This is a genomic window from Aquimarina rhabdastrellae (assembly GCA_947387485.1).
GTDB lineage: Bacteria > Bacteroidota > Bacteroidia > Flavobacteriales > Flavobacteriaceae > Aquimarina.
Genome location: CANDNT010000006.1, coordinates 1 through 226,984 on the forward strand (window position 1 = coordinate 1; position 226,984 = coordinate 226,984).

The window sequence follows — 226,984 nt, forward strand, 5'->3', positions numbered from 1 at the left end:
TCAATACATCAATAAGTTTCTATTTCAAAGAAATATCAACAATCTTAAAATTAATATTGCCTAAATGCACCACGGGTAGAATGCTAATTTTGAACATAAAAAAAACCGAGAATGAATCATTCTCGGTTTTTTTATATGTAAGTTTTAGATAAACTAGTTTTTAATAATTCGTTGAGTTAAAATTCCTTTGTTCGAAAAGAATCTAGCAAAATATACACCTTTAGATAAATTAGTAATATCAATTGTTTTAGATGTATTAGTATTCATATTTTTAGAAAAAACTGATCTACCTTGAATATTGAATAATTTTACCGTGTGAATTTCTATATCGCTACCATACGAAAAGGAGATAATTCCTTGCGATGGATTAGGATAGATATAAAAAGAATCATTATTAATGGTAAAATCATTAGTACTTAAAGTACTGTCATATGTTATAGTAAACTCTGTGGCTGCATCATTAGGATTACCACTAGTATCACTAGCAACATTTGCTGCTATATTAATAGTGATTAAACCGTTAGTACCTGGTGTAATTTCAATATCATAAATTAAACCAGCTGTAGTTTCATTAAAGTTAGTTACACTTCCGTTAGTCACAGTAATATCACCCATTACAAATCCTGATATGTTTTCAGAAAAAGTAATAGTAACCGGGATAGGGTTTTCTCCTGTAGGCGAAGACTCTGTCGAAGTAATAGTTACAGTAGGAACTATAGTTTCAAGTGCATAGTTATTAGAATCAGTAGTACCCGTTCCAGTATTACCAGCAACATCAGTTACTCCAGAATTGGTTAAAGTAATTAAATTACTAGCATCGTCAACGTTAGTACTAGGCGTAAAAGTAGCGGTAAAGGTTATGTTTCCGTCACTAGAGGCAACATTAGAAAGCGTTCCATTATCAATAGAAAGATCACTATTATCAAAACCAGAAACAGCTTCAGAGAAAGTAATAGTTACAGTAGGTGTTTCTCCAGAAATGATAGTGGTGTCATCAATAACAATAGTAGCTGTTGGTATAATGTTATCTATTGCATAATTATTAGAATCAGTAGTGCCCGTTCCAGGATTACCAGCAACATCAGTTACTCCAGAATTGGTCAAAGTAATTAGATTACTAGCATCATCAACATTAGCATTAGGCGTAAAAGTAGCGGTAAAAGTTATATTTCCATCACTAGAAGCAACATTAGAAAGTGTTCCATTATCAATAGAAAGATCACTATTATCAAAACCAGAAACAGCTTCAGAGAAAGTAATAGTTACGGTAGGTGTTTCTCCAGAAATGATAGAAGTATCATCAATAACAATAGTAGCTGTTGGTATAGTAGTATCTATTGCATAGTTATTAGAATCAGTAGTACCCGTTCCAGTATTACCAGCAGTATCAGTTACTCCAGAGTTGGTTAAAGTAATTAAGTTACTAGCATCGTCAACATTAGTAGTAGGTGTAAAAGTAGCAGTAAAAGTTATATTTCCATCACTAGAAATGACATTAGAAAGCGTTCCATTATCGATAGAAAGATCACTATTGTCAAAACCAAAAACAGCTTCAGAGAAGGTAATAGTTACCGTAGGCGTTTCCCCAGAAATAATAGAAGTATCATCAATAACGATAGTAGCTGTTGGGATAGTAGTATCTATAGCATAATTATTAGAGTCAGTAGTACCCGTTCCAGCATTACCTGCAACATCAGTTACTCCAGAGTTAGTTAAAGTAATTAAGTTACTTGAATCATCAACATTAGTAGTCGGCGTAAAAGTGGCAGTAAAAGTTACATTCCCATCACTAGAAGCAACATTAGAAAGCGTTCCATTATCAATAGAAAGATCACTATTATCAAAACCAGAAACAGCTTCAGAGAAGGTAATAGTTACCGTAGGCGTTTCTCCAGAGATAATAGCTGTATCATCAATAACGATAGTAGCTGTTGGGATAGTAGTATCTATAGCATAATTATTAGAGTCAGTAGTACCCGTTCCAGCATTACCTGCAACATCAGTTACTCCAGAGTTAGTTAAAGTAATTAAGTTACTTGAATCATCAACATTAGTAGTCGGCGTAAAAGTGGCAGTAAAAGTTACATTCCCATCACTAGAAGCAACATTAGAAAGCGTTCCATTATCAATAGAAAGATCACTATTATCAAAACCAGAAACAGCTTCAGAGAAGGTAATAGTTACCGTAGGCGTTTCTCCAGAGATAATAGCTGTATCATCAATAACGATAGTAGCTGTTGGGATAGTAGTATCTATAGCATAATTATTAGAGTCAGTAGTACCCGTTCCAGCATTACCTGCAGCATCAGTTACTCCCGAGTTAGTCAAAGTGATTAGATTGCTAGCATCGTCAACGTTAGTAGTAGGCGTAAAAGTAGCGGTAAAAGTTATATTTCCATCACTAGAAGAAACATTAGAAAGCGTTCCATTGTCAATAGAAAGGTCACTATTATCAAAACCAGAAACAGCTTCAGAGAAGGTAATGGTTACCGTAGGTGTTTCCCCAGAAATGATAGCGGTGTCATCGATAACGATGGTAGCTGTTGGAACTTCAAGGTCTAGATTATGTACTTCACCTGTGGTAAACGCTGTAACATGACCATTTGTACCATTTCCATTTCCAGTACTATCAGTTATATCAGTATTAGCTAATAGATCTAGTCTTAAAGAACCATCGCCAGTGATAGTATTTATAGTAACATTAACTGATGTACCTGAACTAGCAGAAACCGAGGCGATTGAAGCAGAAGCAGTACCAGTTGTTGTTAATTCAAAATCATCTGTAGTAATATTATTTGCAATCTCATCAAAAGTAACAGTATAAGTTACTGTAGTAGCATTTTCAGCGGGAGTCCCTTGTAAAGCTATGGATTGTACTATAGGAGGAGTTTCATCAACACAAAATTCAAAATTATCAACTGCTACATATGTAAAATCAGCAAAAATTTCAAATTCGATTTCATCAATTGAAGTATTACTGTGGTCTGAACCATTAATGGATGAGAAATCCAAATCTAAAAAACCGTTATTTCCTTGAGCGACCGCAGTAGGAAAAGTAGTGTTTGTATTGTTTAAATCTATAGTATAAACAGTAGTACCATTAACCTTACCTCTAATCGTTACTGTTCCATCATCTGTAGGATTACTTCCGGCTGCAATCGAAGAAACGTATAATGATAGCGTATTTACTGTAAATGTTGAATTATCTGAAGTTTCTATAGCATAAGCACCAGTCCCATTTCCTTCGTTATCCAAAAAGATATCAGAACCATTTGCACCCGCACCATTAATATTGAAAACATCTAATCCATTAGTTAGATTAAACATAAATCCGTTACTACTAAAAGAAGTATCTCCAGGGGTAAAAGATTCAAAAGTTTCTACAGCACAAGGCGAAACGGTATGATCCTCACCTGTTGTGAATACTGGAGGACCACTATTACCCAATGCATCTTCGATATCTGTAGAAGCATTGAGGTCAATGCTAATGGTTCCTTGACCAGTGATATTATCTACAGTAACTGTATAAATATTATTGTTTCCAGTAATTCCCGAAATGTTTCCAGTTGTACCGCTAGTATCCAAAGAAAAATCGTCAGTAGTAACATTACTTACATTTTCGTTAAACGTCACTGTAAAATCAACTGAAGTTGCTGTTGATGTTGGCGAACCAGCTACTGTAATACTCTGTACTTCTGGAGGAAAAGTATCTGCTGTACCTTCTTCGCAAAATTCAAAATGATCAATAGCCAAATAGGTAAACGCAGCACCAATCACAAGTTCAACTTCGTCTACATTTGTAGTAGTATAATCTGAAGATCCATCTGTAGCAAAATTAATATTAAAGAAACCATTATCACCATTATTAAGAGTTGTAGGGAAACCTGAATTTTTGATAATAGTATAAACTGTTGAACCAGCTACTTTTCCGTTAATGGTTAATGTACCATCGTTAGTAGGAGTAGTACCACCAGTTATAGAAGAGAGATAAAGATCTAGAGTGCTCATAGTAAATAATTCACCTCCAGTTGACTGAATAGCATAAGTACCAGCACCACCATTATTATTGTCCAAATAGCGATCAGAATCACTAGCCCCAGCATCAATTAGTTCAACGATACGTAATCCGTTTGTAGCGGTAAAAGGAAGTCCATTACTACCAAAAGTAGTTGCATTAACAGCAGTACCTTCAAAAGATTCTAAGAAACAAGCAGAAACTGTATGATGATCACCAGAAGTGAATGCGGGCGGGCCATTATTCCCTAATGCATCTTGGATATCTGTAGAAGCATTGAGGTCAATACTAATTGTCCCTTCGCCAGAAAGATTATTGACATTAATAGTATAACTTGTACCAGATCCTGATATTGTATTAATAGTACCTGTAGCAGATCCTGTAGCATCTATAGAGAAATCATCTGTAGTTACATTAGAAGCAACTTCATTAAAAGTAACTATAAAATCCACTTGTTCATCAGTAGTATTTGGTGAACCATTAACAGTAATACTTTGTACATTAGGTGGATTAGTATCTCCTGCTATAGTATTCCATCTAAAAGCATCTAATGCCATATAATCCAGGTTATTGGTAGAAGTGAAAACCAATTCATCGATAGGGTCATCTGTAAAATCTGAAGCACCTTCTGTAGCAAAGTCAATAAAAGTAAATCCGTTATTAACTCCTAAGTTAGTTGGATTATTGAAACCAGAAGTTTTGGTAAAAGAAAATACCTGTGAACCATCTTTTCGCCCAGTGATAGTAAGATTACCAGTGTGGCTAGAAAGACTAGCTGTCGCACAGAATAAATACAAATCTAAGACTAGAAAATCAGTACCACCATTGGCAGCAATTGTGAAGCTACTACCATCTCCTGGTGGAATTGGACTAGCTGTATTTTCAATAAATTTGTCATCTGCAGTAGTTCCATTCCATCCCGCACCTGCAACTTCAAAAACATCATAGGTTTCTCCTGTGCTACTTGTAATGGTAAAAGTTTGACTATTATCTGTAAATGTTGTTGAATTAAGACTTTCGTCTTCAAAAGTTTCTGTTGTTTGCGCTAAAATACCACTTGTGCTTCCTAAGAGAAAGACAAGACCATATAAAAGCTTTAAGTATAATTGTTTCATGGTTATGATAGATTTTGTTTTGATTTATAAGAGATAATGTTCCAAGAAGGAACGTTTGTTGTTTGGTATTTGATTTTAAAAGGTTGATTCTGTATTGTATATAAAGAAGTAATGCAAAATGGATTAGTGATTAAAGAATCTTCATATGCTAGATGATAAGACGGAGATACTTTTATAAAAGTATAAATACATACATCTGGAGCTTCTTGAAAATCTTTTGTAATTGTTATCCAGTTGCTTTCAAAAGAAAAAGGTTGAGTACTATTAATATCTCGATCTATAGAGAATAATGGTTGTAGTGGCACCCGATTCTTGTTGGCTTCATTTTTTACTATATAAGTGTTGTTATATTGATTTAAATAAGGTTCTTTCCCAAATAAGGAATATCCTAAAGACAAAGTGATTCTTTCAGGAATAAAAAAACCATCAGGAATAAGAAATTGACTAAGGTTTTGAGTGATTGCTACTTGAGGTTCTTCAGTTAATGCATGAAACATAGTTTCTGTCAAAATGATATGAAACTGATAATCATTTTTTGGTTGATAAGTAATAGCATCTGTAACTAAGATATCTTCAATATAATCTTGACAATCTAATTGATCGATAATACCAGTTAGCGTTTTAATAGAACTTTGATTGATGTCTATAAGTGTAATAGCTAGTTGGCTAGATTCAAAAAAAGCTAATAGTGGTAATATTAAAGGGGCGTAGGGCCCACAACCTGCATATAAAATACGTATAGGTGTATTGGGGAACTTTTGTATACTTTGGGTTATAACCTCAAAAACGCCATTAATAAAATGAATAGTTCTTTTTGCATCTTTTATACAATCTCCAGCATGTTCTTGAGATAAGGCGATACCATGCAATAAATGTATGTCTTTTTGCTTATCTGGAAAGGTATCAAACTCTTGATAAAACTGATATAATAAATTTGAAGCATTTAAGATCGTAGGTTGATTTGAAGCATCAAAAATATTTTGAGTTAACGATTTAAGATATGACAATGACTGTTCCATATATAGATAATTAATACTTCATGAACTATCTACAAATAGTCCATGAAGTATTTAAATTAATTTCTTGAAGGGAAAATTCCTTGTAAGCAAATGATATAATATAAAGATAACCATGGTTGTCTGTTTTCATGTGCTTGAGATCCTCCAGTGTTTCCAATAACTATAGAGTTATTATTTAGCGTTGTATCAGGACTAGAAGCATTAAATCCTAATCCAGGAGAGAAAGATCTACCAGAACCTACACCTGGTGTAGCAATTGTAGAACCTGGTACAGGAGTACTGATAGTAGCGTTACCAGAATTAACATTAAAGGTATGAGCATGCGTATGTGAAGGAATTTGAAGACTGTTTAAAGTAACAGTTTCTACACCTCCTCTTTGTCCTTCTCTATAGGTCGATAAACCAGGGCCAGTACCAGGTCCTATAGGTACGCGTCCTCTTAAATCAGGTAGCGCAAATGATGTTCTTCCGTCTCCACCATAAATAGTTCCTAAAATAGAAAATAGCGCAGTATTTGAAGAGATAGCTAATAGTTGCCCTTCACAAAAAGCCCATGTTCTAGGTGCAAAATTACCCGCAAATAAGCGTACTTCTCCGATCATTCCTTCCATAATTGTTTGATTTTAAGTTGTTATGTAATATTTGATGTTGTTTCTTGTTTTATGACAGAAGTAAATCGTTGTCCTTGTTGTAGGCCAAGATTTACATATTTAGCTCCAGAAAGTATTCCTGCATCAGATTTCAATACGTTGATACGAATTAATTGTCCGTATTTACAGCATACATAGAGCCCTTCATGCGGATGAGCATGGATAATTTCTCCAGGAGTTTTACCAAATAATGGTGTTTGACTATCTACAGGAGAAACTTCTAAAATTCTGAATTCACTCCCTTGATAATAAGTAGTTGCACCATCATATTTTGGATTAGCAGCGTTGACCAAATATTCTATTTGTTCACTAGTTTGTGTTTCCCAGTTTATGGTGAGATCTATTGTTTTTGGAGTGCTATTATAGGTATTATGAGTAATATTTTGTTCAATATAATTAGCGTTATTATGTAGTTTAGAAAAAGCTTCTGTCCATACTTCGGCAGATAAATGAATAAGTTTAGAGTTGAGTATTCCATAGGTTTCTCCAATGATAATCGGTACAGTTTTTTGTACCAAAAGAGGTCCCTTATCCCATTCTGTATTCATTTTATGTATAGTGATAGCGGTTTGTTGTTCTCCATTTTTTAAACTCCAAAAAACAGGATCAGGACCTGCATTTTGTGGTAGTAATCCAAAATGAACATTAAGAAAACCGTGCTTTGGAATAGCTAAAACAGCTTCAGGGACTTTTATAGATAAACCACAAACAATAACTAGATCAACTTCTTGACAAACTAGCCAATCTTTAAATGAGGTTGAAATATTTTCTTTAGATATAGCAAAAGTGTCATATCCTTGCTGTTTAATGTGAGTGATAAAAAAATCTTGAGCTTTATTGTTTTCAAAACAAACAGCATGCAAGTTTCCACTTCTTTCTATAGCGTTATAAATGGCTTGACATAACGGAAAATTACCAATGAGTATGATTTTCATAATTAAGAGATAGTTGTTTTAGTACCTTTAGATGTATTATGAATAGTTATATGATCACCGTTTTTATTTCGAAAAGCAAAGAGTGTGTGTTTCCCTTTTTTGTATGAAGTTACCTTGTATGGGGCTATAACTTCTAATAGGTCAATGAAGTTTATATTGTGAGATCTTAATGAAATATAAAAGCTTTCAATAAATTGATCAAAAGCTATAGTTGATTGGTGATCTAGTATATAGGTATTGTATGAATTTTGATTCTTGATTAAAAATGCTAATTCTTTTGTAGATACATTTAATAAAGATTTCTTTACAATAGGTAATGCATAACACTTTTGATTAAACTTTATCAAGGAAGAGGTATTGAAACCATAACCTTGAGTTTTTAAAATTGTCGATAACTCATGGAAAGATTCTTTAAAAATATCAGATACTGAATCGATTGAAATTGTCGATGTAAATGATTGAATTGATTGAAAACCTTTTCCAAAATGATGCAAAGATGTGTTAGAAGCCTCTCCTGCAATAATGGATGAAGGAATAATAGTTAACGCTCCAAAAGCTAGGGCAGATGAGCTTAGGAAATTTCTACGATTCATAGGATACGAAATGTTTAGTTACTCTTTCTTTAAAAATAAAGAAAAAAATATTTGTAAAGTGTTGTTTTTTTATTTATTACGCTTTTTTTGTTGAGGTGTTACGGTATTTAATCAAAAATAACAAGTGAGAATAATCAATCCTATAGGTAAAAACCCGTGATTTTGGAAAACTATAGAAATAAGTTCATAAAAAAGCCGCAATGGAAATGAATTTCCGTTGTGGCTTTTTTTATAGATTAATACCTAATGTGTTAACTTATATCATTTTAGATATAGACATTTTCGTTCGTAATCGATAACAGCTTTTCCTTTTTTTAGAATATCAGCGCCGATAATTCCATCAACAGGTTCGGCATTATGATTAAGCAAAGCCTGGTTAACGTGTTGCATGTCAAAAAGAACTAGAGAAACCTTTTTCTTTTTCCATTTCCCTATTTTTAAAGTATTTTTTTTAGAAACTTGAGTAGTCATATTTGTAGCACCTGCACCTGCAGCTTTTACGTCACTATCTTGGGCAAATAAATCAAACTTTTCTACAGCCTCAAAACCGACACAAGAATTTGATGCTCCAGTATCCAAAATAAAATTACCTTTTATACCATTTAAAGTTGCTTTGACTTCAAAATGATTAGTCTTGGTCAATGCCAATTTTATACGAGTATATTTTTTTGCTAAAAGGAATTTACGTAGGGTGCTCATATACTTAATTAGGGGTTAGTTTAAAGTGTAAAAATAATACAAAAAACAATAGAAAAACATGCTAAAATTATAGAAGGAGAGAAGTTGTGTTTCTGAAGTGTATTTTCATACTTTTGCAGCATGATTTTAACTGATACCCATACACATATTTATAGTGAAGCTTTTGAAGAAGATCAAAAAGAAATGATGACAAGAGCTATAGCAGCAGGAGTAAAGCGTTTTTTTGTTCCGGCAATTGATTCTACCTATACTCATGCGATGTATGCAATAGAAAAAGAATATCCAGAAGAAGTATTCTTAATGATGGGATTACATCCAACGCATGTTAAGGAAAATTATGAAGAAGAATTAGCGCATGTAGAAGAAGAATTAGCAAAGCGTATGCAAAAAGAATCAGATAAAAAATTCTTTGCAGTAGGAGAAATAGGGATGGACCTTTATTGGGATAAAACTTTTATAGAAGAACAAAAGATAGCTTTTAGGAAACAAATTCAATTAGCAAAGCAATATAAGCTACCTATAGTTATCCATTGTAGAGAAGCTTTTGACGAAGTTTTTGAGGTATTAGAACTAGAAAAAGGAGAAGAATTATTCGGTATTTTTCACTGCTTTACGGGTACCCTTGAACAAGCGCAAAAAGCGATTAGTTATGGAATGAAATTAGGGATAGGAGGAGTAGTAACTTTCAAAAACGGAAAAATAGATAAGTTTTTAGACCAGATAGATATTAAACATATTGTCTTAGAAACAGATGCACCATATTTATCTCCTACACCATATAGAGGAAAACGAAATGAAAGTGCTTATTTAATTAATGTGTTAGAGAAAATGGTAGATATCTACGGAAAGAGTGAAGCAGAGTTGGCCGAGATAACCACACAGAATTCAAAAGAAGTATTTGGAATATAAGTTGATCAATAATTTGAGTATTTAAATAGAAAGAAAAGTGTCTGTATTTGATTCGATAAGACCATATCACGATAGTGAGGTAAAGGAAGCTTTAGAGATTAGTATGCAACATCCAATGATAAAAGCATTGGTAAGGTTTGCTTTTCCAGAACTATCACTTGAAGAAATTAAAAATAAAGTATTGGCTTGTAAAAGTATATATGATTTTCAAGCGAATATTTTATATCATGCTGTAGCGCAAATTATTCAGCGTAGTTCAGATGGAATTACAACATCGGGATTTGATGCTTTAGAGAAAGATGAATCTTATTTGTTTATATCGAATCATAGAGATATTATTTTAGATACCTCATTGCTCAATTGTATTTTGATTGATAAAAAAATGATTACGACTACTTCTGCTATTGGAGATAACTTGGTACAAAAACCTTTTATGATGCGCTTATCCAGGTTAAATCGTAATTTTTTAGTCAAAAGGAGTGCTAGTCCAAGACAATTACTTCAGGATAGCCAGATATTATCTAGTTTTATACAAGAATCTATACTCAAAGACAATAGATCTGTTTGGATAGCACAAAGAGAGGGGAGAACAAAAGATGGAGACGATAGGACACAGCAAGGGATCTTAAAAATGCTTGCTATGGCCAAGCCTAAAGAGCAAGATTTATTAGCGTATTTATACAATCTTAAAATAGTGCCAATATCCATTTCGTATGAATTTGACCCTACAGATAGATTAAAGATGCCAGAATTATTAGCCAAAGCTTATGAAGAAGAATACATTAAGACAGCTAATGAGGATTTTAATACTATTTTACACGGAGCTACAGGTAATAAGGGGCGAATTCATATGGCAGCCGGAGAAGTATTGCGATTAGACATAAATAATGTAGGATTAGACAGTTCTATCAATGAGCAATTAGATATTATAGCCAAACAAATAGATCATTTTATACATCAAGAATTTAAGTTATGGCCTTCAAATTACATTGCATACGATTTGATTTTTGAAACAAATAAATATGCTGCTTTTTATGACGAAAAACAAAAAAGACAATTTGAGCGAAGAATAACTAGAAGAGTTGATAAAACAAATGATATTGCCTTAGAGAACTTTTTGCTAATGTATGCAAACCCTGTTATTAACAAAGAAAACAAACAGTGATGAAACCTGAAATTTTACTCATATATACTGGCGGAACTATAGGAATGGTTAAAGACCATGAAACTGGAGCGTTAATACCATTTGATTTTAAGGAACTTTTACAACGTATACCAGAGTTAAAGCAATTAGCATGTAATATAGATACGATTAGCTTTGAGAAACCTATAGATTCATCAGATATGGATGTGAATAAATGGAAGGAGATAGGTGATATCATATACGAAAAGTATGATAAGTATGATGGGTTTGTCGTATTACATGGTAGCGATACCATGTCTTATACCGCATCAGCTCTAAGTTTTATGTTCGAAAACTTAACTAAGCCCATTATTTTTACAGGATCTCAATTACCAATAGGAGATTTAAGAACGGATGCAAAAGAAAACTTAATCACAGCAGTACAAATCGCTGCCTTACAAGAAAAAGGAAAACCAGTTATAACAGAAGTGGGGCTGTATTTTGAATATAAATTATTAAGAGCAAATCGTACAACAAAAATTAATGCAGAACACTTTGAAGCCTTTCAATCACTTAATTATCCTCCTCTAATAACTTCTGGGGTACATTTAAAAATAAATAGGCAAGCATTAAGACCTGTTAATAGGCGAAAAAAAATGGTGTATCACACCTATTTTGACAATAACATCGTTATTATAAAGATGTTTCCGGGGATAAACCAATCTATTTTAAAAGCAATGGTGTCCTCATCAATGTTAAAAGGAGTTATTTTAGAAACCTATGGAGCAGGAAATACAACTACACAAGAATGGTTTATTTTAATTTTAAAAGAATTAAAAGAGCGAAATATTCCAGTAATAAATGTCACGCAATGTGCTGGAGGAAGTGTTGAAATGGGGAAATACGATACAAGTACAAAGTTGAAAAAAATAGGGGTGATTTCAGGAAAAGACATAACAACAGAGGCAGCATTGGCAAAACTGATGTATTTGCTAGGAGAAAAAATATCTGCTAAAGTGTTAAAAACCATCTATGAAACATCTTTGCGTGGCGAAATGTCCGAAAATTAACGCATTAAATTTTATCAGATAATTTTTTTTTTGTTATTTGCTCGACAGTTTTGACCAAATAAACGAATTAGAGAGGTGGCCGAGTGGTCGAAGGCGCACGCCTGGAAAGTGTGTATACGTCAAAAGCGTATCGAGGGTTCGAATCCCTTCCTCTCTGCATTATTGTCAAAATTTTAATAGATTTTATAATATTTTTATATCTTTAACCCTTTAACTAATTAAAATTAAGAATCAGCGCAATGAAAAGATTATTTTCAATTCTGGCAATCGCAGTAGTAATAGCTTTCGGTAATATGCAGACTGCCACAGCACAAACACAGTCATTAACGACAAATGTGCAATTATTAGTAGCTCCATTAACGACAACAATGTTGCAAGATGCAGATCAGCCAGCAGAAACGTTAACTTTCCACCAAGAATTAAAGAAGCGTTTTATTGAAGGAGGTCCTGGATTCATGGGGATTGTACTTTTATGTTTAATCTTAGGTCTAGCGATCGCAATCGAAAGAATTATCTTTTTAAACCTTTCTACTACAAACACAAAGAAATTACAACAAAATGTAGAAGATGCGCTAAGTAGCGGAGGAATCGAGGCAGCTAAAGAAGTTTGTAGAAATACAAAGGGACCTGTTGCATCTATTTACTATCAAGGTTTAGATAGAGCAGACGAGAGTGTAGACGCTGCAGAAAAAGCAGTAGTAGCTTATGGAGGTGTTCAAATGGGACAATTAGAAAAGAACGTTTCTTGGGTATCTTTATTTATCGCATTAGCTCCGATGCTTGGGTTCATGGGAACTGTAATCGGGATGATTCAAGCCTTTGATAAGATTGAAGCAGCAGGAGACATGCAACCTTCATTAGTAGCAGGAGGTATTAAAGTAGCACTTCTTACTACAGTATTTGGACTTATCGTAGCGATTATCTTACAGATTTTCTATAACTATATCGTAGCAAAAATCGATAGTATCGTAAATGATATGGAAGATGCTTCTATCTCATTAATCGATATGCTTGTAGCATACAAAAACAAGAAATAATAATTTACTTGTTTAAACAAGGTCTATAGCATTATTACACGATGCTGATCTTATAGACTATAAGTAATAGTGTTATTGTAAATCCATGATTGCTACAAGAAATTGTAGAAGTCTAAACGTTAAATTCAAATAAAACAGATGAAAATTTCAAAAATATTATCATATGTTGTACTAGCAGTAGGAGCCTTAGGAATCATCTTATGGTTTGTAATGAATAGTGCAATGGATAAGCTTATGGAAGCTAATGGAGCATCTGATCCAAGAGAACTTCCATTTGGAGATGCTGCTGACGCTGTAAGTCCACTTTATAGCCTTACAGTAGGAGTATTTGTTGTTGCTCTAATTGCTACAGTTATCACAGTATTCTCTGCTTTAGCTAAAAATCCTGCAGGACTTAAAAAGACTGCTATAGGGATTGTATCTTTCCTTGTTATAGTAGGAGTTGGATACGGTTTAGCTACTGGAGTAGAAACTCCTCTTAAAGATGGTGAAGTATTATCAGCTGGTGATTCTAGATGGGTAGGTGCAGGTTTATATGTATTCTATTTCCTATCTGCTATCGCAGTTGGATTAATGGTTTTATCAGGAGTTAAAAAATTAATAGGTAAATAATATGGCAAAGAGAGCAGCACCAGAAGTAAATGCGGGATCTATGGCCGATATCGCATTCCTATTACTTATATTTTTCTTAGTAACAACTACTATAGAAACAGACAGCGGTATTAGTCGTAAACTTCCTCCAATTCCAGAAGAAAATGTTGAGCCTCCAATCTTAAAGCAAAAAAATATTTTTGTTGTAGAGGTAAACAAAAACAACGATTTATTGGTTGAAGAAACTCCGATGGAAATTAAAGATTTACGTGAAGCTGCTATCAAGTTTTTAGATAATGGTGGAGGACAAGGAGACGAAGCTTGTTCTTATTGTCAAGGAGCTAAAGATCCGACTTCATCAGATAATCCAGACAAAGCGGTAATATCTTTACGTAATAACCGTGAAACAAATTATGCTACGTATATCGCAGTTCAAAATGAATTAGTAGCTGCATATACTGAGTTACGTAATAGAGAAGCTCTACGTTTATACAACAAGACTTTTGTTCAAATGGAAAAAGATCTTAAAGATGTAAATTACGTAGGTGATAAAGATAAATTGAAGGAGCAAATAAAGAGAATCCAATCTTTATTCCCGGAAAAATTATCTGAAGCAGAACCAAAGAAATAATTGTATAACATAAAAAGATAAGGATATGTCAAAGTTTAAAAAGAAAAAAGGTGGTGAATTACCAGCAATTTCTACAGCTTCGTTACCAGATATCGTATTTATGTTATTATTCTTCTTCATGGTAGCAACGGTAATGCGTCAAAATACATTGATGATTGAAAACAAATTACCATTTGCAGATCAGATAGAAAAATTAGACAAAAAAGATTTGGTAATGTATATCTATGCAGGTAAACCTAGTTCTAGATACCAATCAAGTGCAGGAACACAAGCTAGAATTCAGTTAAACGATAAGTTTGCTGAAGTTGCAGATGTTAAAGCATTCATTTTAGCAGAAAGAGAATCTAAGAGAGAAGAATTAATTCCTTTCTTAACTACTGCTTTAAAAGTTGATGGTGATACAAACATGGGACTTGTAGGAGATATTAAAAAAGAATTAAGAGAAGTAAACGCGTTGAAGATTAATTACACAACCAGAACAGGTGACGCTAATCAAAATGTTCAATAACTAGTTACTACTTTTAGATATAAAAAAATCCCGCTTTTTAGCGGGATTTTTTTATGCTTTAAATTAATTTGTCCATATTACAGTTTACCCGTAAATTTGTAGAGTTAAAAAAAATAATCAAAAATTCAAAAAACGAACGAGTATGAAACACTACAGCAAGCTGTGGTGCACACTATTAGTGTGTATCATAGGGAGGAGTTATGTCCAATCGCAAGATAGTGGCGCAGTAGATATAGCGATAGACTATCAAAGCGAAGTAAATCAACTAGCCAGCGGAGCAGTATCCCCAGAAGCTTCCCAATTTATCAAATATGGCAACACTCCAGTGAGTTTATACACGGGGACACCAGAGATAAGTGTACCCTTATATACCCATCAAGGGAAAGAGTTAAGCTTACCGATGATATTGAATTATGATGCCCAAGGAATAAAAGTAGATCAACAAGCTACTTGGGTAGGATTGAGTTGGAATCTCAGTGTAGGTGGTAGCGTTTCCCGCATAGTCAATGGATTATCAGATGAAAACCTACAAGGAGGCTACCGTACGATGTTTAATAGCACAGTCCGCGAACAAGTATTAAGCTATGGCGAAGAAAATCGAATATTTGAAAGTCAAGAAGCAGCCTTAGCCTATTTTCAGTTTTTAGAAGAGGTAAATAAGAATGATATAGACATAGCACAAGATTTTTACAGTGTAAGTGCACCAGGGTTAAATGAGTTATTAATTATAGACCTAGAAAGTTTAGCCGCCAAGAGTTTAAAAAATCCAAGAACCAAGGTAAGCTATGAACGTTCAGGACATATTAGCAAATGGATCATTACAAGCGAAAACGGGACACAATACCATTTTGAAGCCCCAGAATACACCTATGTAGAAGGGAGTGATTCAGCCAGTAATGGAGCAGTATTTCAAGAATATGTATCCTCATGGTTATTGACCAAGATGATATCCCCAACAGGAAAAGACCTATATGAATTTACTTATAGTTCAACAGGATATTGGACACAACCTGTACTAAGTGCACCAGTAAGTCATGCGACCAATACATTACCCAGTAGTCCAGGAAATGGTGTATTTGAGAGTAACACCAGAAATAGTGCGAGTTCTCTAACACGAATCAATCAACAATTTTTAAGCAGCGTACGTTATAACGGAAGTACCTTGATTCAAAATCAACTAGCAACACGATTAGACCTACCACTTAGTACCCCTAGTCGATTAGCCAGCAGTACGATTTATCAAGAAGTAGCCGACACGAATCAAGAACCAAGCCCATTAAAAACCATCCATTTTAACTATAGTTATTTTGGAATACCCGAAGCAGCAGAACCCATAGACTATACCCATGAAGAACTTCGTTTAAAATTGGACGAAGTACGAATTGCAGCAGGGAATTCACAAGGAGCAATAACAAGTAATGAACAAGATCAGGTATATAGTTTTAGCTATGAATCACCATCAGAAGTACCTCCAAAAAACTCCTTATCCAGAGATTATATGGGCTATTATAACGGAAAAGGAAATACAGTGCTATACCCGTCGTATCTATATCAAGGACATCGATATACAGGAGCAGATAGAACTGTAGATGTAACCTATGCAAAAAAGGGAATGCTGACTAAGCTAAGTTATCCAACCAAAGGCTATACGATATTTAACTATGAGAATCACAAAATACGAGCAACAGGAAGCACAGAACGCAAAGAAGTGACTTATTATGCAAATAGTATCACAGGAGGAACCGATAGTGCCAATACAGGAGTTTGTGGAGCCTATTGTCAAGATAAATTTCAAAAGCCACCCGTAATAAGTCAACGATTATTCGAGATCAAAGAGACAGGAGTATATACCTTTAATTATAAAAAAGAAGGACAAGGCGCAGGAGCTAGTGAAGCCTTTATGTTTAAACATGTGGGAAGTATTGACAATCCTATATCCGTACAGACCATTGCTTATGATGAAATTATAGATCCGTTAACAGGAACAGAAAACTTTAATTTTTTATGGAGAAATAATGGATCACAAGGCGTGACGACTATGGAATTAGCCCCAGGGTTTTATCAAGTAAACCTAGTGAGTTCACAACCTAGTACACAATTAAACCTACGTATTTTTAGAGAAGAAGACGTACCTGTAGCAGGAGCAGTAGAAGATAAAGCAGGATTACGAATACAAGAAATAACCGATTATACCACTACAGGAGCCATAGCGATGAAAAAAGAATACGGTTATGGAAAAGCGCAATTACTATTTAATCCAGAGCTGATTTATACCACAGAAGTACAAAAAACAGCAAGTACTACCCAAGATATAAGTATAGAGACCACCTTACATCGATTATCAGGAGCATCCAGTAATCAACCCCATATAGTATATGGCGAAGTACAAGTGTTAGCCCATCCAGCAACAGGAAATACAGTAGCATCAAATGGTTATAGTATACATCATTTTAATACCGTAGCAGATGGTATAGTATCACAAGATAGACGACCATTTTTTAATAGTTTTACCCCAGATGCAAAAGCGGGGAAAGAGCGATTTAATAGTGTACACAGTGCAACAGGAGCACAATTAGCCACAACAACGACCCAATATGAGAACTATATCTACTATGCCAAGCAAGGATATGCCGTAACCTTAGAAGAAAATCAACAAGCCAAATACGTACTGATTAACAAAACCCCAACAGGACAATACAGTTATGAATATGTAAACCCAGTATGGCTCAATACAGGATTAGGAGGAAGTTCTCCAGTAACAGCACCAGGTTCAGATTTATTCCCAACCCCGCCATCGGTATGTGATGCACCAGATGCTACATGTTTGGATATAGCCAAAGCCCCATTAAGCTTAGTACGTACCTCCTTATTAGGAAGCATCGGAAATCCCATAGCGATCAAAAATACAGAGACCTTAGCAGAAGTAACCTACGAGCGTACTACCCAGATGCAATATGCCCCAGAGGTAGACTATCTATTACGAAGTACTACCACAATAGGGATAGATGGACAATCACAAACCACCCAGCAGTATTATGCAAAAGATAAAGCAGCAACAGAAGCAAGCGCAGCAAGCTTAGTAGCCCAAAATCGATTAACAACAGTCCTAGTACAAGAAGGCTATCGCAACGGACAAAAGATAGCAACAAGAGCAACACGATATAATGCATTTGAAAACCAAGAACTATATCCATCAAAAGTACAGACTGCAAAAGGAACCTATCCGCTAGAAGACCGTATACATTATTTAGACTATGATACCTATGGAAACCCTATAGAAGTTAAGCAAGCAGACGGGAGTCATTCCATCATCGTATGGGGATATGGAGGGCGATATCCACTATTGCGCATCAGTAATGCCAGTTATCAAGGCATGCCTGCAGCAGTAGTAGACTTGCTTAGTACAATGCAAGAAACATCAACAAGCCCATCAAATATAGCACAAGAGACACAGCTAAGAGCCCAAGCCCAAGCCCTAAGATCGAATCCCTATTTTGCAGACTCACAAATCAGTTCATATACCTATGCAATGTCTGTGGGGATTACTAGCGAGACCGATCCAAGAGGCTATACGACGTATTATGAATATGATGCCTACCAACGATTAATCATGGTAAAAGATGCCCAAGGAAATATTCTATCAGAAAATCAATACCATTATAAAACCCAAGAATAAATCAATCAAAAAACACTATAGATGAAAAAAAATATAATCATATACCTTTTGCTATTACTGCCTTTATGGAGTATGGCACAAGGCCCTATAGGCTTAAATCCCTGTAGGGAAAACCCAGGAGCAACAGCATGGTATAGAGATGCCGATGGAGATGGTATAGGAAACTCTGCCAATGTTCAATGTGCAGTAAGTCGTCCCAGTGGATATGTAGCTACAGGAGGGGATTGTAATGATAGTAACCCTAATATCACAGGAGTTAAAACCTGGTATAGAGATGCCGATGGAGATGGCTATGGAAATGCTAATGATAGCCGTACTTTTTGTACCCAACCCTCAGGGTATGTCTCCAATAGTTTAGATTGTAACGATAGCAATGCGAGTATAACGATAAGCCGAAAATATTATCGAGATGCAGATGGAGATGGCTATGGTAAGAATAGCGATACCCTTACTAGATGTAGCCGACCATCAGGATATAGCCCTCAAGGAGGCGATTGTAACGATAGTAATGCTAATATTCACCCAGGAGCAGCAGAACCTTGTGATGGAGTGGATAATGATTGTGATAATCAAGTAGACGAAAATACCCCTACCATACCCTCAGCAGTAACAGTAGTAGAGAATTGTGGAAATGCGGTATTAACTAGAAGCAGTTCCCCTGTAGGTACTAAGTATTACTGGCAAAGCTCAGCCACAGGTACAAGTACAGCTAATAGTGCAACAAGTATAACAAGAACCAGTGGAAATGTCTATTATTTAAGAGCGAGACATAACAACACAGGCTGTTGGAGTACCGCTAGAGCGGTGGTATATGGAATAAAGACAATTCCGTCCACACCACCAGTCCCTACAGTAACAAAAAACTGTGGCAATACAGTGCTTACCAGAGCATCATTTCCTAGTGGGATTACCTATTACTGGCAGACTAGCGCTAGTGGAACAAGCAGATCTAGTAGTGCAACAAGTGTTACTAGAACCAGTGGGACAAGATACTACCTAAGAGCAAGAAATAACAGTTCAGGATGCTGGAGTACGGCACGAACTATCAATTATAGTATACATACCGTACCCAGTACCCCACCAACAGTAAGTGTAAATAACCAATGTGGACAAAGTGTACTCACACGTAGTAATCCGCCAAGTGGAATAACGTATTACTGGCAATCCTCAGCAACAGGAACAAGCAGTGCTAATAGCACCAATAGTATAACTAGGACAAGTGGGACTACTTATTACCTAAGAGCTAGAAATAACAGTTCAGGATGCTGGAGTACGACACGAACTATCAATTATAGTATACATACCGTACCCAGTACCCCACCAACAGCAAGTGTAAACAATCAATGTGGACAAAGTGTACTAACAAGAAGTAATCCACCAAGTGGAGTAACTTATTATTGGCAAAATAGCGCCAGTGGGACAAGCACAGCTAGTACGAATACTACAATTACCCGAACTAGTGGAAGTACGTATTACCTAAGAGCGAGAAACAACAGTTCAGGCTGTTGGAGTGCAGCGAGAATAGTAAGTTATAATGTAAAATCTATACCAGCAATACCCTCTGGAATTATAGTCGATGTACAATGCGATCAAACACTACTCACTAGAACCGCACCACCAAGTGGAGTGACATATTATTGGCAAAGCACTGCAAATGGAATCAGTACAGCTAGTACTAATACTACAATTACCCGAACTAGTGGAAGTGCGTATTACTTAAGAGCTAGAAATAACAGTTCAGGATGCTGGAGTGCAGCAAAAGCTATTAATTATACCCTAAACCATTCCACTACATGGTATGCCGATATAGATGCAGATGGATTTGGAGATGCTAACACTAGTATACAAGCCTGTGAGCAACCTACAGGATATGTAGCCAATGCTACAGATCAGTGCCCTAATGTAGCAGGAAGTCTACAAGGATGTATTCCAGATCAATATGTATTTCCTAGTTTGAGTAATGAAAACTATATCTATAATAGAACCTATCAAAGCGCAAGACAAGAGCCGATTAACGAGACCGTAAATAATGCTACCAATAGTGAACTTATAGAAACAGTAGCTTACTTTGATGGATTAGGAAGAGCCAAACAACAAACAGCAATCAAGGCAAGTCCTGAGAAAAAAGACGTAGTGACTCATATTGCATATGATGCCTTTGGAAGACAAGCCAAGCAATACCTGCCTTTTGAGTCGCAAACACCTAATGGTAGTTATGCTACGGTAAGTATTGAGCAGGATATCCAGCACTATTACCAAAACAAATACCCAGCAGATTTTACAGGGATGGCAGTGAGTGAGGTGAATGCTTATAGCGAAAGTATCTTTGAACCTTCACCCTTAAACCGAGTACTTAAACAAGCCGCACCAGGAAAAACATGGAAAGCAAGTGAAGATCCTATAAATACAGATCGTACCATTAAATCAGCATGGGAAACCAATAACGCAGCAGATGCCATTGTAAACTTTAGTGTAGTATACAATGCTGATCAACAACCAAGATTAGTACAACAAGAGGTATACGAAGCAGGAACACTACGTAAAACAATTACCAAAGATGAAAACTGGGAAGCTCTAAGAGGAAAAGACCATACCACCGAAGAATATACCAATAGTATAGGACAGGTAGTTTTAAAACGAACCTATAACAATCAAATAGCCCATGATACCTATTACGTCTATGATGATTATGGATTATTAAGCTATGTAGTACCACCTAAGGTAACAACAGCAGATGATGTAAATCAGAGTGAGCTTAGCGAACTCTGCTATCAATACAAATACGATTATAGAAACCGATTGATCGAAAAGAAAATACCAGGAAAAGGATGGGAAACTATTGTCTATAACAAACTAGACCAACCCGTATTAACCCAAGATGCGAATCTAAAAGCACAAGGCGTTTGGTTATTTACCAAATACGATGCTTTAGGACGTGTAGTGTATACAGGAAAGATCAATGATAGTCGTGATAGAGCAGCCTTACAAACAGTAGTGAACCAAAGCACTACCCTATGGGAAGCACGTACAACTGTACAACAAGTAGATGGATTTAGTTTTTACTATACCCAGAATGCATTCCCAACCACAGGAATGACACTACTGACGATTAACTATTACGATGATTATGCATTAGGAAGCATTCCACCATTAGATCCAGAAACAACCGACCTTACTTGGGAAGGAATGACAGCGACAACAGCCGTAAAAGGATTACTAACAGTAGGACAAGTACGTGTACTCGATACCGATAAATGGATTACGACTACCAATTATTATGACGAAAAAGGACGCTTATGGGATAACCTCGTAAAAAATGAATACCTAGGCACAGATACATGGACACTAACACAGTTAGACTTTGTAGGAAAACCATTAAAGACCTTTACCAAGCATATCAAGGACGGAAAAATCCTATGTACAACAGATGTGTTTACCTATGACCATATGGGACGCTTATTGACACAAGAACAACAGATCAATGAGCTACCTACAGAACGTATCCTAAACAATCACTATGATGAATTAGGGCAGCTGATTAGAAAAGATGTAGGAGGAAAAACAACCGCAACAGCAGCCTTACAAAGTGTAGACTATAGCTATAACGTACGCGGATGGTTAAAACAGATCAATGACACTCAGAATTTAGGAACAGACCTGTTTGGGTTTAGGCTTAACTATGATACCCCAGAGCAAGGCGCAACAGCCTTATTTAACGGAAATATCAGTGAGACGCATTGGAAAACAGCTAATGATAACACCTTAAGACATTATACCTACAGCTATGATGCTTTAAATAGAATTACACGAGCACTTAGTAGTTCAAGAAATTATTGTTTAAGTACAGTAGCATATGATAAAAATGGAAATATAACAAAGCTAGTTAGAAGGGGAGCGATTAATGAATCAGCGACTAGTTTTAATTCTATGGATAATCTTACCTATCATTATGACTATGGTAATAAGCTATTAAAAGTAGATGAGATAAATACAAAATACTTTGGATTTACATCAATATATAATGGTAATAGTAATCATTATGCATATGATCAAAATGGAAACATGACCATAGATCGAAATAAGGGAATTACCAACATCAGTTATAACCACTTAAATCTACCTACGGGAGTAAGCATAGCTAATACCAAGCATAACGGAAACATTACTTATGTATACGATGCCACAGGAATCAAGCAAAAGAAAATTGCAACCGAAGGCAGTAACAGTACCATAACCGAGTATTCAGGCAATTATATTTATAAAAATGGAACATTAGAGTTCTTTAATCATCCAGAAGGGTATATAGAACCTAAAGGAGATGAAACTTTTGATTATATTTACCAATATAAAGACCATCTAGGAAATATTAGATTATCGTATCAAGACCTTGATAATAATGGTACTATAGATCAACATACAGAAATCAAAGAAGAGAAACATTATTATCCTTTTGGAATGGTTCAAAAAGGATATAATAATACTATTGTAGGCAGGGATCACCAATATGGTTTCCAAGAACAGGAAGAACAAAATGAACTTGGTCTAAACTGGATACAATTTAAGTGGAGAAATCACGATCCAGCAATAGGTAGATTTATGACTATTGACCCCTTAACAGAAGAATATATGGATTGGGGGGCCTACGTGTTTAGTGGTAATAGAGTTATTGATGCGAGAGAACTTGAAGGATTAGAGCCACATTCTGTACATAAAACGTTAGATGGTGCTGCAAAGAACTTTGGAGAGCAGTATAACGGAATTTCTATTAGAGCAAGTAGAGAAGTAGGAACTCGCTTTTATTCTACTACGACTAATGGTGTGACAACATATTCTTATACAACTCCAACAATGGGAACAGAAGGTTTTGTAGATCCTAATGATTCCGAAGCTGTACCAGATGGCTCAGTACAGGTTGGAGACGGACATACTCACGGTTCTGATGGAAATAATGAACCTTTTGGAATGGATGAAAATGAAGCTATTCAATATGGGGATAATTTTCCTTCTGATAATGATATAGATGAATCAGATAGTAGTGCAAGTACAAACTCATCTTTTGAAGCCGATTATACTGTTACTCCAAATGGTACGTTATTAAAATACACCCCTACAGGAAAAACAGGCGATAATAGAAGGAGCGACGTTAAGAAAGTTAATGGAGCATCAAAAACAATCCCTAGTGATACAAATTCTAATACTAGAAAAAATAATATAAGTCCTAATGTGACGCCAGAAGTTTTGCCAAATAATGTAGACAAAGATGATTTCCCTAAGCAATAGATTTTAGGGAATGATTTTTGTTTTAGTGATAAAAAAAAATGAGAAAAATAATATTTATAGTATTAGTAATTTCATTTGGGCATTGTTTTGCCCATAAAAATGTAACTGTTTCTGAAAACTACGGCAATGTAAGGGTTTTGTTTACAACAAGTTTTTATTATGAAGAAATAAACAAAGCTTTGATCATTGGTCAATATGCGGAACGATTATCTAAAAAATTAGATTACAAAGACTCGATAACAATTTGGTTTAAACATGACTATGCGAAAAATAATAAAGATTCTTTTACAATTACTCACGATCTAAAAAATGATCCAAGTAAATCTAACAATATATTTCTAACGCTAACAGATACAGAATATTCAGTCAAAGATATACTCAGACTTCTTGAGTATTCTATTCAAAATGTTAATAAAATAGATAATTGGGATGGAAAGTCTATAATTAAAGAAACTAATACTAAAACTTCTGAATTACTTAATACAATAGTTCAAGAAAAAATCTATAGACCTGAAACCATTCATAAGTTAGAAACCCCTAATAAAGCTGTTTCATATTACTATAAAGATGAAAGTTTTCATATTTATAGGGTTGAAAATGATATAGAAAAAGTACTATTAAAAGTTGAAAATGTTTTTCAATTTAGTTCAGATAATGACTTTGCTACGATTATTTTTGATACCAATGAATCTTTTTATCGTATAGATAACAACAGATTAAGTAAACCTTCGAATCGCATAAAAATAGATAATGCAGAAGGCAATCATATACCATATACTGTGAAAAGTATATCTTATAACAAAACCTCCATATCTTTTTTTAAGTCAAAAAACTCAAATCAACAAAGAGTTATGATTTATTTACAAGATCAAGAAAGATTAGTTCAGAATCTTGATAAGATAATAAGAGAAAACGGATAGTAATTTAAAACAGTAAAAAATCAAGCCACTCAGCCCCTGCTACCGCTAGTTTGTAACTAGTGGCGTTATTGAGTAAGAAAGATATAGAGTTAAAGAGGAAACTATATATATTGAAGAATAAGAAAAAAGCAGTTACAGATGTAAAGTTTGTAGCTGTTTTTTTTGTTATTATAGAATAGATTGAATTTTACGTTTAGCGATAAAGGCATCAATAACAGAGAAGATATGATCTTTATCTTCTTGATCAAACTTAGAGACTTCTAAGATACGATTACGAATATCTTTATCCATTTGCACATCAACTTTCCCTGTAAGATAATCAAGGCTTACATCAAGAATGTCTGCTATTTTACGAGCAATCTCAATAGAGGGAAAGACTTCATTACGTTCGTATCTACCTAATACATTTTTATGAATACCAAGTTGAGCAGCTAACTCAGTTTGAGATATGCTTTGAGTTTTTCTAAGTTCTACGACTGTACTTCCAAAATTCATAAAAAGAAACTTTATAGGTTTTTTACCCCCCGCTACCGCTAGTTTGTAACTAGTGGCGTTATTGAGTAAGAAAGATATAGAATTAAAGAGGGGTCTATAAAAAACTTTGCTCATCTAAGAATACGGAATAAGAAAAGAAGCAGTTACAGGAGTAGAGTTTGTAGCTGTTTTTTATTTAAGTATAGATTCTGATTTTTAAATAAAAATAGAAAGGATGATATATTTACATTAAAAATATTTAACGCTACTATAGAAAGCATAAGCTCATTAGAGGATGAAATATCATTTATAACAATGTTTATTCGAGATAGGTAAAACTCTAAATAGATTTGAAAAAGAAGCTTGTGCAAAATGTTTTGAAAATTATATTAGTAAGAAAAGTATATAGAGAATAGAAAAGCTTTTGACATAGTTTAAGAGGTCTCCAAATAAAATTATGATAACTAAGATTTTAACAATATTAATACTATTAACAATAACATATTTTTTTGCAGATAGAATTATTATTCATTTTCAATTGAAAATAAAAAGAAAGCAAATAATGTTTTTAGTATTGTTAGCATATCTGCTTTTAGATTTTATTTTGGAGTGGATATAATTAATAAGCAATAATTATAAAGAAAAGAAGATGTGTTTAAAAGTAAAATGCGCTATTCGAAGAGAAATGCTTTGATGGTTTATAGCTTTGACGAAGTATGAATATGTAATAAAGGAAGGGAGTTATTTAGAACTAGGGAACTGTTTTTAAATAGACTTATAACAGTTCAAAGAACAATTAAAAAAAGTTTTATAAATGAATGATAAAAAATACAATTAGATATAGTTCAATTCTTTCTTTTTTTCTATCAATAATAGTAATAAGTATATATCTGCTTCCGATGGTATTGGAAAGTAATTTATATAGAAAGGTATTAAGTAATTTAAACTTTTTTGTATTTCATCCTTTATTGATAATATCATTTGGACTATCAATTTATGGTATAAGTTATCTATATAGAAAAAAAGTCTTTAGAAATAAATATTTTGCTTTTAATGTATTGGGAATTCTATTATTTGTTGGTTATATGTATAAAATAATATACGTGATGTTAAATTAGTTAATCAAAGAAAAGTTTGATTTAAGTTATCATATGCTTCTAGTATTAAATTGAATCTTCTGTTAAATGAAGATGATTTACCGTGATATAATATCAAATTAAAAAGTATTAAATCATACTATGAAAAGAATAGATTTATATATAATTATTTTTTTATTGGTTTCATGTAATTCTAATGAATACACCTCTCTTAATGATATAAATTTACCTGAGTTGAATGCTAAAGAAACTAAAGATTATAGAATAGAAGGTAAATATATTAATGGGTATAAAAACGATAAGTGGAATTATTTTAACGATAATAATCACTCTATTATCCATTGGGGGTTATATGAAAAACAAGAGTTGAAAATTAATATTCCTAAATCATGGTTAATAAAAGAAGATTCGAAATACTACTTTTATGCTTTACCTGAGAAAAAAGATGATGATTTCTTTTTAATTAATAGAATTAAAGAAGATAATATAAATTTAAAAAATTTCTTTGATCAAGCCATTCATAAGCTGTTAGATGGTAATACTATAAAAATCACAAATAAACTTTTCTTTAAAATAGAATATGAGAATAATGAAAAATATTATTTGAGATTTGATACAAATGAAGATTCCTACTACATGGTTTATTTAGAGTATAATGGTTACATATATGATATAACCTATAGAACAAAAAATAAAGAAAGAGATATTAATAAACATATATTCAGTGGAATATTATTTAGTTTAACAATAAGTGATTCGAAATTAATAGGAAACCAAAAGAAATTAAAAATTACTCGTTTGAGTTTATAGAAAAAAGTTATCTAATGATTAATTCTAAAATATGATACAAGTTTCGAAAATAATGTTTTCAAATATTATCCTTTTTTGCTTATTAGGGTGTGCCAATAAGAAAGAAGAAATTAAAAATGAGGAAAAGCAGAAACAGATAGTATTTAAGCAACCCAATCAAAAAGATTGTAATCAAGACTTTGAAATGTTTTTTGAGAAATTTTCTAGAGATAGTCTTTTTCAAAAAGACAGAGTTAACTATCCTATAGACTATTCTTTTTATGAAGATGTAACGAGTGAAGAGACTACTATTGAAATTATAAGAAAACCTTCAGAGTTTGATTATATAAATTTCAAAGATGACCTAGAAGCAAAAAATAAGGAATATGATAGGTTTTCTGTAGTTAAAGAAAAAAAATCTGACTTGTTTTTATATAAAAGAATAGGAATTGATAATGGAATAAGAGAAACATATTCTTTTATGAAAATAAGAGGTTGTTGGTTTTTAGTATCAATTTTAGATGAATCAACATAATTTGTGATTTAATAAATTGTGGCATTTGATTAAAAAAGTGTAACACGATTTTATTCTAATATAGAAAAGGAATGATCAATAGTATTCAGATTAAAGAGATCAATTGCTAGATGAATATAGATTCATCTTTTTTTATAATACAATTGCTATCATCAAGAGTACTATTATATAATTGATGATTCAACTTATAAATCCTAAAAATATACCCGTAATTCCGGAATATAGACTATAACTGATTCAAAAATAGCAGCTATGGTATGTGCTTTGTATTAGCGAAAGGAAAGTATAAACTACTTTTTTAATACATGTTTAATAAAAACTTTATGTTATGCGAACAAACAAAGCACCCGAAATTAATGCAGGATCAATGGCTGATATTGCATTTTTATTACTCATCTTTTTTTTGGTAACAACAACCCTCGAAGCTGATAGTGGTATTAGTAGAAAGCTACCTCCACTTCTTGACGAAACTCCTAATATCACTATTAAAGACAAAAACATTTTTGTAGTAGATATAAATAAAAATGATGAGTTACTAGTAGAAGAACAACCTATGCTGTTTGAAGATCTTAAGGCAGCTGCAGTAGCTTTTCTTGATAACGGAGGAGGGCAAGGTGAAGAAACCTGTGCCTATTGCCAAGGTGAAGGTTTGATACAATCTTCAGACAATCCTCAAAAGGCCATTATTTCCCTGCGTAATGATAGAGAAACTTCTTATGAGATGTATATCGCTGTGCAAAATGAATTAATGGCTGCGTATACTACATTACGCAATCGAGAAGCGATGAGATTATATAAGCTGACTTTTGAAGAAATGGAAAGAAAGCTAAAAGATGTTAATGATATGGATGATAAGATCAAACTTAAAGAACATATTAAAAAGATTAAAGCATTGTTTCCAGAGAAATTATCTGAAGCCGAGACACGTAAATAATTCAATAATCAAAACAACATAGTTATGTCAAAATTTAAAAATAGAAAAACCAAAGAGTTACCTGCAATTTCTACAGCCTCACTACCCGATATCGTATTTATGTTATTATTCTTTTTTATGGTTGCTACAGTAATGCGCAAAAATACCTTGATGATTGCTAATGAACTGCCTATTGCAAATCAAGTCGAAAAACTAGATAAAAAAATAGAGTAATGTATATCTATGCTGGAAAACCAAGTACGAGATATAAGCAATATGGTAATGAAGCAAGAATACAGCTCAATGATAAATTTGCCAATGTAGACGAAGTTAAAGCTTTTGTTTTGGAAGAAAGAGCAAACAAACCAGAAGAATTACATCCATTTTTGATTACAGCATTAAAAGTTGATGGAAAGACCAATATGGGATTAGTAGGTGATATCAAAAAAGAATTAAGAGAAGTCAATGCTTTAAAAATTAATTACACGACTCGTACTGGAGAAGTAGAACAAAACTTTCAATAAACGCTTTATGATAATAATCTTATACAAAGGAGAGTTCTCTATAAAGAATCCTGTTTAACGCAGGATTTTTTGTAGTTTTAACCTATAATTATTGATAAAGCTTATAAGGTGCGAATACTCATTGCTATTTACTTTTTAATATTACCGCTAATTTCTTGGAGTCAAGAAAAGGAAGTTAAACCTCATCAGACTTTAGATTCATTATATCGCGAAGATCAATTTTATGCAGGGTTTACATTTAATCTCTTATTTAATATGCCTACAGATGTATCTCAATCTGGTTTTTCTGGAGGAATGCATCTAGGATATACTAGAGACATGCCTATCAATAAAAAGAGAAATATGGCAATAGGTTTAGGTGTAGGATATTCTGGAAATACCTATGGGCAAAACCTTTTTATAGGAGAAGAAGAAGGGAATGAGCAAAGTATTTTTTCGAGTTTAAAAGATGTAGAATTTAGTACCAATAGATTTACTACACATCTTGTAGAAGCTCCACTAGAATTTAGATGGAGAACATCAAGATCATCAAGTCATAAGTTTTATAGAATATATACCGGATTTAGATTTGGATATTTATTTGCGTTTAAATCCAATTTTGAACAACCTAATAATACCGTTAGACAAACTAAGATAGACGAGTTAAATCGCTTTAGATTTGGTACTACCTTTACTTTTGGATGGAATACCTTTAACTTTCATTTTTACTATAGTTTAAATCCGCTCTTTAATAATGACGCCATGATAGATGGTGAAACAGTAGGTTTAAACACTTGTAAAATAGGATTAATGTTTTATATCCTATAACCAGAAATTAAGTAAGGTGAGTTGTGGTATGATACCTAATAATAACCCTAAGATTAATTCTAAATTTGTATGGGCTTTGTCGTGTAATCTAGACGTAGCTACCATTCCGTTTGCTACCATCTGAAAAGCAATTAATAGTGTAAGGTTAATATTGAAATGAATACTCAAAGCAATAGTAAACATTGTAATAGCACCTGTACCTAGCATATGCAAACTAGGCTTGATATTAAATAGCGTGATAAACACAGCGCTTAAAGATGAAATTAAAGCTCCTAAGAAGAAATAATACAATTCTGGATAATCATATAGATTGACTACTAGTTTTGTTACAAAAAGTAATAATAAGCTTTGTAATAACAAAGGAATCTTACGTTCATTAGGTGTTTTAAGATGAATAGAAGATACAAATCCCAAATTTTTAAGTAAAAAATAAAGAATAATAGGAATGATCACAGTAATGATAAACAGTCCTAATATTTTTGTTTGTATAATGGTTTCTGGTGTAAACCTAGGCGAAATCATAAAATACATAATAACCCCAACTATAGGCATTAAGATGGGGTGAAAAATATAGGAAAAGCTCTTTAATACAATGTTCATTATATTTTCTTTCTCAAACGAGCTACTGGTATATCCAATTGTTCTCTGTATTTTGCTACAGTTCTACGAGCGATAGGATACCCTTTTTCTTTTAATATAGCAGCTAACTTTTCGTCGGTTAATGGTTTTCTTTTATCTTCTTCACTTATGGTAATCTCTAGGATCTTTTTAATTTCTCTAGTAGAAACTTCTTCACCTTGATCATTAGTCATAGACTCAGAAAAGAAATTCTTTATCAGTTTAGTACCATAAGGTGTATCTACGTATTTACTATTAGCAACACGAGATACCGTACTTACATCCATACCTATTTCATCTGCGATATCTTTAAGAATCATAGGCTTTAAATTACGTTCATCACCACTTAAAAAATATTCTTTTTGGTAGTGCATGATAGCACTCATCGTGAGAAATAAGGTTTGTTGTCGTTGTTTAACAGCCTCTATAAACCATTTTGCAGCATCAAGTTTTTGCTTGATAAATAAAACGGCATCTTTTTGAGATTTTGATTTTTCTTTACTCTCTTTATATCCTTGCAACATATTGTTGTACTCTCTAGAGACGTGTAGTTCTGGAGCATTACGGCCATTAAGTGTAAGTTCTAATTCGCTATCAATAATTTTGATAGAAAAATCAGGAACTACGTGTTCTATAATGCGATTACTACCAGCATACGCTCCACCAGGTTTAGGATTGAGGTGTTCAATTTCTGAAATAGCTTCTTTTAGTTCCTCTTCGGTAATGTCAAACTTACTTAATAACTTATCATAATGTTTTTTAGTAAAATGATCAAAAGCGTTTTCTAAAATTCCAATAGCTAACTTTATAGGAATGGTTAATTCTTTTCGCTTAAGCTGTATTAATAAGCACTCTTGTAAATTGCGAGCTCCCACACCTGCAGGATCTAATTGCTGAACAATTTTAAGTATCTCTTCAATTTTATTTTCCTCAGTATAGATGTTTTGAGTAAATGCCAAATCGTCCATAATGTCAGGAAGAGATCTGCGTATATAACCACTTTCGTCTACACTACCTACAAGAAAAGTAGCAATTTCAAATTCAGTATCATCAAGACGATAGGTGTTAAGCTGAGATTTTAAATATTGATTAAATGAAGTTCCTGAAGCATAAGGTACACTTTTCTCTTCATCATCTACACTATAATTATTTGAGTTTAATCTATAACTTGGGATTTCGTCATCACTTAAATATTCATCAACATTGATTTCGGTTTCGATAACCTCTGTACCATAATCATCTTCTGCACCATCATTGCTAAAAGTGTCTTCTAAGTCATTAACACTTTCTTTACCACTATCCAAAGCTGGATTTTCTTCCATTTCTTGCTTGAGTCGTTGTTCAAATGCTTGCGTAGGCAATTGAATCAATTTCATCAATTGAATCTGTTGGGGAGATAGCTTTTGTGATAACTTTAAGTTTAATTGTTGCTTTAACATAGAATATATAAGTCCTTACATTCACAAAAATAAGTAAAAACCGTTCATCTATGAATGTTTTGGTTGGTTTTGATTAGTATAATACGCTTGCTTAAATAGTATAAGAGCAGTACTAGTATAACAATAAATGCACCAAAATTATTTTAACCTGACAATAAAATTAAAAAATAAAAATAGACTTTTTTGTATAATGTTGTTTTGTAGTTGTTTATGTTTTTTTGTCAAGGAATAAAAATTTTATTTTTTATGGCATAAACAACTAAACCTGTCCGATTCCTTATATTAAGCTTTTCAAAAAGGACATCTCTATAGCCTTCAATAGTTTTTGGGCTTAGGCACATTTCGCTAGCAATTTCTTTATATGTTTTTTCTGTACAAGCATGTTTTATAAATTCAATTTCACGCTCTTTGAGATGAACAGATGATTTGTGAGAAGCATTTAAAGAACCCAATAATAAATTGGTAACATCTTTTGTATGATAAAATCCAGTTTCTTGTACTTCGATAAGTGCATTTTCGAGTATACTTTTTTCTGTATCTTTTAATAAATAACCTTTTGCTCCTGCTTTTAACATCTTGAGTATGGTTTTGTCGTCTTCTTCTACAGAGAGTGCCAATACATTAACTTGAGGGTAATGTTCTTTAAGATAAAGTGTAGTTTCAATACCGTTCATGATAGGCATATTGATATCCATAAGAACAATATCTGGAATGTTTTTTGGATTTTTGAATTTGGTTAATAATTCTTGTCCGTTTTTACATAGATAAAGCACTTTAAATTTGGCAAAACCAGCTACAAGCCCACCTATAGCTTGAGATAATAAAACATGATCTTCGACAATAACAACAGAATATTTCACAGTTTTGAGTTTTTAAGAGGAGTTTTGATATAATCTTTATTAAGATAAAGCATTTTGAACTTATGAGGGAAGAGGTTCTTTTTCTTTTATATAAAAATAGGTTAAAGTAATTGTAGTACCATAATCTTCTTTAGAAAATAAATCAACTTCGGCATTAATTAATTTGGCTCTGCTTTTCATGTTAGTAAGACCTATACCAGAATGTAAATGATGCTCACCAATGGTAAAACCTATTCCGTTATCACGAGCATGTATGACTAATTTATCCTCTTGATAATCTAGAGAAACATGGAGTTGAGAAGCTTTAGAATGTTTTATAGTATTGCTGAAAAATTCTTGCAAGATTCTAAAAATGATAATCTCTACTTTTTTATCTATATCATAGAGATCATCTGTTGTAGATAGACTAGCTTCTATAAATTGTAAGCGGTTAAAACGTTCAACTTCTAATTGAATAGCTTCTATTAGACTTAAGTTTTTTATAGCATCTGGATTGATAAGTTTTGACAAAGCTCTTAATTCTGTAAGGCTTTTGCTTAAGGTATCTATAGCATCGGGCAACTTACTAGGATCATCTTGTGCTATATTGGCTTGAATTTTTGCTAAAGTTAATAGTTGGCCAATGTTGTCATGGAGTTCCCAACTAATATTACGTAGCGTTTCTTCTCTAATTTCTATTTGAGTTTCGGCAATTTCTTGTTCATATTTTTTTTTGGCTTCACGTTGTTTATATAACAACTCATTTTTTCTTTTTTGAAAGATCACAAAAAGAGAAATGACCATAATAATGATGATCACAAGTACAATACTTGCTATTAATAAAGCTATCTCTTGTCGCTGCATATAAAACCAATAATAAAACAAGTATACATTGTAATACCCAGTATTAAATTTACTAAAATTAATATAGTTGCATCAGTTAAATACTCGTAATAATTACGAAGAATTCTAAAAGGAATATTTCCTACATAATAAATAAGCAAACCTACACTGATCCAAAAGAGTAGGTTTTTTTTAACATGCAGTACTTTTTCAGAGTTTAAAACCTCTTGAAAATAGAGTAGAATAGTAGTGACAACTCCTACTGCGGCTATGATATAGGGGATTCTTTGAAAAGCCAGTAAATAATTTTCAAAAAAACCATTGATGATCAAAGAACCCCAATAGAGTAAACAACATGCAAGAGCTATTTTTTTATTAGTATTATTTTTTAGATGATTTTTATATAAAAAATAGATGTAAGTAAAATTGATAAGATTGTAGATATTGTTGAGTATAGCCGTATTCATATCAGAAGTTAACCTAAGATAAAGACCAATAAATTCATTAGCTACAATATACCACAGGATATAGACATAATACTTTAACACAGGTACATCTTTATATTTATGATAATAAAAAGTACCTGCGATGGCTGTCAATACTTCAAAACCAACACCTATTTTTATACAGAAAGTTAAAAAATCATTACTTAAATTCATAATACTTAGTGATTCCCTTTTGGCGGAGACCCAGTGAACTCATTTGCGATTAAACTATTTTGATCTGAATTGTCTGAATCATTTTGACGTTGATTTTTTGCAAAAAAGACACGTTCTTTACTATTGGTTTGCTCAAGTACGTCTCTTAAAAGATTGATATTTAGATTTTCATCTAAAGTATATCCTAAATGTACTCCTTTTTCTTCTACTGTAGGTGTAATAAATATAGTTTGTCTCTTTGAATATTCTTTTGAATCATTACGGACATAACCTTCACTATATTCTGCAAAGTAGATACGAATACCACTAGGTTCAACCTTGGCTTTTTTTGAAAGTTGTTTGATATATCCTAAATAATTATATAGATCATCTAGATCATAAAAAAGAGAGCGAGTAGGCTGAGATTCTTTGTCGTTATCACCTATTCCGTCATAATATTTATGTATAAGTTCGGCTCTATTAGTATAATTATGATACATCTCAACTGCTTGATCAACCTTAATGATGTTTTTAGGTTTTTTATAATAATCGGGTTTTGGTTTACAAAATTTATGTAATAATTTACAAATAATACTCATCGTTTTGGATTTTAAAAGTCTACTCAAAAATACAATGAAGCATTAGGATTGAAAAGTGAGTTTTTTAAGTTTTTAATGTAAGTGCTTGCTTTTTAATGGTTTTGTTTTTCTTTTTAAGGTGTTTGTTGTTATAAGTTAGGGTTTTTGTCCCCCAATAAAAAAAGGGGGATTAACTGTTGTATAGTTAAGTAGAAAGGATTAAGATGATTGGAAATGTTAATGTTTTCTTAAAATATGATTTTTAACAGTTTAAGTTGAAATGTGTCTAGAGTTTGATAAAAGTGCTAAATGAAATATAAAAACAGAACAAACTGTAAGCTACTAGTACGTTTTGAGATGTTTATGGGAATAACGTAAAATGAAATAAGTTATATAAAAATAAAAACAAGAAAGAAAAAACCTACATAAAATATGTTAAAGTGTTGTTTTTGAATAATAAAATATAGTATGTTTGGGAAGTATATTATGATGTGTTTATTATGAATGATTAAAAATGAGAAATTCGTAATTATAACAAAAATATATTTCTACAAGTGATTATGGTAAGGGGAAACACCTAAATTACTATTTAAGAAATTAACTTCCTAGGTATAAAAATTCTCGATAATAATCGAGCAGGGTGGGGTATATAGTTACGAAAAGATCATTTTAGGCTATTAACTAACTTTTAATTATTAACGAATCAAAAATGAAAGTACTTAGGCTAATGCTGATTATACTGATGAGTGGGGGAACGTTTAGCGGTATAAAAGCTCAAAGTAAAGTTGATCACATGTCGTGGGATCAAGTATTAATTCTCAATGTCTCCAAAGATGGAAAAGTAAACTACAAAGGCGTCATACAAGACAGTCCATTGTTGTATAAATACTTTTCGATGATGTCAGAAAATCCTCCAGAAGAAAACTGGAGTGATGAGGAAAAACTGGCATATTGGGTAAATTTATACAATGCAATTGCTATAAAGATGGTAATTGATAATTACCCTATTGATACGATTAAAGACCTACAAGATCCGTGGAATCACCGTTTCTTTAAAATAGGAGATAAAAAGTATAGTCTTGACGATATAGAGCATAAGATCTTGAGAGAAATGAATGACCCTAGAATACATTTCATTATCAATTGTGCTGCAAAATCATGTCCAGATTTATGGAATAGAGCTTATACTGCCGAAAATATTAATAAAGCACTAGATGAACGCACAAGAGCATTTATCAATGATCCTAGATTTAATGTGATTTCTGGAACAGAATTAAAAGTATCTAGAATTTTTGATTGGTATAAAAAAGACTTTGAAGGAAAAGGAAGTATAGAAGATTTTATCAATCGTTATTCTGAAGTTCAAGTAAGTAAAATTGCTAAAGATAATTTTAAAGAATACGACTGGACTTTAAACAATTAAAAAGCATAGATGAACAAAATAGTAACCGGATTGTATCAACAATCCGGTTTTTTTTATGATAGTTTTAAAAGCGTCTTTAGTTCAATTATAAAAGAATGATGGTCACTAAAGTACTTTTGAGCAATATCTAAAGCCTTTTTATAATACGTATTAGCTGTTTTGATATCTTTTAAGTTATATTTTAATAAATCTCCTCTCAACTTATATAATTGAGCATAATACATGTTAGTATGAGAAGGGAAATATTTTTCTAGTATAGATTCGTAACGATCAATATAAGATTCAAACGTTGTATATTTTTTCTGTTGAAATGATGATAGTGCTAAATTGTAGATAGGAACAGCTTTAGATATATGTTTTTCTTCTTCTATAATAGACAAAGACTTTGTAAACAAACTATCTGCTATAGTATACTTTTTATCATAAAAATTAACGACACCTAATCCATTATATGCTATACTTAGAGAATGTGTAGTCGTTACATTAGCTTTTTTATGAACCTCTAGTGTTTGTTTAAATAAGGAATCTGCAAATCTTCTATGTTGAGGATACTGTACATTGATAGATGCCCAATCATTATATATGTATGTATCTGTTAATAAGGAGTTATAGTTGTTGAAACCCTCTACAAGATTCTTGTTTAGTAAATTAAGGTCAAAAGCGGTTTCAGTTTCAGTATTAATTAAAGCTAGTTGAAGTTTGAGATAGGTATTGTTGAAGAAATCAGATTTAAGATCAAAAATGAGTTGTATATTTTGCTTAGCTTTGGTATAATCTTGAATAGTAAAATAATAATCAAAACGAAGTTTATAGAATCTTGATATTAAATTAATATTATTTTTAAGATCTAAGATAGAGATTGAATGATTTATGTGGTCTATCGTTTTTTTTACTTCTTTAAGTTTTGAAAAGCTTAAATATGCATCGGCTAATAATATTTGTGAATAGGCATAGTTAGAGCTTTCTTGAGGTAATTTTCCATAGCAATCACATGCTTTTTTTGCATAAGATATAGCTTCATGAGAAGAGGTCTTTAAAAGATATTGTGTTTTTTGAAGAAAAAATATACAATGTTCTGGAGTAGCAATTTTCTCAAATTTTGATAAAATATCTTCAGTTTGTGGTAGACTGTCAAATTGATAGTAATTGCTTAACAAATTAGCATAAGTATTGGCGTATCTTAAACGATGATTGATAGTATCTTTTGAGTTGATAGTATCTCTTTCTAAAAAGATAAGGTTAGCTTTACCTAATTCGATAGCATCAGCATAGTATTGTTGTCTAAAATAAAAACTAGCACCTGTTTGTAATAAACTATATAAGTCAGTATGAGTGGTATCAATTGGTTTGAGATGATGTAAAAAGAGAGAATCTAAATGTACTTGAAATTTAGAAATACTATCCAGTTTATCATAAGTATCTAACAAATTCCAGTGAATTCTGTATAGATGGTTTTTTTTTCCTCTAATCGGTTTATAATCTTTAAGAGATACAGTACTATCAGCTTTTTTAAAATAAATTAAAGCTTCTTTATATTCTTGATTATTGTATTTTAAATAGCCTTTATATTGATAAGCATCATATAAATTTGTATAAGCCTTTGATATGGATTTAAGTGGATTAATGCTGTGATATATCCATTTTTTTCCTTTTTGAATGGTTATTTTGGCTTCTTCTATGGCCAAATCATAATCTTTATTTTCAAAGTGAATATCGTATTTTGCTGCAGAATCCCACATCTCGATATTGGCTAGAATAGAAAGGTTATCTTCATTAAATTGTTTTATAATCCATCTATTAAAACTAGAATGATGGGATAGGTTAAAAAAAAGAATATTTAAAATAAAAACAGAGAATACCCTAATGGTGATTTGTTTGTACCCTATAGGAAAGTTTTTTCTTTTGATTAAAAAATATATGCCGAAGAAGAAGAGTATACAGCTATTGAGTAAAATAAAAATAAGGTAAGCATCTGTATTTGAGAAACTAGTATAGAAGAAAATGGAAAAAAGTGAGATTCCTAAAAAAAAACCAACACCCATTAAAAGGTAAATATGCTCTTTTTTTGAATAGAACAATTTATGACTTTTAAATATATATAAACCTATAACACACAGTAGCATGATATAGAAGAGAAATTTTAAAAAAGGAATAGGAGTTAATACTAATAAAAAACTACTCACCAAGGCGAGTAGTAGGTATTTTTCGATTGATTTCATATAAAATTATTTTCCTAAACCTTCTTTTAATACATCTTGAATTCCAGATAAATGTTCGCTAAACTGCATGAGTTGTGCCAGAACTTGAGCCATTTCATTTTTATCTCCAAAACCTTTAAGCTTGTTGTTCTTCACAAAAGTTTCTTTGATCATTTTCCAGCGTTCTTGTTCTTCTGGATTAATGATTTGAGTCATTTCTTTGTATTTTAACAAGTTGGCTTCGGCAGCACTAGTCAACGTTTGAGATTCACTTTCGTAATGCGATAATAATAAACTTTGCAATTCTTTTTCATTCATAATAGGAACTACTTTTGCTACTAATTTATTCATATCTCTATACGAACCTTGTAATTTAAAAGATGGTTCTATACGGTTGATATCTTCCATTGCAGCAGATTTGATATAAGTGGTATTAACCTGCATTACCGTATCTCTAATTGTCACTACTTTTTGTAAAACAGAAAGGTAATCTTGTATCTCTTGTTTGGTATGATTTCCTTGAAGTTCTATACCTTCTGGATTATCAGATTCTGCCATTTCTATAAAACGATATACATCGTCAAAATGTTTACTACTTAATTGATGTAAAATAGGATTAGAAGTCATCGCATTTTCAATTAAACTCAATTTAAACAAATCGGCAGTGTCACCTATAATATCCCCAAGATTATAAATGTCGGCACGATTGGCAAGCATATCAGGAATCTGGAATTTATCTCCACTTTCTGTATATGGATTTCCAGCCATAATAACGCAGAATTTTTTACTGCGTAAATCATAAGTTTTTGGTTGTCCTTTATAAACTCCTTCTATTTTACGAGTACCATCTGCAAGCGAAATGAATTTTTGTAGAAATTCAGGATTACAATGTTGTATATCATCTAAATATAACATTACATTATTTCCCATTTCAAAAGCGAGATTCAACTTTTTCAATTCTTCTCGTGCAGCAGCATTGTTTGCCGACATAGGATCTACCGAGGTAACCTCGTGACCAATAGCAGGACCGTTAATTTTCATAAATACCAAACCTAATCGATTTGCCATATATTCCATTAAAGTCGTTTTACCGTACCCAGGAGGAGAAATCAAAAGTAACATTCCCATACGGTCTGTGCGTTTATTATCACCTACACTACCTAATTGTTTTGCTAGATTATCTCCAAATAAGGGTAGATATAATTGATCGATCAATTTATTTCTAACAAATGATGATAAAACCCTAGGTTTAAATTCATTTAATTTTAAATCCTCTTTTAATTGTTCTGTAACCAGATGTTTTGCTTCTCGATAAGCTTCAAAAGCAGGGACTTCTATAGACAAGAATTGTTCTAATTGTGCTATGAATTGATGATAATTAAAATCATAAACACCTTCTTTGATCGTATTGTGACTACCATTAAGTCCCGAAATAGGTTGATGAGGTGTCATAAAAATAACTTCGGTGTTAGATTCATGATGAAATATCACTAAGCAAACTAATTCGTGTATATAGTCAATACGATTGGGTTGTGCTAGATGTATATAAGAACTTACCCATTGATTTGCTAACTGAATTTTCTCTGCTACGTTATCTAAGAGGTCTAACTGAGTTCTAAGCTTACTATAGCTTTCTTTTTGTTTTAAGGTTTGAATAAAACTTTCATATAACTCATAAGCAGTTTGACTTATACCAATCGTTGAGGTTTGTAATTCTTCAAATAAATAATGAGCTATGATGTTGTAATCTTCACAAGTATACCAATTTGTCGTTTGAGCAAAATCAGTTATTTGTTTAGATAACTCATGTACAATATCTAGGTAGGTTGTACTTTCTGGAAATATATGTAATACTTCACCAGCAGCTTTAACTTTTCTGCTCCATTGTTCCTGAACTTCAGTCGAAATACTATTCCAAAAATAAAGCGCATGAGCACGAATGGTAGGTGCATAGGTTAATAAGCCTAAATCATGATGTTTTGTCAATAAGACTTTTAAAATTTTTGAAGCATCTACATCATGAACGCCTTTTACATATCCTTCGGTATAACTTTTACTACTTTCGGTTTTTATAATATCTAATAACGCTTCTTCGGTTAAAGTGGGAGACAAGGATTGATTCTTGAATATCTTATAAGCCAAAAATGCACTTCGATAAACTTCGTTGTTTTCTGAAATTAATTCTTGATCCCAATACTTTTTTGATTGTAATAAAATCTCATTATCAATTTCTTGATAAAAATCTGTACCTGTTAGATGATAAGATAAAGTCTGATCTTTATAAACAATGGTAAGATCAAGTGGTTGACGGTTTACACCAAATTTATGTTTCCCTAATTTAATGATGTTTTCTCCATCCTCATAAAGATCTTTTTTGTCTTTTAATTTACGGATAGCATCTTCTTTGGCAACCTTTAAAGCAGTCTCTACCATTTCGGCTTTTCCGGCATCATCTAATTCTAATAATTGCTGAATGATGTCTCTAAGCTTATTGATCATTAAATCCGAAGCAAAATAACCATTGATATCAGTTACTTCGGTAAAACTTAAGGCTTTTTTGGTAACTCCTTTAAGAATTCTATTTGCAGCATTTTCTAGTGCTACAGCTTTCTTGTTTCGAGCTTCTATCAAACTACTCTTGCGAGCTTCAAAAGCATTATAAACCTCTTCTCGTTTTTCAATGATCTGAGTGATAAAATCCTCAAAATCTGCAAAACGTCCTTCGAGATCTTCTAATTGTACGGATACTTTATTTAGAAGTTCATCGGTTTTTTCTGGTGTAGCAGCAATATCGAGATAATTGATAATACTTTGATCTACAAGTTTTAACTGCGCAGCAAATTCGGCACTAGCCTCTTTACTACCCAAAGATTTTATTTTGTTTTTAATTCCTGCTTTTAATTGATTTATAGTGGCAAAAATTAAAGAGATGTTATCTATAATTTTGGTAGAGTGCGAAGTGTCTTCGATCTGCAAATTGGATACAATATCAATAAGCATTTCGAGATCAGTTGCAATTTGAGCAACTTCTTCTTCTAGCTTTTTAGCAGTAATAACCTTAGTAACCTTATCAAGTTGTCCTTGTTTCTCTTCTACACGTGAGTGATAAGGTAGTAGGGCTTTATCATCTAATAAAAACTGTACACAACGGTATGATATTTTTTCGTTGTATTCGGCAATCTCTTCTTCTAATGTTTTTATAAAAGAACTATCTACATAACGTATATCATGAAGCCCAATAACTTCACCTCTTAAAGTGCGAAGTTGAGCCAAAATTTGGACAAAATCATCAATAGATTTAAACGAACTACTTTTTATTTTACCAAAAACGTGAGTCGCCTTTTCTTGAGTTTCTTTTGTGGTTTTGGCAGCAGTTTTACGTAATTGGACTACTTTTTCAAATTCGTCAATAGCAGCATTGGCTGCATTACTTATTTCGCTTAATGGTAGATCTAATCTGAATGTTTCTTCATCTCTAATCCAGTAATAACTATCAATAATATCTGTAGATGCCGTTGTGATATCAAGATATAGCCCATCATAACTGTCTTCTTTGTTTAATAATGTAATTAATGCATGACACTCGGCCATTGCTTTTACAATATCCTTATTACCGATTTTATACAAGAGTGCATCAGTATGTTCTGATGGTAGCGTATTACCTTTTACAAAAGGAGTCTGCCATATTTGAATAACATGATGCCTAGTTTGTTCATTTTCTGTTTTGAAATAACAAAGCTCTCCGTTTTCTAAGGTGGTATACCCATTACAAACAATAGGCGTTTTAACCTCTTGTTCGATCACGTTATAACCCATTAAGATATAGAGTCCTTTTTGACTTTCGTAGAAAACATAGAAATAATCTTCACCATTAGGCGAACTGATTTTCTTTTTGAATTTTACGTGTTCTATACCATTCCCAAAAAGCTTGAATTCACCAGATTGTAAGTAATATCCATTAGGATAAATAATCCCTTGATCATCTGGTAATAAAACACAAGAGTATTGTATACTAGGTATTTTTTTTACCTCTTGAATTTTGTGATTGTAAACAAAATATTGAGCAGGTTCTTGAAAAGGTTTTATTTCTAGCGCGATGAGGTTTCCTAAATCTGCATAGCGATACTGTCCGTCATCGAGTGTTTGATCAACATGCTCTACAGCTTCATTGTAGATACCTTTACCATCGTCTGTATTATCTTCAATTTTAATAGTTAAATCACCACCTATAGTTTCTACAAAAACTTTATCTAGTATAGAAATATGAGGATGTTCTCCATAACGATGCATGTCTCGAGTTACCTCTGTCCAATTGAATTCATGCTGTGTAGGAAATGTAAATTCATGTTCGCTACGATTGTCTATATAGGTAAGTTGATTTTCATTAATCAACCATTTAAAAGTCTTGATATCAGTAACACTTTCACTAAGCTGAAATACCATATGAAGGTAATTACCCATTATGGCAAACTTAGAAAAGATCGTGTTTCTATAATATTTATAAAGATTTGAAAAATCATTAAGAAAAGTAGCATCATTAATCATGTCTAGAGGCTGCAAAACAAAATGATCCTCTTCATAAGTATAAATACTAAAAACATCACTTAATGCTATTTCTGTACGCAATCCAAAATGCACATTATAACCAAAAAGACAATAATTACCTATGGTAACAATATCACGAGCAATACAATTGTTTTCGGTATTGATGCGATTATTAGCAATGAGTTTGGTTTCTACATTTCCAAAAACTTCTTTACGAGAATTATTTAATTGTGTAAGGCGATGTTGAAGTTCACCTTTGTGTTTTTGTAAACGCTTCTGGATGATTTCATAAGTTCCGCCGTCTAATTGTGTATTTGGATTGGTAGTGTTTTCTTTCATAATGTACCCTAGATTAAGGTAAGTGTTAGCGTTTTTGTATCGTTTTTTGAATGTATTTTATTCTGGTAACTAAAATAGTTATTTAGTGTAATAAAAAATATAGTTTAATGAGGTTCCCAACCTATTTGGCCTAAATTAGAAAAATAGACTCCTATTACTTTAAAAAGTAAGAACAAGACTATGATACTTACAATAACAACGAGTATATTAATGTATCGTTCGTTTTGTTGTTGTCGCTTTAATTTATATCGAATTTTTTCTAAAGTTTCTTTGGTTACAGGCTTTACCTCAATGCCTTTACTTTTTTTATCGTTAGCTGTCCATCCGTCATAGGCCTTTCTCTTAACGCTACGATTATTATTTTTTATAGCTGTAATCATGGCTTGCGCCGATCCAAATCCTCCCATAATAAGTCGTTTTTTAATTGATGAATGTTAAAATACAGTTCGTTTTGTGATTAAATTAATAGCCATATAATTAAACTTATAAGTATTAAAAAAATAATACAATTTAAGACTATAATGATAGTGTTGTGGAATTTTATTGTTCTCTTAATTTCTTTTAGGATCTGATGAGAAGAACAATGTGAATTGCTGTTAGTTTTTTGATGTTTAATAATAAAATAATACTATAGATTCTCGAATGATGGTTTTAAGAAATCAAACAAATAGTAATGTTTGATTAGAAGCTATATTATCTTATTAAAAGATTTTAATAAGTAAAAGAACTTTGAATTATACCATTTTATAATTTAAAGTAAAAATGGTATGGGTTAAATAGAGCCTCTCGATAGGAGAGAGGCTCAAAACTATTGGTTAATTAAATTTGATCAATTTTTTTATCAGAAAGCCCTAATCCTTTTGCAAGATTAAATAGATTACTGAATAAGTTATTTTCTGAAGCATCTGTAGACTTTTGTTTTAAATCCATTAAAAGATTAGCAATAGTCAGATTTTTGATGTCCTCTGAAGAGATACCATATTTTGTAGCAAACTCTTTAACTTTGTTTAATAGATTACCTTTAACATCATCGCTACCTAAGATAGCATCTTTTACATCTTGTATATTATCAGAATGTTGGACCAATCTATCAAATCCTTTAGCTTTTGTTACTTGACCAATGATTTGATCAAAGAACATAGTTTCACCACCTACGATATCAATATTAGCAGCTCTTAAGGCTTCACCTATTACTTGAGCTTGAGCATCGGCGATTTCTTTTTGGATATTGATTTGAGCCAATTCAACTTTTAATTCTTTATCTAGGCGTAATTTGAATTCTTCATGCTCTTTACCTACACCGTCAAGTTTCTTCATCGCTTCAGCTTTTTCTTCAATACCTGCAGCTTCTGCCAATGCTATTTCTTTATCTCCGGCAGCTTGAGCTAGTGCTTTTTCTTTGATTACTTCGGCTTCTGCAATACCTTCTTCTTTAACAGCTTCGGCTTTAGCTAGAATTCCAGCAGCCTCTGCTTTAGCTTTTTTCTCAATGATATTAGCTTCTACAAGACCTTGACGCTCATTTGCATCTGCTTTGGCATGCATTACTTGAGCCTCAGACATACCGATAGTAGCTTCTTCTTTGGCAGTTGCTTCAGCCAATGTTTTACGAGCTTCAGCTTCTTTCTCGCTAGCTTCTTTTTGCGCTTGAGCTTCGATATTAATTTCTTCAGCTTTTTGTTTAGCAGCTTCTTTTTGTGCTTCTGCCTCTTTGATCGTTTTGATTAAAGATTCTTGAGCATCAGCTTCGGCTATAGTAATTTTCACTTGCTTTTCACGATCTGCAGTTTTAAAAGCTTCAATATCTTTCATATTCTCTTGCTCTTCAACCACACCTTTTTCTAGCATTACACGATCGCGAATAACATCTTGAATGTTTTTCTTTTCTACTTCAACAACCTTTTCTTTCTCTATTTGGGCAAGTGTAACGATGCGTTCGCGTTCTGTAGCTTCAAGCATACGATCTTTTTCTACACGTTCTGTCTCAACAGCATTAGTACGTTGTTTGTTCTTTTCTGCAACAATGATTTGGCGTTGCATGTTTTCTTCGGCTACCTTAACTTTTTCTTCTGTTGCTATACGAGCTGATTCAGATTTAAGGCGCTCTTCTTCAGCAACTTTTAGCATTTCTGCTTCTTCACGAGCTTTAATATTAGCAATTTCACGACGTTGTTGCTCTTCTTTTTCTGCTAATTGCTTATCTAGTTCAAGAATAGCTTCGCGAGCTTCAACATCTTGTTTGCGAATTACTTTTTCTTCGTCACGTTTGATAAGGTTAGCCTTAATATTTTGCTCAGCAGTTAATTCTGTGATTTTTTTGATACCTTCTGCATCTAGAATATTATCCTGTTTTAATAAATTGACAGGGGTTTGTTCAAGATAATCAATAGCACAATCTTCAAGAGTATATCCGTTAAGATCAGTACCAATAATACTAACTATAGCTTTTCTAAATTCAGTTCTAGCTTCATAAAGTTCGGTAAATTCAAATTTTTTACCTGCAGATTTTAACGCTTCAGAGAATTTGGCTTCAAAAAGTTCTTCAAGAGTAGATGGATCAGAAGCTCTTTCACAACCTATACTTTGTGCTACTTTTTTAATGTGTTCGATCTCAGGGTTAACTCTTACAAAGAAAGCAACTTTAATATCTGCTCTCATATTATCCTTACATACTAGACCATCTTTGCCAATTCGTTCAATTTGAATTTTTTTAACGGCGATGTCCATGATTTCTAATTTGTGAAAGACAGGTATTACATATATACCTTTGTCTGTTCCAACTTGAGTTCCTTTTCTTCCTGTACGAACTAAAGCTTGTCCCTGAGGTACTTTTTTATAGAACATTGCTACTATAGCAAAGTATACTATAATTAAGAATAGCACAACTCCTAGTCCGATTCCGATTAATGATAAGATGTTATCCAAATTTTAGTGTATTAATTAGTTATTAGAATATGATTTTACGTAGTAATAATTTTTATCTGCTGATTGTTTAATGATTAAAATATCATTTTTATGATCAATTAGGCTTCCATCTAATGATTTAACATAAATAGACATAACTTTTGAATCTATAGTTACTTCTGCAAGTTCTAGTTGATCTTGTTCTATTGATGATTTTAAAGATGCTATTCTCCCAATTAGTTCAATAGGCTTATCTCCATCTGGATTTAAACTTTTAAAGAAGTTTTTAAAAGGTGTTGTAAATACCTTATTTATAAATAAAGAAGGAATAATACCACCAAAAAAGAAGATAAAGCCTAATGTATTATCATAAGAATGAGTTAAGGTTGTAGATATTATTGTTAATATCCACCAAATAAATATCCAACAGGTGAATGTAAACATGAATGGTAGTCCAACAAAGTTGAAATATATTAAAGCTACTTGCCACCATTTTAATGACTTTCTTTTTTTGCCAAGTACATCCTCTTTATCAATATCTGTATTAGCTACATCATGTAGATCAATATTACCTCCCTCTATACCTGTATCAGCATCCATATCGATTTCTATTTCTGCATCGACATCAATGTCTATATCTACATCTATATCAGTGTCAAAATCAATTCCTGTGATCATATTAAAGATCCAGTATACAATTAACACAATAAGAAGTACCGATAAAGTTATGTTTACAGGAGAAAATAAAATGTTAGTTAGTTCACCCATTCAGTAATTATATTAAGATTCTTTTGTTTCGTTGTCAGTATCAGACATTCCTAATTGTTCTTTTAATTTTGCTAAGTCGTCGTCTGCTGTTACATCAGTAACATCGATAGCTTTATTGATTTGATCATCGATAGATTTTCCTGAGTCAGCAATGTCGCCATAAGCTTCGGCTAATGCTTCTTCTTGACTTACCTTATCTTTCATACGTTCAAGCATAGAAACAGTACTTGATCCATCAATTTCTGCTAATTGTTTGTTTAAGTTTTTGGTAGCTTTAGAAACTTTAACTCTAGCCTTAAGGGTTTTTAATTCATTTTCCCATTTGCTAATATTTTGCTTAATTTCTTGAACATTCTTTTCAAGTTTAGCTACAGATTCATCAAATTTTGTAGCTTCTTCTTGAGAACGATTTACATGTTGCTGTGCTTGCTCCTTTTTTACCAATGCTTCTTTAGCTAAACGATCTGCTTCATTTGTATCTAATCCACCAGTTTGTGCTTTTTTAAGGATTAACATTGCTTTTTGCTGATAATCCTTAGCTTTTGCAGAATACTCTTCGGTATCATTTTTTGCTCTAATAGCCATAGCTTTAACTTGAGCAAGAGCTTCTAAGCTTTTGTCTAAATCACTTTTCATGTCTCTGATCCCTTGTTCTGTCATTTTTATGGGATCTTCCATGTTATCTATTGCTGAGTGTACTTCAGCTTGTCCTATTTTGAATATGCGTTTAAAAAAGTTCATCGTTGTTTAATATTTTGAAAAATTTATAATTTGTTCAGAGTATTCACTTAGTAATAACCCTAGTGAATTAAGTGAGCCTTCTAGCTCGTTGAGATCTAAATTCTCTATTTGTAAAGTATCCCTAAAGATTACTTTGTTCCCGGTTTCATCAAGTACAAATGCTCCATGCACGATATCTCTATTTTTTTGTAATAAACTACGATATACGGCTTCGTTTTTTGTCTTGATGTTAAAAATGTGTTGCTCCATAATCAAGATTGGTGGCGCAATACCTAGAATTAAATTTTTAATTCCTTCATTTTCTTTGCTGATCATTAAAATACCATCTTTGGCGTTCTCATGTTCAATAGTGTAATTAAGTTGTAAAACAAAATCTTTTACAAGCTGAAAGTGTGCATCCATAGAAAAGGAGGTTGATTGATTATTATTTTTTGTTTCCGTTTATTGAGTGTATCAATATTACAAAAAGTCACATAACTTTTCTACTATACTTACAGCTAAATTGACTAGATAACATGCAATTAGTATCATTTTATTAGGTTTTAAGGTTTAATTAGTTTTAGTACTGCTAATAATGTTAGTAACTCTTTAATATTGACACATTCTTTAATTTTTTATAAAAAGAATTCTACTAAAATTAGCAAAAATCAAATGTATTAGCTAATATTGTTAGTGTAAAAGTACAATTAATTTTTATAATTGCAAATAAAATTAGCAAAAAATGTCTTTTTTTGGAAAAAATATTAAAAAGATTAGAAGTGTTAAAGGATTAAGTCAGCAAGCATTTGCTGAGCTATTTGACTTGAAAAGAGGGACTTTAGGGGCTTATGAAGAGGGTAGGAGTGAACCTAAAATCGAAACGATTATCAAGATAGCTAATTATTTTAGCATAAAGATTGACACTTTGTTGACAGATGAATTAACAGTTAATGAGTTGTTAAAGTTTAAAGAGGATCTAACTACTTATGCAGAGGATGTAAAAAGAGAACAATTTGCGGTTGTACCTTGTATTACAGATAGTACTAGTGCAGATTATATTTCTTTATATAATAAGGACACCTTTATAAGTGAATTACCAATATTACAATTGCCTATTAATCCGTCTAAAAAATTTAGAGGATTTACCGTTTTTAATCTTGAAATGACTACTCATGATAAAGGTTTTTTTCCCAAAGATGTAGTTGTTGGCGAAAAAGTACCACAAGATGTTATTAAAAAATTGAATAATGGAACATTGGTGTTTGCTTTGGTAGATGATCAAATTCTGTTTAGGCGATTGTATACAGCATCAAACGGTTTGGTTTTTAGAGCCGATCATAAAAATATTGATGATTTGATCTTTGATGTCAAAGATATTAAGGAATTATGGAGAGTGCGCTATGTTTTTTGTAGAAGAATACCAGAATTTGCAGATATGGTAGAAGATCGTCTTTTGATTATAGAACAGCAATTGTTAAAACTTAATGAACGATTATAATATATATAGTTGATTTTTATTTATTTAAACTTGTTAAATAGTTTTTGTTTATGGTTTGATTGTGATTAATAATGTACTTGCTTGATTTTTAGTGTTGTAGTGTTGTATCTTTATATAGAAAGAAAGTATCACTAAATAGAACTATAATGACACGCAAAAAATTAACCACATCAGGAGGAGCTCCTATAGCTAATAATCAACGCTCTATCACTGCAGGAAATAGAGGACCGGTTTTATTACAAGATTACCAATTAATAGAGAAATTAGCACATCAAAATAGAGAGCGAATTCCAGAACGAGTTGTTCATGCAAAAGGATGGGGAGCTCAAGGAACATTTACAGTAACTAATGATATTAGTAAATATACTCGTGCAAAAATATTTTCTGAGGTAGGAAAACAAACTCCCATGCTTGCTAGATTTTCTACTGTGGCAGGAGAAATGGGAGCTGCTGATACCGAAAGAGATGTACGAGGATTTGCTTTAAAATTTTACACAGAAGAAGGAAATTGGGATCTAGTAGGAAACAATACTCCGGTGTTTTTTATTAGAGATGGATATAAGTTTCCAGATTTTATTCGCACACAAAAAAGACATCCTAAAACCAATTTGAGATCCCCAGAAGCAATGTGGGATTTTTGGTCACAAACTCCAGAGAGTTTACATCAAATAACCATATTAATGTCTGATAGAGGAATCCCTACAGCACCTATGTTTATGAATGGTTATGGATCTCATACGTTTTCTTTTTGGAATGTTGATGGAGAACGTTTTTGGGTGAAGTTTCATTTTAAAACAATGCAAGGACATAAACATTATACTAATGAGGAAACGGCTCAAGTAATAGGACAAACTAGAGAGAAATACCAAGAAGAATTATATGGAGCAATTGAAAAAGGAGCTTATCCAAAATGGAAGTTGATGGTACAAATCATGCCTGAAGCGGATGCAGAGAAAACACCGTATAATCCTTTTGATTTGACCAAAGTATGGCCACATGCAGATTATCCATTGATTGAAGTGGGAGTGATGGAATTGAATAAAAACCCTGAGAATTATTTTCAATACATAGAAAATGCAGCGTATTCACCCTCTAATGTGGTACCCGGAATTGGTTTTTCTCCAGATAAAGTATTACAAGCTAGAATATTTTCTTATGCTGATGCACATCGTTATCGATTAGGGACACATTATGAAGCGCTCCCAGCTAATGCTCCAGTTGCAGAGGTAAATCACTATCATAAAGATGGTGCAATGAGGTTCTTTGAAAATAATGGTAATCCAGACGCTTACTATGAACCTAATATCAAAGGTGGACCTGTAGAAGATGCTTCTGTAGAAGAACCACCAATGAAAATTGATGGGGATATAAGACGATATGAAGAAAATGATCAATATGGAGAATATAAACAACCTGGGGATTTGTTTAGAATGTTTAATAAAGAACAAAAAGAACGATTATTCTCTAATATAGCAGCTGCTATGGATGGTGTTTCTATGGAAATTATAGAGAAACAATTAGCACATTTTGATAAAGCTGATCCTGATTATGGAAAGGGAGTGAGGAAAGCTCTTAATATTACTGCTCAAACAGAATATTAATTAGATAGAATAGTAGAATAATAAACACTTACTTAGAAAGCTGGTCTAAGTAAGTGTTTTATAAAAGAAAGAAGAATGACAATTTTTGATGCTATAAGACAAGAAGATACAGAGGCTGTACAAATGATTTTGAAAGAGGATAATACTGTTCTGAAAGAAAAAGATGCTAGAGGATCAACTCCATTACTGTTAGCTTCATATTATGGATTAGAAGATATAGTGAAGATTTTATTGCAATATGATCAAGATATTGATGCTCAAGATGGATCAGGTAATACGGCATTAATGGGGGTGTGTTTTAAAGGATATAAAACTATAGCTCAATTGTTGCTTAATGCTGGATCAGAAGTGAATAAAAGAAATTATCAAGGAGCTACAGCGTTGATTTATGCAGCAACTTTTGGACAAAAAGAAATAATTAAATTATTAATAGCCAATAATGCGGATATTAATATTGAAGATAGTAGGGGATATACTGCTGCAAAACATGCAGAACTTCAAGGATTGCGAATGGATATGTTAACTACAAAATCTTGATATTTTGAATACAACAAAAAAAGAAATACGATCGGTTAATATACGATCAATAGCTTTAAAAAGAAGACTATTGATGAATGCGGTTACAGTAGATTTATTTTGGTCTTTTCTTAAAAAACAGATTAATAATGATGTTGTTATTATTAATACAAATTTGGGAATGGAGATATATTATTACGCTTCTTCAAACTATAATACATTAATTAAAGAAAGTAGTTTATTATATCTTATTAAAGAGATAGATAGTAGTAAAATTAGATATAGATTTCATGAAAATAGAGAAGAGGTTTTCCAAAGTTTTTGCGAATCATTATTTACGTTTCTAAAATATCCTAGAATCTTTCTGGCATATACCAAAAAGTTTTTGTCTCTAGTAAAAGAACATGAAAGGCAAAATCAAATTATCACCATATTAAAAAGCTTTTTTGAAGAAGCATTAACTATTCTAGAAGAAACCGAACGAATACCTTTTCATGATAAGATCAAGCAATTAAATAAAAAATCTCAGCAACCAGAAATAGATAATAAAATTATCCAAGAACTGATTTCTGAGATTTTAACTAATGAGCATAAAAATTAATACTCAAATATTATTTTAAAACTCGGCATTTTGTGGTGTTCGAGGATAAGGAATTACATCACGGATATTACTCATACCAGTAACAAATAAAACCAAACGTTCAAAACCAAGTCCGAATCCACTATGTGTACAAGTCCCAAAACGACGAGTGTCTAAATACCACCATAACTCTTCTTCATCTATGTCTAAGGCAGCCATTTTTTCTTTTAATACATCAAGACGTTCTTCTCTTTGTGCTCCACCTACAATCTCTCCAATACCTGGGAACAGGATATCCATTGCTCTTACCGTTTTACCATCTTCGTTAAGACGCATATAGAATGCTTTTATGTCTGCTGGATAATCAAATAAGATTACCGGGCATTTAAAATGCTTTTCTACTAAGTAACGTTCATGCTCACTTTGTAAATCTGCTCCCCATTCTTCGATTGGGTATTTGAATTTCTTCTTCTTATTAGGTTTAGAATTTTTAAGAATTTCGATAGCTTCAGTATAACTTACGCGTTTAAAATTGTTTTCTAAAACAAATTTTAATTTGTCACGTAATAACATTTCGCTACGTTCTGCTTGAGGTTTTTGTTTATCCTCTTGCACTAATCTATTTTCTAAAAATTCTAGATCATCTTGACAGTTATCTAGTGCATACTTGATTACATACTTGATAAAATCTTCTGCAACGTCCATATTACCATCAAGATCACAAAAAGCAATCTCTGGCTCAATCATCCAGAACTCTGCTAGGTGACGTGACGTATTTGAATTTTCTGCTCTAAAGGTTGGTCCAAAAGTATATACTTGACCTAATCCCATTGCATAAGTTTCACCTTCTAATTGACCAGATACAGTAAGATTAGTTTCTTTTCCAAAGAAGTCTTCTTTAAAATTAACAGTACCATCTTCGTTTTTTGGTACATTATTTAAATCAAAGTTAGAAATCTTAAATGTTTCACCTGCACCTTCTGCATCACTACCTGTAATAATAGGTGTATTTACATAATAGAAATCATTCTTTTGAAAATATTCATGTACAGCAAAAGAAAGTTTTGAACGTAAACGCATAATAGCACCAAAAGTATTGGTACGAATTCTTAAGTGCGCTTGCTCTCTTAATGTTTCAAGACTATGACGTTTAGGAGAAAGAATCGTTTTCTTTACTTCTTCTGGATTAGCTTCTCCTTCAATATCAATTTTTTCAACTAGAATTTCTACACGTTGTCCTTTTCCTTGACTTTCTACAAGTGTACCTATAACAGCAATAGCTGCTCCAGTATTAATTTTTGATCGAATATCTTCAGCAATGGTATTGTCTTCTAATACACATTGTATATTATTAATAGTAGAACCATCGTTAAGTGCAATAAAACGATCGTTTCTAAAAGAACGAACCCATCCTTTTACCGTCACTGGTTGTAAGAACTTTTCACTTTGTAATACTTCTATTATTTTAGAGTGTTTCACAAGTTTGGATTTTGGTTAATTAAATTATATTACATCTATATCCATGAATTTAGAATTGATTCTTTTTAATTCACGGATAAATCAAGTTTACTACACCTTCAAAATGTAGTTTTTATTAAAAAATCTATAATAAAGATTGTTATAACGTGGCAAAGATAATTTTTTTGTCTAATTGCTACGGTATTCCTGTCTTCAAAATATTAGTAGAAGGCATAAAAAGAATATTGAGAATTAATATTTTTTTTGACCAAAGTGTAAAATATGACCTTTTTTGAAAAGTCGATTCTACAGAAAAACCGTAATTGATGGGGGAATTTTATGAAAAAACAGTGGTTTTAGCTTTTTTTTTTACTTTTTTTTAGGAAATGTATTTTTTACTAACTATTTGAAAAACAGTTATTTGAAAAATATTTTGTAGTCCAAAAACTACGGTTTAAGCACAAACTTTTTACTTTTTTGGAAAAAGGGGGTATTTCCCCCGTTCTAACTATTTCAAAATCCAAAAAGCCTTCCTATATTGCATATGCAATTATGACGATTGTGTTTACGTTAAGTTTAGTTCGATAGGTTTTGGGGTAATCTATCTTACAAAGGTCCCGCTAGAATTAGCGGGGCTTTTTCTTTTTAAAAACCTATTATATTGGGAATTATAGCACAGAAAAAGAGTTTTAGTTATAGAGTTCGTTCGCTTAGTGATTTTTTTACAGGTGAAATGTAATTAGTGACGAGAGATGAATTTGAAGTGTAAAATTAAAAAGTCATAATGTAAAATGAAAGAAGAATTAGTTAATGAGTTTTTGAGTAAAAAAATCTAAATTCATAAATATATTTCATACAACTTTTAGGATTCATTTCTTGAAATAAAAAAAGAGACTTATAAATCATAAGCCTCTTGAGTTATTTTTAAGTGATTTAAGAAAGGTTAATCACTTTTTGGTAATTCTTCTTCACTTGGTATTATTCTAAGCTTAGGTTCTTTTAACGTTCGTTTATTTGCTATACTTCTTTCTAGTGATAATAATAAAGCTGGTAATAATAAAAGATTAGCCAACATTGCAAATAATAAAGTTGCAGAAACTAAACCTCCTAAAGCCTTTGTACCTCCAAAACTTGAGATCATAAATACAGAGAATCCAAAGAATAGTACAGTAGAAGTATAGAACATACTAATTCCTGTTTCTCTCAATGCAGCATAAACAGATTTTCGTATTTTCCAGTTATTAGCTTTTAACTCTTGTCGATATTTAGCAAGGAAATGGATGGTATCATCAACAGAAATACCAAATGCAATACTAAATACTAATATAGTCGAAGGTTTTATAGGTACTCCTAAGAATCCCATTAAACCAGCTGTCATCAATAATGGGAGTAGGTTAGGTATTAAAGAAATAACAATCATTTTTGTAGATCGGAACATCCACGCCATAAAAACAGCAATAAGAATTATGGCTAACGATAAGGATAAGACCAAGTTATTCACTAGATAATTAGTTCCTTTTTGAAAAATTAAAGCTTTTCCTGTAAATGAAACTTCATAACGATCTTTAGGGAATAACTTTTCTAGTTTTGGCGCAAGCATGGTTTCAATACGTTCCATTTCTTCTGTACCAATATCTTTCATAAAAGTTGTGATTCTTGCATAACGTCCTGTAGAATCTATATAACTTTTCATGGCACCCGCTTCAGAACCAAAACTTTTTGCATACGGTAAAATAAAATTGCGTTCTTGGCTAGTCGGAATTTGATAATATTTTGGGTTTCCATTATAATAAGCTTGTTTAGAATACTTAACAAGATTTACAATTGAAATAGGCTTTGATAATTCAGGAATCTCTTCAAGTAACTCTTCTAATTGATTCATGCGTTTTAAAGTAGAAAGTTTTAAAACACCTTGTTTTCTTTTGGTATCAATAAGAATTTCTAAAGGCATAATACCGTCGAATTCTTCTTCAAAAAAGACAATATCTTTAAAGAAGTTTGCTTCTTTAGGCATATCTTCTAATAAACTACCAGAAACTTTTATGGTATATATACCTATAATACTTACAACAAGAATGATTACTGAGGCAATATAAATTGTGATTCTACGAGTTTTTACCATACGAACCATCCAATTTACCAAGTTATCTATCCAACGCTTACCTAAGTGTTTTAAATGGCGTTCTTTGGGTTGAGGCAAATAACTGTAGATAATCGTGATAACCAATAAACATAGAATAAATAAAGCTATAATGTTTATAGAAGCAACGATACCAAATTCTTTTAAAAGCTTACTTTCTGTTAAGGCAAAAGTTGCAAAACCAGAAGCAGTTGTTACATTGGTCATCAAAGTTGCATTACCGACCTTAGTAATTACACGCTGTAAAGACTTAGCTTTATTACCATGTTTTTTAATTTCTTGTTGATATTTATTGATAAGGAAAATACAGTTTGGTATCCCAATAACAATAACCAATGGAGGTATGATAGCAGTAAGTACTGTGATTTCATACTTTAATAATCCTAAAAGACCAAAAGCCCACATTACTCCTATAATCACTGCTGTCATAGAAATAAAAGTAGCTCTAAAAGATCTAAAGAAAAGGAAGAAAATTAAAGAGGTAACAAATAAGGCAGCAAGAATGAAAATTTCTATTTCATCCATGATGTTTTGTGAGTTCAAAGTTCTGATATATGGCATACCCGATACTTTGATATCTACATTATGTTCTTTCTCAAAAGCTTCTACCGCTGGGATTAAATCTTTTTCGATAAAATCTTTACGAATAATGGTATTAACAATATCCTTTTTTAAATATAAAGCACTTTGAATAGTCTTTGATTTTTTACTAAAAACTAAACCTTCATAAAACGGAAGTTTGTTAAAAAGTTCATTTTCATACTGCATTGCTTTTTCTACAGTATAAACACTATCTTGTATAAACGGAACCAACTCAAAACGAGGAGGGTCATTTTCTTTTTTTAATTTTTTAAGATCGTTAAGCGAAATAACAAGATCTATCTCATCATATTTTTTAAATGATTTATTAAAATCATTCCAAGCTTTAAGTTTTTTTGGAGTAAAGAGTGCACTGTCTTGAATCGCCATCACGATCAAATTACCTTCTTCACCAAATTTTTCTAGAAACTTTTGATACTTTACATTGATCTCATGATCATCTGGTAATAAATTGGCTTCAGAAAACGAAAAACGCATATGTTGCCACTGAAAGCCTAAAAAAACAGTTATACCAATTATTAATATAAAAATTGCTGCGCGGTTACGTAAGATAAGACCAGCTACAGCATTCCAAAATCCAAAGCTAAATAATTTTGCCATTCCCAAGTTTTGTGCTGACTGCAAAAATAGTAATTTCAGCTATTCTGAACGGAGAAAATTAATTAAACTCTTTATCGATATTAAAGTTTAAGATAGAAAGTAAATTTAAAAGCCAAGTTATCACTGAAGTTAGGTAGGTGATACGCTCCATAACGATAAGCAAAACTTAACCCAAAACCTGCAAAAATTTTGTTGATTTCAAAACCAGATTCTTGATATAGGTGATTAAGTGAATTAAAATTAACACCATTGTGATTTTGAACATTAAGAACATCTCCTAATGCATATCGATTGATTAAAACCAGCTCGGGTTTAAACCAACTAGCAATTTTAAAAGGACGTAAATTATGACGTATTTGTAAAGTTGCTAATCGATCACTAAAAAATTCACTAAAATACATAGTTTCGAATCCACGGCGTCCAGCTACAGAAAAGCGTTGTAGAACTGTTTCTTTGGTAGGACTATTAGGATAGGCATGATATAAATGTGTTAACGGGATATCTCCAGTAGACCAATCTGCTTCAAACAAGAAGTTGGTATGTGATTCATCTAATCGTTTTACCGTATGTTCTATTTTAACACCAATTTTTGAATACCTAAAGTTACTATCGAATACTCCAGACAATCCCTGTGTAAATTGTGCACTGATTTTGGGATAACCATCATGAATTTCTTTTAAGCTATTAGGTGTTTTTAAGTATTTACTAAAAGGACTCCATCGTAGAGAAAATGTGGCTTCACTTAATTTGTATGATGAGTATTCAACATCACCTAGGGTATAGGTATAATTTCCTGTTTGATTGATGTTACTTACTGCAAACTGTGTCTCGGTTAATAACTCGGGAGTTAAACGATGTTGTAAGCTAGCTTTCCAAGTACGGTGTTTATAATAAAAATCGATGTTAACTAATCTAGGTTCAAACAGAGAATAAACACGTTTATCGGTAAGGTAATTAAAACTTCCCACCTCATTAAGATCTTTGGTGTAGTTTATATTAAACCAAGTACCTGTATTTTTGTTTAGTAAAACACCAGCTCCAGCACTATATTTAAATTTAGCATCTTTAAATCCATAAACAGTATACCCTTCTAATCTAAATCGTTTTGATAGCTTTTCGTTAGTTAGCCCACCTAGACCTAATCTCAAACCTTCATAGTTATTGTATTTGATAGGATATCTTAAATCAAAATCAAAAAAGCTTACAGGATAATAACCTACATTAAAATGTTGAATAACATTAATACGTCTTTCTATATTTTGAGCATCAACAATACTATCTATAACAGGAAATGTTTTTAAATCCTTTTCGGTGATGGCAGTTGTTCTATACTTTTTCCAAAAATTTGGAGATTTATTATTGGCATCAGGATGAATTTGAATGGCAACATTACTTTTTCTTAAAGAAACAGGAGCGTTTAATTCTATATCAAAATAATCTGTTTTTGAAATAAGGAACTCATCATTTTTTGAAGGTTGCTTTTTATTTTTACTAAGTCTCCCTACAGAAATACTACCTCCAAACAAGGCAACTTTCTGTTTCCCTAAACCAGGTCGTATAATAATTTCATGATTTTTAGGAAACCAAGTATTTTCTTTTGGGTAATATGTGAAATTATGATGAGCAGTTATATTTAATTCTCCTTTAAGCTCGATTTTTGCTTTTTGTACGGCCAAAGTTTCTGTGTCAAGATAGAGTACACCCTCTAACCGAGCGAAAGCTTTTGATTTTCTAGGTTGAAATAAAACAACATAAGCGGGTCTTTGCGTAGTTGTAGTATCAAGGACTTTGTAATAATAATTTTGCAAAGCTTTTTTTGACAAAGGCCCAATATATTGATTATCAAAAATTACATAATCTTTTTGATACACAGTATTAGATTGAATAGTAATCCCTAGAACATCATATATAGGATGATCAAACCCTGTCATTTGAGAGGCTAGTACAGTTTCTTGCTCTCCTTTTTTAGCTTGAAATTTATGTTCGCTAATTTTTTCGGATAAAAAAGAATGAGCTTCATTAAAAATAGATTCGATATCGGCATCTGCAGTATCTTGAGTTTCTAAAGCAACAGTGTTCTCTTCAGTAATTTTAAATTTATTATAACTTTTATAACTATAACTTTTTAAAGAACTATGCGGGTCATTTGCTGTTTTTTTTGCAATTGCTTTTTGAATAAGCGTTTTAGCACTGTTTTCTGCTGCTTGTATATTTACAGCATCAAGGTTCTCTTGTTTAGGAGAAAGAAAGACCTGTATATTTTTCTGTGATTTAAGAGCGGTAGTAATGGTAGTACTAGAATATCCTAAATAACTAAAAGTTATAGAAGTAGATTGTTGATTTGGAATAGTGAGTACAAAATCACCATTCATATCTGATAAAGCATATTCTTTATTATACTTGATCGTTGTAAACGGTAAAGAAGTATTTGAGCTTTTATCGATAACCTTACCTGTAATGGTAATTTGAGAATATGCTATAGAAAATGAAAATAAGCATAAAAAAAGAATAAGGTTTCGCATTATTAAAAGTAGTTTATAGGCGAATATACAAAAAAGCACCTATGATTAACAAGAGGTGCTTTTTTGATAGTTAAACTATAAAAGTTTTTTATGCGTATTATACGGTCATAATCTCTTTTTCTTTAACAGCAAAGGCTTCATCAACTTTCTTGATATATCCATCTGTTAATTGCTGAATATCGATCTCTGTATTTTTTGCTAAATCTTCAGAAAGACCTTCTTTTTCAAGCTTTTTGATTTCGTTATTAGCATTTTTACGATCATTACGAATACCTATTTTTGCATTTTCGGCTTCGGTTTTAGCTTGCTTAACTAAATCTTTACGACGTTCTTCAGTTAAAGGAGGAACGTTGATAATTACACTCTCACCATTATTCATAGGGTTGAATCCTAAATTAGCAAGCATGATTCCTTTTTCAATTTCAGGAATTAAAGATTTTTCAAAAGGCTGAATAGCAATCGTTCTAGCATCAGGAGTATTTACATTTCCTACTTGGTTAAGAGGAGTAGGAGAACCATAATACTCCACCATAACACCACCTAACATGGCTGGTGAAGCTTTTCCTGCTCTAATGTTAGCGAATTTTTTGTCAAGATGAGCTAATGCATCTTGCATGGATTCTTTTGTAGAATCTAGTATAAAATTTACTTCTTCAGTCATCGTAAAGATATTTTTTTGAATATCCTGAAGATATCCAATAGTATTAATGTTTATAGATTTACTTTGGTTCCGATATTTTCTCCAGAAACAACTTTTAATAAATTTCCGCTTTTATTCATATCAAAAACGATAATAGGTAATTCGTTTTCTTGGCTTAAAGTAAAAGCTGTAGTATCCATTACTTTTAACCCTTTGCTTAGTACATCATCAAAAGTTATATAATCAAACTTTGTTGCGTCTGCATTTTTCTCTGGATCATCTGTATAAATACCATCAACTCTAGTCCCTTTTAAAATCACTTCGGCATCGATCTCTATTGCTCTTAATACAGCTGCAGAATCTGTAGTGAAATATGGATTACCAGTTCCTCCTCCAAAAATAACTACACGACCCTTTTCAAGGTGTCTCATAGCTCTTCGTCTAATAAAAGGCTCTGCAACTTCATTAATCTTTACTGCAGATTGAAGACGAGTAGGAATATCGTGATCTTCAAGAGCACTTTGTAACGCTAAACCGTTAATTACTGTAGCGAGCATTCCCATATGATCACCTTGTACTCTATCCATTCCTTTACTTGCACCAGCAACACCTCTAAAAATGTTACCTCCTCCTATAACAATGGCAACTTGAACGCCTTTGTCAGTGATTTTTTTTATTTCTTGAGCATACTCTGCTAAACGATCAGGGTCAATACCGTATTGACGTGATCCCATCAATGCTTCTCCTGATAGCTTAAGTAATATTCTTTTGTATTTCATAGTATGGTTTTCCTGAATAGTGCAAATATAATCATATTCTTAATTTAAGGAATGTTTTAGCGCGTAAAGCCTAGTATAATTTTGAAGATGAACAAGGTGTATCTTAAGAAAAAAATAAGGAATTGATTTAAAGAGTTTTTTTAAATAATTTTTTTTTTGATATAAAATGATGAAAATTGATATGGTTTTGGGATAAAAAACTAGGACAAAAAAGCAAAATAATCAATTATTCTATATACTAACTAGGATATTTAGAGAACTACTTATTATCTAGTGAAATAAGTAAGGATTTATATGAATAATATGTTGTGTATATTTAAAATATGTTATACGTTTGCCAGCCGGAAAACAAAACGATCAATTGTAATTAAGATTTTTTAAAGAAGTAATATTTTTTACGAAAAAATGTGATTTTTTCAGGTTAGTTGGGGAACTAATTAAAAAGGGGAGTGCTTAAGCACAAGTTAGATAGTTATTGCTTTTGAATATTTAAAAAACTTATAAGATTGATATAAATTAAACCATCTTGATATTAAATCGAGATGGTTTTTTTATGTTATGGCATAAAAAAAGGAGATCTTTTAAAAGATCTCCTTTTGATACTATATTAAAAGAATGATTATCCTAAAGCAACTCTTTCAAAAGCTACAACAGTAACATCATTTCCTAATGTTTTTACGTAATCAGCAACGCTTTGCTTGCTATCTTTGATAAATGCTTGGTTTACTAAAGTGTTATCTTTAAAGAAACGCTTAATCTTACCTTTTGCGATATTATCTAACATTGCTTCTGGCTTACCTTCTTGACGTAATTGATCTTTTGCGATTTCGATTTCTTTATCGATTACAGATTGATCAACACCATCTTCGTTAAGCGCTACAGGGTTCATAGCAGCAGCTTGCATAGCAACATCTTTTGCTACTGCAGCAGCGTTATCACCACTTGCAGAAAGACCAGTTAAAACACCAATTTTATTACCAGCGTGGATATAAGAACCTACGAAAGGAGCTTCTAAAACTCTAAAATCACCGATTTCGATTTTTTCACCGATAACACCAGTTTGCTCAATTAATTTATCTTGAACAGTGATACCATTAAAATCTGAAGCAAGTAATTCTTCTTTAGTACTGATAGTTAAAGCTAAACTAGCTAAATCTTGAGCTAACGCAACGAAAGAATCATTTTTAGCAACAAAATCAGTTTCACAGTTTAAAGAAACTACAACACCTTTATTAGCTTCAGCATTTACTTTTGCTATAACAGCTCCTTCAGATGAATCTCTATCTGCTCTTTTAGCTGCGATTTTTTGACCTTTTTTTCTAAGGATTTCGATTGCTTTGTCAAAATCTCCTTCAGCTTCTACTAGTGCTTTTTTACAATCCATCATACCAGCACCGGTAGCTTTTCTTAATTTATTTACTTCTGCGGCTGTAATCTTTGCCATGTCTTTAAATAGTTTAATGGTTTTTTAAAAAAAATGAATCGTTTAGTGCTCACTGCAAAGTAAAGAACTAAACGACTCGTAAATTTTACCTTATGGTTAAATTTTTTATTCTTCTTCTTGAGTTGCTGGAGCTGCTTTCTCTGCTGCTTTAGGAGCTGCCTCTTTTTTAGGAGCTTCTTTAGCCGCTTTTCTCTCATTTAATCCTTCGATCACAGCATCTGTTACATAAGTCATCACTTTGTCGATTGACTTAGAAGCATCATCATTTGCAGGGATAACATAATCAACTTGACGTGGGTCAGAGTTAGTATCTACCATTGCAAAGATAGGAATGTTTAATTTTTGAGCTTCTTTAATCGCGATGTGCTCACGAGTGATATCAACTACAAATAATGCTCCAGGAAGACGAGTCATATCAGAGATAGAACCTAAGTTCTTCTCTAATTTAGCTCTTAAACGATCTACTTGTAGACGTTCTTTTTTAGATAATGTATTGAAAGTACCATCTTTCTTCATTCTATCAATAGCAGCCATTTTCTTAACAGCTTTACGGATAGTAACAAAGTTGGTAAGCATACCACCTGGCCATCTTTCAGTAATATATGGTTGATTTGCTTTACTAGCTTTTTCAGCAACGATTTCTTTTGCTTGCTTTTTAGTAGCTACGAAAAGGATTTTTCTTCCTGATGCAGCGATTTTCTTTAAAGCTTCGCTAGCTTCGCTAATTTTTGCAGCAGTTTTATATAAGTTGATGATGTGGATTCCGTTACGCTCCATATAAATATACGGTGCCATGTTAGGATCCCATCTTCTTGTCAAGTGTCCAAAGTGTACACCTGCATCAAGTAATTCTTTTACTTCGATATTGTTTGCCATTTCTGTAATAGTTTACGTTCTGTTGACTTTACTTAGCAATGTTTAAGTGGCTACAAATCTGTATGGCCTTAAACATTTAGATGCTAAACTAATTTCTGCTTGAAGCAGATAACAACAAATACTTTTTTTAAAATTAAGTTTCCGAAAAAATCGGATACCATTAACGTTTTGAGAATTGGAATTTCTTACGAGCTTTCTTCTGACCGAATTTCTTACGCTCTACCATTCTTGCATCTCTAGTTAATAAACCTTCTGGTTTTAAGATAGCTCTGTTTTCTTGATCTAGTTCGCAAACTGCTCTAGAAATTGCTAAACGAATAGCTTCTGCTTGACCAGTGATTCCACCTCCGTAAACATTTACTTTGATATCGTATTTGTCTTCGTTGCTAGTTAAAGCAAGAGGTTGGTTTACTTTGTACTGTAAAGTAGCAGTAGAAAAGTAATCATTAAGACCTTTTTTGTTGATCGTAATGTTACCTGAACCTTCTTTTAAATAAATTCGAGCTACAGCCGTTTTTCTACGACCAATTTTGTGAATAACTTCCATTATTTAAATTCGTTTAAGTTAATAGTTTTAGGTTGTTGAGCTTCGTGTCCGTGCTCTGCACCTGTATAAACCTTTAAATTACGGAATAATGCAGCTCCTAATTTGTTCTTAGGTAACATACCTTTTACCGCTTTCTCGATTAAACGCTCTGGACCTTTATCAAATAATTCCTGAGCAGTAAGACTTCTTTGTCCACCTGGGTAGCCTGTGTGACGAATGTATTGTTTTTCGTTCCACTTTTTACCAGATAAGTTGATTTTTTCTGCGTTTGTAATGATTACATTATCACCGCAATCAACGTGTGGTGTGTAGTTAGGTTTGCGTTTACCTCTTAGTAGCGTAGCTACTACAGATGATAGACGACCTAAAGTCTGTCCTTCAGCATCGATATGTATCCATTCTTTGGTTACAGTCGCTTTATTTGCAGATGCTGTTTTGTAGCTTAATGTGTCCACACTAATTAATTTTACTTATTAAACATTCCTTTTCCTGCATAAAACAGGGGTGCAAATGTACGATTATATATTTATATGACAAACTATAGAGATTATTATTTTATTATTCGCGAATAACTGATTCTCAGATAGATTACTTTTTTAACTACAGAATTAGCATTCTTACTAGTGTTTCTTGATTTGGTGAGTGTTAATTATTTACTAAAAAAAAGTTTTAGTGTGCCATGTCAAAAAATGCATTGTCTTTACAACAGTAATTATAGTTATGAAATAATAATATGAGGTGTCAATTTTTAATGTTAAAAATACTGATATGTATTTTATATGTCAATGTTTATGGGCAAAAAACGGATAGTATTCCTAGACGGAGTTATACTATGAATAGGATTACTACAGCTACAATACCAATAATTGATGGAGAGATAGATGAAAAGGTTTGGGATGTGGTTGATTGGACTGGTGATTTTATAGAAAACCAACCAGATGAAAATACGGCTCCAAGCGAACAAACAAGATTTAAAATTATTTATGATGATAAATACCTATATATAGCGGTCGAGTGTTTTGATAAAGAGCCTGAAAAGATTGTTAAGCGATTATCTCGTAGGGATGGGTTTGAGGGGGATTGGATAGAATTTAATTTTGATAGTTATAATGATAAGCGTACCGCTTTTTCTTTTAATATAACGGCAGCAGGTGTAAAAGGAGATGAGTTTATATCTGATAATGGTAATAATTGGGATGGAAGTTGGAATCCTATTTGGTATGCCAAAACACAAATAGTAGATAATGGATGGATAGCTGAGATGAAAATTCCCTTTAGTCAATTGCGATTTGGAAAAGAAAAAGAACAAGTATGGGGATTACAAGTTACACGTCGGTTTTTTAGAAAGGCAGAGCGTTCTGTTTGGCAACGTGTCTCAAGAGAAGCTGCAGGATGGGTGAGTAATTTTGGAGAATTAAGAGGAATTAATGGATTGATTTCGCAAAAGCAATTAGAAATTCAGCCATATATGGTGACCCAGTTAGATAGTTATCCTGAAGAAGAAGGGAATCCATTTAGAGATGGGAGTGATGTAAAGCTTACGGGAGGATTAGACGCTAAGATTGGGATTACCAATGATCTTACACTTGATCTTACTGTTAATCCTGATTTTGGACAAGTTGAAGCTGATCCTGCTGCTTTGGCTTTAGATGGTTTTCAGATATTCTTTAGAGAGCAAAGACCCTTTTTTGTAGAAAATAAAAACATATTTGATTATCGTTTTGCTGGAGGGCAGGATAATGTTTTTTATTCTAGAAGAATTGGACGTAATCCACAAGGTAGTGTAAGTCTTGGTGCAGGCGAATTTGTTGATCAGCCAGATAATACTACGATATTGGGAGCTGCAAAATTTAGTGGTAAAACAAAAAATGGATGGTCTATTGGTGTTTTAGAATCTATAACAGCCAATGAGTATGCCGAAGTTGATAATAATGGAGAGCGAAGAGAAGAATTAGTGGAACCATTGACTAACTATTTTGTAGGGAGAGTTCAAAAGGATTTTAATGATCGAAATACTTTTATAGGAGGGATTTTTACAGCAACCAATAGAAATCTTGGAGACGAACTTAATTTCTTGAGAAAATCAGCATATACAGGGGGAGTAGATTTTAGACATAATTGGAAAAACCGAGAATATTATATCTATGGAAATCTTGTATTAAGTAATGTTGAGGGGAGTGCAACTGCGATTAAAAATACACAAGAATCTATTACACATTTATTTCAAAGAGTAGATGCTTCTCATGTGGATGTAGATGACAATAAAACTTCTTTAATGGGTACTGGAGGAAAATTTGGATTTGGTAAGGCTGCAGGTAAATTTACGTATGATATAGGAGGATATTGGTATTCTCCAGAATTAGAGTTAAACGATATAGGTTTTTTAAGACAAGCAGATGACATTAGGCAATATGTGAATTTAAGATATCGTATAACCAAACCTTTTGGTAATTTTCGTTTTGGACAGATTAGAGTCAATCAGTTTTCAAATTTTGATTTCGAAGGAAACTTTAATAGGATTCAGTATGAGTTGAGAGGTGATATAGAAACTAAAAGTAATTGGGGAATAGGGACAGGGTTTTTATATAAGCCTAGAATTTTTTCTAACACAACATTAAGAGGAGGTCCACGTTTCAGATTTTCTGATGAAATAATCAACTATACATATGTTAATAGTGATCAACGTAAAAAAATGAGTTTTGGAGGAGAAGTCGTATTTGCGCAAGGGAAACAAAATCATTTTTCGTTTTTTGAAATTTCAGGAGGAATATCGTACCAACCCATTAATGCTTTGCAAATAAGATTGAGTCCTAGATATTCTAGAAACCCTAGTAAAACGCAATATGTGACCACTCAAAGTTTTGGTGACAACACACGATATATTACAGCAAATATAGCTAGGCAAACATTGAGTACTGCTTTACGTATTAATTATACTATTAATCCTAATTTATCGATACAGTATTATGGAGAACCTTTTGTTTCTAGAGGGAAATACAATCGATTTAATTATATAACAAATCCTATAGCAGATGATTTGAATGATCGATTTGCATTATATGATGGAGAACAAATAAGCTTTGATGAGTCACAAAATGCCTATCAAATAGATGATGATCGTGATGGCACAATTGATTATAATATAGAGAATCCAGATTTTTCTTTTGTACAATTTAGATCAAATTTGGTCGTGCGATGGGAATATATACCAGGATCAGAATTGTTTTTTGTTTGGTCACAAGGGACCACAGGATTAGGAGATGTTAATAATAATTTGTTTAGAAATCTTGATAATCAAATTTTAAAACAACAACCAGAAAATATCTTTTTGATAAAGGCAACGTATCGATTTGTTTTATAATTGAACGTTGGAGATTGCTAAAAAAGAAGAGCGCTCATACGAGCGCTCTTTATATATTAATGTGCTTCTAGCCAGTTTTGACCTAGACCTAATTCTACATCAAGAGGAACGTCAAGCTTAAAAGCATTTTCCATTTCATGTTTGATTAACGTTTTTATGTCTTCGAGTTCTGGTAAATAAACATCAAAGACCAATTCATCATGAACCTGTAATAACATTTTGGTTTTATAATTACCTTCTTCAAGTTTGTCATAGATATTAATCATTGCGATTTTAATAATATCGGCAGCGCTTCCTTGAATAGGGGCATTTACAGCATTTCGTTCTGCAGCACCTCTTACAATAGCATTTTTAGAATTAATATCTTTTAAATAGCGACGACGACCTAATACTGTTTGTACATAACCATTATCTCTAGCAAAATTAACTTGGTCGTTAATATAACTACTAAGTTTAGGATATGTTTTATAATAAGTATCAATAAGTGCTTTGGCTTCTTTTCTAGGAATATTTTGTTGTTGAGCAAGAGTAAAAGCTCCTTGGCCATAGATGATACCAAAGTTTACAGCCTTTGCATTACTACGTTGCTCACGTGTTACCTCTTCAATAGAAACATTAAAAACCTTTGAAGCTGTAGCAGTATGAATATCTATCCCTTCTTTAAAATCATTGATCATTTGATCTTCTTGACTTAAAGCAGCAATAATTCTTAATTCTATCTGAGAATAATCGGCAGCTAATAACGTATGATTTTCATCTCTAGGAACAAAAGCTTTACGTATTTCTCTACCTCTAGTAGTTCTTATCGGTATGTTTTGTAAATTAGGATTGTTAGAACTTAAACGACCTGTAGCTGCAACAGTTTGCATATAATCGGTATGTACTCTTTTTGTATTTGCATTGATTTGAGTAGGTAAAGCATCTACATAAGTACTTTTAAGCTTAACTAGACCACGATATTCTAATACATTTCTAATAATTTGATGATCATTAGCTAGATTAGATAAAATATCTTCAGAGGTTGAATATTGCCCAGTCTTGGTTTTTTTTGGTTTATCAACAAGTTGAAGTTTTTCAAAAAGGATGACTCCTAATTGTTTAGGAGAAGCGATATTAAACTCTTCGTCTGCAGCTTCATAAATTTTGGATTCTAGTGCTTTAATATCTTTATCCAAAGTTTCAGATAAACCATTTAAGAATTGTGTATCAAGGTTAATTCCTTCGATTTCCATTGCTGCCAAAACACGCAATAAAGGAATCTCAATATCATCAAATAACGATAAAGTATCTGCTTCTTTTAACTCAGGTGCAAAGTGCTCTTTAAGTTGTAAAGTAATATCAGTATCTTCTACAGCATATTCTGTTTGTTTTTCCAATGCAACTTGGCGCATAGATAACTGATTCTTTCCTTTTTTACCAATCAATTCGGTGATCGAGATTGGAGTATAGTTAAGATACGTTTCGGCAAGGATATCCATATTATGACGCATATCTGGATTGATAAGATAATGCGCAAGCATGGTATCAAAAAGTTTTCCTTTTATTTGAATGTCATATTTGGCTAAAACCTTAATGTCATATTTTAAGTTTTGACCAATTTTTTCAATATGATCAGCTTCAAAGAAAGGACGTAAGCGTTCGATTAGTTTTTGAGCTTCAGCTCTATCTTCTGAGAAAGGAAGGTAAAAACCTTTTCCTTTTTCCCAAGAAAATGCTATACCTACTAATTCTGCAGTTAAAGCATCCAGGCCTGTTGTTTCTGTATCAAAGCAAACACTAGATTGTTTTAGTAAGTTATTTATAAACAAGTCTAACGCAAGACCAGATGAAACTACATTTTGATAGAAATGAGAAACTTTTTCTATAGAATTTCTACTACTTATTACAGTAGTTGTATCATCGGTATTTCCTCCCGTATCAAAAAGAGAAAATTGTCCAGCGCCAGCAGTAGTTGTTTTCTTTTTAGGAGCTGATTTTTCTGTAGTAACAGCTTCTGGAGAAAAGAGCTTAATAAATTGATCTTTCATACGTCTAAACTCTAATTCTTCAAAGATGTGTTGTACCTTTTCTAGATCAGGTTTAGAAAGTTCATAGTTATTGGCATCAAAAGTAACATCACAATCAGTCATTATTGTCGCTAATTGTTTAGATAGTAATCCTAATTCTTGATTAGCTGTTACTTTTTCTTTCATTTTTCCTTTAAGTTGGTCTATATTTTCAAATAGTCCTTCCATAGATCCGTAGCTAGCGATAAACTTTTTGGCAGTTTTATCACCTACACCGGGTAAACCAGGAATATTATCTACAGCATCTCCCATCATTCCCAAATAATCGATAACCTGTTCTGGACGTTCAACTTCAAATTTCTTTTGAACCTCTGGAATACCCCATATCTCAATACCATTTCCCATACGGGCAGGTTTGTACATGAAAATATTATCAGAAACCAATTGAGCATAATCCTTATCAGGAGTTACCATATAAGTTTGAAAGCCTTCTTTTTCTGCTTGCTTTGCAATAGTACCGATCAAATCATCAGCTTCAACCCCTAATTGTTCGATAATAGGGATATGCATAGCTTCCAGAATTTGATGAATATATGGAACTGCAATTTTTATAGCTTCTGGAGTTTCTTCTCTATTAGCTTTGTATTCTGGAAAAACCTCTGTACGAGCAGCACTTCCTCCTTTATCAAATGCTACGGCAAGGTAATCAGGTTTTTCTCGACGAATAACATCTAGTAAAGAATTGGTGAATCCCATAATAGCCGAAACATCCATTCCTTTACTGGTAATACGAGGGTTTTTGATCAATGCATAATATCCTCTAAAGATTAAAGCAAAAGCATCTAATAAGAATAGGCGTTTTTGTGACATGTGATATGATGTAGTTTATGTAACTAAGAATTACAATATAGGTTACTTTATTAATGTATTGTTTTCGTGAATTTCCAAAATTACAAATAAATAAAATAGAAATAGTATCTCTGCAATTTGCTTTTGTTGTAACAATTTATAATGTAAATCGTCTTATGTGATACTATTTTGAAAAAAGAAAAACCATGCGCTGGATAATTTTTATACTGATTTATACCATAATTGAATTGTATGCCTTTCAGGCAATTAGAGTGGTGTCCAAAAATAAGTGGGTAATGACAGCTTATATTATTTGGTCTATTAGTGTATTGAGCTATTTAATTTATGTGATGTATACCTATGATCGTAGTGTTGGACCTACGCAATATTCTTTAAATGCAGGTGCATTGTTTGTGATTTCAATTGTTCCTAAATTAATATTGATTGTTTTCTTATTTGGAGAAGATATCGTTAGAGGACTAATAGGAGGATATAATTATATCTCTCAAACATTCTTTAATGGAGAAAAAGATGGGTATATACCGAGTAGAAGGAAATTTTTAAGTCAATTAGCATTAGGAGCAGCAGCAATACCTTTTGCTGGTTTTTTACATGGTATTTTTAAAGGGAAATATAATTTCAAAGTACTTAGGCATGTATTGTATTTTGAGGATTTACCCAAAGCCTTTGATGGATTTAGAATTGCTCAAATCTCCGATATACATTCAGGTAGTTTTGATGATCCAGAGAAAATTAAATATGCAGTAGATCTTATTAACGAACAAGAAAAAGATGTTTTGCTGTTTACTGGTGATATTGTAAATACCAAAGCAGAAGAGATGGATCCATGGATTGATATCTTTAAAAGAATTAAGTCACCAGAACATGGAAAGTTTTCTGTATTAGGAAATCATGATTATGGAGAATATGTTTCTTGGGAATCTGAAGAAGCAAAGGAAGCAAATTTCAGTGCGATAAAAGGCATTCATGATAAAATTGATTTTAAACTGTTGCTTAATGAGCATACCTATTTACAAAAAGGAGAGGAACGTATCGCTTTACTTGGAGTAGAGAATTGGGGACATAATTTTAAGAAGGCAGGAGATTTACAATTGGCTTCTCAACAAGTTAATAAAGAAGATTTTAAAGTATTAATGACTCATGATCCTTCTCATTGGGAACACGAAGTGAAAAATGATGTAAATAATTATCATCTTACTTTAAGTGGGCATACACATGGATTTCAATTTGGTATAGAAATCCCGGGTTTTCTTAAATGGAGCCCTGTACAATATGTCTATAAGCAATGGGCGGGAATGTACAGTGAGAATGATAGGTATATTAATGTAAATAGAGGCTTTGGTTTTCACGCTTACCCAGGTCGAGTGGGAATTTGGCCAGAAATTACAATTATCGAACTAAGACACGGTTCAAAACCCGTATAATTGCTAGAAAATCTTATCTTTACATAGTACAATCAACACAAATATTTTTTTGATTGTGTTGGAATCTCTTAGATATGTCAAAATTTGGAGAATTAATTAGTGTTTCTGCACCTGTTTTACTAGATTTTTATACTGAGTGGAATGATGCTTCTGTAGCGATGCACCCAGTGTTGAGAGATGTTGCTGCAGCTTTGGGTGATAAAGCTAAAGTAATAAAAATTGATGTAGATAAAAACGAGGAATTAGCCACAGCACTTAGAGTAAAAGGATTACCTACTTTAATGATTTATAAAGAAGGTGAAATGGTATGGAGGCAAAGTGGAGAGCAAGATGCTAATACCTTAATAGGTTTAATGAAAGAATATATTTAAAGCTTAATAGCTTCAAAAGAATAACCTAGACTTTGATAGTGCATTAATATTTTAGGTAATACATATTGCATATTCTTTGCAGCTTTGTGACTATCATGTAAAACGATGATGCTTCCGTTAACTGTATTGTTTAATACGTTTTTTAGACATTGTTGTGGCGATATTTTCTTTTCCCAATCTTTTGCTAACACATCCCACATAATAATAGTATACCCTTGCTTTTGTAGTATTCGAGAAACTTTTTTGGTAATCTTGCCATAAGGAGGTCTAAAGAGTTTTTGTTTTGTATAAGCAGATTTCTGTATTAGTTCTTGTCCTTTATCTATATTAACTAAATAATCCTTTAAAGGAGTTTTCCAGCAATTTAGATGATTAAAGGTATGATTTCCTATAGCATGCCCTTCAATTATAATTCTATTAAAAATAGAAGGATGTTTTCTAATATTATCTCCTATACAAAAGAAAGTAGCTTTGGCTTGATGAGTTTTTAAAGTATCAAGAACAAACTCTGTAATTTCAGGAATTGGACCATCATCAAAAGTGAGGTAAAGTTTTTTTTGATCTTTTTTATAAAAATCCCAAGTGAGTTTTGAAAAAAAGAATTTAATCCATGCAGGTGTTTTTGAAGGAAAAAGCGTCATACTATAAAGTTAAAAAGGCTGTTTTTAAAAACAGCCTTTTTAATACTTTTTATTTTGAAATGGAGTCAATCGTATCTAATTTGACTTCGGCCTCAGGTTTTTCACTCAACTCTTTGAGTAAGTCTTCTTCGGTTTTTCTTGTCAGATCTTCGTCTTCATAAATCTCATCATCTCTATAGAAATGAGAGAAGAGTTTTAAATAACGATTAAATTCATCTACTTTTTCTTCAATTATGTCTTGATCTCTATTTAATAATAATAAATCAACCACACCTCTATAGTGTTCAACACTTGTAATTATTTCTTGAGCAAGTTCATATTGATGTGTTAGTGTCAGGCTACTGTAGTAAGTAAGTTGCTCTTGATATTTCTTTGCAATTTTATTCCATAATTCACGAGCCTTTTCTTTTTCTCCTATTTCATAATAACCAGAAACATAAGGTTCAAGTAAAGTATAATATTCGTAGTACTCGATAGGCATTTTATCCATAGCAAGATCCATAACTTCTTTGGCCTTATCTTTTTTATCTTCATTGATGAGTGTTTCTACAAGGCGAGCTAAGTTTCCTCTGTAAGTAATAGAATTTCTTCGTGTTTCTGGATCGTGATAGATATTAGGATCATTACTATTACCCCAATCCCAACTCATTACATTTTTGTACATTAAATCAGAATCGATACGTCCCATATCATAAGGATTACGTGGATTGATTTTTGTACGAATAGGGACAAGTTTATAGGTAACACCATCTAATTGTAGATAATCTTTCATCCATAAATAATCATCATCTCCAAAACTACCTCCTGTAAAATAGATAGGACGTTCCCAGTTATTGTTAGCAATAATATCAAGCATTAGTAAACGATTCTTAAATAGAATATCTCCTTTTAGGTGAATATCAATATAAGGAACGATTAAATGAGCATCTTCAGGCTTTACAATTCCGTTTTTCAATACAGCTTCTTTATCAACAGGGATGCGAATATGTTTGGTAGGGAATGTATTCACTTTACTACCATTTTGTAATTCTCCTTTGGTTCTAGGATCATTACTTTCTATCCAATTCATCCAATCTTTAATAGGAATAGTGTCTTGAGTTACTCCTTGATAATATATAGCATCATTATTACCCCATTTATAAAAATCATGAGTTAATTGAGATGGAATAGGCTTACTATCATAAGCAGCTTTTTTCATTTGATCTATATACCAATCTGTAGCAAAGAGACTAGTGTTTATAGTTCTTACATCAGTACGATATTCTTCTATATCTTGTGCATACCATAAGGCAAAGGTATCATTATCACCTATGGTAAATAGTATAGCGTTCTTTTGGCAAGATTGTAAATACATTTTTGCCATTGCTTGTGCTGTGTAACGATTTGAACGATCATGATCATCCCAGTTTTGAGCAGCCAAAACTACAGGAACGGCAAGCATACATATAGCTGTGATAGCTGGAGCAACAATCTTGGGTTGCAGCTTACTTTTTAAAAGATCAAATAAGGCATATACACCAAATCCTATCCAAATGGAGAAAGCATAGAATGATCCAACTAAAGCATAATCTCTTTCCCTAGGTTCAAATGGACGTTCATTTAAATATAATTTTAACGCTAATCCAGTAAAAACAAAGAAAACTAAAAGTATCCAAAAGTTTTTCTTATCTCGTTGTAATTGAAATACAAAACCTAATAATCCTAAAATAAGAGGTAAGAAGTAATAAGTATTACGAGCCCTATTATTTAATGCGTCAGAAGTTAAGTTTTGTTGTGATCCTAATCGCATTTCATCAACTAGATCAATACCACTTAACCAATTTCCTTCAAGATCAGTCATTTTACCTTGGTTGTCATCTTGTCTTCCAACGAAATTCCACATAAAATAACGCCAGTACATATAGCCAATTTGATACACAAAGAAATACTTCATATTATCAATAAAGGAAGGCCTTTCTACATTAACATAATCTTTTATCGAACGTAAAAACTTATCATAATCTGCATTATCTAAGTTCCCTTTTGCATATTCTCTTCTAAATTCGGTTATCGTTTGTAGTAATTCTTTCTCACCTTGATATTCCGGTTTTACTGTGAACTTAACGGGCCCAGTAAAATTCATATAATTCTCTATATGTTCTAGACTCCACATTCTAGGTAAAAAACCTTTATGATCTGGAGATGTATTTTGTTTAGCGTTTTTCCATTCGTTTACAATAACATATTTACCAGTTTTAAGATCTTTTTCATATTTAGGTTTATCATCTATATATGGATTGTTAATATCTAAACCGCCATAAATTTCTGTGAATTGAGGTCCATAAAATAAATGCGTTTCTGGATATTGTTCTAGGTTATAATATGCAAGTAATTCTCGTGCACTTTTTGGACTGTTTTCGTTAACAACAGTTCCTGCATTTGCACGTATAGGTAACATTACCCAACTAGAGAAACCTATAAAAATAAATAAAACGCAAAGTAATAATGTATTTATTAATGGAAAGTTCTTTTTGCGAGTATATTTGATTCCATAGAAAAAACCTACAGCAATAGCCAAGGCTAAGAAAATAGTACCCGAATTAAAAGGTAAGCTTAGTACATTAACAAAGAATACTTCTGTAGCACCAAAAAGTTTTAGTGTATTAGGAAGTAAAAATTTGAAAATGAATAACAGTATAAAAACTACTACAACATTGGCTACAATGAAATTCTTAATGGTAATCTTTTGATAATTTTTGAAATAGTACAATAACCCTATTGCTGGAATAGTAAGTAATCCCATAAAGTGAACACCAAAAGAGAGTCCTACAATAAAAGCGATTAAAATTACCCAGCGATTTCCTCTAGGGGAGTGCATATCTTGTTCCCATCGTAATCCTAAATAGAATAAGACTGACATAATGCAAATTGCCATAGCATAAACTTCGGCCTCTACAGCATTAAACCAGAAACTATCTGTAAAAGTAAAGGCTAAAGAACCAACGAGTCCACTACCTAATACAGCAATGGCTTTACTTTTAGTTAGTTCTTCATCTATAGCGATAAGTTTACGAACCAAAATTGTAATTGACCAGAACATAAACATAATAGCCAATGCACTTGCAAATGCAGATGTTAAATTAACCATTAAAGCTATTTGAGTTGGATCTGATGCAAAAATAGATGCAAATGCACCTATCATTTGAAACAAGGGTGCTCCAGGAGGGTGACCAACTTGAAGTTTTGAAGAAGTTGAAATATATTCACCTGCATCCCAAAAACTAGCGGTTGGTTCGACAGTAAGACCGTATACAGTAAGAGCTATACCAAAGACAACCCAACCTAAAATTTTATTCCACTTAGAGAAATTAAAATTATTCATAAGTACTATGCTATAAAATAAAGTATCTGGCGAATTTAATAATTAAAGTAGTTGACACCATATAAATTCAACATTAAAACTGTCTTTTTATCATTTTGTTGCAATCATGACAGATAAAGCAGTGCTATGATAAATTAAGGTAAAAGGATTAAAAGATATTGATAGTGATTAAATTAAGATTGTTTGTCAAAGGAAACTTAAAAAAAATATAAAAAAGTTTTGTCGAATTGAAGTTATGCTGTATATTTGCACCCGCAAACTGTAATGGTCTATGGTGTAACTGGCAACACGTCTGGTTTTGGTCCAGAAGAGTCTAGGTTCGAGCCCTAGTAGACCAACAAAAATCAATGTTTAGTTGGTTCTTATAAAATACAATTTGCAATGGTCTATGGTGTAACTGGCAACACGTCTGGTTTTGGTCCAGAAGAGTCTAGGTTCGAGCCCTAGTAGACCAACAAAAATCAATGTTTAGTTGGTTCTTATAAAATACAATTTGCAATGGTCTATGGTGTAACTGGCAACACGTCTGGTTTTGGTCCAGAAGAGTCTAGGTTCGAGCCCTAGTAGACCAACAAAAATCAATGTTTAGTTGGTTCTTATAAAATACAATTTGTAATGGTCTATGGTGTAACTGGCAACACGTCTGGTTTTGGTCCAGAAGAGTCTAGGTTCGAGCCCTAGTAGACCAACAAAAATCAATGTTTAGTTGGTTCTTATAAAATACAATTTGCAATGGTCTATGGTGTAACTGGCAACACGTCTGGTTTTGGTCCAGAAGAGTCTAGGTTCGAGCCCTAGTAGACCAACAAAAAAGCTGATTCAATTTGAATCAGCTTTTTTTATATCTAATTGTTATATAATGTTAGATTTTAAAAGTTATCACAGGTCGTTTAGCATGATTAACAAGATCTTCGCTTAAGCTACCATTAATAAAGTGAGAAATACCTTTTCTACCATGAGTACTTATTCCGATTAAACCAGCATTAATATTTTTTGAGAAATTTAAGATCCCTTTTTCAACGGTAAGATCATTATAGATATTCAAAGAATAATTTTCAATGCCAACATCTGCCATAAAAAGATTCATTTTTTCTTCAGTAGTAGCGGTGGTTTTAAAATTATTAGGAGTATTGATCCACAGTAAATGTAATTTTGCATCTATCTCTTGAGCAAAAGCGTGTGCGGCTTTAATATTGGTTTTATCTTCATCATCAAAATTTGTAGCATATACAAAATCAGAAATACTAAAAATATCACGATCTTCTTTAATTACTAATACAGGTTTATCTGAGGTTCTCACAATTTTTTCTGCATTAGAACCAATAAAGATTTCTTCAAGTCCTTCAGATCCATGAGATCCCATGATAATAATATCTATATCATGTTTTTTGATATTTTCTGTAATACCACTTCTAATATCGCTAAAACTTACAATTTCTTCTAAATCTATATTTTGAAGAAAATCTTGTTGCATTAACTTTTCAAACTTATTATGTGTATGCTTCATTAAAAAAATAGCTTCTGGAGCAGGAGCAGTAGTACCACTTGACATCAAGTCGGTTAAATGCACAGGTAATTCTAATATGTGTAGTAGAAAAATCTTGCTATTGTGCTTTTTAGCCATTTGAACAGCCACTTTTAATGCGCTATCTGCTTGCTTTGAGAAATCTGTAGGAACTAATATATGTTTCATGAAATATGGTTTATGTCATTTGGGTTAGTATCTATCAAACTTTTAATAATAGGGCATGCAGCTATTGCTCTTTCATTAACCTTTATCTATGGGGGAAGATGGAATTGAATTAAGGTTAATTTAGGTCTTATAAATGTGTTAAATATATAGACTTAATAAAAATACAAATAATTTTTGATCTATTCAGGGTTTTTTATATAAGATATTATTGCTATCTTTGCACCAGAAAATGAAAAAATTGTTGAGGGGACGATAAAGTCCCCTCTTTTTTATCTGTTTGATTTATGTCGTTAAAAGATAAGGCCTTAAATTTGCTAGAGACAGCATTAGAGGAAAATGAATCATTATTTCTTATTGATTTTAAAATATTGAATGGAAATAAAATTCAAGTAATAATTGATGGAGATAATGGTGTTACAGTTGATAATTGTATCGCTATAAGTCGTGCAATAGAACATAATCTTGATAGAGAAGAAGAAGATTTTTCTTTAGATGTGATGTCGGCGGGGATTACAGAAGGATTGGTTCATTTAAGACAATATAAAAAGAATGTAGGTAGAACACTTGAAGTACAAACTCAAGAAGAGAAAATCAAAGGTGAACTTATAGAAACAACCGATGAACAAATTACTCTTGAGTGGAAAGCTAGAGAGCCAAAACCTATAGGAAAAGGAAAGGTAACAGTAACCAAAAGAGCATCTATAGCTTATGCAGATATAGTAAAAGCTAAAGTGGTGATAACATTTTAATAAAATCGGATATGGAAAATATCGCATTAATAGACTCTTTTTCAGAGTTTAAAGATGATAAATTAATAGATCGTGTGACGCTGATGGCGATCTTGGAAGATGTATTTAGAAGTGCACTAAAGAAAAAATTTGGTGATGATGATAATTTCGATATTATTATAAACCCTGACAAAGGAGATTTAGAGATTTGGAGAAACCGTGTGGTGGTTGCTGATGGAGAAGTAGAAGATAGTAATCAAGAGATTTCTTTAGCAGAAGCGAGAAAGATAGAGCCGGATTTTGAAGTAGGTGAGGATGTTTCTGAAGAAGTAAAACTTATAGATTTAGGAAGAAGATCAATTTTAGCATTACGTCAGAACTTGATAGCTAAAATTCATGAGCATGATAATACAAATATCTATAAGCAATTTAAAGAACTTGAAGGAGATATTTATACTGCAGAAGTACATCATATAAGACATAGAGCTGTAATTTTATTAGATGACGAAGGTAATGAGGTAGTATTGCCAAAGGATAAACAAATTCCAGCAGACTTTTTCCGTAAAGGAGAAAATGTAAGAGGAGTGATAGAAGCAGTAGAATTAAAAGGTAATAAACCTTCTATTATTATGTCTCGTACGTCACCTCTATTCTTAGAAAAATTATTTGAATCAGAAATACCAGAAGTATTTGATGGTTTAATAACAATAAAGAAAGTAGTAAGAATCCCAGGTGAGAAAGCTAAGGTAGCTGTAGATTCTTATGATGATAGAATTGATCCAGTAGGAGCATGTGTAGGGATGAAAGGTTCTCGTATTCACGGAATAGTTAGAGAATTAGGAAATGAGAATATTGATGTAATCAATTATACAAACAATGTTCAGTTATACATAACAAGAGCATTGAGTCCAGCAAAAGTAACTTCGGTTAAATTAGATGAAGAGAATAAAAGAGCTCAGGTAATCTTAAGACCAGAAGAAGTATCCAAAGCTATTGGTAGAGGAGGATATAACATTAGATTAGCAGGACAATTAACAGGTTATGAGATCGATGTTTACAGAGAAGGAGTAGAAGAAGATGTAGAGTTAACAGAGTTCTCAGACGAGATAGATTCTTGGATAATAGAAGAATTTGCTAAGATCGGATTAGATACTGCAAAGAGTATTTTAGAGCATGATCCAAAAGATTTGGTGAAGCGTACCGACTTAGAAGAAGAAACAATAAATGAAGTAGTGCGTATATTAAAATCAGAATTTGAGGATTAGTAAGCACAATTAATTTATATTTGCAGCAAAATTTAAAAGGCATTTATGGCTGATACAAAAACAATGAGATTAAATAAGGTATTACGCGAATTCAATATCTCGCTAGATCGGGCTGTGGACTTCTTAAGTTCAAAAGGTCACGAGATAGATGCGCGTCCTACTACAAAAATTTCTTCTGAAGTGTATAAACTTTTGTTTGATGAGTTTCAAGCAGACAAGAGTAAGAAGGTGGCTTCTAAAGAAGTAAGTGAAGAAAAGAAAAAGGAAAAAGAAGCTATACGCGTTCAATTAGAAAGTGAGCAAGAAGAAAAACGTAAGCGTGCAGAAGAAGCGCGTGATGTTGTAAAAGCTAAGGCGCAAATAAAAGGGCCTAAGCAAGTAGGTAAAATTGATCTCGATAAAGCTAAAAATGCAACTTCTCCTCAACAGCCCGAAGAGAAAAAAGAAAAAACTACTCCAAAGCCTGAAACACCAGCTCAAGCTCCAGCTGCCGAAGAAAAGAAAGAAGTAGTTAAAAAGCCTGAAACACCTAAAGTAGAGGAAAAAAAGAAGCCAGAAGTAGTTTCTAATCGCCCTCAAAAGCGTGAAATAAAAATTATGAAGCCAGCTCCAATAGAACTAGAGCAAAAGAAGGCAGAACGCGCAGAACGTGCTCAAGCTACTCAAAAGAAAAAAGAAGAGCCTAAAGAAAATATTATACCGGCTGAGTCTGAAAAAGTGAAGACACAGTATAAGAAACTTGATGGGCCTAACTTTACTGGACAAAAAATTGATTTAACTCAATTTAAAAAACCAGCGAAGAAAAAAGATGATAAATCATCTGATAATAAGGCTAAAAATGATGCGCAAAAGAAAAAGCGCAGAAGAATTAATAAGCAAGGTCAAGGTAATAATAACAACTCTCAAGGAGGAAATAATAACCAAAACCGTCAAGGTGGAGGAAATAGAGGCCGCAATAATAACAACAATAACAGAAGAGGTAATCAAAATAACAGAGGTCGTAAACCTATTGTTAAAGAAGAACCATCTGAAGCAGAAGTACAAAAGCAAATCCGTGAAACTTTAGAAAAGCTGCAAGGTAAATCTAAAGGTAAAGGAGCTAAGTACCGTAGAGATAAGCGTGATACGCACCGTCAAAAAACTGAAGAAGAATTAGCACAACAAGCAGCAGAAAGCAAAACATTAAAAGTAACAGAATTTGTTACTGCTAGTGAGGTTGCTACGATGATGGATGTGCCAGTAACCAAAGTCATTTCTGCTTGTATGTCATTAGGAATGATGGTTACTATGAATCAACGTCTTGATGCCGAAACCTTATCAATAGTTGCTGAAGAATTTGGATACGAAGTAGATTTTGTAACTGCAGATATCGAAGAAGCTATTGAAGAAGTAGCAGATAAGCCAGAAGATTTAGTAACTCGTGCACCTATAGTAACAGTAATGGGACACGTTGATCACGGTAAAACTTCCTTATTAGATTACATCCGTAAAGAAAATGTAATTGCAGGAGAAAGTGGAGGTATCACACAGCATATTGGTGCTTATGGAGTTGAATTAGAAAGCGGACAAAAAATTGCATTCTTAGATACACCAGGTCACGAGGCCTTTACAGCAATGCGTGCTCGTGGAGCTCAAGTAACAGATATTGCTATTATTGTGATTGCTGCCGATGATGATATCATGCCTCAAACAAAAGAAGCAATATCTCACGCACAAGCAGCAGGTGTACCAATTGTGTTTGCAATAAACAAAGTTGATAAGCCTACAGCTAACCCAGATAATATAAAAACTAAGTTAGCAGCAATGAACTTGTTAGTAGAAGAATGGGGAGGGAAAATCCAATCTCATGATATCTCTGCAAAAACAGGTTTAGGAGTTAACGAACTTTTAGAAAAAGTATTATTAGAAGCTGAAATTTTAGAATTAACAGCGAACCCTAATAAAGTAGCATCTGGAACAGTAGTAGAAGCATTCTTAGATAAAGGACGTGGATATGTATCTACAGTTTTAGTACAAGCAGGTACACTTAAAATTGGAGATTATGTTTTAGCTGGTAAAAATAGTGGTAAGGTTAAAGCTATGCATGACGAGCGTGGTAAATCTATCAAAGAGGTGGGACCATCTACACCAGTTTCTATCTTAGGATTAGATGGAGCACCACAAGCAGGTGATAAATTTAATGTGATGATAGATGAGCGTGAAGCAAAAGATATTGCATCAAAACGTGCTCAATTACATAGAGAACAATCTGTGCGTACTCAGCGTCATATTACATTAGATGAAATTGGACGTCGTATCGCTCTTGGAGACTTTAAAGAATTGAATATTATTCTTAAGGGAGATGTTGATGGATCGGTAGAAGCATTAACAGATTCATTCCAGAAGTTATCTACAGAAGAAATTCATGTAAATATTATCCATAAAGCAGTAGGAGCTATTACAGAAAGTGATGTGTTATTAGCTTCGGCATCAGATGCGATTATTATCGGATTTAACGTTAGACCAGCAGGAAATGCTCGTATGGTTGCCGATAAAGAAGAAATCGATATCAGAACATACTCGATCATCTATGATGCAATAAATGATCTTAAAGATGCAATGGAAGGAATGTTGTCACCAGTAATGAAAGAAGAAATTACAGGTACAGCAGAGATCAGAGAGACATTCAAGATTTCTAAGATCGGAACTATTGCTGGATGTATGGTTCAAACTGGTAAGATTTACAGAAACTCTGGAGTTCGTATTATTAGAGAAGGTGTTGTAGTTTACACTGGAGAATTAGCTTCGTTAAAACGTTTCAAAGACGATGTTAAAGAAGTTAGTAAAGGATACGATTGTGGACTTCAAATTAAGAACTACAACGACATTAGAATTAATGATGTAGTAGAAGCTTATCAAGAAGTAGCTGTTAAGAAGAAATTGAAATAAACTTATATTCAATATATCAAAAAGCCTCATCATATGATGAGGCTTTCTTTTTTAATTCAGATAGCTATTATTTTATGAGTTATTTAAAATGATATTTATCCTATAATTTAAGACATTTTAAGATAGGGTATTTTGGATTAAAACCAAATTGAATATAATCGTATATAAAAAAGGCCTACAACGATTGTAAGCCTTTTTTATAGTATTTTTTTAAACCATTTATTTGGTATCAGAAGCTTTAGGTTTTAAAGCAAAAGCATCTGGGAATTTCTCTTTGATCTTGAGTAAGGCGCGATCAGCTTCTAATTGATTTCTAAAATTGCCTACCCATATTTTATAATTAGGAGTTTGATATACAATACTACCTTCCCATTCTTCAAAAGATTCTTTATAAGCTTTTAATATTTCGTTTGCCTCTTTTAGATTTCCATAAGCTAATTGAATTTTATAGCGATCATTAAATTCTCCTTTTAAGCTCATTTTATTCTTTAAATTCAGGATTTGCTTAATTTTTGGATCTTCTTTTACAGTGACTGTAGGAGTAATGGGAGCTGTATTTTGTTGATAAAAAGGCGGAGTTGTACTTACGTTTTCCGGATTAGAAACTATAGTATCTTGAGCGTAAGAAAATAAGCCACAAGAAATTAGAAATAACGATGTAATTAAAGTGTCTTTTTTTGATAAGATTCTCATTTCAAATGAATTTGATGCAAATGTATAGTATAATAACACAATAACCTTAAAAAATATTATTTAGAACAATTATAAATTAATAGCTAACGGTTCGTTAACATTTCTAAAATCGACTTAATATGCTACTTTTGTGCACGAATTAAACGGCATTGGATTTTTATGCAAACGTTGTAATGAAAAGATCATGCCAAAAAAACAGACGATAATTCTACTTAATAATATGGAACAGGTTAAAAACCGTAATTCAGTCTCCAGAATCCTGATCTTAGGGATAGCCTTTTTGTTAACGTTTTCTATGCCAGCAGTGGCACAAGATGCCCCAGCAGGAGATGCGGCAAAAGGTAAGGAGTTGTTTAATTCATTGTGTGCAGCGTGTCATAAACGCTATAAAAAGTCAACAGGGCCAGCGCTATTCGGAGTGACAGATCGTCGTGATACCGAGTGGATTTACTCTTGGGTAAAGAATAGTAAAGCTATGATTGATGCAGGTGATGCAGACGCTATAGCTATTTTTGAGGAGTACAAGAAAACTCCAATGAATGCTTTTCCTCAATTAAGCAACACAGATATTGATAATATCATTGCTTATGTAATGGAGCCTAAAGCGACACCTTCTACAGGAGTAACACCAGGAGGAGATCAAGCACAACAAGTTGAAGGAACTGTAATTTCAAACGAATTAATACTAGGTGCTTTAGCTTTTATTCTTTTACTATTAATCTCGATTTTAGTATTGGTTAATAAGACATTAAAGAATATAGCAAAAGCAAACGGAGTTGAGTTACCAGAAGATAAAGAAGGACACAAACCTTTATGGAAAGCTTTTGTAGATAACCAATTCTTAGTAATTGTATCTTCGATATTATTATTACTTGTAAGTGCTTACTTTGCGTATGGATATTTAATGCAAGTAGGTGTTGATCAAGGATACCAACCAATACAACCAATTCATTACTCACACAGAATTCACGCAGGTGATAATAAGATTGACTGTAAGTACTGTCACTCTTCTGCTAGAGTAAGTAAAACTTCAGGAATCCCATCGTTAAATGTATGTATGAACTGTCACAAGTCTATTAGTGAAGTTGCAGAAACTACAGCAACAGCAGATCATTCAAAAGAGTTTTATGATGGAGAGATCCAAAAACTATATAATGCAGTAGGATGGGATCCATCGTCTCAATCTTACACTGGAGAAACAAAACCAGTTAAGTGGGTACGAATCCATAATTTACCAGACTTTGCATATTTTAACCACTCTCAACACGTAAGTGTGGCAGGTGTAAAGTGTCAGCAGTGTCACGGACCTATCGAAGAGATGGAAGTAGTATATCAACACGCTCCATTAACAATGGGATGGTGTATCAACTGTCACAGAGAGACAAATGTGAAAGTTGAAGGAAACGAATACTACGAGAAAATTCACAAAGAATTGTCTAAGAAGTATGGCGTTGATAAGTTAACAGCAGCACAAATGGGTGGACTGGAATGCGGTAAATGTCACTATTAATCACTTTAAGAAGCTAATATTTATATCATATGTCATCTAACAAGAAATACTGGAAAAGTGTTGAAGAGCTAAACGAAAATAGCTCAATTGTTGAGACGCTACAACAAAACGAATTTGTAGGAGAAATACCTACAGATGAGTTTTTAGGTAATAAATCATCATTAGAGAATTCATCGACTACTCGTCGTGATTTCTTAAAATACGTAGGATTTAGTACTGCAGCTGCATCATTAGCAGCTTGTGAAGGACCGGTTGTAAAATCTATTCCTTACGTAGTACAACCAGAACAAATCGTTCCTGGAGTTGCAAACTTTTATGCAACAACTATAGCAGATGGTTTTGATTTTGCGAGTATATTAATTAAAACTCGTGAAGGTCGTCCAATCAAAGTTGAAAGAAATAATTTATCAACATCAGGTCATGATGCTAATGCAAGAGCTCATGCATCAGTATTATCATTATACGATAATACACGTTTAAAAGGGCCTAAAGGTGCTGGTGATGATGTTAGCTGGGAAACTTTAGATAAAGAAGTTACTGCAAAATTAAATGCAATAAGAGGAAAAGAGATTGTATTATTAACACAAACTTTTGCAAGTCCTTCAACTTCTAAACTTATCGAAGAGTTTAAAGCAAAATATGGAAATGTAAGACATGTTGTATATGATGCAGTATCTAATAGTGAAGCTTTAGATGCATACCAACAAATGTACGGTGAGAGAGCATTAGCAGATTATGATTTTGCTCATGCAGATGTAGTTGTTGGTGTTGGAGCTGATTTCTTAGGTGACTGGCAAGGTGGTGGATATGACGGAGGATATGCAAAAGGACGTATTCCTAAAAATGGAAAAATGTCTAAGCATATTCAATTTGAAGCGAATATGACTATTACAGGTGCAAACGCAGATAAGCGTGTACCTGCTACTCCATCTCAACAAAAACAAATATTAGCAGCTATTTATGCAGGAGTTACTGGTCATGGATCAAAGGGTAGCTTAGATGCTAACTTAGAAGCTGAAGTGATTAAAGCAGTTAAGCATTTAAATAAGGCAGGAAAGAATGCTGTAGTTGTTTCTGGAATTCCAGATGTTGATGCACAATTAGTTGTTTTAGCAATAAACAAAGCTTTAGAAAGTAAAGCTTTTAATGAGAGTACACCTCGTAAAATCCGTCAAGGTAATACAAAGGCAGTAGCTCAATTAGTAAAAGATATGAATGCAGGTAAAGTAGGTGCACTTCTTATAGCAGGAGTGAATCCTATATATAGCTTACCTAATGCTTCAGAATTTGAAAGTGGATTAAAGAAAGTTGGATTATCTGTTGCATTTTCTATGCATGAAGATGAAACATCACAATTGTGTAACTATATAGCTACGACACCTCATTATTTAGAAGCATGGGGAGATGTAGAGCTTAAGAAAGGTAGTTACAGTTTAATTCAACCTACGATTAGACCATTATTTGATACACGTCAATTCCAAGAAACATTATTAATGTGGACAGGAAATACTTCAAGTTATAATGATTATATCAAAGAAGCTTGGACAGGTATCTTAGGTGATTCTTCATGGAATCAAGCATTACATGATGGAGTTTTAGTAAAACCAGCTTTAGCTTCAGCTGCTTTAGAAGAGGCTTTAGAAACTCCAGAAGGTGATGAATTAGAAGAAGAAATTGTAAGTACATCTACAGTAGATGCAAGTGCTTCAGCTAGAAAATTAGCAGGTGCTTCAGCAAGTGGAATGGAACTTACTTTATATACAAAAACAGGATTAGGAGATGGTCAACAAGCCAATAACCCTTGGTTACAAGAGTTACCAGATCCAATCACAAGAGTTTCTTGGGATAACTATTTAACTGTATCTAGAGCAGATGCAGAAGCTTTAGGATTAGAGAACTATAATGTTGCTAATGGAGCTTTAAATGGTAGTTATGCAAAAGTAACTGTAAATGGAGTATCTGTTGTTGTTCCAGCATTAATCCAGCCAGGTCAAGCCAAAGGGTCTGTTGGTTTAGCACTTGGATATGGTAAGACAGCTTCATTAAAAGAAGAAATGCAAGTAGGAGTTAATGCGTATCCTCTATATGCAAATCAAGATGCTGTTCAATCAGTAACAATTGAGAAAGCAGAAGGAACTCATGAATTTGCTTGTGTACAGTTACACAACACGTTAATGGGACGTGGAGACATTATCAAAGAAACATCTCTTGAGATTTTTAATACAAAAGATGTTCACGTTTGGAATGCTGTTCCAGAAGTAAGTAAAGATCATGTTGAGTTTGAAGTAACTTCTCCAGAAGTTGATCTTTGGGATGAATTTGATAGAAGTGTGGGACACCACTTTAATCTTTCAATTGATCTTAATGCATGTACTGGATGTGGTGCTTGTGTGATTGCTTGTCATGCAGAAAATAACGTACCAGTTGTAGGTAAGTCAGAAGTACGTAGATCAAGAGATATGCACTGGTTACGTATTGACCGTTATTATTCTTCAGAAGATAGTTTTGAAGGTGATAACAATAAGAAAGATAACATGTCAGGATTAGGTGATTCATTATCTCAATTTGGAGAAATGGAGCAACCAGCAGATAGTCCACAAGTTGCTTTCCAACCAGTAATGTGCCAACACTGTAATCACGCACCATGTGAAACTGTATGTCCAGTGGCAGCAACTTCTCATGGTAGACAAGGACAAAACCACATGGCATATAACCGTTGTGTAGGTACTAGATATTGTGCAAACAACTGTCCTTATAAAGTGCGTAGATTTAACTGGTTCTTATATAGTGGTAATGATGAGTTTGATTATCACATGAACAACGATTTAGGTCGTATGGTATTAAACCCAGATGTAACAGTTCGTTCTAGAGGGGTTATGGAAAAATGCTCTATGTGTATTCAAATGACACAAAAGACTATTCTTGATGCTAAGCGTGAAGGAAGAGAGATCAGAGATGGAGAGTTTGAAACAGCTTGTTCTGCAGCTTGTTCTTCTGGTGCGATGCGTTTTGGAGATATAAATGATAAAGATAGTGAGATTGCAGCATTGAAAGATGACAAGAGAGCTTATCATTTATTAGAGCATGTTGGGGTTAAACCTAATGTAGTGTATCAAACTAAGGTAAGAAACACATCAGAAGCTTAATTTTAAATTAATATAGAATCAATTCAATATAAAGAATTATGTCTCATTACGAAGCACCTATTAGAAAACCTTTAGTAACTGGGGATAAAACATATCACGATGTTACAAGAGATGTAGCAGCACCAGTTGAAGGTAAAGCAAATAAATCATGGTGGATTGTTTTCTCAATTTCCCTTGTTGCTTTCCTTTGGGGTTTGGGTTGTATGATTTATACAATATCAACAGGTATTGGAACCTGGGGATTAAATAAGACCGTAGGATGGTCTTGGGATATCACCAACTTCGTTTGGTGGGTAGGTATTGGTCACGCAGGAACACTGATTTCGGCCGTACTTTTATTATTCCGTCAAAAATGGAGAATGGCGATTAACCGTTCTGCAGAGGCAATGACAATTTTTGCCGTAGTTCAAGCAGGACTTTTCCCGATTATTCACATGGGACGTCCATGGTTAGGATATTGGGTATTACCTATACCAAACCAGTTTGGATCACTATGGGTAAACTTTAACTCACCTTTATTATGGGATGTATTTGCGATCTCAACTTATTTATCTGTATCATTAGTATTCTGGTGGACAGGTTTATTACCAGATTTCGCTATGTTACGTGATAGAGCTATTACACCTTTCAATAAAAAAATCTATAGTATTTTATCTTTTGGATGGAGTGGTAGAGCAAAAGATTGGCAACGTTTTGAAGAAGTATCATTGGTACTTGCAGGTTTAGCAACTCCACTTGTACTTTCTGTACACACGATTGTATCATTTGACTTCGCAACTTCTGTAATTCCAGGATGGCATACAACAATTTTCCCTCCTTACTTCGTTGCAGGAGCAATTTTCTCTGGATTCGCAATGGTAAACACGCTATTGATTATCATGAGAAAAGTTTCTAACCTAGAAAATTATATTACAATTCTTCACATCGAATTAATGAACATCGTAATCATGATTACAGGTTCTATAGTTGGTGTGGCATATATTACCGAGTTATTTATCGCATGGTATTCTGGAGTTGAGTACGAACAATATGCATTCTTAAATAGAGCAACAGGACCTTACTGGTGGGCATATTGGGCGATGATGACATGTAACGTATTCTCTCCGCAGTTTATGTGGTTCCCTAAATTGAGAAGAAGTATCATGTTCTCTTTCTTTATCTCTATAGTAGTAAATATAGGAATGTGGTTTGAGCGTTTTGTGATTATTGTGACTTCGCTTCACAGAGATTATTTACCATCTTCATGGACAATGTTCTCACCTACATTTGTAGATATAGGTATCTTTGTAGGTACAATAGGATTCTTCTTTGTATTGTTTTTATTATATGCACGTACATTCCCAGTGATTGCACAGGCAGAGGTAAAATCAATCTTGAAATCTTCAGGTTCTAAGTACAAGAAATTAAGAGAAGCTGGAATTGATCACAGAGACGAACTTCCGAAGAAAGAAGTTGTTATCATAAGAGAAACACATACAAACGAGGGTACTAACGAAACTATAAAAAACAACTAGTATGGCATCAAAAGTTATACACGCACTATATACAGATGATGATGTTTTAATGGACGCCGTTAAAGCAACTCGTAAAAAGCATTATCATATAGAAGAGGTTTATACACCTTTTCCAGTACACGGATTAGATAAGGTAATGGGATTGCCACATACACGTTTAGCGATTACATCTTTTATTTATGGATGTATTGGATTAACTGTAGCGATCACTATGATGAACCATATTATGATCGAAGATTGGCCACAGAATATTGGAGGTAAACCTAGTTTTAGCTTTATCGAAAACATGCCATCGTTTGTACCAATTATGTTTGAGCTTACTGTATTTTTTGCAGCTCACTTAATGGTAATTACTTTCTACATGAGAAGTAGATTATGGCCATTTAAAGAAGCTGAAAATCCAGATGTAAGAACTACAGATGATCATTTCTTAATGGAAATTGATGCTTCTCATAATAATGAAGATGAATTAGTAGAGTTCTTGACTAATACAGGAGCTGTTGAAATTAAAATAATAGATAAGCATTAGTAACATGAAGAGTACTATAAAATTATTAGCATTAGTGATTATAGTAATCAGTGCTATATCTTGTAAAAATGACCGCAAACCTAACTATCAGTTCTTCCCTAATATGTATGAATCACATGGGTATGAACCTTATAGTGAGCACAAAGTTTTTAAAGGTGGTCAAGAAGCAATGTTACCAGTAGAAGGAACAATTTCTAGAGGATGGATGCCTTATGAGTTTGAAAATAACACAGAAGGATATAATCTTGCAAAAGATACTTTAAAGAATCCTTTGGCTTATAACGAAGAGAACTTAGAAAAAGGAAAAGAACTTTACACTATCTACTGTGGTATTTGTCACGGAGCAAAAGGTAAAGGTAAAGGTGATCTTGTTAAAAGAGAGAAAATACTAGGAGTACCAAGCTATGATTCAAGAGAGATTACAGAAGGTAGTATTTACCATGTAATGTACTACGGGATTAACTCGATGGGATCTTATGCAGCTCAAACTAGTGAACATGAGCGTTGGCAAATTGTTCAGTATGTAGAAAAACTTAAAGCTGACTTAGAAGGACGTACACCACGTCTTGATAGTAATGCTCCTGTAGTAGCTGTTGAAGAGGCAGTACATGATGAAGCTCATGCTACAGAAGGACATGCAGAAGAAAACCACAAAGAAGAAGCACATCACTAGTGAGTGTATTAATTAAAGTAAAGAATAACGATATTATATAGATATGTATACGCTATCAAACAAACTAAGATTACTTTCTATCGTTCTTATGGTAGTTGGAGCTGTAGGTCTAGTAGCTGGATTTTTAAAAGCACCGAGTACTATAGATGATGTAAAAGAAATTATGGCAGCGCATGATGCACACGGTGGTGGGCATGGTGAAGCTACAACAGATGCTCATGCAGCACCTAGTCATGGTGAGACAGAAGCTCATGGAGATGATGCTCACGGTGGTGATGCACATTATGAGCATGTATTACACCAATTACAAAATAAACCTTGGGCAGCATTATATGTTGCAGCATTCTTTTTCTTTATGATATCGTTAGGAGTGCTAGCCTTTTATGCAATTCAATATGCTGCACAATCAGGTTGGTCTCCAGTATTATTTAGAGTAATGGAAGCTATTACGGCATATATGGTACCAGGTGGTATTATTATGTTCGTTATCCTAGCTTTATCTGGGTTCCATATCAACCATTTATTTGTTTGGGCAGATCCAGAGGTTGTTGCTCATGATAAATTGATTCAAGGTAAATCAGGATGGTTAAATGGTACAGGTCTTGTTATTAGAGCAGCAATCTATTTAGCTGGTTGGTTAGCTTACCGTCATTTTGCAGTTAAGTTTTCTAGAAAGCAAGACGAAGCAACAGATGATACTTGGTACAAAAAGAGTTTTAAATTCTCAGCAGCATTCTTAGTATTCTTTATTTATACAGAATCTATGATGTCTTGGGATTGGATTATGAGTTTTGATCCACACTGGTTTAGTACATTATTTGGATGGTATGTGTTTGCAGGATTATTTGTAAGTGGTATCACAACAATTGCTTTAATCACTATATACTTGAAATCTAAAGGATACTTAGAATTTGTTAATGATAGTCATATTCATGATTTAGCAAAATTCATGTTTGGTATTAGTGTATTCTGGACTTACTTATGGTTCTCTCAATTTATGTTAATATGGTATTCTAATATTCCAGAAGAGGTAACTTATTTCATTACAAGAATTGATGATTATAATATTACATTCTTTGGTATGTTAGTTATGAACTTTATATTCCCATTATTACTATTAATAAACAGTGATTTCAAGAGAATCAATTGGCTTGTAATTGCAGCTGGTATAGTAATTTTATGTGGACACTACGTTGATGTATTCAATATGATCATGCCTGCAACGGTAGGGAAATCTTGGTTCATTGGATTACCAGAAATTAGTGCAGTGTTATTATTCTTAGGATTGTTTATTTTTGTGGTCTTTACAGCTTTAACTAAAGCACCATTATTAGCTAAGCGTAATCCTTATATCGAAGAAAGTAAACACTTTCACTACTAATAATTGAATTATATAAAAGAAAGATAGATAAAAATGACTGTATTTCTAACCATAATAGTAATAGCACTTTTTGGGATAACAATTTGGCAAATGTCAAAAATTGTAAACTTATCTCAAGGAGTTGGAATACCTGATTCTCAAATAGCAAATGATGAGGATAACAACATGCAAGGTAAAATAATGCTAGCCTTTGTTGCCTTCTTATATGTATTAATGGGATATTGCTTTATACAATATAGATCATATTTCTTACCAGAAACTGCATCAGAGCATGGTATCGAATACGATAGATTGATGATGATTTCTGTAGTATTAATTATGATTGTTCAATTAATTACTCAAGTTTTATTACACTTTTTTGCTTACAAATACAGAGGTAATAAAGACAGAAAAGCATTATTCTATGCAGATAATGATAAATTAGAATTTATTTGGACTATTATTCCAGTTATTGTTTTAGCAGGATTAATTATTTATGGATTATTCACTTGGACTGATATTATGAATATCGATGAGAATGAAGGTGATCCAGTTATAGTTGAATTATATGCTAAGCAATTTGCTTGGGAAGCTCGTTATGCAGGTAAAGATAGCGAGTTAGGAAAAGCTAACGTTCGTTTTATTCAAGGAGTAAATACTATTGGTGTTGATGCTTCAGATCCATATGCAATGGATGATGTTATCGCAAATGAATTACATTTACCTGTAGGTAGAAAAGTAATTTTCAAAATGAGATCTCAAGATGTATTACACTCAGCATACATGCCTCACTTTAGAGCACAAATGAATGTTGTTCCAGGTATGATTACTGAGTTTGCATATACTCCAATATTGACTACTGAAGAAATGCGTCAATCTGATTACATGGTTGAAAAAGTTCAAACAATTAATGAAATCAGAAAAGAGAAGAGTAAAGAATTAGTTGCTAAAGGTGATGAGCCATTAGAACCATATACTTTTGATTACTATTTATTGTGTAACAAAATTTGTGGAGCTTCTCACTATAACATGCAAATGAAAATAGTTGTAGAATCTGAAGAAGATTACAACGCATGGTTAAAAAAGCAAAAAACTTTTAAAGAAGTAATTTCTGCTCAAGCAGCAAACTAATCGCTTCAAATTAAGAAATAATAGTAAAATATTAAATAAACAATACCAAATGTCAGCAACAGCAGTACACGCAGATGATCACGCTCACGAACATGAGCATCACCATAAAGAGACATTTATAACTAAGTATATCTTTAGTATTGATCATAAGATGATCGCTAAGCAATACTTAATTACAGGTCTTATTATGGGTACAATTGGTATCCTAATGTCAATTCTTTTTAGAATTCAATTAGCTTGGCCAGATGAATCTTTCACAATTTTTGAAATATTCTTAGGAAAATGGGCTCCAGACGGAGTGATGGATCCTAATGCTTATTTGGCTTTAGTAACTATACATGGTACGATAATGGTATTTTTCGTACTTACAGCGGGATTAAGTGGTACATTTAGTAACCTTTTAATTCCATTACAAATTGGAGCACGAGATATGGCTTCAGGATTTATGAACATGGTTTCTTACTGGTTGTTCTTCTTAAGTAGTGTTATTATGGTAATGTCTCTTTTTGTTGAGGCTGGACCAGCTGCTGCAGGATGGACAATTTACCCTCCATTAAGTGCTTTACCACAAGCAATGGGAGGATCAGGAGCAGGTATGACTTTATGGTTAGTATCTATGGCTATTTTCATCGCATCTTCTTTATTAGGTTCTCTTAACTATGTTGTTACAGTATTGAACTTAAGAACAAAAGGAATGTCAATGACTCGTATGCCATTAACTATTTGGGCATTCTTTGTAACTGCTATCATTGGTATCGTATCATTCCCTGTTTTATTATCTGCTGCATTATTATTAATCATGGATAGAAGTTTTGGAACATCATTCTTCTTAAGTGATATCTATATTTCAGGAGAAGTATTACACAATCAAGGTGGATCTCCAGTATTATTTGAGCATTTATTTTGGTTCTTAGGTCACCCAGAGGTATATATTGTATTATTACCTGCATTAGGAATAACATCTGAGATTATAGCAACAAATGCTCGTAAACCTATTTTTGGTTATCGTGCGATGATTGCTTCGATTTTAGCAATCGCATTCTTATCGACGATTGTATGGGGTCACCATATGTTCGTATCAGGAATGAATCCATTCTTAGGATCTGTATTTACATTTACAACATTATTAATTGCGATTCCATCTGCAGTAAAAGCATTTAACTATATTACTACACTATGGAAAGGTAACTTACAGTTTAACCCAGCAATGCTATTCTCTATTGGATTAGTGTCTACTTTCATTACTGGTGGTTTAACTGGAATTATCTTAGGAGATAGTACATTAGATATTAACGTACATGATACTTATTTTGTAGTAGCTCACTTCCACTTAGTAATGGGTATATCTGCATTATATGGATTATTTGCAGGAGTTTATCATTGGTTCCCTAAGATGTATGGTAAAATGATGAACAAGAAGTTAGGTTATATTCACTTCTGGTTTACTGCTATCGGTGCTTATGGAGTATTCTTCCCAATGCACTTTGTAGGTATGGCAGGATTACCACGTCGTTATTATAACAATACTAACTTCCCATATTTCGATGATTTACAAGATACAAACGTATTGATTACTATGTTTGCAATCATGACAGCATTAGTACAGTTAGTATTTATCTATAACTTTATCCATTCAATTTTCTACGGAAAGAAAGCTGAGCAAAACCCATGGAAATCTAATACTCTAGAATGGACAACTCCAGTTGAGCATATTCACGGAAACTGGCCAGGAGAAATTCCAGAAGTTCACAGATGGGCTTATGATTATAGTAAAACTAGAGAAGATGGTGAGTATGTGATTCCAGGGCAAGATTATGCTCCACAAACAATACCATTACAAGAAAATGAAGAAGAATTACATCACTAAGATGTATCTTATATAAATTAAAAGAAAGCCTTTTCAAATCATTTGAAAAGGCTTTCTTTTTTCTGCTATCTTTGCTTTAAGGTGAATTGTAAATAATATTATAAAAGCCATGAAGCCTTTTAAAACTAGTTATAACTAGGAAAGTGATATTACTTATGAATGAAAATTTAGATCCTACAAATGACAATTTTTCTAGAGAAGAACTCGATATAGAAAGAGCTTTAAGACCTCTTGCTTTTGAGGATTTCTCTGGACAAGACCAAGTGTTAGAAAACCTAAAAGTGTTTGTACAAGCTGCAAATCTTAGAGAAGAGGCTTTGGATCATACCTTATTTCATGGACCTCCAGGTTTAGGTAAAACTACATTGGCTAATATTTTGGCAAATGAATTGGGAGTAGGGATTAAAATCACTTCTGGGCCAGTTTTGGATAAACCTGGTGACTTAGCGGGATTATTGACAAACTTAGATGATAGAGATATCTTATTTATTGATGAGATTCACCGTTTAAGCCCTATAGTAGAAGAATATCTGTATTCTGCTATGGAAGATTACAAGATTGATATCATGATAGAAAGCGGTCCTAATGCCCGTACGGTTCAAATCAATCTTAATCCGTTTACATTAGTAGGAGCAACCACAAGATCAGGGTTACTAACAGCACCTATGAGAGCTCGTTTTGGAATACAGTGTCGATTACAATATTATACTACAGAATTACTTGCTACAATTGTACAACGTAGTGCACATATCTTGAGAGTTCCTATTTCTATGGAAGCAGCTATTGAGATTGCTGGGAGAAGTAGAGGAACACCTCGTATAGCTAATGCATTATTGCGTAGAGTACGTGATTTTGCACAAATTAAAGGTAATGGTAAGATAGATATAGAAATCGCAAAATTCGCGCTAAAAGCACTTAATGTGGATGCACATGGTCTTGATGAAATGGATAATAAGATATTACTTACCATTATTGATAAATTTAAAGGCGGTCCTGTAGGATTAACCACAATAGCGACTGCTGTAAGTGAAAGTGCCGAAACTATCGAAGAAGTTTATGAACCTTTTTTAATTCAACAAGGATTTATTTTAAGAACTCCAAGAGGAAGAGAAGTAACAGAATTAGCTTATAAACACCTTGGTAGAACCAAAGGAGGAATTCAAGGAGGTTTGTTTTAAAAAACAGCTATGATTGAATCTAAACTTGAAAAAATTGAGATACCTGATTCTGAATTTAATAATATTTTAGAAAGTAGTAATAAAGTATTTTTTTCTGGAGTTTTTGGTAGTGGTAAAACCACTTTTTTAAATGATTTCTTTTTTAATAATGATGCTTATAAAAAGATTCATCTTTTTCCTGTTAATTATTCTATAGTTAATAATAAAGATATTCTGGAGTTAATCAAGTATGATATTTTAATTCATCTATTAGTTGAAGTAAGTGATGAGGATTTTGAAAAATTAGAAATTCCTTATGAAATAACGCTTTGGTATTATATTTTAAGTGATAAAAATATTGACGATAAACTATCATTTTTTACTCCTTTTTTGAATGTAGTTCATGGTTTTGGAAATATAATAGAAAAGTGTTCAGATAAACTTATAAAGCTTAAAAATGGGTTTTTAGAGTATCACAAACAATTTCAGGTTGATGAAAAATTTGAAGTAGAAAGTTTTTTAGATGTTAGTAAACAAAGAGGTCATATTTATGAAGAGGACTTTTATACAGAACTTATTAGAGCATTAATTAATACTTTAAAAACTAAAAAGAAAGAAATAGTTTTAGTAGTTGATGATTTAGATCGATTAGACCCAGAACATATTTTTAGGATTTTGAATGTTTTTTCGTCAAATTTTGATTTCTTAGGAAAAGAAAATGATAATAAATTTGATTTCGATAAGATAATTTTAGTTGGTGATTACAATAATCTAAGAAATATTTTTTGGCATAAATATGGTTTTGGTACTGATTTTAAAGGATATATTAATAAGTTTTATGACAATATTTATTGGCATGATGTAAGTAAATTGATTAACGAATCAATACATAGATACTTTGATAGTATTAACGTTAATACTTTTAGTGATTTTTCATTGAATAATATAACAGGAGGATATATACGTTATGTTATAGAAAAGTTGATAGAAAATAATTTTATTGTATTTAGAGATCTTATAAAGTTTAATAAGGAATTGAATTTTAATCGTTTGTCTAATTTAAAACATAATGCAAAGATAAAAAGATATAAAAAGACAATACTTGGTTCTTATAATTGTAATGCAGAATATCTCATCTTTTTTCTTATATCATTTTTTGAAAATGAATATGAATTAATGAATGTTTTAGAAAAAATGAGTGATTTAAACAATATAGTTGAAGGAGATTATAATGATCAAAATAACTTAGATAAAATATGTGATTTATTGTTTCTTAGCAAGCATGATAATTTTAATAATAAATTAGACAGTTCGATTGAATTAGAATATAAAGATTATGTTTTTGAATGTGATTTAACTACCTCTAATTATTTAAAAAGTGCAACTTTTTCTTCAATAAAAAGAAAAGATAACGATGAAAGTATTAATGAAAATGATGTTAGAATTAATTTTTTTGAAGTTTTAAAAGAAACAACTAAAATATATCTGGATTTTATAAACTAGTATTGTAAAACAGTATATGAAAACAAACAAACTTCCTGCTGTATCCTTTTTTAAAGTTTTAAAAAACGCCAAACAAATCCTTAAAAACCCTTTACCATTCCACGAAGGAAACTTTAAACGTTTTGGAGATACCTTTAGAATTCAATTAGGATTTGGTAAAGAAGTATTAATTACAAGAGATGCTGAATTTGCTAAGCATGTTCTTCAGAAACAACATAAAAAATATTTCAAATCAGAATTACAAACCAAAGACTTAGGAAAATACCTAGGAAAAGGATTGTTAACCATCAATGGTAATAGTTGGTTAAAACAAAGAAGACTTATACAACCAGCATTTCATAAAAAGAAGTTAGAAATACTAACCGATACGATAAAGGGAACAGTTTTAGAACAATTAGAACGAATTCAACCTAACAAAGAACAAGATTTATATGAAATTATGAATGATCTTGCTTTTCAGGTTGTAGCCAAAGCGTTGTTTAGCACTACAGATCTTCAGAACGAAATGCGACGATTACAAGAAATAACTGCTGTTGTTCAAAAAATGTTGATCAAAGAAATTCGTCAGCCTTATAAAAAATGGTTGTTTTCGATAAGAGGAGATGTTAAAAAACATTTAGACTTGATGATAGATGCAAAGAAAATCATTCAAGACGTAATAGATCGTAGGATATCTGAAGCAGAAGAAAAACACGATTTATTAGATATGCTGCTTAATGCAAGATATGAAGATGGTAGTAAAATGAGTCAGGAGCAACTGATAGATGAAATATTAGTTTTCTTTATAGCTGGGCACGAAACAACCTCTAATGCGCTATCTTTTATGTTAATGCTTTTAGGATTACATCCAGAAGTACAACAAAAATGCTATGAAGAAGCACTGGCTGTAAAAGATACATCTTCTGCTTTTGAACAACTTAAAGGATACAATTACATTAAAAAAAGTATAGAAGAAACATTACGTTTATATCCACCAGCGTATTTTACAGATCGTCTTTGTATAGAAGATGATGAATATAAAGGGATACAAGTTCCTAAAGGGACTAATCTATTGATTTCTTTTTATGAAATCCATCGACATGAAGAATACTGGGAACAAGCAAATCAATTTGACCCAGAAAGATTCAATGTATCAGACAAGAAGCAGAATAGTGAATATTATTTTCCTTTTGGGGCAGGGCCACGCATGTGTATAGGTAATAACTTTGCTATGTACGAAATGATGATAACCATTGCCGAATTGGTAAAGCAATATGAAATTGTATCTTTGCCTAGTCAAATAGAGGTAGAACCTTTGATTACTTTAGGCCCTAAATCCGTTAGGTTGCTATGCAAAGTAAGGAAGTGAAGAGATAGATGAATACTAAAGAAACATATACACAAATGATCAAAACCGAAGCAAAACGCCTCGGTTTTTTGTCATGTGGTATCAGTCAAGCGGATTTTTTGGAAGAAGAAGCACCACGATTAGAAAAGTGGCTCAATGAAAATCGACATGGCAAAATGCAGTATATGGAGAATCACTTTGAAAAGCGTTTAGATCCTCGATTATTAGTAGATGGAGCAAAAAGTGTAGTCTCACTTTTATATAATTACTATCCCACGGCAAAACAAGAAGACCCAGAAGCACCTAAGATATCAAAATATGCATATGGGCAGGATTACCATCACGTTATCAAAGCAAAGCTCAAGACCTTATTAGAGTTTATCAATGAAGAAATAGGAGAGGTAGGTGGTAGAGCATTTGTTGACTCAGCACCAGTACTAGACAAAGCATGGGCTAAACGTAGTGGATTAGGATGGATAGGAAAGAATAGTAATTTATTAACTCAAAAAGTAGGTTCGTTTTATTTTATAGCAGAGTTGATTATCGATTTAGATTTGAGTTATGATACACCAGTTACAGATCATTGTGGTACATGTACGGCTTGTATTGATGCATGTCCCACTGAAGCTATAGTAGCACCATATGTAGTAGACGGAAGTAAATGTATTTCTTATTTTACTATAGAACTCAAAGATGAGATTCCGTTGAGTAATAAAGGAAGTTTTGATAATTGGATGTTTGGATGTGATGTATGTCAAGATGTATGCCCTTGGAATCGATTTTCAAAAGCGCATAGTGAACCATTATTTGACCCTCATCCAGAACTATTAACAATGACTAAAAAAGATTGGGAAGAGATTACTCAAGAAGTTTTTAGTAAGGTATTTAAAAAGTCAGCTGTTAAGCGAACAAAGTTTAGCGGACTGACTAGAAATATTTCGTTTTTATCTGATTAACAAATTTTTAAAATAAAAGTCGAAAAAGAAATAGGCGTAAAATTTTCCTATTTCCCTTAACCTCTTAAATTTGTAAGCTCATATGACTCAAATAGAATATGTTCTATTTGAATGTAATCGTATCGATATGAATAAAGAGAGTAAAAGAAGAGAGGCACTAGTATACCATGCAAAACCTACCCCAGGAAAAATAAAGGTAGTGCCTACAAAAAAATATGCAACACAGAGAGACCTTTCTCTAGCGTATTCACCTGGAGTTGCAGAACCTTGTCTAGAGATAGAAAAGAAAACATCAAATGTTTATAAATATACTGCAAAAGGAAATCTAGTAGCTGTAATCTCAAACGGAACAGCTGTTTTAGGTTTAGGAGATATCGGTCCAGAAGCTTCAAAACCAGTGATGGAAGGAAAAGGGTTGCTATTTAAAATCTTTGCAGATATTGATGTTTTTGATATAGAAGTAGATACCAAAGATGTTGATGCTTTTATAGAAACAGTTAAAAATATTGCACCAACTTTTGGAGGGATCAATCTTGAAGATATCAAAGCTCCTGAAGCTTTTGAAATAGAAAGACGATTAAAAGAAGAGTTGGATATTCCGGTAATGCACGATGATCAACATGGTACAGCAATTATTTCTGCCGCTGCTTTGTTGAATGCATGTGAATTAGCAGATAAGAAGCTTGAAGAGGTAAAGATTGTAGTAAGTGGAGCAGGAGCAGCTGCAGTTTCATGTACACGACTATATAAAGCTTTTGGCGCTAAAGCAGAGAATATAGTAATGACAGATAGTAAAGGTGTTATTCGTACAGATAGAGAACACTTAACATCTCAAAAAGCTGAATTTGCTACAGATAGAGATTTGCATACTTTGGCCGATGCCATGAAAGATGCAGATGTATTTGTGGGATTATCTATGGCCAATCTAGTGTCTCCAGAGATGCTATTAACTATGGCAGATAATCCTATCGTATTTGCGATGGCAAATCCAGATCCAGAAATAGCATATGATATAGCAATTAAGACAAGAGAAGATATCATTATGGCTACAGGACGTAGTGATCATCCTAATCAGGTTAATAATGTTTTAGGGTTTCCATTTATTTTTAGAGGAGCTTTAGATGTAAGAGCTACTGCAATCAACGAAGAAATGAAAATGGCAGCAGTAGAGGCATTGGCAGCTTTAACAAAAGCACCTGTACCAGAGCAAGTAAATATAGCTTATGGAGAAACACGATTAAACTTTGGACGTGATTATATCATACCTAAGCCTTTTGATCCTAGATTAATTCATACCATACCTGTAGCTGTTGCAAAAGCTGCAATGGAATCTGGAGTAGCTACAGAACCTATAAAAGATTGGGATAAGTATACAGAGCAGTTAATGAGTCGTATGGGGAACGATAACAAATTAGTTCGTTTGTTGTTTGATCGCGCTAAAACAAACCCTAAACGTGTTATTTTTGCTGAAGCAGATCACCTAAATGTCCTAAAAGCAGCTCAAGTAGTTCATGAAGAAAAAATAGGATATCCAATATTATTAGGTCGTAGAGATGTGATTTTGGAGCTGATGCAAGAAATTGATTTTGATGCAGAAGGAGTTACTATTATCGATCCTAAATCTGATGAGGAAAAAGAACATAGAACGAGATATGCAGAATTGTATTGGGAAAAGAATAAGCGTAAAGGAATTACCTTATACGATGCCCAAAAATTAATGCGTGAGCGTAATTATTTTGCAGCTATGATGGTTAATGGAGGAGATGCAGATGCGTTGTTATCTGGGTATTCTCGTAGTTATCCTACAGTGGTTAAACCTATGTTAGATTTAATTGGTCTAGCCAAAGGAGCAACTCGTATAGCAACAATGAATGTTATGATGACTGAGCGTGGACCATTATTTTTAAGTGATACGTCGATTAATATAGATCCTTCTTCAAAAGAATTGGCTAAGATTGCGCAAATGACGGCACGCACGGTAGAAATGTTTGGTGTTAAACCAGTAATAGCAATGACTTCTTATGCTAATTTTGGATCATCAAAACATCCAAATGCACAAAAAGTAAGAGACGCAGTATCGTATTTACATAGATATTATCCAGATCTTATTGTAGATGGAGAATTGCAAACAGATTTCGCTTTAAATAACGAGATGCGTACAGATAAATTCCCATTCTCTAAACTTACAGGAGAAAAAGTGAATACATTGGTATTTCCAAATCTAGATTCGGCTAATAGTACTTATAAATTACTGAAAGAATTAAATCATTCTGAATCTGTAGGACCAATTATGATGGGAATGAGTAAACCAGTACATATTATTCAATTAGGAGCTAGTGTAGAAGAAATGATTAATATGGCTGCTGTCGCAGTAATAGATGCTCAACAAAAAGAAATAAAAAATAGAATGTAAATTATTCTATTTATAATAGATATTTAACCGCTAATGCATTTGTATTAGCGGTTTTTTTTAGATTAAATAATAGGGTGACATATAGAACTATTCTATTTTTGTAAAACCAAAAAAAGAAAACGTGCATTTTTTATATAATATATTTATTTCCATTTTTCAAGGGACATTACCTCTTATAGGTCTATTAAGTTCTAAGTTGAAACTTTTTGTTGAAGGTAGAAAAGTAGTATTTGAAACATTAGAAGCAAAAATTACCAAAGATGATAAAGTCATATGGTTTCATTGTGCTTCTCTAGGAGAGTACGAACAGGGAGTGCCTGTCATGGAAAAGATAAAAACAGAATATCCTGAATATAAAATATTGGTAACATTTTTTTCACCATCAGGATACGAGGTAAAGAAAAATAGCAAATTAGCAGATATTATAGTCTATCTTCCTATAGATACAGTAAATAATGCTAATCGATTTATAGCTTTAGTAAAGCCTCAAATGGCCGTTTTTGTAAAATATGAATTTTGGCCTAACTATTTAAAAACGTTGTCAAAAGAAGGAATCCCTTCAATAATAGTATCAGCTGCATTTAGAAAAGATCAAGCTTTTTTTAAAGGGTATGGAGGTTTTATGCGAAATACATTACGTTCTGTAAAACATTTCTTTGTACAAGATCAAATCTCAAAAGAATTATTGGAAACAATTAATTTTTCTAATGTGACATTAAGTGGTGACACACGTTTTGATCGTGTATCTCATCAAATCGAAATGGATAACGAAGTTGATTTTATCACTCAATTTGTTGATAAGCGTTTATGTATAGTGATAGGAAGTTCCTGGCCAGAAGACGAAAATGTTTTTATAAACTATATTAATACAGCTCCCGATAATATATGTTTTATAATAGCACCTCATGAAATAAAGAGCCAAGGAGTTCAATCTTTAGTAAAGAAACTAGAAAAGAAGACTATCTTATATTCAGAAAAAGAAGGACACGAATTAAATACGTATCAAGTATTTATAGCGAATACTATAGGTTATTTATCACGAATTTATAGTTATGCAGATATAGCATATGTAGGAGGTGGAATGGGAACATCTGGATTACATAATATATTAGAACCAGCAACTTTTGGGGTTCCAGTAATTATAGGAAAGAATTTTGATAATTTTAGAGAAGCAAAGCAATTACAAAAACTAGCAGGATTATTTGCTGTAACTACAGCAGAAGAATTTAGTCAAATAATGAGCAAGTTAGTTCAGAATAAAACATTTAGAGCACAAACAGGAATGATTTCTGGACACTTTATTAATAGTAATACAGGAGCAACAAACTGTATTATGGAATATATAGAAGAAACATTAAAAAAGCCTGTAATGTAATATTACAGGCTTTTGATATTATAATAGTGTAATTAATTATTATTTTTTCAAAGCATCAACTTGAGATTGTAAATCCTTAAACTGAATAAAAAGTTTTTTTAATTCAGCATTTTCTTTTTCAAGCTGTTCTATACGTGTATTTTGAGTTTCTAATGCTTTGATCTTTTTTTCTTGAGCAATGGTATAAAGGGTCAATTCTTCAATCTTTTGAAGTAATTTGGAATCCATTTCGCCTAAGAAAATACCATTTTGTTCAACTTCAGCTGCACTAGGAATATCTTTAAGGTGACCTTTTTCAGTAATATGATTTTCAACCTCTGCTAGTGTAGGAAGGTTATATTCTTTCTCGAAGACAAAATCAGGCCAGTTACTTTGTAACATTATGTTAACTTCTTCAGCAACTGCTTTTCCTGCAACAGCTAATAAGTATCCCCTTGTATCATGAGTACCTATTCCTATATTACCATTAGTAACAAATAAATCAGAACCACTAGTAGTATCGCTTCCTATAAATACGTCGTGACCTGTACCGTAATTAATATATAAGTTCTCTGCATCAAAGCTATTTGATTTTTTACCATTAATATGTCTAGCAAATAGAGATGCATTTCCTGTTGCACCTACAGATACATCACCTGCAATAGCGAGTTTGTGTACTCCAGGATTATCAGTACCTATCGCTAAAGATCCATCTCTTGTTAAACGCATATATTCATTAAGTGTATGTTGCGCTTCTGAATCTCTATTATTAGTTTTTCTAAACATCCATCTAAAACCATAATTAGAACCTTCAAAGGCAGCTTTGTCAGTAAACGGATTGGTTCCATAATAGGTATCTTTTACATCATCATTATTTCTGTAGGCGTTAAAACCAAGATAACCAGACCATTTATTAGAACTACCATTCCAGTTTGCTTCGTTGGTCCAATCAATATGCATAACTCCACTGTACCCAAAACTACCCTTTCCTTCAACATGTAATTTTGATTTTGGATCAGAAGTTCCTACTCCTATATTACCGTTAGAATTAACTTGAAAGCGAGTAGTATTATAATTATCTAATACAGATAAAACAGGGGTGTTATTAGCAGCGGCGCTTTGTATTTTTAAACCTTTACCAGAACCATGTCCATTTTTGATAATAGCAGCCCAATCTTCAGATCCCTGATAAATATCAAGCTTTGCCGTAGGGTTAGTTCTACCAATACCAATATAACCATTAGGTAAAAAAGCCATAAAAGTATCGTCATGGTCACGACCAATCCAACTGTAATGTAATGAAGAAATACCATTATCTACCTGACCTCTGGCACCTAATGTAATAAAGCGCTCTGAAGCATCTTGATTTACAATAGAAAAACCTCTAGCCCAACCTGAAGTACCTCCAGGCCAATTTGTACGTATCTGTACACCATACGCAGGATCATTTAAACCTAAAAGAACATTAGGATCAGTTGATTGTGCGTTTATATTTGATTGAATTCCAAAGGCAACTAAAGCTGCAAAAAATATTTTTTTTGTATTCATATATAGTATTGATAAAATGAATTAATGCTTTTTTATTTTATTGATTTGTGACTTTATGTTTTCGATTTCCTTGAATAATAATTTAAGTTGATTGTTTTCTTCTTTTAATTGTTGAATTTCTTTTTGTTGAGCAATGGTATAAAGTGTCAATTCTTCAATCTTTTGAAGTAATTTGGAATCCATTTCACCTAAGAAAATACCATTTTGTTTAACTTCAGTAGCACTAGGAATATCTTTAAGATGTCCTTTTTCAGCAATATGATTTTCAACTTCTTCTAGTGTAGGGAGCTTGTATTCTTTCTCGAAAACAAAATCTGACCAAGTTCCTATTTCAACTTTAATTTTGCGAGCACCAATAGAACCTTCAACAGCAAGTTTATGATTGCCAGTAGTTGTTGTTCCTATAGCTAAAGCCCCATCTCTTGTTAAACGCATATATTCATTTAGCGTATGTTGTGCTTCAGAGTCATTGTTAATACGTTTACGGAACATCCATCTAAAACCAGCATTAGAACCTTCAAAAGCAGCTTTGGCTGTATATGGATTGGTTCCAAAGTATTTATCTTTTTCGTCATCATTATTTCTGTAGGCGTTGAAACCAATATAACCAGCCCAGTTATTAGAATGTCCGTTCCAGTTAGCTTCATTGGTCCAATCTGCATGTAAAACCCCCCATTTACCTATGCTAGCTCGACCTTCAACGTGTAATTTTGATTTAGGATCAGAAGTTCCTATCCCTACATTACCTTTTTGAATAGCAAAATTGAAATCATTATCTAAGATTAAACTAAAAACATTTGTTGTCCAACCAAGATATGCTTGTCTTGTTCCGGCTTTATTTCGCCATTCTATGTATGGTACTTGATTCCAATTTGAATCGGTATTAGCTAGAGATAAAACGTGATTATTCCACTCCATAGAAGCTAAATCAGAATATGCTTTAAAAGTAGTTTCAGAATATTCAGGTTGATAAATATCTAACTTTGATTTTGGATCTGATGTACCTATTCCTACATATCCATTAGAGTTTACTTGAAAACGAGTAGTATTATAATTATCCAATACAGATAAAACAGGCGTATTATTTGCAGCGGCACTTTGTATCTTTAAACCTTTACCAGAACCATGCCCATTTTTAATAATAGCAGCCCAATCTTCAACCCCTTGATAGATATCTAGCTTTGCAGTAGGGTTAGTTCTACCAATACCTACATTACCACTAGGTAAAAAAGACATAAAAGTGTCATCATGATCACGACCTATATAACCATATTCTATAGATGATATACCATTAACAGCTTGCCCTTTTGCTCCAAATAAGATGAATTTTTCTGAACCATCTTGATTGGATAAATTAAAACCTCTAGTCCAACCACCAGAGTAATTAGGCCAATTAGTTTTGATATTAACTCCATTTGCAGAACCCGATAAACCTATTAATATATTGGGATCGGTTGATTGTGCATTTATAGTTGATTGAATCCCAAAAGCAACTAAAGCTGCAAAAAATATTTTTTTTGTATTCATAATATTGATGATAAGAAAAATTGAGAAGCACTAGGGCTAAACTAATTGATTGATAATTGATAAACGTAGTTGTTTATACTTAAAGGATGAATGTTGTAAAATAATTTATACCGGAAATTATACCATGAGAAGTAGTCATAATGTTTTTGATTGATGATGAAATAATATTTTTGTAAGCCACAAAAATACAAAAACTTCTAAGAAATAATAGTTTAAATGAAAAGAAAAGATGGTTATACCGTAACAGCTTGGTTAAGATAACGCCTAAAAGGAAGCATTTCTTTATAAATATTAATTACATAATCTGTAAAGTTTTTTGATAGAATTACTTCTTCTTGTAAAGGATGCATTACAGCAAAAGTACGATTGCGTAATAAATCAATATGTTCATGTTCTTTTGAAAAACCTTTTGGAGCAGATTTTAATTGTGAACCATCATCATAAAGACCACTGAAAGCTGTTTTAAAACTTTTTTTATTTAAGATTTTTACTAATTCATCTCCGTTATAATCAATAGCTTCTCGAATACTTTTTAGCGTTTTATTCTCGGGTTTCCAATAACCTCCAGCCAGTATACACTCTGATAATCCTATATGAATATAAAAATCACCTTGTTTTGAACGCTGATCCAGACCTGCTCCAAAATGATCTTTATAAACAGGTTTATTAGGATGGAATAGTAGATTATTATTAATTCTATTGATACCTTTTTTACCAGGAGTTGAGAAATAATCTGGATCGATATCTGCTAATATAGTATTTAAATGATCTAGCCAATTGATGAACTCATTACGAACGTATTGATAGCGCTTTCTATTAGCATCCATCCATTCTTTATTATTATTTTGTTGTAAATCATATAAAAAAGAAAAAAGTTCGTTGAAGTCCATAAGTGATAAATTATAAAATAAAAAAAGAACGGATTGTTAAAACAATCCGTTTAATTGAGCATCTATTTTGTTGATGATTTCTCCTAAGTCTTCAGGATTATCTACAAAGTTTATATTATCAACATCAATAATTAATAAATTTCCTTTGTCGTATCCTTTAATCCAAGCTTCGTAACGATCATTTAATTTACCTAAATAATCGATACTTATCGAGTTTTCATAATCACGACCACGTTTATGAATGTGAGAAACTAGGTTAGGTATACTACTACGTAAGTAAATTAATAGATCAGGAGCCTCTACAACATCTTCCATTAATTCAAATAGCGATCGATAATTCTCAAAATCACGATTGGTCATCAATCCCATTGCATGAAGATTGGGTGCAAAAATATGTGCATCTTCATATATAGTACGGTCTTGAATAATATCTTTTCCTGTTTTGCGTATATCCAATACTTGACGAAAACGACTATTTAAGAAATAGATTTGAAGATTAAAAGACCAACGTTCCATTTGATTATAAAAATCCTCTAGATATGGGTTCTCTAATACATCTTCAAATTCAGGTTCCCATTTGTAATGTTTAGCAAGTAAATTAGTCAGTGTGGTCTTTCCCGCACCAATGTTTCCAGCAATAGCTACGTGCATAATTGATTATTTTTTTATGGACTCAAGTCCAAAGCGATATATCTTACTTTTGTGGTAAATATACAGGATTTCGTTAGTAACATAAAACTGTTTTATTGGAATTTCTGGGAGTTTTAATTTTTGAAAATCCAATGAGTCTGTAGCTTTATAATACAATTCATTTGCTTTGAGGAGTATAAGCCCATTTTGTGTGTTTTGTAGCTTTAGAAAACCATCGTTTACTATTTTTTGTAATAAACTTCCATAACTATTAAATTGATAGAGGTACTCAGGTAAGATAACCCAAGAGAAATTAAATCCTCCTAGTAAAAAAGAAGGAGTGTCGTTTAGAGGTTGAGTAGTATATGAGGTTATATTTGTTCTAGTATTAAAAGTTTCTAATTGTTGTGTATTTTGATTAAAAAGCCATAAGTTCTGATCAAAGGAGATGTCAAGTAATTCAACGGCTTTAAAATCATCTAATACATTAAAATCTATAGTTTTTATCTCTGTTAAGAAACGATCTAAAATAACCACAGTATTAGTTTCTTTATAGAAAAGTATAATTTTTAATGGATTAAAAATTGATACATGAGTGAGTTCACCCAAAAGCAAGTTAGAATATTGCCATTGTTGTTGAGGAGTTTTTTTATAAAAAACATTATTTGTGATATAATAATAATTCTCAAAAGTATCGACTCCTACAAAATCTTCTATAGTTTTATCTACAGTAATTGACTCTTTTTCAAAGAGTTTTGTTTGTGCATAACTTTGAGACAAAAGAAGAGTTAATAAAAGAACTAAGATCCTTTTTGACGAAAGGATAAATTTTGAAATAAAATCCATAGGATGAAATTACAAAAAAATATAGAGTCTATTTAATAAGTTAGTTTATAACCATAACCTCTTACATTTATAATTTGTATCGATTCATCTTTTTTTAGTTTTTTTCTGAGTTTTGTAATAAAAACATCCATGCTTCTTGCATTAAAAAAATCATCATCACCCCATAGTTTTTTGAGAATTAATGAACGATCTAAAATTTGATTTTTGTTTTTAGTTAGATGAAATAATAAATGAGCTTCTCTATGGGTAAGAGGTTGTGATTCGTTGTCAAATACCAATAATTGTTTTGGGAAATCAAAAGTATATTGACCAATTTGTATGAGTTCACTTTCTTTTTGCAAGCCAGTACGATGTAATAAATTATGCATACGTACAATGAGTTCTTCCATACTAAAAGGTTTTTTTAAGTAATCGTTACCTCCTATAGAAAACCCTTCAACAACATCTTGAGTTTGGGATTTAGCAGTTAAAAATATAATAGGGATAGCATCATCTGACGAACGAATTTCTTTGGCAACTGTAAATCCATCTTTCTTAGGCATCATAACATCCAAAACAAGAAGTTTAGGGTCATGTTTTTGATAGAGCTGGATAGCCTGCTCGCCATCTTTTGCGAGATATACAATGAAATCACGAGTTTCTAAGTTTTCCTTGATAATCTGCCCCAATGCAGGTTCATCTTCGGCAAGTATTACAGTTATTTTTTTAGACATTAGGCAAAGTTATTTTAAAATGAGTATTAGATTTAGATAATAGCAATTCTATTGTTCCTTGATGTTTTTCGATGATCTTTTTGGTATAATAAAGACCTATACCAAATCCTTTTACATCATGAGTATTTCCTTTAGGTATACGATAAAACTTTTCAAAAATCTTTTCTTTATGAGCAGATGTTAATGTTGTACCATTATCGATGATAGAAATGATTATTGTAGCATCAACTTGCTCAACAGAAATATCAATCTGATCTCCACCATATTTTACAGCATTATCGATAATGTTGTTTAGGGCATTTTCAAAATGAAAAAGATCAATTTTTTTCCAGATATTATCTTGAGTATTAGAAAACGAAAGATGTTTATGTCCAGCTGTATTTTTATGTTTTTTTAATAACAGTTCTAAGAGATCTACTATATTATGCTCTTCAAGATTGAGTTCAAGATTTTCACTATCTAGTGTAGCTGTTTCAAGAAGTTTTTCAACCATAGTATTGAGTTTATCCAATTGCTCTGATGACATTTGAACATATTTTTTTGTTTTTTGCAGATCATTATTTTGATTAAAATTTACAATACCTTCTAGAGCTACACCTATAGTTGCAATAGGCGTTTTAAACTCATGAGTGATATTACTGATTAAATCATTTTTGACTTCGGATAATTGTTTTTGGTAATTAATGATTTTAAGTAAATAGAAAAGACAAGCTATTATAGAAGAAACTAATAAGGTAGATAAAAAGATACCAACAAGGTTTCTTTTTAAAATAGCTAGGGTAGTATTGGTAAAAAATAGTTTTAACGAACTGTCTTTTGGTAGATAAGCCGATTTTGATAAAGTAGATAGTGTTGACGAGGTTAAATATTGAGGGCGAAGCTTTTTTTCTTTATGATGAAGAGGCTTAAATAAAAGACCATAAGATACATCTATATTTTTTCGTTGAAGTTCTTGAGTAATTAACGTATCTACTTTTTGAATATGAACAGAATCAGTTATAACAGCAATAAACGTTTTATTGACAAGTTCTTTGATATCTGTACTAAGTGAATCCTCATCTTTGATAATTTCTATAGTAGTTTGACTATTAGAAGAATTGAGTGACTTTTTAAAAAAATGAGGCATGTTTTTAGAAAAAGGTATTGCTATACAATCTTTGGAAGATGTAATTCGGTTAAGATAAGATAATTGACGAGCGATATGCTTTGATAATGTATCTCTGTGATTAGAGAATATAGGTCTAATACTGTCCATGTTTATATTTAAATTAGGACTATTATTATCCATAATAAAAGTTAGGGATTGTTCCTTAGCAATATCTGTATAATAATGATCAACAGCATTGTCTAAAGCTATTTGAACTTCATTGACCAATTGTTGTTTGCTAGCTTGATAGTTTTTAATATTCCAATATACCTGAATCAGCAATGTGATAAAGATGACAAGAATGATTAGGTATAACGATTGTTTCTGATTTTGTTTCTTCATAAATGGCACGCTTCACAATATATGTTTCAAAAATACAGTGCTTTATCGAGATAGACTTGATCGGTTAACAGACGTTAACACTCATTAACCATTTTAAAGAGAGCGTGTCTTCATCTTTGTAATCAAATTAATGAATTACTAATTAAAAATAAATCAAATGATACGTATACTAATCTTTTTAATAATAATAGGAGCACAAAGTCTATTGGCTCAAAATTTTCAAGGAACAGCAATTTATAGCACAAGCAGAAAATTAGATTTTAAATTAGATAGTACTTCTGTAGCTAAGGGAATGGAAGAACAAATGAGAGCAATGTTGAGAAAGCAATTTCAAAAAGATTTTAAACTTAGTTTTTCTAGTAAAGAGTCAATCTATAAAGAAGAAGAGAAATTAGATAAGCCATCAGGGAACTCTAATTTTCAAATTATGGTTGTTGATGGAAGTTCTTCGAGTATTTTATATAAAAATATTGACGAAAAACGATATGCTAGCAAAAAAGAAATTTATGGAAAAACTTTCTTAGTAAAAGATAAACTTGAAAAAGAAGATTGGGAATTAGTAAATGAGACAAAGAATATCGGAAATTATACATGTTACAAAGCAATAAGAAAAGAAAGTAGAACAGAGTTAACGATAACTAATGATGGAGAACCCAAAGAAGTTGAAGAAGAAATTACTATTACAGCATGGTATACTCCAGAAATTCCAGTAAGTAATGGACCAGAAAATTATTGGGGATTACCGGGATTAATATTAGAAGTAAATGATGGATCTCAATTTATTTTGTGTAAGAAAATTGTATTAAACCCAAAAGAGAAAGTAACTATTACAGAACCTAAAAAAGGGAAATTAGTCAACGGAAAGAAGTTTGAGGAAATCATGAGAAAAAAGACACAAGAAATGAGTGAACGATATAATAACCGTAGAAATAATGGAGAGAATATCGAAATTAAAATAGGAGGATAGTTAAAAAAAACTTAAGGGATTAAACCATGTATACTAAATGATGTCTAAGGGAAGTAAATAACCATTAGACATCATGAAAAAAATTATACTTTTTAGTGCACTTATTTGTTTCTCGATAGCCATAAAAGCTCAGGATTTTCAAGGTAAAGCTTATTACTTTAGTAAAACAAAAGCTCCAGCAAATTTTGGTAGAAGAGGAATGTCTGAAACCCAAAAAAAAGCAATAATGGAACGAATGAAATCAAACTTAGAAAAAACCTTTATTCTACAATTTGATAAACAAAGTTCTATATACAATGAAGAAGAAGGTTTAAGCGAAACAACCAACGGAGGAAGAGGTCGATGGTTTGCTATGATGAATGGCCTTAGTTCTGGTAATTATTATAAGAATACCAAAGAAGGTATTTATATAGATCAGCGAGAATTTTATGGGAAAAACTTTTTGATAAAAGATACATTGCCAAAACTAGAATGGAAATTGGTAAACGAAACTAAAAAAATAGGACAATACACCTGTTTTAAAGCCATAGCTACCAAAAAAGAACACCAATTGGATTTTGGTAAGATTCGACAACAGCTCAGAAAATCAAGAGGACAGAATACAGAGCAAGATATAGAAAGTTTTCGAGAGCTAGAAGAAGTTGAGGTTATTGCATGGTATAGTCCAGAAATTCCAATAAGTCAAGGTCCCGGAGCATATTGGGGATTACCCGGGCTAATCCTAGAAGTACAAGAAAAGAATACAACCATTTTATGTAATAAGATTGTCTTAAATACACAATTAGAAGAGACGATAAAAGCACCTAAAAAAGGAAAGAAAGTCAGTCAAGAAGAATTTGATATGATAGCTGTAGAAAAAATAAAAGAAATGGCTGAACAATTTAATAATAGAAGTAGAGCAGGAAGAGGAAGAAGATTCTAGAAAAACTTCACGTATTAAGAGGGGTAAGTTAATACGTACGCACAGATTTAAACATAAAAATACACATGAAACATATATTATTTTTCCTAATAGTATTATTAGGCAGTACCTCCTTTGCCCAAAAAATAAGGATTTCGGGTACAGTAAAAGATTCTGTAGGGAATCCTTTGGCATTAGCAAATGTTATTGCATATAAAAAAGCAGACAATGCTATGGCTTCTTACGGAATAACCAACGATGCGGGGCAATTTAAGCTTGATGTTAATGCAAATGAGACATATCTTCTCAAAGTAAGTTATATAGGGTTATTTGCAGAAGATATAGAAGTGACAACAACAGAAAGTGATGTAGAAAATATTGCTTTTAAAATGACTGCAGATACCAATAGTTTAGACGAAGTAGAATTGGTTTATGAGATACCCGTTGTAGTAAAGGGTGATACCTTAGTTTACAATACAGATTCATTTACTAATGGAACCGAAAAAAAATTAAAAGATGTTCTAGAAAAACTACCAGGGGTAGAAGTAAATGAAGATGGAGAAATTGAAGTAGAAGGGAAAACTGTATCCAAAGTGATGGTAGAAGGAAAAGAATTCTTTGATGGAGACTCAAAATTAGCTACAGAAAATATTCCAGCAGATGCTTTAGAAAAAGTTGAGGTACTTAAAAATTTCGACGATGTAAGTCAACTAAAAGGATTGCGAAATACACAGGACGAAATAGCGATTAATATAAAACTAAAAGAAGGAAAGAAAAATTTCTGGTTTGGAGATATAACCGCAGGAGTAGGATTAGATGAGCGATACTTAGTAAAACCAAAACTATTTTATTATAGCCCTAATTACAGTATAAATATTCTTACAGATTTAAATAATATAGGAGAAGTACCATTTACACTTCGCGATTATTTCAAATTTACAGGTGGATTTAGAAACTTAGGAAGAAGTGGTACTTCGTTTGATATAGGAGGGAATGATCTAGCTTTTGCAACACTTCAAAATAACAGAGCAAGTGATATCAACACTAAGTTTGGAGCAGCAAATTTTAGTGTTACGGCCAATAAAAAATTAGATATAAGTGGATTCGGGATATTTAATAGTTCAAGAACAGAATTAGTGACCAATACCACTCGTACATATATCGACAACACCGTAGATGAAACAGATAATACTATAGAGCAAACAGCGAATCAAACTACACAAAAAACAGATTTAGGGATGTTAAAACTAAGTGCTAGCTATAGACCTAATACTGATTTTAGATTAGACTATGATGTTTTTGGTAAATTATCAAATCAAGAAGAGTTCTCTTTATTTACATCAACTAGAGATATCAGCGAAAATATAGAAGAAGAACAAAGTCAAAAGCCATTCTCTATAGAACAATCTTTAAATGCATATTATACACAAAGTGAGAAAAATATATTTGCATTAAGTTCAAATCATGTTTATCAAGACGAGGATCCATTTTATAATGCAATAAGAGAAGAAGTACCTTTTAGAGGGATTTTTACCACAGTAGACCCGTTAGATCCAACTAATCCACAAGCAGATATATATGATCCCTTATTGCAGGCAGATCGATACAATATCAATCAAGAAAAAAATGTCAAGACAAGTAAATTAGATGCTAAACTTGATTATTATCATGTGATTAATAAAAAGAATCATTTAAACCTAACAGTAGGAGGGATTACAAGTAGACAACAATTTGACTCTAATATTTTCCAGATTTTAGATGACGGAACACAAAATAATTTTGAAGACTTACAATACAACAACGATGTAACCTATGGATTTAATGATGTGTATCTAGGAACACATTACAAATTTAAAACAGGAATTTTCACATTCAATCCTGGAGTTAATTTGCATCGTTATACCTTAAGAGATGAACAATTAAACACTATAGTAAAACAAGAAGATTGGCGATTATTACCAGATGTTTATATCAGTGCCGATTTAAAGAAAACTGAGAGTTTGAGATTAAATTATTCCATGACGGCAGAGTATACAGATATTAATCGATTGGCAGCAGGATATATTTTTAATAACTATAGTTCGTTATCAAGAGGAAATCGTGACCTAGAAGGAGCATTATATGATAATTATACATTGAGTTATTCAAATTTCAATATGTTTAATTACACCAATATTTTTGCTCAAATAGGATATAATAATAAACGAAATCCTATAAAAAACAATACAGAGATAGAAGGGATAAATCGTGTAAATACATCTATCAATTCTAATCTAGAAGATCAAGTTTTTTATGCAACAGGACGATACGATAGATCATTTAGAAAATTTAAAATCAGATTGAATGCCAATGTAAATTGGTCGAGCTTTAACAATATAGTAAATAATAATGCTAGCGAGAGTAAAAGCTTGACGCAAACCTATAAAGGGGAGTTTTCTACAAACTTTAAAAAAGGGCCTAATTTTGATTTGGGATACAGTATCTCGATTAATGATTATGATAATAATTCTATAAAGAATACCTTTTATACGAGTAGACCTTTTGCTAAGTTAGATTGGGCTTTCGCCAAAGGATTTTTACTTAAATCATCATATAGCTATTATAATTATAGTGATACTAATAGCACGTTAAATTCGTATAGCTTTTTTGACGCAGAATTGTATTACCAGAAAAAAGATAGTAAATGGGAGTATAAGTTAGGAGTAACAAATATTCTGAATACAGAAAGCTTGAACAGTGATAACTTTAACGAATTATATAATAGTACATCCAGCTATGTAATCCAGCCTAGATATTGGTTGTTAAGCGTGAAGTATAATTTGTAAAAGCAGTTAAAATGTGAAGATTTTGATAAAGTTTTAATAGTTGAGTAGGTATAAATTGAGGTTTACGACTAACAGGAGTATCTTAAAATAGACACTTATGAAAATTGTAAAGTGGATACAACTTATGCTACTATGTGTAGTAATTATAAGTTGTGCTTCGAGAGAAACAAACCAAAATAATATAGCTATGTCATCAGAAAAAGGAATAATTATTAAAGAAAGTACTTTGAGTTTTGAAACTACATATCAAAAATTAAAGACAGTACTAGAAAATAATCCCAATCTTAAAATTATAGCAGAGTTAGATCATCAAGCAAATGCAGCTAGAGTAGATAAAAAATTAAATCCTACGCGAATCATTATGTTTGGTAATCCTAATTTGGGAACACCATTAATGCAAAATAAACAGGTGATAGGATTAGATTTACCTCAGAAGATTTTAGTCTTTGAAGATGAAAACGGAAAAGTGAAATTAGCTTATAACGATCCTTTTTATTTAAAAGATAGGCATGAAATAAAAGAAAGAGAAGAAATTTTGAATAAAATTAAAGGAGCATTAGATAAGATAACTTCGGCAGCAATAGCAGATTAAAACTTTGAAAAACAATACTTTAAAAAGCACAGCGTTTTGACGCTGTGCTTTTTTATTTTGTTAAAAATCAGTATCTTATAGGTTGCGAATAGCAAAAAATAAGAATATGGTTTCTATAAAAGCATTAAATAAATGGGCTAATGCGCATACGTATTACCCTTTAGATTTAATAAGAATAGGATTGGGAGTATTTCTATTCTTAAAAGGCATAAATTTTATAAGTAATAGTCAAATTTTAATTGATTTAATTAAACCTGTACAAAATTGGGCAGGATCAATGTTAGTGATTCATTATGTAGCTCCAGCGCATTTAATAGGTGGGTTATTAATTGTTTTTGGATTATTGACTAGATGGGCAATAGCAGCACAATTACCATTATTATTAGGCGCAATTTTAATCAATTTTGTGGGAGAAATGAATACGACAAACCTGATTACTGCAATAGTAATCTTTTTAATTTGTGTATTTTTTTGGTTTTATGGATCAGGAAAACACTCTGTTGATTATTACTTAAAAATGCAGCAATAAAAAGAAGAAACTAGAATTATCTAGCTTCCTCTAAAAAATATATAGCTGTTATTAAATTTAAATATCAAGGTAGATGGTATCTACTACTTTGGTAATAAAGATTCTATTGTCTTTATAAAAAGATGTTTTGTTATTTTTTAAATCCTTTTTAATTTGAATCCATTCTTGAATCTGATTAATATGCGATCCCATAATTTCTTTTTCTGTACCGATTTGTATATCGACTATGCGAGTAGTGTTCGTATTTAGAGTATCTATAGTTGTGTTTTGACTTTCACTTTCAAAATAGAGATCAAGCATTTGTAAATCATGATCTTGAACTGCTACATTTTGAGCTAATGTAAATTGAGTCATAAATAAACCAAAGACAAATAAAGTAATGCTAATTTTCATGATAGTTGGAGGTTTGTTAGTTAAAACTGCTTTTAGTTAAAAATTATAAAAACACATAGTAAAGAAATAATGGGGCATATTTATTTTGTTACTTGGCAATGTGTTGATTTTCATAAGACTAAGTTACGGATAATCACAGTCTGTCAATTACGGCTTCTCCACAAAAAAGTATCGGGAAATTTCCCTTTTTTTATACAATTAATTGCTATTTACTAGTTTATAGTATGATTTTAGGTTGTTTTGATAAAACAGGACAATAAAAAAAGAGTCTTATATTAAATAAGACTCTTATAGCTATATAAGTTAAATATTTTTTAATTAGGAGTTATAGTTGAGAATACTCCAGCATGATCCGAAGCCCATGGACCAGTAGGCGAATTTCCAAAAACAGTACTATTACTGACACTTACATTTCCTTTATAGAAAATATAATCAATACGAGTAGAAAAATTAGGAATTTGTAAAAACTCATCAACAAAAGAAGTAGCTTCTGTAGAACCTTCATGAGCATCACTAAAACCAGCATTTAGCATAGTTTGATATCCTTCTTGATTAGTTAGTGCATCAGAATTAAAATCACCTGTAACAATTAAAGGATTAGCATTAGGAGCTAAGAAATTTAATAACTCTTGAATTTGTCCTAATCGAGCTTCTTGAGTAATACTTTCTAAATGTGTGTTAACCACTGTTGCTGTTTGACCATTTAATTGAACATCGATAGAAGAATAACCTCTTAACACGCTAATACCAGATAAAGAAGCTGTAGTTAAATAATTACGTTCCTTTGCGTTAGAAAATGAAATTCCGTTTTTTACTAGAATAACATCATACATAGTCATACGACCATCACCTAAACTAGTAGGATCTGTAGGGTCTAATAAAATAGGGAATTCGATATCAGTATTTCTGTTTTTTGCAGCAACTACATAGTCTAGATTTTGAGCTTCTAGTGCTGCAGTTAGAATTGAAATAAAATCAAATTGTACATCTTGAGCGTTAGGCACTGGAATTTGAGCAAAATCAGAAACTGACTGTGTTCTAAAAATAGACATTTCCTGTAAACCTATCACATCAGGATTAAGCGTGGCAATTTCTTGAGCAAGACCTTGAGCACGAGTATTAAAGTCGGTAGCTTGAACAATACCAAAAAATGTAGTGGTAGTACTAACTAATGCAGCTGGATCACTAGGATCAATAGAAGCAAAACGACCTATATCAGCACCCAAATAAACATTACGGGACATTACATTTAACGAACTAACACCTTGCTCGTTATTGTCATCATCACTGCTACAGGAGATAAATGATGAGGTAATAGATAGTAAGAATAAGAAGAGTAAAAATGAAGGTCTTTTTGTCATTGTGTAAAAATTTTATGTATATGTTAGTAAAAAAGCTTGATTATTAAGGATAATCTAAAGCAATTAACAATAAAAATGATAAAAAACACAAAAACTTAAGATAAAAATAAAAGCCCATTCATTACGAATGAGCTTTTGTTTTTTATAATCTATTGTTATAAAATAGATTAACTTATATATTAAAAGCTGTTTTTACTTGATCTACATAATCTAATTTTTCCCAAGTAAAAAGTTCAACTTCTTTTTCTATTTTACCAGAATAAGGACTTTCAAAAACTTTAGTTACAATTTGAGAATCTTTTCCCATATGTCCATAAGCAGCGGTCTCTTTATAAATAGGGTTACGTAGTTTTAATCTACTTTCGATAGCAGCTGGTCTCATATCAAAGATCTGACCTACTTTTTCAGCGATTTGACCATCAGTTAAATCTATATTACTAGAACCATAAGTATCAACAAAGATAGAAGTAGGTTCTACTACACCAATTGCATAAGAAACTTGAACTAATACTTCGTTTGCAACACCAGCCGCAACTAGATTTTTCGCAATATGACGAGAAGCATAAGCAGCAGATCTATCTACTTTACTAGGATCTTTTCCAGAAAAAGCACCACCACCATGAGCACCTTTACCACCATAAGTATCAACGATAATCTTACGACCAGTAAGTCCGGTATCACCATGAGGTCCACCAATTACAAATTTTCCAGTAGGATTGATATGATAAACAATATCATCATTAAATAATTCTTGAACATATTGTGGTAATTGAGCAATAACTCTAGGCATCAAGATAGAAATGATATCTTGTTTGATTTTTGCTAACATTACATCATCGTTAGAATCAAAATCATCGTGTTGAGTTGATACAACTATTGCAACAATACGTTGAGGTACATTATCATCACTATATTCAATAGTAACCTGACTCTTTGAATCTGGACGTAAATAAGGAATCTCTTTTCCTTCTCTACGTAAATTTGCTAATTCAATTAATATTTTGTGAGAAATATCAAGTGCCAATGGCATGTAATTTGCCGTTTCCTTTGTAGCATAACCAAACATCATACCTTGATCTCCAGCTCCTTGCTCTTCTTTTGTTTCACGATCAACCCCTTGATTAATATCTTGAGATTGTTCATGAATTAAAGAAATAACACCACAAGAGTCTCCACTAAACTGGTAAGCTCCTTTGGTATAACCTATATCATTGATTACATCTCTAGCGATTTGTTGAACATCAAGATAGGTTTTTGATTTTACTTCTCCAGCAAGAACTACTTGACCTGTGGTAACAAGAGTCTCACATGCAACTTTTGAATCTGCATCAAAAGCAAGAAAGTTGTCTAATAGCGCGTCACTAATTTGATCCGCAACTTTGTCTGGATGCCCTTCAGAAACACTTTCTGAAGTAAATAAATATGCCATTCGATTTCTTTTTTTTTGAAGGATAATCCAATTAGACGAGATCGCCTAAAGAAGTTTACACTGCTTTAGCATTTTGTACAGAAAATCTGTAGTAAGGGTTGCAATCAGTCAAATTTATCCCTGTATAGTTTTGGGCAAAGTTAACAAAAATGATAGGATCAAAAAGAATTTATAATATTATTAGTTACCTTAAAAATGTTAATAGTAATATAAAATATAATTTACCTATGACTTTTGTAAAAATGATAGGATTAAATGAAAAAGTATTTTAAAAGTTAAATAAAAGAAAATCAGATGTTAAAAAAGCTGTTTTTTTATAAAAGCCATTGCAGATTAAAAATAATTACTAGATTTGCACTCAAGTTTCTTATACATTTTAGATAGTTATCAAGAAAGGCAGAGGGAATAGACCCGATGAAGCCTTAGCAACCCTTTACGTAGTAAAGAAGGTGCTAAATTCTACCGAGACGGATAGATAACCCAGAATAATATATCATCAACGATATATTATAAAAGCCTTGCTTGTAACTTTTTTAAAATGAAATTTAAAAAAGTAAAAAGTGAGAGCACAGCAATTATCACATATTTTTATAGAAGAATATCAAACCACTACAGGTGCTACCCTAGATTGTGTGGCATTGTCTTATGAGATTTTTGGACAACCATTGCATACTGCTCCAATTGTTATGGTTAATCATGCATTAACAGGTAATTCTACAGTTTGTGGTGAGCAAGGTTGGTGGAAAGCTTTAATAGGAAAAGACAAATGTATTGACACAACCTATTACACAATTATAGCCTTTAACATCCCAGGAAATGGTTATGACGGAATACCTTCTCATTTGATAGCCGATTATACTGCATTTACAGCTAGAGATATAGTTATACTATTCGCAAAAGGATTAAAACAATTACAAGTTAAATCTCTATATGCTGTAATAGGAGGTTCTGTAGGTGGAGGAATTGCATGGGAGCTAGCCGTATTAAAACCTAAAATGATTCAGCATTTAATTCCAATAGCTTCAGATTGGAAAGCTACAGACTGGCTCAAAGGATGTTGTTTGGTTCAAAATCATATTCTACAAAACTCTTCAAATCCAGTACATGATGCACGATTACATGCTATGCTATTGTATAGAACTCCAGAATCATTTACATATAAATTTGATCGTGGTTTTAATGAAGAACAACAATTGTTTAATGTAGAAAGTTGGTTGTTGCATCATGGCAAAAAACTAGATGAACGGTTTTGTTTAGCAGCATACAAAACAATGAATCATATTCTGTCACAATTAGATATTACACAAAATCAATTAACATTTGAAGAAGCAATAACAAAGGTTACAGCTCAAATACACATTATAAGTGTAGATACCGATATGTTTTTTACAGCTGAAGAAGATAAAAAAACACATGAAAAATTACAGCAACTACATAAAAAAAGTAAACATTCTATCATTAAATCTATTCATGGTCATGATGCTTTTTTGATTGAATATGAACAATTAGAACAACTGTTAAAAGATACTTTTAAAAGAGAAGTCACTATAGCGCGAGAATTAGAAAACAAAACATATCATCACGAGTAAAGGTCAAAAAAATGAAAATAGTAAAATTTGGAGGTAAATCTTTAGCCAATGGGAAAGGGCTTCAGAAAACAATACAGATTATAGAAGACAAAGTAAAACAAGGAGAACATATAGCTGTAGTATTATCTGCTAGAGGAAATACAACAGACGAACTTGAACAGATATTACATAAAGCAGCACAAAATGAAAAATATATAGAGCAATTAGAAGCCTTTAAACGATATCAACAAGAAACGTTCACCCATATTGATTTTGCAGAAGAATTTGCAGCTCTTGAAAAAATATTTGAAGGAGTTACCTTATTAGGGGATTATAGTCAAAAAATCAAAGATCAAGTGCTGTCTTATGGAGAAGTACTTTCGGCAAAACTAGTAACCGCTTTATTAAATGAGAAAAAGATACCAGCTCGATTTACAGATAGTAGAGCATTAATCATAACCGATGAAACTTTTGGAAATGCACAACCTTTAGAGCGTTTGTCAAAAGAAAATGTAATCAACCATTTTGAAACGTTCAATGGTGATACAGTTAATATCATAACTGGGTTTATAGCCTCTAATATTAAAAAGGAAACAACTACATTAGGTAGAAATGGAAGTAATTATACAGCATCGTTATTAGCTAATTATTTAAATGCAGAAGAACTACAGAATTATACACATGTAGATGGAATTTATACAGCAAATCCTGATTTGGTACCCGATGCAAAGAAAATAGAACAACTATCGTTTGAAGAAGCAAATGAGTTAGCACATTTTGGAGCAAATATATTACATGCAAAGACGATCATACCATTATTAGAAAAAAATATTCCGCTGCGAATTCTCAATACTTTTAATGACGAAAATCAAGGAACTTTAATTACATCAACATCTGCAAAACAAGGTATAAAATCATTATCAGTTTTAGAAAATGTAACCTTAATTAATCTAGAAGGAAGAGGTTTGCTGGGAAAAACAGGGATTGATGCTAGAATTTTTAGAACACTGGCCGAAAAGCAAATTAGTGTAAGTATGGTTTCTCAAGGATCTTCAGAAAGGGGAATAGGTCTTGTTGTAGCAGCAGATAAAGCTGTGATTGCAAAAGAAGCTTTAGAAAAAGAATTTACAATAGATTTTCATACTAGAGATGTTAGTACTATAACACTGCAAGAACATGTAGCAATAATTTCGATTATAGGGCAGGATTTAAGCACTTTTCATAAACCTTATAATACACTTATTAAAAATCAGATTATTCCTTTATTGTTTAATAATACGGTTACAGGAAAAAATGTGAGTTTGGTTGTCCAAAAATCACAATTACATAAAGCCATACAAGTGATTCATGGAGAGATTTTTGGCATAGCAAAAAAGATTAATATAGCAATTTTTGGACATGGACTAGTAGGAGGAACTTTAATTGATCAAATTCTCACTTCAAAGAAAGAAATTTTAAATCGTAAAAAAATTGAACTTAATGTATTTGCTGTAGCTAATTCTAAAAAAGTAATATTAGATGCAAGAGGAATTGACCATGACTGGAAAACAAGAATACAAGAGAAGGGAGTAACATATACATTAGAAGATGTAATAGCTTTTGCAGAGCAACATCATTTAGAAAATCTAATAGCTGTAGATAATACCGCTAGTCATACTTTTGTGCAACATTATCATAGTTTGGCAACACATGGGTTTGATCTCGTTTCGTCTAATAAAATCGCAAATACTATTGATTTTAAATTCTATAAAACTTTACGAAAGACCTTAGAAAAGCATCAAAAAGAATACTTATACGAAACCAATGTAGGAGCAGGATTACCGCTAATTGACACCATAAAACTTTTGCATTTATCAGGAGAAAATATCACGAGAATAAAAGGAGTGTTTTCGGGATCATTAAGTTATTTATTCAATACTTTTTCTATAGAAAATCAAAAATTTAGTAAAATTCTTAAAGAAGCTATAGCCAAAGGATATACAGAACCAGATCCAAGAGAGGATTTATGTGGAAATGATGTAGGACGAAAGTTATTGATATTAGCTAGAGAGTTGGATTTAAAAAATGAATTTGAAGATATCAAAATTCACAACTTAATACCGGAATCTTTACGAGAAGGAAGTGCTTCAGATTTTCTACAGAAGCTAAAAGCGTTAGATACTCCATATGATGAGATAAAGAATAATCAAGAAAAGGATCATGTATTAAGATACATAGGAGATTTGTCTGGAGATCTATCACAAGAAAAAGGAATACTAGAAGTAAAATTAGTCTCAGTGCCTAAGAATAGCGCCTTAGGACAAGTACAGGGATCTGATTCTATTTTTGAAATTTATACAAAATCCTATGGTGATCGCCCTATAGTGATACAAGGAGCAGGAGCAGGAGCAGCAGTTACTGCCCGAGGTGTTTTTGGCGATATATTAAGAATAACAGAAAAAGGATTATAGTAGCTTTGTGGTTTATAACAAACCTTAATAAGAAAAAGATGAAAGTAGCATTAAATAGATTAAACGACGATTACCATTTTGAATTAAAAAATGAAAGAGGACATATCGTTCATCTGGATAACAAAGCAGAAAATGGAGGACATGATCTAGGAGCAAGTCCGATGGAATTATTACTGATGGGAGTTGCTGGATGTAGTGCCATAGATGTGATTATGATTTTGAAAAAACAAAAACAAGAAATCACATCATATAAGACAGAAGTTGATGGAGAAAGAGAGAAAATAGGAGGCGCATCACCTTTTAAAAAGATTAATGTAACTATTTATTTAGAAGGAAATATATCACCAGAAAAAGCACAAAGAGCAGCAGAATTATCGTTTGAAAAATATTGCTCAGTATCAAAAACATTAGAACCTACTGCACAGGTTGCATATAAAGTTATACTCAACGGAGAGCCATGCGTATAGCATAAGAAAACTCAAATACCAATGCTCATAACAGAGAAGAGGTATAAAATCAAAAAAATAATGAATAAAGAACAAAAACATTTTGAAACTCAAGCGATCCGTATTCAAGCAGATCGTACTTCGTATCAAGAACACTCGGTACCTTTATACTTAACCTCTGGTTTTGTTTTTGAAGGAGCCGAAGAAATGCGTGCTTCTTTTGCCGAAGAAAAAGAAAGAAATCTTTACAGTAGATTTAGCAATCCCAATACAACAGAGTTTGTTGATAAAATGTGTGCTCTAGAAGGAGCCGAAGCTGGCTATGCTTTTGCTACTGGAATGGCAGCAGTGTTTTCAACTTTTGCAGCATTGCTTAATAGCGGAGATCATATTGTTTCGTCAAGATCAGTTTTTGGTTCAACACATTCATTATTTACAAAATATTTTCCTAAATGGAATATAGAGACTAGTTATTTTCAGGTAAATGACATAGAGAAAGTTGAAGATTTAATTCAGCCCAACACTAAGATTTTATATGCAGAATCTCCTACAAATCCAGGAGTAGATGTTTTGGATCTTGAAGCTTTAGGAATTATAGCAAAAAAACATAATTTACTTTTGGTTATAGATAATTGTTTTGCAACACCATATTTACAAAATCCGATTGCTTATGGAGCAGATTTAGTAATCCACTCAGCAACCAAATTGATAGATGGTCAAGGAAGAGTTTTAGGAGGTGTAACTGTAGGGAAAGCAGATCTTATTAGAGAAATTTATTTGTTTTCACGTAATACAGGTCCAGCTTTATCGCCATTTAACGCGTGGGTATTGTCCAAAAGTTTAGAAACACTAGCAATTAGAGTAGACAAGCATTGTGATAATGCAACAAAACTGGCAACATATTTAGAAAGCCATCCTAAAGTAAACTGGGTCAAGTATCCATTTTTAAAATCACATCCACAATACGAAGTGGCTAAAAAGCAAATGCGTTTAGGAGGAAATATTGTTGCATTTGAAGTTAAAGGAGGAGTTGATGCAGGAAGATCATTTTTTGATAATATAAAAATGAGTTCACTATCAGCTAATCTAGGAGATACACGCACAATAGTTACACATCCAGCATCTACAACACATAGTAAACTTGCTCAAGAAGATAAATTAGCAGTAGGAATAACAGACGGAATGGTTAGGTGTTCTGTGGGATTAGAACATATAGATGATATTATAAAAGATATAGAACAAGCCTTAAGTTTGTTGTAATAAAAAAGGTTGCCAAGCGGCAACCTTTTTTAATCTTTATTTTTCTAGAAATTTGATTGATAAAGATTTACTTAGTCAAAGTGATTTTGATTACACCTGATGTAGTAACACTAAGACCTGCAAGCTCAAAAAGATCAAAATAACCAAAAGCATCAAGAGAATCTAAATCAGTTTCAAGATTCATTGTACTTTCAGTTAAGTTAGTGATTCTAAAAGTAGTTGAATCACCATCTTCAGTAATAGTCAATGTACTTCCTTCAATAAACCAACTGTCAGCATCAAAAAATCCTTCGATAGTCTCATCAGAAGGAGCACTTACCCCTGCAATTTCAAAAGCAGTTGAAAGCGTAAAACTTCCGTCAGAAGCGATCGTTTTAGGATCCTCAGAAAAAGTTACAGTCATGTCATAATCACTTCCTGTTGCTGTAATCGAAGTAGAAGAAGTTGGTAATCCTGGGAACGTGTATTCCAAAGCTCCACCTTCTGAATTAAACGATGTTAAATTCCATTCTCCGATGGCTAATGTAGGATCAATAACTACAGAAGAGTCATCATCACTGCTACAAGAAGTTAAAAAAGTTGTGCATGCTAAAAATAAAACTAGACCTAGTTTTTTCATGATATATAAGTTTGATTGATAATATTTTGTGCAAAATTATGATTCTTTTTTCAATAGACATAATTGTTTCTTCTTTTTTAATAGATAATTACTAGGATTTATTTTTAATCAGTTGATTATCAGTGATGATTGTTTTTCGTCAATTTTTAAAAGTTAAAAAATGTAAAATTAAGGTTAAATAACTAATAGCCTACTTGGTTAATAGGATATTAAAGTTTACATTTGTTCAATAATCTAGTATTCCGATAGGGTAATGAGAAAATATTGCTTTTAACGAGAGAAATAGAAGAAAAAAATGATTGTACAACAGATGTTTATAGGAAATCTAGCAAAGACAAATAAAACTGATTACAAAAAGGATAAGACCTCAGAAAATCCTTTACGAAGTATAGTAAAGTCTATAAGTTGGAGAATAGTGGGGACGCTAGATACCATATTGATTGCATGGTTAGTGACAGGAGAAGTAAAAGCAGCAATATCCATAGGATCTGTAGAATTAGTAACAAAAATGGTGCTGTATTTTTTTCACGAACGTATTTGGAATACAATAAAATGGGGTAAACAATGAGACAATATACAGAAGCTGAAATAGCAGCATTAAATAAAGAATTAAAAGAGAAAACGCCTATTGAAATTGTGAAATGGGCGCTAAATAGCGCTAGTAACCCGGTAGTAACCACAAACTTCAGACCTTATGAAGCAGCGATTCTACATGCCTGTATCGAGGGAGCGAAAGAGATACCAGTACTTTGGTGTGATTCGGGATACAATACCCCGAATACATATAGGCATGCAGAAGAGGTGATACAATTGTTAGGTCTGAATGTTAAACTTTATGTACCACAACAAACAGTGGCACATAGAGATGTGGTTATGGGGCTACCGGATATTGATGATCCTAAGCATAAGGAATTCACAAGGCAAGTAAAACTTGAACCTTTTACAAGAGCGATGAAAGAACATCAACCAGATGTATGGTTTACTAATCTAAGAAAAGGACAAACAGCATTGCGAAACTCTCTTGATATATTGAGTTTGAGTAAAGATGGAGTATTAAAAGTAAGTCCGTTTTACTATTACAGTGATGAAGATTTAGATGTGTATTTAGAAAAAAATAACCTGCCAAACGAATTTAAATATTTTGATCCTACCAAAGTGTTGGGGAATCGAGAGTGTGGATTACACGTATAATAAACAAACAAAAAAGCAACAAAAAACAAAATTCATCTAGAACCAAGATGTTGATAAATAAATTATGAGTACACTATTGAGAAGTAACCCGTTAGAGAGTGAAGCGATATACATTATCAGAGAAGTGGCTGCACAGTTTGAGAGACCAGTGTTACTCTTTTCTGGAGGAAAAGATTCCATAACCTTGGTGAGGTTGGCTCAAAAAGCCTTCTATCCAGCAAAAATACCTTTTCCGTTATTGCATATAGATACAGGACATAACTTTCCAGAAACAATAGAGTTTAGAGATAAACTAGTAGAAGAATTGGGGGTAGAGTTAATTGTACGTAATGTACAAGATGCTATTGATGCAGGAAAAGTAATTGAAGAAAAGGGACGATATTCAAGTAGAAACTCACTTCAAACAACAACATTATTAGATGCACTTGAAGAATTTAAGTTTGATGCGGCTATAGGAGGTGCACGTAGAGATGAAGAAAAAGCAAGAGCCAAAGAACGTATTTTTTCTGTAAGAGATGATTTTGGACAATGGGATGAAAAAAACCAACGTCCAGAGCTTTTTGATCACCTTAACGGGAAAATTGAATTAGGTCAAAACGTAAGAGTATTTCCGATTTCAAATTGGACAGAATTAGATGTATGGAGTTATATACAGAATGAACAAATCGAAATACCATCAATATATTTTTCACATAAAAGAAAGACGTTTATTCGTGATGGAATGATATGGTCTGTTTCAGATTTTGTGTACAAAGAAGATGACGAAGAAGTAGAAGAAAGAGTAGTACGATTTAGAACTGTAGGAGACATGACCTGTACAGCTGCAGTTACATCTGAAGCACGAACAGTAGCTGAGGTTGTAAAAGAAATCAAAGCTTCTACGATTTCTGAAAGAGGTGCACGAATAGATGACAAGCGTTCTGAAGCAGCGATGGAGAAAAGAAAACAACAAGGATATTTCTAAATCAAATTCGGATATAAACAATATAAAAAATACTTATTAATAACTAGGGGTAGTTAGTTATAAGGATCCACAGTTTGCCTTTTTAGGCAAGCTGTGGTAATTAAAAGCTACCAAATGAAGCAATATCATGGAAGTATTAAAAATAGCAACAGCAGGGAGTGTAGATGACGGAAAAAGTACATTGATTGGACGTATATTATACGACACACAATCATTGACTACAGATAAATTGGAAGCTATAGAAAAAAGTAGCAAACAAAAAGGATTTGATTATTTAGACTTCTCTCTCGCTACAGATGGACTAGTAGCAGAAAGAGAACAAGGAATCACGATAGATGTAGCTCATATTTACTTTTCTACACAAAAGAAGAGTTATATCATTGCAGATACTCCTGGTCATATAGAGTATACACGAAACATGGTTACAGGAGCTTCTACCTCACAAGCATCAATTATATTAGTTGATGCACGTAATGGTGTTGTAGAACAAACAAATCGCCACTTTTTTATCAATAACCTATTAAGAGTTAAAGATGTAATTGTCGCGGTAAATAAGATGGATTTGGTTGATTTTTCTAAAGAAAAATTTGAAAGTATAAAGGCCGATTTCCAAGCATTAATAGAAAAGAGTAGCTATAAAGAACAAAATATAACATTTATTCCAGTAAGCGCTTTAAGTGGTGATAATGTAGTAGAGAAATCAGAGAAAACGCCATGGTATTCAGGTAAAACACTGTTGGAACATCTGGAAGAATTAAAAGGGCAAGATCTTTATGAAGAGGCTCAAGCAAGATTTCCAGTACAAACAGTAGTGAGACCAAAACAAGCCGAGTTTCATGATTTTAGAGGGTATGCAGGAAAGCTTTACGGAGGAGATTTAGCAGTAGGAGACGAGATTACAGTATTACCATCGCTAACAACTTCAAAAATAAAAGAAATATACTTCTTTGATCAAAAATTTGATAAAGCAGGAAGAGGTAGTTCTTGTACAATCACACTCGAAGATAATATTAATATTAGTCGAGGAGATATGATTGTAAAATCAGAAGAAAAGCCACGATTAGAAAAACAACTAACAGCAAAAGTATGCTGGATGGATAATAGAAATCTTGTGCCAGGAACAAACTATTTTGTACAAAATGGAAGCAATAGAATTTTGGCAAAAGTGAAGCAAATCCACGGTACGATAGCAACAGATTTTTCTGGAGAAGATACTTCAAAAAATACGTTAACACTTAACGAAATAGGAAAAGTACAAATACAGTTAAGTAAACCGTTAGCTTTTGATGCATATGAAAATAATAAAGCATTAGGATCATTTATATTGATTGATGCTCAGACAAATAATACTTCAGGAGTAGGCTTTATAGAATAAAATAATCAACAAAAAATAGAGGTCAAAATTAGTATACAAAAGTCATAGGTATGCCCTGTTGTGACTTCCTAATATTACCATATAAACACAACGAGATGCAAAGTTTTAGAACAGAAATTGAAAATCCGATTGTCGAGAAAGATATCATAGAATTAGCAAAAAAAATTGAGCTATTCAAAGAAGGAAAAATGGATGAAGAAAAATTCCGAAGCCTAAGATTGGCACGCGGAGTTTATGGACAAAGACAACATGGAGTACAAATGATACGCATCAAGTTGCCTTATGGAAAAGTATCCGCTACTCAATTGAATAGAATAGCAGATGTTTCAGATGAATATTCTACAGGTAGATTACATATAACAACAAGACAAGATATACAGATTCACTATGTAAGTCTAGATCGTACCCCAGAATTATGGGCAGAACTAGAAAAAAATGATGTGACACTTAGAGAAGCTTGCGGAAATACAGTGCGTAATGTTACAGCTTCTGCCATGGCGGGAGTTGATTCAGAAGAACCTTTTGATGTAAGTCCGTATGCACATGCAGTATTCCAATTCTTTTTACGTAACCCTGTATGTCAAGAAATGGGAAGAAAGTTTAAAATATCATTTTCTTCTTCAGATAAAGATACAGCCCTGTCTTATATACATGATTTAGGTTTTATACCTAAATTACAAGATGGAGTGAGAGGATTTAAAATTATGTTAGGAGGAGGATTAGGATCTCAACCTAGAAAAGCAGATGTGTTTTATGATTTTGTTGCTACAGAAAGAATCGTTCCTATAATAGAAGGAGTGTTGAGAGTATTTGATCGTTATGGAGAAAGGTCAAAACGTTTAAAAGCACGAATGAAGTTTTTGATTAAAGATATAGGGTTAGATGCTTTTAGAGAATTAGTAAACCAAGAACAAAAAGCACTTTCGTATCAAAATTATCCTCTTGACGAAGAAGCGTTACAATATGAGCAAAAGCGAATTTTATCAGATGTTGTAGCTCCAGAAGTAACAATAGAAGATCAAACCGAATTTAATAATTGGAAACGATCAAATGTGATTTCGCAAAAGCAAGAAGGATATGTAGCTATAGGAGTACGAGTTTCTTTAGGAGATTTTTATACCGATAAAGCTAGAGCTTTGGCTAACCTTATCAATGCTTATGCAGGAGATGAATTACGTTTTACTTTAAGACAAGATATTTTAATTCCGAATATAAAAGAAGAAAATATACCATTTTTCTATCATGAATTAAAAGCTTTAGGATTTACTCAAGCAGGATACAATACCACTATAGATATTACAGCATGTCCAGGAACAGATACCTGTAACTTGGGGATAGCAAGTAGTACAGGGATTTCAACAGAGTTAGAGCGAGTAATCGCTGCAGAATATCCAGAATACATTCATAATAAAGAAGTGACTATAAAAATAAGTGGATGTATGAATGCTTGTGGGCAACACAATATGGCTCATATAGGATTTCAAGGAATGTCTATACGTACCCCAGATAAGTTAGTAGCTCCAGCACTTCAAGTATTGTTAGGAGGAGGGGTTTTAGGTAATGGAGATGGTCGTTTTGCAGATAAAGTAATCAAGATACCAAGTAAAAGAGGGCCAGAAGCATTGAGAAGAATCTTGAATGATTATGAGACGCATAATGAGGAATCTGATTTCTTAGCATACTATGATAAACAAGGAGAAAAATATTTCTATAATTTACTTAAAGATTTAGCAAATGTAGAAAACCTTACCCAAGAAGATTTTATCGATTGGGGAAATAAAGAAGAATACATAAAAGCAGTTGGAGTAGGAGAATGCGCAGGAGTTGTAATTGATTTGATTGCAACACTGTTTTTAGAAAGTGAAGAGAAATTAGCAAAAGCAAAAGAAACTTTTGAGGAAGAAAGTTATGCACATGCAATATATCATGCATATAGTGCTTTTGTAAATTCGGCTAAAGCTTTACTCCTAGCAGAAAATAAAAAGACGAATACACAAGCAAGCATTATAGAACAATTTGATAGTGAGTTTGTGACATCAGAAAAAGTAAATCTAGAAGGAAAAACTTTTGGAGAGTTGATTTATCAATTGCAAAAGAATGAACCTTCAAAAGATTTTGCAGCACAATATATAGCAGATTCTAGTCAGTTTTTACAAAAAGTACAGGCGTACAGAAAGTTGGAGGTGTTAGATGTATAATAGAGGACGATTTACAGTAGTAGGTGCAGGGCCAGGAGATCCAGAATTAATAACACTCAAAGCTATGAATGCGTTAAAAGATGCAGATGTAGTATTGTATGATGCTTTGGTAAACAAAGAATTATTAGCATATGCAGCAGGAGCAGAACAAATTTATGTAGGGAAACGTAAAGGATGTTATGCTTATCAGCAAGAACAAATAAATGACTTAATTGTTAGTAGAGCACAAACTCACGGACATGTAGTGCGATTAAAAGGAGGAGATCCATTTATTTTTGGAAGAGGAGCAGAAGAAATAGATCATGCACAACGCTTTGGGATTTCTACAGCAATAGTTCCAGGAATTTCCTCCTCAATTGCAGTACCAGCATATCAAGGAATTCCGTTGACAAAAAGAGGTGTTTCAGAGAGTTTTTGGGTAATAACAGGAACAACAAAAAGTCATAAACTTTCTAATGATATTAGAGTAGCGGCAAAATCAACAGCAACTGTTGTTATTTTGATGGGAATGAGTAAGCTCAATGAAATAGTTAGTATCTTTACAGCAGAGAATAAAGAAGATATTCCCGTAGGTATTATCCAAAATGGAACAACGCGTGAAGAGAAATGTGGATTTGGGACTATTAAAACGATCTCATCGATTGTGGCAAAAAAAGAATTGTCTTCGCCAGCAATTATTGTGATAGGAGAAGTAGTGAAAAATAGATCTCGAGTAGTTTCTTTATGCAGAGAGATTAGTGAAGAAGTATGATATAAATGAAGTAATGAGAATAAAAATGGAAGAAAGAAATGATTTATATCCTATTTTCTTAAAAGTTCATAAACTTAATTTGCTCATTGTAGGTGGGGGAAACGTAGGATTAGAAAAGCTGATTTTTTTATTAAAATCAAGTCCTAATGCCAATATAGAAATGGTAGCAACCTATTTTTTGCCAGAGACAAGAAAACTAGCAGAAAAACATGGAGTAACGCTAATCCAAAAGAAATACCATAAAAGACAATTAAGAAAGAAGCATTTGGTAATAGCAGCAACAGATAGTTTTGACGTTAATCAAAAAATCTATGAAGATGCTAGAAAACGCTTTTTATTGGCTAATATTGCAGATACACCAGAGTTATGCGATTACTATATGGGAGGAATTGTAACCAAAGGAAATGTGAAAATAGCTATTTCTACTAATGGTAAATCTCCAACAATGGCAAAACGTTTACGTCAATTTTTTGAAGAGGTAATACCTGGAGATATCAATAAATTGGTGCAAAATTTAAACGAATTCAGAAAAACAATAAAAGGTGATTTTGAAGAAAAGGTAGAAACCTTAAATGAAGTTACCAAAGGATTAATAGCTAAAAATAGTTGAGACATGATAAAGACCGATATACTTATTATTGGCGCAGGACCAACAGGATTGTTTACCGTTTTTGAAGCGGGATTGTTAAAACTTAAATGTCACTTAATAGATGCATTGCCTCAACCAGGAGGACAATGTGCAGAAATATATCCAAAGAAACCTATCTATGATATTCCAGGATTTCCAGAAGTTTTAGCTGGAGATTTGGTAGATAACCTAATGGAACAAATCAAATCTTTTGAGCCTGGATTTACTTTAGGAGAAAGAGCAGATACAATAGAAAAGCAGGAAGATGGAACTTTTATAGTAACTACAAATAAAGGAACAAAACACCATGCTCCAGTAGTAGCGATTGCAGGAGGTTTAGGATCTTTTGAACCACGTAAACCACCTATTCCTAATATCGCAGATTATGAAGATAATGGAGTAGCTTATATTATACGTGATCCAGAAGTGTACAGAGATCAAAGAGTGGTAATTGCTGGAGGAGGAGATTCTGCTTTAGATTGGACAATATTCCTAGCAGATGTTGCAAGCGAAGTAACTTTGGTTCACCGTAGAAATGAGTTTAGAGGAGCGTTAGATTCTGTAGAAAAAGTAGCCGAACTTAAGAAATTAGGAAAGGTTAACCTTATTACAGAAGCTGAGGTAAAAGGACTACATGGAGAAGGAAAAATTACTGGAGTAACCATTAAACATAAAACAGAAGGAGAAATCCTTAAAGAAACAGATCATTTTATTCCGTTATTTGGTTTATCACCAAAATTAGGACCTATTGCAAATTGGGGACTAGAAATAGAAAAAAATGCTATAAAAGTAGATAATACCTTAGATTATCAAACTAATATTCCTGGGATATATGCTATAGGAGATGTAAATACATATCCAGGAAAATTAAAGTTGATTTTATGTGGATTCCACGAAGCAACTTTAATGTGTCAAAGTGCCTATAAACGTATTTTTCCAGATAAGAAATATGTGATGAAATATACAACTGTTAGTGGTATAGATGGATTTGATGGTAGTAGAAAAGAAGCACAAAAAGCAGTAGTAAAATCTATTGTTTAATACATCTTATTAAAAGTTAATTAAAGCAAAACCTTCCTCACAAATGATACAAAATCTAGTATATTTGTGAGGAATTTTAATAAAGGTATGTCGGATATTACAATAAAAATAAAAGATAGAGAAGGTGAGGTTCACGAGATTCAAGCGCCTACAGATATGGCAATGAACCTTATGGAGGTATGTAAAGCATATGAGTTGCCTGTAGAAGGAACATGTGGAGGTATGGCTATGTGTGCTTCATGTCAATGTTATATCTTATCAGATCACCAATTACCAGAAATGGGAGTAGATGAAGATATGATGTTAGCCGAAGCTTTTTATGTAGAAGACAATAGTAGATTAGGGTGTCAAATACCAATTACACCAGAATTAGATGGATTGGAGATTGAGTTAGCTCCAGAGTCATAAATAACTTAACTCAAAATAATTATTAAATATTTGCAAAACAAAAACAGAACTGTTTTATTTGTAATGCAATACAGTTATCTTATAATAAGATAATAGCTGTTCTTATACATTTTTTTTGTTATCAAGAAAGGCAGAGGGATTAGAACCGATGAAGCCTTAGCAACCCTTTAATCTATTAAAGAAGGTGCTACATTCTACCATAGACATGGATAGATAACACAAACGATAATCTTCACGATTACCTAATAAATTTCTTGATACTTCTAAAAAGCAGATTCTTAACATCTTGATGATGTAAGGATAAGATCAGTTGTGTAGTTTTTCAATTTAAAAAAGAAAAAACGATAGATGAAGGATATCAAAGAAGTTTTGAAAGAACGAATCCTAGTATTAGATGGTGCTATGGGAACCATGTTACAACGACATAAGTTTACCGAAGAGGACTTTAGAGGCGAACGCTTTAAAAACTGGTCAGTACCATTACAAGGAAACAATGATTTATTGAGTCTCACTCAACCAGAAGCAATAAGAGAAGTACATAAATTATATTTTGAAGCAGGAGCAGATATAGTAGAAACAAATACCTTTTCTGGTACAACAATAGCGATGGCAGACTATGAAATGGAGGAGTTGGTGTACGAACTTAATTATGAATCGGCTAAGATAGCCAAAGAAGTCGCTGATGAGTTTACCAAAAAAGATCCATCAAAACCGAGATTTGTTGCTGGTTCTATAGGGCCTACTAATAAGACAGCAAGTATGTCTCCCGATGTTAATAACCCTGGATTTCGTGCGATTACGTTTGACGAACTTAAGATAGCTTATAGAGAACAAGTTGAGGCATTGATAGATGGAGGAGCAGATATTCTTTTGGTCGAAACAGTATTTGATACCCTAAATGCTAAAGCAGCATTATTTGCTATTGAAGAAGTAAAGGATGAAAGAAATATTACTATACCTATCATGGTGAGTGGTACGATAACAGATGCAAGTGGGAGGACACTTTCTGGACAAACAGCCGAAGCTTTTTTGATTTCTGTGGCACATATACCTATGTTAACTGTAGGTTTTAATTGCGCATTAGGAGCAAGTCAGTTAATCCCACATTTAGAAATTCTATCACAAAAAGCTTCAATCGGAGTTTCAGCACACCCTAATGCGGGTTTACCTAATGCTTTTGGAGAGTATGACGAAACTCCAGAACAAATGGCTGAACAAATAAAAGAATATTTAGATAAAAAAATAGTCAATATTATAGGAGGATGTTGTGGTACTACACCAGAACATATAAAAGCAATAGCCCAGTTGGCATCGCAGTATGTTCCTAGAACAGTAGAAATAGCAGAAGAATAATGGAAGCAACATCAAGAAGAGTATTAAAACTATCTGGATTAGAACCTTTGGTAGTAACCGATGATCTTAATTTTATTAATGTAGGTGAACGAACTAATGTAGCTGGATCACGCAAATTCTTAAGATTAATAAAAGAAGAGAATTTTGAAGAAGCCTTATCCATAGCTAGACATCAAGTAGAAGGAGGAGCTCAAATTATCGATATTAATATGGATGATGGTTTGATTGATGGAAAAGAAGCTATGGTAAAGTTCTTAAATCTAATTGTGTCAGAACCAGATATAGCAAGAGTGCCTATAATGATCGATAGTTCTAAATGGGAGATTATCGAAGCTGGTTTACAGATAGTGCAAGGTAAATGTGTTGTAAATTCTATAAGCTTAAAAGAAGGAGAAGAAATGTTTATAAATCAAGCTAAATTAATTAAGCGATATGGAGCAGCCGTTATTGTAATGGCTTTTGATGAGGTAGGACAAGCAGATACATATGATAGACGTATAGAAATAGCAAAACGCTCATATGAAATTTTGGTAGATAAAGTAAAGTTTGCACCAGAAGACATCATTTTTGATTTAAATATTTTTCCTGTGGCAACAGGAATGGATGAACATAAACTTAATGCAATAGACTTTATAGAAGCCACGAGATGGGTACGCACCAATTTACCATATTGTAGTGTAAGTGGAGGAGTAAGTAATATTTCGTTTTCGTTTAGAGGGAATAATACGGTTAGAGAAGCAATGCATTCTGTGTTTTTATATCATGCTATAGAAGCGGGAATGAATATGGGGATAGTCAACCCTACTATGTTAGAAGTCTATGATGATATCCCTAAGGATCTTCTAGAGTATGTAGAAGATGTTGTTCTTAATCGTAGAGATGATGCTACAGAACGATTACTAGATTTTGCAGAAACGGTAAAAGGTGTTAAAAAAGAAAAAGCAGTTGATCTCTCATGGAGAAAAGAACCTTTACAAGATCGTATTACAAGAGCATTAGTTAAGGGGATAGATCAATTTATAGAAGAAGATATAGAAGAAGCTAGAGTTAGTGTTAAAAAACCTATCGAAGTTATAGAAGGACACTTAATGAGAGGGATGAATGTAGTAGGAGATTTGTTTGGATCAGGAAAGATGTTCTTACCTCAAGTAGTAAAATCAGCACGAGTAATGAAAAAAGCGGTAGCCTATTTATTACCGTTTATAGAAGAAGATAAAAAAAATGAAGTAGGAGAACAAGCGATAAGATCTGCAGGAAAAGTTTTAATGGCTACAGTAAAAGGAGATGTGCATGATATCGGAAAAAATATAGTCTCAGTAGTTTTAGGATGTAATAACTATGAGATTATAGATTTAGGAGTAATGGTACCTCCAGAAAAAATTATTGAAACAGCGATCGAAAAAGAAGTTGATGTAATTGGGTTGAGTGGATTGATTACACCGTCTTTAGACGAAATGGTATATCTAGCCAAAGAGATGGAGCGAAAAGACTTTGATATTCCATTGTTGATAGGTGGAGCAACAACATCAAAAGCACATACTGCAGTAAAAATAGATCCACAATATAAAAATGCAGTAGTTCATGTAAATGATGCTTCTAGGGCAGTAACTGTTGTAGGAGATTTATTGAATAAGAGAACGAAACAAAACTATATTGGAAACCTAAAATCAGATTACGAAAAGTTTAGAGAAAGTTTTTTAAGCAGAACAAAGAAAAAAGAATACTTGACTATAGCCGAATCTAGAAAGAATAAATATCAATTAGATTGGGATAATACTATAATAACAACACCTAAAGAATTAGGGAAGAAAGTGATAAAACAGCAATCTATAGAAGAGCTTATTGACTATATAGACTGGACTCCATTCTTTAGGTCATGGGATTTACATGGTAAATTTCCAGATATCTTAAAAGATGAAGTGGTGGGCGAAGAAGCATGTATTTTATATAAAGATGCATTAGAATTGCTTCAAAAGATTAAAGATGAGAAATGGTTTGAAGCAAAAGCTGTATTTGGGATTTATCCTGCAAATACAATAAATACAGATGATATAGCAGTATATAAAGATGAAACACGAACAGATGTTGAGGTTACCTTTAGGACATTGCGACAACAATTGAAGAAATATAAAGGAAAACCCAATATAGCTTTGGCTGATTTTATAGCACCAGAAACTTCGTCGAAAGCAGATTATATAGGGGCTTTTTGTGTGACTACAGGTTTTGGGGTACAAGAAAAAGCACTCGCTTTTGAGGCAGAAAATGATGATTATAATGCTATTATGGTCAAAGCATTGGCAGATCGTTTGGCTGAAGCTTTTGCAGAGTATTTACATCAAAAAATAAGAAAAGAAGAATGGGGATATGCAAAAGAAGAAAAATTGACAAATGAAGAATTGATAAAAGAATCCTATAAAGGAATTCGACCAGCGCCAGGATATCCTGCTTGCCCAGATCATTTAGAGAAAAAAACTATTTGGAAATTACTTAATGTAGAAGAAGAAATAGGCGTGACGTTAACAGATAGTTTAGCTATGTGGCCAGCAGCATCTGTATCGGGATATTATTTTGGAAATCCAGAGGCTAAATATTTTGGATTAGGAAAAATAAAAGAAGATCAAGTAGAAGATTTCGCAATACGTAAAGGCATAACGTTAGATAGTGCCCAAAAATGGTTAAATCCTAATATAATAGAAGGGTAATATAGCATGAAAGTAACAGAACATATACAAAAAGCCAAAGGAAAAACACTCTTCTCATTTGAGTTAATTCCGCCTAGAAAAGGAAAGAGTATACAAGAACTATATGATAATATTGATCCTTTAATGGAATTTAATCCACCATTTATTGATGTTACTACATCGAGAGAAGAATTTATTTATATTGATAGAGAAGGATTACTTGATAAAAAATTAACTCGTATGAGGCCAGGTACAGTAGGTATTTGTGCTTCGATAAAACATAAATATAATGTAGATACAATACCTCATGTTTTATGCGGAGGATTTACCAAAGAAGAAACAGAGTACTTATTGGTCGACTGTCATTATTTAGGAATAGATAATGTAATGGCGCTACGAGGAGATGCGATGAAAGAAGAACAATATTTTACGCCTAGTAAAGGAGGACATCAATACGCTAATCAATTGGTTGAACAAATTGTAGCAATGAACAAAGGAAAATTTCTACATGAAGTAATAGAAACCGATAATAATTCTGATTTTTGTGTAGGGGTCGCTGCTTATCCAGAAAAGCATATAGAAGCACCTTCGTTTGATGCTGACTTAAGACGACTAAAAGAGAAAGTAGATGCAGGAGCAGACTATATAGTGACACAAATGTTTTTTGATAATCAAAAATATTTCGATTTTGTAGATCGAGCAAGAGCAGTAGGTATCAATGTACCCATCATACCAGGAATAAAACCTGTAGCAGTAAAAAGACATTTACAATTATTACCTCAGGTGTTTAAACTAGATATGCCAGACGAATTAGTAAAAGCAGTTGAGGCTTGTAAAAATAACGCACAGGTAAGAGAAGTAGGAATTGAATTTGCAATACAACAATCCAAAGAATTAATGAAGAAAGGAGTTCCTGTATTACATTATTATTCTATGGGAAAATCTGATAATATCAAAAAAATAGCAGCGCAGGTGTTTTAAGTTATTTAAGAAATATTCTTTTGAATACTGATCTTATTTTATGTATACTTGAATGGTTTCTTTGATAAAAGAACAATAATTATGAAAGATGTATTCAAGAAAAAAGAAATATTTTTTTTAATCATTATTCACAGTGTATTCTTTTTAATAACACTATATAATGGCAACTATTTTTTAGATGATTCTTATGAGTATTTTATAGAAGCAAAAAATATAATTAGTGATTTTGAATTTTATTGTAATGATTTAACACAAGCAATAGATAACCGATATTATACAAAACGACCACCATTATATTCATTGTTTATTATACTAACATCTTTATTCTTAAAATGGAAGGTAGGGATATTATTAGTACAAAATATAGTATCAATAGTTAGTATTTTATTGGTGATTAAAATAGTGAGAGAATTAGGATATACATTGAATAATAAAATATTCTTGTTCTTTATTACATTAGGGATTAGTCAGTTTATTTATGCTAATTTATTGATGAGTGAAATACTTTTTCAATTTTTGATTATAGTATTATGTTACCAGTTTATAAAACTATTAAAAATAAAAAGTTGGAAAGAAATAGTGATATTTCAACTAGTAATAGTTTTATTATTCTATACAAAACCAGTTTTTTATCTTTTTGTGATACCTAACTTAATAGGGAGCTTTTTCTTGATAAAGAAAATAAAGATGCTTTGGATTGGAGCTTTGATACCTGTAATGGCTTTAACAGGTTTTTCATATTGGAATTATCAAAGAACAGGAAGTTATGAGATTTCTAGTATTCAAAATATCAATCTTAAAGATTATAATCTAAAATACTTTCATATTAATAAATATGGAGAAGAGTATGCTCTACAAGTGAATGATGAGATTACAACAACAATTAAAGAGATAAAAGATTATAAAGAAAGAGAAGCAAAAACAAAAACATTAGTAATATCATATTTAAAACAAGATTTTATTTCATATGTATATTTTCATTTAAAAGGTAGTGTGCGTATGTTTTTGGATCCCGGTAGATTTGATATGTATAACTTCTTTACAAAAGAGAAATCAAATGCGGTAGGTTTTTTGAGTATTTTAAATAAAGGAAGTATACAAGAATTAATTAAATATATAAAAACACAACCAATAATAATTGTTATAATGATACCATTGTTATTGTTAATTAATGGTATAAAATTATTTGGCTTTTGTTTTTTCTTGATTAAAAATATTAAGAAAATAACGTTACCAGTAGGGTTTGTGTTGTTTATAATATGTTATATAATAGGAATAACAGGACCTCTAGGAGCATCGAGATTTATGGTTCCTATATTACCTTTGTATACAGTAGTCGCAGTATTAGGATTAGAAGTATTTATGAAAACTTATTTAAAGAAATTGTATTTAAAAATGCAATAGATAGCATGTACTCCATCTTTCCAATTTATCTTTTTTCCTTCTTCATAAGTTCTTCCATAATAAGAAATACCTACTTCATAAATTCTTATTTTAGGGATTTTTGCAATTTTTGCAGTTACTTCTGGTTCAAAACCAAAACGTTTTTCTTTAAGATGAATAGATTTTAATATAGAAGCATCAAATAATTTATAGCATGTTTCCATATCTGTTAAGTTTAGATTAGAAAACATATTTGATAAAAAGGTTAAAAACTTATTACCTATAGTATGCCAGAAAAAAAGAATTCGGTGGGGATTCTTTCCCATGAATCTCGAACCGTAAACGACATCTGCATGACCGTTAAGAATAGGATTTAATAAATCATTATATTCATGTGGATCATATTCTAAGTCAGCATCTTGAATGATGATATAATCTCCAGTAGCATTTTGAATGGCTGTATGTAATGCAGCGCCCTTTCCTTTATTAACAGGATGTTTAAAATACTTTAGATCAAAACTTAAATTCTTTTCCTTTTGATAAGAGCGGATTTTTTCTTCGGTATTATCTGTAGAACAATCATTAACGATAATGATTTCTTTTTTAAGATCACGCTGTAGTATCACAGCATCTATCTTATCTAAAATATGGTGAATAGTAAATTCTTCGTTATATACGGGGATAGCAATAGATAATGTTTTCATTATAGGGCAAGAAAATAATAGGTACAATTATACAAAAAGATACTATATATCTATAGGTGTGAATAGAATTTATAAATAAAATTCACGTTCAAAAACAACGAATAAAAAAAATGAAAGTAAACTTTAGTTATTGAAGTTTAATAACCTGAAAAATACTGTACTTTTGCGGCTATGAAAAAACGAATTAGTGTAGTACTGTTAGTATTAATAAATGTTATATTATATGCTCAAGAAGAGTCGGATAAACGATATTCTTTTGACGTAAACAACTTTTATGGAACAGTGTTGAAACACAATCCAGATATCTCACATTTAATTACAGGACATCCATCAGGAGTTATTATTTCTGTTAATAAAAAGACTTTTGGTAAAAAAGAATGGGAACGTTTGTATAACTATCCAGAATATGGAGTTTCATTTCTATATCAAGAGATGGATAACGGGATTTTGGGAGAACATTACGGACTTTATGGGCATTATAGTTTTTATTTCTTGAAAAGAAATTTAATGTTTAGAATAGGAACTGGGATTTCATATAATACAAATCCTTATGACGAAGATGACAACTTTAGAAACGTAGCCTATGGTTCACATTTGTTAAGTGGTACTTTCTTAATGCTTAATTACAAAAAAGAAAATATTATAGGAGGACTAGGATTACAGGCTGGAATAAGTTTGGTTCATTATTCTAATGGAAATAGTAAATCTCCTAATACAAGTACCAATACTATGGCAGTTAACGTTGGAGTGAATTATCAATTAAATCCTAATAAAAATGATCCAGAATATATCACAAAAGAAGAAGGCCTAGTTAAAGCAAAAGAACCTTTTGGTTTTGGATTATATTTAAGAAGTGGTGTTAATCAAAATGGATTGATAGGATCTGGACAATATCCCTTTTTAACAGTAGGAGCTTTTGTAGATAAGAGGCTAAACAAAAAAAGTGCATTGCAATTAGGAACAGAATTGTTCTTGTCGAGAGCGCTTGAGCGATATATTGATTATCGAGCTGTAGGAGGATTTAATGATGGGACAACAGGAGACGAAGATGCAAAAAGAGTAGGAGTTTATGTTGGGCATGAATTGCGTATCAATAAAGTTGCAATTATTGTTCAGGTTGGAATGTATGTATATTATCCATATGATTTTGAAGGCAGATTGTATGACCGATTAGGATTACAATACTATTTTAATAAAAACATATTTGGAGGCATATCTGTTAAAGCACATGCAGCCAAAGCAGAAAATGCAGAGTTTACTTTAGGGTATAGATTTTAAAAAAATAAAGAGGTGAAACTAATAAAAATATTTACATATATATGTATAGGAATTCTTGCAGGATGTGATTCTGTAGATAGTCCTGATTGTTTTCAACGAACAGGAGATTTGATAACCAAAGAAGTTGAAGTAACAGCTTTCGAAAAAATCTTGGTGAATCCTAATGTAGAAATGATACTTAAAGAAGGAGAAAATTTTGAAGTAACAATAGAAACAGGTGAAAATTTAATTGATGAGGTTACAGCAGAAGTTGTAGATGAAAGGTTGATTTTAACAGATACAAACGAATGTAATTTTGTAAGAAGTTTTAACCAAACAAAGATATATGTTACAGCGCCAAATATTAACGAAATAAGAAGTGCAACACAATTTGATATTAGATCAAATGGAGTTTTAACATATCCATCACTAAGGCTGTTATCTGAAGATTTTGGAGAAAGTACAGGATCAACTAATGGAACCTTTCATTTAGCAATTGATAATGAACAGTTACAAGTTGTAGGAAATAATATAACTTCCTTTTTCTTAACAGGAGAAACTGAAAAGTTAAAAGTAACATTGGCCTCAGGGCCAGGACGATTTGAAAGTGGGGAGCTAATAGCAAAAGAAGTTACTGTAACACATAGAGGATCGAATAAAATAATAGTAAATCCTCAAGAAATATTAAGAGGAGAATTGCGTAGTACAGGAGATTTGATAGTGGTTAATCGTCCAGAAACAGTTGAGGTGACGCGCTTTTTTACAGGACAATTGATTTTTTTATAACATTAAGATAATTTTTGATAAAGGGATTATACAGTTTATAGATAAAATCCCAAAAAACTGAAAATACACTAGCTAGATAATTAGGATAGTATAAAAATAAACAGTTTTCAATAATAATTTTCTTACATTTGGATGCTTAAGATCAAGCGACTAGATGATTACATTTATAAAAGGAAAACTCGTAGAAAAAAATCCTACCGAAGTAGTGATAGACTGCAATGGGATAGGATATTTCGTGCACATATCATTGCACACATATTCGTTAATTCCAGATCAAGAAGCAATACAATTATATACACACCTACAAGTCAAAGAAGACTCTCATACACTTTTTGGTTTTGTAGAAAAGTCAGAAAGAGATATATTTAGGCTTTTAATTTCTGTTTCAGGAGTTGGTGCTAGTACAGCGAGAACGATGCTATCCTCATTACAACCTACCCAAATCAAAGAAGCCATAGCATCAAATGACGTAGCAACTATACAGTCTGTAAAAGGTATTGGTGCAAAAACAGCACAACGAGTCATACTAGATCTTAAGGATAAAATTCTTAAAATTTATGATATTGATGAAGTTTCTGTTGTCCAAAGCAATACGAATAAGGATGAAGCGTTATCAGCTTTAGAGACCTTAGGATTTAACAGGAAGTTAGCAGAAAAAGTAGTAGACAAAATACTAAGAGAGACACCTGCAGAAACCGTTGAGAATATTATAAAATTAGCCTTAAAAAAATTATAGAAGCATTGAGTACGTCAAATTATCTACGTTATAATTTTATCAAAAAACTAGTATGCGTTTTAATTTTGTGTTTCAGCTTTAATGCGATAGCACAAGAAACCAAAACGGTTAGAGATTCAACCAGTACAACACATTCATTAGGAGAGATTAAATTACCTGACCCTAATAGTATTGTGACCAAATATGAATATGACCCTATTACCAATCGTTATATTTATAGAGAAACTCTAGGTAAATTTGATATCTCATATCCACTATTTCTTACGCCAAAAGAATTTGAGCGTATGGTAGAATTAGAGGAAAGAAAAAATTACTTTAAAGAAAAGATTGAAGCATTTAGTGGTAAAAAGGATGGAAGTGAAGAAAAACGAAAGAATATCTTACCAATACTTTATGTAAACTCTCAGTTTTTTGAATCTATTTTTGGAGGTAACGAAATTGAAGTTACGCCTCAAGGATCTGTAGAGATGGATTTAGGAATGTTATTTACTAAACAAGACAATCCAGCATTCTCACCACAAAACAGAAGCAACTTTACATTTGATTTTGATCAACGTATCAGTTTAAGTTTATTAGGTAAAGTAGGAAAACGTCTTCAGGTAACTGCAAACTACGATACAGAATCTACTTTTGATTTTCAAAATCAAGTAAAATTAGAATACACACCTACAGAAGATGATATTATAAGAAGTATAGAAGTAGGTAATGTAAGTATGCCGTTAAACAGTTCTTTGATACAAGGAGCGCAAAGTTTATTTGGAGTAAAAATGGGCTTACAATTTGGAAAAACAACAATTACAGGGGTTTTCTCAGAGCAAAGATCCGAAACACGATCAGTAAATATCCAAGGAGGAGGAACAATAGAAGACTTTGAATTATTCGCTTTGGATTATGACGAAGATAGACACTTTTTCTTAGCACATTATTTTAGGGATAATTACGATAGAACATTACAAAATTATCCATTCATCAATAGTGATATTCAGATTACAAGGCTAGAAGTTTGGGTAACCAATAGATCAAATAATGCGCAATCTATTAGTAATGCACGTAATATTGTAGCATTACAAGACTTAGGAGAAGCTAATGTAGCAGGAAACATAGGACTTTCTGTAACTCCAGGCTTTTTTACCTCTAATGGTAACCAGGGATTACCAAGTAATGATAATAACCATTTAAATCCATTAGAATTAGGACAAGGAGCAAATGTTTTAAGAGAAAGTATAAGACAAATATCAACAGTAGCTAATGGTTTTGTTACAGGAACTTCTATAACAGGGCAAATAAATGAAGGAACAGATTATTCTGTGATAGAAAATGCACGTCAACTTAGAGAGAATGAATATACCTTAAATAAACAGCTAGGATATATCTCGTTAAATCAGAGGTTGAGTAATGATGAGGTATTAGCAGTAGCGTTTCAATATACTAAAGGTGGACAGGTATTTCAAGTAGGGGAATTTGCTAATGGAGGTGTTGATGCAACGGTAGGAGATGATGGAACGAATACAGGAGGAGGAACAGATCCTAATAATCCGCCAGTAGGTTCAAGTCAAAACTTGGTGGTAAAAATGTTAAAGAGTTCTATTACCAGTGTAACAGAACCAAGATGGGATTTAATGATGAAGAATATATATAATCTTGGAGCGTATCGATTAGAGCGTGATGGATTTATATTTAATATCTTATATACAAGTCCTTCACCAGTAAACTTTATCTCTGGAGTAGAAGGAGGTGATCCTTTGCCAGATGATGTAGAGCAAACAACATTATTAAAAGTATTCAATATGGATAAATTGAATACTAATAATGACCCAGTTGTAGGGGGAGATGGATTCTTTGATTATGTACCAGGATTGACAGTTGATACAGAAAACGGACGTATTATTTTTACAACAATAGAGCCTTTTGGAGAACACTTATTTAATAAGTTAGATACCAATAATGCGACATATGAAATGCCTACTACATATAATGCAAATCAGACGCAATATGTATTTAGAGAAATGTATACCACTACAAAAGTGGCAGCAGGTCAAGAAGGAGCATCAAAGAATTACTTTCAGTTAAAGGGTAGATATAAATCATCTGGACAAGACGGAATTCCTATTGGAGCATTTAATGTTCCGCAAGGATCAGTAACTGTAACAGCAGGAGGTCGTACGCTACAAGAAGGAGTAGATTACACAGTAAATTATCAGTTAGGTCGAGTTAATATTTTGGATGAAGCATTATTAGCATCAAATACACCAATACAAGTATCGACAGAGAATAATGCAGTATTTGGACAACAAACCAAGCGTTACTCAGGACTTAATGTAGAGCATAAATTTAATGATGACTTTATTATAGGAGGAACTTTTGTAAACTTAAGTGAAAGGCCCATAACGCAAAAATCAAATTTTGGATACGAACCTATTAATAATACAATTTTAGGGTTTAATGGAACGTATTCTACAGAAGTACCTTTCTTAACACGATTAGTAAATAAATTACCTAATATTGATACAGATGTACCGTCTAGAGTATCGGTAAGAGCAGAGGTTGCTAAGCTATTTGTAGGAGCACCAAAAGGAGCTGACTTTGATGGTAAAGTAACAAGTTATATTGATGATTTTGAAGGAGCTCAAACAGCTATCGATATTAGTTCTCCATTGTCGTGGGAATTATCGAGTGTTCCTGTAGGATTTGGAGCAAATCAACAAGGTGTAGCAAGTGGATATCAGAGGGCAAAATTATCATGGTATTCAATTGACCCGGTTTTTTATAGTAGGCAAAGACCTTCAGGAGTTTCAGATGAAGATTTGTCAAGCTTTGCGACACGTAGAGTATTCAATGATGAGATCTTTCCAGAAACTACTTTAGCACAAGGACAGACTAGAGCGATTTTTACATTAGATTTAAATTATGATCCTACAGCTAGAGGAGAATATAACTATAGTGAGGATGCAGAAGATGGAGTTTTGACTACTCCTAGAGAGAAATTTGGAGGAATTACAAGACAACTAACTTCAACTAACTTTGAGCAATCAAATGTTGAGTTTATAGAGTTTTGGGTAATGGATCCATTTATTTATGATCCTACAAACACAGGAGGAAAATTAGTTTTTAACTTAGGTAATATTAGTGAAGATGTCTTAAAAGATGGTCGTAAACAATACGAAAATGGATTACCAGAAATGGGAGGTCAGCCTTTACCAGCCTTAGACGCGAATAATACTTACGGTGCTAGAGTACCTTCAAATCAATCCTTAATTTATGCTTTTGATACCGAAGGAGAAGCAAGAGTAAATCAGGATACTGGATATGATGGATTAAATGATGATGATGAAAGAAGACGGTTTCCAGAATTTAGTACATTAGATGATCCCGCTGGAGATAACTATACTTTTTACCTACAAGGAGATGGAGGGATTCTAGAGCGTTATAGAAATTATAATGGGACACAAGGAAATTCACCAACATCTGTAGGAAATACAGATAGAGGTAACACTACATTACCTACTGTAGAAGATGTGAACAGGGATAATACCATGAATACTATTAATAGTTACCATGAGTATGAAATCGAGTTAAGACCTCAAATGTCACCAGATAATAACCCATATATTAGTGATGTTAGAGACATCACAACTGAGTTAGCAAACGGACAACAATTAAATACAAGATGGGTACGATTTAAAGTACCTATTTATGAACCTACAGGAGGACAAGGAGGAATTGACCCTACAGACTTTAGGTCTATACGTTTTATTCGTATGTTCATGACTGATTTTAGTCAACCTACCTTATTACGTTTTGGTACATTAGATCTAGTTAGGGGAGATTATAGAAGATATATTCAAACAGGAGACCGTACAGAAGGTATCAATGTAAATCCTAATGCTGGAGAATTTTTAGTGTCAGCAGTAAGTACAGAAGAAACTGTAGGTTATGTGTCACCTCCTGGAGTAAGAAGAGAAGAACTAATTAATAATAATACAACAATTCAAGATGACGAAAAATCATTATCATTAACAGTAGATAATATTGATGGAGGAGATGCAAGAGCGGTATATAAAAACTTTAATGTGGATATGCGTCAATATGAAAATCTTGAAATGTTTATTCATGCAGAACCGTATTTAAATGACCCAGTAAATGATGATGAGTTGGTAGCATTTATTCGTATGGGTAATGATTTTACAGATAACTTCTATCAAATAGAGATACCCTTACAAGTGCAAAGTACTCAATCTACTAATCCAGACGATGTATGGCCAGAAGCAAATAGAGTAAATCTTAAATTAGAACTGCTTCAAAAGATTAAATCTAAAGTTCTAGGGGATGATAGTTTAAATCCACTTGAATTAGAATTTTTTGACGAAAACGGAGATAATGTATCAGTCAATACTCAGGCTCGTCGTATAGGAATAAAAGGTAATCCTAATTATGGGAATATTCGAGTGATGATGTTAGGGGTTAAGAATACCGCTACAGGACAAAGATCAGGGACGGTTTGGTTTAATGAATTACGTATGAGTGATCTTAAAAATGGAGGTGGATGGGCAGCTACCGGAGCTTTAGATGCAAATCTAGCTGATTTTGCAACAGTAAGTGCCTCTGGACGTATTACCACAATAGGTTTTGGAGGAATAGAACAGGGGCCTAGTGAGCGTAGTCAAGAAGATTTACAAGAATACGATCTTACAACAAACCTTAATTTAGGACAACTATTACCAAAAAAATGGGGAATTCAGATACCATTTAATTATAGTCGTGGAGAAAAATTGATCACACCACAATACGATCCAGAATTTTTGGATATCGAATTGCAAGATCGATTAGATCAAGAAACAGATCCAGAACGTAAAGAACAAGTGCGTAAACAATCTGTAGATTATACAAGAAGACAGAGTTTTAATTTGATTGGATTACGTAAAGAACGTACAGGTGATAGTAAGCCACAGCCATATGATGTAGAAAATTTTTCTTTTTCAACAACATATAATCAAACAGATCACCATGATTTCGAAATTGAAAATTCGGTAGATCAAACAGTAAGAGTTGGAGGTACATATGACTTTAGTTTCCAGCCAGCTCCGATCGAACCTTTCAAAAAAGTTAAATTCTTTGATAAGAGTAAATATTTTGATGCTATAAAAGATTTTAATGTTAATCTATTACCAACTAGTGTAAATGTAAGTTCTAATATAAATAGACAGTATAACGAGCAGGTATTTAGAGATATCACATTAGAGCCAGGAAGTATTGGATTAGATCCTTTATATCAACGCAATTTCTTATTTGATTGGCAATATGGTTTAACTTATAATTTGACTAAATCATTAAACTTTACATATACAACTACAAGTAATAGAGTCGTAAAGAATTTTATAGACGAAAATAATGTTGTAGATAATAGTGTAGGAGTATGGACAGGTTTCTTTGATGTAGGAGATGCTAACTTATTAGATCAAAAACTACAATTAAATTATGAGATTCCGTTTAATAAGATTCCAGTACTTAAGTTCTTAAGAAGTACCTATTCTTATACATCTAACTTTCAATGGCAAAAAGGTAGTGAAACATTAAGTAATATTACCGACGAAAATGGAGTGTCTTTTGATTTAGGAAATACAGTTCAAAATTCTAATACGCATAGTCTGAACGGATCTATGGATATGAATGCGTTATACAAATACGTAGGATTAACTAAGAAGCGAACAAATTTCAAGAAGAAAAAGAAGAAGAAAGATGCAAAAGGAGAAGAGAAAAAGGGAAAGGTTGCTTCAAAAACAAGAACACAAAGAACAAGAACTTCAGGTAGAAATAAAAAACTGAATTTTGTTACCAAGGCATATAATACTATGGTAGGCTTAGTTACAGCTGTTAAAAAAGTAAATGTTAATTATCAAGAAAATAATGGGACGTTCTTACCAGGATATTTACGTGATCCAGGATTTGCAGGAACGCTTAAACCTACGGCAGGATTTACTTTTGGTAGTCAAGCAGATGTAAGACACTTAGCAGCGAGAAATGGATGGTTAACAATTTATCCTGAGTTTAACCAGCAATTCTCACAAGTAACAGGAGATCAATTAAATATTCAAGCCTCAATAGGGTTGTTGAAAGATTTAAAGATTGATTTGAGTGCAACCAGAAATACTTCAGAAACTACCAACGAAAACTTTAATGTAATTGATGGAGAATACAATTCGTTAATCACAAATACATTAGGGAATTTTAAAATATCAACAGTATTGATAAAAACTGCTTTCTCTAAAAGTGATGCAACAAACTCGGCAACTTTTGATAAGTTTAGAGAAAATCGTTTAATTATAGCTAGACGTCTGGCGGCAGAAAGAGGAGTTACGACAGATAGTGATGGAGATGGTTATCCAGATGGATATGGAAGAACAAATCAAGCAGTATTGTTACCAGCATTTTTATCTGCATATACAGGAACAGATGCAAATAAAGTAAGTACAGGAGCATTTAGAGATGTACCGATCCCTAATTGGGATGTAAAGTACACAGGATTGATGAAATTAAAATGGTTTAAAAAACGATTTAAACGTTTTTCTCTTGCACATGGATATAGATCAACGTATACGATAAACCAATATCAAACAAATCTTGATTTTGATGAAAATGATGTCGATGCATTAGATCAAGGAGATAATTTTAAAAATAGATTATTGTTTTCTAATGTAAACTTAATCGAACAGTTTAGTCCATTGATGAAGATCGATTTTGAAATGAAGAATTCGGTTAAGATTTTGGCAGAATGGAAAAAAGATAGAGCATTATCCTTAAGTTTTGATAATAACTTATTGACAGAAATTGCAGGAAATGAATATATATTGGGATTAGGATATAGAGTAAAAGATTTACGAATCCCAATGCGTATAGGAGGCAAAAAACAAATACTTAAAAGTGATCTTAATTTTAGAGCAGATTTCTCTTTAAGACAAAACGAAACAGTAATTAGATACTTAGATGTTGATAACTCTGAAGTAACAGCAGGACAAGATATATTTGGTTTTAAATTTACGACAGATTATGCACTAAATAAGAATCTTACGGCCTTATTCTTTTATGACCATACATTCTCGCAATATTCAATTTCTACAGCGTTTCCACAGACAACAATTAGAGCAGGTTTTACACTGCGATATAACTTTGGAAATTAACAGTTGTATAACTTGACCATTATTGCGGAAATTATATATTTGTGAAGCTAAATAATAAGAACTTATAAAAAGAAAAATAAATGAATATTCCTTCAGAATTAAAGTATACCAAAGATCACGAATGGGTGAAAATAGAGGGTAATATAGCAACAATTGGAATTACTGCTTTTGCACAAAGCGAATTAGGAGATATTGTATATGTTGAAGTAGAAACTGTAGACGAAACTTTGGATCAAGAAGAAGTATTTGGTACAGTTGAAGCTGTAAAGACAGTTTCTGATTTATTTTTACCATTATCTGGAACTATAACCGAGTTTAACGAAACTCTAGAAGGAGAGCCAGAATTAGTAAATAAAGATCCTTATGGAGATGGATGGATGATTAAATTAGAATTATCAGATGAATCTCAAGTTGAAGGATTAATGTCTGCAGATGATTATAAAGCGCTTATTGGTGCATAGAATACTGCTTATTGTAGCACTATTGTATACGGGAGTTTTGACAACTTTATCCTTAATAAAGTTGATGATACCTGTTAATGCACAAATACAACATACAGATAAAATAGGTCATTTATTGGCCTATTTTCTTTTTACAGTAATTTGGTTTGCATATGCACTCTTTAGAAGTGTAGACAAAACATATATGTATAAGCTAAAAATCATAGCCGTAATTGCTTTTATTTATGGAACATTAATGGAAGCTTGTCAAATGGCCTTAACAACTAATAGACAAGGTGATTTATATGATGTGATAGCAAATACAACTGGTATAGTTTTTGCTGTTATTTTATTGTTATTACTAAAAAAAAGTATTAAATCTTTGAAAAAAAGAATTCTAAGTATAAATATTTAATTCATTGAAGAAGATAGAGTTGAAATAAGATCAGTTAACAAAATAAACGTTAAAACTTATTTTTTTTAGCTACATTTTAATCTTTAGTTGGTAATTACAAAAGAATTTAGCTATTTTAGCGAACCTATTAATAAAATCGTAATATGGAACCTAAGAAAAATCCGAAAGCAGACTTATCTAGAATGAGCACCTTTTTCTTGCAATTTGGTCTGATTTTAGTTCTTTTGATAACGTGGTATGGTATTGAACACAAGACCTATGATAGATCAGCAGTTGATATTGGTCAAGTTGATCTTGATGAATTAGAAGAAGAAGATGTGCCAATTACTCAAGATTTGAGTACACCACCACCTCCACCACCTCCACCACCAGCTCCAGAAATTATTGATGTAGTTGAAGATGAAGAGGAAGTAGAAGAAACAGTTATTGAATCTACAGAAACTAGCCAAGACGAAGAAATCGTTGAAGTGGAAGAAGTAGAAGACGTAGAAGAAGAAGAAGAGATAGCAGACGTTCCATTTGCAGTTATTGAAGACGTACCAGTATTCCCTGGATGTGAAAATGCTGGAGGAAATAATGCAAAGAAGAAATGTATGAGTGATAAGGTTAAGAAGTTTGTTAACCGTAAATTTAATACAGAACTTGGAAGCGAATTAGGATTATCTGGAATAAACAGAATATATGTTCGTTTTAAAATTGACAAAAACGGAAATATCGTAGGAGTTCAAGCTCGTGGACCTCACCCAAGATTAGAAAAAGAGGCGCAAAGAGTAGTAAAACTTTTACCTAAGATGAAACCAGGTAGGCAGCGTGGTAAAAGCGTAGGGGTATTATATTCTCTACCAATTGTATTCCAAGTACAAGACTAGTAAAAAATATTACGTAATAATATCAAAATCCCACCTTTTAAAGGTGGGATTTCTTTTTTTGGTATGCTTGTTGTTTTGTTTTAGTTGTAACGTTAAAACAATTTTATTATGAGTAACAAGCACGAAGCTAATGTACGAAAAAGTCCTATGATAAACTTTCAGATAGGGCTTATTGCAAGTTTATTGTTTACATATGTAATGTTCGAAGTATGGACTTCAGAACCTATAAGAGTGAATGAGAAAGCACTTCAAGAAGATATATTTGAAGATGAATTTCCAATGTCAGTTTTTAGAATTGAGCCAGAACTAAAGCCTGTAGCTGTTGTAAAACCTAAACCAAAACCTGTACCGAGTTTTGTTGAACCCAAGATTGTTGAGGATGATACTGTAATTGACAATCCAAAAGATGAATTTAAAAATGAGGTTCCAGATGAATTACCGATTGAGCCTACTGATATTATAGATGGACCAATAGATGAAGGTTTTCCTGAAGAGGTTCCATTTATTGCAGTAGAATTTGTTCCAATATATCCAGGTTGTGAAGGGTTGGCCTCTAATAAAGAAAGAGCTACTTGCTTTTCAGATAAAATTAAACGAATGGTAAGTAAGAAGTTTAATGGTGATCTAGGAGCAGATTTAGGATTAAGTGGATTACAACGTATTTATGTACAATTTGATGTAGAATCAGATGGAACTATTCAAAACGTAAAAGCTAGAGGGCCTCATAAAGCACTTGAAAAAGAAGCGATAAGAGTGGTGAAGATGCTGCCAACAATGACTCCTGGTAAGCAAAGAGATACTCCAGTAAGAGTAAAATACAGTTTGCCAATAGCCTTTACAATATTAGATTAATGAAATAAAAATACGATTAAATAAAAAACGCCTTAATTTTTTAAGGCGTTTAAACTTTTATATAAAACTATATTTGATAATTATTTTTTTGAAGTCAAGCTAGCATAAATGGTTTTTCTAAAGCGCTCGCTAGAAATAAAACCATCACCATATCCTTTTTTATCATAAACTTCGGTTAACTTGGTATTATTGATAATATCCTGTTCAGATGATCCTTTTGTTATTTCTTTTTGGACATTTTCTGTAATGGTTTTTAGCATAGAAAGAAAAGTTTGTAGATCTTTCTTTGAAGCTAATTTACCGTGACCAGGAATGATTTTTGTTTCATCATCAATGAGTACTAGCGCTTTTTCTGAAGCTTTGATGTATCCTAAAATGCTTCCGCCCGATCTTAAATCTACATAAGGATATCGACCATTAAAGAAGGTATCTCCCATATGTAAAACATTTCCTTGAGCAAAATAAACAAGAGCATCTCCATCTGTATGTGCATTATGTACATGTGTAACAACTATATTTTCATTTTCAAAATATAGATCCAATCCTTCTTCAAAAGTAATTACGGGTAATGAACTCTTATTAATTTGTCCTTTTTGTTTTTGATTATTCAGCATGCGCTTACGCACATTTTTTTGTGCAAAAATTGTAGCACCTTGTTTAGACATATTTTCATTACCTCCGGTGTGATCTCCGTGAAAATGCGTGTTAACAACCATAGTTACAGGTTGATCACTAATAGGTTTTAGTTTTGTTAGAATTTTTGATGAGAGTCTAGCAAATTGATCATCGATAATAAATAACCCCTTTTCATTCTTAAAAACACCAATATTACCTCCTTGTCCGGTAAGCATTTGTATATCTGGAGTTAATTCTTGTAAGGTAATGACAACTTCTTTTTGTTGCGCTTGAAGTGCAAAAGTTGAAAATAAAGACAAAGCAACTATTATTTTTTTCATAATAAAGAATGGTATTGGTGATAATTAAATTAAGTCGACACGTTTTGATACAAATTACAGGTAGCTATATTAATGTCATGTTAAAATTTAACTTAAAAACGATAGAGGTTTAATAGGAAAAACCTAAATGTAAAGCCTTATTATTGTACGGAATGTATTTAAGATATATCTTTGCACCACTTTTTAAAAATAATATTGATTAAATAAGGAATTGAGATTTGAGTGAGGTGCAGATGAATACAGTAAAAGTTTCTGCTTTGCAAGATTTTAAAGAAATTACAAAGATGCGTTTGGCATTGAGTGTAGTTTTTTCTTCTATAGCAGGATACTTATTAGGCGTTGAAGTAGTCTCGATAAAGACACTTCTTTTATTAGCTTTGGGAGGATATTTAATGGTAGGAGCATCAAATGCTTTTAATCAGATTATAGAAAGAGATTTAGATGCTTTGATGGATCGTACTAAAAACAGACCGATACCATCTGGTAGAATGACTGTGCAAACAGCGTTTATCATTGCATCCTTATTCACTATTATAGGAATTACAGTATTATATATTATCAATCCACAAACAGCAATGTTTGGAGCGATTTCGATTTTTATGTATGTGAGTTTATATACCCCATTAAAAACAAAAACACCTTTAGCAGTTTTTGTAGGAGCTTTTCCAGGAGCAATACCTTTTATGTTAGGATGGGTTGCAGCGGCAGGTAGTTTTGGGATAGAACCAGGAACATTGTTTATGGTTCAGTTTTTTTGGCAGTTTCCACATTTTTGGGCTATAGGATGGTTTTTATATGATGATTATAAAAAAGGAGGATTCTTTATGTTGCCTACAGGGAAAAGAGATAAAGGAACGGCTAACCAAGTAATCATTTATACAATATGGACAATAATCACTTCATTGATACCAGTGTTTCATGTTACAGGTGATTTATATATAACCCCTATTTCTGCAGTTATAATTTTGATATTAGGTATCTTTACAATGTTGAAATATGCAATCCAACTTCGTAAGAAGAAAGATGCAACATCAGCAAGAAAGTTGATGTTGATGAGCGTATTGTACATTACTTTACTTCAAATTATTTATGTAGCAGATAAATTTATACGTTAATGGACATAGTACAAGAACAAAGAGAAGAACAAAAATATACTGTTCATAGAGAGAATAAAGAAAAGTTACGCAAAGCAAAAAAATCGATGATGTGGTTTGCTATGGTAAGTATGTCAATGACTTTTGCTGGATTGACAAGTGCTTATGTAGTAAGTAAGAGTAGAGCAGATTGGTTGCAAGATTTTGAGTTTCCTATGGCATTTATTTTAAGTAGTCTGGTGATTATAGGAAGTAGTATAACTTTTCATATAGCAAAAAAAGCAGTAAAAAATAATAACAATAAACTTACTATGTTAATGTTATTATTAACTTTAGCATTAGGAATTGTATTTATAAGCCTGCAATTTTCTGGATTTAGCGATATCATTAATCAAGGATATTTCTTTACAGGAAGTGAATCAAATGTAACAACATCATTTATTTATATCGTTGTAGTTGCACATATGGCTCACCTAATTGGCGGACTTATAGTACTTTTAGTAGTAATTTATAATCATTATAAACAAAAGTATCAGGCGGGACAAACCCTTGGTTTAGAACTAGGTGCTATGTATTGGCATTTTGTCGACTTTTTGTGGCTTTATCTCTTTTTCTTTTTCTATTTCTTTAGATAAGAAAATTGATTACTTTTGTGGAAAATTTAACAATACCAAATTCTTTTTATGGAAACAGCTGTTACTAAAACAGGTACCGAAGGTAAGACTTGGGGCGGAGGAAATCAACCGCTTAAAGCTAGTTATGGAAAGATGATGATGTGGTTTTTCATCTTGTCAGATGCACTCACATTTTCTGGTTTTCTTGCAGCCTATGGATTCTCGAGATTTAAATTTATAGATTCATGGCCAATTGCAGATGAAGTGTTTAATCACTTTCCGTTTTTACACGGAGTAGATGCACCAATGTACTATGTGGCATTGATGACATTTATCTTAATTTTCTCTTCTGTGACTATGGTTCTTGCAGTAGATGCAGGGCACCATTTAAAAAAGAATAAAGTAATCCTTTATATGTTCTTAACGATTGTAGGAGGATTGATATTCGTAGGTTCTCAAGCATGGGAGTGGAAAAACTTTATTAAAGGAGAGTTTGGTGCAGTAGAAACTAGAGGAGGGAACATTCTTCAGTTTGTAGATGCAGATGGACACAGAGTTGCTCTTAAAGATATAGCAATTTTTGACCATCATAATGATAGAGCTCAACATGAGAGAAAAAACGGATTATGGTTTGTTAAAGAATCTCCACTACCTACTTATACCGTAGAGGAAATTAAAAAAGGATTTGCAGCTAAGCCTAATCTTTTAATTCGTACACAAAAATTAGACGAAAAAGGACATAAAACTATTTTATCTAGAGAAGAGTCTTTGGCTAAATTAAATAAAGAAGTTGTTGGTGTTGTAGAAGGAGCAAACCTTCATCATAACGAATATGGAAGTCCATTATTTGCAGATTTCTTCTTCTTTATTACTGGATTCCACGGATTCCACGTATTCTCTGGAGTTGTAATTAACATCATTATCTTCTTCAATGTTCTTTTAGGAACTTATGAGAGAAGAAAGAGTTATGAAATGGTTGAAAAAGTTGGATTATACTGGCACTTTGTAGATTTAGTATGGGTGTTTGTATTTACATTCTTCTACTTAGTTTAATTTTATAGAAAAGATTAGAAAAAATGGGACACGATACAGCACACGAATCGAATACTAAAAGAATATGGAATGTATTTTATATACTTTCTATAGTAACGATTGTAGAAGTTATATTAGGTATTATTAAACCAGAATTTATGATGACTACATACATTGTTAGTATGAAGTTATTAAACTGGATTTTTATTATCCTTACAATATATAAAGCATATCTAATTACTTGGGCATTCATGCACATGGAAGGTGAGACAAAAGGATTACGTCGCTCAGTAGTTTGGACAGCTATATTCCTTATCTGTTATTTAGTTTTTATACTTTTAACAGAAGGAGATTATGTTTATGAAGTATTTAAAGGAGGTTATAAAAGTTGGGATTTCTAAATCTTACTTTTTAACATACTAAAAGCATATAAAAAAGACGGTTCTTATACCGTCTTTTTTTATTTTTGTAGCATAAAAATCAATAGATGAAAAAGTTTTTAATTTTAGGAATTCTATTTGCCCTACCCCTTGTTGCATATCTTTTCTTTGCCTCTGGTGTACATAATTTTGCAAAGCTACCAGTATTACATACAGAAATTGGAAATCTAAATAAGTTTACTTCTCTAAAAGGAGAAAAATTACAGCTAAAAGATAAGATTACGATATTAGGATTTTTAGGAGATGATATAGATGCTGTAGAAGGAAATGCATTTAACCTAAACCAAAAGATTTATAAAAAAAATCATACGTTTAAAGATTTTCAATTGGTAACGATATCTCCTTATGGAACAGAAGAGCGAACTAAACAATTACTTAAAGAATTAGGTGTGATTACAGATATGTCTAACTGGCATTTTTTATTTGGTGAACCAGAAGATATAAAAGCATTATTTGAAACTTTAAAAGTTCCTCATAACCTGAATAATGATTTGGCTACACCTTATGTTTATATCATAGATAAAAATGCAAGTAGAAGAGGAAGAGATGATGATCCAGCAAAAAATGAAGTTAAAGTAGACGGATATAATACGAGTTCTGTTGCTGATTTAAGTAATGTGATGGTAGATGATGTTAAAGTGATTCTGGCGGAGTACAGACTAGAATTAAAAAAGTACAAAAGAGAACAACAAAGAAAGAAATAAAGTTTAGAGCTTAACGATAAATATAGTTAGATGAAGAAATATTCATATGTAAGTATTTCGTTTATAATATTAGTGTTCGGGATCATATTTGTTCCGCGAATCATAGATAGAATCAGTAATACAGATATTACAAAACAAGATAGAATGAGTGGTGCTAATCCATTAACAAATCAAAAATTAGCCTACTTAAAAATTAATGGAGAAACCAAAAGAGTACCAGATTTTGCTTTTATTAATCAAGATAGTTTACCTATTACCAATCACGATTATAAAGGTAAAGTTTATATAGCAGAATTTTTCTTTACAAGTTGCCCTACTATATGTCCTAAGATGACCAAAAACTTAGTGTATTTACAGAAGCAACTTAAAGATGAAAAAGATTTTGGGATCGTATCTTTTACCATTACACCAGATCGTGATACTCCAACCGTATTGAAACAATATGCAGAACATTATAATGTGACTAATCCTGATTGGAATTTTTTAACAGGAGATAGGAATCAAGTATATGATTTAGCCAATAAAGGATTCAATTTATACGCAGCAGAAAATCCTGATGCACCAGGTGGATTTGAACATAATGGACACTTTGCATTGATCGATAAAGAAGGTTTTATAAGATCTAGATATGATCAATATGGTAATCCTATTATCTTTTATAGAGGGACAGTAAGTGTAGAGGATAAAATGGATGAAAATGGAGAAGAAGAACAAATAACAATTTTATTAGAAGACATTAAAAAATTACTGAAGGAAGATGAGTAAAGAAGTAGCAGAATTGAATAAAAAATATAATAAGTGGGTAATAGCATTATCTATTATAATCCCTGTAGCAGTAGCGGCATTATTTGGTATTAGAATTCCTAATGTAGAACGATTAGGGTTTTTGCCTCCCATTTATGCAACGATAAATGGATTAACGGCAGTGGTATTAGTTTGGGCTGTTGTTATGATAAAAAATGGAAATAGAGTAGCACATGAAAGATTAATGAAAGTTGCAATTTTATTTTCGGTATTGTTTTTACTAATGTATATCGCATATCACGCAACATCTGATGCTACAAAATTTGGTGATAGTAATCACGATGGAATATTATCTGATATTGAAGCTGCAAATGTAGCGGGGACAGCAATGATATATTATTTTATATTGATCTCTCATATTATTTTATCGATAGCCGTAATTCCTTTTGTATTGATAGCATATGTAAGAACATTATCAGAACAATTTGACAAACATAAAAAAGTTGCAAAAATAGCATTCCCGATATGGTTATATGTAGCCGTTACAGGAGTAATTGTATACTTAATGATATCACCATATTATCCATAAAACAATAAGAGATGAATAAGAAAATTTGGATAACCACATTACTCCTTTTTTTATGGGGTATAATTCCTCTAGAAGCACAATGTTCTATGTGTAGAGCCGTGTTAGAAAGTGAAGAAGGTCAAAATGCAGCACGGGGGATTAATAATGGAATTTTATACCTTATGATTATTCCTTATGTATTGATAGGAGGAGTAGGATATTTTATTTATAAGAGTAAGAAAAAGAATAAAGCCTAGAAGTTATCTTCTAGGTTTTTTTATGCCTTAAAATGATATAGCTAATTAGCTCATAAAAGTATTTAACATATTTATAACATTAAGGCTGTAACAAAATCGTAAGATGAGTAGTCTTATTATGATAAGATTGTTTCAATTGGAATAAAGAATGACGGAATAATCTTTGTTACAGCATAAAAATAACTAACTAATAATAGGGAAAGAGGATGATTGAAATTAAGAATCTGCATAAATCATACAAGATGGGGAGTAATGCTCTTCATGTACTAAAAGGAATTGATTTTAGCGTAAGCGAAGGCGAATTAGTTTCGATAATGGGATCGTCAGGATCAGGAAAATCTACCTTATTAAATATATTAGGAATGCTTGACGAAGCAGATCAAGGTTCATATATGTTGGATAATGTTCAAATAAAGAATCTTAATGAAAAAATTGCTGCACGATATCGCAATCAATTTTTGGGATTTATTTTTCAATCATTTAATTTGATTACCTATAAAAATGCTCTCGATAATGTTGCATTGCCATTATATTATCAAGGAGTGAAACGCAAGGTTAGAGAAGAAAAAGCATTACACTATTTAGAAAAAGTAGGATTAGCAGATTGGGCAGAACATTTACCTAATGAATTATCTGGAGGGCAAAAACAACGTGTAGCTATCGCTAGAGCACTGGCATCAGACCCTAAGGTTTTATTAGCAGATGAGCCTACAGGAGCTTTGGATACCAAAACATCATATGAGGTAATGGAATTAATTCAGGGAATCAATGATGAGGGAAAAACAATATTAATTGTAACTCACGAACCAGATATTGCTCAAATGACAAAACGTATTGTTAATCTCAAAGATGGGCTTATCACAGATGATTCAATGGTTAACCAAGTAAGAGCTTCAGCACATGTTTAGTTTAGAGCGTTGGCAAGAAATTTTCGAAACGATTCGTAAAAATAAATTACGAACATTGTTAACCGGAATTTCGGTTGCTTCAGGTATATTTATTTTAGTAATCCTTTTGGGAGTAGGACAAGGGATGCAAAATGGTATTTCAAAAGAATTTGAGCAAGATGCATCAAATAGAATATCAATATGGTCAAATGTAACTTCAAAAAGTCATAAAGGATTAAATCCAGGAAGATATATCCAAATGACAAATGAGGATTTTGATTTCCTAAAATTAAAACACGAAGACGAATTAGAATATAAATCCTCTGTCAATAGAATTTGGGGAGGTCTAGTGAATTATAAAAAAGAATCAGGAACCTATAGAGTAGAAGGTGTAGCACCAGATTACCAATTTCTAGAAAATGCAAAAATGGTTGCCGGTCGTTTTTTAAACGAAGACGATAATAAAGGTGTAGAAAAATACGCTGTAATAGGAAATAAGGTATATACAGATTTGTTTAAATCTGGAGAAGAAGCAATAGGGGAATACATTCAAATACGAGGGATTAATTTTAAAGTAATCGGTGTTTTTTCTGATCCAGGAGGAGAACGAGAAGAAACACGCATATTCTTACCACTATTTACACATCAACGCGTATTTAATCAAGCAGATAAAATTAGAAGTATGGCTTTTACTTTAAAGCCAGAGGCTACTTTTGAAGAAGCTGTTGCTGCTTCAAAGCAATTCACAGCAGATTTAGAAAACTATTTAAAAGCAAAACACATTATAGCACCAGATGATGAAAGTGCTATAGGGATAAACAATAGCCTTGAAAATGCTAAACGATTTTATCAACTCATTTTTATGATCAAATCATTTTTTTGGTGGGTTGGTATTTGCACGATCATAGCAGGAGTAGTTGGTGTAAGTAACATCATGTTAATTATTGTAAAAGAAAGAACAAAAGAGATAGGTATACGAAAAGCACTGGGAGCAATGCCAGGGGCTATTATCGGAATGATTTTACAAGAAGCTATTTTTGTAACCGCAATGGCTGGATTTGCAGGACTAATAGGAGGATTACTATTATTAGAATTTGTAGCACCTATGGTACAAACAGATTTTATACAGAATCCATCTGTGAATTTTAATGTAGCTATTACTACCGTAATCATACTTATTGTGGCAGGAGCTTTAGCTGGATTTATACCAGCATGGAGAGCTGCTAGAATTAAACCAATTGTTGCACTAAGAGACGAATAATTATGTTTAGTAGAGATCGATGGAACGAAATTATAGAAGCGCTTACGGCAAATTGGTTTAGAACCTTAATGACTGCCTTTGGTGTATTTTGGGGAATCTTTATTCTGGTGATTTTATTGGCAGCAGGTAAAGGATTAGAAAACGGTGTTAAGAGAGGTTTTGGTGATATCGCAACCAATACCATGTTTATGTGGACACAAACGATATCTAAACCGTATAAAGGGTTACCAAAAGGTAGACGCTATAATTATAGAATAGGTGACGTAGCAGCTATTAAAGAGCAAGTACCTGGATTATTATATGTATCTCCTCGTAATCAATTAGGTGGTTTTGGAGGAAGTAATAATGTGGTAAGAGGACTTAAAACAGGAGCTTTTAATGTATACGGAGATTATCCGGAAATTATTAAGCAAGATCCTATACAAATTACTTCGGGACGTTTTATTAACTATGGAGATATAGATTATAAACGTAAAGTAGCCATTATAGGAGAAGGTGTTAAAAAAGAATTGTTTGAACCAGGAGAAACGGTAGAAGGAAAGTACATCAAAATTAATGGTGTAAACTTTATGGTGATAGGGACCTATAAAAAGAAATCAAATAATGGTGATGGAGAAGAAGCTCAAAAAGAAATCTATGTGCCATTTACAACTTTTGGACAGGCATTTAATCGCGGAGATCGAGTAGGATGGATGGCGATAACAGCTCAAGATGGAACTTCAATCACATCACTTAAACAAGATATATTTAAAGTTATAAAGAATAGACATAGTATTCATCCAGATGATAATCGTGCAATAGGAAACTTTGATCTCTATCAAGAGTTCAGTAAAATCAATAAGTTGTTTATTGCATTGAGAGGAGTAGCTTATTTTGTGGGAATATTGGTATTAGTTTCTGGAATTATAGGTATTAGTAATATTATGTTGATTGTGGTAAAAGAGCGTACCAAAGAGATAGGTATTAGAAGAGCTTTAGGAGCGACACCTTGGTCAATACGAGGACAAATTCTTTTAGAATCCATTTTCTTAACGATTATTTCTGGTATGGCAGGAATAGCTGTATCAACGGGAGTGATTTTTGGTGTAAATAAAATACTAGATCAAATGCCAACAGCAGAAGATACCATGTTTGCTAATCCAAGTGTAAACTTAGTAGTGATAGCTGTAGCATTAATCATATTGATAGTAAGCGGATTACTGGCTGGATTGATTCCAGCACAAACAGCAATTAGAGTTAAACCTATTGATGCTTTAAGAACAGAATAAAAACAAAACAATTATAACCAACCGAGAATAATTTTTAAAACGGTCAAATAAATATTTATAAAATGAAGAAGACAATCACTATTATCATCTTACTACTAATTGTAGTGGTTTTTGTAGGTGCATTATATTGGTTATTTCAAAAGAATCAAGAAGATCCAATTGTATATCAAACAGAACAAGCTTCTACAGAAACTATTATAAAGAAAACTGTAGCGACCGGAAGTATTGTTCCTAAAGAAGAAGTATTAATTAAACCTAATATTTCAGGTATAATACAAGAAATCTACATAGAAGCTGGAGACCAAATAAAAGCTGGAGATTTAATTGCAAAAATTAGAGTAATTCCTAACGTATCTTCTTTACAGAGTAGTAAAAACTCTGTTTCTACAGCAAAGATAGCTTTAGACAATCAAGAGAAAATCTATAAAAGACAAAAAGACTTGTTTGATAAAGGAGTTATTTCTGCAAATGAATTTGATAATATCGAAGTATCATATCAACAAGCTAAACAAAGTTATGCATCTGCATTACAAAACTATGATATCGTACGTACGGGTACTACAAATGGATTAGGAAATGTAGCAAATACGTTGATAAAATCTACAGTAACAGGAATGATTCTAGAAGTACCAGTTAAAGAAGGAAATCAAGTAATAGAGAGTAATAACTTTAATGACGGAACAACTATCGCAACTGTAGCAGATGTGAACAAGATGATTTTTGAAGGAAAAGTTGACGAAAGTGAAGTAGGAAGAATTAAAGAAAGCTTACCATTAGAAATTACAGTAGGAGCTATCGAAAACAAGAAATTTGATGCAGTATTAGATTATATAGCACCTAAAGGGAAAAGTGAAAATGGAGCGATTCAATTTGAAATAAAAGGAACCTTAACAAAAAAGGATACTACTTTTATTAGAGCAGGACTTAGTGCCAATGCATCTATCATTCTAGATAAAGTAGAAGATGTAATTGCTTTAAAAGAAGCCTTAGTACAATATGATCCAAAAACACAAAAACCATTTGTCGAAATCGAAGTAGGAGAACAAAAATTTGAGCACAGAGATATTGAACTAGGGATTAGTGATGGAATACATGTAGAAATTAAAGATGGAATCACTACTGATGATAAAATTAAAGTTTGGAATCAGATTAAAGTGACAAAATTTTAAAAAATAATTAAGGAATGTGTAACAACATTAAACTTTTGTATACCAATAGTAACGTTAATGGTTTTAAAGTTTAGTGGAACAAGGAAGCCTTAAAAAGCAAAAGTATTTAAACGTTTGAAGATTACAGAAAACGTTTTTAGCAGATCATAAAAAACTATATTCATGAAAATTAAAATAGCAATTGTTGTTGCAGTTCTTTTGGGAGTTAATGTCCAAGCACAATCAAAAAGATGGACATTGAAAGAATGTATTGAATATGCCTTAGAAAACAATATTACCATTAAACAATCAGAGTTAAATGTAGAAGAGGCAGAAATAGGAAAATTAGATGCAATAGGAGGAGTATTACCTTCATTAAATTTATCAGGATCTAATTCATGGAGTTCTGGTTTGAGTCAAAACCCAGTAACGAATACTAATGAAACTTTGACGTTTAGAAACTCATCATATCAAGCAAATATAGGACTGACAATATTTGATGGACTTAGAAATATAAGAAGAATACAAAGAGCAAAGATTAATCAGCTTTTGAGTCAGTATAACTTAGGAAAAAGTAAAGATGATATTGCTTTAAATGTTGCTAATGCATACTTACAAGTTTTAGTAAATAAAGAGTCTTTAAAAGTAGTTGAAGCACAGCATGAGATTACAGAAAAGCAATTAAAACGTACTCAAGACTTAGTAGAAGCAGGAGTATTACCACAGGGAGATGTATTAGAGATCAAAGCAACATCTGCAGACGAAATAACAAGAATTGTAAGAGCAGAAAACGCAATACAAATTGCTAGAATTAATTTGGCTCAAATGTTATTAATCAAAGATTACGAAAGCTTTGATATTGAAGAAAGAGAATACATAGTACCTGTAGCTACAATATTAGAAACTCCAGTAGAGCGTATTATTGCTCAGGCAAGAGAGGCGAGATATGAAGTACAAATTGCAGAGCAAAATCAACAGATAGCAGAAAAGGATTTAGAGATAGCAAGAGGTGCTTATTACCCAACACTATCTGCTTTTGTAAACTACAATACAAGAGAATTAGGAAACAATACTTTTGAAAGTTTTGTGGATCCAGATAATCCTTTTGTTAATGAGCAAATAGGTGTTGTAGAAAGCACAGGAGAATCTGTAATAAGAACGGTGCCTAACGTTTTAGCAAGAGAAGTAGGACCAACTCCATTTTTTGAACAGTTATATCAAAATGATGGTTTATCTTATGGATTCTCATTAAATATCCCAGTGTTTAATGGTTTCTCTACACGAAACAATGTAAAACGTAGTAAAGTACAAATCAAAAGAACAGAATACCAATTAGAGCAAGCAAAATTAAACTTAGATAGTAATGTATATCAAGCCTATCTAGATGCAAAAGGATCTGCAGAAGCATATCAAGCAGCAGAAGTTGCAGTAGAAGCTCAAGAACAAGCTTATGCTTATGCAAAAGATCGTTATGATATAGGTATGACTAATGCATTTGATTTTAGCCAATCGAAGTTTAGATTAGAAAATGCACAGAGTACAGCTGTACAAGCTAAGTTTGATTATATATTTAAACTAAAAGTATTAGAGTTATATTTTGGAATAAAAGTAGCTGATATTAAACTATAAGCACAAAGACTTAAGCTCCAAAACAACATATCAAATTGACCAAAAAAATAATATACTAAGTACGCCATGAATAAAAAAAGACTGTTTACTATTTTAGCTTTAGTTCTAGTAGTCATTATTATCTTGATTATAGGTAAAAAACAAGGCTGGTTTGGAGAGAAAGGAAACTTTAAAATAATTGAAACGACCAAAATTGAAAAAATCAATATAGTAGAAACTGTAGCTGCAACAGGTAAAATACAACCAGAAGTTGAAGTGAAGCTTTCTTCAGAGGTTTCGGGAGAGATTATTGAGTTACCTATAGTAGAAGGACAACAAGTTAAAAAAGGAGATTTATTAGTAAGTATCAATCCAGATATTTATAAATCAGTGTTACAACGTTCACAAGCAAGTCTTCAAAATGTTAAAGCAAATCTTAGTCAATCTGAAGCTAGTTTAAAAGAGGCATTAGCTAATTATGAAAGAAATAAAGGTCTTTTTGATAAAGGAGTAATTTCTAAAGCAGAATGGGATCGTATCGTTTCTGCTTATGAAGTAGCAAAAGCATCTAAACAATCTGCATATTATAATGTACAAAGTGCATCTGCATCTGTATCTGAAGCTAAAGATAATTTAGGAAGAACAAATATCTATGCACCTATGAGTGGTACTATTTCTGCTTTAAAAGCAGAATTAGGAGAGCGAGTAGTAGGAACACAACAAATGGCAGGTACAGAAATTATGAGAGTTGCCAATCTTAAAAATATGGAGGTTATTGTCGATGTTAATGAAAATGATATCGTAAAAGTAGCTGTAGGCGATTCAACAATAGTAGAAGTAGATGCTTATTTAAAGAAAGAGTTTAAAGGACTGGTAACAGAAATAGCAAACTCGGCAGAAAATACATTAAGTACAGATCAAGTAACTAACTTTAAAGTAAAAGTTAGAATCCTAGAAGAGTCTTATAAAGATTTATTAGAAGGAAAGCCAGAGTCATATTCCCCATTTAGACCAGGAATGACTGCAACTGTAGATATTATTACAAATAAGAAAACTGATATTATAGGAGTACCTATTAGTGCAGTAGTAATCAAAAATGATACTACAGGAAAACGTACAACAAGTAGAGATAAACTGAAAGGTGATCAAGAACAGTTTGAATGTGTTTTTGTAAAAGATGGCGATAAGGCAAAACTGCGAGTGATCAAAACAGGAATCCAAGACGATTCAAATATCGAAATTACCGAAGGATTAAAAGAAGGAGATCAAGTGATTGTAGGACCGTATAATATGGTAACTAAATCCTTAAAAACAGGTGATGCGGTAAGAGATAGTAAAGAGTCAAAAGCCGAAGAAAAATAACATTAGTGAATTCGGTTTTGTAAAGAAAACGCTTTGTAGTTATCTTTGCAGCAAAAAAATAAAATGGCATACATCCTTTGTATTGAAACTGCAACAACAAATTGTTCTGTAGCTATAGCTAAAGATGGAGTATTAATTACTGTAATCGAAGATTATGATAATAAATATTCTCATGCAGAAAAGCTTCATAATTATATTACAAAAGCAATAAATGAAGCAAAAATAACATTACAAGATATAGATGCAATAGCCATAAGTAAAGGGCCAGGTTCTTATACTGGTTTAAGAATAGGAGTATCTAGTGCAAAGGGATTATGCTATGCACTAGATATTCCTTTAATATCTATTCCTACATTAACATCATTAGTACAACAAGCTGAAGTAGAAAACGTATCTGGAATAAGAATACCAATGCTAGATGCGCGACGTATGGAGGTGTATACTGCAGTTTTTTCAGATATTGATACTCAGATAGAAGATACTACAGCAAAAATACTTGACGAAACATCTTTTAAATCATATCTAGATGAATCAAAAGTATATTTTATAGGTGATGGGACAGAAAAATTTGCTAAGATCTGTACTCACGAGAATGCAGTTTTTATACATGACAAATTACCATCTGCAAAAAATATGGCAATGTTGAGTTATAAGAAATTTGTAGCAAGACAATTTGAAGATGTTACTTACTTTGAACCATACTACTTAAAAGATTTTGTGGTTGGATAGAACTAAAATATGAAAGGATTTTGATAAGATGTTCTTCCTTTTTTAGTTTTAGTTTTTCTTGTTTCATATACTCTTTAACTTCCTTTTTATGTTTATCAAATAAGGAGAGAAGTTTTTTTGAACTTTTAGGTAATTCAATAATAACATTATTTTCTTCAAGAAAATAAGAAGTGGTTAATTTAAGTTTACCAGAGTTGAGCGTTTCAGATTTTATTAGAGTTTTTTCAGGTTCTAGGATTTTTAAAATATATTTTTTGAATATACGATATCGAGTGTTTTTTTCTAACAAAACATAATATCCTGCTTTATTGAGGTGATAATAATCTTTGAATTTATGATACGTGAATTTTTTATTATCCATTTCAATTTGAATTGAAGGATTTTTAAGAATACCATAAGTTCTTTTGGCGTTTTTATATTCAAAAGTATCTGTATGTAGATTATAATGTAGATCGGCTTCTAATGACTCACTATACGTTTTTGTAACACTAGATGGAGATGCTTTTTTGGTAAGATACATCGAGCCTTGATAGTGCTCCATAGAAGAAGCATTGTTTATTGATCTTAGATATTCTTGAGGTAACTGTCCGAAAACAAAAAATGGGAGAACGATAAAAATTAGGGGTAATATTTTTTTCACGAGTATAGTATTAGTTGTACTAAATCTAGATAAATTAAATAAAATAAGCAAATACTTGTGAATTTGATAAAATATCATCCAGCTTTTTGGGTAATGTTTAAAAACAAGTTTTAAAGTTAATTAAGATTGTTTTTAGTAATGTCTTTTATGGCTTCGTTTACATTTTCAACAGGATATTTACAAGCGTTATTTACGCAGGTGTAGATTAAAGTTTCGTTGTGAGAATACCTTAACTTTAATAAAGGCATCTCAGAATTATGAAGGCTACCAGCAACTAACTTATTAGGAATATAATGGTTTTGTAATTCTTTTGTTTTTTCAAAAGCATCTTTTCCTACGATAACAATTTCATAGAAATCATCACTAAGTGTAAGCATAAGGTCTAACCAATTTGAATATCCCATAGGATAGTCATTAATATGCGGTTTTATAGTATGTAACATGGCCTTGCTAATATCTTTAAACTGTGTATTGTCAAAATAATGTGATAGTAGAAATAAGTTTTTTGCCATAATAGAATTTGATGCTGGAATTACATTATCGCTGTATTCTATAGCTCTAGTAATGAGTTTTGGATCTAAATCTGAAGTAAAATAGAATAACTGTTTTTGAGTATCGTAAAAATGAGCTAAAGCGTATGTTGTTAGTGAGTTAGAAATATCGAGCCATTGAGGATCAAAAGTGTTTTGATATAATGCAATAAAACTATCAATTACAGTAGCATAATCCTCTAGATAACCATTAATAGCACTTTTTCCATTTTTATAAGTATGTAATAAACGACTATCATTTTGTAGTTGCTTTTCTTTAATGAAATTAGCATTTTTAATGGCTATATCAAGAAACTCAACATCTCCAAAAACACGATAAGCATCAAGATAGCCTTTAAGCATTAGAGCATTCCATGAAGTTAGGGATTTATCATCTAATCTAGGAGGATTCCTTTTAGACCTATACTCAAGTAAGAGTGTTTTCCACTGTGATAATTTCTGTAAAAGAGTGGTCATCTCTATCTGGTGAGCTTGAGCAAAATCGATGTTGGATTGATTACGTATTAAAACATAGTTTTCTTTTTCCCATAATCCATAAGAATTGATATTATAATAAGCAGCAAATAATTCAAAATCCTTACCTAATAGACTCTTTAACTCAGGTGTAGTCCATATATAAAAAACACCTTCTTCAAGATCACCTTCTGGAGTAAGACTATCTGCATCTAGAGAAGAATAAAAAATACCATCTTCTGTAGTTAATTCTCTTTTTACAAAACTTAGAGTCTCATATACCACAGTTTTATACCATTCATCTTTTGTAGCCAAATATGCATCTGCATATAAGCTTACCAATTGTGCATTGTCATAAAGCATTTTTTCAAAATGAGGAACATGCCATTTTGTATCGGTAGCATATCTTGCAAAACCACCACCTACGTGATCATAAACACCACCATAAGACATTTGATTTAAAGTAGTCTTTACATAAGATAATAAACTATCATTTTGACTTTGATAAGCATAGCGCAAAAGAAAGTGATAGTTATTAGGCATCATAAATTTAGGAGCAGTACGAGTACCTCCCTTTTTGTGATCAAAATTTGTACTCCACTTATCAATTTGAGTGTTGATAAACTGTTTTTCAAATTCCATTTTTTCCTCATTAGGAAGAATAGTTTCTGAAGCTTGAATACCTTGTTCAAGGTTTGTTGCAAATTCAACGAGCTTTTCAGGTTGTTCTTTATGCAAACGAGCAATTTGCTGTAATGATTCTATCCAATGCTCTTTTCTATAATAAGTTCCACCCCAGATAGGTCTTCCGTCAGGTAAAGCTACTACGTTAAGTGGCCAACCACCTCTACCAGTCATTAATTGTACCGCAGTCATATAAACTTGATCGATGTCTGGACGTTCCTCTCGATCGATTTTAATACTAATATAATCGTCATTCATCACTTTTGCTACGGCAAGATCTTCAAAACTTTCATGTTCCATTACATGACACCAATGACAAGCAGCATAACCTACACTGATAATAATAAGCTTATTTTCTTTTTTAGCCTGTTGTAAAACATCTTGATTCCAGGGTTTCCAATCTACAGGATTATGAGCATGTTGTAACAGATAAGGACTAGTTTCGTGAATAAGATCATTGGTGAATTGGTGTTCCATAACATCAGTATTTTGGCTATTGCAAGCAAAAGTAATAACAACAGAGAGAAGAAAAAGTATAGATTTCATAAAGTTATATGCGAAATGTTAAATAACAAAAATGATAGAGACAATACAAGAATACAATATTAAAATCCTGAAATGAGCTACAAAAAAAGCGTCTCTTTCTTATTTAAGAAACGCTATGTTTTTTTATTATGTCGGAAATTACTTTTTGTAATTTCAAAAAAGAATGTTAATCAATTTCAAAAGTGATTCTCAGATTTACTCTAAACTCTGTGATGTCGTTATCTTTTACAGCAGCACTTTGCTCAGCAACATAAACAGATCTAATGTTTTTAACAGATTTTGCAGCTTGTTTTACTGCATTGCGAGTAGCATCTTCCCAACTTTTTTCAGAATTCGCTAAAACTTCAATAACTTTTAAGATTGCCATAGTTTGATTTTTATATTAATAATCTTTGTTATTATCTAATATACAGTAATATAGTGATTTTTTGAAATAATTTTTGAAGAATATTTCGCATAGTTTTTAATGTTTTCATAACATTGCAATATCGCTTTTTTCAGATATTTAAAAGATTTTTGCGATTTGTAATAAATTAGTTAGTTTTTAATGGAACAAATTTACATTATTATGCTAGTGGCATTGTTTGCCTTAGCTATTACAGATTTGGTAGTTGGGGTTAGTAATGATGCCGTGAATTTCTTAAATTCAGCTATTGGATCTAAAGCAATTTCTATGCGCACAATTATGATTGTTGCTAGTGTAGGTATTGCTATGGGAGCTATCTTTTCAAGTGGACTTATGGAAGTTGCTAGAAAAGGGATTTTTCTACCTGATCAATACAGTTATGATGAGATTATGACCATTTTTATGGCCGTCATGATAACCGATGTACTACTGCTGGATTTCTTTAATTCAATAGGGTTACCTACTTCGACGACGGTGTCTATTGTATTTGAATTATTAGGAGCAGCAGTGAGTGTTGCCATAATTAAACTGTATAATACAACAGGAAATTACGCAGAATTAGCAACTTATATAAATGGAGATAAAGCAACAGAAATTATTATAGGGATACTGCTCTCGGTCGTTATCGCTTTTAGTATAGGAGCTATAGTACAATATATCTCCAGGTTGGTATTTTCTTTTCAGTTTGAAAAGAGAATTAAATATGCAGGAGCAATTTTTGGAGGGTTAGCAATTGCAGCTATTACATATTTTATATTGATAAAAGGATTAAAAAGTATTTCTTTTATTGACGGTGATGCTAAGACTTACATAAAAGAAAATACATTTATTATCATATTTGGGAGTTTTATATTCTGGACGATAGTATCTCAACTTATCATGTCTGTATTTAAAGCAAACATTCTTAAGTTGATTATTGTAATAGGTACTTTTGCATTAGCATTGGCATTCTCAGGTAATGATTTAGTAAACTTTATTGGGGTTCCTATAGCAGCATTACAATCTTATGGATTATGGTTTGATGCAAATCAAGCTACAGGAGTGTTACCATCTGAGTTTATGATGTCTGGATTATCTGGTAAAGTTGAGACACCAGAATTCTTATTAATCATTGCAGGAATCATTATGGTAGTAACCTTGTGGTTCTCTAGTAAAGCACGATCTGTTGTAGAAACAGGAGTTAACTTATCTAGACAAGGAGATGGAGATGAAAAATTTCAGCCAAACTTCTTATCAAGAACAATAGTTCGTTATTCTGTATCGATTAGTAATGCAATTAGTTTTATCATTCCTAAAGAAGTACAAAAGAAAATAGATGCACAGTTTCAAAAGCCAGATGAAGCAACAACTAAACGTATAGACGCTCCTGCCTTTGATATGGTTAGAGCTTCTGTAAACTTAATGGTAGCAAGTATTTTAATTAGTATAGGTACGAATCTTAAATTACCATTATCAACGACATATGTAACGTTTATGGTTGCAATGGGATCATCTTTGGCAGATAGAGCTTGGGATAGAGAAAGTGCTGTGTATCGTGTAGCAGGAGTAGTGAATGTTGTAGGAGGATGGTTTGTAACTGCACTGGTAGCATTTACTGCAGCAGCAATATTTGCAGCAATTATTTCTTTTGGAGGAATCATTGCTATTGCCATCTTATTCTTGACAGCAACGGTATTAATTATACGTAGTGCTATTATACATTCTAGAAAACTTAAAGAAGAAAAAAGCAATAAGAAGTATAATAGAAATGATATTATTACTATTCATGAGATTACTAGTGAAAGTTCAGAGAATATTTCTAGAGTAATAGGTGGAGTAAATAAAATATTTACCAATACAGTAGATAATCTAGGGTTACAAGATTTAAGTAAGCTTAAAAAGAATAAGAAGAACTTAAAGAAATTAGAGTCAGAGATCGATGAATTAAAAAGTAATATTTATTACTTCATTAAATCATTAGATGAAGATTCGGTTGAAGCAAGTAACTTCTATATTCTTACGCTGGATCATTTACAAGATATGGTTCAGTCGATAGGATTCATTGCTAGAAATAGTTATGAGCACGTAAACAATAATCATAAAAACCTTAAATTTAATCAGATTAGAGATTTAAAAGGTGTAGATCAATTGATACAACAAATCTTTGATCAAATGAAAGAAACTTTTGATAATTATTCTTTTGAGACTATTGATAGTTTAATAGCAGATAATAGAGAATTATTAGATAAAGTATCTGGATTGATTCAAAAGCAAATCACTAGAATCAGAACTTCTGAAACGAGTCCGAAAAACACAAAACTATATTTTGGGTTATTGTTAGAAACAAAAGATTTAGTGACTTCTGTAATGAGTCTATTAGAATTATTCCAGAATTATCATAAAGAAGCAAAGAGAGAGTTCTAAAAGAGCTTATAAACTATAAAAAAAGCCTCGGTTGAATTACAACCGAGGCTTTTTTATGAAATTGAAGAAATGTTTTAGCCGTTAATAGCTTCAACAGTTGAAACCTGACCTTTAAGCATTTCTTTAAGCATATTTTCAATACCATTCTTTAATGTAAATGTTGATGATGGACATCCACTACAAGCACCTTGTAAAATTACTTTTACAACTTTACTTTGTGGATCATAAGAGTCAAACATAATATTACCACCATCGCTAGCTACAGCAGGTTTGATATATTCTTCTATAATGTTTACGATTTCTTTAGAAGTATTATCTAATTGTTCAAATTGTTGTTCTGCTTCTTGCTGGATTTGCTGCTTATCCAAATTAATATTAGGAGAAAGAATTTCTTTACCAGAAGCAATATAAGTTCTTAATAACTCACGAACCTCCATAGTAATATCATTCCAGTCTGCTACATCAAACTTGGTAATAGAGATATAATTCTCATCGATATAAACTTCTTTAACAAAAGGGAAATGAAATAACTGTTGGATTAGTGGAGCATCCTTAGTCTCATCGATGTTTTTAAATTCATAACCTTTAAGTACTAATTTTTTATTAGCTACAAATTTAAGAACAGATGGATTAGGAGTACTTTCTGCATAGATAGTTACAGGAACTTGCTTTGCTGTTGTAGTTGGGGTGATAACAGGTTTTCCTTCGTTAAGGTAAGCTTGTATTTGAGTAGCCACTTCTTCTTGTACATCTTCCCATTCAACAATATTGTATTTTTCAATAGCAACAAAGTTTTGTGAGATATAAACTTTTTTTACAAAAGGAAGGTAGAATAATTGTTGTGCAAGAGGAGATTCTTTTGCATGATCAATATTTTCAAACTCGTAACTCGTATGTTGAGTTAAGAATTCATTGGCTTCAAACTTAACAATGTTTTTGTTTGAAGTTGTTTCTATTTTAATTGTGAATTTTTCCATAAGGCATAGTGTATTCCAACACTTTATTAATAATTAATAACTTAAAAAAGCTATTTATAACATAGCGAATTTTTAATTGGTGCAAATTTACTAAAAATTGAGAGTTCAAATAAAATGTAATTGATGTTTTGTAGATAGTGAGCTTATCATTTTATATACATTTTAGTAAGCTGAATAATAGAAAACTAGCAAAGATTTGATATAATAAGATAAAAATCATATCGATAGATTTTAGATTCACATTAAAACCCAACTTTAATTCAAAGAATGATGTAATAAATTATGATGAAATATTATTCTATTTTGATACATAATTAACTATTGTATAGTCTTTTTTTGATATTTATAAGGTTGTTAATTAATAATATGTAAAAAAAGTAATAGTATTTTTATGTGATTAAAAACCATAATGTTAATAAGGGAAAATAAAATGAAATACCTTGATTTTACTGAGGTTTAAAGGTTTTTTTTAGATGAATCTAAAAGAATATCGATTAACATTTGATAGCGATGGTGGGCATTCTTTAAATAAAATGCAGCTTAAAAGTTATATATTTAACTAGAATCTAAACACGTATAAGGCTTATAATACCTAAGTTAGGAATAAAATAAGTTGAAAAAATTACTGTTTATTTAATTACACAATGACTCAATTATTTCTGTAAAGAACTAAACTAACATGACCGTAAAAAACTACTTATGGGGGGTAATCACTTTGGTGATGATCACTTTTTCTAATGCTCAAGAAGGAGTTCCTATTTATACAGATTATTTATCGGATAATTTATATTTAATTCATCCGTCAATGGCTGGAGCAGCAAATGCTAATAAATTGAGATTAACAGCTCGACAACAATGGTTTGATGTTGATGATGCGCCTAATTTACAAACTTTAAATCTTAGTTCTAGAATAGGAGATAAAGTAGGGATAGGAGGAATAATATATAATGATGAAAATGCAAATTTTGTTCAGACAGGAGCATATTTGACATTTGCGTATCATTTATTGTTTTCTAGAGATAAAACAGATTTAAATCAATTATCTTTTGGTTTAAGTACAGCATTCATTCAGGCTAAATTAGACGAAACTAATTTAGATCCTATTAATAATCCGGATCCTGTAGTAGCAGGAATAGTACAAAAAGATTCATACTTTAATGTAGATGTGGGGATTTCATATAATTTTCTTGAGTTCTATTCACATTTTACAATTAAAAACATATTACCCACGACAAGAGATATCTTTGACAATGGCACACCTATACGAGAATCTAATAATCAGAGACGTTATATTGCTTCTTTAGGGTATGTATATGCTTTAGGAGATGATACATGGAGCATCGAACCTTCTGTATTATTTCAGGCTACAGATCAGACCAAAGAAAGTACTATAGATGTTAATGCAAAAGTGTATAAAGAGCTTGACTTTGGTAAATTTTGGGGAGGGATATCTTATAGAAGAAGTCTTGATGGTGCCGAGTTCACTTCTGATGGATCTTCTATAGAAAGTCAAAACCTACAATATATAACACCGTTTTTGGGAGTTAACTATAAGAACTTTGTATTTGGGTATACCTACAGTTATCAATCAAATTCTGTAGTATTAAGTGATGGAGGTTTTCATCAATTAACAATAGGATATGATTTTGGTAAGCGTAAAGAACATTATTCATGTAAATGCCCTGCCGTAAATTATTAATTGATAAAAAAAGAGGATTCAAAATCAATTTGAATCCTCTTTTTTTATATACTATTTCCAAGTAAATGATTTAGCTTTTCCTTGTTTTTTAATAGCGTTTATCAAAGCATCTTCTAAATTGTTTTTATCAGTTTTTTTTTGATTTTTGATATAGTCTTTTCTTTTTGTGTTTAACAATTGAATTTGCTGTTGAATGTCTTTTCTTTCAGCACTTTTTTCAAGAATATATTGCTTGATTTCTTTTTGAGATTTGCCTTTTAATGAAGTTGGCAAAGCATTCTTTTTAATAGTTGTAATGACTTCTTTGTTTGTGGTGTAAGCATCTACTAAGTCCCAAGAGCTATTAGTATAAAACTTAGAACTCTTACTTACAGCTCTACTTACACCATTAGCAGGACTATAAGCTTTGGCATTGTCATCTTGTATCTCTTGAAGTTCTAATTTTTCTTCGCCTTCTTGACCATAATGAACATAAGTATTATTAAGTCTATGATTTAAATCCATGATTTCGGTATCATATGGAGTGGCAACATAAACAGTTTTTTGGTTATGATCTATAGCAGTGTATTCGCCATCGGTTAATAAAGCTCCATCTTTCCATTTAGACTGAATACCTTGCGCATAATTACCACAAAATATAGTATTAATAGTGATGTCTTTTTCATTTGCATCAAGAGCTGCATCTTTATAAAATATAGGACCTTGAGTAAAAGGTTCATTACCCGCAATGAAAACTAGTTTTAGATGCTCATTGCTCTTTTTCCAGTCTAATGTGGTAATAGCATTAGAGATAGCTTGACCACAATATTCACTTCCTCCATTTGTAGTTAAAGCGAAAAGTTCTTTTGATATAAGATCTAAATCTTCAGAAAAACTAAGAACTTGCCTTATATAGCCATCATTTTTCTCAAGATCATCATTACCATATTCATATAATGCAATCTGTAATTTTATACTGTGATCACCACATTCTGCATAGGATAACTCATTAATAATATCCCATAATTGAGCTTTGGCTTGATCAATAAGACCATCCATACTATTGCTTGTATCTAGTAGTAAGGCTACTTGAATGTTTCGTAGATCAGGATCAACCTTTGTGGTAAGTAAAGTGCGATAAGTATCATCTACAGTTGGATACGTTGCGTTACCTCTACAAGACATATGTATACCACATATCAGTAGTAAGTTTATAAAAAGAATTCTTCCCATTTTGATAAATTTTAAACTGTTGATTTTTTGTTTACATAAAGATAAGAGCAACAAAAATGCCAAAATATTCAAAATGAGTATAGTGTTATGTTCAATGAGTAAAAGTAGAGTTTTAACGAGGTAAGTTAGACAATGTAATTGCAAAAAGTGTTGAAAACACTGCAAAACATCGGATACGAATTTTATTATCCCAAAGAAAACATCTAAGTTTAAGGTTTAGAAATTGGGTTTTGATTAATGAAATATAGAGAAAGAATTATTTTTTTGGTGTTATTAATGGTTTCGTTTATAGGGTGGAATCAATCCAATGAATATATCACAGTAAAAGGACTTGTAAAAGAAAAAAGATCGCATAGACCTCTAGCTGGAGTGCATATAGAAGTTGTAGGAGATGCTTTTACAATTACAAATCAATTGGGAGAATTTAGTATAAAAGCAAAAATAGGAGATAAGCTAATTATAAGAGATGATAAATTTGAAACAGTAAGATATACTGTAATAGATGATCAACCTCTAGAAATATTAGTAAAGGAGCATCCTAGAGAAGTAGAAGCTCAAATGCGAGATGACATTTTCCATAAAGAAAAAGTTAGACTAGCAAAAGTAACACTGAAAAATGATGCTGTAATAAGTATAGAACATGTTGCAGAAGCATTAGAAGTTATAAAAGAAGATGACCCTAAACATTTAGAGAAAAGAGCTGAGTTATTTGAGCTATTGGGAGATATTAATATGCATTGGAAACAACCTGATCTTGCTGAAAGTAACTACAGAAAAAGTCTAGAAAACGTAAATGCCATAAAGGTCAAAATTAAATTGGGAAAAGCATTAAATGATGAAGGAAAATATGATGGAGGAATTGAATTACTAGATGAGATGCTTCAAATGAAGCGAAAAATTAGCCCAATAGAACGTATAATAGATATTAATGAAACAATTGGTGATGGATATGCAGGAAAAGATGATCATAAAACTGCAATCATATATTATAAAGAAGCACTTACATTAAGTGAAAGACAAAAACTAAATAGTAGAATAATAGGGTTAAATGCAAAACTAGCAGAGTGTTTTCAGAAACAAGGTTTGTTAAATAATGCAATAGGATATTATGATAATTCTATTAGACTAGCCAATAAAGTAGGGAGAAAAAGTTCGTTAAGACAAAAAATAAAAGCTGCAGATTTCTATAATAGAAATAGTTTTTATGATAAAGAAATCGAATTAAGAAAAGAGATTCTTGATGATGTCGAAGAGATTACTACAGCAAAAGATTCTATAGGTATTTTGATGGATGGACAGATTACTGCTGGAGTTCAGAACTATAAAATAGCATCGGCACATGTCGCAAAAGATGAAGACGAAGAGGCTATTCCATACCTAAAAGAAAGTATTAAAGAAGCCGAGTCCAAAAATGATTTAGTTGTACAGAAAGACGCTACGCGTAAATTGGGAGAACTATATAGAGAACGAGGAGAATTAAGTAAAGCTTCAGATGCATTTGAAGAATATGAGGTACTTGTTGATAAACTATATATTCAAAAAGAACAAGAAATATCTCAAGCGGCTCGTTTTTCTAGAGAATTAAATGCAAAGCAAAATAGAATAGCTACACTTGAAAAAGATAGAGAATTAAACGAAAATAAATACAAACTAGCATTTACTTCTCGCGAATTATCAGAACAACGTACTTCTAGGCAATTAGTGATTATTTATGCTTTGATAGGGGTAACTACATTATTATTATTAGTAGCATATTTAATGTCTAGAAATATCAAGCAACAACGCTATGCAAATAATTTATTAGCATTAAAATCCTTGCGATCACAAATGAATCCGCATTTTATTTTTAATGCATTAAACTCTGTTAATACATTTATTGCTATTAGTGATGAATTAACAGCAAATAGATATTTGACAGATTTCTCTTTATTGATGCGAGCAGTATTGGAGAATAGTGAAGAGGATTTTATCCCGTTATCTAAAGAAATTGAATTACTTTCTTTATACGTAAAATTAGAACATTTTAGATTTCAGGATAAATTTGAATATACAATTGATATAGACCCTACTCTGGACGTTAAACAATATCAAATTCCACCGATGTTGCTACAACCTTATGTAGAAAATGCTGTTTGGCATGGGTTGCGTTATAAAGAAGAAAAAGGGAAATTAACCATTAGTTTTAGAGAAACCTCAAAAAACGCTTTAGAAATTTTAGTTGTTGATGATGGTATAGGTAGAGAGAAATCAAAAGTTTTGAAAACTACACATCAAAAGAAACAACGTTCAAAAGGTATGGATAATATCAAGAAAAGAATACAAATATTAAATACAATGTACAGTGATAAAGTAAATGTTTATATCACTGACTTATTCGATAATCAAGAAGGAACAAAAGTGAAACTAACGCTAAAAAAAGATATATGAAGTTAACTGCAATCATAGTAGATGATGAGGCTAATAGCCGAATGATAATAAGAAATTATATTACAAAATACTGTCCAGACGTAGTGATTATAGGAGAAGCATCTGGAATTGATGAAACTATGAGCTTATTGCAAAAGCAAGAACCAGATATTTTATTCCTGGATGTAGAAATGCCTTATGGAAATGCTTTTGACTTATTAGAAAAAGTCCCAGAGAGAACCTTTGAAACTATTTTTGTTACAGCATATGATCATTATGCGATTGATGCGCTAAATGCTCAAGCTACATATTATTTATTAAAGCCAATAGCTATTGATGATTTGATCAAAGCAGTAAATCATATAGTAGATATTAAAAATAGAGAAGAGGAATTACACAATGCCATTTTAGTACCCAAAAGAAATGGTATTACAGGCAAAATAACGATTCCGCTACAAGATGGGTTTGAAGTATTAGTGATCGCGGATATTTTATATTGTCAAGCCGATGATAATTATACCAAGATATATTTAAATGATGGAAATAAATTGGTAAGTAAAACCCTTAAGTATTTTGAAGAACTACTATTAGATCATGATTTTGTACGTATACACAAAAGCTATTTAGTAAATATTAATGCCATTACACGATACAAAAAAGGTAGAGGAGGGAGTATTACACTTATTAATGAAAAAGAACTTATGGTATCGGCATCTAGAAAAGGAGAGCTGTTAGCGTATTTCAAATAGCTTAAAAATCAAGAAAAGAAACTTGATAAGGAATATTTGTAGCACTATCTTTTAAAATAGTATCAAGTATAACAGGATCGTGATTAGAATATAATAAATGCGTGCCAGTTAAAGTAGTTGTTTGACTCAATTGATGAGATTCGAGAACGTGTTGGGTTTGTTTCGCAACAGCCAATCCAGAATCTATAATGTAGATTTGAGGTGGTAAAATCTGCTTTAAAATAGATGTTAAGTAAGGATAGTGTGTACATCCTAATACGAGATAATCAATACCTTTATCAATTAATGGTTGAATATAGGATGATAACAAAGAGTACATTTCTTTGCTATCAATCTTATTCGCTTCAATTAAGTCAACGAGACCACTACCAATAACTTCTAATATTTCGATATCATTAGTATATAAATCAGATGTTTTTGCAAATAGCTCACTACTAAGAGTTCCTTTTGTAGCAAGTACTCCTATTCTTTTTGTTTGAGAGTATAAAGCAGCAGGTTTTATGGCAGGTTCAATACCTATAAACGGAATATCAAAAGTAGTTCTTAGAATTTTTATCGCATTAGTAGTGGCAGTATTACAAGCGACAACTATAATTTTGCAATCATAAGCTAAAAGACGCTCGACATTTTTTATACTCAGTTTAACAATATCATCTTTATTTTTTGTACCGTATGGAGCATTTTTATTATCAGCAAGATAAATAGTATTCTCATAAGGAAGAAGAGTAGCAATCTCTTTCCATATAGAAGTTCCTCCAATTCCAGAATCAAAAATACCTATGGGTTGTGATGACATTATCGTGTGAATGTGTTTTATGATGGGCGTAAAAATAAAAAAAAGCAACAAAAAACTTTGTTGCTTTTATATCTGTTTTGAAAAGATAAGTTTTCTTAGATACCTAAATCTTTCTTTACGTCAGCCATTAAATCATAACCATCAGCCATGATGATTCCTGTACCAGTAGTAGAATCAAGAACATATTGGTATCCTTTTGCTCTAGCAACTTTTTGTACAGAAGTACGAGCTTTTTCATAAATAGGCTTTAATAACTCAACTTTTTTCTTGTCGATATCTTTTAATGCATTAGCACGGTAATCTCCGATACTTTTTTCTGTAGCTTGAAGCTCTTGCATTCTTTTTGCGTTCTCTTCGTCAGTTTTAGTTTCAGCTTCTTGGCGGTATTTGTTAGTTGTATTTTGAAACTCTAAAATCATATTTCTGATCTCACCATCATAAGTCTTCTCTAATTTTTCTAACTCGCTAATAGCAGCTTTATAAGCAGGCATAGCTTCGATAAGTTCTTGAGATGCAATATGAGCTACTTTTGATTGTGCGTTCACAAAACTTGTTGCTCCCAATACCAATGCACAAGCTACTAATAGTGTTTTAAATTGTTTCATTTTTAGTAATATTAAGTGTTATAAATTTTATAATTGTGTTTAATTTAATTATCGCTTTTTTCTTCTTGCTCTTTTAGCTTTTGTGCTTTTAGAGCAGCAATAGAATCTTTCTTTCTTTTACGTTCTGCTAGAAGTTTTGCACGGCGTTCTTCATATTCTTTCTTTTTAGCAGCTCTTGCTTTTTCTCTAGCAGCTTTACGTTCTTCTAGTAATTTTTCACGTTCAGTAATCTTAGCTTGTTGTGCTTTTTCACGTTCGGTTACTTCTTTTTCTTGCTCAACATTTCTAGATTCACCTTGTTCAATTTGTTTACGCTCCTTTTTGTTTTTAGCTTGTTTTCTTTTTGATGCACGATTAATTCTTAAAAGTACTTGATCGCTTACGTCATATTTATCTGCAGAATACAACATCACAACATCAGCTGATTTATCAAAGATAAAATCATATCTTTTGCTTTTTGCTATTTCTTGTACCGCAGTGAAAACTTGATCTTGTACAGGTTGAATTAATCTCTTTTTTTGAAGAAAAAGATCTCCGTTAGGCCCAAATCTTTTTTGTTGGTAATCTAAGATTTCTTTCTCTTTAAAATTAATATCTTCTTCACGTTCTTCAATAAGTTCTTTTGTTAATAACACACGTTCATTATTAAGATCTTTTCTCATTTGTTCAACTTCCTTAAGAACAACTTCGACTTCAGTTTTCCATTTCTGAACTTTAGTTTCTAATTGTGCAGAAGCTTCACCGTATTCAGGAACGTTTTCTAAGATATAATCCATATCGATATATCCTATACGTATTCCTCTTTGCGCAAAAATAGAAGCAGAAAAAGAAAGCCAACAAATAGTTGTTAATAAGAAAAGAACTCTTGTTTTCATAATGTTATTTTGTTTATTGAAATAATCATGCCAAATTAAAATTGCTGCCCTATGATAAAGTGAGTTTCCCAACCATTTGCTCCAGTACCTAATCCTGGTACAGGGTCAAATCCATAACCAAAGTCAATACCTAATAAACCAAAGGCAGGCATAAAGATACGTAGTCCAGCTCCGGCAGATCGACTAAGTTCAAATGGGTTAAACCTTTTAAAACTGTCATAAGAGGCACCTCCTTCTATAAAACCAAGCATATAAATAGATGCTTGAGGCTTTAAAGTAATAGGGTAGCGTAACTCTAACGAGTATTTGTTATAAATTGTTGCCCCATCATTAGAACTATCTACATCTGTAGATCTACTTAAAGGGATAAGTGATTGATTAGGATATCCTCTTAACGCTACAACTTCTCTACCATCAAGACTTCTTGCTCCTAAACCATCTCCTCCTACAAAGAAACGCTCAAAAGGAATATTACCTCTATCATTGTTATATGCTCCTAAGAATCCATATTCTGCTCTTGTTCTTAAAACTAATTTTTGATAAAGAGTAGTATACCATGTAGCATCAAACTTAATTTTATAGAATTCTAACCAATCAAAACGTTCTTGATCAATTTCAGATATTCTTGCACGATCATCTGCATCAGCAGGATCTAAACCATCTCTTTCTTCTCTTAATGCTTTATAGTCAACTCCATCAAATAATGAATATGGTAATGTAAGTTTAGCAACTAAATTAAATTCAGAACCACTTGTAGGAAATATAGGATTAGAAAACGTATTGTTTCGGTTTATCCCTATCGTATATGATAAGTTGTTAGAATAACCATCACCAAACGTAAATAAGTTAGTGTTATAATTCTTTAAATTATAATGTTGGAAACTCACGGCTTGAGATAAAGTAAAATAGTTATCAGGCCAGTTTAAACGTTTTGCAATACCTAAAGAACCTCCTGTAATTAAAAACTTACTATTTCTATCAACATCACGAGTTCTGTTGTTGAATAAATATTGAATAGTATGAGAGAACGAAGATGATAATTGATAAGGCTTTTTACCACCTAACCATGGCTCAATAAAAGATAAGCTGTAAGTTTGGTATAAACGACTTGCTTGAGCTCTTACACGCAGCGTCTGTCCGTCTCCCATTGGTAATGGTTGATAAGCTTCTTTATTAAAAATATTTCTAATAGAGAAGTTATTAAATGCAAGACCTAAAGTCCCTACAAAACCACCACCACCAAAACCTCCTTGAAGCTCGATTTGGCTAGATCCTTTTTCTACAAGAGGGTAATTGATATCAACAGTACCAGCATTAGGATCTAAGTTTTGAAATTTAGGTTCTAACTGTTCTGGATCAAAGAAACCTAATTGACCTAATTCACGTACAGTACGAATAACTAAATCTTTACTATAGCGCTCACCAGGCTTTGTTTTTAATTCTCTATAGATTACATGATCATTTGTTTTATCATTTCCAGATACAGTAATTTTATTAAAATGAGCTAATTTTCCTTCACGAATACGAATTTCAAAATCAATAGTATCGTTCTTAATTGTAGTTTCTACAGGATTAATACTAGAGAATAAGTAACCATTATTTTGATATAGGTTTGTTAAATCATCTGCATCAGGTTTAGTATTATCAGAAATTTGTTTTTCTAATAAAACACCATTGTAAACATCTCCTTTTTTGATAACTAATTGACGAGCTAATTGTCTATCTGTATAAACACTATTTCCTAAGAAAGTGATATTACCAAAATAATATTTATTACCTTCTTCTACATTCATATTAATGGTAACAGTCTCCTTATTGTTAGATAAAACTGTATCCATCACGATTCTAGCATCACGAAATCCTTTTTCTTTATATTTCTGAACGATATTAGATTTATCCTCTTCATAGTCAGCTTTAATATATTTAGATCGTTTCCAAAACCTCCAGAAGCGTTTACGTTTAGTATTTTTCATGGTTGAACGAATCTTACTATTAGAAAGTTCGCTATTTCCATTAATAACTATATTTTTTACTTTAACACGATCACCTTTGTCAATACGAATAACCATCTTAACCTTGTTACTATTTTCAATAGTATCTTTAACAGGTATAGTGTTAATGGCTACCTTAGTATTTAAGTATCCATCTTTTCTATATTTATTAGTAATATAGTTACGAGTAGTAGTTAAAAGGTTTTCTGTAACCTTTGCACCTTTACGCAATTGATTATCTTTTATGAGATCTTCACGTTTACGTTTTTTAATACCATCAATTCTTACTTCAGTAAGTTCAGGAACTTCTTGAATATTAATTTCGATATCGGCAATATCACCTTTTACATTAGTAAGATAAAAATTGATATCACTAAATAATTCTAAGTCCCATAACTTTTTTATGATGCCACTAATTTTATCACCAGGTAGAAATATACGTTCGCCACTTCTTAAACCTGTAAAGGCAATGATGGTATTTTCATTATAGCTTACAGAACCTGTTACTTTTATTTCACCTAAAGTGTACTCTTTTCCATTAGAAATAGGGATACTACCTTGAGCTGAAAGTGGAGTTGACTGTAATAGAAATATACAAGACAATAAGATTGCTACAAATATTCGTTTATGCATATTAGCTAAGTTGTTCACTCGTTTTTCCAAATCTTCTTTCTCTTTGTTGATAATTTAATACGGCCTCAAATAAATCAGTTTTCCTAAAATCTGGCCAAAGTATTTTAGTAAAATATAATTCTGCATATGCAATTTGCCATAATAAGAAATTACTAATACGTTGTTCACCACTTGTACGTATTAATAAATCCACATCTGGCAGGTTTTTGGTGTACAGATGCTCACTAATGACTGTTTCATTTATGAGATGTGGCGAAATTAAATTATTTTTTACTTTAATACTTATATCTTTTACAGTTTTTATCAGTTCTTCTCGACTACCATAGCTAAGAGCGAGTGTAACGGTAATTTGTGTATTATCTTTTGTTTGATCAATAACATACAGTAATTCATTCTTTACCTTTTCTGGTAAAGCATCTAAATTTCCTATAGCGTTAAGCTTGATATTGTTTTTTTGAAGAGAGGCAACTTCTTTCTTTAAAGAATTGACAAGGAGCTTCATTAAAGCATCAACTTCTCGTTTTGGACGATTCCAGTTTTCTGTAGAAAAAGCATAAAGCGTTAAATATTTAACGCCAATTTCTGTACATGCTTCTACAGCCTCTTGTACTCCTTTTGCTCCGTTTTCATGCCCAATAGCCCTTAGGAGACCTTTCTTTTTTGCCCATCTCCCATTACCATCCATAATAATGGCAATATGATGTGGAATATTTGAATTAAGTTGTTCTTTTTGAGTCATTTTTTTTAAAAAACACAATAACACGGTATCCTACCCCAGGTATATGTTAAAGTTATACCTGTAAAAAAGTACCAGTCATTATTGTTTGTGTTACCAAATTTCAAAACATTATTTCCAGAAATGGATCTGCTAGGATCACTACCATCTAGATTATCTGTAAAGGTGTATCTCGCTCCAATTTCGGCACCGATTATCCAGTGTGTTCCAATTGTTTTTTTAACACCTACAACCATAGGTATAGCCATACTCCATTCATCTCTAAAAGGGATAATATCATTATCTACATTACGAGCCATTTGATCATAATTAAATACTGTAATCCCTGTATATAAGTATGGAGTGAATTGAGGATCACCATCGTATAAATACCAATCCCAGAAATTAAATTCCATACCCAAAGAGACTTCTTTTACAGAGTTTTTAAACTCAAAACCTCTTTCTTGACGGCGATCATCACCTTTTGAATCATCTCCATTAAGTTCTGCATATAAAAATGAAAACCTAAATGCGTGTCGTTTACTACGATTCCATTTTGCCAATGCTCCAAACGCAAAGTCATTTGGCGCAATATAATAAGTAGATCCTACATCTCCTACATAATTTGAACCACCAGCAAGTAGTCCTACTTCATAGGTTTGAGAAGTCATTGTTTCTGTAAAAAACAGAAGGATTATAAATGATGCTAAGTATCTCATAGATTTTCAAAAGTTTGCAAATATAATAATTAACTTTACTACTAAAGAATTTGATTGGAATAGTATGAATAAAAAACACTTTTAATACGATTTTATTGCCTAATTCCGCTTATCTTCACCCCATAACATCTTTTTTCTAAGTGTTTTTAAGAAGCTATTTCCTTCAAGAACAACCATGTTAATCTTAAAAGGTGCTTTTTTTATGACGATAGTAGTTTCGTTAGGTAAAGTATGAATCCTTGAATCTAGAGAAATTAGATATTCATCCTCTCTACCTTCAATACCTAGCTTAATTTCTTTATCATCAGGTATAACAAGAGGTCTTGCATTAAGATTGTGAGGAGCAATAGGTGTTAAAACTATATTTTTTGCATCAGGCATGATTACAGGACCACCACAACTTAAAGAATAACCTGTAGATCCTGTAGGAGTAGAAACAATTAATCCATCTGCCCAATATGAGGTTAAAAACTCATCATCAAGACTTGTATGTACTGTTATCATAGAAGTTGTATTTCGTCTACTAACAGCAATTTCATTCATCGCAAAGTTTAATACGCCAAACTCTTCTTTCTCAGGGATAGTCTTTACAGTGAGCAAACTACGAGTAGAAATGGTAAAACGTTTTTCAAGAATAGCTTCTATACTTTCTTTAATTTCTTCTTTTTGAATTGTAGCCAAAAAACCTAAACGTCCAGTATTAATACCAGCAATAGGTATTCCTAAATCTCTTACATACGTAATGGTTTTTAATATAGTACCATCACCACCAATACTAAAAAATAGATCATAAGAATGATCCAGCTCTTCAAAAGTGCTAAAGTGAGAATATGTTTTATCGATATCCTCATGCAAGTCAATTAACTCTAGAAATTTTTTTTCAATAACAACTTCAACTTGATGTTTATCCAGAGTCTCTAATAGTTGTTGAATATAAATTCCAGAGTTTTCATGATAGAATTGACCATAAATCCCTATTTTCATTGAGCTACTTAATTTTGTTTCCTATTCTAATTATTATAGAGGGTAAAGGTAATAACAATATTTAGGGTTACATATCTAAATATCGTTTTAAATAATCAGAACGTTCTTTCAAGTCTTTTAAGAAAATATCTTCTTTGTGAGTTGAGATGACATTATAATTATACCTTCTAAAAGTTTGAATGATATAATTGATATCACTATTCGTTATTTTAACAGTGATTTGAACCACGTCATTTTCTATTTTAGAAATGAATAAACCTAGTACCTTGGCATCATTCGATTCTGCAATCTGACTAATTTCGCTAAAAGAATAATCAGATATACCTTTTTCTAGAACTAAAATGTCTCCAGCCTCACCTAGAAAAGGAGTGTCATTAAATAAAGTCATGACATCACTAAGCTCAAAATAACCTAGATAGGTATTCTCATAATCTAAGACAGGCATTATATTAGAATTGTTTTGAGCAAAGGCTTCAAGTATATCAAGCCAATTTGCATCATCTCTTACAAAGAACCCTTCAAAAGCATATTGGTATTCTTTTAAAGTATTGTCACTGTCAAAACAACGTATATCAGCTTCAGCTATACACCCCAAATAGGTCTTGTCTTTAAGAACAGGAAAATGAGAATAAGTAAGTTCGTTAAAGAAAACTTGTGCCTCAGAGATTTCAGAATCAATGGATAAAGGCAAAATCTCGTTTATAATGTGTAATTGTGCATTCATCAGATAAAGGCATTTTTATGCAAAATAATGAAAAATAGAGAACTTAAAGCATTTTCAAGTTTGTATTTTTGTAATCAAAATAATTGTACAAGTTCATGACAAAATTAAGTGTTAATATAAATAAGATAGCTACGTTACGTAATTCAAGAGGAGGAGATGTACCTAACTTGTTACAAGTAGCAAAAGATATTGAGCGTTTCGGAGGAGAAGGAATAACTATTCACCCTAGACCAGACGAAAGACATATACGATATCAAGATGCACATGATTTAAAACCTATTGTAACTACAGAATATAATATAGAGGGGAATCCAATTCCTAAGTTTATTGATTTAGTATTAGAAGTTAAGCCTACTCAAGTAACATTGGTTCCAGATGCTGTTGATGCAATTACTAGTAATGCAGGATGGGATACAGTAAAACATAAAGACTATTTAATAGAAGTAATTGAAGAGTTTAAGCGAAATGGAATTCGTACATCTATTTTTGTAGATCCGGTTGAAAATATGATAGAAGGCGCAAAGGAAACAGGAACTGATCGTATTGAATTATATACTGAAGCTTATGCAGATGGTTATAAAGTAGGAAATAAAGAAGCTATATTGCCATATACTAAATGTGCAAAATTAGCACTTGATCTAGGGTTAGGAATAAATGCAGGACATGATTTATCTCTAGATAATATTAAGTTTTTTAAAGAAAACATTCCAGGACTTCTCGAAGTGTCTATTGGACATGCTTTGATTAGTGAATCTTTGTATTTGGGGTTAGAAAATGTAGTAAATATGTATCTAAGAAAATTAAAATAGCTTATGAAGTTACACGGGAACATAATAGGAGAAGGGAAAGCTTTTTTAATCCTGCATGGTTTTTTAGGTATGGGGGATAATTGGAAAACCTTGGGAAAGAAAATTGCAGAACAAGGATATCAAGTACACCTAATTGATCAGCGAAATCACGGAAGAAGTCCACATAGTGAAACTTTTAATTATGAAGCATTAGTCGAAGATTTAAAAGAATACTGTGATGATCACAACTTGAGCGAAGTGATTTTATTAGGACATTCTATGGGAGGAAAAACAGCGATGCTTTTTTCAACTACTTATCCAGAAATGATTGAAAAGCTGATTATTGCTGACATAGGACCTAAGTTTTATCCTCAACATCATCAAACCATATTAGAAGGACTAACAGCATTATCTCAATCTGAAGAAGGACTATCTTCTAGAAAGAAAGCTGAAGAGTGTTTATCCTCTTATATAAAAGAACCAGGTGTGCGTCAATTTTTATTAAAAAGTGTCTATTGGGAAGAAAAAGGAAAGTTAGGATTACGATTTAACTTACCAGCATTAATTGATAATATAGAAGAAATAGGAAAGCCATTAGCAAAGGAGAAAAGGTACGAAAGAACTGTTTTATTTATGAGAGGAGGGAATTCAAATTACATACTTCAAGAAGATGAAGCAGATTTAAAAAAACATTTTCCGTTAGCCCAAATAACAACAATAGCAAATGCAGGACATTGGTTACATGCAGAACAACCAGTAGCTTTTTTTAATAAAGTAATGAATTATGTAGAATAGCTTAATTAAACAATATTAAAATGAAAAAAGTTTTAAACTCAAATAAAGTTTGAAACTTTTTTTTGAACTTTAATGAATCGATTAATGTAATATTTGTTATGCATGCATAGTAAATATGTTAAAAAAACAAGGAAAAATATTGTGCATGCATAATAAATACATTAAAAAATTGCGAAATATGTAAAATATGTTAAATTTGAGTGCTTGTAATTTTTTGAAAAACTAAGAAAACAAACAAATTTATTATGATGAGAAATTTATTTTTAGCTGTAGTGCTCCTAGTTTCTGCTAGTATTTACGCTGGTGGATACCGTGTTGGACTGCAAGGTCAACGCAGTTTAGCTATGGGACACGCAGGTGTATCTGTTGTTAGCAATGCCGAGTTAGCATTTTTTAACCCAGCAGGTTTAATATATTTAGAAAATAAGCTAAATATTTCTGCAGGGGTAAGCGGAGTTTTTTCAGACGTAGCTTGGCAAAGTGAACAGTTTGGACAATACTCAGAGACTGATAGTCCTGTAGGAACTCCTTTTTACTTATATGCTTCATATAAGGTGACAGATTGGTTAGCATTAGGACTTAATGTATCAACACCATACGGAAGTAGAGTAGAATGGGAAAAAGATTGGGCAGGTTCTCATCTAGTAAATAATATAGAACTAGGAGCTGTTTATATCCAACCATTAGTATCATTAAAGATATCAGATATTTTTAGTATTGGAGGTGGACCTATTTATGTTACAGGTTCTGTAAACTTTAACAGAAATTTGAGTAGAACTTTAGCAGATGCAAATGGTGATCGCTCAAATGTAACTATAGATGCTTCAGGGGTAAATGCTTGGGGATGGTCTGTAGGTGCTATGTTTACACCAGTAGAAGATTTAAGAATAGGATTTAACTACCGTTCAGAGATCATTCTTGATGCAGAAGGTGGTGATGCTAATTTCGACAATATCCCAACAGGACTTCCTTTTGAAGATACACCGTTTAATGCATCTTTACCTTTACCAGCAGAATTATCTTTAGGAGCATCTTACCAAGTTACAGACAAATGGTTAGTGGCGTTCCAATTTGATAGAACATATTGGAGTGTATATGAATCTTTAGATATTGATTTTGTTAATCCAAACATCCCAGATTCAGTAAATCCAAGAAATTACCAAAACTCAAGTATTTACCGTGTAGGAGTTGAGTATAAAGCATTAGATAAATTAGCGTTAAGAGCTGGATACTACTTTGATGAATCACCTATTCAAGAAGGATTCTTTGCACCAGAAACTCCACGTCCAGATAGTAACAATTTTACAGCAGGACTTTCTTTTGATGTAAATGATCATTTTGCTATTGACGCATCTTTCTTATATGTAAAGTCAAACGAAGTAAATGTATCGTATGACTTCTATCAAGAAAATGGACAAAATGTACCTTTCAGAGGAACATACAAGAACAATGCTTTTATTCCTGGAATCGGAATCACATATAAATTATAATACTTGAAAAAAATGGCAATGAAGAATAACTTTAAATATTTAGCGATTCTAGCTCTAGGATTAGTAGCTTGTGAACCAGAATTTGATAATCCTGTTAATGAAGGAGATTTTTATACAAGTGGTTCTGCAGATTTTTCAAATTTTGTAGCAGTAGGTAATTCGCTTACGGCAGGTTTTGCCGATGGAGCATTATATAAATCAGGTCAAGAAAATTCATATCCTAATATTTTAGCACAGCAATTTTCTTTAGTTGGTGGAGGTGAATTTACACAACCATTAACTGCAGACAATGCTGGAGGTTTACTATTAAATGGAAATCCAATTGTTGATGGAAATGGAGTAAATCAATTTCCTAACCGTCGCGTTTTAATGTTGGATCAAGCAGGACAACCTGTAGGGCCAGTAATCTATACAGAAGAACAAGCGACTACTGATATAGCAAACGTATTAACAGGATCGTTTAATAATATGGGAGTACCAGGAGCTAAGAGTTTCCATCTTTTGGCAGAAGGGTACGGAAATTTAGCTGGTGTAGCTACAGGAGCAGCAAACCCTTATTATGTGAGATTTGCATCTAGTGCTACTTCGACTGTTATAGGTGATGCTGTAGCTCAAAATCCTTCATTCTTTAGCTTATGGATAGGTAATAATGATATCTTAAGTTATGCAACTTCTGGAGGAGTAGGAGTAGATCAAACAGGAAACATTGATCCTTCAACATATGGATCAAATGATATTACAGATCCTAATGTTTTTGCAAATGCGTATTCTCAAATGGTAAATGCATTAACAGCAAATGGAGCAGAAGGAGTATTGATTAATTTACCAGATGTAACATCTATTCCATTCTTTACAACTGTACCACATGATGCAATACCATTAGATGCGGCAACAGCAGCATTTTTAACAGTACAATTTGCACCATATAACCTTGGTATTAATCAATTAGCAGCTGGAGGAGCTATCTCTGCAGAAGAGGCAGCAAGACGTCAAATTACTTTTACAGAAGGACAAAATGCGGTGGTAATTTTGGATGAAGATTTAACAGACCTTTCTTCTATCAATCCAGGATTAACTAATATGAGACAAGCTACTAGCGAAGATTTATTAGTATTAACATCTAGTACAGTTATAGGTACATTAGCAGATCCTTCAAATGCAGCGTCTGTAATAGGATTAGCAGTACCATTAGAAGATAGATATGTATTAACAACAGATGAGCAAGCGTTAATAACAACTGCTCAAACAAGTTATAATGCAACAATTCAAGCTTTAGCCGAAGCTAATGATTTGGCATTTTTTGATGCAAAAAGTTTATTAGCTCAGGTAGCTTCTACAGGAATTACATTTGATGGAGGAACAGTTACTTCTACATTTGCTTCTGGAGGAGGTTTCTCTCTTGATGGAGTTCACCCTACACCTAGAGGATATGCATTAGCAGCTAATGGTGTAATAGAAGCAATCAACGCAAAATATGGAGCTACAGTACCTGTTGTAAATCCAGGAAATTTCGGTACAGTGACTATAGGAAGATAGTTAACTTAGCCTTATCATAATAAAAAACTCCTGTTTGTTTAACAAATAGGAGTTTTTTATTTGCTTAACTTAGTGCTAGTTAAGTCAGAGTAATAAACTTTAAATAAATTTAATTCTTATGAAATTTATACTTAAAATACTATTAAGTGCGATAGTAGTAGTGATCTTATCAAAGATTTTACCAGGAGTTGCAGTGAGCTCTATGTGGAGTGCAGTTATAGTAGCGTTAGTATTAGCTTTTTTAAACACATTTATTAAGCCTTTGTTAGTATTATTTACGCTTCCAGTAACTATAGTGAGTTTAGGATTGTTTTTAATTATTATTAATGCTGCAATTATTTTAATGGCAGATTACTTTATCGGTGGATTTAATGTAAATGGATGGTTTTCAGCAATTCTATTTAGTATTTTATTATCAATATTTCAGTCGATATTGTATTCAATATTGAAGGAAGATAAAAAATAGCTGTTTTTCAGTGAGTTAAAACTTTGTTTAGATGTAAAAAAATATTACTTTTGCCTCCCAATTTTTAGTACTAAAAAGAAGAGATAATGAATATTTCAAAAGAGCAATTAGACGATTTAAATGCTGTAATTACTGTAGATATTGCTAAAGAAGACTATAGCGAGAAGGTAGATAAGGTTCTTAAAGATTATCGTAAAAATGCGAACATCCCTGGATTTAGAAAAGGACACGTGCCTATGGGATTAGTAAAAAAGCAATACGGAAAAGCAGTTTTAGTAGATGAGGTAAACAAATTATTGCAAGAAGCTTTAAATAAATATTTAGTTGAAGAAAAATTAGATGTATTAGGTAATCCGTTACCTAAAGAACAAGAAAACTTCGACTGGGATGCAGAAAATTATTCATTTGAATTTGAATTAGGTTTAGCGCCTAAATTCGATGTTGTTTTCTCTGGAGATAAAGCAATCACACAGTATAAGATTGTTGCTACAGAAGAAATGATAGATAATCAAATCCAAACTATTCAAAAGCAATACGGAAAATTAGTTTCTAAAGAAGCTGTAGAAGAAGGTGATGTGATTAGAGGAACTTTTGTTAATGAAGAAAACGAAATTAACAAAGAGACTACTATTGAGTTAGCAAAAATCAAAGGAAAAAGAAATACAGATAAATTCTTAGGAGCTAAAGTAGGAGATGTTCTTACATTAAAAACTAAAAATTTATTTAATGAAGAGCACGATTTAATTCAAGCTTTAGGAGTAGATCACGATACTGCTCATGGTCTTGAAATCGAAGTTATTTTTACAATAGCAGAAATCAACAAGCAAGAACTTGCTGATCTAGATCAAGAATTATTTGATAAATTATTTCCAGGAGGAACAGTTACTTCTGTTACAGAATTAAAAGATAAGATCAAAGAAGATGCAGAGCGTCAATTTACGCAACAATCTGATCAACAACTTTTAAATGACATTACAGAAAGTACTTTAGAGCATACTAAATTTGAATTACCTTCTGAGTTTTTACAAAAGTGGATACGTACTACTGGTGAGCAACCTCTTACAGAAGAGCAAGCTAAAGAAGAGTATGAAAAGAGTGAAAAAGGAATTCGTTTCCAATTGATCGAAGGTAAATTAATTTCTGATAACAACTTACAAGTTACTATTGACGAGATTAAAGAATTTACAAAAGAATTAATCAAAGGTCAAATGGCACAGTTTGGACAAGCAGAGCCAGCTGAAGAAGAATTAGAAGGAATCATTAATAGAGTATTATCAAATAGAGATGAAGTAAAGAGAATCTCTGATCAATTAATGAGCCAAAAGCTTATCGCTTTCTATAAAGAAAACGTTAAATTAGAAGAAAAAGAAATGAGTTTTGACGATTTTGTAAAAGAAGTTTACAAATAAGAAAACTCCACATAAGTAAAAGAATTTATACTTATCTTTAAGGCGTTAAACCATTTTTGGGGTAACGCCTTTTTGTTAAAATAAAAAATCAAATAAGCTATATGGATTTCGGTAAAGAATTTGAAAAATACGCAACAAAGCATCACGGTATTAATAGTAATTATTATAACGATATTATTAGTAGTATGTATCCTGTAGGGATGACTCCTAATATCATTGAAGAGCGTCAGATGAATATAGCGATCTTTGATGTGTTTTCGAGGCTAATGATGGACCGTATCATCTTTTTAGGAACAGGAATTAATGATCAAGTGGCTAACATTATTCAGGCACAGTTATTATTTTTAGAAAGTACAGATCCTAATAAAGATATCCAGATTTATATCAACTCTCCGGGAGGAAGTGTATATGCTGGATTAGGAATCTATGATACTATGCAATTTATTAAACCAGATGTAGCAACTATTTGTACAGGTATGGCAGCTTCTATGGGAGCAGTTTTATTATGTGCAGGTCAAGAAGGTAAGCGTTCTGGGTTACCACATAGTCGTGTTATGATTCACCAACCATTAGGAGGTGCTCAAGGACAAGCTAGTGATATTGAAATTACAGCTAGAGAAATTCTTACGCTTAAAAAAGAACTTTATGAAATTATTGCTAAGCATTCAGGGCAAACATATGATAAAGTATATGAAGATAGTGATAGGGATTACTGGATGCGTGCTGATAAAGCAAAAGAATATGGAATGATTGACGAAATATTAACTAGAGTATAATAAGTTTAATATTCTCAATAATTCAAACCAATTGAAATTGCCCTATTAAAAATGAGAAAGTAGGGGTATGTAAAAGTCGATTATATGGCGAAAGAAGATTTAGAATGTTCCTTTTGTGGAAGAAAAAAACCTGAAACAAATTTATTAATAGCAGGATTAGATGCACATATTTGTGATCGCTGTATCCTTCAAGCTCATGGTATTGTAGTAGAAGAGGCAAAGGATGATAGTATTAGTGAGCTAAGTAGTGAACTAGTGCTAAGAAAACCTATGGCTATAAAAGAATTTTTGGATCAATATGTTATTGGACAAGAATTTACTAAAAAAGTAATGGCTGTAGCAGTATACAATCATTACAAACGATTACTACAACCAGCGAGCGATGATGATATTGAAATACAAAAGAGTAATATCATTATGGTAGGGCAAACTGGTACAGGAAAAACATTGATGGCAAAAACAATTGCCAAAATGTTAAATGTGCCATTAGCTATTGTTGATGCTACAGTATTAACAGAAGCAGGTTATGTAGGAGAAGATGTAGAGAGTATTTTAACACGTCTTTTACAAGCTGCAGATTACAACCTAGAAAAAGCACAACGCGGAATCGTTTTTATCGATGAGATTGATAAGATAGCTCGTAAAAGCGATAACCCAAGTATTACTAGAGATGTATCTGGAGAAGGAGTACAACAAGCATTACTGAAATTATTAGAAGGAACAGTAGTTAATGTACCACCTAAAGGAGGACGTAAACATCCAGATCAAAAATTTATAGAAGTTAATACAGAGAATATTTTATTTATTGCAGGAGGAGCTTTTGATGGTATCGAAAGAGTGATTCAAAAGCGATTAAATATGCAGGCTGTAGGATTTAGTGCTTCTATAAGTGAAGATGTAATCGAAAAGGATAATTTATTGAAATATATTATTCCTAAAGATTTAAAAGATTTTGGATTAATACCAGAAATTATAGGTAGATTACCTGTACTCTCTTATATGGATCCTCTGGATGCCAAAACGCTTAGAGCGATCCTTACAGAGCCTAAAAATGCGATTATAAAGCAGTATACTAAGCTTTTTGGTATGGATGATATTGCATTTAGTATTTCAGACGAAGCATTGGATTATATTGTAAATAAAGCAATAGAGTACAAATTGGGAGCGAGAGGATTAAGATCTTTATGCGAAGCAATTTTGACAGATGCTATGTATGAATTACCAGATAGTTCTGAAACAGAATTTGAGGTTACTAAAGAATATGCAGAACAAAAATTAAATAAATCTACAATTAAGAAATTAAAAGCGGTTTCTTAATAAGATTAAACTGCAAAAAAGAAAAGAGCGATATTTTAAATATCGCTCTTTTCTTTTTATATATAAACTAGGTTAACTATTAGTTTCCAGTCGTAGTAGTCTTATTAGAATTGTATTTCTTTTGTGCGACTAGATTTGTTTTTTTTGATGTAGAAACCAATTGAATATCTAGATTGTTTTTCTTAATTAAAGTTTGATAAAAAGATATTTTATTCTCTTGTGTAGCTTTAGAAGCTTCTTTCTTTTTTACCTCTTTTTTATGAGTAGTAGTTGATTTAACTTTTGGTTCAGTGTCATTTTCTTGAGCAAAAAATACAGTTGCTGTAAGAGCAAAAGCTAAACTAAAAACTATTTTTTTCATGGGTAGATATTGTATTTTGAGGTAACGAATTTAAGATGAAATAGTTATGTATAGAAAAAAAATACTGTGTTTTAGATAAAAGGAGGGATTAATTCGTTGAAATACACAAAAATACCTTGAAATTTAAGATTTTTGACTATTTAAAATGTAATAAAAAGGAGGTAAAACCTTATTATTTAGTAGTATAACAAGTCAAATATAGTAATTTGAGATTATGAATTCTTATTAAGGATTAAAAGCTCATCCATAAAAGTTCGCGTATTTGAAAGTCTAGGTATTTTATGTTGACCACCTAACTTATTCTGTTGTTTAAGCCAATCATAAAATAAATTTTCTCGTGCTTGATGGATCGTTAATGGATTAAGCGTAGTATTATTAAAACGCTTAGCTTCATAATCACTATTAACTTCTTGTAAAGAAAGGTCTAATATTTTTGAAAATAGATTAAGATCTTTGGGTGGAGTTTTAAATTCAATCATCCATTCGTGTGCTCCTTTTTCTTTTCCTTTCATAAAAATAGGGGCAGCGGTATAATCTTTAATCTCACTATTAGTTTCTCTAGTAGCTTTTTTTAGCGCAGACTCAGCATTTTCAATGATTAATTCTTCTCCAAAAACATTAATATGATGCTTTGTTCTTCCAGATACTTTTATGCGATATGGATCAATAGATGTAAAACGTACGGTATCACCTATTTTATAGCGCCACAAACCTGCGTTTGTAGTAATGATAATAGCATAATTTTTTCCTACTTCTACTTCGTTAAGTGAAATAATACGTTCTTGTTTTGTACCATAGGTATCCATAGGAATGAATTCATAGAAGATACCATAATCGAGCATTAATAATAACTCTGTAGCATCATTACGATCTTGAATAGCAAAGAAGCCTTCAGAGGCATTGTAAATTTCGTAGAACTTAAAAGAATCCCTAGGTAAGATGGCTTTATATTGATCGATATAAGGATCAAAACTCACGCCACCATGAAAATAAACTTCTAAGTTATTCCATATTTCAAATAAGTGTTCTTTTCCTGTAGTAGCCAATACTTGATTCAATAATACAAGCATCCATGAAGGAACACCAGCAAGACTAGTTACATTTTCGCGTATAGTTTCATTTGCAATAGCTTGCATTTTTATCTCCCAATCACTCATTAGAGAAATTTCGCTACTAGGTGTAGAGCTAAACTCTGCCCAAAAAGGCATATTGTCAATAAGAATAGCCGATAGATCACCAAACGAAGTACCGTTTTCTTTATAAAGTTCTTTACTACCACCTAAGCGAAGACTCTTACCTTGAAAAAGTTTTGAGTTTTCATTATTATTAAGATACATACATAATAAATCCTTACCAGCAGCATAATGACAATATTCAAGAGATTGTTGACTTACGGGGATGAATTTACTTTTAGCATTTGTTGTACCGCTAGATTTTGCAAACCATTTGATAGGAGTAGGCCAAAAAATATTATGCTCTCCATTACGACTACGTTGAATCATGCTTTCGTAATCCTCATAAGAATGAATAGGTACTCTTTCTGCAAAAGTTTTATAATCTTTTATAGAGTCAAAACCATATTGCTTACCAAACGCTGTGTGCTTTGCGGTGTCGATAAGTGTTTGTAAAAGTTCATTTTGCACATCAATCGGGTATTTAAGAAAAAGCTCCATTTGATGAAACCTTTTTTTTAAAAACCAGCTGGCAATTGAATTTACTAGAGGTATTGGCATATTTTAATGTATCTTTAGGCAGATAAAAAAGCTAATATTTTTACTTAAAAAGTATTCCAAGGTACTAAAAATATTACAACATCAATACGATATTAATTATATAACTCAAATTTTATGCAATATCAGGGAGTGCTGAGAAAAATGCAGACAGAAATAGGTTCACCAATACAATATTTTCTAATATTTGATAATGATTTTATTCAGGTAAATCAATTATTAGATAAAGAAATCACATTAAAGTTTGTTAAATATCAGTGTTTAGCTTGTGGTGAGAATAAGAAGATTTTTAGACAAGGATATTGTTATGATGATTTTTATAAACAACCAGATGTAGGAGATTGGATTATGAGACCAGAATTGAGTCAAGCACATTTAGGTATAGAAGATAGAGATCTAGAATATGAAAAGAAAGTACAGTTACAACCACATATTGTTTATTTGGCTAATTCAAGTAATGTAAAAGTAGGAGTAACGCGCAAAACCCAAGTCCCAACGAGATGGATTGATCAAGGAGCTCATGAGGCAATTGAAATAGTAGAAGTACCTAATCGATATTTGGCTGGAATTACCGAGGTCGCTCTAAAAGAACATGTAGCAGATAAAACCAATTGGCGTAAAATGCTTAAGAACGAGATAGAAGATGAAGATTTAAAAGTACAGAGAGAGCAGTTAAAAGAATTTATTCCAGAAGAAGCCAAAGAATATTTTATAGCATCTAATGAAGAAACAACATTAGAGTTTCCAGTATTAAAATATCCAGAAAAGGTAAAGAGTTTAAATCTTGAGAAAACACCAGAATATACAGGAGTTTTAAAAGGAGTAAAAGGACAATATTTAATTTTTGATGATAATACAGTTTTTAACGTTAGAAACAGTGAAGGCTATGTTGTCGATTTGATGATTAAATAATTTGTATAAAAAATTAAACAAAGAAAGGTGCTTCTTTTAAGAAGCACCTTTCTTTGTTTAATAGTTTTGGGTATATGGTATTATTTTCTAATATGTTTTTAAGCTATCGCTATTTTTAACCCTTGTACAATGGCTACAATCAATAATGCAAAACCAATGATTTTTGGAGTTTTTTCGCTAAAACTGTTGGTATTCTTTTTTAATCTCGAACTTACTTTTGCAAAGGCAAATAGAGTAGTAACCTTTCCAATAAATACACCTGTGATAAACAGCATTAAATTAAATAATGGTAAGTTATGATTTAAAGTTATCGTTTGTTCATTAAGATAAGATATAGCCAACATCCAATAAATAATTACGGGTGGATTAAGTATACCTAAAGAAAAACCTGTTAACATTTTAAATTGCAACTTCGGATTTTCATGATGTAATGTATTGTTCTTCTTTGTTTTCTTTAATAAGAAAAAAACTCCAGCACATAGAAAAAGTATAATAATGAAATATTGAATCCAACTATTATTGTGAAAAAATGGCAATAACAGCATGCTAAAGTATAGCGAAATAAGTGCCAAAAGAATTTCGGCAATTCCTGCTGCAGTGATTAATTTGGGAGTGTTTTTTATGCCTTCGTTTAAGGTTGTATTAATAACAGCAATGTTAACTGCTCCTAGAGGTATGGCTCCTATAGCCGCTGCAACGATTCCTAAAAAAAGATATAATGATTCCATAGTACTTTAGTAGGAAAAAGAAAAAAAGACTTACAAGCAAAAATGTTAAATAGGAGAAAGGAGTTAATATTTTAAATAATTCCCCAAAAAGTAAACCCTATCAGCATAAATCGCTTTTGATAGAGTCTACTTGCCTTTTGGGGAATCAATAAGGTTAATATTGATTTTAAATCTAGATATGAGAGCAAAAAAGAATTTTATTATTGAACGACCATATAATTATTTAGGGACTTTTTTAAAGAAAACTTAGGGGTAGCTTTATTAAGAGGATCCAAAAATAATTCATCGACACTTTTAAAAGTTTTAGTAAAACGATTGTACTTAAGTACATCAGATTTATTTACAATTTCTTTGGCAGAAACTACACCTTTATTATGGATGTTAAAAAAGCTATTATCCATGTTAAAATGTTGATTAACTAGTGCAAGAGAACTAAAAGATTTGTCAAATTTCACTACATCAGAAAACCCTGATATATGTGAGCTAGTAATATAGATCAATGCTGTATTTTTTATATGAATAGCAGCAGATGTATGTTGATAGTTCGTTTTGTTTGATAATGTAATTAAAGAAGCATTAGATAAAGTAACATCTGTAAGATCATCTGGTCTAGCATAACCTAGATGTGCATCATAACCATCGATTTCTACAGCATAAGAACCAGAAGGACTAGAAATATAAGGATGTCTTACCGAAATGATGTGATTAAAAGTTCCTTTAAAACCTTGAGCAATATCAAAATCATCGTCATGAGCTTTAAAAGAAACTAAGTTTTTCATGATAGAAGTTCCTCCTCGCCATTTAAAAGAATCTTGACCAGAATAGCTAACCATAATGTTTTCAATAATAGAATTGTTTCCTACTCCGAATAATGCTAAACCACCTTCTTCATGTCCTTTTTTTGAAGCATTTCCAGCAAATTCAATACGTACGTATCTTAGAATTGTAGTCTCTTCTTCATTATCTTGTCCACCATAGATACTGTATTGAGGATTAATATTTCCTTCTATAATACTACTACCCGATACGGTATTAACTTTTCCGTTACCAGCAATAATAATACCTCCCCAATCACCGTTATTACGTGATTTTTTGGCTTTGTTAGAAGTAAACACTATAGGGTAAGCTTTTGATCCTGCGGCAATTAATTTAGAACCTTTAGTAATGATAAGATTTGCTGGATTTTCACTATCACATCGAATAATAGTACCTTCTTGAATAGTAAGTGTTGCATTATTAGTAACATAAACATCACCAGATAACAAATAAACAGCATCATTACTCAAGTAGGTGTTAGAAGTAATGGCATTTGCTATTTTTTGTTCTGCTTCAGGATAAGTTGTGTTATTAGGTTCAAAATTGGTCCAACCTTTGGTCCATCGCATTTCATCACTATGTAGGCTTTGTGAATATGCAAAATGCGGAGCTACTATAAATGTAATAATGATATAAACAGTAACTAAGATATAAGTATACTTTAATTTCATAAGAGCTAAATTTTAAATGAGGCGATCTTAATAACGGGGGTTAAGTATCTGTGAGCTAAATTAATACAGTTTTACAGTTTTGGGTTACGTATTAACCTCAAAGTTTGTACGTTTAAGGATATATTATGAATTCTTTAGTAGGTTTTTTACTACTTAAAATGATAAAATAGTATTGCTTGTATTTTCTGAAAACACTAGCGATTACGGTTGTTCAGTAGTTTTTGTGTAATAAAAATAAGGAGGGTAAACAGGATTATTTTAGTATGTATTTTATAATTGATAAAAAAGGGCTGAAATTAGAATTTTAACACAAAAAAGCGATTTATTACTAGTTGTATTTTATTGAAAATAAAAAAGGTTGTCTATAAGAGACAACCTTAATGGGGGCAAAAAAAGTATATTTAAGTAGCTTAAGACAATATATATGTGGGGGAAACTTTATATACGTCCGTTAGTTCCTAATCGCATTTCTTTAATCATTTCTTCAAAGTATAATATTGACCAAATGATTTTATCTGTATCGGCATAAGGAATAAGTGTGTTAATAGTGTTTGAAGTATATTCAAAAGCACGATCTGCAATCTCATTATTCTTCTTAACTACTTTTACATTATCCGAAGTTTCTGTAATCCCTACATCTCGCATACTTACACCAGGCTTATTTGCTAAAGGTAGGTAAGGTAGAATAACCATAATTTCTCTTACACGTTCACTATACAAAGTGATTAATTCTCCTTTATTTAAACTTTTTAATTCATCAATTGTATGAAACTTGTTAGTTAGTTTCTCTTTTGTAAAAAAGATGTTTTCTTTTTGGGCTTGTAAACCTGAAGTTACACAGACCATAAGAAGTAGTGTTAATATTAGATTTTTTGTTTTCATTAGATGTTGTTTTTGTGTTTTTTGTTTTTGCGTTTTTATTATTGTATCACCATATAGTTATTAAGTGATTTTTTCAGGTTAAATTTTGGAGCTATCGAGTTCATAGGATCTTCAAATAACTGATCGACGTATTGAAACGTTTTCGTAAAACGATTATACTTTAAAGCTAATTGAGCTAGATCAGAAAGTTTGTTGTTTAAAAGAACACCTTTGTTATGTATATTAAAGAAACTATTATCCATATTAAAAGATTCTTGAATTAGTGCTAGCGTATTATAAGATTCATCTAGCATAACAACATCAGAAAACCCAGAAATAATAGATTCATTAAGATACAACTCTGCCTGATTGTTTAATGAAATAGCAGACTTTGTATAATTAAAGTTACTATCATCAGATAAACTTAATAATAAGGCATTAGAGATATCAACAGTAGTCTTTTTTCTTGTGGCAGCATCACTCTCTGGATCATAACCATCGATTTCTATAGCATAAGAACCTTTGCTACTAGCTATATAAGGATGTCTTATTGCCATTACATTAAGGAGCTCCCCGTGAAATCCTTGTGTAAAGTCAAAATCATCATCATTAGCTTTAAAAGAAATTAAATTTTGAGCGGCTAATTGACCACCATGCCATTCAAAAGAATCATCAGATGAATAACTTACCATAATGTTATTTAAGACTGATTTTTTTCCTAATGCATATAGTGATAATGCATTAATTTTTGATTGGTTGTGCTTTTTACCACCAAACTCGATACGAACATATTCCATCACTGTTGTTTCTTCGTTAGGATTGTTTCCACCATAATCTGCATAACGTATATCAAAGTTACCTTTGATTGCATTTGATTTCCCCGATACAGTATTAGTAGGAGCAGCTCCTAGTATAGAAATTCCACCCCAATCACCATTAGTTCTAGAATTAGGTGATTTATTAGAGGTAAAAACAATAGGATTTGTTGCCGTACCTTTGGCAATTAATTTTGAACCACGACTAACAATTAAATTTGCAGGAACTTCATAGTCACAACGTATAATAGTTCCTTCTTCTATAGTCAATATAGCACCATTAACTACATAGACATCACCTACCATTAGGTAAGTTTTATCTTTTTTTAGAAAAGTATCTTCTGTGATTTCATTAACTATAACCTCATCATAAGATGGATATTCCGTTTTGTTTGCTTCAAAGTTCGTCCAATCTTTGGTCCAGTTCATTTGATCCACATGCGTGTTGCTTTGAGCAGACAATTGCAGTGGAGTTACCCCGATCCAAAGCAATAACAGTAATAAATTTTTCATAGCTTACAGTGTGATGATACCCTATTAAATTAATAGGGAAATGTTGTTTATGCTTTTTAAGTCGCAAGTTAGACCCCTTGATTACAAAAAAACATGATAATAATCCATATTTGATTATAATTATTGATAGTTAGGGCGTTATGCATGCATAAAAAAAGCAACGATATTTCGTTGCTTTTTTTATAGAAAAAATCTGTAAATCTAAGGATAAATTAGAAGTTTCCGTTAACTCCCACGCGTATTTTTTTGATTACTTCTTCAAAATATAAGATAGACCAGATAATTTTATCAGTATCTGCATACGGGATAAACTCTGTAATCATCCCTTTGGTATTATTAAAAGATTCCATGGTAGATTTATGATGCTTATCGAGGATTTTTAAATTGTGAGAATTTTCTTTAATTCCTACATCTTCTAGAGTAACATCAGCTTCGTTTGTTAAAGAAAGGTAAGGCATCACGATCACGATTTCTTTAATACGTTCTACATATAGTTTTACTAGTTCTCCTTTTTTTAAGGATTCTAACTCATCTATAGTATGAAATTTATTAATTAGCGAGTGCTGATTAAAAAATGTATTCTTTTGACTTTGGGCGGATGCAATACTCACAGAGAAGAGTAAAGCAAAGACAATAAAATGTACTATTTTCATAATGATTAAGAATTGAATTTTTTATGATTACTGCATCACAGAATAGTTATTCGGTGATCTTTGTAATGTGAATTTAGGCTTTTTTTCGCTTAATGGAGCTATAAAAAGCTCTGAAACTGAGTTGAATCGGGCAGTAAAACGGTTATCCCGTACAATTTGCTCAGATCCAGATTTAGGTTCATAAGAAACTAGAACAGGATCGTTATGCACATTAAAGAAACTATCTAATAAGGAGAACGATTGTTCGATTCCGCTATACGAAGTATAAGACTTATCAAATTTGATCACATTTGCAAAACCAGAAATTCGGGAGTTCTTGAGATGTATTTTAGCCATATTTCTAGCAGAAATAGCCGCCGTTGTATGTTGGAAGTTTTTAGTATCTGATAAATTGATTAATGCCGCATTATGAATAGTAACTGTAGAAAAAGATTTTGAAGACACAAAACTAGAACGTTTATCATAACCATCGATCTCTATAGCATAAGAACCACTAGTATCAGAAATATAAGGATGTCTAATAGCAGCGATGTTTTGTAGCGTACCAGTGTAGCCCATAGTGAGGTCAAAGTCATCATCTTTCGCTTTAAGCGAAACTAAATTCTCCAGAGTAGGAGCACCACCAAAACATTCAAAAGAGTCATCGGCAGAATGGCTTACCATAATATTGTTAATGATAGATTTTGAACCTACAGCATATAATGTTAAACCATTAAGTTCTTTTGAAGCATTGATTTTCTTACCAGGATATTCAATACGTATATAGGATAGGATAGCAGTTTGCTCATCTTTTTTTTGACCGCCAAAAATAGAATATTCAGGATTAAAGTTACCTTCGATAATTCCGGTACCCGATGGAGTATTAACGGGAGCAGAACCTATAATGATGATACCACCCCAATCTCCGCTTTTACGAGAGCGAGCAGCTTTGTCTGATGTAAAAATAATAGGAGCAACCTTAGACCCTTTGGCAATGAGTTTACCGCCTTTGGCAATCACGAGACTTGCAGGGTTTTTATGATCACAACGTATAACCGTTCCTTCTTGTATAGTAAGCGTTGCGCCTTGAGTTACATAAGTATTTCCAGAGATTTTATACACCATATCGTTACTCAAGAATAAATCTTTGTCAATAATATTAGGTAAGGTTTCGTCTGGTTGAGGATACGTAGCGGTGTTAGGGTTAAAGTTAGTCCATCCTCTGGTCCATCTCATAAAGCTATCATTAAAAGTATGTTGAGCGTATACCGGAGTGATTAAAAATAGCAACAGGGTAAAGAATGCAGTAATTTTCATAAAATGATATTTGGTTTTGGGAGTCTAAAAGTAATTGTAAATCCCTGCCTTAAATCAAATACTATTTTATAAAATAGTTAAGCAACCTTTAAGTAAATCTTATATGAGAGTAGTAGTAATCATGGGGCTTAACCACGATTTTGTATAAAGAAAAAGATAGTATATTAATGTGGATAATATACTATCTTTTTTATGTGATTATAAGAAATAAAAAGCTTAGTTATCTTTTTTCTCTTCTTTCTTCTTTTTCTTTTTTCCAAACAAGCCACCTAAGATATCTTTTGCAGCATCTTTGATTGCTTCTTCTTTATTTGTTTGAGTATTGTCTGCATTATTAGTGGTACCATCTTCTTTCTTATCCTCTTTTTTACCACCTAATAAATCGCCGATAAGATCAGTTCCTTTACCTAGGAGTTCGTCTTTAACTTTATCTTTTTGTTTAGCAATTAACTGTTGTGTTAATTGTTGTACAGCATCTTTTGTATCTAAGTTAATTTTAGGATTAGTAAAGTTTCCAGAAACACCTAGAGGAACACCTACAGTCATTTTATTGGCATCGCTAGGATTTACTTGAGCCAGTAATTTTGTTACTTCTTTACCTAGATATTTTGCAGGTAAATCCAGTTTGATATCATAATTCATGTTCATATCAAAACCATGACTACCAGCTACCTTGATGCCGATATCTTCTATTTTAAAATCAAATGGTTTGATATTGATTTTACCATCATCAAAACTAAGTTTTGTTTTAATCTTCTTCAGGTTAAGTTTATCAAGGTTGATAAAACTCAATTCTTGATTAAGGTTATTCAATAAGGGTGTTTGTGTAGAATTTACTTTGGCATTAAGAATTTCTGCCAAGGCATTACCTTTAAGTGAAGTAAGAATAGGTGTCAAGTCTTGACTCAAATCACCACTTAAATTAATTTGAGTAGATAACACTCCGTCAAGCGCTTTGGCAATAGGAGCAAGCCCTTTCATAAGATCTAATCCTGTAAAAGATTGTGCTATGTTGATTTTACTCAAATCTAAATTCATCCCAAAAGATGGTGTTTGCTCCTTAGTAGAAACATTACCAGTAAAACCTACTGTACCACCAAAAATATCTGAAGATACCTTATCCAGTGCAGCAGTTTCGTCTTTTATTTTTACGCTTCCTTTGGTGTTTTTTAAAGTAAGGTTGTCATAATACACCGTATTGGCCTTAAAGTTTAACGTCGCATCGATAAACGAAGGAATCTTTAAGGTTTCTTCTGTAGTTGTAGTCTCGGTAGGCGTTTCGGTTTCTGGTGTAGCAGTACTATCACTGGTACTTTCTGTACTTGCTACCATAAAATCACTTACAGCAAATACATTTGAGTTTACATCAAAAACACCTTTAAGATCTTGCTTAGCAAATAAGAATCCCATTAGATTATGAATAGCTCCAGAAGCTTCAAGATCAGATTTACCCATGGTACTATTCATCTTATCAAGCGTAATGGTCTCTGGTTTAAAATCTACACTAGCAGTTTTAATCTGTAATTCGTTAGGTAAGTCTGGCGAACTGTATTTAAAATCAGTTAAGGTCATATTACCTGTAGTAGTTACCTTTTGATATTGTTCTTTCTCTAGAGAGTTCATATCAAAATGTGTATGGATATTAGCTTTAAGCATACCGTTGAGGTCTTGCTCTAGTTCTAATGGATATGCTTGATCTAGGTGAGAAAGGTTTAAAGAACCATTCATAGTAAGATCAACTAGCATATTTTCTGTAAGATTCTTAAAACTACCATTGGCAGAAAAAGCATCTTGATCTATAGTAAAGGCTAGTTTATCAATTAATACATAAGTATCTTTTACTAACCCTGTAGTATTTTTAATCTGTGTAGCTAGGTTGATGTTACGTACACTTTTAGGTAACTCTGGATATTTAAAAGAGGCATCATTTGCCATGATCGCAATATCTAGTGTAGGGATATGAGTATCGTCTACAATACCTTTTACCACACCTTTAAACCCAAAATCTCCAGAAGTTTTTACACCGTCAAGACTTTTGGCGTAAGCCTTAGGAATCACAGCTAAGAAATTTTTAAAGTCAGATCCAGGAGTAGCAAAGCTCAAATCAACTTCGGTATTCTTTTCGTTAAGCTGTACAAAACCATCAAACGCTAATGGTAACTGGTTGATGTGTGCTTCATTTTCTTTAAACGAATAACGTTGGTTTTTAAGATCCATACCTATGATCGCTTTAAGATCGATATGGTTATTGGTTAAATACTCGGTATTATCCATAGCAACAGAAACCTTGGTATTTGTATCAAGATCAAGATCTGTTTGATCTCCAGAAACAGAACCTTTACCTATAAGGTTAAAGTCGCGTAGAGCAGCATTGATTTTTCCTTTTTCGTCGATATAATGAAAATTACTATTGTTTACAGCAACATGATTAAGGTCAAAAACAAACGAACCACCACTTTCTTCCTCCTTAGGAGCAGGAGTAGTAGGCGTAGTTTCAGAAGTTTTGGCAATATCATAATTAGCATTACCTAGAGAATCGGTTTTGATATTTACAAGCGCTTCGTCTACTATAATAGTATTGACACTTATAGGCTCATCTGCAGACTTAAATAATTCCATGATAGACATCGATAGTCCTAGATGTTTTGAGTAAACAAGGGTATCTCCTTCAAAAGGAGCTTTGTTGATCACCGATAATTGTTCAACAGCAACAGATGCTTTTGGGAAATTACTGATAAGACTAATGTCTACATCACCAAAATCAACCGTAGCATTTACTTGCTCATTAATGGCAATACGTATCTTTTCTTTAATGGTATCTTTAAAGAGAAAAGGGATGGCGATAATCGCAATAATTAAGAGCGCGATAATACCTCCTAGAATTTTGAAAAATTTCTTCATAGCTTAAGGGTTCTTCTTTACAAGTAACGAGTTGATATCTTATATGTTGCGGTATAAGCGTTAACTCTTTGTTAGTTTTTTTTAGATTTGACGGACGTTTAATAGCTACTGCAAATAGTGCACAGTAACAATTTACTTGCAAAAATATTGTATTATTCTCAATAGAGAGAATAAATAAAAGAGAAACTTAGGTTTATAAATAACGATAATAAAACAACCTCTTTAAAGAGCATTAAAATAAAAAGTAGGTATAACCATAATGCTTAATCCAGTGCAATTTCTTCTCCAGTGTTGAGTTTAAAACGACGTTTAAAAAGGTAAACACCTAGATATAATAACGGAGTATCTAACAGCGCTACCAATACCTTAAACAAAAAACCACCTAAGAGTAAAGAACCAAAGAGGTGCCACTCGATTTTACCAAAACCACAAAGCAGCAATAAGACCGTACAGGTATCTATAAATTGCGAAAAGAAAGTAGAGAAGTTATTACGCAACCACAAATGTTTTCCTTGAGTCAATTTTTTCCAGAAATGAAAGATCTGTATATCGATATATTGCGCAAACAAATAGGCAAGCATCGATGCCAACACAGCGATAGGAGTAGCCCCAAAAACCTTATCAAATAAAGTATCATTGATAGGTGACCAGCTTGTAGCAGGAGCAACCGAGGCTACATAGATGATTAAAAGAGAAAAGAAAGAAGCAAAAATCCCTGCAGTTACAATTTGATTGGCTTTTTGCTTACCATAGATTTCGCTAATCAAATCTGTAATCAAAAAAGTAATAGGATAAGGAAGTATCCCTACCGAAATTTCAAACGTATACAATCCAAAAAAATCCCAATGAAAAAACTTTTGAAAAATAAGATTAGAAACTACAAGCGAGGAGATAAATAGCGCTCCTAGAATAAGATAGATTTTATAGGCCAAAAATTTGTTTGTAGCCGATAGCGAAATAGATTTCAAAATTTATAGAATAGTTAATAACACTTTACATAAATGTAAGGTGATGTGAATTAGTTTTACTTAATTTGCTCCATTAATAATTAGCAAGCTACTTCTAATTTTTTTTTATTCCAATTTGAGAGAACTATATTTTGTACATATATCGTTAGGGAGCAATGTAGGAGATCGTTTTAAAAATCTTCAAAAAGCTGTAGATGCCATCTATACACAAATAGGTGATGTAGTGTCCTTATCTACGGTGTACCAGACGCCAGCATGGGGGTTTAGTAGTGATGATTTTTATAATGCATGTATTTCTATAAAGAGTTTTTATACTACAGAAGAGATATTAAGACGTTTATTAAAGATAGAAGAGCAGCTAGGTCGTATACGCACAGATGCCTCTGGATATGAACCTAGAACGATAGATCTAGATATCATATTCTCGTCAGAGATTATACAATCGTCTGATACGCTTACCGTACCACATCCCGCAATGCAAGATCGCAAGTTTGTATTACAACCCTTGTCAGAAATTGCAGCAGAGTATGAACATCCCAAATTAAAATATACAGTAGCAGAGTTATTAGAGCGTACCATAGATGATGCGGTAATCACACCGGTACAGCAACAACTACAAAACCCAAAACAGCAATACAACCTATCGCAATATCAATACCTTACTATAGAAGGAAATATAGGAGCAGGAAAAACAAGTCTGTCTACCATTATCTCTCAAGAGTATAACGCAAAGTTGGTATTAGAACGTTTTGCAGACAATCCGTTTTTACCTAAGTTTTACGAAGATAGAGAGCGATATGCATTTCCGCTAGAGATGTCTTTTCTAGCAGATCGATATAGACAACTTAATGATGATATCTCACAATACGACCTGTTTAAGGATTTTATCGTGAGTGATTATGATGTATTTAAATCCTTGATATTTGCAAGTGTAACGCTACACGAAGAAGAATACACCCTCTACAAAAAACTATTTGATATCATGTATAAGGATATGGTAAAACCAAGTCTTTATGTATATATGTATCAAAATACAGAGCGTTTATTGCAAAACATCAAAAAACGCGGACGTGCCTATGAGCAACGTATCCCAGCAGATTATCTAGACAAGATCAATCAAGGATATCTACAGTTTATCAAGACGCAACAGATGCTTAACGTAAAAATAGTAGACATCTCAGAAAAAGACTTTATCGCCAATCGCGAAGATTATATCTGGTTATTAGAACAGATATTGGAGTAAAGAGCCTTCGACAGGCTCAGGCTACGCGTTTGATTTGATGAGTAGTCCTTCGACAGGCTCAGGCTACGAATACGAGTGTATTGGTCATCGAGTTTGTTACGGCTACGAGTGTGTTGGTCACTGAGCCTGTCTGGTCACTGAGCCTGCCGAAGTGACCTAAAAGAAAGAAGTATGTTGAACAGTAGTTGTTGATTAGCCATTGACAAGCACAGGCTGCGTATGTGTGGTCATAGAGCCTGTCTAGTTACTGAGTTTAAGGTTGCTGAGATTGTCTGATCACTGAGCTTGTCGAAGTGAATCACTTTTTTTTCATATCTTAATACATATGAAAGGTTATGTCTACATCTTGTTATGTTCTAATGGTAGTTATTATACAGGAAGTACAATAAATCTAGAAAGACGATTGTATGAACATCATAACGGTATGGGCGCTCGCCATACTAAAAAATTTCCTCCTGTAAAACTTTTATATTACGAAGAATATCCTCGTATTGATACAGCTTTTAAAAGAGAGAAGCAAATCCAAAAATGGAGTCGTCGTAAAAAAGAAGCTTTAATGCAAGGAAACATTAAAGATCTCATCGCATATTCAAGAAATTATAGTCAATTTGGGAAATAGCCTTCGACAAGCTCAGGCTACGTGTTTAATTTAATGAAGAGTCTTTTGAGATGCTCAGGCTGCGCGTTTGATTTGATAAGGAGTCCTTCGAGATACTCAGGTTACGCGTTTGATTTGATGAAGAGACCTTCGATAAGCTCAGGCTATGTGTTTGATTTGATGAGTAGTCCTTCGACAAGCTCAGGCTACGTGTTTGATTTGATAAGGAGTCCTTCGACAAGCTCAGGCTGCGCGTTTGATTTGATGAAGAGTCCTTTGATAAGCTCAGGCTGCGCGTTTGATTTGATAAGGAGTCCTTCGACATACTCAGATTACGTGTTTAATTTGATGAGGAGTCCTTCGACAAGCTCAGGCTACGTGTTTGATTTGATGAAGAATCCTTTGGCATACTCAGGCTACGCGTTTGATTTGATAAGGAGTCCTTTGACATGCTCAGGATACGTGTTTAATTTAATGAAGAGTCCTTTGACATGCTCAGGCTACGGGAAGATGAACACTGAGTTTGTGGTCACTGAGCCTGTCTGGTCACTGAGCCTGTCGAAGTGACAACACTCAAAAACTAACCAACTCATCTCTATTCACTTTTTACTCAAAAACTCATCACTAACTACTCATCACTATAAAACCCCGAGTTACAAGCAATAGCATTGTAAATCGGGGTTTTATGTAATTACTCCTCCAGTAACATATCCAGTCCTGTATATTCTTGATACATATGTGTATGGTTAAGGATATGGAGAAGAGTGAGCATGGTCTCGCCAAATTCATGATCTTGTGGAGTATCTGCCTGTAGTGTTGCCATATAAGTAATGGCATTATGGATATGGTGTTTAAAAAGATTAAGCGCAGTATAATTTGCTATTGGTATTTTGATATACCGCCGGGAGGCTGCATCTTTTTGTAAGGTGGAACAATACGCTTTTTGAAAATGGATAATTCGTTCTTGCGCGTTCATAAACTTGTGTTTTTAGGAATAAAAAGACCCACATGGCTTAGGTGTCCTAATGCACACAAGAGCGCATTTACGGGTGTTTCCACTACCGTCACCATACCACGTGGGCAAAATCTTTTTTAATGTCGTCATGTCTTGTGTTTTTAGGAACCGTAAAGATATAAAAAAAACAGCAGCCTTATGGTTGCTGTTATGATTGGTTTTGTTAGTGTTTTTTATTTGAAATGGATTGTTATTTAACCCATTTATGAAAATTATTAAATCCGTCATCATCGACCCAGCAATAGTCTTTATACCATTTTGATAATGCAAATGATTTCCCCCAATAAGATTTATGAGGTGTTTTGTGTAACTTAATAGGTTTCATATCTCTTGAATAACCCCATTTTTTTATTTTAAATTCAATAGGTTTAATAGTCTTTCCATCTGAACTATATTCAAAACCAAGGAAATCGAAAGGTGATGAACCGAGATCTTTAATAATCCCATTTTTATCCCTTATTCTATTGATATGAACACCAAATAAATTATTACCTTTTTTTATACTTTTAAAGATTTCATATCTAACCCATCTACGATTAAATGTGTTAGTGCCTATCAAGATACAAGTATTAGAAGTGTTTTTCAATTCTTTATTTATTAATCTTTTAATAGCTAAGTCGCTAGTTTTTTTGGCGGTTTCCCATATGGAAGCATCAAAAAATCCTGCCAAATTTCGACTGTTTTTTGTAACCCAGTGATTTCTAACTACGTTTGCTCTGAAATCAATAACATCTTGATAATGAAAACTAAAAAAAACTCTTTTAGCCATATTATTTATTAAGTTTTTTTATTAGTTGAATAATTTCTTTTATCAAATAAGTTGAATTAATATTCTCATCTGATAATTCTTGTATACATTCAAAAATGAAATCATGTTTTGGATAGAATTTTTTAGGATCCTTGGCAATTTCATTAAATATTTTCTTAGTTATATACCCTGTTTTTGCAATTGGTATAGGTATTAATCCATTTTCTATTGCTATTTCAAACTCTCTATAAACTCCATTAGCATCGATTATTTGATTTTGATTGCCCAGTTTATTTCCAAAAATGAAGATAGAAATTCCTGCAAACTTCATCATTCGCTGCCTGTATTCTTCCCATAGAATAGGTAATTCTTTATCCCCTGTTTTAAATTGGGGAAAGGGTTTTATGATTAATTGTCCTTCGGAATGTTTATCAGGTCTTTTATAAATGGCATCTAATGCACCATTAATAACAGCGCTTCCTATACCCCATCCAAACCCATTAACTATTCTAAAACCATTTGAAATAACTTCTTTACTTAAATTGTGAATAAAAGTTTGAGCTTCATTTCTATCCCAGTCGCCATAAACTTCAGCACTACCTGAAATAAACACAGTTTTTTTTCTAAATCTATTTTCTATTTCTTTAAGAATATCGGTTATTTGAGTATAATCTTCGATTTCAAGTGCTTGTATTCCGTACCTTTTTAAATCTCCAATCATTAAAGCTTGTTTTCTAGATTGGTAATTGTAATCAGCTTTACCGTTTTCTCCAAAATCACTTTCTTTATGTTTTCTTATAAAACAATAATGTTGTCTTTTATCCTGAGATAAGGAAACATTAAGTCTACTTAATACATAATCTAAGTTTGGATCAGTAAAGCTGAAGCCTATAAATAAAAATGTTTTAGTTGTTAAATCTCCTGTCAATGCTCCAATAAATTGCTCATGAGTTTTATAATAACTTTCGTATTGTTCTTTTGTTAATATAGCTTCATTAGGTATAGATACGTCACCATGCATTTTATAGATAACAACATCTCTTTTGGGACGTGTATTGGTAAGCTGTTTGATGCTATGTTTTACATCGATAACTTTATTTTCGGTTTTTAATGATTTTTCGATTAGAGTATCGTAATTTGTCGTCCAATAGGTTGAAATAGGTAATCTAGCAAGTATCTTATGATTATCTGTTATATCATTTTCATCAATAAACTCTTCTAGTATTTTTCTATTTAGTTTTGATTTATTACCTCCTTTCTCATTAACATGATATTGAGCTAAAGAGATTAAATCATATTCCTTATTGATTTGTAGACCTAATTCTTCTGCAATATCTTCCATTAATTCAGCCCAATTTACGTAACCGGCGGCTTTAGACATTCCTGCCCCAGCGAATATTGCAGTATTATTTTCTTCTAAGTCAATTATAAAATCCTTTATAAAAGCTTCTATTTCTTTATTAAATTTCATATTAATTTATAATGTATTTCCTTTGATCCATGAATTGAAGTATATATATTTTGATGAAGACTTATGAACACAAAGAGTTTCATTATTTGTCGTTTCTATATTGCCTATTTGAATATAATAATAGATCCCCAAGTATTCGGAACCTTTAAAAGAACTTTTATTTGTTTTAGATATTGGTAAAACAGCTACGGTACCTTTTAGTCCATCAAAATAGCCAAGTTCCCATGGCATCCATTTAGAATTTGATGCGTTTTCTGAAAATGCATAAATTAATGATTTGCAATTTTTCATTCTTTCTCTTAGTAATAAAGCTGTTTCTTTAGTTACATTTGATCTATTAAGTGAAGGATCTTCTATCCAATCAATATATACTGATAGACCTAGCTTTTCAATTTCAAGCTTTAATCCTAATACAATTTCAGCATCATTAGAACTATGAGAAAGGAATATATCATAAGTTGTATCTATTGTATGAGGTGATGTTAACAATTGATATTGAATAGTATTAAACATTGTAAGAGTAAACCTTGCTTTTGCTTGATAATTGAATGAAGTTCCTTCAAATTCTTTTTCAATGTACTTCTTTGCTCTATTGCGTAATCTTCTTTCTGTAAATAATGGCATGTTAAATATATATACAAGTGATATGAAGATAATTAATGATTTTCAAAATGAATTACGGTTTTCCGTAAAACACTAGTATTTTTTTATGGGTAAGCTAAGATAGTATAGCATAGGGTGTAGTTGTATATGGATAAACCTTATAGTTTTTATGGTTTTATTACTTATAAGATACATAAAAAAACACCACTACAACAATGTAGTGGTGTCTGGGGGGTATACTTGTTAAGTTTATGTTCTAGGTCTGGGGATCATCCTCAGCGCTAGTGGGGGTTGTAGTACGATTATCGACTACTTGATTGTATTGTCCTGCCAGAGTACTTATCTGGTTGTCTAGTTCGTCATAAATAGCATTTGTACCTAGTGTAGCATGTGCTTGTATATGGGCTAGTAATGCTCTATAGGCAGTAATGGCTTCTATACGTAATCCTATTATAGTGGTAGTAGGATTGGCAGAGGTCTCGGTCACACGATCGATATACGACTCTGCAAAAGCAGTATTGGCGTCTTGTAGCTCGGTAATCCAGTTACCTAGATTAAGCGCTGTAACCGCATTAGTGAGCTCGGTAGTTGTAGACCAGTCCTCGATAATCTTGCTCAATACTATCGTCTCTTCTTGATAGCTCAGCCGTGGGATATTGTTACCATGTCTGTTAAGATCGTTGCGCAATGCTGTAGAGGCAGTAACCAGTGCAGGGTCAAAATGGTATTGATACGATTCTATATAAGCGCGTATCCCTACTATGGCACGATCTCTACGATCATCAAGTGCAATAAGCTGCTGGGTAATAGCACTGGCTTGACTGCGGTTAAACAAATCATCGATTTGATCTGTTAGTGCTTGCAATTGGTCTCTTTGGGTTTGTAACAGTAATGCGTTAAGGTCTTCTTTGTCTACTATGGTCAATACATCTACTAGGTATTGTAAAAATTCACCATGACGGTAACGTGTAAAATAAGGCGTGTTCATAAGGCAATGTTTTTTGATTACTAATGAATTGTTTTGTGTAAAACACGATCACTTAGTCGATGTGTTTTTGTAAACCTTTCATAACCAATGTTTTTTAATTTGTTTTTTGTGTTTAAGTACCATCTCAAGGTTATAATTGCTTCCTGCGTAGTTGCAGAGCCAATCTCAAGGCAATAATTGTTTCCTGCGTGGTTGCAGAGCGAATCTCAAAGCTATAATTGTTTCCTGCGTGGTTGCAAAGCGAATCTCAAGGCAATAATTGCTTCCTGCGTAGTTGCAGAGCCAATCTCAAGGCAATAATTGTTTCCTGCGTGGTTGCAGAGCGAATCTCAAGGCTATAATTGTTTCCTGCGTGGTTGCAGAGCCAATCTCAAGGCAATAATTGTTTCCTGCATGGTTGCAGAGCGAATCTCAAGGCTATATTTTGTTCATGCAATCGTTGTAAAGCCAATCTCAAGGCTATATTTTGTTCATGCAATCGTTGCAAAGCAAATCTCAAGACTATATTTTGTTCATGCAATCGTTGTAAAGCAAATCTCAAGGCTATATTTTGTTCATGCAACGGTTGCGGCACTATCGTAAATACTGGGATTACGGTAATTTTGATAAAAAGTGGAGAGTGAGTCGTCACTTCGACAGGCTCAGTGACCGATACAAGTCAAAATGTAAAATACTAAATGTAAAAGTTTAAAAGATTTTAATTTATGGTATATATGAATAAACAAATCTCGTTACTAGATAAACTCGATAATAAAAAATAACCGTAGCCTGAGTCTATCGATGAACTCTTTCTCAAAACAAACACGTAGCCTGAGCTTGTCGAAGGCTAATTGCTTGATATTCATTAATCGGTCTATCGAAAATATGCTAGTCACAGAGTTTATTAGTTAATGAGTTTATGAGTGAAAATCTACATTCAAAAATCGTTATTCTTAATTCTGTATTCGATATTCATTATGTATTTAGCGGCCTATCGAAAATATAGCGTAAAATTTGCAATGAGAGAAGCGTAAAAAAGTTTTCACTGTTTGAGCGCTAGCGAGTTTGAAAAGTTTAGCTTCCGAATAATAAATTTAGCTATAGTTTCGTAAGCCTAGACTTTTTTGGTTCTTTTTTCGGCGATGGAAAAAAGAATAAGCTTAATCAAGTCAAAATGTGCTTTTAGTGAAGAGTGGTTAGGGATGAGTTGGTTAGTTTATTAGAGAAAAACTTCTCGATACAATCTTTACAAGATCATTCGAAGTGACAACAGATATCATAGAGAACAACTTATTTTTAAGACGATTATAAAACTATTAGATTTGTGGATAAGGGAAAAGGTTTCTTTGAGGGATGATATATTTTATAAAAACGAATAGATGATAATAGTGTTTTTGATTTTAGGTATTGTAACCTTGATCATTATAGGGATTTATATAAGGCACTTTATGCCATTAAGAAAAGATGAAGAAGGATTTGAATATGTATATGTTGAGAATGACGGAAGCGTAAGAGAGTTGTTAAGAGAAGAACGAGAGTATCTAGAAGAAGAGTTTGAACCCGCCGATGGAGCAAGACCTTATGTTAAATCGAGATATAAAAGTAAAACACCAGATGGAAAAATAGGAGGTTTTATAGCCAGAAATAGAGTTCCTAAAAAAATAGATATTATTAAGAAAAAGATGGATAAAGAAATATGGAGACGAAGATGGCTTTTTATGATTAAGGATTTAACAGACTTAGAATATCAAAAACAGACTTGGCTTTATCCTAACAATACAAAACCATACTATTCGTTTGTCGAGTTTATGTGTTCATATTTTGATGATTTAGATATAGGAGATGGGTATGAAAAAGTACTAGCACTTAATTTTGTTTCAATACCAGAATACGAATCAATTGAAAAATGGCATAAATTACTGTCAGTATACAATGCACCCAATGACGATGACTATGATAATAAAGCGATATTACAAGACAAAAAATGGTTGGAGATTATAGCTTTAGGAAAAGAATCAATTGAAAACTTAAAACCAAAATTGAACTCGATAGAAAGGAGTTTGTTGATATGAACAAAATAACTCTAAGTAAAATAGAAGAGTTTAAGGTATTAAGAGGTGATATTGATATAGAGACTTTAGAAGAGTTGATTTTTCAATTATTAAGTTTGGTTTCTGTTAATAATATCTCATGGATAGAAGGTATAGGGTTACTTAATGACTTAATTCATTTAAAAAAGCATGATGGATCTGTGTTGTCCAGTGAATCAGGTGAATTAATATTGAATTGGATAGAAGAGATATATGATAATGCGATTTTTGAAGATATTACTGGAGAATGGTTGGAGTTTTGTGAAGATCAGAATCTTAAAGAAAAAATCCTTACAAAGGAGTTAACTTTTAATACTATTTTTAATATTCATCATAATGTAGATGTATTACCCTTTTTAAAATTAAGATTAGAAAAATCATCAAACGAATATGAATCATCTGTGATAGAACATTTAATAACTAGAGTATATACTTCTAAGGCTAACCAAAAGCAGAAAATTTCAGATCATATATTGGATGAGGTTTTATCAAGAGCTAATAAATATTTAGATTCAATCTATAAAGTAGAAAAAAATAATTACCCTTTATGTGGATTGAGAGAATCTATAATAGAACATAAATTTTGTTATTCGATATCTTGGTGTTTAAAATCGGAGAAATATATGTCACCTGTTAAAAAAACACAGTTTATAGGCAGTGGAGATATCTTATTAAGTAAAGAAGGAAATCATATAGAGTTTACCGGATCATCTCCATCTGTTGATTGGATAAAAAAGTTTGAGTTAAAAATAAGAAATCTAGAAGAATATTGGTCTGTTCAAATTCCTTTTGAAAATAAATGGTTTAATGAGTTCGTAGAAATTTTTGATGTGAGTCCAAATACTATTCAAGATATGGTAATAGAAAATAAAATCATTCTTGAAGAGAAAATCGACACAGAAGATTTTTTAGGAATCACATACAGAGATTTAGGTTTTTTTGATGATGAAAGTGCTAATGAGTATGTTTACAATCCTAGTTTTATAGATATTGTAAAAAAGCTTAACAAACTAGGAATCAATTGTAATGTTCAAATAATAAATAAAAGAAGAAATAACAGCATATAAATAATATAAAACCAAACATCAATTAAAAAATGGAAACACAATATCAAATAAAAGAAAATGGATTTGATGAAATCAAAAAGAAAATAATCCTTAGAGTAGTTCCTATTGCATTAATAGCAATGATAGGAGGATTAACAATTGGGCATTTTACTACTAATGGTCAATCTTCAAACATGAACGTATTACCATTCCTTATACCATTTATTATAGTTATAATGGCATTGGGTATAAGAAAAGGAGTTAAAAGACAAAAAGATATCTTTAACTCTTACAAATTGATAATTGATAATCAAAAAATCATTAGGCAACAGCATTTAACACCAGATATAGAAATACCTCTTGAGGAGATCAAGGAAATAATAAAAAATAAAAATGGGACATTTATCATTAAAGGAGAAAAATTGAGTAATACGATTGGTATACCTTCTCAATTAGAAAAAATTGAGGAAGTAGAAGTAAAATTGGCAGAAATTACTAAAATAATACAGAATGATAAGAAGCCTTTTTTACAAAGATTCTTCTGGGTGATACCAATATTAACAGTTGGATTATTAATGAGTGTTTATATATCAGAAAATAAAATTCTTGTTGGTTTTTCTACAATTGTGTTAATTCTAGGAGCGATCTACTCGTTAATTAGTACTCAACGAAGTAAACATGTTGATAGCAAAACAAAAAAAGGGATATGGTTTATCATACTCGTTCTTTTCTCAGTTATAACAGTATCCTATATTAAGCTTTTTGGAAATTAAAAAGCGGTCAACCCTATTTAGGGATATACATCAAATCAAAAATCGTTATTCTTGATTCGATATTCATTATTTATTTAGCGGCCTATCGAAAATATAGCGTAAAATTTGCAATGAGAGAAGCGTAAAAAAGTTTTCACTGTTTGAGCGCTAGCGAGTTTGAAAAGTTTAGCTTCCGAATAATAAATTTAGCTATAGTTTCGTAAGCCTAGACTTTTTTGGTTCTTTTTTCGGCGATGGAAAAAAGAATAAACCTAATCAAGTCAAAATGTGTTTTTAGTGAAAAGTGATTAGAGATGAGTCTATGAGTTTTTAATTAAAAAACTTTATTCGATATTTACAATGATTTGTTCTTACCAGAAAAGCATAAGAATTTGTATAATAAGAAGTAGCGTTCTTAAAAAGAGATGCCTCAACAACTTATAAATAGATAAATAAATATGACAATTGACCCTAAAAAGAAGCTTACATTTGAATTATGTAAAGATGAGAATATGAGAGGTAACGTCACAAGTTTACCAGAGAATATTGAAGAATATATTAATATAACATGTTTTGAAATAGGTTGGAATGACATAAGTGTTTTGCCAAAAAATATAGGGAACCTAAAAAAACTTGAAGAAATTTATATTAATAATAATCAGATTAAACATATTCCAGAATCAATTGGTCAGTTAAAAGAGCTTGAAATTCTTACAATCAATGACAATCCTATTAAATCAATACCCAAAGAAATAAAAGGTTGTATTAAATTAGAAAGCCTAGCCGCTATTAATTGTGAAATAAAAGAACTTCCAGAAGAGATAGGAGAATTAAGAAATCTTAATAGGTTATTATTAAATGAAAATCAACTTTTAACTATACCTAAATCAATATGTGCTCTAAAAAAGCTATATAGATTAGAATTGAGAAACAATAGGATAAAAAAAATACCTGATTGTATATCAAATCTTAAAAACCTAAAACAATTAAATATATCTGGAAACTTGATAGATCAAGATGAATTAGAAAAATTAAGAAACCTCCTTCCTAATTGTGAGATTAGATATTAGTTAATGAGAGAGTTAGTTTTTGAGTAAAAAAAATCTACATTCAAAAATCGTTAATCTTAATTCGGTATTTATTGACTGGCCTATCGAAAATATAGCGTAAAATTTGCAATGAGAGAAGCGTAAAAAAGTTTTCACTGTTTGAGCGCTAGCGAGTTTGAAAAGTTTAGCTTCCGAATAATAAATTTAGCTATAGTTTCGTAAGCCTAGACTTTTTTGGTTCTTTTTTCGGCAATGACATAAAATAATTAAAACTTCAGTAAAAACAAGCTTTTCCAAAGGTTTTTGAAACTTATATTAAAGATTTATTAAAAAAAGACTGTTTTTTCTAAATGATATTAAGAAATAACCTCAACTACTTCAAAAATAAAATCCAATGAACTTTTTAATAGAAAAGAATATTAAATCACTCGAAATATAATTCAATGATTAATATTACATCAAAGTTAAATAAAAAATAAACATCTTGGATAAATAGTTAAAAAGAACTTAAAGAAGTACATCTGTTTATTATTATAAAGCTAAGAGAAAAGACGATTCACAAATCATTGTATTGTTAGATCAGTTGGTGAGTAAACATCCTACCTATGGTTTCAAAAAGCTATACAGAACACTTCGTTTAAGAGGTTATACTTGGAATCATAAACGTATTTATAGAATATATAAATTGATGGGACTTAATATAAAACGTAGACCTAAAAAACGCCTTCCAGCTAGAGTAAAAGCTCCTTTGACACTCCCTATTACTCAAAATATTGTTTGGAGTATGGATTTTATGTCAGATAGTTTAATAGATGGAAGAAGGTTTAGAACACTTAATATTATTGATGATTTTAATAGAGAAGCTTTATGGATTACTATAGCCATCTCAATAAACGCTCACAGACTTATCAGAGAGTTGAATAAACTCATTGATTATAGAGGAAAACCAGAAGAAATACGTGTAGATAATGGTCCAGAATTTACTTCTTTAATCTTTATTGATTGGGCTAAAGCTAATGAGATTAATATTAGATATATCCAACCTGGTAAGCCCATGCAGAATAGTCTTGTAGAACGTTTTAACAGAAGTTATAGAGAAGAAATATTAAGTGCTTATCTGTTCAACAATCTATCACAAGTGAGAAGATTAACTTACCAATGGATAGATCATTACAATTTTTGTAGACCACATGAAGCATTATTAAACTTAACGCCAATGCAGTTTTTTGAACGTTTTAGCAAAGCTAGCTTTGCTAAAAATAATTATATTAAATTTGAAACACTTTCTTCGTAGCTAATTTTGGGGGACTTACACCACAAATCAATATTAAAATCATTTTGATAATTGTTTTTAATATTTTATATCCTTTTTTCATTTAATATTAATCTTTTAATTATCAAAAATATTCTATTATTAAATTTCCAGAAACAATAAATGAGCGAACTATTATTTTCAATTAGTAAAAAGTTCTTTTTTAATCTTTTACAATAGGGGGCTGCTCAGAAACTCCCGTTGTAAAAGATTGCAGTAAAAAACCAACCGCGCATTCAAGCACATTTCCTATTCCGAGCCTTCGGAACAAAAGAACTTTCACTTCCCATTATCCTATTAAGTATTTCAAACATTTTATATCACGAAATATGATATATTAAATCTAAAATCTTAAATTAGGTCTTTCCAATTCTGAAACGAAATGAACAGAATAAAAGTAGTACTAGAAGAAAAAGGAATCAAGCAGACTTGGTTAGCTGAAAAGCTAGGAAAGAGTTACAACATGGTGAATGGCTATGTACAGAATAGACAACAACCACGCTTGGAAGTACTGAATGAAATTGCACGCATACTTGACGTAGATGTGCGTGAATTAATTATGCCGACAAAAGACAATGAATAAAGAAAAAATTACACTTTCACAATTAGAACAATATTTATCAAAGGCTGCATGGATTCTTAAAGGACCTGTAGATGCCTCAGATTTTAAAGTATACATATTCCCCTTATTATTTTTTAAGAGAATTTCTGATGTATATGATGAAGAATATACCGTTGCATTAGAAGAATCTGATGGAGATGAAGAATATGCAAATTTACCAGAATTCCATCGCTTTGTAATACCAGATGAATGCCATTGGAAAGATGTTCGAGAAACTACCACTAATGTTGGTTTGGCTATTGAAAAAGCTTTAAGAGGGATCGAGCAAGCAAATCAAGAATTCTTATATGGTATTTTTGGGGATGCTCAATGGAGTAATAAGAATAAATTATCAGATCGATTATTAATAGATCTAATCGAGCATTTCTCTCAATACGATTTAAGTAATAGCAACGTAGATGCTGACCTTCTTGGTAATTCCTACGAATACTTAATCAAGCATTTTGCGGATTTAACCAATAAAAAAGCGGGGGAATTCTATACACCACGTTCAGTGGTTCATCTCCTAGGCTTAATTCTTGACCCACATGAAGGAGAAACTATTTACGATCCTGCCTGTGGTACGGGCGGCATGCTCTTAGAATGTGTAGATCACTTAAAGGATGCCAAAGAAGATTACAGAACACTGAAGTTATTCGGACAAGAAAAGAATTTGACTTCTAGTTCCATTGCGAGAATGAATATGTTCTTGCACGGCATTGAAGACTTCCAAATTCATAGAGGTGATACCCTTAGAAATCCTGCCTTTTTTGAGGCAGATGGTTTGCAAACATTTGACTGTGTGATTGCCAATCCGCCATTTTCGTTAAAAGAATGGGGAGTGGAAAATTGGTCTAATGATCCTTATGGAAGAAATATAGCTGGTGTTCCACCAAAAGGAAATGGAGACATGGCTTGGGTGCAGCACATGATCAAATCCATGAATGATTCTGGAAGAATGACCGTTGTCTTACCGCATGGTGCTCTGTTCAGAAAAGGTGCAGAAGGAAAAATCAGAAAAGCATTATTAGAGCAGGATATGTTGGAAGCTGTTATTGGGCTCGGGCCAAATATCTTTTACGGAACACAACTAGCTGCTTGTGTGATGGTTTTCAAACAACAAAAAGATACTGATAAAAAGGATAAAGTCTTATTCATTGATGCTTCCGATCAGGTGCGTGTTGGTAGAGCACAGAATTATCTAGAACCAGAGCATGTAACACAAATATTTGATTGGCACAATGCTTTTGAAGATGTAGAGAATTATGTAAAAGTAGCTTCTAAAGCAGATTTAGAGGAAAACGATTACAACCTCAATATTCCATTGTATGTAGAAAAGATAATTGAAGATAACCTCCCAAGTGTTGAAGATGCGCTAGCGGATTTAAAAACTGCATGGAATGAGAGTTTAGAAGCAGAGGAAAAATTTAAAACGATTTTAAAGGAATTTATATAGAATGACAGAAGTACAATTTTTCGAGAAAGTACATCAGAAATATAAAGATTCCAATCATCTACTTGAAGGTGATGGGGGATTTAATATAAAGCGTGGAATGGCTCATGTTATGTCTGGCTATTTGGAAGACCTATTTGCGCTCTACATAGCTCAAAAAGTGAACAGGAAAGATGTTGAATATTTTGTAGACAAGGTCATTTGGAATAGCAACAAAAAATGATACAAAAAAAGATAGCCTGAATGAATACTTAATTTGAGGATAATTCTAATTCTTTT

Annotated in this window: 181 protein-coding genes, 6 tRNA genes, 2 pseudogenes and 2 riboswitches; of the genes and pseudogenes, 114 read left to right on the forward strand and 75 right to left on the reverse strand. The window is 32.2% G+C overall.

The window, feature by feature from the left end; genetic code table 11:
- Window positions 1–153: 153 nt before the first annotated feature.
- The 6 genes from ACYEKI_RS10930 to ACYEKI_RS10955 all read right to left on the reverse strand — a co-directional run bounded on the left by ACYEKI_RS10930 (window position 154) and on the right by ACYEKI_RS10955 (window position 9,026).
- On the reverse strand, window positions 154–5,130 hold the full coding sequence (locus ACYEKI_RS10930; RefSeq protein ID WP_459211230.1) for a beta strand repeat-containing protein: 4,977 nt from the start codon (window positions 5,128–5,130) through the stop codon (window positions 154–156).
- Between the two features lie 2 nt (window positions 5,131–5,132).
- Window positions 5,133–6,149, reverse strand: coding sequence for an SAM-dependent methyltransferase (locus ACYEKI_RS10935; RefSeq protein ID WP_459211231.1), 1,017 nt, complete (start codon window positions 6,147–6,149; stop codon window positions 5,133–5,135).
- A 56-nt stretch (window positions 6,150–6,205) separates the two neighbouring features.
- Window positions 6,206–6,760 (reverse strand): phage tail protein, encoded by a 555-nt coding sequence (locus ACYEKI_RS10940; protein ID WP_459211232.1) that lies wholly within the window; start codon window positions 6,758–6,760, stop codon window positions 6,206–6,208.
- A 20-nt stretch (window positions 6,761–6,780) separates the two neighbouring features.
- The gene (locus ACYEKI_RS10945; protein ID WP_459211233.1) at window positions 6,781–7,734 is read right to left on the reverse strand and encodes a methionyl-tRNA formyltransferase; all 954 of its coding nucleotides are present in this window, start codon (window positions 7,732–7,734) and stop codon (window positions 6,781–6,783) included.
- 2 nt (window positions 7,735–7,736) lie between these two features.
- Window positions 7,737–8,327 carry a hypothetical protein gene (locus ACYEKI_RS10950; protein ID WP_459211234.1) on the reverse strand — a complete coding sequence of 197 codons (591 nt, stop codon included), beginning with the start codon at window positions 8,325–8,327 and terminating at the stop codon, window positions 7,737–7,739.
- Between the two features lie 261 nt (window positions 8,328–8,588).
- Window positions 8,589–9,026, reverse strand: a complete 438-nt coding sequence (locus ACYEKI_RS10955; RefSeq protein WP_459211235.1) for an aspartyl protease family protein — start codon at window positions 9,024–9,026, stop codon at window positions 8,589–8,591.
- Window positions 9,027–9,146: 120 nt separating this feature from the next.
- On the opposite strand from ACYEKI_RS10955, the gene ACYEKI_RS10960 reads away from it, so the two are divergent.
- The 11 genes from ACYEKI_RS10960 (at window position 9,147) to ACYEKI_RS11010 (ending at window position 24,771) form a co-directional block, all read left to right on the forward strand.
- Window positions 9,147–9,935 carry a TatD family hydrolase gene (locus ACYEKI_RS10960; RefSeq protein ID WP_459211236.1) on the forward strand — a complete coding sequence of 263 codons (789 nt, stop codon included), beginning with the start codon at window positions 9,147–9,149 and terminating at the stop codon, window positions 9,933–9,935.
- A 37-nt stretch (window positions 9,936–9,972) separates the two neighbouring features.
- Window positions 9,973–11,100: a 1-acyl-sn-glycerol-3-phosphate acyltransferase gene (locus tag ACYEKI_RS10965; RefSeq protein WP_459211237.1), complete on the forward strand. Its 1,128-nt coding sequence runs from the start codon at window positions 9,973–9,975 to the stop codon at window positions 11,098–11,100.
- Window positions 11,100–12,128, forward strand: a complete 1,029-nt coding sequence (locus tag ACYEKI_RS10970; RefSeq protein ID WP_459211238.1) for an asparaginase — start codon at window positions 11,100–11,102, stop codon at window positions 12,126–12,128. The genes ACYEKI_RS10965 and ACYEKI_RS10970 overlap by 1 nt, the downstream gene beginning before the upstream one ends.
- A gap of 69 nt (window positions 12,129–12,197) precedes the next feature.
- A tRNA-Ser gene (locus ACYEKI_RS10975) sits at window positions 12,198–12,285 on the forward strand.
- An 82-nt stretch (window positions 12,286–12,367) separates the two neighbouring features.
- Window positions 12,368–13,165: a MotA/TolQ/ExbB proton channel family protein gene (locus ACYEKI_RS10980; RefSeq protein ID WP_459211239.1), complete on the forward strand. Its 798-nt coding sequence runs from the start codon at window positions 12,368–12,370 to the stop codon at window positions 13,163–13,165.
- A 138-nt stretch (window positions 13,166–13,303) separates the two neighbouring features.
- Window positions 13,304–13,777 (forward strand): hypothetical protein, encoded by a 474-nt coding sequence (locus ACYEKI_RS10985; protein WP_459211240.1) that lies wholly within the window; start codon window positions 13,304–13,306, stop codon window positions 13,775–13,777.
- Between the two features lies 1 nt (window position 13,778).
- Window positions 13,779–14,387, forward strand: coding sequence for an ExbD/TolR family protein (locus ACYEKI_RS10990; protein ID WP_459211241.1), 609 nt, complete (start codon window positions 13,779–13,781; stop codon window positions 14,385–14,387).
- Between the two features lie 25 nt (window positions 14,388–14,412).
- Complete coding sequence (locus ACYEKI_RS10995) at window positions 14,413–14,895, forward strand: ExbD/TolR family protein (RefSeq protein WP_459211242.1); 483 nt, start codon at window positions 14,413–14,415, stop codon at window positions 14,893–14,895.
- A gap of 142 nt (window positions 14,896–15,037) precedes the next feature.
- Entirely contained in the window at window positions 15,038–18,571 is a 3,534-nt protein-coding gene (locus tag ACYEKI_RS11000) for an RHS repeat domain-containing protein (RefSeq protein ID WP_459211243.1), read from the forward strand.
- Between the two features lie 21 nt (window positions 18,572–18,592).
- Entirely contained in the window at window positions 18,593–23,851 is a 5,259-nt protein-coding gene (locus ACYEKI_RS11005; protein ID WP_459211244.1) for a DUF6443 domain-containing protein, read from the forward strand.
- A 38-nt stretch (window positions 23,852–23,889) separates the two neighbouring features.
- Window positions 23,890–24,771 (forward strand): hypothetical protein, encoded by an 882-nt coding sequence (locus ACYEKI_RS11010; protein WP_459211245.1) that lies wholly within the window; start codon window positions 23,890–23,892, stop codon window positions 24,769–24,771.
- A 168-nt stretch (window positions 24,772–24,939) separates the two neighbouring features.
- Here ACYEKI_RS11010 and ACYEKI_RS11015 read toward each other — a convergent pair whose 3' ends face one another.
- Window positions 24,940–25,266: a helix-turn-helix domain-containing protein gene (locus ACYEKI_RS11015; RefSeq protein WP_459211246.1), complete on the reverse strand. Its 327-nt coding sequence runs from the start codon at window positions 25,264–25,266 to the stop codon at window positions 24,940–24,942.
- Window positions 25,267–26,483: 1,217 nt separating this feature from the next.
- Between ACYEKI_RS11015 and ACYEKI_RS11020 the strand changes: the two genes are divergently transcribed.
- From ACYEKI_RS11020 to ACYEKI_RS11040, 5 genes and pseudogenes are all read left to right on the forward strand, one after another.
- Entirely contained in the window at window positions 26,484–27,152 is a 669-nt protein-coding gene (locus tag ACYEKI_RS11020; RefSeq protein ID WP_459211247.1) for a hypothetical protein, read from the forward strand.
- Window positions 27,153–27,204: 52 nt separating this feature from the next.
- Window positions 27,205–27,666: a DUF4348 domain-containing protein gene (locus tag ACYEKI_RS11025; RefSeq protein WP_459211248.1), complete on the forward strand. Its 462-nt coding sequence runs from the start codon at window positions 27,205–27,207 to the stop codon at window positions 27,664–27,666.
- A gap of 328 nt (window positions 27,667–27,994) precedes the next feature.
- Window positions 27,995–28,600: an ExbD/TolR family protein gene (locus tag ACYEKI_RS11030; RefSeq protein ID WP_459211249.1), complete on the forward strand. Its 606-nt coding sequence runs from the start codon at window positions 27,995–27,997 to the stop codon at window positions 28,598–28,600.
- Between the two features lie 24 nt (window positions 28,601–28,624).
- A pseudogene (locus ACYEKI_RS11035) lies at window positions 28,625–29,103 on the forward strand (ExbD/TolR family protein).
- Window positions 29,104–29,211: 108 nt separating this feature from the next.
- Complete coding sequence (locus tag ACYEKI_RS11040) at window positions 29,212–29,910, forward strand: porin family protein (RefSeq protein WP_459211250.1); 699 nt, start codon at window positions 29,212–29,214, stop codon at window positions 29,908–29,910.
- Here the strand turns inward: ACYEKI_RS11040 and ACYEKI_RS11045 are convergent.
- The 6 genes from ACYEKI_RS11045 to ACYEKI_RS11070 form a co-directional block, all read right to left on the reverse strand.
- Window positions 29,905–30,462 (reverse strand): hypothetical protein, encoded by a 558-nt coding sequence (locus ACYEKI_RS11045; RefSeq protein ID WP_459211251.1) that lies wholly within the window; start codon window positions 30,460–30,462, stop codon window positions 29,905–29,907. The two genes, ACYEKI_RS11040 and ACYEKI_RS11045, sit on opposite strands and share 6 nt — an antisense overlap.
- A gap of 47 nt (window positions 30,463–30,509) precedes the next feature.
- Entirely contained in the window at window positions 30,510–31,967 is a 1,458-nt protein-coding gene (gene rpoN / locus ACYEKI_RS11050) for an RNA polymerase factor sigma-54 (protein WP_459211252.1), read from the reverse strand.
- Between the two features lie 221 nt (window positions 31,968–32,188).
- Entirely contained in the window at window positions 32,189–32,827 is a 639-nt protein-coding gene (locus tag ACYEKI_RS11055) for a response regulator (protein WP_459211253.1), read from the reverse strand.
- A 60-nt stretch (window positions 32,828–32,887) separates the two neighbouring features.
- Window positions 32,888–33,670: a sensor histidine kinase gene (locus tag ACYEKI_RS11060; protein ID WP_459211254.1), complete on the reverse strand. Its 783-nt coding sequence runs from the start codon at window positions 33,668–33,670 to the stop codon at window positions 32,888–32,890.
- Entirely contained in the window at window positions 33,652–34,308 is a 657-nt protein-coding gene (locus ACYEKI_RS11065; RefSeq protein WP_459211255.1) for a hypothetical protein, read from the reverse strand. The genes ACYEKI_RS11060 and ACYEKI_RS11065 overlap by 19 nt, the downstream gene beginning before the upstream one ends.
- A 5-nt stretch (window positions 34,309–34,313) precedes the next feature.
- Complete coding sequence (locus ACYEKI_RS11070) at window positions 34,314–34,886, reverse strand: hypothetical protein (protein WP_459211256.1); 573 nt, start codon at window positions 34,884–34,886, stop codon at window positions 34,314–34,316.
- Window positions 34,887–35,574: 688 nt separating this feature from the next.
- On the opposite strand from ACYEKI_RS11070, the gene ACYEKI_RS11075 reads away from it, so the two are divergent.
- Entirely contained in the window at window positions 35,575–36,288 is a 714-nt protein-coding gene (locus tag ACYEKI_RS11075) for a DUF547 domain-containing protein (RefSeq protein ID WP_459211257.1), read from the forward strand.
- Between the two features lie 53 nt (window positions 36,289–36,341).
- Here the strand turns inward: ACYEKI_RS11075 and ACYEKI_RS11080 are convergent, their stop codons facing one another.
- From ACYEKI_RS11080 to ACYEKI_RS11110, 7 genes are all read right to left on the reverse strand, one after another.
- A complete protein-coding gene (locus ACYEKI_RS11080) occupies window positions 36,342–38,027 on the reverse strand; it encodes a hypothetical protein (RefSeq protein WP_459211258.1) in 1,686 nt (561 codons plus the stop codon).
- Between the two features lie 486 nt (window positions 38,028–38,513).
- A complete protein-coding gene (locus ACYEKI_RS11085; RefSeq protein ID WP_459211259.1) occupies window positions 38,514–43,370 on the reverse strand; it encodes a DNA repair ATPase in 4,857 nt (1,618 codons plus the stop codon).
- A gap of 104 nt (window positions 43,371–43,474) precedes the next feature.
- Window positions 43,475–43,777 (reverse strand): hypothetical protein, encoded by a 303-nt coding sequence (locus ACYEKI_RS11090; RefSeq protein WP_459211260.1) that lies wholly within the window; start codon window positions 43,775–43,777, stop codon window positions 43,475–43,477.
- Window positions 43,778–44,189: 412 nt separating this feature from the next.
- The gene (locus ACYEKI_RS11095; RefSeq protein ID WP_459211261.1) at window positions 44,190–46,295 is read right to left on the reverse strand and encodes a flotillin family protein; all 2,106 of its coding nucleotides are present in this window, start codon (window positions 46,293–46,295) and stop codon (window positions 44,190–44,192) included.
- 15 nt (window positions 46,296–46,310) lie between these two features.
- Window positions 46,311–47,042 carry a hypothetical protein gene (locus tag ACYEKI_RS11100; RefSeq protein ID WP_459211262.1) on the reverse strand — a complete coding sequence of 244 codons (732 nt, stop codon included), beginning with the start codon at window positions 47,040–47,042 and terminating at the stop codon, window positions 46,311–46,313.
- A gap of 12 nt (window positions 47,043–47,054) precedes the next feature.
- Window positions 47,055–47,783, reverse strand: coding sequence for a PspA/IM30 family protein (locus tag ACYEKI_RS11105; RefSeq protein WP_459211263.1), 729 nt, complete (start codon window positions 47,781–47,783; stop codon window positions 47,055–47,057).
- Window positions 47,784–47,789: 6 nt separating this feature from the next.
- On the reverse strand, window positions 47,790–48,185 hold the full coding sequence (locus ACYEKI_RS11110) for a type III secretion system chaperone family protein (protein ID WP_459211264.1): 396 nt from the start codon (window positions 48,183–48,185) through the stop codon (window positions 47,790–47,792).
- A 319-nt stretch (window positions 48,186–48,504) separates the two neighbouring features.
- Between ACYEKI_RS11110 and ACYEKI_RS11115 the strand changes: the two genes are divergently transcribed.
- The 4 genes from ACYEKI_RS11115 to ACYEKI_RS11130 all read left to right on the forward strand — a co-directional run bounded on the left by ACYEKI_RS11115 (window position 48,505) and on the right by ACYEKI_RS11130 (window position 51,978).
- The gene (locus tag ACYEKI_RS11115; protein WP_459211265.1) at window positions 48,505–49,260 is read left to right on the forward strand and encodes a helix-turn-helix domain-containing protein; all 756 of its coding nucleotides are present in this window, start codon (window positions 48,505–48,507) and stop codon (window positions 49,258–49,260) included.
- 146 nt (window positions 49,261–49,406) lie between these two features.
- Window positions 49,407–50,861 (forward strand): catalase, encoded by a 1,455-nt coding sequence (locus tag ACYEKI_RS11120; RefSeq protein WP_459211266.1) that lies wholly within the window; start codon window positions 49,407–49,409, stop codon window positions 50,859–50,861.
- Window positions 50,862–50,936: 75 nt separating this feature from the next.
- Entirely contained in the window at window positions 50,937–51,398 is a 462-nt protein-coding gene (locus ACYEKI_RS11125; RefSeq protein ID WP_459211267.1) for an ankyrin repeat domain-containing protein, read from the forward strand.
- 4 nt (window positions 51,399–51,402) lie between these two features.
- On the forward strand, window positions 51,403–51,978 hold the full coding sequence (locus ACYEKI_RS11130; RefSeq protein WP_459211268.1) for a hypothetical protein: 576 nt from the start codon (window positions 51,403–51,405) through the stop codon (window positions 51,976–51,978).
- A gap of 15 nt (window positions 51,979–51,993) precedes the next feature.
- Here the strand turns inward: ACYEKI_RS11130 and asnS are convergent, their stop codons facing one another.
- The 9 genes from asnS to rplM all read right to left on the reverse strand — a co-directional run bounded on the left by asnS (window position 51,994) and on the right by rplM (window position 64,018).
- Window positions 51,994–53,436, reverse strand: coding sequence for an asparagine--tRNA ligase (asnS, locus tag ACYEKI_RS11135; protein ID WP_459211269.1), 1,443 nt, complete (start codon window positions 53,434–53,436; stop codon window positions 51,994–51,996).
- Between the two features lie 922 nt (window positions 53,437–54,358).
- Window positions 54,359–56,755 carry an efflux RND transporter permease subunit gene (locus tag ACYEKI_RS11140; RefSeq protein WP_459211270.1) on the reverse strand — a complete coding sequence of 799 codons (2,397 nt, stop codon included), beginning with the start codon at window positions 56,753–56,755 and terminating at the stop codon, window positions 54,359–54,361.
- An 80-nt stretch (window positions 56,756–56,835) separates the two neighbouring features.
- Window positions 56,836–59,277 carry a DUF5686 family protein gene (locus ACYEKI_RS11145; protein ID WP_459211271.1) on the reverse strand — a complete coding sequence of 814 codons (2,442 nt, stop codon included), beginning with the start codon at window positions 59,275–59,277 and terminating at the stop codon, window positions 56,836–56,838.
- Between the two features lie 97 nt (window positions 59,278–59,374).
- Window positions 59,375–59,938, reverse strand: coding sequence for a ribosome recycling factor (gene frr / locus ACYEKI_RS11150; RefSeq protein ID WP_459211272.1), 564 nt, complete (start codon window positions 59,936–59,938; stop codon window positions 59,375–59,377).
- A gap of 50 nt (window positions 59,939–59,988) precedes the next feature.
- The gene (gene pyrH, locus ACYEKI_RS11155; protein WP_459211273.1) at window positions 59,989–60,696 is read right to left on the reverse strand and encodes a UMP kinase; all 708 of its coding nucleotides are present in this window, start codon (window positions 60,694–60,696) and stop codon (window positions 59,989–59,991) included.
- A 619-nt stretch (window positions 60,697–61,315) separates the two neighbouring features.
- The gene (tsf, locus tag ACYEKI_RS11160; protein ID WP_459211274.1) at window positions 61,316–62,140 is read right to left on the reverse strand and encodes a translation elongation factor Ts; all 825 of its coding nucleotides are present in this window, start codon (window positions 62,138–62,140) and stop codon (window positions 61,316–61,318) included.
- A 105-nt stretch (window positions 62,141–62,245) separates the two neighbouring features.
- Complete coding sequence (rpsB, locus tag ACYEKI_RS11165; RefSeq protein WP_459211275.1) at window positions 62,246–63,016, reverse strand: 30S ribosomal protein S2; 771 nt, start codon at window positions 63,014–63,016, stop codon at window positions 62,246–62,248.
- A gap of 160 nt (window positions 63,017–63,176) precedes the next feature.
- A complete protein-coding gene (gene rpsI / locus ACYEKI_RS11170) occupies window positions 63,177–63,563 on the reverse strand; it encodes a 30S ribosomal protein S9 (protein WP_459211276.1) in 387 nt (128 codons plus the stop codon).
- Window positions 63,563–64,018: a 50S ribosomal protein L13 gene (gene rplM, locus ACYEKI_RS11175; protein WP_459211277.1), complete on the reverse strand. Its 456-nt coding sequence runs from the start codon at window positions 64,016–64,018 to the stop codon at window positions 63,563–63,565. Before rplM ends, rpsI begins: the two co-directional genes overlap by 1 nt.
- Before the next feature lie 296 nt (window positions 64,019–64,314).
- Between rplM and ACYEKI_RS11180 the strand changes: the two genes are divergently transcribed.
- Entirely contained in the window at window positions 64,315–66,924 is a 2,610-nt protein-coding gene (locus ACYEKI_RS11180; RefSeq protein ID WP_459211278.1) for a DUF5916 domain-containing protein, read from the forward strand.
- 56 nt (window positions 66,925–66,980) lie between these two features.
- Here the strand turns inward: ACYEKI_RS11180 and polA are convergent, their stop codons facing one another.
- Complete coding sequence (gene polA / locus ACYEKI_RS11185) at window positions 66,981–69,800, reverse strand: DNA polymerase I (RefSeq protein ID WP_459211279.1); 2,820 nt, start codon at window positions 69,798–69,800, stop codon at window positions 66,981–66,983.
- A 185-nt stretch (window positions 69,801–69,985) separates the two neighbouring features.
- On the opposite strand from polA, the gene ACYEKI_RS11190 reads away from it, so the two are divergent.
- Both ACYEKI_RS11190 and ACYEKI_RS11195 read left to right on the forward strand, forming a co-directional pair.
- A complete protein-coding gene (locus ACYEKI_RS11190) occupies window positions 69,986–71,224 on the forward strand; it encodes a metallophosphoesterase (protein ID WP_459211280.1) in 1,239 nt (412 codons plus the stop codon).
- Between the two features lie 74 nt (window positions 71,225–71,298).
- Window positions 71,299–71,595 carry a thioredoxin family protein gene (locus ACYEKI_RS11195; protein ID WP_459211281.1) on the forward strand — a complete coding sequence of 99 codons (297 nt, stop codon included), beginning with the start codon at window positions 71,299–71,301 and terminating at the stop codon, window positions 71,593–71,595.
- Here the strand turns inward: ACYEKI_RS11195 and ACYEKI_RS11200 are convergent.
- Both ACYEKI_RS11200 and ACYEKI_RS11205 read right to left on the reverse strand, forming a co-directional pair.
- Window positions 71,592–72,236 (reverse strand): polysaccharide deacetylase family protein, encoded by a 645-nt coding sequence (locus ACYEKI_RS11200; RefSeq protein WP_459211282.1) that lies wholly within the window; start codon window positions 72,234–72,236, stop codon window positions 71,592–71,594. The genes ACYEKI_RS11195 and ACYEKI_RS11200 overlap by 4 nt on opposite strands.
- A gap of 49 nt (window positions 72,237–72,285) precedes the next feature.
- Window positions 72,286–75,597: a protein O-mannosyl-transferase family gene (locus ACYEKI_RS11205; protein WP_459211283.1), complete on the reverse strand. Its 3,312-nt coding sequence runs from the start codon at window positions 75,595–75,597 to the stop codon at window positions 72,286–72,288.
- A 265-nt stretch (window positions 75,598–75,862) separates the two neighbouring features.
- Here ACYEKI_RS11205 and ACYEKI_RS11210 point away from each other — a divergent pair.
- The 5 genes from ACYEKI_RS11210 to ACYEKI_RS11230 all read left to right on the forward strand — a co-directional run bounded on the left by ACYEKI_RS11210 (window position 75,863) and on the right by ACYEKI_RS11230 (window position 76,403).
- Window positions 75,863–75,935: transfer RNA gene (locus ACYEKI_RS11210), tRNA-Gln, on the forward strand.
- Between the two features lie 44 nt (window positions 75,936–75,979).
- Window positions 75,980–76,052: transfer RNA gene (locus ACYEKI_RS11215), tRNA-Gln, on the forward strand.
- A gap of 44 nt (window positions 76,053–76,096) precedes the next feature.
- Window positions 76,097–76,169, forward strand: a tRNA-Gln gene (locus ACYEKI_RS11220).
- A gap of 44 nt (window positions 76,170–76,213) precedes the next feature.
- A tRNA-Gln gene (locus tag ACYEKI_RS11225) sits at window positions 76,214–76,286 on the forward strand.
- A gap of 44 nt (window positions 76,287–76,330) precedes the next feature.
- Window positions 76,331–76,403: transfer RNA gene (locus ACYEKI_RS11230), tRNA-Gln, on the forward strand.
- 56 nt (window positions 76,404–76,459) lie between these two features.
- On the opposite strand, the gene ACYEKI_RS11235 is transcribed toward ACYEKI_RS11230, so the two are convergent.
- A complete protein-coding gene (locus tag ACYEKI_RS11235; RefSeq protein WP_459211284.1) occupies window positions 76,460–77,290 on the reverse strand; it encodes a universal stress protein in 831 nt (276 codons plus the stop codon).
- A 284-nt stretch (window positions 77,291–77,574) separates the two neighbouring features.
- Here ACYEKI_RS11235 and rimP point away from each other — a divergent pair, with 284 nt between their 5' ends.
- From rimP to infB, 3 genes are read left to right on the forward strand one after another with little or no spacing between them, the layout of a single operon-like run.
- The gene (gene rimP, locus ACYEKI_RS11240; protein ID WP_459211285.1) at window positions 77,575–78,039 is read left to right on the forward strand and encodes a ribosome assembly cofactor RimP; all 465 of its coding nucleotides are present in this window, start codon (window positions 77,575–77,577) and stop codon (window positions 78,037–78,039) included.
- Window positions 78,040–78,050: 11 nt separating this feature from the next.
- Window positions 78,051–79,283, forward strand: coding sequence for a transcription termination factor NusA (nusA, locus tag ACYEKI_RS11245; RefSeq protein WP_459211286.1), 1,233 nt, complete (start codon window positions 78,051–78,053; stop codon window positions 79,281–79,283).
- A 45-nt stretch (window positions 79,284–79,328) separates the two neighbouring features.
- Window positions 79,329–82,211 carry a translation initiation factor IF-2 gene (infB, locus tag ACYEKI_RS11250; RefSeq protein ID WP_459211287.1) on the forward strand — a complete coding sequence of 961 codons (2,883 nt, stop codon included), beginning with the start codon at window positions 79,329–79,331 and terminating at the stop codon, window positions 82,209–82,211.
- A gap of 219 nt (window positions 82,212–82,430) precedes the next feature.
- Here the strand turns inward: infB and ACYEKI_RS11255 are convergent, their stop codons facing one another.
- Window positions 82,431–82,904 carry an SPOR domain-containing protein gene (locus tag ACYEKI_RS11255; protein WP_459211288.1) on the reverse strand — a complete coding sequence of 158 codons (474 nt, stop codon included), beginning with the start codon at window positions 82,902–82,904 and terminating at the stop codon, window positions 82,431–82,433.
- A 220-nt stretch (window positions 82,905–83,124) separates the two neighbouring features.
- On the opposite strand from ACYEKI_RS11255, the gene ACYEKI_RS11260 reads away from it, so the two are divergent.
- The 14 genes from ACYEKI_RS11260 to ACYEKI_RS11325 all read left to right on the forward strand — a co-directional run bounded on the left by ACYEKI_RS11260 (window position 83,125) and on the right by ACYEKI_RS11325 (window position 103,365).
- Window positions 83,125–84,414 carry a c-type cytochrome gene (locus ACYEKI_RS11260; protein WP_459211409.1) on the forward strand — a complete coding sequence of 430 codons (1,290 nt, stop codon included), beginning with the start codon at window positions 83,125–83,127 and terminating at the stop codon, window positions 84,412–84,414.
- Window positions 84,415–84,443: 29 nt separating this feature from the next.
- Entirely contained in the window at window positions 84,444–87,560 is a 3,117-nt protein-coding gene (locus ACYEKI_RS11265; protein ID WP_459211289.1) for a TAT-variant-translocated molybdopterin oxidoreductase, read from the forward strand.
- A 38-nt stretch (window positions 87,561–87,598) separates the two neighbouring features.
- On the forward strand, window positions 87,599–89,074 hold the full coding sequence (nrfD, locus tag ACYEKI_RS11270) for an NrfD/PsrC family molybdoenzyme membrane anchor subunit (RefSeq protein ID WP_459211290.1): 1,476 nt from the start codon (window positions 87,599–87,601) through the stop codon (window positions 89,072–89,074).
- Between the two features lies 1 nt (window position 89,075).
- Window positions 89,076–89,603: a DUF3341 domain-containing protein gene (locus ACYEKI_RS11275; protein WP_459211291.1), complete on the forward strand. Its 528-nt coding sequence runs from the start codon at window positions 89,076–89,078 to the stop codon at window positions 89,601–89,603.
- Between the two features lie 4 nt (window positions 89,604–89,607).
- Window positions 89,608–90,276: a c-type cytochrome gene (locus tag ACYEKI_RS11280; RefSeq protein ID WP_459211292.1), complete on the forward strand. Its 669-nt coding sequence runs from the start codon at window positions 89,608–89,610 to the stop codon at window positions 90,274–90,276.
- Between the two features lie 43 nt (window positions 90,277–90,319).
- The gene (locus ACYEKI_RS11285; protein ID WP_459211293.1) at window positions 90,320–91,657 is read left to right on the forward strand and encodes a quinol:cytochrome C oxidoreductase; all 1,338 of its coding nucleotides are present in this window, start codon (window positions 90,320–90,322) and stop codon (window positions 91,655–91,657) included.
- Window positions 91,658–91,690: 33 nt separating this feature from the next.
- On the forward strand, window positions 91,691–92,767 hold the full coding sequence (locus ACYEKI_RS11290; protein ID WP_459211294.1) for a cytochrome c oxidase subunit II: 1,077 nt from the start codon (window positions 91,691–91,693) through the stop codon (window positions 92,765–92,767).
- A gap of 49 nt (window positions 92,768–92,816) precedes the next feature.
- Complete coding sequence (locus ACYEKI_RS11295) at window positions 92,817–94,634, forward strand: cytochrome c oxidase subunit I (protein WP_459211295.1); 1,818 nt, start codon at window positions 92,817–92,819, stop codon at window positions 94,632–94,634.
- Between the two features lie 155 nt (window positions 94,635–94,789).
- Window positions 94,790–95,812, forward strand: coding sequence for a Holliday junction branch migration DNA helicase RuvB (ruvB, locus tag ACYEKI_RS11300; protein WP_459211296.1), 1,023 nt, complete (start codon window positions 94,790–94,792; stop codon window positions 95,810–95,812).
- A 9-nt stretch (window positions 95,813–95,821) separates the two neighbouring features.
- Window positions 95,822–97,294, forward strand: a complete 1,473-nt coding sequence (locus tag ACYEKI_RS11305; protein ID WP_459211297.1) for a P-loop NTPase fold protein — start codon at window positions 95,822–95,824, stop codon at window positions 97,292–97,294.
- 16 nt (window positions 97,295–97,310) lie between these two features.
- The gene (locus ACYEKI_RS11310) at window positions 97,311–98,642 is read left to right on the forward strand and encodes a cytochrome P450 (protein WP_459211298.1); all 1,332 of its coding nucleotides are present in this window, start codon (window positions 97,311–97,313) and stop codon (window positions 98,640–98,642) included.
- Between the two features lie 8 nt (window positions 98,643–98,650).
- Window positions 98,651–99,577: a tRNA epoxyqueuosine(34) reductase QueG gene (gene queG, locus ACYEKI_RS11315; protein ID WP_459211299.1), complete on the forward strand. Its 927-nt coding sequence runs from the start codon at window positions 98,651–98,653 to the stop codon at window positions 99,575–99,577.
- A 127-nt stretch (window positions 99,578–99,704) separates the two neighbouring features.
- The gene (locus ACYEKI_RS11320) at window positions 99,705–101,990 is read left to right on the forward strand and encodes an NADP-dependent malic enzyme (RefSeq protein ID WP_459211410.1); all 2,286 of its coding nucleotides are present in this window, start codon (window positions 99,705–99,707) and stop codon (window positions 101,988–101,990) included.
- Between the two features lie 121 nt (window positions 101,991–102,111).
- Window positions 102,112–103,365 (forward strand): 3-deoxy-D-manno-octulosonic acid transferase, encoded by a 1,254-nt coding sequence (locus tag ACYEKI_RS11325; protein WP_459211300.1) that lies wholly within the window; start codon window positions 102,112–102,114, stop codon window positions 103,363–103,365.
- 39 nt (window positions 103,366–103,404) lie between these two features.
- Here ACYEKI_RS11325 and ACYEKI_RS11330 read toward each other — a convergent pair whose 3' ends face one another.
- The 7 genes from ACYEKI_RS11330 to ACYEKI_RS11360 all read right to left on the reverse strand — a co-directional run bounded on the left by ACYEKI_RS11330 (window position 103,405) and on the right by ACYEKI_RS11360 (window position 110,987).
- Entirely contained in the window at window positions 103,405–104,892 is a 1,488-nt protein-coding gene (locus tag ACYEKI_RS11330; protein WP_459211301.1) for a prefoldin domain-containing protein, read from the reverse strand.
- A gap of 21 nt (window positions 104,893–104,913) precedes the next feature.
- The gene (locus ACYEKI_RS11335) at window positions 104,914–106,419 is read right to left on the reverse strand and encodes a hypothetical protein (protein WP_459211302.1); all 1,506 of its coding nucleotides are present in this window, start codon (window positions 106,417–106,419) and stop codon (window positions 104,914–104,916) included.
- A gap of 233 nt (window positions 106,420–106,652) precedes the next feature.
- Window positions 106,653–107,309, reverse strand: coding sequence for a DUF2461 domain-containing protein (locus ACYEKI_RS11340; RefSeq protein ID WP_459211303.1), 657 nt, complete (start codon window positions 107,307–107,309; stop codon window positions 106,653–106,655).
- A 36-nt stretch (window positions 107,310–107,345) separates the two neighbouring features.
- Entirely contained in the window at window positions 107,346–107,960 is a 615-nt protein-coding gene (locus ACYEKI_RS11345) for a deoxynucleoside kinase (RefSeq protein WP_459211304.1), read from the reverse strand.
- 6 nt (window positions 107,961–107,966) lie between these two features.
- Window positions 107,967–108,719: a hypothetical protein gene (locus ACYEKI_RS11350; protein ID WP_459211305.1), complete on the reverse strand. Its 753-nt coding sequence runs from the start codon at window positions 108,717–108,719 to the stop codon at window positions 107,967–107,969.
- A 98-nt stretch (window positions 108,720–108,817) separates the two neighbouring features.
- Window positions 108,818–109,498: a response regulator transcription factor gene (locus ACYEKI_RS11355; RefSeq protein WP_459211306.1), complete on the reverse strand. Its 681-nt coding sequence runs from the start codon at window positions 109,496–109,498 to the stop codon at window positions 108,818–108,820.
- Window positions 109,491–110,987, reverse strand: a complete 1,497-nt coding sequence (locus tag ACYEKI_RS11360; RefSeq protein WP_459211307.1) for a sensor histidine kinase — start codon at window positions 110,985–110,987, stop codon at window positions 109,491–109,493. Before ACYEKI_RS11360 ends, ACYEKI_RS11355 begins: the two co-directional genes overlap by 8 nt.
- Before the next feature lie 157 nt (window positions 110,988–111,144).
- Between ACYEKI_RS11360 and ACYEKI_RS11365 the strand changes: the two genes are divergently transcribed.
- The 5 genes from ACYEKI_RS11365 (at window position 111,145) to ACYEKI_RS11385 (ending at window position 116,801) form a co-directional block, all read left to right on the forward strand.
- Window positions 111,145–111,954 (forward strand): GLPGLI family protein, encoded by an 810-nt coding sequence (locus ACYEKI_RS11365; RefSeq protein WP_459211308.1) that lies wholly within the window; start codon window positions 111,145–111,147, stop codon window positions 111,952–111,954.
- A 73-nt stretch (window positions 111,955–112,027) separates the two neighbouring features.
- A complete protein-coding gene (locus tag ACYEKI_RS11370) occupies window positions 112,028–112,876 on the forward strand; it encodes a GLPGLI family protein (RefSeq protein WP_459211309.1) in 849 nt (282 codons plus the stop codon).
- Between the two features lie 65 nt (window positions 112,877–112,941).
- Window positions 112,942–115,680, forward strand: coding sequence for an outer membrane beta-barrel protein (locus ACYEKI_RS11375; protein ID WP_459211310.1), 2,739 nt, complete (start codon window positions 112,942–112,944; stop codon window positions 115,678–115,680).
- Between the two features lie 97 nt (window positions 115,681–115,777).
- Complete coding sequence (locus ACYEKI_RS11380) at window positions 115,778–116,272, forward strand: DUF302 domain-containing protein (protein WP_459211311.1); 495 nt, start codon at window positions 115,778–115,780, stop codon at window positions 116,270–116,272.
- A gap of 106 nt (window positions 116,273–116,378) precedes the next feature.
- Window positions 116,379–116,801, forward strand: a complete 423-nt coding sequence (locus tag ACYEKI_RS11385) for a DoxX family protein (protein WP_459211312.1) — start codon at window positions 116,379–116,381, stop codon at window positions 116,799–116,801.
- A 57-nt stretch (window positions 116,802–116,858) separates the two neighbouring features.
- Here the strand turns inward: ACYEKI_RS11385 and ACYEKI_RS11390 are convergent, their stop codons facing one another.
- From ACYEKI_RS11390 to metK, 3 genes are all read right to left on the reverse strand, one after another.
- A complete protein-coding gene (locus ACYEKI_RS11390) occupies window positions 116,859–117,194 on the reverse strand; it encodes a hypothetical protein (protein WP_459211313.1) in 336 nt (111 codons plus the stop codon).
- Between the two features lie 314 nt (window positions 117,195–117,508).
- Window positions 117,509–118,555, reverse strand: coding sequence for an endonuclease/exonuclease/phosphatase family protein (locus tag ACYEKI_RS11395; protein ID WP_459211314.1), 1,047 nt, complete (start codon window positions 118,553–118,555; stop codon window positions 117,509–117,511).
- A 172-nt stretch (window positions 118,556–118,727) separates the two neighbouring features.
- Entirely contained in the window at window positions 118,728–119,984 is a 1,257-nt protein-coding gene (metK, locus tag ACYEKI_RS11400; RefSeq protein ID WP_459211315.1) for a methionine adenosyltransferase, read from the reverse strand.
- Between the two features lie 381 nt (window positions 119,985–120,365).
- Window positions 120,366–120,466, forward strand: a riboswitch (SAM riboswitch).
- A 78-nt stretch (window positions 120,467–120,544) separates the two neighbouring features.
- Here metK and ACYEKI_RS11405 point away from each other — a divergent pair.
- The 4 genes from ACYEKI_RS11405 to ACYEKI_RS11420 are packed head-to-tail and all read left to right on the forward strand — an operon-like array spanning window position 120,545 to window position 125,708.
- Window positions 120,545–121,573, forward strand: a complete 1,029-nt coding sequence (locus ACYEKI_RS11405) for an alpha/beta fold hydrolase (RefSeq protein WP_459211316.1) — start codon at window positions 120,545–120,547, stop codon at window positions 121,571–121,573.
- An 11-nt stretch (window positions 121,574–121,584) separates the two neighbouring features.
- The gene (gene thrA, locus ACYEKI_RS11410) at window positions 121,585–124,002 is read left to right on the forward strand and encodes a bifunctional aspartate kinase/homoserine dehydrogenase I (protein ID WP_459211317.1); all 2,418 of its coding nucleotides are present in this window, start codon (window positions 121,585–121,587) and stop codon (window positions 124,000–124,002) included.
- 38 nt (window positions 124,003–124,040) lie between these two features.
- The gene (locus tag ACYEKI_RS11415; RefSeq protein WP_459211318.1) at window positions 124,041–124,469 is read left to right on the forward strand and encodes an OsmC family protein; all 429 of its coding nucleotides are present in this window, start codon (window positions 124,041–124,043) and stop codon (window positions 124,467–124,469) included.
- 60 nt (window positions 124,470–124,529) lie between these two features.
- Window positions 124,530–125,708 carry a trans-sulfuration enzyme family protein gene (locus ACYEKI_RS11420; RefSeq protein ID WP_459211319.1) on the forward strand — a complete coding sequence of 393 codons (1,179 nt, stop codon included), beginning with the start codon at window positions 124,530–124,532 and terminating at the stop codon, window positions 125,706–125,708.
- A gap of 67 nt (window positions 125,709–125,775) precedes the next feature.
- On the opposite strand, the gene ACYEKI_RS11425 is transcribed toward ACYEKI_RS11420, so the two are convergent.
- Complete coding sequence (locus tag ACYEKI_RS11425; RefSeq protein WP_459211320.1) at window positions 125,776–126,327, reverse strand: lipocalin family protein; 552 nt, start codon at window positions 126,325–126,327, stop codon at window positions 125,776–125,778.
- A gap of 295 nt (window positions 126,328–126,622) precedes the next feature.
- On the opposite strand from ACYEKI_RS11425, the gene ACYEKI_RS11430 reads away from it, so the two are divergent.
- The 13 genes from ACYEKI_RS11430 (at window position 126,623) to ACYEKI_RS11490 (ending at window position 141,302) form a co-directional block, all read left to right on the forward strand.
- Entirely contained in the window at window positions 126,623–126,895 is a 273-nt protein-coding gene (locus ACYEKI_RS11430; RefSeq protein WP_459211321.1) for a DUF2061 domain-containing protein, read from the forward strand.
- Window positions 126,892–127,518, forward strand: coding sequence for a phosphoadenosine phosphosulfate reductase domain-containing protein (locus ACYEKI_RS11435; protein WP_459211322.1), 627 nt, complete (start codon window positions 126,892–126,894; stop codon window positions 127,516–127,518). Before ACYEKI_RS11430 ends, ACYEKI_RS11435 begins: the two co-directional genes overlap by 4 nt.
- 64 nt (window positions 127,519–127,582) lie before the next feature.
- A complete protein-coding gene (gene cysD, locus ACYEKI_RS11440) occupies window positions 127,583–128,482 on the forward strand; it encodes a sulfate adenylyltransferase subunit CysD (RefSeq protein ID WP_459211323.1) in 900 nt (299 codons plus the stop codon).
- 127 nt (window positions 128,483–128,609) lie between these two features.
- Entirely contained in the window at window positions 128,610–129,857 is a 1,248-nt protein-coding gene (locus ACYEKI_RS11445; protein ID WP_459211324.1) for a sulfate adenylyltransferase subunit 1, read from the forward strand.
- 95 nt (window positions 129,858–129,952) lie between these two features.
- On the forward strand, window positions 129,953–132,055 hold the full coding sequence (locus ACYEKI_RS11450) for a HEPN domain-containing protein (RefSeq protein ID WP_459211325.1): 2,103 nt from the start codon (window positions 129,953–129,955) through the stop codon (window positions 132,053–132,055).
- On the forward strand, window positions 132,048–132,806 hold the full coding sequence (gene cobA, locus ACYEKI_RS11455) for a uroporphyrinogen-III C-methyltransferase (protein WP_459211326.1): 759 nt from the start codon (window positions 132,048–132,050) through the stop codon (window positions 132,804–132,806). Before ACYEKI_RS11450 ends, cobA begins: the two co-directional genes overlap by 8 nt.
- 13 nt (window positions 132,807–132,819) lie before the next feature.
- Window positions 132,820–133,416, forward strand: coding sequence for a precorrin-2 dehydrogenase/sirohydrochlorin ferrochelatase family protein (locus ACYEKI_RS11460; protein WP_459211327.1), 597 nt, complete (start codon window positions 132,820–132,822; stop codon window positions 133,414–133,416).
- A gap of 3 nt (window positions 133,417–133,419) precedes the next feature.
- Window positions 133,420–134,475 (forward strand): NAD(P)/FAD-dependent oxidoreductase, encoded by a 1,056-nt coding sequence (locus ACYEKI_RS11465; RefSeq protein ID WP_459211328.1) that lies wholly within the window; start codon window positions 133,420–133,422, stop codon window positions 134,473–134,475.
- Between the two features lie 87 nt (window positions 134,476–134,562).
- A complete protein-coding gene (locus ACYEKI_RS11470) occupies window positions 134,563–134,883 on the forward strand; it encodes a 2Fe-2S iron-sulfur cluster-binding protein (RefSeq protein ID WP_459211329.1) in 321 nt (106 codons plus the stop codon).
- 115 nt (window positions 134,884–134,998) lie between these two features.
- A riboswitch (SAM riboswitch) is annotated at window positions 134,999–135,103 on the forward strand.
- 128 nt (window positions 135,104–135,231) lie between these two features.
- The gene (locus ACYEKI_RS11475) at window positions 135,232–136,236 is read left to right on the forward strand and encodes a homocysteine S-methyltransferase family protein (RefSeq protein ID WP_459211330.1); all 1,005 of its coding nucleotides are present in this window, start codon (window positions 135,232–135,234) and stop codon (window positions 136,234–136,236) included.
- Window positions 136,236–138,938 (forward strand): methionine synthase, encoded by a 2,703-nt coding sequence (metH, locus tag ACYEKI_RS11480; RefSeq protein ID WP_459211331.1) that lies wholly within the window; start codon window positions 136,236–136,238, stop codon window positions 138,936–138,938. The genes ACYEKI_RS11475 and metH overlap by 1 nt, the downstream gene beginning before the upstream one ends.
- A 6-nt stretch (window positions 138,939–138,944) precedes the next feature.
- On the forward strand, window positions 138,945–139,898 hold the full coding sequence (metF, locus tag ACYEKI_RS11485; protein ID WP_459211332.1) for a methylenetetrahydrofolate reductase [NAD(P)H]: 954 nt from the start codon (window positions 138,945–138,947) through the stop codon (window positions 139,896–139,898).
- A gap of 81 nt (window positions 139,899–139,979) precedes the next feature.
- The gene (locus ACYEKI_RS11490; protein ID WP_459211333.1) at window positions 139,980–141,302 is read left to right on the forward strand and encodes an ArnT family glycosyltransferase; all 1,323 of its coding nucleotides are present in this window, start codon (window positions 139,980–139,982) and stop codon (window positions 141,300–141,302) included.
- On the opposite strand, the gene ACYEKI_RS11495 is transcribed toward ACYEKI_RS11490, so the two are convergent.
- On the reverse strand, window positions 141,269–141,985 hold the full coding sequence (locus ACYEKI_RS11495) for a glycosyltransferase family 2 protein (RefSeq protein WP_459211334.1): 717 nt from the start codon (window positions 141,983–141,985) through the stop codon (window positions 141,269–141,271). The two genes, ACYEKI_RS11490 and ACYEKI_RS11495, sit on opposite strands and share 34 nt — an antisense overlap.
- Before the next feature lie 171 nt (window positions 141,986–142,156).
- On the opposite strand from ACYEKI_RS11495, the gene ACYEKI_RS11500 reads away from it, so the two are divergent.
- From ACYEKI_RS11500 to ACYEKI_RS11535, 8 genes are all read left to right on the forward strand, one after another.
- Window positions 142,157–143,263 (forward strand): acyloxyacyl hydrolase, encoded by a 1,107-nt coding sequence (locus ACYEKI_RS11500; protein WP_459211335.1) that lies wholly within the window; start codon window positions 142,157–142,159, stop codon window positions 143,261–143,263.
- Window positions 143,264–143,275: 12 nt separating this feature from the next.
- Window positions 143,276–144,028, forward strand: coding sequence for a head GIN domain-containing protein (locus ACYEKI_RS11505; protein ID WP_459211336.1), 753 nt, complete (start codon window positions 143,276–143,278; stop codon window positions 144,026–144,028).
- A 154-nt stretch (window positions 144,029–144,182) separates the two neighbouring features.
- Window positions 144,183–144,764 (forward strand): Holliday junction branch migration protein RuvA, encoded by a 582-nt coding sequence (ruvA, locus tag ACYEKI_RS11510; RefSeq protein WP_459211337.1) that lies wholly within the window; start codon window positions 144,183–144,185, stop codon window positions 144,762–144,764.
- 5 nt (window positions 144,765–144,769) lie between these two features.
- A complete protein-coding gene (sov, locus tag ACYEKI_RS11515; protein WP_459211338.1) occupies window positions 144,770–151,939 on the forward strand; it encodes a T9SS outer membrane translocon Sov/SprA in 7,170 nt (2,389 codons plus the stop codon).
- An 80-nt stretch (window positions 151,940–152,019) separates the two neighbouring features.
- On the forward strand, window positions 152,020–152,400 hold the full coding sequence (gene gcvH / locus ACYEKI_RS11520) for a glycine cleavage system protein GcvH (RefSeq protein WP_459211339.1): 381 nt from the start codon (window positions 152,020–152,022) through the stop codon (window positions 152,398–152,400).
- Window positions 152,393–152,794, forward strand: a complete 402-nt coding sequence (locus tag ACYEKI_RS11525) for a VanZ family protein (protein ID WP_459211340.1) — start codon at window positions 152,393–152,395, stop codon at window positions 152,792–152,794. The genes gcvH and ACYEKI_RS11525 overlap by 8 nt, the downstream gene beginning before the upstream one ends.
- Before the next feature lie 143 nt (window positions 152,795–152,937).
- Window positions 152,938–153,663, forward strand: coding sequence for an energy transducer TonB (locus tag ACYEKI_RS11530; protein WP_459211341.1), 726 nt, complete (start codon window positions 152,938–152,940; stop codon window positions 153,661–153,663).
- A gap of 108 nt (window positions 153,664–153,771) precedes the next feature.
- A complete protein-coding gene (locus tag ACYEKI_RS11535) occupies window positions 153,772–154,515 on the forward strand; it encodes an energy transducer TonB (RefSeq protein ID WP_459211342.1) in 744 nt (247 codons plus the stop codon).
- Window positions 154,516–154,595: 80 nt separating this feature from the next.
- On the opposite strand, the gene ACYEKI_RS11540 is transcribed toward ACYEKI_RS11535, so the two are convergent.
- Complete coding sequence (locus ACYEKI_RS11540; RefSeq protein WP_459211343.1) at window positions 154,596–155,471, reverse strand: MBL fold metallo-hydrolase; 876 nt, start codon at window positions 155,469–155,471, stop codon at window positions 154,596–154,598.
- Window positions 155,472–155,704: 233 nt separating this feature from the next.
- Between ACYEKI_RS11540 and cyoE the strand changes: the two genes are divergently transcribed.
- From cyoE to tsaB, 15 genes are all read left to right on the forward strand, one after another.
- Window positions 155,705–156,586 (forward strand): heme o synthase, encoded by an 882-nt coding sequence (cyoE, locus tag ACYEKI_RS11545; RefSeq protein WP_459211344.1) that lies wholly within the window; start codon window positions 155,705–155,707, stop codon window positions 156,584–156,586.
- Window positions 156,586–157,200 carry a cytochrome c oxidase subunit 3 gene (locus ACYEKI_RS11550; RefSeq protein ID WP_459211345.1) on the forward strand — a complete coding sequence of 205 codons (615 nt, stop codon included), beginning with the start codon at window positions 156,586–156,588 and terminating at the stop codon, window positions 157,198–157,200. The genes cyoE and ACYEKI_RS11550 overlap by 1 nt, the downstream gene beginning before the upstream one ends.
- 48 nt (window positions 157,201–157,248) lie before the next feature.
- Window positions 157,249–158,232 carry a cytochrome c oxidase subunit 3 gene (locus tag ACYEKI_RS11555; protein ID WP_459211346.1) on the forward strand — a complete coding sequence of 328 codons (984 nt, stop codon included), beginning with the start codon at window positions 157,249–157,251 and terminating at the stop codon, window positions 158,230–158,232.
- A 23-nt stretch (window positions 158,233–158,255) separates the two neighbouring features.
- Window positions 158,256–158,612 carry a cytochrome C oxidase subunit IV family protein gene (locus ACYEKI_RS11560; RefSeq protein WP_459211347.1) on the forward strand — a complete coding sequence of 119 codons (357 nt, stop codon included), beginning with the start codon at window positions 158,256–158,258 and terminating at the stop codon, window positions 158,610–158,612.
- Window positions 158,613–158,698: 86 nt separating this feature from the next.
- A complete protein-coding gene (locus tag ACYEKI_RS11565) occupies window positions 158,699–159,355 on the forward strand; it encodes a hypothetical protein (protein ID WP_459211348.1) in 657 nt (218 codons plus the stop codon).
- A gap of 30 nt (window positions 159,356–159,385) precedes the next feature.
- Entirely contained in the window at window positions 159,386–160,120 is a 735-nt protein-coding gene (locus ACYEKI_RS11570) for an SCO family protein (protein WP_459211349.1), read from the forward strand.
- Entirely contained in the window at window positions 160,113–160,688 is a 576-nt protein-coding gene (locus ACYEKI_RS11575) for a DUF420 domain-containing protein (protein WP_459211350.1), read from the forward strand. The genes ACYEKI_RS11570 and ACYEKI_RS11575 overlap by 8 nt, the downstream gene beginning before the upstream one ends.
- A gap of 11 nt (window positions 160,689–160,699) precedes the next feature.
- The gene (locus ACYEKI_RS11580) at window positions 160,700–160,924 is read left to right on the forward strand and encodes a hypothetical protein (protein WP_459211351.1); all 225 of its coding nucleotides are present in this window, start codon (window positions 160,700–160,702) and stop codon (window positions 160,922–160,924) included.
- A 206-nt stretch (window positions 160,925–161,130) separates the two neighbouring features.
- Window positions 161,131–161,832, forward strand: a complete 702-nt coding sequence (locus ACYEKI_RS11585; protein ID WP_459211352.1) for an ABC transporter ATP-binding protein — start codon at window positions 161,131–161,133, stop codon at window positions 161,830–161,832.
- The gene (locus ACYEKI_RS11590; protein ID WP_459211353.1) at window positions 161,825–163,072 is read left to right on the forward strand and encodes an ABC transporter permease; all 1,248 of its coding nucleotides are present in this window, start codon (window positions 161,825–161,827) and stop codon (window positions 163,070–163,072) included. Before ACYEKI_RS11585 ends, ACYEKI_RS11590 begins: the two co-directional genes overlap by 8 nt.
- Before the next feature lie 2 nt (window positions 163,073–163,074).
- Entirely contained in the window at window positions 163,075–164,340 is a 1,266-nt protein-coding gene (locus ACYEKI_RS11595; RefSeq protein WP_459211354.1) for an ABC transporter permease, read from the forward strand.
- Window positions 164,341–164,402: 62 nt separating this feature from the next.
- Complete coding sequence (locus ACYEKI_RS11600; RefSeq protein WP_459211355.1) at window positions 164,403–165,509, forward strand: efflux RND transporter periplasmic adaptor subunit; 1,107 nt, start codon at window positions 164,403–164,405, stop codon at window positions 165,507–165,509.
- 162 nt (window positions 165,510–165,671) lie between these two features.
- Window positions 165,672–167,117 carry a TolC family protein gene (locus ACYEKI_RS11605; protein WP_459211356.1) on the forward strand — a complete coding sequence of 482 codons (1,446 nt, stop codon included), beginning with the start codon at window positions 165,672–165,674 and terminating at the stop codon, window positions 167,115–167,117.
- A gap of 66 nt (window positions 167,118–167,183) precedes the next feature.
- Window positions 167,184–168,458 (forward strand): efflux RND transporter periplasmic adaptor subunit, encoded by a 1,275-nt coding sequence (locus ACYEKI_RS11610; protein ID WP_459211357.1) that lies wholly within the window; start codon window positions 167,184–167,186, stop codon window positions 168,456–168,458.
- A 63-nt stretch (window positions 168,459–168,521) separates the two neighbouring features.
- Entirely contained in the window at window positions 168,522–169,187 is a 666-nt protein-coding gene (gene tsaB, locus ACYEKI_RS11615) for a tRNA (adenosine(37)-N6)-threonylcarbamoyltransferase complex dimerization subunit type 1 TsaB (RefSeq protein WP_459211358.1), read from the forward strand.
- On the opposite strand, the gene ACYEKI_RS11620 is transcribed toward tsaB, so the two are convergent.
- The 3 genes from ACYEKI_RS11620 to ACYEKI_RS11630 form a co-directional block, all read right to left on the reverse strand.
- Complete coding sequence (locus ACYEKI_RS11620; RefSeq protein WP_459211359.1) at window positions 169,141–169,827, reverse strand: hypothetical protein; 687 nt, start codon at window positions 169,825–169,827, stop codon at window positions 169,141–169,143. The genes tsaB and ACYEKI_RS11620 overlap by 47 nt on opposite strands.
- A gap of 116 nt (window positions 169,828–169,943) precedes the next feature.
- A complete protein-coding gene (locus ACYEKI_RS11625; RefSeq protein ID WP_459211360.1) occupies window positions 169,944–171,992 on the reverse strand; it encodes a thioredoxin domain-containing protein in 2,049 nt (682 codons plus the stop codon).
- Window positions 171,993–172,227: 235 nt separating this feature from the next.
- The gene (locus ACYEKI_RS11630) at window positions 172,228–172,428 is read right to left on the reverse strand and encodes a dodecin family protein (RefSeq protein WP_459211361.1); all 201 of its coding nucleotides are present in this window, start codon (window positions 172,426–172,428) and stop codon (window positions 172,228–172,230) included.
- A gap of 180 nt (window positions 172,429–172,608) precedes the next feature.
- On the opposite strand from ACYEKI_RS11630, the gene ACYEKI_RS11635 reads away from it, so the two are divergent.
- Window positions 172,609–174,870, forward strand: coding sequence for an inorganic phosphate transporter (locus ACYEKI_RS11635; protein WP_459211362.1), 2,262 nt, complete (start codon window positions 172,609–172,611; stop codon window positions 174,868–174,870).
- A 74-nt stretch (window positions 174,871–174,944) separates the two neighbouring features.
- On the opposite strand, the gene ACYEKI_RS11640 is transcribed toward ACYEKI_RS11635, so the two are convergent.
- A complete protein-coding gene (locus ACYEKI_RS11640) occupies window positions 174,945–175,847 on the reverse strand; it encodes a NifU family protein (protein ID WP_459211363.1) in 903 nt (300 codons plus the stop codon).
- A gap of 679 nt (window positions 175,848–176,526) precedes the next feature.
- Here ACYEKI_RS11640 and ACYEKI_RS11645 point away from each other — a divergent pair.
- The gene (locus ACYEKI_RS11645) at window positions 176,527–177,546 is read left to right on the forward strand and encodes a PorP/SprF family type IX secretion system membrane protein (protein ID WP_459211364.1); all 1,020 of its coding nucleotides are present in this window, start codon (window positions 176,527–176,529) and stop codon (window positions 177,544–177,546) included.
- A 51-nt stretch (window positions 177,547–177,597) separates the two neighbouring features.
- Here the strand turns inward: ACYEKI_RS11645 and ACYEKI_RS11650 are convergent, their stop codons facing one another.
- Entirely contained in the window at window positions 177,598–178,758 is a 1,161-nt protein-coding gene (locus ACYEKI_RS11650; RefSeq protein WP_459211365.1) for a vWA domain-containing protein, read from the reverse strand.
- Window positions 178,759–178,995: 237 nt separating this feature from the next.
- On the opposite strand from ACYEKI_RS11650, the gene ACYEKI_RS11655 reads away from it, so the two are divergent.
- Together ACYEKI_RS11655 and ACYEKI_RS11660 are read left to right on the forward strand one after the other, a co-directional pair.
- Window positions 178,996–181,185: a tetratricopeptide repeat-containing sensor histidine kinase gene (locus ACYEKI_RS11655; RefSeq protein ID WP_459211366.1), complete on the forward strand. Its 2,190-nt coding sequence runs from the start codon at window positions 178,996–178,998 to the stop codon at window positions 181,183–181,185.
- Window positions 181,182–181,913 carry a LytR/AlgR family response regulator transcription factor gene (locus tag ACYEKI_RS11660; protein ID WP_459211367.1) on the forward strand — a complete coding sequence of 244 codons (732 nt, stop codon included), beginning with the start codon at window positions 181,182–181,184 and terminating at the stop codon, window positions 181,911–181,913. The genes ACYEKI_RS11655 and ACYEKI_RS11660 overlap by 4 nt, the downstream gene beginning before the upstream one ends.
- Before the next feature lies 1 nt (window position 181,914).
- Here ACYEKI_RS11660 and murI read toward each other — a convergent pair whose 3' ends face one another.
- From murI to ACYEKI_RS11700, 8 genes are all read right to left on the reverse strand, one after another.
- On the reverse strand, window positions 181,915–182,709 hold the full coding sequence (gene murI, locus ACYEKI_RS11665; RefSeq protein WP_459211368.1) for a glutamate racemase: 795 nt from the start codon (window positions 182,707–182,709) through the stop codon (window positions 181,915–181,917).
- A 95-nt stretch (window positions 182,710–182,804) separates the two neighbouring features.
- The gene (locus tag ACYEKI_RS11670) at window positions 182,805–183,314 is read right to left on the reverse strand and encodes an OmpH/Skp family outer membrane protein (protein ID WP_459211369.1); all 510 of its coding nucleotides are present in this window, start codon (window positions 183,312–183,314) and stop codon (window positions 182,805–182,807) included.
- A gap of 44 nt (window positions 183,315–183,358) precedes the next feature.
- On the reverse strand, window positions 183,359–184,189 hold the full coding sequence (locus tag ACYEKI_RS11675; RefSeq protein ID WP_459211370.1) for an OmpH/Skp family outer membrane protein: 831 nt from the start codon (window positions 184,187–184,189) through the stop codon (window positions 183,359–183,361).
- Window positions 184,190–184,224: 35 nt separating this feature from the next.
- Window positions 184,225–186,813 carry a BamA/OMP85 family outer membrane protein gene (locus tag ACYEKI_RS11680; protein WP_459211371.1) on the reverse strand — a complete coding sequence of 863 codons (2,589 nt, stop codon included), beginning with the start codon at window positions 186,811–186,813 and terminating at the stop codon, window positions 184,225–184,227.
- A 1-nt stretch (window position 186,814) separates the two neighbouring features.
- Window positions 186,815–187,552: an isoprenyl transferase gene (locus tag ACYEKI_RS11685; protein WP_459211372.1), complete on the reverse strand. Its 738-nt coding sequence runs from the start codon at window positions 187,550–187,552 to the stop codon at window positions 186,815–186,817.
- Between the two features lie 5 nt (window positions 187,553–187,557).
- Entirely contained in the window at window positions 187,558–188,247 is a 690-nt protein-coding gene (gene porG, locus ACYEKI_RS11690; protein WP_459211373.1) for a type IX secretion system protein PorG, read from the reverse strand.
- A gap of 99 nt (window positions 188,248–188,346) precedes the next feature.
- A complete protein-coding gene (locus ACYEKI_RS11695; RefSeq protein WP_459211374.1) occupies window positions 188,347–189,231 on the reverse strand; it encodes an NAD kinase in 885 nt (294 codons plus the stop codon).
- 67 nt (window positions 189,232–189,298) lie between these two features.
- Window positions 189,299–189,955 carry a CBS domain-containing protein gene (locus ACYEKI_RS11700; RefSeq protein ID WP_459211375.1) on the reverse strand — a complete coding sequence of 219 codons (657 nt, stop codon included), beginning with the start codon at window positions 189,953–189,955 and terminating at the stop codon, window positions 189,299–189,301.
- Window positions 189,956–190,050: 95 nt separating this feature from the next.
- On the opposite strand from ACYEKI_RS11700, the gene ACYEKI_RS11705 reads away from it, so the two are divergent.
- From ACYEKI_RS11705 to clpX, 8 genes are all read left to right on the forward strand, one after another.
- On the forward strand, window positions 190,051–190,764 hold the full coding sequence (locus ACYEKI_RS11705) for a pyridoxine 5'-phosphate synthase (RefSeq protein WP_459211376.1): 714 nt from the start codon (window positions 190,051–190,053) through the stop codon (window positions 190,762–190,764).
- Window positions 190,765–190,767: 3 nt separating this feature from the next.
- Complete coding sequence (locus ACYEKI_RS11710; protein WP_459211377.1) at window positions 190,768–191,538, forward strand: alpha/beta fold hydrolase; 771 nt, start codon at window positions 190,768–190,770, stop codon at window positions 191,536–191,538.
- 245 nt (window positions 191,539–191,783) lie between these two features.
- Window positions 191,784–193,028: an OmpP1/FadL family transporter gene (locus ACYEKI_RS11715; protein ID WP_459211378.1), complete on the forward strand. Its 1,245-nt coding sequence runs from the start codon at window positions 191,784–191,786 to the stop codon at window positions 193,026–193,028.
- An 18-nt stretch (window positions 193,029–193,046) separates the two neighbouring features.
- The gene (locus tag ACYEKI_RS11720; protein ID WP_459211379.1) at window positions 193,047–194,564 is read left to right on the forward strand and encodes an SGNH/GDSL hydrolase family protein; all 1,518 of its coding nucleotides are present in this window, start codon (window positions 193,047–193,049) and stop codon (window positions 194,562–194,564) included.
- A gap of 118 nt (window positions 194,565–194,682) precedes the next feature.
- Window positions 194,683–195,030 carry a phage holin family protein gene (locus ACYEKI_RS11725; protein WP_459211380.1) on the forward strand — a complete coding sequence of 116 codons (348 nt, stop codon included), beginning with the start codon at window positions 194,683–194,685 and terminating at the stop codon, window positions 195,028–195,030.
- 86 nt (window positions 195,031–195,116) lie between these two features.
- On the forward strand, window positions 195,117–196,439 hold the full coding sequence (gene tig, locus ACYEKI_RS11730; RefSeq protein WP_459211381.1) for a trigger factor: 1,323 nt from the start codon (window positions 195,117–195,119) through the stop codon (window positions 196,437–196,439).
- 101 nt (window positions 196,440–196,540) lie between these two features.
- On the forward strand, window positions 196,541–197,215 hold the full coding sequence (gene clpP / locus ACYEKI_RS11735) for an ATP-dependent Clp endopeptidase proteolytic subunit ClpP (RefSeq protein ID WP_459211382.1): 675 nt from the start codon (window positions 196,541–196,543) through the stop codon (window positions 197,213–197,215).
- A gap of 84 nt (window positions 197,216–197,299) precedes the next feature.
- Entirely contained in the window at window positions 197,300–198,532 is a 1,233-nt protein-coding gene (gene clpX / locus ACYEKI_RS11740) for an ATP-dependent Clp protease ATP-binding subunit ClpX (RefSeq protein ID WP_459211383.1), read from the forward strand.
- Between the two features lie 79 nt (window positions 198,533–198,611).
- Here clpX and ACYEKI_RS11745 read toward each other — a convergent pair whose 3' ends face one another.
- Both ACYEKI_RS11745 and ACYEKI_RS11750 read right to left on the reverse strand, forming a co-directional pair.
- On the reverse strand, window positions 198,612–198,893 hold the full coding sequence (locus tag ACYEKI_RS11745; RefSeq protein WP_459211384.1) for a hypothetical protein: 282 nt from the start codon (window positions 198,891–198,893) through the stop codon (window positions 198,612–198,614).
- Window positions 198,894–199,105: 212 nt separating this feature from the next.
- On the reverse strand, window positions 199,106–200,626 hold the full coding sequence (locus ACYEKI_RS11750) for a GH3 auxin-responsive promoter family protein (RefSeq protein WP_459211385.1): 1,521 nt from the start codon (window positions 200,624–200,626) through the stop codon (window positions 199,106–199,108).
- Window positions 200,627–200,740: 114 nt separating this feature from the next.
- Between ACYEKI_RS11750 and ACYEKI_RS11755 the strand changes: the two genes are divergently transcribed.
- Window positions 200,741–201,535 (forward strand): DUF2797 domain-containing protein, encoded by a 795-nt coding sequence (locus ACYEKI_RS11755; protein ID WP_459211386.1) that lies wholly within the window; start codon window positions 200,741–200,743, stop codon window positions 201,533–201,535.
- A 98-nt stretch (window positions 201,536–201,633) separates the two neighbouring features.
- Here the strand turns inward: ACYEKI_RS11755 and ACYEKI_RS11760 are convergent, their stop codons facing one another.
- The 8 genes from ACYEKI_RS11760 to ACYEKI_RS11795 all read right to left on the reverse strand — a co-directional run bounded on the left by ACYEKI_RS11760 (window position 201,634) and on the right by ACYEKI_RS11795 (window position 211,757).
- Complete coding sequence (locus ACYEKI_RS11760) at window positions 201,634–202,263, reverse strand: LysE family transporter (protein WP_459211387.1); 630 nt, start codon at window positions 202,261–202,263, stop codon at window positions 201,634–201,636.
- A 200-nt stretch (window positions 202,264–202,463) separates the two neighbouring features.
- Window positions 202,464–203,750 carry a hypothetical protein gene (locus ACYEKI_RS11765; protein WP_459211388.1) on the reverse strand — a complete coding sequence of 429 codons (1,287 nt, stop codon included), beginning with the start codon at window positions 203,748–203,750 and terminating at the stop codon, window positions 202,464–202,466.
- A 438-nt stretch (window positions 203,751–204,188) separates the two neighbouring features.
- Window positions 204,189–204,632: a hypothetical protein gene (locus ACYEKI_RS11770; protein ID WP_459211389.1), complete on the reverse strand. Its 444-nt coding sequence runs from the start codon at window positions 204,630–204,632 to the stop codon at window positions 204,189–204,191.
- 38 nt (window positions 204,633–204,670) lie between these two features.
- A complete protein-coding gene (locus ACYEKI_RS11775; protein ID WP_459211390.1) occupies window positions 204,671–205,939 on the reverse strand; it encodes a hypothetical protein in 1,269 nt (422 codons plus the stop codon).
- Between the two features lie 212 nt (window positions 205,940–206,151).
- The gene (locus ACYEKI_RS11780) at window positions 206,152–206,592 is read right to left on the reverse strand and encodes a hypothetical protein (RefSeq protein ID WP_459211391.1); all 441 of its coding nucleotides are present in this window, start codon (window positions 206,590–206,592) and stop codon (window positions 206,152–206,154) included.
- A gap of 27 nt (window positions 206,593–206,619) precedes the next feature.
- Window positions 206,620–207,888, reverse strand: coding sequence for a hypothetical protein (locus tag ACYEKI_RS11785; RefSeq protein ID WP_459211392.1), 1,269 nt, complete (start codon window positions 207,886–207,888; stop codon window positions 206,620–206,622).
- 216 nt (window positions 207,889–208,104) lie between these two features.
- The gene (locus ACYEKI_RS11790) at window positions 208,105–210,789 is read right to left on the reverse strand and encodes an AsmA family protein (RefSeq protein WP_459211393.1); all 2,685 of its coding nucleotides are present in this window, start codon (window positions 210,787–210,789) and stop codon (window positions 208,105–208,107) included.
- 263 nt (window positions 210,790–211,052) lie between these two features.
- A complete protein-coding gene (locus tag ACYEKI_RS11795) occupies window positions 211,053–211,757 on the reverse strand; it encodes a queuosine precursor transporter (RefSeq protein WP_459211394.1) in 705 nt (234 codons plus the stop codon).
- A 115-nt stretch (window positions 211,758–211,872) separates the two neighbouring features.
- Here ACYEKI_RS11795 and folK point away from each other — a divergent pair, with 115 nt between their 5' ends.
- Both folK and ACYEKI_RS11805 read left to right on the forward strand, forming a co-directional pair.
- Window positions 211,873–213,000, forward strand: a complete 1,128-nt coding sequence (folK, locus tag ACYEKI_RS11800) for a 2-amino-4-hydroxy-6-hydroxymethyldihydropteridine diphosphokinase (RefSeq protein ID WP_459211395.1) — start codon at window positions 211,873–211,875, stop codon at window positions 212,998–213,000.
- A gap of 325 nt (window positions 213,001–213,325) precedes the next feature.
- On the forward strand, window positions 213,326–213,619 hold the full coding sequence (locus ACYEKI_RS11805; RefSeq protein WP_459211396.1) for a GIY-YIG nuclease family protein: 294 nt from the start codon (window positions 213,326–213,328) through the stop codon (window positions 213,617–213,619).
- A 670-nt stretch (window positions 213,620–214,289) separates the two neighbouring features.
- Here ACYEKI_RS11805 and ACYEKI_RS11810 read toward each other — a convergent pair.
- The 5 genes from ACYEKI_RS11810 to ACYEKI_RS11830 all read right to left on the reverse strand — a co-directional run bounded on the left by ACYEKI_RS11810 (window position 214,290) and on the right by ACYEKI_RS11830 (window position 218,423).
- A complete protein-coding gene (locus tag ACYEKI_RS11810) occupies window positions 214,290–214,574 on the reverse strand; it encodes a hypothetical protein (RefSeq protein WP_459211397.1) in 285 nt (94 codons plus the stop codon).
- Between the two features lie 229 nt (window positions 214,575–214,803).
- Window positions 214,804–215,382, reverse strand: a complete 579-nt coding sequence (locus tag ACYEKI_RS11815) for a TIR domain-containing protein (RefSeq protein WP_459211398.1) — start codon at window positions 215,380–215,382, stop codon at window positions 214,804–214,806.
- A 1-nt stretch (window position 215,383) separates the two neighbouring features.
- Window positions 215,384–216,832: an SIR2 family protein gene (locus ACYEKI_RS11820; protein WP_459211399.1), complete on the reverse strand. Its 1,449-nt coding sequence runs from the start codon at window positions 216,830–216,832 to the stop codon at window positions 215,384–215,386.
- 6 nt (window positions 216,833–216,838) lie between these two features.
- Complete coding sequence (locus tag ACYEKI_RS11825; protein WP_459211400.1) at window positions 216,839–217,456, reverse strand: toll/interleukin-1 receptor domain-containing protein; 618 nt, start codon at window positions 217,454–217,456, stop codon at window positions 216,839–216,841.
- Between the two features lie 235 nt (window positions 217,457–217,691).
- Window positions 217,692–218,423 (reverse strand): DUF6261 family protein, encoded by a 732-nt coding sequence (locus ACYEKI_RS11830; RefSeq protein WP_459211401.1) that lies wholly within the window; start codon window positions 218,421–218,423, stop codon window positions 217,692–217,694.
- Window positions 218,424–219,781: 1,358 nt separating this feature from the next.
- Here ACYEKI_RS11830 and ACYEKI_RS11835 point away from each other — a divergent pair.
- From ACYEKI_RS11835 to ACYEKI_RS11870, 8 genes and pseudogenes are all read left to right on the forward strand, one after another.
- The gene (locus ACYEKI_RS11835) at window positions 219,782–220,474 is read left to right on the forward strand and encodes a hypothetical protein (protein WP_459211402.1); all 693 of its coding nucleotides are present in this window, start codon (window positions 219,782–219,784) and stop codon (window positions 220,472–220,474) included.
- Window positions 220,471–221,559, forward strand: coding sequence for a hypothetical protein (locus ACYEKI_RS11840; RefSeq protein WP_459211403.1), 1,089 nt, complete (start codon window positions 220,471–220,473; stop codon window positions 221,557–221,559). Before ACYEKI_RS11835 ends, ACYEKI_RS11840 begins: the two co-directional genes overlap by 4 nt.
- 29 nt (window positions 221,560–221,588) lie before the next feature.
- Window positions 221,589–222,311 (forward strand): hypothetical protein, encoded by a 723-nt coding sequence (locus ACYEKI_RS11845; RefSeq protein WP_459211404.1) that lies wholly within the window; start codon window positions 221,589–221,591, stop codon window positions 222,309–222,311.
- 437 nt (window positions 222,312–222,748) lie between these two features.
- Complete coding sequence (locus tag ACYEKI_RS11850) at window positions 222,749–223,360, forward strand: leucine-rich repeat domain-containing protein (RefSeq protein ID WP_459211405.1); 612 nt, start codon at window positions 222,749–222,751, stop codon at window positions 223,358–223,360.
- Between the two features lie 505 nt (window positions 223,361–223,865).
- Window positions 223,866–224,633, forward strand: a pseudogene (locus ACYEKI_RS11855) (IS3 family transposase); the annotation flags it as partial.
- 400 nt (window positions 224,634–225,033) lie between these two features.
- On the forward strand, window positions 225,034–225,234 hold the full coding sequence (locus ACYEKI_RS11860; RefSeq protein ID WP_459211406.1) for a helix-turn-helix domain-containing protein: 201 nt from the start codon (window positions 225,034–225,036) through the stop codon (window positions 225,232–225,234).
- A complete protein-coding gene (locus ACYEKI_RS11865; protein ID WP_459211407.1) occupies window positions 225,227–226,708 on the forward strand; it encodes a type I restriction-modification system subunit M in 1,482 nt (493 codons plus the stop codon). The genes ACYEKI_RS11860 and ACYEKI_RS11865 overlap by 8 nt, the downstream gene beginning before the upstream one ends.
- A gap of 1 nt (window position 226,709) precedes the next feature.
- On the forward strand, window positions 226,710–226,928 hold the full coding sequence (locus ACYEKI_RS11870; RefSeq protein WP_459211408.1) for a hypothetical protein: 219 nt from the start codon (window positions 226,710–226,712) through the stop codon (window positions 226,926–226,928).
- The last annotated feature ends 56 nt before the right edge of the window (window positions 226,929–226,984 follow it).

Bases quoted from the DNA above. Each gene is read 5' to 3' on its own strand.
- ACYEKI_RS10930 (WP_459211230.1), bottom strand. From the start codon at position 5,130: ATGAAACAATTATACTTAAAGCTTTTATATGGTCTTGTCTTTCTCTTA.
- ACYEKI_RS10935 (WP_459211231.1), bottom strand. From the start codon at position 6,149: ATGGAACAGTCATTGTCATATCTTAAATCGTTAACTCAAAATATTTTT.
- ACYEKI_RS10940 (WP_459211232.1), bottom strand. From the start codon at position 6,760: ATGGAAGGAATGATCGGAGAAGTACGCTTATTTGCGGGTAATTTTGCA.
- ACYEKI_RS10945 (WP_459211233.1), bottom strand. From the start codon at position 7,734: ATGAAAATCATACTCATTGGTAATTTTCCGTTATGTCAAGCCATTTAT.
- ACYEKI_RS10950 (WP_459211234.1), bottom strand. From the start codon at position 8,327: ATGAATCGTAGAAATTTCCTAAGCTCATCTGCCCTAGCTTTTGGAGCG.
- ACYEKI_RS10955 (WP_459211235.1), bottom strand. From the start codon at position 9,026: ATGAGCACCCTACGTAAATTCCTTTTAGCAAAAAAATATACTCGTATA.
- ACYEKI_RS10960 (WP_459211236.1), top strand. From the start codon at position 9,147: ATGATTTTAACTGATACCCATACACATATTTATAGTGAAGCTTTTGAA.
- ACYEKI_RS10970 (WP_459211238.1), top strand. From the start codon at position 11,100: ATGAAACCTGAAATTTTACTCATATATACTGGCGGAACTATAGGAATG.
- ACYEKI_RS10980 (WP_459211239.1), top strand. From the start codon at position 12,368: ATGAAAAGATTATTTTCAATTCTGGCAATCGCAGTAGTAATAGCTTTC.
- ACYEKI_RS10985 (WP_459211240.1), top strand. From the start codon at position 13,304: ATGAAAATTTCAAAAATATTATCATATGTTGTACTAGCAGTAGGAGCC.
- ACYEKI_RS10990 (WP_459211241.1), top strand. From the start codon at position 13,779: ATGGCAAAGAGAGCAGCACCAGAAGTAAATGCGGGATCTATGGCCGAT.
- ACYEKI_RS10995 (WP_459211242.1), top strand. From the start codon at position 14,413: ATGTCAAAGTTTAAAAAGAAAAAAGGTGGTGAATTACCAGCAATTTCT.
- ACYEKI_RS11000 (WP_459211243.1), top strand. From the start codon at position 15,038: ATGAAACACTACAGCAAGCTGTGGTGCACACTATTAGTGTGTATCATA.
- ACYEKI_RS11005 (WP_459211244.1), top strand. From the start codon at position 18,593: ATGAAAAAAAATATAATCATATACCTTTTGCTATTACTGCCTTTATGG.
- ACYEKI_RS11010 (WP_459211245.1), top strand. From the start codon at position 23,890: ATGAGAAAAATAATATTTATAGTATTAGTAATTTCATTTGGGCATTGT.
- ACYEKI_RS11015 (WP_459211246.1), bottom strand. From the start codon at position 25,266: ATGAATTTTGGAAGTACAGTCGTAGAACTTAGAAAAACTCAAAGCATA.
- ACYEKI_RS11020 (WP_459211247.1), top strand. From the start codon at position 26,484: ATGAAAAGAATAGATTTATATATAATTATTTTTTTATTGGTTTCATGT.
- ACYEKI_RS11025 (WP_459211248.1), top strand. From the start codon at position 27,205: ATGTTTTCAAATATTATCCTTTTTTGCTTATTAGGGTGTGCCAATAAG.
- ACYEKI_RS11030 (WP_459211249.1), top strand. From the start codon at position 27,995: ATGCGAACAAACAAAGCACCCGAAATTAATGCAGGATCAATGGCTGAT.
- ACYEKI_RS11045 (WP_459211251.1), bottom strand. From the start codon at position 30,462: ATGCCTATAGTTGGGGTTATTATGTATTTTATGATTTCGCCTAGGTTT.
- rpoN (WP_459211252.1), bottom strand. From the start codon at position 31,967: ATGTTAAAGCAACAATTAAACTTAAAGTTATCACAAAAGCTATCTCCC.
- ACYEKI_RS11060 (WP_459211254.1), bottom strand. From the start codon at position 33,670: ATGCAGCGACAAGAGATAGCTTTATTAATAGCAAGTATTGTACTTGTG.
- ACYEKI_RS11065 (WP_459211255.1), bottom strand. From the start codon at position 34,308: ATGAATTTAAGTAATGATTTTTTAACTTTCTGTATAAAAATAGGTGTT.
- ACYEKI_RS11070 (WP_459211256.1), bottom strand. From the start codon at position 34,886: ATGAGTATTATTTGTAAATTATTACATAAATTTTGTAAACCAAAACCC.
- ACYEKI_RS11075 (WP_459211257.1), top strand. From the start codon at position 35,575: ATGAAAGTACTTAGGCTAATGCTGATTATACTGATGAGTGGGGGAACG.
- ACYEKI_RS11080 (WP_459211258.1), bottom strand. From the start codon at position 38,027: ATGTGGGATTCTGCAGCAAAATACGATATTCACTTTGAAAATAAAGAT.
- ACYEKI_RS11085 (WP_459211259.1), bottom strand. From the start codon at position 43,370: ATGAAAGAAAACACTACCAATCCAAATACACAATTAGACGGCGGAACT.
- ACYEKI_RS11090 (WP_459211260.1), bottom strand. From the start codon at position 43,777: ATGGGAGGATTTGGATCGGCGCAAGCCATGATTACAGCTATAAAAAAT.
- ACYEKI_RS11100 (WP_459211262.1), bottom strand. From the start codon at position 47,042: ATGGGTGAACTAACTAACATTTTATTTTCTCCTGTAAACATAACTTTA.
- ACYEKI_RS11105 (WP_459211263.1), bottom strand. From the start codon at position 47,783: ATGAACTTTTTTAAACGCATATTCAAAATAGGACAAGCTGAAGTACAC.
- ACYEKI_RS11110 (WP_459211264.1), bottom strand. From the start codon at position 48,185: ATGGATGCACACTTTCAGCTTGTAAAAGATTTTGTTTTACAACTTAAT.
- ACYEKI_RS11115 (WP_459211265.1), top strand. From the start codon at position 48,505: ATGTCTTTTTTTGGAAAAAATATTAAAAAGATTAGAAGTGTTAAAGGA.
- ACYEKI_RS11120 (WP_459211266.1), top strand. From the start codon at position 49,407: ATGACACGCAAAAAATTAACCACATCAGGAGGAGCTCCTATAGCTAAT.
- ACYEKI_RS11125 (WP_459211267.1), top strand. From the start codon at position 50,937: ATGACAATTTTTGATGCTATAAGACAAGAAGATACAGAGGCTGTACAA.
- ACYEKI_RS11140 (WP_459211270.1), bottom strand. From the start codon at position 56,755: ATGGCAAAATTATTTAGCTTTGGATTTTGGAATGCTGTAGCTGGTCTT.
- ACYEKI_RS11145 (WP_459211271.1), bottom strand. From the start codon at position 59,277: ATGCGAAACCTTATTCTTTTTTTATGCTTATTTTCATTTTCTATAGCA.
- frr (WP_459211272.1), bottom strand. From the start codon at position 59,938: ATGACTGAAGAAGTAAATTTTATACTAGATTCTACAAAAGAATCCATG.
- pyrH (WP_459211273.1), bottom strand. From the start codon at position 60,696: ATGAAATACAAAAGAATATTACTTAAGCTATCAGGAGAAGCATTGATG.
- tsf (WP_459211274.1), bottom strand. From the start codon at position 62,140: ATGGCAAAGATTACAGCCGCAGAAGTAAATAAATTAAGAAAAGCTACC.
- rpsB (WP_459211275.1), bottom strand. From the start codon at position 63,016: ATGGCAAACAATATCGAAGTAAAAGAATTACTTGATGCAGGTGTACAC.
- rpsI (WP_459211276.1), bottom strand. From the start codon at position 63,563: ATGGAAGTTATTCACAAAATTGGTCGTAGAAAAACGGCTGTAGCTCGA.
- ACYEKI_RS11180 (WP_459211278.1), top strand. From the start codon at position 64,315: ATGTTAAAAATACTGATATGTATTTTATATGTCAATGTTTATGGGCAA.
- polA (WP_459211279.1), bottom strand. From the start codon at position 69,800: ATGTCACAAAAACGCCTATTCTTATTAGATGCTTTTGCTTTAATCTTT.
- ACYEKI_RS11190 (WP_459211280.1), top strand. From the start codon at position 69,986: ATGCGCTGGATAATTTTTATACTGATTTATACCATAATTGAATTGTAT.
- ACYEKI_RS11195 (WP_459211281.1), top strand. From the start codon at position 71,299: ATGTCAAAATTTGGAGAATTAATTAGTGTTTCTGCACCTGTTTTACTA.
- ACYEKI_RS11200 (WP_459211282.1), bottom strand. From the start codon at position 72,236: ATGACGCTTTTTCCTTCAAAAACACCTGCATGGATTAAATTCTTTTTT.
- ACYEKI_RS11205 (WP_459211283.1), bottom strand. From the start codon at position 75,597: ATGAATAATTTTAATTTCTCTAAGTGGAATAAAATTTTAGGTTGGGTT.
- ACYEKI_RS11235 (WP_459211284.1), bottom strand. From the start codon at position 77,290: ATGAAACATATATTAGTTCCTACAGATTTCTCAAAGCAAGCAGATAGC.
- rimP (WP_459211285.1), top strand. From the start codon at position 77,575: ATGTCGTTAAAAGATAAGGCCTTAAATTTGCTAGAGACAGCATTAGAG.
- nusA (WP_459211286.1), top strand. From the start codon at position 78,051: ATGGAAAATATCGCATTAATAGACTCTTTTTCAGAGTTTAAAGATGAT.
- infB (WP_459211287.1), top strand. From the start codon at position 79,329: ATGGCTGATACAAAAACAATGAGATTAAATAAGGTATTACGCGAATTC.
- ACYEKI_RS11255 (WP_459211288.1), bottom strand. From the start codon at position 82,904: ATGAGAATCTTATCAAAAAAAGACACTTTAATTACATCGTTATTTCTA.
- ACYEKI_RS11260 (WP_459211409.1), top strand. From the start codon at position 83,125: ATGGAACAGGTTAAAAACCGTAATTCAGTCTCCAGAATCCTGATCTTA.
- ACYEKI_RS11265 (WP_459211289.1), top strand. From the start codon at position 84,444: ATGTCATCTAACAAGAAATACTGGAAAAGTGTTGAAGAGCTAAACGAA.
- nrfD (WP_459211290.1), top strand. From the start codon at position 87,599: ATGTCTCATTACGAAGCACCTATTAGAAAACCTTTAGTAACTGGGGAT.
- ACYEKI_RS11275 (WP_459211291.1), top strand. From the start codon at position 89,076: ATGGCATCAAAAGTTATACACGCACTATATACAGATGATGATGTTTTA.
- ACYEKI_RS11280 (WP_459211292.1), top strand. From the start codon at position 89,608: ATGAAGAGTACTATAAAATTATTAGCATTAGTGATTATAGTAATCAGT.
- ACYEKI_RS11285 (WP_459211293.1), top strand. From the start codon at position 90,320: ATGTATACGCTATCAAACAAACTAAGATTACTTTCTATCGTTCTTATG.
- ACYEKI_RS11290 (WP_459211294.1), top strand. From the start codon at position 91,691: ATGACTGTATTTCTAACCATAATAGTAATAGCACTTTTTGGGATAACA.
- ACYEKI_RS11295 (WP_459211295.1), top strand. From the start codon at position 92,817: ATGTCAGCAACAGCAGTACACGCAGATGATCACGCTCACGAACATGAG.
- ruvB (WP_459211296.1), top strand. From the start codon at position 94,790: ATGAATGAAAATTTAGATCCTACAAATGACAATTTTTCTAGAGAAGAA.
- ACYEKI_RS11305 (WP_459211297.1), top strand. From the start codon at position 95,822: ATGATTGAATCTAAACTTGAAAAAATTGAGATACCTGATTCTGAATTT.
- ACYEKI_RS11310 (WP_459211298.1), top strand. From the start codon at position 97,311: ATGAAAACAAACAAACTTCCTGCTGTATCCTTTTTTAAAGTTTTAAAA.
- queG (WP_459211299.1), top strand. From the start codon at position 98,651: ATGAATACTAAAGAAACATATACACAAATGATCAAAACCGAAGCAAAA.
- ACYEKI_RS11320 (WP_459211410.1), top strand. From the start codon at position 99,705: ATGAATAAAGAGAGTAAAAGAAGAGAGGCACTAGTATACCATGCAAAA.
- ACYEKI_RS11330 (WP_459211301.1), bottom strand. From the start codon at position 104,892: ATGAATACAAAAAAAATATTTTTTGCAGCTTTAGTTGCCTTTGGAATT.
- ACYEKI_RS11335 (WP_459211302.1), bottom strand. From the start codon at position 106,419: ATGAATACAAAAAAAATATTTTTTGCAGCTTTAGTTGCTTTTGGGATT.
- ACYEKI_RS11340 (WP_459211303.1), bottom strand. From the start codon at position 107,309: ATGGACTTCAACGAACTTTTTTCTTTTTTATATGATTTACAACAAAAT.
- ACYEKI_RS11345 (WP_459211304.1), bottom strand. From the start codon at position 107,960: ATGCACGTAGCTATTGCTGGAAACATTGGTGCGGGAAAGACCACACTG.
- ACYEKI_RS11355 (WP_459211306.1), bottom strand. From the start codon at position 109,498: ATGTCTAAAAAAATAACTGTAATACTTGCCGAAGATGAACCTGCATTG.
- ACYEKI_RS11360 (WP_459211307.1), bottom strand. From the start codon at position 110,987: ATGAAGAAACAAAATCAGAAACAATCGTTATACCTAATCATTCTTGTC.
- ACYEKI_RS11365 (WP_459211308.1), top strand. From the start codon at position 111,145: ATGATACGTATACTAATCTTTTTAATAATAATAGGAGCACAAAGTCTA.
- ACYEKI_RS11370 (WP_459211309.1), top strand. From the start codon at position 112,028: ATGAAAAAAATTATACTTTTTAGTGCACTTATTTGTTTCTCGATAGCC.
- ACYEKI_RS11375 (WP_459211310.1), top strand. From the start codon at position 112,942: ATGAAACATATATTATTTTTCCTAATAGTATTATTAGGCAGTACCTCC.
- ACYEKI_RS11380 (WP_459211311.1), top strand. From the start codon at position 115,778: ATGAAAATTGTAAAGTGGATACAACTTATGCTACTATGTGTAGTAATT.
- ACYEKI_RS11385 (WP_459211312.1), top strand. From the start codon at position 116,379: ATGGTTTCTATAAAAGCATTAAATAAATGGGCTAATGCGCATACGTAT.
- ACYEKI_RS11390 (WP_459211313.1), bottom strand. From the start codon at position 117,194: ATGAAAATTAGCATTACTTTATTTGTCTTTGGTTTATTTATGACTCAA.
- ACYEKI_RS11395 (WP_459211314.1), bottom strand. From the start codon at position 118,555: ATGACAAAAAGACCTTCATTTTTACTCTTCTTATTCTTACTATCTATT.
- metK (WP_459211315.1), bottom strand. From the start codon at position 119,984: ATGGCATATTTATTTACTTCAGAAAGTGTTTCTGAAGGGCATCCAGAC.
- thrA (WP_459211317.1), top strand. From the start codon at position 121,585: ATGAAAATAGTAAAATTTGGAGGTAAATCTTTAGCCAATGGGAAAGGG.
- ACYEKI_RS11415 (WP_459211318.1), top strand. From the start codon at position 124,041: ATGAAAGTAGCATTAAATAGATTAAACGACGATTACCATTTTGAATTA.
- ACYEKI_RS11420 (WP_459211319.1), top strand. From the start codon at position 124,530: ATGAATAAAGAACAAAAACATTTTGAAACTCAAGCGATCCGTATTCAA.
- ACYEKI_RS11425 (WP_459211320.1), bottom strand. From the start codon at position 126,327: ATGAAAAAACTAGGTCTAGTTTTATTTTTAGCATGCACAACTTTTTTA.
- ACYEKI_RS11430 (WP_459211321.1), top strand. From the start codon at position 126,623: ATGATTGTACAACAGATGTTTATAGGAAATCTAGCAAAGACAAATAAA.
- ACYEKI_RS11435 (WP_459211322.1), top strand. From the start codon at position 126,892: ATGAGACAATATACAGAAGCTGAAATAGCAGCATTAAATAAAGAATTA.
- cysD (WP_459211323.1), top strand. From the start codon at position 127,583: ATGAGTACACTATTGAGAAGTAACCCGTTAGAGAGTGAAGCGATATAC.
- ACYEKI_RS11445 (WP_459211324.1), top strand. From the start codon at position 128,610: ATGGAAGTATTAAAAATAGCAACAGCAGGGAGTGTAGATGACGGAAAA.
- ACYEKI_RS11450 (WP_459211325.1), top strand. From the start codon at position 129,953: ATGCAAAGTTTTAGAACAGAAATTGAAAATCCGATTGTCGAGAAAGAT.
- cobA (WP_459211326.1), top strand. From the start codon at position 132,048: ATGTATAATAGAGGACGATTTACAGTAGTAGGTGCAGGGCCAGGAGAT.
- ACYEKI_RS11460 (WP_459211327.1), top strand. From the start codon at position 132,820: ATGAGAATAAAAATGGAAGAAAGAAATGATTTATATCCTATTTTCTTA.
- ACYEKI_RS11465 (WP_459211328.1), top strand. From the start codon at position 133,420: ATGATAAAGACCGATATACTTATTATTGGCGCAGGACCAACAGGATTG.
- ACYEKI_RS11470 (WP_459211329.1), top strand. From the start codon at position 134,563: ATGTCGGATATTACAATAAAAATAAAAGATAGAGAAGGTGAGGTTCAC.
- ACYEKI_RS11475 (WP_459211330.1), top strand. From the start codon at position 135,232: ATGAAGGATATCAAAGAAGTTTTGAAAGAACGAATCCTAGTATTAGAT.
- metH (WP_459211331.1), top strand. From the start codon at position 136,236: ATGGAAGCAACATCAAGAAGAGTATTAAAACTATCTGGATTAGAACCT.
- metF (WP_459211332.1), top strand. From the start codon at position 138,945: ATGAAAGTAACAGAACATATACAAAAAGCCAAAGGAAAAACACTCTTC.
- ACYEKI_RS11490 (WP_459211333.1), top strand. From the start codon at position 139,980: ATGAAAGATGTATTCAAGAAAAAAGAAATATTTTTTTTAATCATTATT.
- ACYEKI_RS11495 (WP_459211334.1), bottom strand. From the start codon at position 141,985: ATGAAAACATTATCTATTGCTATCCCCGTATATAACGAAGAATTTACT.
- ACYEKI_RS11500 (WP_459211335.1), top strand. From the start codon at position 142,157: ATGAAAAAACGAATTAGTGTAGTACTGTTAGTATTAATAAATGTTATA.
- ruvA (WP_459211337.1), top strand. From the start codon at position 144,183: ATGATTACATTTATAAAAGGAAAACTCGTAGAAAAAAATCCTACCGAA.
- gcvH (WP_459211339.1), top strand. From the start codon at position 152,020: ATGAATATTCCTTCAGAATTAAAGTATACCAAAGATCACGAATGGGTG.
- ACYEKI_RS11530 (WP_459211341.1), top strand. From the start codon at position 152,938: ATGGAACCTAAGAAAAATCCGAAAGCAGACTTATCTAGAATGAGCACC.
- ACYEKI_RS11535 (WP_459211342.1), top strand. From the start codon at position 153,772: ATGAGTAACAAGCACGAAGCTAATGTACGAAAAAGTCCTATGATAAAC.
- ACYEKI_RS11540 (WP_459211343.1), bottom strand. From the start codon at position 155,471: ATGAAAAAAATAATAGTTGCTTTGTCTTTATTTTCAACTTTTGCACTT.
- cyoE (WP_459211344.1), top strand. From the start codon at position 155,705: ATGAATACAGTAAAAGTTTCTGCTTTGCAAGATTTTAAAGAAATTACA.
- ACYEKI_RS11550 (WP_459211345.1), top strand. From the start codon at position 156,586: ATGGACATAGTACAAGAACAAAGAGAAGAACAAAAATATACTGTTCAT.
- ACYEKI_RS11555 (WP_459211346.1), top strand. From the start codon at position 157,249: ATGGAAACAGCTGTTACTAAAACAGGTACCGAAGGTAAGACTTGGGGC.
- ACYEKI_RS11560 (WP_459211347.1), top strand. From the start codon at position 158,256: ATGGGACACGATACAGCACACGAATCGAATACTAAAAGAATATGGAAT.
- ACYEKI_RS11565 (WP_459211348.1), top strand. From the start codon at position 158,699: ATGAAAAAGTTTTTAATTTTAGGAATTCTATTTGCCCTACCCCTTGTT.
- ACYEKI_RS11570 (WP_459211349.1), top strand. From the start codon at position 159,386: ATGAAGAAATATTCATATGTAAGTATTTCGTTTATAATATTAGTGTTC.
- ACYEKI_RS11575 (WP_459211350.1), top strand. From the start codon at position 160,113: ATGAGTAAAGAAGTAGCAGAATTGAATAAAAAATATAATAAGTGGGTA.
- ACYEKI_RS11580 (WP_459211351.1), top strand. From the start codon at position 160,700: ATGAATAAGAAAATTTGGATAACCACATTACTCCTTTTTTTATGGGGT.
- ACYEKI_RS11585 (WP_459211352.1), top strand. From the start codon at position 161,131: ATGATTGAAATTAAGAATCTGCATAAATCATACAAGATGGGGAGTAAT.
- ACYEKI_RS11590 (WP_459211353.1), top strand. From the start codon at position 161,825: ATGTTTAGTTTAGAGCGTTGGCAAGAAATTTTCGAAACGATTCGTAAA.
- ACYEKI_RS11595 (WP_459211354.1), top strand. From the start codon at position 163,075: ATGTTTAGTAGAGATCGATGGAACGAAATTATAGAAGCGCTTACGGCA.
- ACYEKI_RS11600 (WP_459211355.1), top strand. From the start codon at position 164,403: ATGAAGAAGACAATCACTATTATCATCTTACTACTAATTGTAGTGGTT.
- ACYEKI_RS11605 (WP_459211356.1), top strand. From the start codon at position 165,672: ATGAAAATTAAAATAGCAATTGTTGTTGCAGTTCTTTTGGGAGTTAAT.
- ACYEKI_RS11610 (WP_459211357.1), top strand. From the start codon at position 167,184: ATGAATAAAAAAAGACTGTTTACTATTTTAGCTTTAGTTCTAGTAGTC.
- tsaB (WP_459211358.1), top strand. From the start codon at position 168,522: ATGGCATACATCCTTTGTATTGAAACTGCAACAACAAATTGTTCTGTA.
- ACYEKI_RS11625 (WP_459211360.1), bottom strand. From the start codon at position 171,992: ATGGAACACCAATTCACCAATGATCTTATTCACGAAACTAGTCCTTAT.
- ACYEKI_RS11630 (WP_459211361.1), bottom strand. From the start codon at position 172,428: ATGGCAATCTTAAAAGTTATTGAAGTTTTAGCGAATTCTGAAAAAAGT.
- ACYEKI_RS11635 (WP_459211362.1), top strand. From the start codon at position 172,609: ATGGAACAAATTTACATTATTATGCTAGTGGCATTGTTTGCCTTAGCT.
- ACYEKI_RS11640 (WP_459211363.1), bottom strand. From the start codon at position 175,847: ATGGAAAAATTCACAATTAAAATAGAAACAACTTCAAACAAAAACATT.
- ACYEKI_RS11645 (WP_459211364.1), top strand. From the start codon at position 176,527: ATGACCGTAAAAAACTACTTATGGGGGGTAATCACTTTGGTGATGATC.
- ACYEKI_RS11650 (WP_459211365.1), bottom strand. From the start codon at position 178,758: ATGGGAAGAATTCTTTTTATAAACTTACTACTGATATGTGGTATACAT.
- ACYEKI_RS11655 (WP_459211366.1), top strand. From the start codon at position 178,996: ATGAAATATAGAGAAAGAATTATTTTTTTGGTGTTATTAATGGTTTCG.
- ACYEKI_RS11660 (WP_459211367.1), top strand. From the start codon at position 181,182: ATGAAGTTAACTGCAATCATAGTAGATGATGAGGCTAATAGCCGAATG.
- murI (WP_459211368.1), bottom strand. From the start codon at position 182,709: ATGTCATCACAACCCATAGGTATTTTTGATTCTGGAATTGGAGGAACT.
- ACYEKI_RS11670 (WP_459211369.1), bottom strand. From the start codon at position 183,314: ATGAAACAATTTAAAACACTATTAGTAGCTTGTGCATTGGTATTGGGA.
- ACYEKI_RS11675 (WP_459211370.1), bottom strand. From the start codon at position 184,189: ATGAAAACAAGAGTTCTTTTCTTATTAACAACTATTTGTTGGCTTTCT.
- ACYEKI_RS11680 (WP_459211371.1), bottom strand. From the start codon at position 186,813: ATGCATAAACGAATATTTGTAGCAATCTTATTGTCTTGTATATTTCTA.
- ACYEKI_RS11685 (WP_459211372.1), bottom strand. From the start codon at position 187,552: ATGACTCAAAAAGAACAACTTAATTCAAATATTCCACATCATATTGCC.
- porG (WP_459211373.1), bottom strand. From the start codon at position 188,247: ATGAGATACTTAGCATCATTTATAATCCTTCTGTTTTTTACAGAAACA.
- ACYEKI_RS11695 (WP_459211374.1), bottom strand. From the start codon at position 189,231: ATGAAAATAGGGATTTATGGTCAATTCTATCATGAAAACTCTGGAATT.
- ACYEKI_RS11700 (WP_459211375.1), bottom strand. From the start codon at position 189,955: ATGAATGCACAATTACACATTATAAACGAGATTTTGCCTTTATCCATT.
- ACYEKI_RS11705 (WP_459211376.1), top strand. From the start codon at position 190,051: ATGACAAAATTAAGTGTTAATATAAATAAGATAGCTACGTTACGTAAT.
- ACYEKI_RS11710 (WP_459211377.1), top strand. From the start codon at position 190,768: ATGAAGTTACACGGGAACATAATAGGAGAAGGGAAAGCTTTTTTAATC.
- ACYEKI_RS11715 (WP_459211378.1), top strand. From the start codon at position 191,784: ATGATGAGAAATTTATTTTTAGCTGTAGTGCTCCTAGTTTCTGCTAGT.
- ACYEKI_RS11720 (WP_459211379.1), top strand. From the start codon at position 193,047: ATGAAGAATAACTTTAAATATTTAGCGATTCTAGCTCTAGGATTAGTA.
- ACYEKI_RS11725 (WP_459211380.1), top strand. From the start codon at position 194,683: ATGAAATTTATACTTAAAATACTATTAAGTGCGATAGTAGTAGTGATC.
- tig (WP_459211381.1), top strand. From the start codon at position 195,117: ATGAATATTTCAAAAGAGCAATTAGACGATTTAAATGCTGTAATTACT.
- clpP (WP_459211382.1), top strand. From the start codon at position 196,541: ATGGATTTCGGTAAAGAATTTGAAAAATACGCAACAAAGCATCACGGT.
- clpX (WP_459211383.1), top strand. From the start codon at position 197,300: ATGGCGAAAGAAGATTTAGAATGTTCCTTTTGTGGAAGAAAAAAACCT.
- ACYEKI_RS11745 (WP_459211384.1), bottom strand. From the start codon at position 198,893: ATGAAAAAAATAGTTTTTAGTTTAGCTTTTGCTCTTACAGCAACTGTA.
- ACYEKI_RS11750 (WP_459211385.1), bottom strand. From the start codon at position 200,626: ATGCCAATACCTCTAGTAAATTCAATTGCCAGCTGGTTTTTAAAAAAA.
- ACYEKI_RS11755 (WP_459211386.1), top strand. From the start codon at position 200,741: ATGCAATATCAGGGAGTGCTGAGAAAAATGCAGACAGAAATAGGTTCA.
- ACYEKI_RS11760 (WP_459211387.1), bottom strand. From the start codon at position 202,263: ATGGAATCATTATATCTTTTTTTAGGAATCGTTGCAGCGGCTATAGGA.
- ACYEKI_RS11765 (WP_459211388.1), bottom strand. From the start codon at position 203,750: ATGAAATTAAAGTATACTTATATCTTAGTTACTGTTTATATCATTATT.
- ACYEKI_RS11770 (WP_459211389.1), bottom strand. From the start codon at position 204,632: ATGAAAACAAAAAATCTAATATTAACACTACTTCTTATGGTCTGTGTA.
- ACYEKI_RS11775 (WP_459211390.1), bottom strand. From the start codon at position 205,939: ATGAAAAATTTATTACTGTTATTGCTTTGGATCGGGGTAACTCCACTG.
- ACYEKI_RS11780 (WP_459211391.1), bottom strand. From the start codon at position 206,592: ATGAAAATAGTACATTTTATTGTCTTTGCTTTACTCTTCTCTGTGAGT.
- ACYEKI_RS11785 (WP_459211392.1), bottom strand. From the start codon at position 207,888: ATGAAAATTACTGCATTCTTTACCCTGTTGCTATTTTTAATCACTCCG.
- ACYEKI_RS11790 (WP_459211393.1), bottom strand. From the start codon at position 210,789: ATGAAGAAATTTTTCAAAATTCTAGGAGGTATTATCGCGCTCTTAATT.
- ACYEKI_RS11805 (WP_459211396.1), top strand. From the start codon at position 213,326: ATGAAAGGTTATGTCTACATCTTGTTATGTTCTAATGGTAGTTATTAT.
- ACYEKI_RS11810 (WP_459211397.1), bottom strand. From the start codon at position 214,574: ATGAACGCGCAAGAACGAATTATCCATTTTCAAAAAGCGTATTGTTCC.
- ACYEKI_RS11815 (WP_459211398.1), bottom strand. From the start codon at position 215,382: ATGGCTAAAAGAGTTTTTTTTAGTTTTCATTATCAAGATGTTATTGAT.
- ACYEKI_RS11820 (WP_459211399.1), bottom strand. From the start codon at position 216,832: ATGAAATTTAATAAAGAAATAGAAGCTTTTATAAAGGATTTTATAATT.
- ACYEKI_RS11825 (WP_459211400.1), bottom strand. From the start codon at position 217,456: ATGCCATTATTTACAGAAAGAAGATTACGCAATAGAGCAAAGAAGTAC.
- ACYEKI_RS11830 (WP_459211401.1), bottom strand. From the start codon at position 218,423: ATGAACACGCCTTATTTTACACGTTACCGTCATGGTGAATTTTTACAA.
- ACYEKI_RS11835 (WP_459211402.1), top strand. From the start codon at position 219,782: ATGATAATAGTGTTTTTGATTTTAGGTATTGTAACCTTGATCATTATA.
- ACYEKI_RS11840 (WP_459211403.1), top strand. From the start codon at position 220,471: ATGAACAAAATAACTCTAAGTAAAATAGAAGAGTTTAAGGTATTAAGA.
- ACYEKI_RS11845 (WP_459211404.1), top strand. From the start codon at position 221,589: ATGGAAACACAATATCAAATAAAAGAAAATGGATTTGATGAAATCAAA.
- ACYEKI_RS11850 (WP_459211405.1), top strand. From the start codon at position 222,749: ATGACAATTGACCCTAAAAAGAAGCTTACATTTGAATTATGTAAAGAT.
- ACYEKI_RS11860 (WP_459211406.1), top strand. From the start codon at position 225,034: ATGAACAGAATAAAAGTAGTACTAGAAGAAAAAGGAATCAAGCAGACT.
- ACYEKI_RS11865 (WP_459211407.1), top strand. From the start codon at position 225,227: ATGAATAAAGAAAAAATTACACTTTCACAATTAGAACAATATTTATCA.
- ACYEKI_RS11870 (WP_459211408.1), top strand. From the start codon at position 226,710: ATGACAGAAGTACAATTTTTCGAGAAAGTACATCAGAAATATAAAGAT.